The organism is Nonomuraea montanisoli, assembly GCF_013363975.1.
Taxonomy (GTDB): Bacteria; Actinomycetota; Actinomycetes; order Streptosporangiales; family Streptosporangiaceae; genus Nonomuraea; species Nonomuraea montanisoli.
Genome location: NZ_JABWGN010000007.1, coordinates 1 through 226,898, shown reverse-complemented (window position 1 = coordinate 226,898; position 226,898 = coordinate 1). Strand labels below are relative to the sequence as shown.

General features: G+C 71.4%; 212 protein-coding genes, 3 tRNA genes and 1 pseudogene (1 of these 216 running past the window's edge). 121 read left to right on the top strand and 95 right to left on the bottom strand.

What is annotated here, in order from left to right; genetic code table 11:
* Together HTZ77_RS19365 and HTZ77_RS19360 are read left to right on the top strand one after the other, a co-directional pair.
* A protein-coding gene (locus tag HTZ77_RS19365) for a metallophosphoesterase (protein ID WP_175591317.1) crosses the window boundary here: on the top strand, positions 1-566 show its 3' portion. Its footprint begins 298 nt before the window's first position; the window shows 566 of its 864 coding nt (coding positions 299-864); its start codon lies off the left edge, out of view; the stop codon is at positions 564-566.
* A 92-nt stretch (positions 567-658) separates the two neighbouring features.
* Positions 659-732: transfer RNA gene (locus HTZ77_RS19360), tRNA-Pro, on the top strand.
* 60 nt (positions 733-792) lie between these two features.
* Here HTZ77_RS19360 and HTZ77_RS19355 read toward each other — a convergent pair.
* The 3 genes from HTZ77_RS19355 to HTZ77_RS19345 are packed head-to-tail and all read right to left on the bottom strand — an operon-like array spanning position 793 to position 3,790.
* Positions 793-1,230, bottom strand: a complete 438-nt coding sequence (locus HTZ77_RS19355) for an SRPBCC family protein (RefSeq protein WP_175591021.1) — start codon at positions 1,228-1,230, stop codon at positions 793-795.
* The gene (locus HTZ77_RS19350; protein ID WP_175591020.1) at positions 1,227-2,567 is read right to left on the bottom strand and encodes a carotenoid oxygenase family protein; all 1,341 of its coding nucleotides are present in this window, start codon (positions 2,565-2,567) and stop codon (positions 1,227-1,229) included. The genes HTZ77_RS19355 and HTZ77_RS19350 overlap by 4 nt, the downstream gene beginning before the upstream one ends.
* The gene (locus tag HTZ77_RS19345) at positions 2,564-3,790 is read right to left on the bottom strand and encodes an MFS transporter (protein ID WP_175591019.1); all 1,227 of its coding nucleotides are present in this window, start codon (positions 3,788-3,790) and stop codon (positions 2,564-2,566) included. Before HTZ77_RS19345 ends, HTZ77_RS19350 begins: the two co-directional genes overlap by 4 nt.
* Before the next feature lie 82 nt (positions 3,791-3,872).
* On the opposite strand from HTZ77_RS19345, the gene HTZ77_RS19340 reads away from it, so the two are divergent.
* A complete protein-coding gene (locus tag HTZ77_RS19340) occupies positions 3,873-6,500 on the top strand; it encodes a helix-turn-helix transcriptional regulator (protein ID WP_175591018.1) in 2,628 nt (875 codons plus the stop codon).
* 66 nt (positions 6,501-6,566) lie between these two features.
* On the top strand, positions 6,567-7,151 hold the full coding sequence (locus HTZ77_RS19335; RefSeq protein WP_175591017.1) for a hypothetical protein: 585 nt from the start codon (positions 6,567-6,569) through the stop codon (positions 7,149-7,151).
* Positions 7,152-7,161: 10 nt separating this feature from the next.
* Here HTZ77_RS19335 and HTZ77_RS19330 read toward each other — a convergent pair whose 3' ends face one another.
* Positions 7,162-7,791 carry a GAP family protein gene (locus HTZ77_RS19330; protein WP_175591016.1) on the bottom strand — a complete coding sequence of 210 codons (630 nt, stop codon included), beginning with the start codon at positions 7,789-7,791 and terminating at the stop codon, positions 7,162-7,164.
* A 93-nt stretch (positions 7,792-7,884) separates the two neighbouring features.
* Here HTZ77_RS19330 and HTZ77_RS19325 point away from each other — a divergent pair, with 93 nt between their 5' ends.
* From HTZ77_RS19325 to HTZ77_RS19310, 4 genes are all read left to right on the top strand, one after another.
* Positions 7,885-8,676: an alpha/beta fold hydrolase gene (locus tag HTZ77_RS19325; RefSeq protein WP_175591015.1), complete on the top strand. Its 792-nt coding sequence runs from the start codon at positions 7,885-7,887 to the stop codon at positions 8,674-8,676.
* 19 nt (positions 8,677-8,695) lie between these two features.
* Complete coding sequence (locus HTZ77_RS19320; protein WP_175591014.1) at positions 8,696-9,865, top strand: PP2C family protein-serine/threonine phosphatase; 1,170 nt, start codon at positions 8,696-8,698, stop codon at positions 9,863-9,865.
* 88 nt (positions 9,866-9,953) lie between these two features.
* Entirely contained in the window at positions 9,954-10,718 is a 765-nt protein-coding gene (locus HTZ77_RS19315) for an ABC transporter ATP-binding protein (RefSeq protein ID WP_175591013.1), read from the top strand.
* Complete coding sequence (locus tag HTZ77_RS19310) at positions 10,715-12,700, top strand: ABC transporter permease (RefSeq protein ID WP_175591012.1); 1,986 nt, start codon at positions 10,715-10,717, stop codon at positions 12,698-12,700. The genes HTZ77_RS19315 and HTZ77_RS19310 overlap by 4 nt, the downstream gene beginning before the upstream one ends.
* A gap of 9 nt (positions 12,701-12,709) precedes the next feature.
* Here the strand turns inward: HTZ77_RS19310 and HTZ77_RS19305 are convergent, their stop codons facing one another.
* Together HTZ77_RS19305 and HTZ77_RS19300 are read right to left on the bottom strand one after the other, a co-directional pair.
* Entirely contained in the window at positions 12,710-13,375 is a 666-nt protein-coding gene (locus tag HTZ77_RS19305; RefSeq protein WP_328808654.1) for a response regulator transcription factor, read from the bottom strand.
* Positions 13,363-14,661, bottom strand: coding sequence for a sensor histidine kinase (locus HTZ77_RS19300; RefSeq protein WP_175591011.1), 1,299 nt, complete (start codon positions 14,659-14,661; stop codon positions 13,363-13,365). The genes HTZ77_RS19305 and HTZ77_RS19300 overlap by 13 nt, the downstream gene beginning before the upstream one ends.
* A 101-nt stretch (positions 14,662-14,762) precedes the next feature.
* Here HTZ77_RS19300 and HTZ77_RS19295 point away from each other — a divergent pair, with 101 nt between their 5' ends.
* Complete coding sequence (locus HTZ77_RS19295; RefSeq protein WP_175591010.1) at positions 14,763-15,287, top strand: AAA family ATPase; 525 nt, start codon at positions 14,763-14,765, stop codon at positions 15,285-15,287.
* A gap of 21 nt (positions 15,288-15,308) precedes the next feature.
* Here HTZ77_RS19295 and HTZ77_RS19290 read toward each other — a convergent pair whose 3' ends face one another.
* Positions 15,309-15,806 (bottom strand): Lrp/AsnC family transcriptional regulator, encoded by a 498-nt coding sequence (locus HTZ77_RS19290; protein ID WP_175591009.1) that lies wholly within the window; start codon positions 15,804-15,806, stop codon positions 15,309-15,311.
* Positions 15,807-15,919: 113 nt separating this feature from the next.
* Here HTZ77_RS19290 and HTZ77_RS19285 point away from each other — a divergent pair, with 113 nt between their 5' ends.
* The 3 genes from HTZ77_RS19285 to HTZ77_RS19275 all read left to right on the top strand — a co-directional run bounded on the left by HTZ77_RS19285 (position 15,920) and on the right by HTZ77_RS19275 (position 18,317).
* On the top strand, positions 15,920-16,378 hold the full coding sequence (locus tag HTZ77_RS19285) for a DUF2000 domain-containing protein (RefSeq protein WP_175591008.1): 459 nt from the start codon (positions 15,920-15,922) through the stop codon (positions 16,376-16,378).
* A gap of 176 nt (positions 16,379-16,554) precedes the next feature.
* Positions 16,555-17,280 carry a glycosyltransferase family 2 protein gene (locus tag HTZ77_RS19280; RefSeq protein WP_175591007.1) on the top strand — a complete coding sequence of 242 codons (726 nt, stop codon included), beginning with the start codon at positions 16,555-16,557 and terminating at the stop codon, positions 17,278-17,280.
* 65 nt (positions 17,281-17,345) lie between these two features.
* Complete coding sequence (locus tag HTZ77_RS19275) at positions 17,346-18,317, top strand: ketopantoate reductase family protein (RefSeq protein ID WP_175591006.1); 972 nt, start codon at positions 17,346-17,348, stop codon at positions 18,315-18,317.
* Here HTZ77_RS19275 and HTZ77_RS19270 read toward each other — a convergent pair.
* Positions 18,283-18,810 (bottom strand): DUF6886 family protein, encoded by a 528-nt coding sequence (locus HTZ77_RS19270; protein ID WP_175591005.1) that lies wholly within the window; start codon positions 18,808-18,810, stop codon positions 18,283-18,285. The two genes, HTZ77_RS19275 and HTZ77_RS19270, sit on opposite strands and share 35 nt — an antisense overlap.
* Positions 18,811-18,915: 105 nt before the next feature.
* Between HTZ77_RS19270 and HTZ77_RS19265 the strand changes: the two genes are divergently transcribed.
* Together HTZ77_RS19265 and HTZ77_RS19260 are read left to right on the top strand one after the other, a co-directional pair.
* A complete protein-coding gene (locus tag HTZ77_RS19265; RefSeq protein ID WP_175591004.1) occupies positions 18,916-19,539 on the top strand; it encodes a hypothetical protein in 624 nt (207 codons plus the stop codon).
* A 161-nt stretch (positions 19,540-19,700) separates the two neighbouring features.
* On the top strand, positions 19,701-21,602 hold the full coding sequence (locus HTZ77_RS19260) for a sensor histidine kinase (protein WP_175591003.1): 1,902 nt from the start codon (positions 19,701-19,703) through the stop codon (positions 21,600-21,602).
* 27 nt (positions 21,603-21,629) lie between these two features.
* Here HTZ77_RS19260 and HTZ77_RS19255 read toward each other — a convergent pair whose 3' ends face one another.
* Both HTZ77_RS19255 and HTZ77_RS19250 read right to left on the bottom strand, forming a co-directional pair.
* On the bottom strand, positions 21,630-22,373 hold the full coding sequence (locus HTZ77_RS19255; RefSeq protein ID WP_328808653.1) for an MBL fold metallo-hydrolase: 744 nt from the start codon (positions 22,371-22,373) through the stop codon (positions 21,630-21,632).
* Between the two features lie 9 nt (positions 22,374-22,382).
* Positions 22,383-22,526, bottom strand: a complete 144-nt coding sequence (locus HTZ77_RS19250) for a hypothetical protein (protein ID WP_175591002.1) — start codon at positions 22,524-22,526, stop codon at positions 22,383-22,385.
* A 468-nt stretch (positions 22,527-22,994) separates the two neighbouring features.
* Here HTZ77_RS19250 and rho point away from each other — a divergent pair, with 468 nt between their 5' ends.
* From rho to HTZ77_RS19235, 3 genes are all read left to right on the top strand, one after another.
* Positions 22,995-24,131, top strand: a complete 1,137-nt coding sequence (rho, locus tag HTZ77_RS19245; protein WP_175591001.1) for a transcription termination factor Rho — start codon at positions 22,995-22,997, stop codon at positions 24,129-24,131.
* 134 nt (positions 24,132-24,265) lie between these two features.
* Positions 24,266-25,306, top strand: coding sequence for a putative RNA methyltransferase (locus HTZ77_RS19240; protein ID WP_235994872.1), 1,041 nt, complete (start codon positions 24,266-24,268; stop codon positions 25,304-25,306).
* A gap of 141 nt (positions 25,307-25,447) precedes the next feature.
* The gene (locus HTZ77_RS19235) at positions 25,448-27,211 is read left to right on the top strand and encodes a S9 family peptidase (RefSeq protein ID WP_175591000.1); all 1,764 of its coding nucleotides are present in this window, start codon (positions 25,448-25,450) and stop codon (positions 27,209-27,211) included.
* A gap of 19 nt (positions 27,212-27,230) precedes the next feature.
* On the opposite strand, the gene HTZ77_RS19230 is transcribed toward HTZ77_RS19235, so the two are convergent.
* The gene (locus HTZ77_RS19230; protein ID WP_235994871.1) at positions 27,231-28,775 is read right to left on the bottom strand and encodes a PP2C family protein-serine/threonine phosphatase; all 1,545 of its coding nucleotides are present in this window, start codon (positions 28,773-28,775) and stop codon (positions 27,231-27,233) included.
* 119 nt (positions 28,776-28,894) lie between these two features.
* Here HTZ77_RS19230 and HTZ77_RS19225 point away from each other — a divergent pair, with 119 nt between their 5' ends.
* The 3 genes from HTZ77_RS19225 to HTZ77_RS19215 all read left to right on the top strand — a co-directional run bounded on the left by HTZ77_RS19225 (position 28,895) and on the right by HTZ77_RS19215 (position 34,981).
* On the top strand, positions 28,895-33,055 hold the full coding sequence (locus HTZ77_RS19225; protein WP_175590999.1) for a HAMP domain-containing protein: 4,161 nt from the start codon (positions 28,895-28,897) through the stop codon (positions 33,053-33,055).
* 3 nt (positions 33,056-33,058) lie between these two features.
* On the top strand, positions 33,059-33,688 hold the full coding sequence (locus tag HTZ77_RS19220; RefSeq protein ID WP_175590998.1) for a response regulator: 630 nt from the start codon (positions 33,059-33,061) through the stop codon (positions 33,686-33,688).
* Positions 33,689-33,826: 138 nt separating this feature from the next.
* The gene (locus HTZ77_RS19215; RefSeq protein ID WP_175590997.1) at positions 33,827-34,981 is read left to right on the top strand and encodes a VLRF1 family aeRF1-type release factor; all 1,155 of its coding nucleotides are present in this window, start codon (positions 33,827-33,829) and stop codon (positions 34,979-34,981) included.
* 11 nt (positions 34,982-34,992) lie between these two features.
* On the opposite strand, the gene HTZ77_RS19210 is transcribed toward HTZ77_RS19215, so the two are convergent.
* Both HTZ77_RS19210 and HTZ77_RS19205 read right to left on the bottom strand, forming a co-directional pair.
* The gene (locus tag HTZ77_RS19210) at positions 34,993-36,300 is read right to left on the bottom strand and encodes an NYN domain-containing protein (protein WP_175590996.1); all 1,308 of its coding nucleotides are present in this window, start codon (positions 36,298-36,300) and stop codon (positions 34,993-34,995) included.
* Between the two features lie 187 nt (positions 36,301-36,487).
* Complete coding sequence (locus tag HTZ77_RS19205) at positions 36,488-39,739, bottom strand: RNA polymerase sigma factor (RefSeq protein WP_175590995.1); 3,252 nt, start codon at positions 39,737-39,739, stop codon at positions 36,488-36,490.
* Positions 39,740-39,921: 182 nt separating this feature from the next.
* Here HTZ77_RS19205 and pyrE point away from each other — a divergent pair, with 182 nt between their 5' ends.
* Positions 39,922-40,455, top strand: a complete 534-nt coding sequence (gene pyrE / locus HTZ77_RS19200; RefSeq protein WP_175590994.1) for an orotate phosphoribosyltransferase — start codon at positions 39,922-39,924, stop codon at positions 40,453-40,455.
* A 55-nt stretch (positions 40,456-40,510) separates the two neighbouring features.
* On the opposite strand, the gene HTZ77_RS19195 is transcribed toward pyrE, so the two are convergent.
* Both HTZ77_RS19195 and HTZ77_RS19190 read right to left on the bottom strand, forming a co-directional pair.
* The gene (locus tag HTZ77_RS19195) at positions 40,511-40,927 is read right to left on the bottom strand and encodes a hypothetical protein (RefSeq protein ID WP_175590993.1); all 417 of its coding nucleotides are present in this window, start codon (positions 40,925-40,927) and stop codon (positions 40,511-40,513) included.
* A 36-nt stretch (positions 40,928-40,963) separates the two neighbouring features.
* Complete coding sequence (locus HTZ77_RS19190; RefSeq protein WP_328808652.1) at positions 40,964-41,674, bottom strand: DedA family protein; 711 nt, start codon at positions 41,672-41,674, stop codon at positions 40,964-40,966.
* A gap of 123 nt (positions 41,675-41,797) precedes the next feature.
* Here HTZ77_RS19190 and fbaA point away from each other — a divergent pair, with 123 nt between their 5' ends.
* From fbaA to HTZ77_RS19175, 3 genes are all read left to right on the top strand, one after another.
* Complete coding sequence (gene fbaA / locus HTZ77_RS19185; protein WP_175590992.1) at positions 41,798-42,820, top strand: class II fructose-bisphosphate aldolase; 1,023 nt, start codon at positions 41,798-41,800, stop codon at positions 42,818-42,820.
* Positions 42,821-42,854: 34 nt separating this feature from the next.
* A complete protein-coding gene (locus tag HTZ77_RS19180; RefSeq protein ID WP_205302865.1) occupies positions 42,855-43,265 on the top strand; it encodes a DUF3151 domain-containing protein in 411 nt (136 codons plus the stop codon).
* 101 nt (positions 43,266-43,366) lie between these two features.
* Positions 43,367-44,650: an adenylosuccinate synthase gene (locus HTZ77_RS19175; protein ID WP_175590990.1), complete on the top strand. Its 1,284-nt coding sequence runs from the start codon at positions 43,367-43,369 to the stop codon at positions 44,648-44,650.
* 44 nt (positions 44,651-44,694) lie between these two features.
* On the opposite strand, the gene HTZ77_RS19170 is transcribed toward HTZ77_RS19175, so the two are convergent.
* A complete protein-coding gene (locus HTZ77_RS19170) occupies positions 44,695-45,393 on the bottom strand; it encodes a GNAT family N-acetyltransferase (RefSeq protein ID WP_175590989.1) in 699 nt (232 codons plus the stop codon).
* Between the two features lie 86 nt (positions 45,394-45,479).
* Between HTZ77_RS19170 and HTZ77_RS19165 the strand changes: the two genes are divergently transcribed.
* Both HTZ77_RS19165 and HTZ77_RS19160 read left to right on the top strand, forming a co-directional pair.
* Positions 45,480-45,902, top strand: a complete 423-nt coding sequence (locus HTZ77_RS19165; protein ID WP_175590988.1) for a GNAT family N-acetyltransferase — start codon at positions 45,480-45,482, stop codon at positions 45,900-45,902.
* Positions 45,903-45,993: 91 nt separating this feature from the next.
* Positions 45,994-46,899, top strand: a complete 906-nt coding sequence (locus tag HTZ77_RS19160; protein ID WP_175590987.1) for a glycerophosphodiester phosphodiesterase family protein — start codon at positions 45,994-45,996, stop codon at positions 46,897-46,899.
* 23 nt (positions 46,900-46,922) lie between these two features.
* On the opposite strand, the gene HTZ77_RS19155 is transcribed toward HTZ77_RS19160, so the two are convergent.
* Positions 46,923-47,894 (bottom strand): Lrp/AsnC family transcriptional regulator, encoded by a 972-nt coding sequence (locus HTZ77_RS19155; RefSeq protein ID WP_175590986.1) that lies wholly within the window; start codon positions 47,892-47,894, stop codon positions 46,923-46,925.
* Between the two features lie 81 nt (positions 47,895-47,975).
* Here HTZ77_RS19155 and HTZ77_RS19150 point away from each other — a divergent pair, with 81 nt between their 5' ends.
* The 4 genes from HTZ77_RS19150 to HTZ77_RS19135 all read left to right on the top strand — a co-directional run bounded on the left by HTZ77_RS19150 (position 47,976) and on the right by HTZ77_RS19135 (position 51,118).
* On the top strand, positions 47,976-48,839 hold the full coding sequence (locus tag HTZ77_RS19150) for an SDR family oxidoreductase (protein ID WP_175590985.1): 864 nt from the start codon (positions 47,976-47,978) through the stop codon (positions 48,837-48,839).
* Entirely contained in the window at positions 48,836-49,921 is a 1,086-nt protein-coding gene (locus HTZ77_RS19145) for an FAD-dependent oxidoreductase (protein WP_205302863.1), read from the top strand. Before HTZ77_RS19150 ends, HTZ77_RS19145 begins: the two co-directional genes overlap by 4 nt.
* 241 nt (positions 49,922-50,162) lie before the next feature.
* The gene (locus HTZ77_RS19140) at positions 50,163-50,738 is read left to right on the top strand and encodes a MarR family winged helix-turn-helix transcriptional regulator (RefSeq protein ID WP_175590984.1); all 576 of its coding nucleotides are present in this window, start codon (positions 50,163-50,165) and stop codon (positions 50,736-50,738) included.
* Positions 50,735-51,118: a hypothetical protein gene (locus tag HTZ77_RS19135; protein ID WP_205302862.1), complete on the top strand. Its 384-nt coding sequence runs from the start codon at positions 50,735-50,737 to the stop codon at positions 51,116-51,118. The genes HTZ77_RS19140 and HTZ77_RS19135 overlap by 4 nt, the downstream gene beginning before the upstream one ends.
* A gap of 23 nt (positions 51,119-51,141) precedes the next feature.
* Here the strand turns inward: HTZ77_RS19135 and HTZ77_RS19130 are convergent, their stop codons facing one another.
* Positions 51,142-51,849, bottom strand: a complete 708-nt coding sequence (locus HTZ77_RS19130; protein ID WP_175590983.1) for a sugar nucleotide-binding protein — start codon at positions 51,847-51,849, stop codon at positions 51,142-51,144.
* 364 nt (positions 51,850-52,213) lie between these two features.
* Here HTZ77_RS19130 and tnpA point away from each other — a divergent pair, with 364 nt between their 5' ends.
* The 3 genes from tnpA to HTZ77_RS19115 are packed head-to-tail and all read left to right on the top strand — an operon-like array spanning position 52,214 to position 54,441.
* Entirely contained in the window at positions 52,214-52,624 is a 411-nt protein-coding gene (gene tnpA, locus HTZ77_RS19125) for an IS200/IS605 family transposase (protein ID WP_175591309.1), read from the top strand.
* Entirely contained in the window at positions 52,590-53,813 is a 1,224-nt protein-coding gene (locus tag HTZ77_RS19120) for an RNA-guided endonuclease InsQ/TnpB family protein (RefSeq protein WP_205302861.1), read from the top strand. The genes tnpA and HTZ77_RS19120 overlap by 35 nt, the downstream gene beginning before the upstream one ends.
* A gap of 37 nt (positions 53,814-53,850) precedes the next feature.
* Positions 53,851-54,441: a LysE family translocator gene (locus HTZ77_RS19115; protein WP_407940524.1), complete on the top strand. Its 591-nt coding sequence runs from the start codon at positions 53,851-53,853 to the stop codon at positions 54,439-54,441.
* Positions 54,442-54,480: 39 nt separating this feature from the next.
* Here the strand turns inward: HTZ77_RS19115 and HTZ77_RS19110 are convergent, their stop codons facing one another.
* The gene (locus tag HTZ77_RS19110; RefSeq protein ID WP_175590980.1) at positions 54,481-55,179 is read right to left on the bottom strand and encodes a GbsR/MarR family transcriptional regulator; all 699 of its coding nucleotides are present in this window, start codon (positions 55,177-55,179) and stop codon (positions 54,481-54,483) included.
* A gap of 227 nt (positions 55,180-55,406) precedes the next feature.
* On the opposite strand from HTZ77_RS19110, the gene HTZ77_RS19105 reads away from it, so the two are divergent.
* Both HTZ77_RS19105 and HTZ77_RS19100 read left to right on the top strand, forming a co-directional pair.
* Complete coding sequence (locus HTZ77_RS19105) at positions 55,407-56,381, top strand: hypothetical protein (RefSeq protein ID WP_205302860.1); 975 nt, start codon at positions 55,407-55,409, stop codon at positions 56,379-56,381.
* Positions 56,382-56,415: 34 nt separating this feature from the next.
* On the top strand, positions 56,416-57,579 hold the full coding sequence (locus HTZ77_RS19100; protein WP_175590978.1) for a serine hydrolase domain-containing protein: 1,164 nt from the start codon (positions 56,416-56,418) through the stop codon (positions 57,577-57,579).
* Positions 57,580-57,679: 100 nt separating this feature from the next.
* On the opposite strand, the gene HTZ77_RS19095 is transcribed toward HTZ77_RS19100, so the two are convergent.
* The 3 genes from HTZ77_RS19095 to HTZ77_RS19085 all read right to left on the bottom strand — a co-directional run bounded on the left by HTZ77_RS19095 (position 57,680) and on the right by HTZ77_RS19085 (position 59,930).
* A complete protein-coding gene (locus tag HTZ77_RS19095; RefSeq protein WP_175590977.1) occupies positions 57,680-58,126 on the bottom strand; it encodes a hypothetical protein in 447 nt (148 codons plus the stop codon).
* Positions 58,123-58,518, bottom strand: coding sequence for a helix-turn-helix domain-containing protein (locus HTZ77_RS19090; protein ID WP_175590976.1), 396 nt, complete (start codon positions 58,516-58,518; stop codon positions 58,123-58,125). The genes HTZ77_RS19095 and HTZ77_RS19090 overlap by 4 nt, the downstream gene beginning before the upstream one ends.
* A 581-nt stretch (positions 58,519-59,099) precedes the next feature.
* Entirely contained in the window at positions 59,100-59,930 is an 831-nt protein-coding gene (locus HTZ77_RS19085) for an NAD(P)H-binding protein (RefSeq protein ID WP_175590975.1), read from the bottom strand.
* A 74-nt stretch (positions 59,931-60,004) separates the two neighbouring features.
* Between HTZ77_RS19085 and HTZ77_RS19080 the strand changes: the two genes are divergently transcribed.
* Complete coding sequence (locus HTZ77_RS19080) at positions 60,005-60,946, top strand: AraC family transcriptional regulator (RefSeq protein WP_175590974.1); 942 nt, start codon at positions 60,005-60,007, stop codon at positions 60,944-60,946.
* Between the two features lie 72 nt (positions 60,947-61,018).
* Here HTZ77_RS19080 and HTZ77_RS19075 read toward each other — a convergent pair whose 3' ends face one another.
* Entirely contained in the window at positions 61,019-61,825 is an 807-nt protein-coding gene (locus HTZ77_RS19075) for a UTRA domain-containing protein (protein WP_175590973.1), read from the bottom strand.
* Positions 61,826-62,023: 198 nt separating this feature from the next.
* Here HTZ77_RS19075 and HTZ77_RS19070 point away from each other — a divergent pair, with 198 nt between their 5' ends.
* Positions 62,024-62,401, top strand: coding sequence for a hypothetical protein (locus HTZ77_RS19070; protein WP_175590972.1), 378 nt, complete (start codon positions 62,024-62,026; stop codon positions 62,399-62,401).
* A gap of 742 nt (positions 62,402-63,143) precedes the next feature.
* On the opposite strand, the gene HTZ77_RS19065 is transcribed toward HTZ77_RS19070, so the two are convergent.
* Entirely contained in the window at positions 63,144-64,292 is a 1,149-nt protein-coding gene (locus HTZ77_RS19065; protein WP_175590971.1) for an FAD-dependent oxidoreductase, read from the bottom strand.
* A 62-nt stretch (positions 64,293-64,354) separates the two neighbouring features.
* On the opposite strand from HTZ77_RS19065, the gene HTZ77_RS19060 reads away from it, so the two are divergent.
* Positions 64,355-64,807: a MarR family winged helix-turn-helix transcriptional regulator gene (locus HTZ77_RS19060; RefSeq protein ID WP_175590970.1), complete on the top strand. Its 453-nt coding sequence runs from the start codon at positions 64,355-64,357 to the stop codon at positions 64,805-64,807.
* A gap of 536 nt (positions 64,808-65,343) precedes the next feature.
* On the opposite strand, the gene HTZ77_RS19055 is transcribed toward HTZ77_RS19060, so the two are convergent.
* The gene (locus HTZ77_RS19055) at positions 65,344-66,576 is read right to left on the bottom strand and encodes an FAD-dependent monooxygenase (protein WP_205302859.1); all 1,233 of its coding nucleotides are present in this window, start codon (positions 66,574-66,576) and stop codon (positions 65,344-65,346) included.
* A gap of 175 nt (positions 66,577-66,751) precedes the next feature.
* Between HTZ77_RS19055 and HTZ77_RS19050 the strand changes: the two genes are divergently transcribed.
* A complete protein-coding gene (locus HTZ77_RS19050; RefSeq protein ID WP_175590969.1) occupies positions 66,752-67,639 on the top strand; it encodes an NmrA/HSCARG family protein in 888 nt (295 codons plus the stop codon).
* 78 nt (positions 67,640-67,717) lie between these two features.
* On the opposite strand, the gene HTZ77_RS19045 is transcribed toward HTZ77_RS19050, so the two are convergent.
* Entirely contained in the window at positions 67,718-68,770 is a 1,053-nt protein-coding gene (locus HTZ77_RS19045; RefSeq protein WP_235994869.1) for a BUD32 family EKC/KEOPS complex subunit, read from the bottom strand.
* Positions 68,771-68,871: 101 nt separating this feature from the next.
* Between HTZ77_RS19045 and HTZ77_RS19040 the strand changes: the two genes are divergently transcribed.
* Together HTZ77_RS19040 and HTZ77_RS19035 are read left to right on the top strand one after the other, a co-directional pair.
* Positions 68,872-69,414 carry an RNA polymerase sigma factor gene (locus tag HTZ77_RS19040; protein WP_175590967.1) on the top strand — a complete coding sequence of 181 codons (543 nt, stop codon included), beginning with the start codon at positions 68,872-68,874 and terminating at the stop codon, positions 69,412-69,414.
* On the top strand, positions 69,411-70,289 hold the full coding sequence (locus HTZ77_RS19035; RefSeq protein WP_175590966.1) for a hypothetical protein: 879 nt from the start codon (positions 69,411-69,413) through the stop codon (positions 70,287-70,289). Before HTZ77_RS19040 ends, HTZ77_RS19035 begins: the two co-directional genes overlap by 4 nt.
* A 36-nt stretch (positions 70,290-70,325) precedes the next feature.
* Here the strand turns inward: HTZ77_RS19035 and HTZ77_RS19030 are convergent, their stop codons facing one another.
* The gene (locus HTZ77_RS19030) at positions 70,326-71,123 is read right to left on the bottom strand and encodes a phosphatase PAP2 family protein (RefSeq protein WP_205302858.1); all 798 of its coding nucleotides are present in this window, start codon (positions 71,121-71,123) and stop codon (positions 70,326-70,328) included.
* A 153-nt stretch (positions 71,124-71,276) separates the two neighbouring features.
* On the opposite strand from HTZ77_RS19030, the gene sigJ reads away from it, so the two are divergent.
* Positions 71,277-72,149: an RNA polymerase sigma factor SigJ gene (gene sigJ, locus HTZ77_RS19025; RefSeq protein WP_175590965.1), complete on the top strand. Its 873-nt coding sequence runs from the start codon at positions 71,277-71,279 to the stop codon at positions 72,147-72,149.
* 66 nt (positions 72,150-72,215) lie between these two features.
* Positions 72,216-73,457 carry an NAD(P)/FAD-dependent oxidoreductase gene (locus HTZ77_RS19020; RefSeq protein ID WP_175590964.1) on the top strand — a complete coding sequence of 414 codons (1,242 nt, stop codon included), beginning with the start codon at positions 72,216-72,218 and terminating at the stop codon, positions 73,455-73,457.
* 322 nt (positions 73,458-73,779) lie between these two features.
* Here HTZ77_RS19020 and HTZ77_RS19015 read toward each other — a convergent pair whose 3' ends face one another.
* Both HTZ77_RS19015 and corA read right to left on the bottom strand, forming a co-directional pair.
* The gene (locus HTZ77_RS19015) at positions 73,780-74,121 is read right to left on the bottom strand and encodes a hypothetical protein (protein ID WP_205302857.1); all 342 of its coding nucleotides are present in this window, start codon (positions 74,119-74,121) and stop codon (positions 73,780-73,782) included.
* 620 nt (positions 74,122-74,741) lie between these two features.
* Positions 74,742-75,752 carry a magnesium/cobalt transporter CorA gene (gene corA, locus HTZ77_RS19010; protein WP_328808651.1) on the bottom strand — a complete coding sequence of 337 codons (1,011 nt, stop codon included), beginning with the start codon at positions 75,750-75,752 and terminating at the stop codon, positions 74,742-74,744.
* A 472-nt stretch (positions 75,753-76,224) separates the two neighbouring features.
* On the opposite strand from corA, the gene purD reads away from it, so the two are divergent.
* From purD to HTZ77_RS18990, 4 genes are all read left to right on the top strand, one after another.
* Positions 76,225-77,463, top strand: coding sequence for a phosphoribosylamine--glycine ligase (gene purD, locus HTZ77_RS19005; RefSeq protein WP_175590962.1), 1,239 nt, complete (start codon positions 76,225-76,227; stop codon positions 77,461-77,463).
* A complete protein-coding gene (locus tag HTZ77_RS19000; RefSeq protein ID WP_175590961.1) occupies positions 77,463-78,299 on the top strand; it encodes a phosphoribosylaminoimidazolesuccinocarboxamide synthase in 837 nt (278 codons plus the stop codon). The genes purD and HTZ77_RS19000 overlap by 1 nt, the downstream gene beginning before the upstream one ends.
* A gap of 82 nt (positions 78,300-78,381) precedes the next feature.
* Positions 78,382-79,650: a UDP-N-acetylglucosamine 1-carboxyvinyltransferase gene (gene murA / locus HTZ77_RS18995; RefSeq protein ID WP_175590960.1), complete on the top strand. Its 1,269-nt coding sequence runs from the start codon at positions 78,382-78,384 to the stop codon at positions 79,648-79,650.
* 201 nt (positions 79,651-79,851) lie between these two features.
* The gene (locus tag HTZ77_RS18990; protein WP_175590959.1) at positions 79,852-81,141 is read left to right on the top strand and encodes a GTP cyclohydrolase IIa; all 1,290 of its coding nucleotides are present in this window, start codon (positions 79,852-79,854) and stop codon (positions 81,139-81,141) included.
* 362 nt (positions 81,142-81,503) lie between these two features.
* Here HTZ77_RS18990 and HTZ77_RS18985 read toward each other — a convergent pair whose 3' ends face one another.
* Complete coding sequence (locus HTZ77_RS18985) at positions 81,504-81,974, bottom strand: rhodanese-like domain-containing protein (protein ID WP_175590958.1); 471 nt, start codon at positions 81,972-81,974, stop codon at positions 81,504-81,506.
* 208 nt (positions 81,975-82,182) lie between these two features.
* Between HTZ77_RS18985 and HTZ77_RS18980 the strand changes: the two genes are divergently transcribed.
* On the top strand, positions 82,183-83,214 hold the full coding sequence (locus tag HTZ77_RS18980; RefSeq protein WP_175590957.1) for an EamA family transporter: 1,032 nt from the start codon (positions 82,183-82,185) through the stop codon (positions 83,212-83,214).
* Between the two features lie 16 nt (positions 83,215-83,230).
* Here the strand turns inward: HTZ77_RS18980 and hisC are convergent, their stop codons facing one another.
* Both hisC and HTZ77_RS18970 read right to left on the bottom strand, forming a co-directional pair.
* On the bottom strand, positions 83,231-84,295 hold the full coding sequence (gene hisC / locus HTZ77_RS18975) for a histidinol-phosphate transaminase (protein WP_175590956.1): 1,065 nt from the start codon (positions 84,293-84,295) through the stop codon (positions 83,231-83,233).
* A gap of 74 nt (positions 84,296-84,369) precedes the next feature.
* On the bottom strand, positions 84,370-85,539 hold the full coding sequence (locus tag HTZ77_RS18970) for an FAD-dependent monooxygenase (RefSeq protein ID WP_175590955.1): 1,170 nt from the start codon (positions 85,537-85,539) through the stop codon (positions 84,370-84,372).
* Positions 85,540-85,609: 70 nt separating this feature from the next.
* Between HTZ77_RS18970 and HTZ77_RS18965 the strand changes: the two genes are divergently transcribed.
* The gene (locus tag HTZ77_RS18965) at positions 85,610-86,185 is read left to right on the top strand and encodes a TetR/AcrR family transcriptional regulator (protein WP_175590954.1); all 576 of its coding nucleotides are present in this window, start codon (positions 85,610-85,612) and stop codon (positions 86,183-86,185) included.
* Between the two features lie 7 nt (positions 86,186-86,192).
* Here the strand turns inward: HTZ77_RS18965 and HTZ77_RS18960 are convergent, their stop codons facing one another.
* The 5 genes from HTZ77_RS18960 to HTZ77_RS18940 form a co-directional block, all read right to left on the bottom strand.
* The gene (locus HTZ77_RS18960) at positions 86,193-86,858 is read right to left on the bottom strand and encodes an NUDIX hydrolase (RefSeq protein ID WP_175590953.1); all 666 of its coding nucleotides are present in this window, start codon (positions 86,856-86,858) and stop codon (positions 86,193-86,195) included.
* A gap of 39 nt (positions 86,859-86,897) precedes the next feature.
* The gene (locus HTZ77_RS18955) at positions 86,898-88,703 is read right to left on the bottom strand and encodes a DUF4434 domain-containing protein (protein ID WP_175590952.1); all 1,806 of its coding nucleotides are present in this window, start codon (positions 88,701-88,703) and stop codon (positions 86,898-86,900) included.
* A 43-nt stretch (positions 88,704-88,746) separates the two neighbouring features.
* Positions 88,747-89,835 carry a glycosyltransferase gene (locus HTZ77_RS18950; RefSeq protein WP_175591305.1) on the bottom strand — a complete coding sequence of 363 codons (1,089 nt, stop codon included), beginning with the start codon at positions 89,833-89,835 and terminating at the stop codon, positions 88,747-88,749.
* A gap of 19 nt (positions 89,836-89,854) precedes the next feature.
* The gene (locus tag HTZ77_RS18945; protein ID WP_268960039.1) at positions 89,855-91,102 is read right to left on the bottom strand and encodes a nucleotide sugar dehydrogenase; all 1,248 of its coding nucleotides are present in this window, start codon (positions 91,100-91,102) and stop codon (positions 89,855-89,857) included.
* 136 nt (positions 91,103-91,238) lie between these two features.
* Positions 91,239-92,906, bottom strand: coding sequence for a glycosyltransferase family 4 protein (locus tag HTZ77_RS18940; protein ID WP_175590950.1), 1,668 nt, complete (start codon positions 92,904-92,906; stop codon positions 91,239-91,241).
* Between the two features lie 56 nt (positions 92,907-92,962).
* On the opposite strand from HTZ77_RS18940, the gene wecB reads away from it, so the two are divergent.
* Both wecB and HTZ77_RS18930 read left to right on the top strand, forming a co-directional pair.
* Complete coding sequence (gene wecB, locus HTZ77_RS18935) at positions 92,963-94,093, top strand: non-hydrolyzing UDP-N-acetylglucosamine 2-epimerase (RefSeq protein ID WP_175590949.1); 1,131 nt, start codon at positions 92,963-92,965, stop codon at positions 94,091-94,093.
* Between the two features lie 106 nt (positions 94,094-94,199).
* On the top strand, positions 94,200-96,236 hold the full coding sequence (locus HTZ77_RS18930) for a glycosyltransferase family protein (protein WP_175590948.1): 2,037 nt from the start codon (positions 94,200-94,202) through the stop codon (positions 96,234-96,236).
* Between the two features lie 56 nt (positions 96,237-96,292).
* Here HTZ77_RS18930 and HTZ77_RS18925 read toward each other — a convergent pair whose 3' ends face one another.
* Positions 96,293-96,946 (bottom strand): hypothetical protein, encoded by a 654-nt coding sequence (locus tag HTZ77_RS18925; protein ID WP_175590947.1) that lies wholly within the window; start codon positions 96,944-96,946, stop codon positions 96,293-96,295.
* Between the two features lie 363 nt (positions 96,947-97,309).
* Here HTZ77_RS18925 and HTZ77_RS18920 point away from each other — a divergent pair, with 363 nt between their 5' ends.
* Positions 97,310-99,292: an NAD(P)-binding protein gene (locus HTZ77_RS18920; RefSeq protein ID WP_235994868.1), complete on the top strand. Its 1,983-nt coding sequence runs from the start codon at positions 97,310-97,312 to the stop codon at positions 99,290-99,292.
* 1 nt (position 99,293) lies between these two features.
* Here the strand turns inward: HTZ77_RS18920 and HTZ77_RS18915 are convergent, their stop codons facing one another.
* Positions 99,294-100,076, bottom strand: coding sequence for an SDR family NAD(P)-dependent oxidoreductase (locus tag HTZ77_RS18915; protein ID WP_175590946.1), 783 nt, complete (start codon positions 100,074-100,076; stop codon positions 99,294-99,296).
* Positions 100,077-100,262: 186 nt separating this feature from the next.
* On the opposite strand from HTZ77_RS18915, the gene HTZ77_RS18910 reads away from it, so the two are divergent.
* From HTZ77_RS18910 to HTZ77_RS18895, 4 genes are read left to right on the top strand one after another with little or no spacing between them, the layout of a single operon-like run.
* Complete coding sequence (locus tag HTZ77_RS18910) at positions 100,263-102,392, top strand: sensor histidine kinase (protein WP_205302854.1); 2,130 nt, start codon at positions 100,263-100,265, stop codon at positions 102,390-102,392.
* Positions 102,389-102,796 (top strand): roadblock/LC7 domain-containing protein, encoded by a 408-nt coding sequence (locus tag HTZ77_RS18905; RefSeq protein ID WP_175590944.1) that lies wholly within the window; start codon positions 102,389-102,391, stop codon positions 102,794-102,796. Before HTZ77_RS18910 ends, HTZ77_RS18905 begins: the two co-directional genes overlap by 4 nt.
* Entirely contained in the window at positions 102,793-103,167 is a 375-nt protein-coding gene (locus HTZ77_RS18900) for a DUF742 domain-containing protein (protein WP_175590943.1), read from the top strand. The genes HTZ77_RS18905 and HTZ77_RS18900 overlap by 4 nt, the downstream gene beginning before the upstream one ends.
* Positions 103,148-103,720 carry a GTP-binding protein gene (locus HTZ77_RS18895; protein ID WP_175590942.1) on the top strand — a complete coding sequence of 191 codons (573 nt, stop codon included), beginning with the start codon at positions 103,148-103,150 and terminating at the stop codon, positions 103,718-103,720. The genes HTZ77_RS18900 and HTZ77_RS18895 overlap by 20 nt, the downstream gene beginning before the upstream one ends.
* Before the next feature lie 51 nt (positions 103,721-103,771).
* On the opposite strand, the gene HTZ77_RS18890 is transcribed toward HTZ77_RS18895, so the two are convergent.
* From HTZ77_RS18890 to HTZ77_RS18880, 3 genes are all read right to left on the bottom strand, one after another.
* Positions 103,772-104,146, bottom strand: coding sequence for a DUF742 domain-containing protein (locus HTZ77_RS18890; RefSeq protein ID WP_175590941.1), 375 nt, complete (start codon positions 104,144-104,146; stop codon positions 103,772-103,774).
* Positions 104,143-106,503: a sensor histidine kinase gene (locus tag HTZ77_RS18885; RefSeq protein ID WP_175590940.1), complete on the bottom strand. Its 2,361-nt coding sequence runs from the start codon at positions 106,501-106,503 to the stop codon at positions 104,143-104,145. The genes HTZ77_RS18890 and HTZ77_RS18885 overlap by 4 nt, the downstream gene beginning before the upstream one ends.
* A 62-nt stretch (positions 106,504-106,565) precedes the next feature.
* Positions 106,566-107,390 carry a DUF998 domain-containing protein gene (locus HTZ77_RS18880; protein ID WP_235994867.1) on the bottom strand — a complete coding sequence of 275 codons (825 nt, stop codon included), beginning with the start codon at positions 107,388-107,390 and terminating at the stop codon, positions 106,566-106,568.
* A gap of 167 nt (positions 107,391-107,557) precedes the next feature.
* Here HTZ77_RS18880 and HTZ77_RS18875 point away from each other — a divergent pair, with 167 nt between their 5' ends.
* Positions 107,558-108,508, top strand: a complete 951-nt coding sequence (locus HTZ77_RS18875; RefSeq protein ID WP_175590939.1) for an alpha/beta hydrolase — start codon at positions 107,558-107,560, stop codon at positions 108,506-108,508.
* A gap of 96 nt (positions 108,509-108,604) precedes the next feature.
* Here the strand turns inward: HTZ77_RS18875 and xylB are convergent, their stop codons facing one another.
* The 3 genes from xylB to HTZ77_RS18860 all read right to left on the bottom strand — a co-directional run bounded on the left by xylB (position 108,605) and on the right by HTZ77_RS18860 (position 111,556).
* Positions 108,605-110,092 carry a xylulokinase gene (xylB, locus tag HTZ77_RS18870; RefSeq protein ID WP_175590938.1) on the bottom strand — a complete coding sequence of 496 codons (1,488 nt, stop codon included), beginning with the start codon at positions 110,090-110,092 and terminating at the stop codon, positions 108,605-108,607.
* A 611-nt stretch (positions 110,093-110,703) separates the two neighbouring features.
* On the bottom strand, positions 110,704-110,892 hold the full coding sequence (locus HTZ77_RS18865; protein ID WP_175590937.1) for a hypothetical protein: 189 nt from the start codon (positions 110,890-110,892) through the stop codon (positions 110,704-110,706).
* A 214-nt stretch (positions 110,893-111,106) separates the two neighbouring features.
* Positions 111,107-111,556, bottom strand: coding sequence for a MarR family winged helix-turn-helix transcriptional regulator (locus HTZ77_RS18860; protein ID WP_205302853.1), 450 nt, complete (start codon positions 111,554-111,556; stop codon positions 111,107-111,109).
* A gap of 61 nt (positions 111,557-111,617) precedes the next feature.
* Here HTZ77_RS18860 and HTZ77_RS18855 point away from each other — a divergent pair, with 61 nt between their 5' ends.
* The 4 genes from HTZ77_RS18855 to HTZ77_RS18840 all read left to right on the top strand — a co-directional run bounded on the left by HTZ77_RS18855 (position 111,618) and on the right by HTZ77_RS18840 (position 114,775).
* Entirely contained in the window at positions 111,618-112,127 is a 510-nt protein-coding gene (locus HTZ77_RS18855) for a VOC family protein (protein ID WP_175590935.1), read from the top strand.
* An 87-nt stretch (positions 112,128-112,214) separates the two neighbouring features.
* Positions 112,215-112,523 carry a hypothetical protein gene (locus HTZ77_RS18850; protein WP_175590934.1) on the top strand — a complete coding sequence of 103 codons (309 nt, stop codon included), beginning with the start codon at positions 112,215-112,217 and terminating at the stop codon, positions 112,521-112,523.
* 268 nt (positions 112,524-112,791) lie between these two features.
* The gene (locus HTZ77_RS48255; protein WP_205302852.1) at positions 112,792-113,853 is read left to right on the top strand and encodes a helix-turn-helix transcriptional regulator; all 1,062 of its coding nucleotides are present in this window, start codon (positions 112,792-112,794) and stop codon (positions 113,851-113,853) included.
* Between the two features lie 418 nt (positions 113,854-114,271).
* A complete protein-coding gene (locus tag HTZ77_RS18840) occupies positions 114,272-114,775 on the top strand; it encodes a MarR family winged helix-turn-helix transcriptional regulator (RefSeq protein WP_175590933.1) in 504 nt (167 codons plus the stop codon).
* Here the strand turns inward: HTZ77_RS18840 and HTZ77_RS18835 are convergent.
* The 5 genes from HTZ77_RS18835 to HTZ77_RS18815 all read right to left on the bottom strand — a co-directional run bounded on the left by HTZ77_RS18835 (position 114,720) and on the right by HTZ77_RS18815 (position 120,373).
* The gene (locus HTZ77_RS18835) at positions 114,720-115,832 is read right to left on the bottom strand and encodes a hypothetical protein (RefSeq protein ID WP_205302851.1); all 1,113 of its coding nucleotides are present in this window, start codon (positions 115,830-115,832) and stop codon (positions 114,720-114,722) included. The two genes, HTZ77_RS18840 and HTZ77_RS18835, sit on opposite strands and share 56 nt — an antisense overlap.
* 108 nt (positions 115,833-115,940) lie before the next feature.
* Entirely contained in the window at positions 115,941-117,350 is a 1,410-nt protein-coding gene (locus tag HTZ77_RS18830) for an amino acid permease (RefSeq protein WP_175590931.1), read from the bottom strand.
* A gap of 59 nt (positions 117,351-117,409) precedes the next feature.
* A complete protein-coding gene (locus HTZ77_RS18825) occupies positions 117,410-118,717 on the bottom strand; it encodes a hypothetical protein (protein ID WP_175590930.1) in 1,308 nt (435 codons plus the stop codon).
* A gap of 280 nt (positions 118,718-118,997) precedes the next feature.
* Positions 118,998-119,609, bottom strand: a complete 612-nt coding sequence (locus tag HTZ77_RS18820; protein ID WP_175590929.1) for a TetR/AcrR family transcriptional regulator — start codon at positions 119,607-119,609, stop codon at positions 118,998-119,000.
* Positions 119,610-119,674: 65 nt separating this feature from the next.
* Positions 119,675-120,373 (bottom strand): DUF4328 domain-containing protein, encoded by a 699-nt coding sequence (locus tag HTZ77_RS18815; protein ID WP_175590928.1) that lies wholly within the window; start codon positions 120,371-120,373, stop codon positions 119,675-119,677.
* 138 nt (positions 120,374-120,511) lie between these two features.
* Between HTZ77_RS18815 and HTZ77_RS18810 the strand changes: the two genes are divergently transcribed.
* Positions 120,512-121,693: a flavin-dependent oxidoreductase gene (locus HTZ77_RS18810; protein ID WP_175590927.1), complete on the top strand. Its 1,182-nt coding sequence runs from the start codon at positions 120,512-120,514 to the stop codon at positions 121,691-121,693.
* Between the two features lie 403 nt (positions 121,694-122,096).
* A complete protein-coding gene (locus HTZ77_RS18805) occupies positions 122,097-122,570 on the top strand; it encodes a hypothetical protein (protein ID WP_175590926.1) in 474 nt (157 codons plus the stop codon).
* A 28-nt stretch (positions 122,571-122,598) separates the two neighbouring features.
* Here the strand turns inward: HTZ77_RS18805 and HTZ77_RS18800 are convergent, their stop codons facing one another.
* The 3 genes from HTZ77_RS18800 to HTZ77_RS18790 form a co-directional block, all read right to left on the bottom strand.
* Positions 122,599-124,221, bottom strand: a complete 1,623-nt coding sequence (locus HTZ77_RS18800; RefSeq protein WP_175590925.1) for a GMC oxidoreductase — start codon at positions 124,219-124,221, stop codon at positions 122,599-122,601.
* Between the two features lie 85 nt (positions 124,222-124,306).
* Complete coding sequence (locus tag HTZ77_RS18795) at positions 124,307-124,816, bottom strand: carboxymuconolactone decarboxylase family protein (RefSeq protein WP_175590924.1); 510 nt, start codon at positions 124,814-124,816, stop codon at positions 124,307-124,309.
* Complete coding sequence (locus HTZ77_RS18790) at positions 124,813-125,892, bottom strand: NAD(P)H-dependent amine dehydrogenase family protein (RefSeq protein ID WP_175590923.1); 1,080 nt, start codon at positions 125,890-125,892, stop codon at positions 124,813-124,815. Before HTZ77_RS18790 ends, HTZ77_RS18795 begins: the two co-directional genes overlap by 4 nt.
* Positions 125,893-126,261: 369 nt before the next feature.
* Between HTZ77_RS18790 and HTZ77_RS18785 the strand changes: the two genes are divergently transcribed.
* The 5 genes from HTZ77_RS18785 to HTZ77_RS18765 all read left to right on the top strand — a co-directional run bounded on the left by HTZ77_RS18785 (position 126,262) and on the right by HTZ77_RS18765 (position 129,854).
* Positions 126,262-126,537: an FmdB family zinc ribbon protein gene (locus HTZ77_RS18785; protein WP_175590922.1), complete on the top strand. Its 276-nt coding sequence runs from the start codon at positions 126,262-126,264 to the stop codon at positions 126,535-126,537.
* Positions 126,538-126,596: 59 nt separating this feature from the next.
* Entirely contained in the window at positions 126,597-127,262 is a 666-nt protein-coding gene (locus HTZ77_RS18780) for an AmiS/UreI family transporter (RefSeq protein ID WP_175590921.1), read from the top strand.
* 77 nt (positions 127,263-127,339) lie between these two features.
* Positions 127,340-128,587 (top strand): formamidase, encoded by a 1,248-nt coding sequence (fmdA, locus tag HTZ77_RS18775; RefSeq protein ID WP_175590920.1) that lies wholly within the window; start codon positions 127,340-127,342, stop codon positions 128,585-128,587.
* Between the two features lie 318 nt (positions 128,588-128,905).
* Complete coding sequence (locus tag HTZ77_RS18770; protein ID WP_175590919.1) at positions 128,906-129,337, top strand: hypothetical protein; 432 nt, start codon at positions 128,906-128,908, stop codon at positions 129,335-129,337.
* Positions 129,338-129,395: 58 nt separating this feature from the next.
* Positions 129,396-129,854, top strand: coding sequence for a VOC family protein (locus HTZ77_RS18765; protein WP_175590918.1), 459 nt, complete (start codon positions 129,396-129,398; stop codon positions 129,852-129,854).
* 33 nt (positions 129,855-129,887) lie between these two features.
* On the opposite strand, the gene HTZ77_RS18760 is transcribed toward HTZ77_RS18765, so the two are convergent.
* Positions 129,888-131,345, bottom strand: coding sequence for an MDR family MFS transporter (locus HTZ77_RS18760; protein WP_328808650.1), 1,458 nt, complete (start codon positions 131,343-131,345; stop codon positions 129,888-129,890).
* 272 nt (positions 131,346-131,617) lie between these two features.
* Here HTZ77_RS18760 and HTZ77_RS18755 point away from each other — a divergent pair, with 272 nt between their 5' ends.
* Together HTZ77_RS18755 and HTZ77_RS46310 are read left to right on the top strand one after the other, a co-directional pair.
* Entirely contained in the window at positions 131,618-132,649 is a 1,032-nt protein-coding gene (locus HTZ77_RS18755; protein ID WP_175590916.1) for an ATP-binding cassette domain-containing protein, read from the top strand.
* Complete coding sequence (locus tag HTZ77_RS46310; protein WP_175590915.1) at positions 132,646-133,482, top strand: ABC transporter permease; 837 nt, start codon at positions 132,646-132,648, stop codon at positions 133,480-133,482. Before HTZ77_RS18755 ends, HTZ77_RS46310 begins: the two co-directional genes overlap by 4 nt.
* Positions 133,483-135,171: 1,689 nt before the next feature.
* Here the strand turns inward: HTZ77_RS46310 and HTZ77_RS46305 are convergent.
* Positions 135,172-136,590, bottom strand: a pseudogene (locus HTZ77_RS46305) (ATP-binding protein); the annotation flags it as partial.
* Positions 136,591-136,953: 363 nt separating this feature from the next.
* Here HTZ77_RS46305 and HTZ77_RS18740 point away from each other — a divergent pair.
* The 5 genes from HTZ77_RS18740 to HTZ77_RS18720 all read left to right on the top strand — a co-directional run bounded on the left by HTZ77_RS18740 (position 136,954) and on the right by HTZ77_RS18720 (position 142,153).
* A complete protein-coding gene (locus tag HTZ77_RS18740; RefSeq protein ID WP_235994866.1) occupies positions 136,954-137,565 on the top strand; it encodes an RNA polymerase sigma factor in 612 nt (203 codons plus the stop codon).
* A complete protein-coding gene (locus HTZ77_RS18735; RefSeq protein WP_175590913.1) occupies positions 137,565-138,530 on the top strand; it encodes a CU044_5270 family protein in 966 nt (321 codons plus the stop codon). The genes HTZ77_RS18740 and HTZ77_RS18735 overlap by 1 nt, the downstream gene beginning before the upstream one ends.
* A 318-nt stretch (positions 138,531-138,848) precedes the next feature.
* Complete coding sequence (locus HTZ77_RS18730; RefSeq protein WP_175590912.1) at positions 138,849-139,367, top strand: RICIN domain-containing protein; 519 nt, start codon at positions 138,849-138,851, stop codon at positions 139,365-139,367.
* A 149-nt stretch (positions 139,368-139,516) separates the two neighbouring features.
* Positions 139,517-140,575: a hypothetical protein gene (locus HTZ77_RS18725; protein ID WP_175590911.1), complete on the top strand. Its 1,059-nt coding sequence runs from the start codon at positions 139,517-139,519 to the stop codon at positions 140,573-140,575.
* Positions 140,576-140,743: 168 nt separating this feature from the next.
* The gene (locus HTZ77_RS18720; protein WP_235994865.1) at positions 140,744-142,153 is read left to right on the top strand and encodes an LCP family protein; all 1,410 of its coding nucleotides are present in this window, start codon (positions 140,744-140,746) and stop codon (positions 142,151-142,153) included.
* Between the two features lie 322 nt (positions 142,154-142,475).
* On the opposite strand, the gene HTZ77_RS18715 is transcribed toward HTZ77_RS18720, so the two are convergent.
* Positions 142,476-142,979 (bottom strand): DUF4265 domain-containing protein, encoded by a 504-nt coding sequence (locus HTZ77_RS18715; RefSeq protein WP_175590909.1) that lies wholly within the window; start codon positions 142,977-142,979, stop codon positions 142,476-142,478.
* Positions 142,980-143,234: 255 nt separating this feature from the next.
* On the opposite strand from HTZ77_RS18715, the gene HTZ77_RS18710 reads away from it, so the two are divergent.
* Positions 143,235-144,446, top strand: a complete 1,212-nt coding sequence (locus tag HTZ77_RS18710) for a hypothetical protein (protein ID WP_175590908.1) — start codon at positions 143,235-143,237, stop codon at positions 144,444-144,446.
* A 201-nt stretch (positions 144,447-144,647) separates the two neighbouring features.
* Complete coding sequence (locus tag HTZ77_RS18705; protein ID WP_175590907.1) at positions 144,648-145,955, top strand: MFS transporter; 1,308 nt, start codon at positions 144,648-144,650, stop codon at positions 145,953-145,955.
* 487 nt (positions 145,956-146,442) lie between these two features.
* On the opposite strand, the gene HTZ77_RS18700 is transcribed toward HTZ77_RS18705, so the two are convergent.
* Together HTZ77_RS18700 and HTZ77_RS18695 are read right to left on the bottom strand one after the other, a co-directional pair.
* Positions 146,443-146,515: transfer RNA gene (locus HTZ77_RS18700), tRNA-Arg, on the bottom strand.
* A 56-nt stretch (positions 146,516-146,571) separates the two neighbouring features.
* Complete coding sequence (locus HTZ77_RS18695) at positions 146,572-147,117, bottom strand: hypothetical protein (RefSeq protein ID WP_175590906.1); 546 nt, start codon at positions 147,115-147,117, stop codon at positions 146,572-146,574.
* A gap of 158 nt (positions 147,118-147,275) precedes the next feature.
* Here HTZ77_RS18695 and HTZ77_RS18690 point away from each other — a divergent pair, with 158 nt between their 5' ends.
* Both HTZ77_RS18690 and HTZ77_RS18685 read left to right on the top strand, forming a co-directional pair.
* Positions 147,276-148,613: a sensor histidine kinase gene (locus HTZ77_RS18690; RefSeq protein ID WP_328808649.1), complete on the top strand. Its 1,338-nt coding sequence runs from the start codon at positions 147,276-147,278 to the stop codon at positions 148,611-148,613.
* A 103-nt stretch (positions 148,614-148,716) separates the two neighbouring features.
* Entirely contained in the window at positions 148,717-149,346 is a 630-nt protein-coding gene (locus HTZ77_RS18685; protein WP_175591301.1) for a response regulator, read from the top strand.
* Between the two features lie 13 nt (positions 149,347-149,359).
* Here the strand turns inward: HTZ77_RS18685 and HTZ77_RS18680 are convergent, their stop codons facing one another.
* The gene (locus HTZ77_RS18680; protein ID WP_175590904.1) at positions 149,360-149,797 is read right to left on the bottom strand and encodes a hypothetical protein; all 438 of its coding nucleotides are present in this window, start codon (positions 149,795-149,797) and stop codon (positions 149,360-149,362) included.
* A 186-nt stretch (positions 149,798-149,983) separates the two neighbouring features.
* Between HTZ77_RS18680 and HTZ77_RS18675 the strand changes: the two genes are divergently transcribed.
* From HTZ77_RS18675 to HTZ77_RS18655, 5 genes are all read left to right on the top strand, one after another.
* Complete coding sequence (locus tag HTZ77_RS18675) at positions 149,984-150,253, top strand: hypothetical protein (protein WP_205302846.1); 270 nt, start codon at positions 149,984-149,986, stop codon at positions 150,251-150,253.
* A gap of 166 nt (positions 150,254-150,419) precedes the next feature.
* Complete coding sequence (locus HTZ77_RS18670) at positions 150,420-150,695, top strand: hypothetical protein (RefSeq protein WP_175590838.1); 276 nt, start codon at positions 150,420-150,422, stop codon at positions 150,693-150,695.
* 1 nt (position 150,696) lies between these two features.
* Entirely contained in the window at positions 150,697-151,440 is a 744-nt protein-coding gene (locus HTZ77_RS18665; RefSeq protein WP_175590902.1) for a prolipoprotein diacylglyceryl transferase, read from the top strand.
* On the top strand, positions 151,437-152,990 hold the full coding sequence (locus HTZ77_RS18660; RefSeq protein WP_175590901.1) for a radical SAM protein: 1,554 nt from the start codon (positions 151,437-151,439) through the stop codon (positions 152,988-152,990). The genes HTZ77_RS18665 and HTZ77_RS18660 overlap by 4 nt, the downstream gene beginning before the upstream one ends.
* Positions 152,987-153,256 (top strand): hypothetical protein, encoded by a 270-nt coding sequence (locus HTZ77_RS18655; protein ID WP_175590900.1) that lies wholly within the window; start codon positions 152,987-152,989, stop codon positions 153,254-153,256. The genes HTZ77_RS18660 and HTZ77_RS18655 overlap by 4 nt, the downstream gene beginning before the upstream one ends.
* A gap of 18 nt (positions 153,257-153,274) precedes the next feature.
* Here the strand turns inward: HTZ77_RS18655 and HTZ77_RS18650 are convergent, their stop codons facing one another.
* Positions 153,275-153,733, bottom strand: a complete 459-nt coding sequence (locus HTZ77_RS18650; protein WP_175590899.1) for a MaoC family dehydratase — start codon at positions 153,731-153,733, stop codon at positions 153,275-153,277.
* Between the two features lie 296 nt (positions 153,734-154,029).
* On the opposite strand from HTZ77_RS18650, the gene HTZ77_RS18645 reads away from it, so the two are divergent.
* Positions 154,030-155,211 (top strand): AAA family ATPase, encoded by a 1,182-nt coding sequence (locus HTZ77_RS18645; RefSeq protein ID WP_175590898.1) that lies wholly within the window; start codon positions 154,030-154,032, stop codon positions 155,209-155,211.
* A gap of 103 nt (positions 155,212-155,314) precedes the next feature.
* Here the strand turns inward: HTZ77_RS18645 and HTZ77_RS18640 are convergent, their stop codons facing one another.
* Complete coding sequence (locus tag HTZ77_RS18640; RefSeq protein WP_328808648.1) at positions 155,315-156,106, bottom strand: MauE/DoxX family redox-associated membrane protein; 792 nt, start codon at positions 156,104-156,106, stop codon at positions 155,315-155,317.
* A gap of 5 nt (positions 156,107-156,111) precedes the next feature.
* The gene (locus HTZ77_RS18635; RefSeq protein WP_175590896.1) at positions 156,112-157,059 is read right to left on the bottom strand and encodes a hypothetical protein; all 948 of its coding nucleotides are present in this window, start codon (positions 157,057-157,059) and stop codon (positions 156,112-156,114) included.
* Positions 157,060-157,275: 216 nt separating this feature from the next.
* Between HTZ77_RS18635 and HTZ77_RS18630 the strand changes: the two genes are divergently transcribed.
* Positions 157,276-157,830, top strand: coding sequence for a SigE family RNA polymerase sigma factor (locus HTZ77_RS18630; RefSeq protein ID WP_175590895.1), 555 nt, complete (start codon positions 157,276-157,278; stop codon positions 157,828-157,830).
* Here HTZ77_RS18630 and HTZ77_RS18625 read toward each other — a convergent pair.
* On the bottom strand, positions 157,769-158,335 hold the full coding sequence (locus tag HTZ77_RS18625; protein ID WP_328808647.1) for a MarR family winged helix-turn-helix transcriptional regulator: 567 nt from the start codon (positions 158,333-158,335) through the stop codon (positions 157,769-157,771). The genes HTZ77_RS18630 and HTZ77_RS18625 overlap by 62 nt on opposite strands.
* A 100-nt stretch (positions 158,336-158,435) precedes the next feature.
* Between HTZ77_RS18625 and HTZ77_RS18620 the strand changes: the two genes are divergently transcribed.
* Positions 158,436-158,999 (top strand): YceI family protein, encoded by a 564-nt coding sequence (locus HTZ77_RS18620; RefSeq protein WP_175590893.1) that lies wholly within the window; start codon positions 158,436-158,438, stop codon positions 158,997-158,999.
* 182 nt (positions 159,000-159,181) lie between these two features.
* A tRNA-Ser gene (locus tag HTZ77_RS18615) sits at positions 159,182-159,270 on the top strand.
* A gap of 47 nt (positions 159,271-159,317) precedes the next feature.
* Here HTZ77_RS18615 and HTZ77_RS18610 read toward each other — a convergent pair.
* Together HTZ77_RS18610 and HTZ77_RS18605 are read right to left on the bottom strand one after the other, a co-directional pair.
* Complete coding sequence (locus HTZ77_RS18610; RefSeq protein ID WP_175590892.1) at positions 159,318-160,751, bottom strand: tyrosine-type recombinase/integrase; 1,434 nt, start codon at positions 160,749-160,751, stop codon at positions 159,318-159,320.
* Positions 160,748-161,446 (bottom strand): helix-turn-helix domain-containing protein, encoded by a 699-nt coding sequence (locus HTZ77_RS18605; RefSeq protein WP_175590891.1) that lies wholly within the window; start codon positions 161,444-161,446, stop codon positions 160,748-160,750. Before HTZ77_RS18605 ends, HTZ77_RS18610 begins: the two co-directional genes overlap by 4 nt.
* Before the next feature lie 118 nt (positions 161,447-161,564).
* Between HTZ77_RS18605 and HTZ77_RS18600 the strand changes: the two genes are divergently transcribed.
* The 10 genes from HTZ77_RS18600 (at position 161,565) to HTZ77_RS18555 (ending at position 171,871) form a co-directional block, all read left to right on the top strand.
* Complete coding sequence (locus HTZ77_RS18600) at positions 161,565-161,804, top strand: DNA-binding protein (RefSeq protein ID WP_235994864.1); 240 nt, start codon at positions 161,565-161,567, stop codon at positions 161,802-161,804.
* Positions 161,801-162,097, top strand: coding sequence for a helix-turn-helix domain-containing protein (locus tag HTZ77_RS18595; RefSeq protein ID WP_175590890.1), 297 nt, complete (start codon positions 161,801-161,803; stop codon positions 162,095-162,097). The genes HTZ77_RS18600 and HTZ77_RS18595 overlap by 4 nt, the downstream gene beginning before the upstream one ends.
* Positions 162,098-162,227: 130 nt before the next feature.
* The gene (locus HTZ77_RS18590; protein ID WP_175590889.1) at positions 162,228-164,672 is read left to right on the top strand and encodes a phage/plasmid primase, P4 family; all 2,445 of its coding nucleotides are present in this window, start codon (positions 162,228-162,230) and stop codon (positions 164,670-164,672) included.
* A gap of 182 nt (positions 164,673-164,854) precedes the next feature.
* The gene (locus HTZ77_RS18585; RefSeq protein WP_175590888.1) at positions 164,855-165,337 is read left to right on the top strand and encodes a hypothetical protein; all 483 of its coding nucleotides are present in this window, start codon (positions 164,855-164,857) and stop codon (positions 165,335-165,337) included.
* A gap of 300 nt (positions 165,338-165,637) precedes the next feature.
* Positions 165,638-166,345, top strand: a complete 708-nt coding sequence (locus HTZ77_RS18580) for a helix-turn-helix domain-containing protein (protein ID WP_175590887.1) — start codon at positions 165,638-165,640, stop codon at positions 166,343-166,345.
* 180 nt (positions 166,346-166,525) lie between these two features.
* Complete coding sequence (locus HTZ77_RS18575) at positions 166,526-166,972, top strand: hypothetical protein (protein ID WP_175590886.1); 447 nt, start codon at positions 166,526-166,528, stop codon at positions 166,970-166,972.
* Positions 166,935-167,606 (top strand): hypothetical protein, encoded by a 672-nt coding sequence (locus HTZ77_RS18570; RefSeq protein WP_175590885.1) that lies wholly within the window; start codon positions 166,935-166,937, stop codon positions 167,604-167,606. Before HTZ77_RS18575 ends, HTZ77_RS18570 begins: the two co-directional genes overlap by 38 nt.
* 17 nt (positions 167,607-167,623) lie before the next feature.
* A complete protein-coding gene (locus HTZ77_RS18565; RefSeq protein ID WP_175590884.1) occupies positions 167,624-168,322 on the top strand; it encodes a hypothetical protein in 699 nt (232 codons plus the stop codon).
* A gap of 2 nt (positions 168,323-168,324) precedes the next feature.
* Positions 168,325-168,627 (top strand): hypothetical protein, encoded by a 303-nt coding sequence (locus HTZ77_RS18560; protein ID WP_175590883.1) that lies wholly within the window; start codon positions 168,325-168,327, stop codon positions 168,625-168,627.
* Between the two features lie 7 nt (positions 168,628-168,634).
* Positions 168,635-171,871: a phage tail tape measure protein gene (locus HTZ77_RS18555; protein WP_175590882.1), complete on the top strand. Its 3,237-nt coding sequence runs from the start codon at positions 168,635-168,637 to the stop codon at positions 171,869-171,871.
* 67 nt (positions 171,872-171,938) lie between these two features.
* Here the strand turns inward: HTZ77_RS18555 and HTZ77_RS18550 are convergent, their stop codons facing one another.
* The gene (locus HTZ77_RS18550; RefSeq protein ID WP_175590881.1) at positions 171,939-172,196 is read right to left on the bottom strand and encodes a hypothetical protein; all 258 of its coding nucleotides are present in this window, start codon (positions 172,194-172,196) and stop codon (positions 171,939-171,941) included.
* A gap of 88 nt (positions 172,197-172,284) precedes the next feature.
* Here HTZ77_RS18550 and HTZ77_RS18545 point away from each other — a divergent pair, with 88 nt between their 5' ends.
* Positions 172,285-173,442 (top strand): XRE family transcriptional regulator, encoded by a 1,158-nt coding sequence (locus tag HTZ77_RS18545; protein ID WP_175590880.1) that lies wholly within the window; start codon positions 172,285-172,287, stop codon positions 173,440-173,442.
* 576 nt (positions 173,443-174,018) lie between these two features.
* On the opposite strand, the gene HTZ77_RS18540 is transcribed toward HTZ77_RS18545, so the two are convergent.
* The 4 genes from HTZ77_RS18540 to HTZ77_RS18525 form a co-directional block, all read right to left on the bottom strand.
* Positions 174,019-174,333 (bottom strand): HNH endonuclease, encoded by a 315-nt coding sequence (locus tag HTZ77_RS18540; protein ID WP_205302845.1) that lies wholly within the window; start codon positions 174,331-174,333, stop codon positions 174,019-174,021.
* A 388-nt stretch (positions 174,334-174,721) separates the two neighbouring features.
* On the bottom strand, positions 174,722-175,096 hold the full coding sequence (locus HTZ77_RS18535) for a hypothetical protein (protein ID WP_175590879.1): 375 nt from the start codon (positions 175,094-175,096) through the stop codon (positions 174,722-174,724).
* Entirely contained in the window at positions 175,096-175,719 is a 624-nt protein-coding gene (locus HTZ77_RS18530; RefSeq protein WP_175590878.1) for a hypothetical protein, read from the bottom strand. Before HTZ77_RS18530 ends, HTZ77_RS18535 begins: the two co-directional genes overlap by 1 nt.
* Before the next feature lie 76 nt (positions 175,720-175,795).
* The gene (locus HTZ77_RS18525; protein ID WP_175590877.1) at positions 175,796-176,284 is read right to left on the bottom strand and encodes a DUF6907 domain-containing protein; all 489 of its coding nucleotides are present in this window, start codon (positions 176,282-176,284) and stop codon (positions 175,796-175,798) included.
* Positions 176,285-176,476: 192 nt separating this feature from the next.
* Here HTZ77_RS18525 and HTZ77_RS18520 point away from each other — a divergent pair, with 192 nt between their 5' ends.
* Positions 176,477-176,710, top strand: a complete 234-nt coding sequence (locus tag HTZ77_RS18520) for a hypothetical protein (RefSeq protein ID WP_175590876.1) — start codon at positions 176,477-176,479, stop codon at positions 176,708-176,710.
* 193 nt (positions 176,711-176,903) lie between these two features.
* On the opposite strand, the gene HTZ77_RS48735 is transcribed toward HTZ77_RS18520, so the two are convergent.
* The 5 genes from HTZ77_RS48735 to HTZ77_RS18495 all read right to left on the bottom strand — a co-directional run bounded on the left by HTZ77_RS48735 (position 176,904) and on the right by HTZ77_RS18495 (position 180,223).
* Positions 176,904-177,287 (bottom strand): tyrosine-type recombinase/integrase, encoded by a 384-nt coding sequence (locus HTZ77_RS48735; protein WP_407940523.1) that lies wholly within the window; start codon positions 177,285-177,287, stop codon positions 176,904-176,906.
* Positions 177,288-177,751: 464 nt separating this feature from the next.
* Positions 177,752-178,000, bottom strand: a complete 249-nt coding sequence (locus HTZ77_RS18510) for a hypothetical protein (protein ID WP_175590875.1) — start codon at positions 177,998-178,000, stop codon at positions 177,752-177,754.
* A 401-nt stretch (positions 178,001-178,401) separates the two neighbouring features.
* Entirely contained in the window at positions 178,402-178,719 is a 318-nt protein-coding gene (locus HTZ77_RS18505; RefSeq protein ID WP_175590874.1) for a hypothetical protein, read from the bottom strand.
* Positions 178,720-178,977: 258 nt separating this feature from the next.
* The gene (locus HTZ77_RS18500) at positions 178,978-179,244 is read right to left on the bottom strand and encodes a hypothetical protein (protein WP_328808645.1); all 267 of its coding nucleotides are present in this window, start codon (positions 179,242-179,244) and stop codon (positions 178,978-178,980) included.
* 415 nt (positions 179,245-179,659) lie between these two features.
* Positions 179,660-180,223 carry a dihydrofolate reductase family protein gene (locus HTZ77_RS18495; RefSeq protein WP_175590873.1) on the bottom strand — a complete coding sequence of 188 codons (564 nt, stop codon included), beginning with the start codon at positions 180,221-180,223 and terminating at the stop codon, positions 179,660-179,662.
* Positions 180,224-180,687: 464 nt separating this feature from the next.
* Between HTZ77_RS18495 and HTZ77_RS18490 the strand changes: the two genes are divergently transcribed.
* From HTZ77_RS18490 to HTZ77_RS18480, 3 genes are read left to right on the top strand one after another with little or no spacing between them, the layout of a single operon-like run.
* The gene (locus HTZ77_RS18490) at positions 180,688-181,083 is read left to right on the top strand and encodes a hypothetical protein (protein WP_175590872.1); all 396 of its coding nucleotides are present in this window, start codon (positions 180,688-180,690) and stop codon (positions 181,081-181,083) included.
* Positions 181,084-181,100: 17 nt separating this feature from the next.
* Positions 181,101-182,090: a D-alanine--D-alanine ligase family protein gene (locus HTZ77_RS18485; protein WP_175590871.1), complete on the top strand. Its 990-nt coding sequence runs from the start codon at positions 181,101-181,103 to the stop codon at positions 182,088-182,090.
* On the top strand, positions 182,087-182,770 hold the full coding sequence (locus HTZ77_RS18480; protein WP_175590870.1) for a M15 family metallopeptidase: 684 nt from the start codon (positions 182,087-182,089) through the stop codon (positions 182,768-182,770). Before HTZ77_RS18485 ends, HTZ77_RS18480 begins: the two co-directional genes overlap by 4 nt.
* Here the strand turns inward: HTZ77_RS18480 and HTZ77_RS18475 are convergent.
* A complete protein-coding gene (locus HTZ77_RS18475; protein ID WP_175590869.1) occupies positions 182,762-183,736 on the bottom strand; it encodes a helix-turn-helix transcriptional regulator in 975 nt (324 codons plus the stop codon). The genes HTZ77_RS18480 and HTZ77_RS18475 overlap by 9 nt on opposite strands.
* Before the next feature lie 104 nt (positions 183,737-183,840).
* Here HTZ77_RS18475 and HTZ77_RS18470 point away from each other — a divergent pair, with 104 nt between their 5' ends.
* Entirely contained in the window at positions 183,841-184,236 is a 396-nt protein-coding gene (locus HTZ77_RS18470; RefSeq protein WP_175590868.1) for a RidA family protein, read from the top strand.
* A gap of 77 nt (positions 184,237-184,313) precedes the next feature.
* Complete coding sequence (locus HTZ77_RS18465; protein ID WP_235994886.1) at positions 184,314-184,790, top strand: DUF488 domain-containing protein; 477 nt, start codon at positions 184,314-184,316, stop codon at positions 184,788-184,790.
* A 58-nt stretch (positions 184,791-184,848) separates the two neighbouring features.
* On the opposite strand, the gene HTZ77_RS18460 is transcribed toward HTZ77_RS18465, so the two are convergent.
* Positions 184,849-186,078, bottom strand: coding sequence for an aminotransferase class V-fold PLP-dependent enzyme (locus HTZ77_RS18460; protein WP_175590866.1), 1,230 nt, complete (start codon positions 186,076-186,078; stop codon positions 184,849-184,851).
* On the opposite strand from HTZ77_RS18460, the gene HTZ77_RS18455 reads away from it, so the two are divergent.
* A complete protein-coding gene (locus HTZ77_RS18455; protein ID WP_175590865.1) occupies positions 186,077-187,459 on the top strand; it encodes an aminotransferase-like domain-containing protein in 1,383 nt (460 codons plus the stop codon). The genes HTZ77_RS18460 and HTZ77_RS18455 overlap by 2 nt on opposite strands.
* A gap of 94 nt (positions 187,460-187,553) precedes the next feature.
* On the opposite strand, the gene HTZ77_RS47525 is transcribed toward HTZ77_RS18455, so the two are convergent.
* Both HTZ77_RS47525 and HTZ77_RS18450 read right to left on the bottom strand, forming a co-directional pair.
* Positions 187,554-187,679, bottom strand: a complete 126-nt coding sequence (locus HTZ77_RS47525) for a hypothetical protein (RefSeq protein ID WP_268960038.1) — start codon at positions 187,677-187,679, stop codon at positions 187,554-187,556.
* Between the two features lie 69 nt (positions 187,680-187,748).
* Positions 187,749-188,978, bottom strand: coding sequence for a serine hydrolase domain-containing protein (locus tag HTZ77_RS18450; RefSeq protein ID WP_175590864.1), 1,230 nt, complete (start codon positions 188,976-188,978; stop codon positions 187,749-187,751).
* Positions 188,979-189,203: 225 nt separating this feature from the next.
* Between HTZ77_RS18450 and HTZ77_RS18445 the strand changes: the two genes are divergently transcribed.
* The 3 genes from HTZ77_RS18445 (at position 189,204) to HTZ77_RS18435 (ending at position 192,177) form a co-directional block, all read left to right on the top strand.
* A complete protein-coding gene (locus tag HTZ77_RS18445) occupies positions 189,204-189,941 on the top strand; it encodes a GbsR/MarR family transcriptional regulator (protein WP_175590863.1) in 738 nt (245 codons plus the stop codon).
* Between the two features lie 195 nt (positions 189,942-190,136).
* A complete protein-coding gene (locus HTZ77_RS18440) occupies positions 190,137-190,601 on the top strand; it encodes a hypothetical protein (RefSeq protein ID WP_175590862.1) in 465 nt (154 codons plus the stop codon).
* 10 nt (positions 190,602-190,611) lie between these two features.
* Positions 190,612-192,177 carry a multicopper oxidase family protein gene (locus tag HTZ77_RS18435; RefSeq protein ID WP_175590861.1) on the top strand — a complete coding sequence of 522 codons (1,566 nt, stop codon included), beginning with the start codon at positions 190,612-190,614 and terminating at the stop codon, positions 192,175-192,177.
* A 30-nt stretch (positions 192,178-192,207) separates the two neighbouring features.
* Here HTZ77_RS18435 and HTZ77_RS18430 read toward each other — a convergent pair whose 3' ends face one another.
* Positions 192,208-195,261 (bottom strand): WD40 repeat domain-containing protein, encoded by a 3,054-nt coding sequence (locus HTZ77_RS18430; protein ID WP_175590860.1) that lies wholly within the window; start codon positions 195,259-195,261, stop codon positions 192,208-192,210.
* Between the two features lie 68 nt (positions 195,262-195,329).
* Between HTZ77_RS18430 and HTZ77_RS18425 the strand changes: the two genes are divergently transcribed.
* Entirely contained in the window at positions 195,330-195,956 is a 627-nt protein-coding gene (locus HTZ77_RS18425; RefSeq protein ID WP_175590859.1) for a hypothetical protein, read from the top strand.
* Between the two features lie 22 nt (positions 195,957-195,978).
* Here the strand turns inward: HTZ77_RS18425 and HTZ77_RS18420 are convergent, their stop codons facing one another.
* Positions 195,979-196,683 (bottom strand): class I SAM-dependent methyltransferase, encoded by a 705-nt coding sequence (locus tag HTZ77_RS18420; protein WP_175590858.1) that lies wholly within the window; start codon positions 196,681-196,683, stop codon positions 195,979-195,981.
* Positions 196,684-196,970: 287 nt separating this feature from the next.
* Between HTZ77_RS18420 and HTZ77_RS18415 the strand changes: the two genes are divergently transcribed.
* The 3 genes from HTZ77_RS18415 (at position 196,971) to HTZ77_RS18405 (ending at position 203,815) form a co-directional block, all read left to right on the top strand.
* A complete protein-coding gene (locus HTZ77_RS18415) occupies positions 196,971-198,845 on the top strand; it encodes an adenine nucleotide alpha hydrolase family protein (RefSeq protein ID WP_175590857.1) in 1,875 nt (624 codons plus the stop codon).
* Between the two features lie 126 nt (positions 198,846-198,971).
* A complete protein-coding gene (locus HTZ77_RS18410) occupies positions 198,972-202,052 on the top strand; it encodes a BTAD domain-containing putative transcriptional regulator (protein ID WP_175590856.1) in 3,081 nt (1,026 codons plus the stop codon).
* Positions 202,053-202,642: 590 nt separating this feature from the next.
* Positions 202,643-203,815 carry an FAD-dependent monooxygenase gene (locus HTZ77_RS18405; protein WP_175590855.1) on the top strand — a complete coding sequence of 391 codons (1,173 nt, stop codon included), beginning with the start codon at positions 202,643-202,645 and terminating at the stop codon, positions 203,813-203,815.
* On the opposite strand, the gene HTZ77_RS18400 is transcribed toward HTZ77_RS18405, so the two are convergent.
* From HTZ77_RS18400 to HTZ77_RS18385, 4 genes are read right to left on the bottom strand one after another with little or no spacing between them, the layout of a single operon-like run.
* Positions 203,782-204,192, bottom strand: coding sequence for a hypothetical protein (locus HTZ77_RS18400; protein ID WP_175590854.1), 411 nt, complete (start codon positions 204,190-204,192; stop codon positions 203,782-203,784). The genes HTZ77_RS18405 and HTZ77_RS18400 overlap by 34 nt on opposite strands.
* Before the next feature lie 18 nt (positions 204,193-204,210).
* The gene (locus tag HTZ77_RS18395; protein WP_328808644.1) at positions 204,211-205,083 is read right to left on the bottom strand and encodes a class I SAM-dependent methyltransferase; all 873 of its coding nucleotides are present in this window, start codon (positions 205,081-205,083) and stop codon (positions 204,211-204,213) included.
* Positions 205,084-205,119: 36 nt separating this feature from the next.
* Positions 205,120-205,605 carry a YcxB family protein gene (locus tag HTZ77_RS47515; protein WP_175590853.1) on the bottom strand — a complete coding sequence of 162 codons (486 nt, stop codon included), beginning with the start codon at positions 205,603-205,605 and terminating at the stop codon, positions 205,120-205,122.
* A gap of 37 nt (positions 205,606-205,642) precedes the next feature.
* The gene (locus tag HTZ77_RS18385; protein ID WP_328808643.1) at positions 205,643-206,470 is read right to left on the bottom strand and encodes a helix-turn-helix domain-containing protein; all 828 of its coding nucleotides are present in this window, start codon (positions 206,468-206,470) and stop codon (positions 205,643-205,645) included.
* A gap of 117 nt (positions 206,471-206,587) precedes the next feature.
* Here HTZ77_RS18385 and HTZ77_RS18380 point away from each other — a divergent pair, with 117 nt between their 5' ends.
* Positions 206,588-207,601, top strand: coding sequence for a zinc-dependent alcohol dehydrogenase family protein (locus HTZ77_RS18380; RefSeq protein WP_175590852.1), 1,014 nt, complete (start codon positions 206,588-206,590; stop codon positions 207,599-207,601).
* A 17-nt stretch (positions 207,602-207,618) separates the two neighbouring features.
* Here HTZ77_RS18380 and HTZ77_RS18375 read toward each other — a convergent pair whose 3' ends face one another.
* The 3 genes from HTZ77_RS18375 to HTZ77_RS18365 form a co-directional block, all read right to left on the bottom strand.
* A complete protein-coding gene (locus HTZ77_RS18375) occupies positions 207,619-209,292 on the bottom strand; it encodes a hypothetical protein (RefSeq protein WP_175590851.1) in 1,674 nt (557 codons plus the stop codon).
* 284 nt (positions 209,293-209,576) lie between these two features.
* Positions 209,577-210,494: a hypothetical protein gene (locus tag HTZ77_RS18370; protein ID WP_175590850.1), complete on the bottom strand. Its 918-nt coding sequence runs from the start codon at positions 210,492-210,494 to the stop codon at positions 209,577-209,579.
* A gap of 10 nt (positions 210,495-210,504) precedes the next feature.
* Positions 210,505-211,098 carry a matrixin family metalloprotease gene (locus HTZ77_RS18365; RefSeq protein ID WP_175590849.1) on the bottom strand — a complete coding sequence of 198 codons (594 nt, stop codon included), beginning with the start codon at positions 211,096-211,098 and terminating at the stop codon, positions 210,505-210,507.
* A 101-nt stretch (positions 211,099-211,199) separates the two neighbouring features.
* Here HTZ77_RS18365 and HTZ77_RS18360 point away from each other — a divergent pair, with 101 nt between their 5' ends.
* Positions 211,200-212,891, top strand: coding sequence for a serine/threonine-protein kinase (locus tag HTZ77_RS18360; RefSeq protein WP_328808642.1), 1,692 nt, complete (start codon positions 211,200-211,202; stop codon positions 212,889-212,891).
* On the opposite strand, the gene HTZ77_RS18355 is transcribed toward HTZ77_RS18360, so the two are convergent.
* Positions 212,872-213,831, bottom strand: coding sequence for a hypothetical protein (locus HTZ77_RS18355; RefSeq protein ID WP_175590848.1), 960 nt, complete (start codon positions 213,829-213,831; stop codon positions 212,872-212,874). The genes HTZ77_RS18360 and HTZ77_RS18355 overlap by 20 nt on opposite strands.
* 691 nt (positions 213,832-214,522) lie before the next feature.
* On the opposite strand from HTZ77_RS18355, the gene HTZ77_RS48250 reads away from it, so the two are divergent.
* From HTZ77_RS48250 to HTZ77_RS18340, 3 genes are read left to right on the top strand one after another with little or no spacing between them, the layout of a single operon-like run.
* Positions 214,523-216,538: a PEP/pyruvate-binding domain-containing protein gene (locus HTZ77_RS48250; protein ID WP_205302844.1), complete on the top strand. Its 2,016-nt coding sequence runs from the start codon at positions 214,523-214,525 to the stop codon at positions 216,536-216,538.
* Positions 216,535-217,779, top strand: coding sequence for an MFS transporter (locus HTZ77_RS18345; RefSeq protein ID WP_175590847.1), 1,245 nt, complete (start codon positions 216,535-216,537; stop codon positions 217,777-217,779). The genes HTZ77_RS48250 and HTZ77_RS18345 overlap by 4 nt, the downstream gene beginning before the upstream one ends.
* A complete protein-coding gene (locus tag HTZ77_RS18340) occupies positions 217,776-219,176 on the top strand; it encodes an ATP-grasp domain-containing protein (RefSeq protein ID WP_175590846.1) in 1,401 nt (466 codons plus the stop codon). The genes HTZ77_RS18345 and HTZ77_RS18340 overlap by 4 nt, the downstream gene beginning before the upstream one ends.
* On the opposite strand, the gene HTZ77_RS18335 is transcribed toward HTZ77_RS18340, so the two are convergent.
* From HTZ77_RS18335 to HTZ77_RS18325, 3 genes are read right to left on the bottom strand one after another with little or no spacing between them, the layout of a single operon-like run.
* A complete protein-coding gene (locus HTZ77_RS18335; RefSeq protein ID WP_175590845.1) occupies positions 219,142-220,176 on the bottom strand; it encodes a hypothetical protein in 1,035 nt (344 codons plus the stop codon). The genes HTZ77_RS18340 and HTZ77_RS18335 overlap by 35 nt on opposite strands.
* Positions 220,170-220,553 carry a hypothetical protein gene (locus HTZ77_RS18330; RefSeq protein ID WP_175590844.1) on the bottom strand — a complete coding sequence of 128 codons (384 nt, stop codon included), beginning with the start codon at positions 220,551-220,553 and terminating at the stop codon, positions 220,170-220,172. Before HTZ77_RS18330 ends, HTZ77_RS18335 begins: the two co-directional genes overlap by 7 nt.
* A 44-nt stretch (positions 220,554-220,597) precedes the next feature.
* The gene (locus tag HTZ77_RS18325) at positions 220,598-221,122 is read right to left on the bottom strand and encodes a hypothetical protein (protein ID WP_175590843.1); all 525 of its coding nucleotides are present in this window, start codon (positions 221,120-221,122) and stop codon (positions 220,598-220,600) included.
* Positions 221,123-221,285: 163 nt separating this feature from the next.
* Here HTZ77_RS18325 and HTZ77_RS18320 point away from each other — a divergent pair, with 163 nt between their 5' ends.
* Both HTZ77_RS18320 and HTZ77_RS18315 read left to right on the top strand, forming a co-directional pair.
* Positions 221,286-223,328, top strand: coding sequence for a CehA/McbA family metallohydrolase (locus HTZ77_RS18320; protein WP_235994862.1), 2,043 nt, complete (start codon positions 221,286-221,288; stop codon positions 223,326-223,328).
* 59 nt (positions 223,329-223,387) lie between these two features.
* Positions 223,388-223,750 carry a cupin domain-containing protein gene (locus tag HTZ77_RS18315; RefSeq protein WP_175590842.1) on the top strand — a complete coding sequence of 121 codons (363 nt, stop codon included), beginning with the start codon at positions 223,388-223,390 and terminating at the stop codon, positions 223,748-223,750.
* A gap of 95 nt (positions 223,751-223,845) precedes the next feature.
* Here HTZ77_RS18315 and HTZ77_RS18310 read toward each other — a convergent pair whose 3' ends face one another.
* The gene (locus HTZ77_RS18310) at positions 223,846-224,421 is read right to left on the bottom strand and encodes a TetR family transcriptional regulator (RefSeq protein ID WP_328808641.1); all 576 of its coding nucleotides are present in this window, start codon (positions 224,419-224,421) and stop codon (positions 223,846-223,848) included.
* A gap of 118 nt (positions 224,422-224,539) precedes the next feature.
* Between HTZ77_RS18310 and HTZ77_RS18305 the strand changes: the two genes are divergently transcribed.
* Positions 224,540-226,108, top strand: coding sequence for an MDR family MFS transporter (locus HTZ77_RS18305; RefSeq protein ID WP_175590841.1), 1,569 nt, complete (start codon positions 224,540-224,542; stop codon positions 226,106-226,108).
* 297 nt (positions 226,109-226,405) lie between these two features.
* Here the strand turns inward: HTZ77_RS18305 and HTZ77_RS18300 are convergent, their stop codons facing one another.
* A complete protein-coding gene (locus tag HTZ77_RS18300; protein ID WP_175590840.1) occupies positions 226,406-226,606 on the bottom strand; it encodes a hypothetical protein in 201 nt (66 codons plus the stop codon).
* Positions 226,607-226,681: 75 nt separating this feature from the next.
* The coding region (locus tag HTZ77_RS18295) for an L-serine ammonia-lyase, iron-sulfur-dependent, subunit alpha (protein ID WP_175590839.1) at positions 226,682-226,898 on the bottom strand (217 nt) is incomplete at its 5' end.

The window sequence follows — 226,898 nt, the reverse complement described above, 5'->3', positions numbered from 1 at the left end:
TGTACGGCTCCAACGACCTGTACGCGCCCAAGCCCAAGAACCCGGCCCGCTACCTGTGGCGCACGTCCAAGAACGACCGCCGCCAGCACGTGCCGTCGCTGCCGTGGGAGGAGCTGGGCGCCGGCATGGCCGCCGAGGGCTGGCTCGACATGAACAACACCACGGCCCGGATCAAGGTCGGCGACCTCGACGTGGCGGTGGCGGGCATCCACGACTCCCACATCGACCTCGACCGCTACGACCGGGTGGCGGGCCCGGCGCCGGCGGACGCCGATCTGCGGCTCGGCGTCATGCACTCGCCGGAGCCGCGCAACATGACGCGTTTCGCCGCCGACGGCTACCAGCTCCTGCTGGCGGGCCACACGCACGGCGGGCAGCTCTGCGTCCCCTTCTACGGCGCGCTGGTCACCAACTGCGGCATCGACCGGGCCCGGGTCAAGGGCCTGAGCCGGCACGACTCGGCCTGGCTGCACGTCTCGGCCGGCCTGGGCACCTCGCCGTACGCCCCGGTGCGCTTCGCCTGCTTCCCGGAGGCGACGCTGCTGACCCTCGTCCCCCGCCGCTGACCCGGCCCCTGCGGAAGGTCCGGCAGCGAGGGCGTCACAAGCACCCGCGAAGTCCGCTAGACTTTCCCAAGCACGCGCAAGACGGCGTGCACCGGGGTGTAGCGCAGCTTGGCAGCGCGCTTCGTTCGGGACGAAGAGGTCGTGGGTTCAAATCCCGCCACCCCGACAGCCAGTCGAAGGGCTTGGTCCGCTCAGCGGATCAAGCCCTTCGTCGTTTCCGGAGGCCTCAGCTCTCGGCGGCCCTCTTCAGGTGGCCCAGCCACGAGGTCAGCGACGCCTCCAGGGCCTGTCGCATGCCGTCCGGGTCGGCCAGGATCGGCTCGCCGTCCCACGACTCCTCGGTCCGCACCCGCGTACGAGGGCCGTGCTGGGCGAAGGTCCACTGGTGGACGCCGGTGATGCCGTGGGCGGGGCCGCCCCACAGGGTGCGCGAGCCGGGCTCGACGGCGTGGACGGTGGAGACGATGTCCAGGCCGAACGTGCTCCAGCGGAAGACCGATCCCGGGAGGAGCGGCCCGTCGGCCGACGCGGCGGTGATGTCGGGCTGCCAGGTGGTCCAGGAGTTCACGTCGGTGTGGAGGTTCCAGACCTTCTGGAGCGGGGCGTCGATGTCGATGTCGAGCCGGACGACGACGGGAGCCGTGTCGTCGATGGTGGTGATCACTTGTGGTCCTCGATCCAGTGCCCGTGGATGCCGGCCGGGACGCGCCGCGGCAGCTCGACGGTGGCGACGGGGGCGCCGGTCAGGTCGGCGGCGTCCAGGACCAGCAGCTGGGAGGCGTCGGCCCGGAGGTCGCTGACGATGGTGAGCAGGTAGCCGTCGTCCTCACGCGTGCCGCCGGCGGCCGGGACGAAGACGGCCTCACCGGGAAGGCGGCCCTCGCCGTGCGAGAAGAGCTGCCGCTCTCCGGTGGTGGTGTCGAACTTGGCGGTGTGGTAGCCGCTCAGCCCGGCGCCGGGGAAGGCGATGGCGTAGCTGTAGCGGTTGGCCGAGGCGGTGTGGGCGTCGTTGATGGTGGGGAACTCGGTGGTCAGGTCGTCCAGCGCCTCGTCGGTGGCCTTGCCGGTGGCCGGGTCGAGGATCCAGCGGTGCAAGGTGGAGCCGGCGTCGAAGGAGGAGCCGTACCCCGGCGCGCCGACCCACCACTTCCAGGAGGTCTCCCACGCGGCGCGGTCGAAGCGGGGGCCTTCCAGGACCACCCGGCCGTGCTGGTCCACGTAGGAGTTGGTGACGTGCAGGATCGCCGCCTGGTCGTCGATCTCGAACCACGCGGCCTTCGCCGGGCCGGTCCGCGGCATGACGGCGATGCGGAAGGGCACGTCGTCGTGCCAGCGGTACGGGATGCCGGAGTGCTCGGCATGGTCGAAGACCACCGGGGAGTTGATGAAGACGGCGTGCTCACGGGTGATCGCGAAGTCGTGCATCAGCGACGGCCCGGCGCCGTCCACGACCTGCGACCGGACGATCTCGCCGGTGGCGTCGGCGACGAGGTGGGTCAGGTAGGGCGGGAACGGGCTGTAGGAGAAGAAGTGCAGCTCACCGGTGACCGGGTCCTCCTTCGGGTGGGCGGTCATCGCGCTGGTCAGCTTGCCGCCGAAGTCGTGGACGCCGACGGTCTCCAGTTCGCCGGTGACCTCCCAGGGCAGGTTGGCCTCCTGCAGGGCGAGGTAGCGGCCGCCGTGGAAGATGATGTTGGTCGCCGCCGCGCTGACGTCCAGCTCGGTCCCGGTGAACGGCACGCCGTCCAGGTACGGGGTCCTGACCCAGCGGTTGCGGTACCACTCGGCGCGCCCGCCGGCCAGGCGCACGCCGTGGAGCATGCCCTCGCCGCGGAACCAATGACTCGGCGTGACGCCGGGCTTGGGGTTGTGCCCGTTGCGGAAGTAGCGGCCGTTCAGCTCCGGAGGCAGGCTGCCGCGCACGGTCAGCTCGTGTGCCGTGATCTCGTCGGTGACCGGCGCGAAGTGATCGCTGATGTACGGCTTGGCCAGTTCTTTCATGACAGTGTCGCCTTTCCGATCATGAGGAGGGTGAGGACGGCGCAGGCCAGGAAGGCTCCGCCGTACGTCGGGAGAAGGGTCAGGGCGGACAGACCGACGGCGCCCCCGACCTGCCGGGCGGCGTTGACCAGGCCCCCGGCCAGCCCGCTGTCCTCGGCCGGCACCCCGGCGGACGACAGCGTGGTGATCCGCACGAAGGCCACGCCCAGGCCCGCGCCGATCAGGAGCGTCGGGCCGAGCACGTCGGCGAGGAAGGTGCCGTGGGCGGGCGTGCGGGCCAGCCAGGCGAGGCCGGCGGCCAGCAGGAGCAGCCCGGCGGGCAGGACGGCGCGGCCGCGCAGCCTGGCCGTCGCCCACGACGCGATGGTGATCGTCAGCGCGAGGGGAAGCTGGGTGAGCCCGGCCTCCATCGGCGTGTACCCGAGGGTGCGCTGCTGGTAGAGGGGCAGGAAGTAGAACAACCCCAGCCAGACCGCGCCCAGCATCGCCATCAACGTGTTGGGCAGCGCCACGCGGGCCATCCGGGGCGGGAGGAGCGGGTCACGGGAGCGGCGTTGCAGCACCGCGAACGCCGCCAGCAACGCCGTCCCCACGAGTGCCGCCGGCCAGGAGCTCGTCAGGCCGTAGGTGAGCGCGACCAGGCCGCCGGTCACGGTGAGCGCGCCGGGCACGTCCAGTCGTCCGCCGCGGGGCGGGGTCGGCTCGACCAGGCGCCAGGTGGCGAGCAGGGCGGCCAGCGCGAAGGGGACCAGCACGGCGAACACCGAGCGCCACCCGTACAGGTCCGTGAGCAGGCCGCCCAGCAGCACGCCCGCCGCACCGCCGGCGCCGGAGACCGCGCCCCACACCCCGAGCGCCCTGCCGCCCGGGTACAGCGTCAGGACCAGCCCCAGCGCGGTCGGGGCCAGCAGCGCGGCGCCCAGCCCCTGCAGCGCCCTGGCCGCGATCAGAGCCACGTCACCCGGGGCGAGCGCCGCGGCCAGCGAGGCGATCGCGAACAGGCCGGCGCCGATCAGGAAGACGCGGCGCAGTCCGTACACGTCGCCGGCGCGCCCGCCCAGAAGCAGCAGCGCGCCGAAGACCAGCACGTACGCGTTGATCACCCAGGACAGCCCGGCCGCGGACAGCCCCAGGCCGGTGCGGATCGCCGGGAGGGCGACGTTCACGATCGAGGTGCTCAGCACCACGAGGAACTGGGCCGTGGCCAGGACCACCAAGGGCATGCGCTTCACGCGACCAAGGTCGCAGCGGGCCGGGTTCGTTCGCGTCGGTGGTTTTCACCTACCTGCGGCATGCTGTGGACATATGTTGACGGGTCGGGAGCAGGAGGTCGCGCGGCTGGAGGGGCTGCTCGCGGCGGCCAGGCGGGGCCGTGGCGGCGCGCTGGTGCTGCGCGGCGAGCCCGGCATCGGCAAGAGCGCCCTGTTGCGGCATGTGGCGGGGGCCGCCGAGGGCTTCCAGGTCATGCGGGCGTCCGGCGCCGAGTTCGAGATGGAGCTGCCGTTCGCGGCGCTGCACCAGCTGTGCGCGCCGGTGCTCGGACACGTGACGGCCTTGCCCGCGCCGCACCGCAGGGCCCTGGAGGTCGCCTTCGGCCTGGACGTGGGCACCCCTGACCCGTTCCTGGTGGGCGTGGCGACTCTGGGGCTCCTGGTGGAGCGGGACGGGCCGCTGCTGTGCGTCATCGACGACGCGCAGTGGCTGGACCATGCCTCGGCGCAGGCGCTGGTCTTCGTGGCCAGAAGGGTGAGCGCGGAACGCGTGGCCATGGTGTTCGCCGTGCGCGAGCCGGTCGGGCCCGGCGTCCTGCCGGAACTGGCCGGGCTGCCCGGTTTGCCCCTGGGCCCGCTCGGTGAGGCCGACGCGCGTGCTCTGCTGCTCGGCGCCATCCGGGCTCCGCTGGACGAACGGGTGCGTGACCGGATCCTGGCCGAGGCCCGCGGCAACCCGCTGGCCCTGCTGGAGCTGCCCAGGACCGCGGGCCTGGCCGGCATGGCCGGCGGCTTCGACCTGCCGCCGGCCGGCGTCGTCGAGCAGAGCTTCCGCGCCCGGCTGGAGATGGTGCCGCCGGGGGCCAGACTGCTGTTGACGCTCGCCGCCGCCGACCCGGTGGGCGACCCGGGGTCGCTGTGGCGGGCGGCGTCGCTGCTGGGCGTGGACGACGAGGCCGCGGCCGAGGCCGCCGCGCTGGTCGAGTTCGGCACCCGGATCCGCTTCAGCCACCCGCTGGCCCGGTCGGCGGTCTACCGGACCGCCTCGGCCGAGGAGCGGCGGCGGGCGCACGCGGCGCTGGCGGCGGTGAGCGACCCGGTGGCCGACCCCGACCGGGTGGCCTGGCACCGCGCGCAGGCCAGCGCCGGGCCCGACGAGGAGGTCGCCGCCGAGCTGGCCCGCTCCGCCACGCGTGCCCAGGCTCGGGGAGGGGTGGCCGCCGCCGCCGCGTTCCTCGAACGCGCCGCGGCGCTCACCCTCGATCCGGATCTCCGCGTCCGACGGGTGCTGGCCGCCGCCGAGGCCAAGCTGTCGGTCGGCGCGTTCGACGTGGCGGCCGAGCTGCTCTCGACCCTGGATCCCGGCGATCCCCGCGTCGACCTGCTGCGCGGCCGGCTCTCCTTCGTACGCGAGCGGGGCGGCGACCGGCCGGCCGACTACCTGCTGCGTGCCGCGCGACGCCTGGCCGCCACCGACCCGGCCTGGTCGCGTGCCTGCTATCTCGACGCGATCGAGATCGGCGTCTTCGCCGGCGGCTTCGACGACGTGATCGCCGCCGCGCGGCAGGCGCCGGCCGCTCCGCGGGCACCCTCCAGCTCCGACGTGGTGCTGGACGGCCTCGTCACGCTGGCCACCGAAGGCATCACGGCCGCCGCGGACGTCCTGCGTCCCGTCGTGCGGGACACCGGTGACGACGTGTGGATCAGGCGACCCTCGCTCGGCTTCATGATCGCTGTCGAGCTGTGGGACTTCGACGCGCTGCACGGCATGGCCACCCGCGTCGCCGCGGCCGGCCGCGAGGCCGGCTCCTTTCACATGTTGCCCATCGGGCTGGCCATGCTGGCCACCGCCACCGTGCACGCCGGAGACCTCGGCGCCGCCATGGAGATGATCTCCGAGGAGGAGGCGATCGCCGAGGCGACCGGCGCGGCCCCGCTGGTCTACCCGCGTATCCACCTGACCGCGCTGCGGGGCCGCCGGGAGGAGGCGGCCGAGCTGTTCGCCGGGGTGGGCCCGCACATGACGCTCAGCGTGCAGTGGGCGACCGCCGTGCTCAACAACGGCCTGGCCGACTACGCGACGGCGATGAAGGCCGCCGACCGGGCCGTCGCGCACGGTGACCTCGGGCTGGCCGGGCTGGCGCTGCCCGAGCTGATCGAGGCGGCCGTGCGGTGCGGCGAGGTGGAGAGGGCGCGTTCGGCGCTGGCGACGTTGCGCGAGCGGACCCGGGCGGGCGGGCACGTCTGGGGCCTGGCGGTCGAGGCCTACTCGCGGGCGCTGGTCCACGAGGACGAGGAGGGCTACCGGGAGGCGATCTCCCTGCTGGAGCCGAGCCCCCTGGCGCTCTGCCGGGCCCGCGCCCACCTGCTGTACGGGGAGTGGCTGCGGCGGCGGGGACGCCGCCGTGAGGCCCGCGCCGAACTGCGCACGGCCCACGAACTCCTGTCCGGAGCCGGCGCCGAGGCCTTCGCGGAACGGGCGGCCGGCGAGCTGCGCGCGACCGGCGAGCACGCGCGCAGCCGATCGGCGCCGGCCTCCGGCCGGCTGACCGTGCAGGAGGTGCACATCGCCCGGCTGGTCGCGGAGGGGGCCACGTCGAAGGAGGTCGCGGCCAGGCTGTTCCTCAGCCCGCGGACCGTGGACGCGCACCTGCGCAACATCTTCCGCAAGCTCGGGCTCACCTCGCGCAGGCAGTTGCGCGGCCTCCCGGAGATCCGTTAGGCGCGGGGAGACGGGTGCAAGCGGGTGGCCAGCGGATGACAAGTCGGGATGCGTAGCTTGCTCGGCATGAGAAAGCGCTTCGCCGTCCTTGCCCTGATATCGGCCACTTCGATGCTCGCCACGGCCCCGGCCTACGCCGACTCGGCCGCCCAGCAGACCAGGACCCTGTCCTTCCGGGGGATGACCCTGAAGATCCCCGCCGACTGGAAGGTGCACCGCAGGGGCGACACGGTCGTCGTGGTGACCGGGTTGCTGTGCAGGAAGCCGGAGGCGTTCGCCCCGGACTGCGAGAGCTTCTGGATCTTCGGCCCGAAGGCGTACGCGAACGTCCCCGTCGGCGGCGGTTCCATCACCTACACCGGCAAGTCCCAGTTCCACCCCTTCAGCGGCGTGATCCCCTGCCCGTACAACTCGCGGCTGAGCTGGATGCACGGCGAGAAGGCGTCCTACCGGGGCCTGCGCCAGGTGGGTCCCGGCCACAAGGCGCAGTACACCGTCTGGCCGAACACGTGCGTGACGAACGACACCGGGCGGGTCACGTCCAAGTGGGACCAGCGCGAGTGGTTCCTGCCGAAGTCCAGGATCCTGGTGGTGGACGCCTGGAACACGTACGGGCTGCCGAGCGTGCTCAAGCGGGCCACCTGGAGCTGACGCGCGGGGCTCACGCGAGGATGAGCACGACGAAGATCAGGCAGGCCAGGATGTTGATGAGCCAGCCGTGCGTGTTCGCCCACGTCCGTACCTGGGGCATGACCTTCTTCGCCCGCCGGTGGAAGATCAGCAGCGCCAGGAGGGGCAGCGCGGCGATCAGCACCGTGGCCGCGAGGAACGGCACGGCCGCCCCCAGGCTCTCGTGGGACTGCGCCAGCCGGGCGCCCACGGTGGCCATCACCATGAGGTCCGAGGGCATCAGCAGGATCAGCAGGAATCCGGTCGTGAACGCCTTGCCCGGCCCGGCCTCCATGAGCGCGCCCAGCCATTTCGGCGGCTCGGCGCCCGCCCGGGTCACGTAGTTCTTGACCGCGAGGGCGACCAGCAGGAGGACCAGCGCGATCTGGATGATCGTGCCCAGCGCCCCGTGGTCGGAGGGGTGTCCGAGCCGTCCGCCACCGCCGAGCAGCAGGAACACGCCGCGCAGGATCGCCACGCCGATCGTCGCGGCGAGGGCCACTCCCGCGAGGAACGCCAGCGACGCCCGCACGGGTCGCTCGGTGGTCGCCAGGATGATGGCCGACATGATCTGAGGCCCCATCATCATCGTGACGGCGAGCGGGAGAATCGCGAGATCCACGTCGTGGAGATGCCCATCGGGCGCGTCCCGATCGCGCCCTTTGCCATCACCTGACGAGTTTTGAGCGATTTTGATGGCCTATGCTCGGGAATCATGAGCGTGCTGGTACGCAACCACGTCAAGGTCTCGGGCCGCCCCGACGGCAAGCCGCTGGTGTTCGCCCACGGCTTCGGCTGCGACCAGAACATGTGGCGCCTCGTCGCTCCCGCCTTCGAGGACGCGTACAAGGTCGTGCTCTTCGACTACGTCGGCGCCGGACGCTCCGACCTGTCGGCCTACAGCCCGGAGCGTTACTCCAGCCTCCACGGCTACGCGCAGGACGTCCTCGACATCTGCCACGAGCTGGACCTGACCGAGGTGAGCTTCGTGGGCCACTCCGTGAGCTCCCTCATCGGCGTGCTGGCCGCCAACGCCGAGCCGGACCGCTTCGCCGACCTCGTGCTCGTCGGCCCCTCGCCCCGCTACATCGACGACGACGGCTACGTCGGCGGCTTCAGCGCCCAGGACATCGAGGAGCTGCTGGAGTCGCTCGACAGCAACTACCTCGGCTGGTCCAGCCAGATGGCGCCGGTCATCATGGGCAACCCGGAGCGGCCGGAGCTCGGCGAGGAGCTCGCCAACAGCTTCTGCCGCACCGACCCGGACATCGCCCAGCGCTTCGCCCGGGTGACGTTCCTGTCGGACAACCGCGCCGACCTGGACAAGTGCCGCACGCGCGCGCTCGTCCTGCAGTGCGCGAACGACGTGATCGCCCCCGAGGCCGTCGGCCGGTACGTTCACGCGGCCCTCCCCGGCAGCGAGCTGGTGCTGATGCGCGCCACCGGCCACTGCCCGAACCTCAGCGCCCCCGAGGAGACGATCGCGGCGATCAAGGCGTTCCTGTGACGCGGGCGCCGGGGCCTCCGTGGACCTGACGAGCGGCTTCGAGGAGCTGTTCGAGGACGCGCCGTGCGGCTTCCTCGTGACGGACGCCGACGGCGCCATCCGCCGGGCCAACCGGACCTTCCTCGCCATGACCGGGCACCGCGCCGAGGACCTGGCCGGCCGGGCCCGTGTCCAGGACCTGCTGCCCGTGGGCGACCGGATCTTCTACGAGACGCACTTCGCCCCGCTGCTCGCCCTCCAGTCCTCCGCCCGCGAGATCGCCGTCGACTTCCGCCGCGCGGCCGGCGACCGGCTGCCCGTCCTGCTCAACGCCGTCATGAAGGGCGATCCCGGCGGCCCGCGGGAGATCTGGATCTGCGTCTTCGCCGCCACCGACAGGCGCAGCTACGAGCGGGAGCTGCTGCTCGCCCGGCAACGGGCCGAGCACTCGGAGAAGGAGGCCCGTGAGCTCGCGGGCATCCTGCAGGCCAGCTTCATACCGCCCAGCCTGCCCCGCGTCGACGGCCTCGACCTGGCGGGCGTCTACCGGCCCGCCGGCCTCGGCGACGAGGTGGGCGGCGACTTCTACGACATGTACGAGACCCGCGACGGCTGGGCCCTGGTCATCGGGGACGTGTCGGGCAAGGGCGCGGAGGCGGCGGTGGTCACCAGCCTGGCCCGCTACACCCTGCGCGCCGCGCCCGCCCGCGAGCCCACCCCGTCGGCCATCCTGGCGTCGCTGCACCACGCGGTGGTCAGGGAGCGGACCGACCGCTTCGTCACGGTCGCCTACGCCCAGGTGTCGCTCGCGCCCGACGGCGGCTGCCTGCTCACGCTGAGCCTGGGCGGCCACCCGCAGCCGGTCCACCTCACCGGTGCCGGCGCGTCCCAGGTGGGCCGGCCGGGGACGTTGCTCGGCATGCTGCGCCGGCTGCGGCTCAGCGACGTCACCGTGGAGGTGCGTCCCGGCGAGAGCGTCGTGTTCTTCACCGACGGCGTGATCGAGGGCCGGCGCGACAGCGAGCTGTTCGGCGAGGACCGGATGGAGCGGGTGCTGCTGGAGGCCCGGGACGAGAGCGCCGCGACCATCGCGGACCGGCTCCTCCAGGAGGTGTCCGCCTACCAGTCGGGCGTGCTCAGCGACGACGTCGCCATCGTGGTGCTGAAGGTGCCGGCGGCCCCCGTGGGGCCGGATCAGCGCGATCGGTAGTGTGCGCACCACCTCCAAGCCTCTCGTCGCCGCCCGTGTTCTCCGGAGCCGCCCTCGCTTGACTGGCGGCATGAGACTGACTGGCGGCATGAGACGGACAGCGACCCCCTCCGAGCGCACCGCCACCTCGGATGCCGTGCGCCTGATCGGGCTGACCCGCACGTACGGCGGCGCGCCCCACGAGGTGGCCGCGCTGCGCGAGGTCAGCACCACGTTCCCCGCCCGCTCCTTCACCGCGGTCATGGGCCCGTCGGGCTCCGGCAAGTCCACGCTGCTGCAGTGCACGGCGGGGCTGGACCGGCCGACCGGCGGCCGGGTGCTCGTCGGCGGCGTGGATCTGAGCACGCTGAGCGAGCGGCAACGCACCGAGCTGCGCCGCGACCGCCTGGGTTTCGTCTTCCAGTCGTTCAACCTCATCGCCTCGCTCACCGCAGCGCAGAACGTGGCGCTGCCGATCCGGCTGTCGGGCAGGCGCCCGCCCGAGGAGTGGATCCGGGAGGTCCTCACGCTGGTCGGACTGGGCGAGCGCATGCACCACCGTCCCGCCGAGCTGTCGGGCGGCCAGCAGCAGCGCGTGGCGATCGCGCGGGCCGTCGCCGCCCAGCCTGAAGTGATCTTCGCGGACGAGCCGACCGGCGCGCTCGACAGCCGCTCGGGCCGGGAGGTGCTGTCGCTGCTGCGGCGGCTCGTGGACGAGCGCGGCGACACCGTGGTGATGGTGACGCACGACCCGTTCGCCGCCTCGCACGCCGACCGGGTGCTCTTCCTGTCCGACGGCGCGCTGGTGGACGAGCTGCGCTCCCCGGACTCGCGCTCGATCGCCGCGCGCCTGGCCGAACTGGAGACGGCGTGAACGCCGCACCCGCCGTCACGGCCATCCCGGACCTGCCCGTCGAGCGGGGCGTCCGCGGGCGCACCCTGATCGTGGTCGCCTGGCTGACGCTGCGCAGCCGGGTCTCCGGTTTCGCCGGCGCCGTGGTGGCGCTGGTCCTCGGCGTCGCCTTCGCCGGCGCCGCCACCTCGACGCTCGCCTCCGGAGCTGCCTTGCCCCCGCACACTCCGGAGGACGTACGGCGGGCGGTCGCGGAGTCGGGTGCGCTGCTCGTCATGCTGGCCGTGATCGGCGTGTTCGTCACGGTCTTCGTGGTGGCCGGGACGTTCGCGTTCGTCGTCGCCCAGCGCCGCGGGGAGCTGGCCGCCCTGCGCACCATCGGCGCCACCCCCCACCAGGTCAGAGGCATGGTGACGGCCGAGGCGATGCTCGCCGCGGTGGTGGCTTCCACGCTGGGCGTGCTGCTGGCGCCGGTGTTCATGTCGGTGATGGCATGGGTGCTGCGGGGGCGGGGACTGCTGCCGGAGGCGTTCGAGCCGTCCCTGTCCGGCGGGGCGCTGGCGGGCTGCTTCGCGGCGGGCGTGACCGTCGGCCTGGTCGCCACGGTCGCCTCGGCGCGCAGGGCCGCGTCCGTCCGTCCCCTTGAGGCGATGCGCGCTGCCTCGCTGGCCGACCAGCCGATCGGCAGGGGACGCCGGCTGGGCGGCCTGGCGGCGCTGGCCTGCGGCGGCGGCATGCCGGCGCTGGTGCCGATCGCTCCGCCGGACGGCCGGATGCCGCTGACGATGTTCGTGTCGATGCCGCTGGTGCTCGGTTTCGCGCTGCTGTCACCGGCGTTCGCGGCCTGGGCCGGCGCGCTGGTGGCCACACCGCTGGTGCGCTGGACGTCCGCGACGGGCGAGCTGGCCCGCGAGAACGTACGGCTGGCGACCCGCCGCACGGCCGCCACAGCCGCCCCCGTTCTCGTCACGGTGGGGCTGGCCGGATCGCTGCTCGGCGGCACGACGCTGCTCGGCGAGGCGATGGCCGCGGACGCCCGCCAGGCGTGGCGGTCGCACCTGGTGGTGTCCGGACCGGGGGCGGTCGAGGCGGCCGGTTCGCTGCGTGACCTGGCCGGCGTGGCGGCGGCGGTGCCCGTCGTGTCGGCCGACGTGGAGGTGTTCGCCAACCGGACAGTCCGGACGGTGAACGCGATGGGGGTCGATCCGGACGGCGTGTCGCGGGTGATCCACCTCGCGCGGGTGGAGGGCGACCTGGGCGCGCTGCGGTCCGGGGCGGTCGCGGCCGACAGGAGGCAGGCCGCGACGTTCGGGTGGAAGCTGGGCCAGGGGGTGGAGCTGCGGCTGCCCGACGGCAGGCGGACCCGGCCCCGACTGGTGGCGGTGTTCGACGGCTCCCCGCTGGGCGGCGGGGTGCTGGTGTCCCGCGACCTGCTCGCAGGCGGCGCGCGCCGGACCGCGGTCCACGTGACCCTGGAGTCGGGACAGCCGGTGACCCAGGCTCGGATCGACGCCGTCCGGACCGGCATCGGCGAGCGTCACCCCACGCTCCGGGTGGAGGCCACCCAGAAGATCATGGCGGTCATGGCCGGCGCCCGGCAGGAGGGCATGCGCATCGGCACGATCGCCCTGGCCGGGTTCGCCGTGGCGTACACGCTCGTCGCCGTGGCCAACACCTCGGCCCTGTCGTTCGGGGCGCGCGGGGCGGAGTTCGCCCGGCTGCTCTTCCTGGGGGCGCGCGGGGCGCAGGTGCTGCGCATGGCGCTGTGGGAGGCGCTGTGCGTGGCGGCCACCGGCGTCGTGCTCGGCCTGGCGGTGACCGGAGTCTCGGTGCTGGGGCTGCGCGGAGCGCTCGGCGGGCTCGGCCTGGAGGCGCCCGCAGCCTTCCCGTGGAAGGAGGTGGGGCTGGTGGCCGGGGCGTGCGTGCTGGTGGTGCTGGTGTCGGCGCTCGTACCGACGGGGCTGATGCTGCGCCGCGTCACCTCGGTGTCGGAGTCGGCCTGACGTCCGTACCTAGGGGCGTCCCCGCTCGCCGTCGCGCAGGTAGCGGAGCACCGCCGCGACCCGGCGGTGCTCCTCGTCACTGGGTTGGAGCAGCAGCTTGGCGAAGATGTTGCCCACGTGCTTGAGCACCGCCGCCTCACTGACCACGAGCACCCTGGCGATCGCGCCGTTGGACTTGCCTTCGGCCATCAACGCCAGTACGTCTCGTTCGCGCGGGGTGAGGCGATCGAGGCCCTCGCGGTCACGGCGGTCCTCCAGCAGCCTGACCACGACCTCCGGGTCGATGGCGGTGCCGCCGGCGGCCACCCTGCCGACCGCGTCGAGGAAGTCCTCGATCTCGCCGACGCGGTTCTTCAGCAGGTAGCCGACGCCTCGCCCCGAACCGGACTCCAGCAGTTCCAACGCGTAGGACCGCTCGACGTACTGCGACAACACCAGCACCGCCACCTCCGGGTGCTCGGTCCTGATGCGCAGCGCCGCCCGCAGCCCCTCGTCGCGGAAGCCCGGAGGCATCCGCACGTCCACGACGGCGACGTCGGGCAGCCGCGCGTCCACCGCCGTCAGCAGCTCGCCGGCGTCGCCGACCGAGGCGACCACCCGGTGCCCGAACCGCTCCAGGATGTGCCGCAGCCCCTCCCGCAGCAGCACCGAGTCGTCCGCGATCACGACGTCCACGAAACCTCCACGCGTACGGTGGTCCCCTCGCCTTCCGGGCTCGACAGGCTGACCGTGCCGCCGACCGCGGCCACCCGGTCGGCCAGCCCGGTCAGGCCGGTGCCGCCCCCGATGTCGGCCCCGCCCACGCCGTCGTCGCGAACCTGCAGGAAGACCTGGCGGGGCGCGCCGCGCAGCAGCAGCTCCGCGCCGCCCGCACCGCTGTGCTTGGCCAGGTTGGTCAGCGCCTCGCACCCGGCGAAGTAGACGGCGGACTCGACCGGGGCGGGTGGCCGCTCGTCCATGCCCTCCACACGTACGGTCACCGGCACCGGGCACCGCCTGGCCGCCTCGCTCAGCGCCCCGGGCAGCCCGCGGTCGGTGAGGATGGCCGGATGGATGCCGCGTACCAGCGCCTGCAGCTCCACCAGCGTGTCACGGGCCTCGTCATAGGCGCGGTCGACGAGCCGGCCGACCTCCGCCCGCTGCCCCGACAGCTCCATCCGGGCCAGCCCCAACGTCATGATCAGCCCGGTGAGCCGCTGCTGGGTGCCGTCGTGCAGGTCGCGTTCGAGCCGCCGCCGCTCGTCGTCGAACGCGTCCGCGAGTCTGGCCCGCGATCGGTCGACCTCGATCAGCCGCAGCTCCAGCTCCTCGTCCGCCGGCTTGGTCAGCAGCGTGCGGGCCAGCGCCCCCTCGGCCGCGGCCGCCCCCGACAGCAGGTAGGCGGCGACCACGCCGAGCAGCAGCCCTACCGCGGCGGCTCCCCACGCCAGCGCCGGATCGGAGATCACCTTCTGCCAGGACGGGTTCACCGAGGCCGAGCCGGGCAACCAGCCCCACACGGGCGCCAGCAGCGGCCCCCCGACCCCCAGGGCGAGCACCACCACGAACACCGCGTTGAGCGGCCCGAGCAGGCACAGCAACAGGCCGTGCCCGGCCTCCCTCCAGGTCGCGGCCTCCGCCGGCAGCGCCCGGGTGCTCGTCACGGACCGGCCGTGCGGCGAAGGCGCGGGGCGGTCGTGCGGCGAGGGCGCGGGGCGGTCGTCCACCAGCCGCAGCCGGGCCCGTTCGGCCCGGCCGAGCGCCACCGCCCACCGGGGCAGCAGCCTCAGCACGGGCACGCCCACACGGATCGGCCAGGTGAGCCCTCCGGCGACCAGGAGCACGAGCGCGCCCGGCAGCCAGACCGCGATGACCAGGAACCCGCTCACCAGGTACGCGGCCGAGCGCCAGGGCGTGGACGACAGCGGGATCCGCAGGGGCGCCCTGAGCAGGCTCTCCCACGGCCCGCCCTCGATGCCCACGGCCGCCATACTAATGATCGGAATGCGGCTGGTCGCCTGGTGCTCGGCGACGACGTCGCCGGCGTGGTGCCGAAGGTGCCGGCAGGGGAAGGAGCGGGTTCGTGAAGGGCGTCGTACTCGTCACCGGGATCATGGCCGCGGGCAAGTCGACGGTCGCGCAGGCGCTGGCAGAGCGGCTGCCCCGCTCCGTGCACGTCCGCGGCGACCTGTTCCGCCGCATGATCGTCAACGGCCGGGCCGACATGGCGCCCGGCGACGCCGGTGAGGCGACGCGCCAGCTCCGGCTGAGGTACCGGCTCGCGGCCGCGGCGGCCGACCTGTACGCCGGGGAAGGGTTCACGCCGGTCGTGCAGGACGTGGTGCTGGGCGAGGACTTGGCGCTTCTCGTGTCGCTGATCACGGCCCGGCCGCTGCGGGTGGTCGTGCTCGCGCCGGACCCGGCCGCGGTGGTGCGGCGTGAGCGGGAGCGCGCCAAGACCGGCTACGGCGCGTGGACGGTCGCCGACCTTGACGGCGCCCTGCGGAACGAGACGCCGCGGATCGGCCTGTGGCTGGACACCTCCCGACAGAGCCCGGCCGAGACGGTGGAGGAGATCCTGGCCCGCGCGGACGAGGCCCTGGTCTGATCCCTCCTGAGCTCAGGGTGCTCAGCGGGGCTTGCGGCCCGTGCGGGGGCGGCTCGGGCTCTCCGGCTCCAGCACCTCCAGGGACGTCCTGCGGATGTGGTCGTAGACGAGCGAGGTGCGCACGTCGGCGATGTTGCGGTGCCGCGACACGTGGTCGAGGACGAAGTCGCGCAGGTGCCCGGTGTCGCGCACGGCCACCTGGATGATGAAGTCGTCGCCGCCCGACACCACGAAGATCGCGAGCGTCTCGGGCAGCGCCGTGATGTACTCGCGGAACCCCTCGACCGCCTCCCGGATCTTCGGGTGGAGCCGTACGTTGATCAGCGCCTGGACCGGGCGGCCGATCGCGGCCAGGTTGACCTCGGCGTGGAAGCCCTCGATCACCCCGTTGGCGCGCAGCGAGCGCACGCGTTCCAGGCAGGTCGAGGCGGCGATGCCGATGCGCTCGGCCAGCTCGCGGTTGGTCTGGCGGCCGTCGCGCTGGAGCTCGGCGAGGATGGCCGTATCAAGTTCGTCCATGGACGCGCTCCCTGACGAGTTTCCGAACTTCCTTCGGAAAGAGCCTAATCGCTTTGTCGTCTCAGCGGTCATGCTGTGAAACTCCCTCCATAAGTTCGGAGAAGGGAGCCTTCATGACCGCGCTCGCGCACCTCGACCACCGTCCCGACCTGCCCACCAGGGAGCTGCCGGTCAAGTGGGTCATCGTGATGGACCGCGACCTGCCCCGCGGCCTGCAGGCCAACGCGGCGGCGTGCCTGGCCGCGTCCACCAGCCAGGCGGTGCCGTCGATCATGGGCTCGGGGGGCGAGGACGCCTCCGGCGGGGCGCACGCCGGGCTGCCGTGGACCGGCTGCACGGTGCTGGCCGCGCCGTCCGCGATCGTCCGCCGGATCCGGGACGACGCCGCCGGTACGGCCGGCGTGACGACCGCGGACATGGCCGCCATCGCGCAGCGGACCAACGTCTACGACGACTACCTCGCGGAGCTGGCCCGCACCGGGGCGCAGGAGCTGGCCTACCTCGCCGTGAGCATCATCGGGCCGCGCGCGGACGTGGACCGCCTGACCGGCCGGCTGCCGCTGCTCCGCTAGAGGCGCACATTCGGGCGGTGAAGTCAAGGTCGCCTCACCAGGCCCCCGCACATCACCGCCACGAGTGTGTCACCAGGTCACAGGATGATGAACATGCCCTGATGGGGCATGGATTACCATGATCTCTGCAAGGCGAAGTCAAGCGACTTGCATGCGCCGGGTTGCACCGTCTAGGCATGAACAAGGGGCCATTCACCGCCAGCGTCACCGTCGTCGTCCCCGCGATGAACGAGGCCGACAACCTGCCACACGTGTTCGCGACCCTGCCCGCCTGGATCGACGAGGTCGTGCTCGTCGACGGAAACTCCAGCGACGACACCGTCGCCGTGGCCCGCCGGCTGCGCCCCGACCTCCGGGTGGTCGCCCAGACCGGACGGGGCAAGGGAAACGCCCTCATCGAAGGCTTCGCGGCCGCCTCCGGCGACATCATCGTCATGATCGACGCCGACGGCTCGACCGACGGCCGGGAGATCTTCTCGTTCGTCGCCGCCCTGGAGGACGGGGCCGACTTCGCCAAGGGCTCCCGGTACGCCCCGGGCGGCGGCTCCGACGACATCAGCCCGCTGCGCTCGCTCGGCAACCGGGCGCTGACGGGGCTCACCAACTGGCTGTACGGCACCCGCTACACCGACCTGTGCTACGGCTACAACGCCTTCTGGGCGCGGCACCTGGACGCGATGGGCCTCGACTGCGACGGTTTCGAGATCGAGACGCTCATGAACGTCCGCGCGGCCCAGGCCGGCCTGCTCATCGCCGAGGTACCGAGCCACGAGCGCAGCCGCATCCACGGCGAGAGCAACCTGCACGCCGTCCGCGACGGCTGGCGGGTGCTCAGGACGATCGTGCGCGAGCGCTTCCGCGGCGCGGCCATCCCGCGGACCCAGGTCGCCCTCGCCAAGTAGTCCCGAAGGCGCCCCGCGGCGGCCCGGTGGGCGGCCGCGAAGCCGGGAGTGACATCCTCGGAGCCATGCGCTACATCGTGATCGGAGCGGGAGCGGTCGGCGGCACCATCGGGGCCCGTCTCTTCCAGGCGGGGCACGAGGTGCTGCTGATCGCCAGAGGCGCCCACTACGAGGCGCTCAGGACACACGGCCTGCGCCTGCTCACCCCCGAGTCCGACGACACCCTCCCCATCCCTACCGCCGACGGCCCCGTCCCCACGCGCGACGACGACGTGCTGGTCCTCGCCACCAAGTCGCAGGACACCGTCGCCGCGCTCGACCCCTGGCCGCGCCACCTGCCGGTGCTCTGCGCGCAGAACGGCGTCGACAACGAGCGGACCGTGCTGCGAAGGTTCGAGCGGGTCTACGGCATGTGCGTGTGGCTGCCCGCCCTGCACCTCGAACCCGGCACGGTCGCCGCGTACGGCATGCCGCACTCCGGGATGTTCCACGTCGGCCGTTATCCCCAGGGTGTGGACGACCCGGCCCGCCAGATGGTCGCCGACCTGTGCAAGAGCGACTTCGTGGCCCTGGCCCAGCCCGACGTGATGCGCTGGAAGTACGGCAAGCTGCTCGGCAACCTCGGCAACGCCGTCGAGGCCCTGTGCGGCCACGCGCCCGGCGTCGGCACGCTGCACGAGCGGGCCCGGGCGGAGGGCGCCGCGGTGCTGGAGGAGGCGGGCATCCCGTACACCGGCCAGCAGGAGGAGAGCGCGCTGCGCGGCGACCAGGTGGACGTGCGGCCCATCGGCGGCGTCCAGCGCGGCGGCGGCTCGTCCTGGCAGAGCCTCGCGCGCTCCAGCGGCACCATCGAGACCGACTACCTCAACGGTGAGATCGTGCTGCTCGGCCGCGAGCACGGCCTGCCGACCCCGGTCAACGACGTGCTCCAGCGCGAGGCCGGCCGGTCCGCCCGCGAGAAGCTGCCGCCCGGCTCGATGCCGGTCGAGCGCCTGACCGCCCTCATCGACGAGCGTTCCGCAGCCGTATCCCGCTGAACCCGAGCGTGCTGGACGTCACCTCGTCCCAGAACGGCCGGAGCCGGTCGAGCAGTCGGAGCTGGATCCCGGCCCGCTCGTGCAGCTCCAGCAGGTCGCCCACGGGCTCGGCCGGGCCGAGCGGCTCCACCGGCACGCGGGCGACCACCGCGTGGGCGTGCTCGCCGATGGGCTCGAACGGCTCGGCCGGCAGCCGGTACGCGTACAGGCGCACCTCCATGATCGCGCGCAGCCAGCCGTACTCGACGGCGTGGACCCGGTCGCCGCAGCCCGCGCCGATGATCCGCTCGGCGTCGGCGTCGGTGGTGCCGGGGTCGCGCCAGGCCATCGCGCGCGGGCACTGGCGCGGGAACCAGTAGTCGGGGCAGCGCTCGGGCCCCACCGCCCAGACGTACGCCTCGGCCAGCGCGGACGTGGGCGCCACGTGCGGCACGAACCGCTCGATCGTGGGGTCCTCGGAGAAGTGCAGCACCTGGCCGGGATCGGGTCTCATGACCATCATCCTGGCCTGGAACCCCTACGGGATAGGGCCTGCGCCGCATATCGGCCGCGCCTATGGGCAGAGGGGAGTCGCTCAGACGACAAGGGGTGAGTTCGGATGACCTTTCTAGGCCTGGTTCTGGTCCTGCTCGCCGGTGGTGCCGTCGTCCTGGTGGCCACCGAGGAGACGTCCAGGTACATCCTGTTCGGTTACACGTTACAGCTCGATCATGTCCAGATGTTCGCGGCCGGGGCGATCACCGCCGCGGTGCTGTTCCTGGGCCTGTGGATGATGGTGGCGGGCACGCGCATGTCCGCGCGACGCCGCCGGCGGATGCGCGCCGACCGGGCGCAGACCTCCGACCGGGTGGCCCGCCTGGAGGACGAGAAGCGGGAACTGGAGCAGCGGCTCGAACGTGAGCGCGCCGCCGAGCACGCCGCGACCGACCGTGCGGCTGCCCAGCACGCCGTCGCGGACCGTGCCGCCGCCGACCACGTCGCGGCCGAGCGCACCGCCGCCCGCGAGGCCGGCCGCGCCGACGCCCGCGCCGCCGTCCGCGACACCCGCGCGGCGGAGCGGGACGAGGACCGCGACACCGCGCCCTTCCGGCGCGACGGCGCGGACCGGGAGCCGGCGTACACGCCGGGGCGCACGCAGGGCCCGGCCCATGCCCGGGTGCCCGGCGCCCGGGTGCCGGGCGACCGCCTCGTGGCGCGCGGCCCCGAGGACACGCTGCCCTGACCGGCGGCGGTCCGGAGAATCCACACAAGTGAGCCGTGGCGGGCGGCCAGGAGGCGCCCGCCACGGCTCACCGCTGTGCGCGCCCGCTCTCCGCACACCGGAGAAATCCCCCTGAAGGGGTGTACTCTGCGAGGCGATCTCACCATGCCTCCGGAGGTCGCATGCCCCCCACACGTGGCCGTCCCATCGCGCTCAAGCTGCTGGTCCTGCTGCTCGTCCCGCTCACCTCGCTGGTGGGCCTGTGGGCGTTCGCCGCGGCGCTGACCGGCGGCGACGGGCTGCGCCTCCTCCAGGTGAACGAGCTGGTCACCAACCTGTCCGACCCCGCCGAGCAGATCAACGTGCAGCTCCAGAACGAGCGCCTGACCTCGGTGGAGTTTCTGACCAGCAGGCAGGGCCGCCAGCGCCTGACCACGCAGCGCGCCCTCACCGACCGGACCGTGGCCGCCTTCCGGCAGCTCGCAGCCCGCGAGCGCGACCTCTCGCCGCAGATGGCCACCCAGCTCGACGCCCTGTACCGGGAGCTCGACGAGCTTCCCCGGCTGCGCCGCAAGGTGGACGGGGCCGACCCCGCGCCGCTCCAGGTGATCGACGGCTACAGCCGGATCGCGGACGCCACGTTCCGCATGTTCGACGCCATGGTGCTGGTGCCGGAGCAGTCGCTCTACCGGCAGGCCAGGGCCGTGACCATGCTCGGCGAGGCCAAGGACATCCTGTCGCGCGAGCGCGCGGTGATCGCGGTGGTGCTGGCCCGGGGCCGGATCACCAAGGCCGAGCGCGAGGCGTTCATCGGCATGGTCGGCACCCGGCGGCTGCTCTACACGCAGGCGCTCTCCCAGCTCGACGGCCGGCTGCGCGGCCCGTACGAGGAGCTGCTGGCCTCCCCCGCGTACCAGGAGTTCCTGAAGGCCGAGGACGCCGTCAGGGGGCAGGCCGCGATGAACGGGCTGCCCGCCGCGGCTGCCACCTGGCCCGTGGACGGCGACAACCTGTGGGCGGCGACCGAGCGCAACCAGTTCCAGGCCGTGCAGGGCGTCGTCCGCCGGGTCACGCCCGCCGCCGACGGCATCCTCACCAAGATCGGCGTGGCGGGCGGCGCAGGCCTGCTCGCGGTCCTCGCCTCGATCCTGCTGTCGCTGCGCTTCCGCCGCCGCCTCGCCGAGGAGCTGGCCGGCCTGCGCGACGCGGCCACCGAGCTGGCCGAGGTGCGGCTGACCGGGCTGGTCAAGCGGCTGCGCGCCGGCGGCGACGGGCCCACGGACGAGGAGCTCGCGCCCCTGGAGGTCAAGGCCGACACGGCCGAGGTACGCGACATCGTCACGGCGTTCAACAGCGTGCAGCACACCGCCGTCGAGGCGGCCGTGGACCAGGCGCGGCTGCGGCACGGGGTCAGCCAGGTCTTCGTCAACCTGGCCCGGCGCAACCAGACGCTGCTGCACCGCCAGCTCATGCAGCTCGACAGCATGGAGCGCCACACCGAGCAGCCCGAGATGCTGGCCGACCTGTTCAAGCTCGACCACCTCACCACCCGCATGCGCCGGCACGCCGAGAGCCTGATCATCCTGTCGGACCAGGTCCCGGGGCGCGGCTGGCGCAACCCGGTGCCGCTCGTGGACGTGCTGCGGGCCGCCGTGGCCGAGGTCGAGGAGTACCCGCGGGTCGAGGTGCTGCAGCCGCCGCAGGTGTCGGTGCTCGGCGGCGCGGTCACCGACGTCGCCCACCTCGTGGCGGAGCTGGTCGAGAACGCCACGCTGTTCTCGCCGCCCCAGACGCGGGTGGACGTCCGCTCCGCGCTCACGCCCCACGGGGTCACGGTCGAGATCGAGGACCGCGGGCTCGGGCTCGTGCGCACCGAGCTGGACGAGCTGAACGCCCGCCTGGAGGAGGTGCCGGAGTTCGACCTGGCGCAGAGCGACCGGCTCGGGCTGTTCGTGGTCAGCCGGCTGGCGGCCCGGCACGGCATCCGGGTCAGGCTCGGGCCGTCGCCGTACGGGGGGCTGACCGCGATGGTCGCGCTGCCCGCGTCGCTGCTGTCCGACCAGCCGGCCATGGCCGGACGCTGAGAGCCGGACGCATCAGAGCCGGGCGGCTCAGAGCTGGATGAACGGGTCGGCGAAGTGGGCCGTGGCCAGCACGGCGCGGGCGGCGCGCAGCTCGTCGAGGACCCTGCCGCGCGTGGCCGCCGCCAGCTCCTGGTCGTCGTCGTAGACGTACGGCACGGCCGGGTCGGCGAGCTGCGCCGGGTGGAGCACCAGGTCGCCGGTCACGGCGACGTCGCCGACGCGGACGATCTGGTGGCCCGGCGTGTGGCCGGCGGTCAGGTGGACCCGCACGCCCGGCGCGACCTCCGCGTCCCCCTCCACCACGTGCAGGAGGTCCTTGAGCGGGGTGATCACCCGGTCGCGCATCTCGCCGCCGACGACGTCGAGGTCGGCCCGCTGGAGGACGTGGCGGGCGTTGACGAACAGCGGCGTGCCGTCGTCGCCGACCGCGCCACTGGCGTGGTCGCTGTGCAGGTGGGTGAGGATCACGGTGCCGACGTCGGCGGGTGAGACGCCCGCCGCGGCGAGCTCGCCGGTCAGCGACCCGGGCACCGGCGCCCAACTGGACGCCGGTGAGCCGGCGGCGCCGATGCCGGTGTCGACGAGCGTGAGCCGGCCGGCCGGGTCGCGGATCAGGAAGCAGTGGAAGTGGAGGACCCACGGCTCTTCCGGAAGGCCCGCTCCCGGGAACATCTCGGCCATGGGCCGGAGGATGGCCTCGCCCATGGGGCCGACCGCGTCACAGAGGGGCGTGACCTCGACGCCTGAGATGCTGAGGGGCTGGTGTGGCACACGCCCAGACTAGGCGGCGACGGGGGTGCGCGGCACGTACTCGTTGTCGAGGTCGGCGGCGTAGACGGTGCGGCAGCAGTGCGCGCAGCGGTACATGATCGGGCCTTCGTCGAGCTCCTGGTGGCACCGAGGGCAACGGGTGCTGGTCTTCATGGGATCCCCCTATGGAATGCTGCTTGCCTACAGGAAAACCTGGCGGGATTGCAGGAGCCCTGCATCACGCTTGACACGATGACGCGGCGCGGCCGGACGCTCCATGTCGTTGTGCGCGCCGCCTGTGTGTCCTTCGGCGGCCTCGCGAGAAGAACATTGTTACGGCCACACAGGGGCTCCCGCGTGCTACGACACGAGAACAGCCCGGGAATAGCCCATGCGGGCTAGGTGTTCCATGGCTCGGAACGTGTGATACGTTCCGAACGGCGTTGAGCTTCCGCTCCGCCGATTTTCTCCAGCGATCCTCCCGCTCGTACGGGCTCGGTTCGCTTCCATCACAGCCGGGCCATCCGTCCTCGGCGTACCGGTCCGCGGCATTCGTACTCAGCGAATCCCGCGCCCCAGCCCTGACGGTCGCCCCGCCGCCGGACCCCTGTCTTCGGCCTGCCCTCGAAAGGGACCCCAACCATGACTGTTCAGACCATTTCCCAGCAGGACACCACTTCTCAGCCCGCCGTCCCCCGGCAGCGTTCCGGCGCACCCGTACGGCGGGTCTCCGGCCTGCTCGACCTGCGGGAGCGCGGCGCCTTCATCCGCGCCGGGCACCTGGCCGGCCCCGACGACGTCCGCGTCCCGCCGGACCGGGCCAGGCAGCTCGGCCTGCGGCACGGCGACCACGTCGTCGCCGACGTCGCGGGCGGCAAGCTGGTGAGCGTCGAGTCGGTCAACGGCGCCGCCGAGTGGCGCGACCGGCCCGCCTTCGCCGACCTGACGCCCGTACACCCGGACGAGCGGCTGCGCATCGAGACCGAGTCGCTGAGCACGCGGCTCATCGACCTGTTCGCGCCGATCGGCAAGGGCCAGCGCGGGCTCGTCGTGGCCCCGCCGAAGGCCGGCAAGACCATGGTCCTGCAGGCCCTGGCCGCCGCCGTCGCCCGCAACCACCCGGAGGTCCACCTCATGGTGGTCCTCGTCGGCGAGCGGCCCGAGGAGGTCACCGAGATGCGCGCCTCCATCCGCGGCGAGGTCTTCGCCTCCACCTTCGACCACCCCGACCGCGACCACGCCGCCGTCGCGGAGCTGGCCGTCGAGCGCGCCAAGCGGCTCGTCGAGCAGGGCCGGGACGTGGTCCTGCTGCTCGACTCGCTGACGCGGCTCGGCCGCGCCTACAACAACCTGGCGCCGGGCGGCGGGCGCGTGCTCACGGGCGGCATCGACGCCTCCGCCCTGTACCCGCCCAAGCGCTTCTTCGGCGCCGCGCGCAACGTGCGGGAGGGCGGCTCCCTGACGATCCTCGCCACCGCGCTCGTGGACACGGGCTCACGCATGGACAACAGCCTGTACGAGGAGTTCAAGGGCACCGGCAACATGGAGCTCCACCTGGCCAGGGACCTGGCGGAGCGCCGCCTGTTCCCGGCGGTGGACCTGGAGGCGTCCGGCACGCGGCGCGAGGAGATCCTGCTGCCCGCCGGGGAGCGGGAGGTGGTGTGGCGGCTGCGCCGCATGCTCGCCGCGCTCGACCGGCACCAGGCGCTGGAGCTGCTGATCGGCCGGCTCCGCGAGTCGAAGAGCAACGCCGACTTCCTCCGGGCCGCGGCGGCGTGACCGCGACGCGACCGCGACGCGATGCGGCATGACTGCGGCGCGATGCGGCATGACTGCGGCGCGATGCGGCATGACTGCGGCGTGACCCCGCCACCGGCCGGCGGCCCCGGCCGGGTGCCCGGAAGAATGGGGGCATGCTCGCTGACATCATCGAATTTCTGGTCTGCCCTATTTGCCATGAAACGGTGACCATTGACCGAGGCGCCGTACGGTGCGGCAACGGGCACGCGTTCGACGTCGCCAAGCAGGGATACGTGAGCCTGCTCGTGGGGTCACGAGTGCCCGGGACGGCGGACAGCGCCGAGATGGTCGCCGCACGGGCGGATTTCTTGAGCAATGGGCATTTTGCGCCGCTTGTCGAAGCTGTCGTCGAAAGTGTCGCGGCGCGCATTACGCCCGACCGTAGGAGCGCAGGAACGGCGATTCGTGAGAAAAGCTTCGCTGTCCCGGAAGACGGAGCGGGCACGAAGGCGTACGGTGGTCCCGGAGTGGATCCCGGCCACCGGGCGGGGCCGGCCGGGCACGAGCCGGACGCCGCGCGGAGACCGGTGATCGTGGACGCCGGAGCTGGCACCGGTCACTACCTGGCCGATGTGCTCCAGGCGGTGGACGGAGGCATCGGGGTGGCGTTCGATGTGTCCAAGCACGCCGTTCGACGGGCGGCGCGCGCGCATCCGAGGCTGGGCGCGTTCGTGGCCGACGTGTGGCGACCGCTGCCCATCAGGAGCGGGGTGGCCGACGTGGTGATGGACGTCTTCGCGCCCAGGAACTCCGCCGAGTTCCGGCGCGTCCTGCGGCCCGGAGGCGCGGTGGTCGTCGTCACGCCCGCGCCCGCGCACCTCAGCCCCCTCGTCGAGGATCTGGGGCTGCTGTCCGTCGACGAGGACAAGGAGCGGCGGCTGGCCCGCGGCATGGAGGGGTTCACCGAGGTGGAGCGGCGCTCCATCACGTTCGACATGGAGCTGGACCGCGACGGGATCACCGAGGTGGTGCGGATGGGTCCGAGCGCCTGGCACACCGATCCCGCCGAACTCGCCGGCCGAATCGCCGGGTATATCGCCCGCGACACCGCGACGCCATCAGGAGCCCCAACAAAGCCGCGAAAAGTGAAAACCCAGGCCGCCTTTCACCTGTCTATCTTCGAGACCGTGTCGCAGGCAAGGATCATTCCTTGACGGGCAAGTGGGACTGGTGTTACTGATGAGGCATTTAGCCCGAAATTCCCCCACATTCCGCGAGTATTTCCGCGATACAGGCGCAATACTGGACGGCAACCCGTGGCCGGAGGCGGGCGGCAAAGGGAGGGGGCGCGCCGGATGAAGGCCGAGGAACGCTGGCAGGCCAGGTTCCGAGCGTCGCGCATGACGCTGCCGATCTGGGCGCGCCAGGCACCGAACCGGTCCATCTACCGCTCCAACGCCACCGGCACCTGGGAGGTCTACGCCTGGGACCGCGCCACCGGCGCCACCCGGCAGGTCACCGAGCGCCCCAAGGGCACCGCGCACGCCACCCTCGACCCCACCGGCCAGTGGATCTACTGGTTCGCCGACACCGAGGGCGACGAGTTCGGCGTCTGGTGGCGCCAGCCGTTCGGCGGCGGCCCCAGCGAGTTAGCCGCGCCCGACCTGCCGCCCGGCCAGCCGGGCGGGATCGCGCTGTCGGCCACCGGCCTGGCCGCGATCAGCCTGGCCAGCGAGGGCTCCTTCCGCATCCACCTCGTACGGCCCGGCGAGCCCTCCCGCCTGCTCTACGAGCACCCCGAGGCCGCCTGGGTGGCGGACATGTCCCTCGACGGGCAACTCATCGCCATCAACCACGGCGAGTACGGCGACTTCCGGCACCCGGCGCTCCGGGTGGTGCGCCAGTCCGGCCAGACCGTCCGCGAGCTGTACGACGGGCTCGGCAAGGGCGTCATCGGCCTGCGCTTCGCCCCCGTGCCCGGCGACCGCCGGCTGCTCGCCCTGCACGAGCGCCGCGAACGGCAGGAGCCCCTGGTCTGGGACCCGGTCACCGGCGAGCAGCGCGAGATCTGGCTGCGCGACTCGGGCGACCTGACGGCCGAGTGGTACCACGACGGCCGCGGCCTGCTCATCCTGCGCGACAACCGGGCCCGCACCCACCTGCACCGCTACGACCTCGGAGGCGGCGGCCTCACGCTGATCGAGACGCCGCACGGCGTGATCGAGGAGGCCGCGCCGCGGCCCGCCGGGCACGTCGAGTACTCCTGGTCCAGCGCCTCGCGCCCGCCGGTCATCAAGTCGAGCAACGGCCAGGTCGTGATCAACGCCGGCGGCCCGCCCGCGCCGCCCAGCGTGCCCGTGGAGGACCTCGACGTCCCCGGCCCCGGCGGCCGGATCCACGCGCTGGTCTCGCGGCCCGAGCACGGCGGCGGACCGTTCCCGACGGTCTTCATGCTGCACGGCGGCCCCACCTCGCACGACCACGACGCCTTCTCCCCCGAGGTCGCGGCCTGGGTGGACGCCGGGTTCGCCGTGGTGCGGGTCAACTACCGGGGCTCCACCGGCTACGGCTCCGCCTGGCGCGACGCGCTGCGCGGCGACGTGGGCCACATCGAGCTGCAGGACGTGGCGGCCGTCCGCCGGACGGTCGTGGAGCGCGGCATCGCCGACCCCGAGCGGGTCATGCTGACCGGCACCGCGTGGGGCGGCTACCTCACCCTGCTCGGCCTCGGCACCCAGCCCGACCTGTGGGCCGCCGGCATCGCGAAGGTGCCGATCGCCTGCCACCAGACCTCGTACGAGGACGAGGCCGAGAGCCTGCGCGCCTACCACCGGGCGCTGCTCGGCGGCTCGCCCGACGAGCAGCCGGAGCGCTACGCCGCCAGCTCCCCCATCACGTACGTGGACCGGGTCCAGGCGCCGGTGCTCATCCTGGCCGGGGAGAACGACACGCGTTGCCCGCTGCGCCAGATCGAGAAGTACGTGGGCAGGCTGGCCGCGCACGGGCACCCGTACGAGGTGTACACCTACGACGCTATCCGCGGCTCGCTGGTCGTGGCCGAGCGGATCGCGCAGATGAGCCTGCAACTGGAGTTCGCGCGCAAGCACCTGCGCCACTGAGGACGCCCCGGGCGGGAGGTCAGCGGGCGCGCAGGACCACGATCGCGAGGTCGTCGGCGCTCGGCTCGCTGGCGAAGTCGGCGACGCCCCGGCGGATGCGCTCCGCCACCGCCCGCGCCGACAGCCCGGCGCACTCGGCCAGCAGCTTCGCCAGGCCGCCGTCGTCGTCGAGCAGCCGGTCGCCCGAGCGGCGCTCGGTCACGCCGTCGGTGACCGCGAGCAGCACGTCGCCGTGGTCGAGGTGCACGGTGTCGGCCTCGAACACCACCTCGGGGAAGACGCCCAGCAGCGACTGCGGCGTGGTCACCGCCTCCACCTCGCCGTTCGCCTTGAGCCGCAGCGCCTCGGGGTGGCCGGCCGAGACCATCCGGATCTCCAGGCCCGTCGCCACCGGCGTGATGTCGCCGTGCACCAGGGTCAGGAACCTCGCCCGCTCGCCCTCCTCCAGGATCGCCTGGTTGAGCCGGCCCAGCACCGCGGCCACGCCGTACCCCTCGCGGGCGAGCAGCCGCAACGTGTGGCGGGCCAGGCCCGTCACGGCCGCCGCCTCCGGGCCGGTGCCGCACACGTCGCCGATCGCGAAGCGCCACGAGTCGTCGCCGGCCTTGAACAGGTCGTAGAAGTCGCCGCCGACCTCGTTGACCTCGCCGGCCGCCTCGTAGATGACGCCGTAGTCGAGGCCGGGCACCTCGGGCTCGTTCGGCGGCAGCAGGCTGCGCTGCAGCGCCCGGTTGGCGGCGGCCTGCTGCGCGTACAGGCGGGCGTTGTCCATGGCGAGGGCGGCGCGCCTGCCGATGTCCTCGGCGAGCTGGATGACCTCGTCGGGGAACCGGTCGGAGCGGCCGAGGAACATCACGCCGAGGCCGCGCCCGCGCGCGGTCAGCGGGACCGTGAGCACCTGCGAGTCGGCCACGTGCATGATGGTCGGCTGCTCCTCGACCGCCTCCGCGTCGATGTCCTCCAGCTCCTGGCGCAGCCCGTCGATGCGGGCCTCGTCGGCGTGCCAGACGTAGACCAGGCGCATCGGACCGTCGGCGTTGTCGGAGGTGTAGACGGCGCACCAGCTCGACAGCCTCGGCACCACGACCTGGGCGATGATGGCCGGCACCATGTCGGGGTTGAGCGTGCCCGCGAGCAGGTCGCTGGCGTCGGCCAGGAACCCCAGCCAGTGCGGGCCGCGCGAGCTCTCAGCCGGCCGATCGGGTACGACTGTTTCCATGGAGCCGGGTAGCGTGAGTCGTGCCCAGTGGACGTGCCCGTCGCGAGAGAAGGTGATCCCCCATTCCGCCACCGTCACAGAGGGAGCCTTCGGATCGCCCTGGGGGGCGTTGCGCTGCTTCAGCTCCACCTGGACGGCGTCGCCGTGGTGCTTCCACACCACCTCGAACGGCTCGTCCACGACCTGCTCCGCCAGATCACCCGTGACCTGCTCCGCGGTGTGCAGCAACAGCCCGCCGACGGCCCAGGCGGTCATCACCTCACGCGTGAACCGCATCGCGGCCGGCACAGCGGTCTCTCCGGGCGCGAACGTGGCGGCCAGCACGGCCTGAGGAGAAGCAGTCATCCCAACGTGCCTACCACACTTCCCACTGACTTGGGGTAAATCCAAGGACAGGACTACGAGCTACACAACGTGACAGACTTGAACCACTCAAGCGGCACCCCGCGCGTCAAGGAGGGCCTATGACTGCGGTCAGGACCGCACCCGTATCCGAGGAGAAGGTCTACAGCGAGGCCGATCTCGTCCCCATCCTGGAGACGCTCTTCTCCTGGCGCGACGGCGACTTCCGGCGCCGGGTGCCCCACGCCAAGCCGGGCATCCTGAGCGAGGTGCGGCTGCTCCTCAACGAGGTCGCCGACCGCCGCGAGCATCTGGCCAACGAGCTCAACCGGGTACGCAAGGAGGTCGTCAAGGAGGGCCGGTTCGGCGAGCGGCTGACGCCCGGCCCCGGCGTCGGCGCCTGGTCCGAGGGCGTCGAGTCGGTCAACATGCTGATCGACGCCCTGGTGAGCCCGGTGAGCGGCGCGGCCGACGTGATCGACGCCGTGGCCAAGGGAGACCTGTCGCGGCGCATCGACCTCGACCGGTCGGCCCGCGGCGAGGTGCGCCGCCTGGGCAAGGCGATCAACGGCATGGTGGACCAGCTCGCCCTGTTCAACTCCGAGGTGACCAGGGTGGCGCGCGAGGCGGGCACGGAGGGCCGGCTGGGCGGCAGCGCCAACCTGCGCGGCATGTCCGGGAGCTGGCGCGACCTGACCGAGGCCGTGAACACGATGTCGTCGCGGGTGGCCGCGCAGGTGCGCGACATCGCCGTGGTGACCACCGCCGTGGCCAAGGGCGACCTGAGCCGCAAGGTCACGGTCGACGCCGTGGGCGAGATGTTCGAGCTGAAGAACACCGTCAACACCATGGTCGACCAGCTCTCCGGGTTCGCCGAGGAGGTCACCCGGGTGGCCCGCGAGGTGGGCACCGAGGGGCAGCTCGGCGGCCAGGCGCAGGTGACCGGCGTGTCGGGCGTCTGGAAGGACCTCACCGACAACGTCAACTTCATGGCCAACAACCTGACCAGCCAGGTGCGCAGCATCGCCACCGTGGCGACCGCGGTGGCCCAGGGCAACCTGTCGAAGAAGATCACCGTCGACGCGCAGGGCGAGATCCTCCAGCTCAAGGACACCCTCAACACCATGGTCGACCAGCTCTCGTCGTTCGCCGACGAGGTCACCCGCGTGGCCCGCGAGGTGGGCACCGAGGGCAAGCTGGGCGGCCGGGCCGAGGTCAAGGGCGTCTCCGGCGTCTGGAAGGACCTCACCGACAACGTCAACTCGATGGCCGCCAACCTGACGTACCAGGTGCGCAACATCGCCCAGGTGACCACCGCCGTCGCCAACGGCGACCTCACCCGCAAGATCGACGTGGACGCCCAGGGCGAGATCCTGGAGCTCAAGTCCACGATGAACACGATGGTGGACCAGCTCTCGTCGTTCGCCTCCGAGGTGACCCGCGTGGCCCGCGAGGTGGGCACCGAGGGGCAGCTCGGCGGCCAGGCGCAGGTGCGCGGCGTGTCGGGGGTCTGGAAGGACCTCACCGACAACGTCAACTCGATGGCCAACAACCTGACCTCGCAGGTGCGCCAGATCGCGGCCGTGTCGTCGGCCGTGGCCCAGGGCAACCTGTCCAAGAAGATCACCGTCGACGCGCAGGGCGAGATCCTCCAGCTCAAGGACACCCTCAACACCATGGTCGACCAGCTCTCGTCGTTCGCCGACGAGGTGACCCGGGTGGCCCGCGAGGTGGGCACGCAGGGGCAGCTCGGCGGCCAGGCGCGGGTGCAGGGCGTGTCGGGCGTCTGGAAGGACCTCACCGACAACGTCAACTTCATGGCCAACAACCTGACGTACCAGGTGCGCAACATCGCCGAGGTGACCACCGCAGTCGCCAACGGCGACCTCACCCGCAAGATCGACGTGGACGCCCAGGGCGAGATCCTCGCCCTGAAGACCACCATCAACCGCATGGTCGACCAGCTCTCCTCGTTCGCCTCCGAGGTGACCCGCGTGGCCCGCGAGGTGGGCTCGGAGGGCCAGCTCGGCGGCCAGGCCCGGGTCGAGGGCGTCGAGGGCACCTGGAAGCGCCTCACCGAGAGCGTCAACGAGCTGGCCGGCAACCTCACCACGCAGGTGCGCGCCATCGCGACCGTGACCAGCGCCGTGGCCCGGGGCGACCTGACCCGCTCGATCGCCGTCGAGGCCCAGGGCGAGCTGGCCGAGCTCAAGGACAACATCAACTCCATGGTGGCCAACCTGCGCGAGACCACGCAGGCCAACCAGGAGCAGGACTGGCTGAAGTCCAACCTGGCCCGCATCTCGCGGCTCATGCAGGGCCACCGCGACCTGTTCGAGGTGGCCAAGCTGACGATGAGCGAGCTGACGCCGCTCGTCTCGGCCCGCTACGGCGCCTTCTACAGCGTCGATCCGGAGGGCGACCACGAGCTGCTGCTCATCGGCGGCTACGGCGTGCGTCCCGACCGCGGCCCGCGCCAGCGCTTCGCGGTCGGCGAGGGCATCGTCGGCCAGGCCGCGGCCGAGGGCCGGCACATCGTGCTCGACGACGTGCCGCCCGGCTACATCACCATCGACAGCGGGCTCAGCTCCTCGACGCCGGCGCAGATCGTGGTGCTGCCGATCCTGTTCGAGAACCGCGTGCTGGGCGTGCTGGAGCTGGCCTCGTTCACGCCGTTCGGCGAGGTGCACCTCGACTTCCTGACGCAGCTCGTCGAGACCATCGGCGTCACGATGAACACGATCATCGCCAACTCCCGCACCGAGGACCTGCTGACCGAGTCGCAGCGGCTCACCCGCGAGCTCCAGGAGCGCTCCGACGAGCTCCAGCGGCAGCAGGAGGAGCTGCGCCGCTCCAACGCCGAGCTGGAGGACAAGGCGGCGCTGCTGGCCAAGCAGAACCGCGCGATCGAGATCCAGAACTTCCAGATCGAGCAGGCCCGCCGCACGCTGGAGGAGCGGGCCGAGCAGCTCGCCGTGTCCTCCCGCTACAAGTCCGAGTTCCTCGCGAACATGTCGCACGAGCTGCGCACGCCGCTCAACAGCCTGCTGGTGCTGGCCAAGCTGCTGACCGAGAACGCCGAGGGCAACCTGACGCCGCAGCAGGTCGAGTTCGCCCGCACGATCCACGGTGCCGGCTCGGCGCTGCTCCAGCTCATCAACGACATGCTCGACCTGTCCAAGGTCGAGGCGGGCCGCATGGACATCCACCCGATCCAGGTGTCGCTGCCGAAGATGGTCGACCTGCTGGAGGCGGCGTTCGCGCCGCTGGCCGCCGACAAGGGGCTGTCGTTCAGCGTGGACGTGGCCGCCGACGTGCCGCAGGAGCTGCGGGCCGACGAGCAGCGCCTCCAGCAGGTGCTGCGCAACCTGCTGTCCAACGCGGTGAAGTTCACCCCGCGGGGCGAGGTCAAGCTGCGGGTCGCGCCCGCGCCGCCCGGAGTCGCCTACGACGACGAGACCCTGCACGAGGCGCACGACCTGCTCGCGTTCCAGGTGATCGACACCGGCATCGGCATCGCGCCGGACAAGCGGGAGCTGATCTTCGAGGCGTTCCGGCAGGCCGACGGCACGACCAGCCGCAAGTACGGCGGCACGGGGCTCGGCCTGGCCATCTGCCGCGACATCGCCCGGCTGCTGGGCGGCGAGATCCACGTGGACAGCGAGCTGGGCAAGGGCAGCACGTTCACGCTGTACCTGCCGGCCTCCTACAGCGGGCCGCTGGCCGCCGCCGAAGGCGAGGCCGGCCGCCGCCAGCTCATGACCACCCCGGTCGAGGAGCCGGCCGCCCCGGAGCCGCCGATGCCGATGGACCTGCCGGAGCTGGTCGAGACGCCGACGGAGGCGCCGCAGTGGCAGGGCGACGACCCGCTCAACGGCGCCAAGATCCTCATCGTGGACGACGACATCCGCAACGTGTTCGCGCTCACCAGCGTGCTGGAGCGGCACGGCTCGACGGTCGTCTACGCCGAGAACGGCCGGGAGGGCATCGAGCAGCTCGAACGCAACGAGGACGTCGCGCTGGTGCTGATGGACATCATGATGCCCGAGATGGACGGATGGGCCACGACGTCGGCCATCCGCCGCATGCCGCAGTTCGCCGATCTGCCGATCATCGCGTTGACCGCTAAGGTCATGCGGGGCGATCGTGAGAAGAGCATCGCCTCGGGCGCGTCCGACTACGTGCCCAAGCCGGTCGACGTGGACCGTCTGCTCGAACGACTGCGCGGTTGGCTCAGCCGTGGGCGGGTGTCGACCACCACGGACCCAGCCGAAGGGGCGTGATCCATGACGGATCGAGCCAAGATCCTCCTGGTCGACGACCGCGAGGAGAACCTGATCGCCCTTGAGGCCATCCTCAGCTCGCTCGACCTGGTGCCGGTGCGCGCCCGGTCGGGCGAGGAGGCGCTCAAGGCCCTGCTCAACACCGAGTTCGCGCTCATCCTGCTCGACGTGCGCATGCCGGGCATGGACGGCTTCGAGACGGCCGCGCACATCAAGCGGCGCGAGCGCACGCGCAACATCCCGATCATCTTCCTGACCGTGGTCGACAGTGCCCCCGACTACGCCTTCCGCGGCTACGCGGCGGGGGCCGTCGACTACCTCACCAAGCCGTTCGACCCGTGGGTGCTGCGGGCCAAGGTGTCGGTGTTCATCGAGCTGTACAACATGAACAAGCGGCTGGCCGAGCAGGGGGCGTTGCTGCGCGAGCGGGTGGCGGGCGAGCTGCCGCCGGGCTTCAGCGAGCCGGCGTCGGTGCTGCCGGAGCTGTCGCGGCGGCTGACCGCGGTGGAGGAGGAGCTGGCCCGGGTCCGGGAGCTGGCCCGCAAGTCGCCGGACCCGGCGCTGACGATCCCGCTGGGCGACCTGACGGAGCGGGTGACCTCCCTGCGGGCCGGCTTCGACGCGCTGTCGTGACGCGCCGAGAAATAGCCAAATTGCAGCCTTTGGAGTAAAACCGGGGACAATATCCTACAACGTCCCATAACGTCTTGATTTATCCGCTTTTCGGTTCTCTACAGTCGGAAGGATCCGATGCAGAGGAGAACCGATCTGATGCATGATGATGGCTTCCTCCGCGAGCTCGTCGCCATGAAGGACGAGATGGGCGTCGTGTCGCTGTACGTCACCGCGGGACCGCGGGTGGACCCGGGCATCCGGCCCGCCTGGGAGATCCGGCTCCGCGACGAGCTCGCCGCCATACGCGCCCAGGTGTCCGCCTGGCCCGAACGGATCCGGCGCTTCACCGTGCTGGAGCACCTGGACGCCCTCGAACCCGAGATCGACAGGCTCGTCGACCCTTCCGAGCCCGGGATCGGGCGGGCGCTGTTCGCCCCGGTCTGCTCGGAGGAGATCCAGCGGACGTCCCTGCAGATCCCCTTCGGCACGTACGCGGTGCTGGAGTCCACCGCGTACGTGCGCCCCATGCTCACCGCGATGGCCACCAGCGCCCCCGCCGGCGTGGCCGTCGTCCGCCGGGACGGCGTCCGGCTCATCGACTACCGGTACGGCAAGGCCGAGGAGGTCCACCGGTCCGCGTACGACCTGGACTCCGACGACTGGCGCGAGATGCGCGGACCCGCGCGGGCCGGGACGGACCAGCGCTCGTCGGTCCACCGCGACCTGTTCCGGCGGCGTGCCGAGGAGAACCTGGTGCGCCACCTGTACGCGATCGCCCCCGAGATCACCGGCCGGGTCGACGCCCTGGGCTGGGAGGACGTGCTGCTGGTCGGCGACCCGCGGCTCACCTCGGCGCTGGCCGGCGCGCTGCGCCCCCTCGACCCGGTGCGGGTGGACAAGGTCGTGCCGGACGGCCCGGCCGCCGACGTGGTGAACCGGATCGTCGAGGAGCTGGTCACGGTGCGGGTCCGCCGGGACGCCGAGCTGGTCCAGCGGGCCGTGGACACGACCCTGTCCGGTGGGCGCGCCGTGCTCGGAGCGGCCCAGACGCTCGCGGTGCTCAACGAGGGACGGGTGGGCCGCCTGCTCGTCGACGAGAACGGGCACTGGCACGGCGGCCGGGGGCCGGACGGGTTCCTCTACCCGGCCGACCAGGTGCCGCAGGGCGTGGTCACCACGGACGAGCCGGACCTCGGGGAGCGCATGATCGAGCGGGCGCTGGAGAGCCGGGCCGAGGTGACGATCGTCCACGCCCACGCGGCGGGCGCCCTGGCGCCGTACGGCGGGGTGGGCGCGCTGCTGCGCTGGTGAGGCCCCTTCCTTCAGTGACGGGCGCGTTCGAGGGCGTCCCAGAAGCCGCGGCGCAGGGCGTGGCGGACCTCGTCGTGCAGCAGGAAGTCGATCGGCAGTGACGAGCCCTGCAGCAGCCTGGCCTCCAGGTCCGACGGCATGCGCGGCTTGCGCGCCAGCACGGCCTCCAGCCACAGCGCGGGCGCGTCACGCGCGACCGACTCGCCGAAGTCGTGGCCTTCGCGGTGCGCGGCCTTCACGGCGTCGGCCAGGGTGGTGGCCTGCGAGGTCGAGGGAGGAGTCGGCGGCGTGGACTGCGGGCCGGTGAAGGCGCCGAACGCCTGGTAGGAGCCGTTCGACGGCTGCGCGGGCTGCGACGGCTGCTGGTAGGCGCCGTTGGCCGGTTGCTGGTAGGAGCCGTTCGACGGCTGCTGGTAGGAGCCGTTGGACGGCTGCGCGGCGAACTGCCCGGTGGACGGCGACTGCGGCGACGCCGGCTGCTGCTGCGGGATGGGCCCGGTCGCCGGGGCCTGGCTCGCCGGCTCCTGGTGGTAGTAGGTCGGCGACGGCGACGGCGTCGAGGACTGGCCGCGACCGGACGACGGCTGCGCCTCGGGCGTGGCGGGCAGCGCCGGGGACGAGGTCGTCGGCGGCGCGGCGTGGCTGCCGCTCGGCTTGGGCGCGGGCAGCGGCGTGGGCAGGGACGAGGACGGCGGCGGCGCGGGCGGCAGCGAGTGGGTCGCGGCGTGCGCGGCGGCGTGGCCGTTGGAGAGCGGGTGGTGGCCGTTGGAGACCTCGCTGATGCCGGTCACCAGGTTGACGAACGGCCGCAGGTGGACGTTGCCCAGCTCGATGAGGTCGTCGCCCTCCTGGCGCAGGGCGCGCGAGACGGCCCAGGCGCCCTCGGTGGCGATGTGCACCACGGTCACCCGGATGCCGAGGTCCTGCGCGTCGCAGACAACCTGAGCGAGGTCCTCGTCGCCGCTGACGACCACCGCGTCGCAGATGGCGTTGTTGCGGGCGAGCGTCATGAGGTCGCGGTGGACCTGGGCGTCCACGCCCTCGCGCCGGCCCGGCCGGATGCGCGACAGGCGCAGCTTGAGGCCCGGGATGTCGGCGAGGACGTCGTGCTCCGGGGTGCGGCGGCCCTCGACCGTCGCCTCGTACCAGTAGCAGCGCAGCAGCGGCAGCCCGGTGCGCTCCCGCGCGAGGTTGCTCATGAGCTGGAGCAGACCCGGGTAGTCCCACGCGACCGCCTCGCGATGACGGGTCCCATGCACGGCCATCGCGCCGTCGGCCAGCAGGTAGCCGGCGTCCACGAACAGCGCGCAGCGATCCACTGTGACACCGCCCCTTTCCTGATGGTCCGACCTCACTGGCTCTGCACCGTCAGAGCCGGACTGGCGGCCCTTTCTCAGGGTAGTGAAAGCGGGTGATCGTCCGAGGGTTAATCCCGACGATTCGCCACCGGCCCGGGCATACGCCAGATGATTCATGAAGACCGTACCAGTTTGTCCGGGTTTATGGTTACTGACGCGTACGGGCGCTGACAGCGGCAATTCCAAACAAAATCGCATCTTTCTCGCTGGTAATGGTGAGGGCGGGATCGTCCCCGAGGTCCGTCTCGAACGTGTCCACGTCCACGCCGAACGTCATGCCCGCGGCCCCGCCGGAGGAGCCGTCGAACGGGTTGGCGGGGTCGCGGTCGCCGCCCGCCGGAACCAGGGGGCCGCCACCGGCCGACACCGCGTCGCCGTCCAGTTCGGCGTCCCCCTCCCACGTCACCAGCCGCACCCGCGCCGGCGTCCGTCGCGACGCCGTCCCGCCGGGGGTCACGCCCGTCCGTCCGGGCGTCGTCCCGCCCGGAGTCACGCCCGTCCGTCCGGGCGTCGTCCCGCCGGGAGTCGCGTCCGGAGTCGCGCCGGACGTCCGGCCGGGCGCGAGGCCGTCGAGCGGGAGTCGCAGCGGGGCGCTCCCGTCGCCGGTCGCGACGGCCCCGTCGAGGACGACCGTCCTGGTGTACGGCCGGCCGGGGTCGGTCGCGATGACCACGAGGCTCCATCCGGCGTGCCGGGACACCCCCGGCAGCATGGGCGCGTCGGCCGCCCACCACTCCCCCTCCCTCCTGGAGGCGGCCACCAGGCCGGTGACGTCGGCGAACGCCTGGTAGGCCGGGCCCGACGGCAGCGTGGCGTCCTCCACCTCGTCCGGCCGCACCGGCTCGTACCTCCGGTGGCCCGGCGGCCTGAGCCTGATCGGCCCCGGGACGCTCCCGCCGGCCGACCAGTAGAGCCCCGCCCACACGATCCGGCCGCCGCGCGGCATCCGCAGGCGCGCGGCGCTGGAGGCGGCCGTGGAGCCGGTCCGGTCGGCGTCGAGCGGGACCATCGACCACAGGTCGTTGTCGCGCCTGGCGCCCTCGCGCCGCCTGGCCGCGGCGCAGCCGCTCTGACCGCCGGGGCAGGTCAGCAGGGAGTTGCCGATCGCCATGACCGAGACCTTGCCCTCCGTGGCGAACCTCGCGGGCGCCCCCGACGGCCGCACCCCCGTCGCGGCCCGGGCCGCCGTCCGCACCCGCCCGGCCCTGATCCGCACGGCCGGAGCAGCACCGTCCGCGGCGGCGGCGGCCACCTGGACGCGCAGGAGCAGCACCGTGCTGCCACCGGCCTCCAGGGGCCCTCGGACGCACCGCGCGCCCTCCGGCACCGCCCGGCACGTCCACCTGGCGACCGCGCCGCCTGACGGGCGGGGATCGGCGGATCCGCCACCGGACGACCTCGGCGAACCGGCGCCGTGCCGGTGGCGGCGCGAGGACGCGCCCCCGTCCGCCGCCTCCGCTCCGCCTGACGCCCCCGCTCCGCGAGGCGCGACGCCGGGGCTCGGTGGGGTGCCGTGGCGTGGTGCGGTTCCGTCGCTCGGTGCGGTGCCGAGGCTCGGTGCGGTGCCGTCGCTCGGTGCGGTGCCGAGGCTCGGAGGGGTGCCGAGGCTCGGTGGGGTGCCGAGGTCGAGCAAGTCGCCCAGATCATCGGGGGCGGCTTCCCGTCCGGGCACGCCACCGTGCTCCCCCGCCCCGTCACGCCCCGAAGAGTCGCCACGTCGCGAGGGGTCGTCGCGGCCCGAGGGGTCGTCCTCGGGTGGGACGGCGTCGCGGGGCGGAGTGCGCCGTGGCGGGGTCGCCGGGCCCAGCACGGCGCCATGGCCGCGGCTGCCCGGGGGCATCATCGTGATCCCCGGAGGCAGGTCCACCATCGCCTTCACACCCGCGCTCGGCCCCCTGCCGTAGTTGCGCAGCCGTATCGCCACGATGCCGGACCGGCCCCGCACCAGCGCCCCGAGCGGGTCGATCGTGGCACGCAGGCGGGCCGCGTCCCCGCCGGTCATGTCCCCTGGGCCGGGCGGTGAGATCGGGTCCGGCTCCACCACGGTCAGCGGCGACCGCTCGGACCCGAGCGGGTGCGCCATGGGCGAGGTGGCGATCCGTTCGACCGTCCGGCTCCCGGAGGCGACGGCGAACGTCGTGGCCGCGGCGACGGCCACCGCCGCGCCACCCGCCATGGCCACCCGCGGGCTCGCCGCCACGCGCTGAAGCCAGCCGACCAGGCGCGGGCTCCGGCGCGCCCCACAGGCGCCGGCCTCCCCCTCACCGCCTTCGGCCTCAGCGTCTCCCGCGTCGCGACCGCCACCGTCGGCCCCACCGCCTCCGCCGCCACCCCTCTCGGCCCCACCAGCCCCGGCGCCGCCGCTGTCGGCCCCATCACCGCCGACGCCGCCCCTCTCGGCCCCATCACCGCCGACGCCGCCCCTCTCGGCCCCATCACCGCCGACGCCGCCCCTCTCGGCGGCGCCGCCCCTCTCGGCGGCGCCGCCCCGCGCATCCTCCCCGCCCGCCCGGTCCGCCACGGATTCCCAGAAGGCGAGGTCCTCCTCCTCCGCTTCCGCCGCCTCGTCCGTGTCCGCGTCCTCGTCGTCCCTCCCCCAGAACGCGGCACCCTCGTCCGCGTGCCGGGGTGTCACCGTGACCCGCAGCAGCGCCGACGCCGGCGCCCCCGCCGGGGCGCGCGACGGGTCCGCCGCGTACTCGGGGAAGGCCGGGCCGACCAGCAGGGGCCCGACCACCACCCGGAGCCCCGCGCCGATGTCCGTGAGCTCGGTCAGCACCGCGTGGCAGCGGGCGCAGCCGCGCGCGTGCGTCGTCACCGTCCTGGAGTCGCGCCGCGACAGCCCGCCCCGCACCTGCGCCGCCATCCGGCCCAGCACCGGCACGCACGCGGGGTCGGGCGAGGCGGACAGGTACAGCCGCACGTACGCCTGCCTCAGCCCCTCGCGGGCCTGGTAGGCCAGCGGTGACACCTCGCCCCGCGACAGCCCCAGCAGCGGCGCCACCTCGGCGGGACCGGCGCGTTCGACCTCGACGTGCCACAGCACCGCCCGCCACCGCTCGGGCAGCGACAGGAACGCCCGGGCGAGCATCGACCTCTCCAGCCCCGCGAGCGCCGGGTCGACGAACGGCACGGCGGGGTCGAACGGGTCGTCCGGCGTCACCCGGCGGCTCTCGACCCGCGCCCGGTCGTGGACGGTGCGCCGCACCACGGTCAGCAGGTAGGTGCGGAAGGCGTCCTCCGGCCCGGCCCCCCGGCCGACCAGGTCGAGGACCCTGGTGAACGCCTCGGCCACCACGTCCTCCACCTCCGCCTCCCCGCGTACGAGGTGGCGGGCCAGCGCGCGGGCGGCGGGCACGTGACGGTCCTGGAGCAGGCGGTAGGCGGCGGCATTGCCCACTTTGACGGCTTCGAGGAGTTCGGCATCGCTCTGTGGTGATGCAATACACATGGTCACCTCGCGATTACGATTCGTTGCCTCGCCGAGTCATTCCGCAGCCGTGGGCATGGTCAAACCCCCGAGGCGCCTTTACCTGCGGACCGGAGGGAACGCGCCCCGATCAGGCCCCTAAGCTTGGGCGCATGACGGATCGCGACGACCTGCTGGCCGAGATCGAGAACAAGGCCGTGGTCCACGGCAAGGTGGTGCTCTCCTCCGGGCAGGAGGCCGACTTCTACCTGGACCTGCGCCGCATCACGCTCGACGCCGTGGCGGCGCCGCTCGTGGGCAGGGTGATGCTGGACCTCACCGAGGATCTCGCGTACGACGCCGTGGGCGGGCTCACGCTGGGCGCCGACCCGGTGGCCGCGGCGATGCTGCACGCGGCGGCGGCGCGGGGGCGCAGGCTGGACGCGTTCGTGGTGCGCAAGACGCAGAAGGCGCACGGCCTCCAGCGGCGCGTGGAAGGCCCCGAGGTGAAGGGCCGGCGCGTGCTCGTGCTCGAGGACACCTCGACGACCGGCGCGTCGCCGCTGACGGCCGTGGAGGCCCTGCGCGAGGCGGGCGCCGAGGTGGTGGCCGTGGCCACGATCGTCGACCGCGGCGCGGCCGCGCGCATGGCCGAGGAGGGGCTGGAGTACCGCAGCGCGTACACGCTCTCCGACCTGGGACTCTGAGCGACCCGGCCGGCGACTCCGAGCGACCCTGCCCGGGGTCCGAGCCCGGGTCGGGTCAGGGCGCCTTGACCGTGAACGCCTCGCGCTCGCCCGCCTTGCCCTGGGCCCGCGGCTTGCCGTTCTCGGTGACCCGGACCGTGGCCGCGTCCGTGAGCACCACGTCGAGCTCCGGCTGGAAGTAGCGGACCTCCTCGCCCCTGGTCATGTCGCGATACTGCAGCACGTCGCCGCCCGGCACCCGTACCGTGACGAGAGGGCAGGTGTCGGCCACGCATTCGAGGCGCACGGTCGGCACCTGAGCGCCGGCCGTCGGCTCGGCGGTGGCGCGCTGCGGCTCGGCCCGCTCAGGGGTGTCGAGCGACAGGAACAGCGCGCGCCCGCCGATGACGAGAAGGGTCGCGACCCCGGCGACCGCGAGAACGGCGATCGCGAGGCGGGCGAGGCCCATCGGATCTGACCTGTGGCGTCCCACACACCGGAGAGTACATCTGCGAGAGGCCGGTCCTGGTTACGGGCCGTCGGTGCTCGTGGGGATGCGGTGGTGCTTGCCCGTGGGCACCGGCGCGGCCTTGGCCTGGCGGCGCCGCTTGATCACCTCGAAGATGATCGGGATCAGGGAGATCAGCACGATGATGAAGACGCCCGGCAGGATGTACTTGTCGATCTGCTTGGGATCGACCTTGTTGCCGAGGAAGTGGCCGAGCAGCAGCAGGCCCTCGACCCAGACCACTCCGCCGATCACGTTCCAGACGAAGAACCGCTTGGCGGGCATCTCCAGGACGCCGGCGACCGGGTTCATGAAGGTGCGGACGATGGGCACGAACCGGGCCAGCACCACGGCCTTGGCCGGGCCGAACTTCTCGAAGAACTCCTCGGCCCGTGCGACGTGCTCGCGCTTGAACAGCCGCGAGTCGGGCTTGTCGAACATCCTCCGCCCGAACCTCGCCCCGAGGAAGTGCCCGAGCTGGGCGCCCGCGATCGCGCACAGCGGAGTGCCGATCAGCAGCATCGGGAAGGACAGCGGCTCGATCCCCATGCCGACGGCCACGGACGCGGAGCTGAAGATCCCGGCCGCGACCAGCAGCGAGTCACCCGGCAGGAAGAAGCCGAGCAGCAGACCCGTCTCGGCGAAGATGATGGCCAGAACGCCGATCGTCGCGAAGGCGCCAAGGATGGTGAGCCACCACGTCGGGTCGAGAAGATTCAAGAGCGAGTCCACAGGCTGAGCCTACCCTCAGCACAGGCGCTCGACGGGTGACGCGCGAGGCGTTGTCACTACCACGCGGGGTAGCGGACAGTAATACTGGGCAACGCCGAGCCTTACTTCTCAGGGAGATGAATCATGCCGATAGCCACTCCAGAGATCTACGCGGAGATGCTGGACCGGGCCAAGGCTGGCGGCTTCGCCTACCCGGCCATCAACGTGACCTCCTCGCAGACGCTGAACGCCGCGCTGCGCGGTTTCGCCGAGGCCGAGAGCGACGGCATCGTCCAGGTCTCCACGGGTGGCGCCGAGTTCCTGTCGGGCGCCACGGTGAAGGACATGGTGACGGGCGCGACGGCACTGGCCGAGTACGCCCGGGTGGTGGCCGAGAAGTACCCGGTGACCGTGGCCTTGCACACCGACCACTGCCCGAAGGACAAGCTGGACGGCTTCATGCGGCCGCTCATCGACATCTCCCTCGAACGTGTCTCGCGTGGCCTCGACCCGCTCTTCCAGTCGCACATGTGGGACGGCTCGGCCGTGCCGCTGGAGGAGAACCTGGAGATCGCGCAGGAGCTCCTGGACAAGTGCGCGCGGGCCAGGATCATCATGGAGATGGAGATCGGCGTCGTCGGCGGCGAGGAGGACGGCGTCGTCGGCGAGATCAACGAGAAGCTGTACACGACGCCCGGCGACGCGCTGGCCACGGCCGAGGCGGTCGGGCTCGGCGAGCGGGGCCGCTACCTGCTGGCCGCCACGTTCGGCAACGTGCACGGCGTCTACAAGCCGGGCCACGTCAAGCTGCGGCCGGGCGTGCTGAAGGAGCTCCAGGAGGCGGTGGGCGGCAAGTACGGCAAGGAGAAGCCGTTCGACCTGGTCTTCCACGGCGGCTCCGGCTCCTCGCTGGAGGAGATCCACGAGGCCATCTCGTACGGCGTGGTGAAGATGAACATCGACACCGACACGCAGTACGCCTTCACCCGGCCGATCGCCGACCACATGTTCCGCAACTACGACGGCGTGCTCAAGGTCGACGGCGACGTCGGCAACAAGAAGGCCTACGACCCGCGCTCGTACGGCAAGGCCGCCGAGGCCGGCATGTCCGCCCGCGTGGTCGAGGCGTGCGAACACCTCAAGAGCGCTGGGACGAAGATCTCCTAGCCACGTCAGGGGCCCGGCGGGTATGACTTGTCCTATGGACAACCTTCTCGCCGGGCCGCCCCCGACCTACCTGCCGGACCTGCCCGAGGCCAGGGAGGCGCTGGAATCCGGGGCCAAGCCCTCCGACGTGGCCGCCAGGTTCCCCGCCCACCCGGCGGCCTGGGCCGCCCTCGCGGAGGAGTACTTCGCGCAGGGGCACGCCGTGACCTCCTACGCCTTCGCCCGCACCGGCTACCACCGCGGGCTCGACCAGCTGCGCCGCAACGGCTGGAAGGGTCACGGGCCGATCCCGTGGGAGCACGAGCCCAACCGCGGCTTCCTGCGCTGCCTCTACTCGCTGGCCAGGGCCGCCCAGGCCATCGGCGAGAAGGACGAGGCCGAGCGGTGCGTGCAGTTCCTCAAGGACAGCGACGAGGCCGCCTACGACGCGCTGTCGGCCGGATAGCCCCCTTGGGACAGACAGGCACAGTCGGGTAGTCTCTGCACGCAAGAGCCCCTGTCGCGCTTGCGCCAGGGGTTTCGTTTTGTGCTCGGGAGACTAGAACCATGCCGGCTGTCGTTCTCGTGGGCGCCCAATGGGGCGATGAGGGCAAGGGCAAGGCCACCGACCTGCTCGGAGGCGACGTCGACTACGTCGTCCGGTACCAGGGTGGCAACAACGCGGGCCACACCGTGGTCATCGGCGACCAGAAGTACGCTCTGCACCTGCTGCCCACGGGGATTCTGTCGCCCGACGTGGTGCCGGTGATCGGCAACGGCGTGGTCATCGACCCGCGCGTGCTGCTGGACGAGATCGACGGGCTGGCGGCCCGCGACATCTCGGCCGAGCGTCTGCTGATCTCCGCCAACGCTCACTTGATCATGCCCCACCACCGGGCCCTGGACAAGGTCACCGAGCGCTTCCTCGGCAAGGCGCGGATCGGCACGACCGGGCGCGGCATCGGCCCCGCGTACGGCGACAAGATCTACCGCATGGGTGTGCGCGTGCAGGACCTGCTCGACCCGGGCATCCTGGCCAAGAAGATCGAGTCGGCCCTGATCGAGAAGAACCAGGTGCTCACCAAGGTCTACAACCGGCGCGGCATCGAGCCGGAGCGGGTCCTGGAGGAGTACCTCGGCTACGCCGAGCGGCTCAAGCCGCACATCGCCGACACCTCGCTGGTGCTGTCGAAGGCGCTGGACGACGGCAAGCTCGTGCTGCTGGAGGGCGGCCAGGGCACACTGCTCGACATCGACCACGGCACGTACCCGTTCGTCACCTCGTCCTCGCCCACCTCGGGCGGCGCGTGCGCCGGCTCCGGCATCCCGCCGACCCGGCTGACGAAGGTCATCGGCATCCTCAAGGCGTACACGACCCGCGTCGGCTCCGGCCCGTTCCCGACGGAGCTGACCGACGAGATGGGCGACTGGCTGCGCACGACCGGCGGCGAGTACGGCGTCACCACCGGTCGCAACCGCCGCTGCGGCTGGTTCGACGCGGTCATCGCCCGGTACGCCACGCGCATCAACGGCGTGACCGACTTCTTCCTCACCAAGCTGGACGTCCTGTCGGGGCTGGAGCGGATCCCGGTCTGCGTGGCGTACGAGGTGGACGGCGTGCGGCACGAGGAGATCCCGATGACGCAGACCGACTTCCACCACGCCAAGCCGATCTACGAGGAGCTTCCCGGCTGGCAGGAGGACATCACGGGGGCCAAGACCTTCGAGGACCTGCCGGTCAACGCCCAGGCGTACGTCCGGGCGCTGGAGGAGATGAGCGGCGCCCCGATCAGCGCGGTCGGCGTGGGCCCGGCGCGTGACGCCACCCTGGTCCTGCGTCCCCTGACCTGAGGTCCTGACGACCCGCCCGGCAGGGCTCCCTGCCGGGCGGAGCCCTATCCGGCGGCGAGAACCGCGGCGGTCATGGGCGTGTGGACGGCCCAGCCCAGGGTCTCGTAGAGCGAGCGGCCGGCGGGGGTGGCGACGAGCACCGCGTCGGCGGCGCCGCCCGCCGCGGCGGTCGCAGTCAGGGCTCGCATGACGACGGTGCCGAGGCCGCGCCGCCGGTGGTTCGGCGCCGTCTCGACCTTGTCCACGACCGCGGTGGCGCCGGCGACGGCGAGCTGCCCGCGCGCGGCCATCTCGCCGGCGGTGGTGAGCAGGCGGGCGACGGTGACGCCGGCGCGCGTGGTGACGGCCAGCGTGTAGCCGGAGGGCGCGGTCACGCCGGTCCGCGCGGCGGCCGTGATGCCGGTCAGGCCCCTCGTCCGCGGCGGCGCGGGGTCGAGGGAGGTGGTCATCATGTACTCCTGCTCCTGCACGTCCCAGGACGGCGGCAGCCAGGGCGCGACCTCCTCCCGCGGCGCGCAGAGCTTCAGCCAGGTGCCGGGAACGCTCGGCAGGGCGGCGAGATGGCGCAGGGTGGCCGGTGTGGGCGCCGGGACGACGTGGCGCACCATATGGCCGGGCAGGCCGACGTCCACGCGCAGGCCCCACGGCTCGCGCACCGGTGTGGGGGCGTCGCGGGAGACCACCCAGCCGTAGACCCATGCCCGGACCGTCTCCGGCCGGACCGTTTTGAGAGCCCCCGTCATGACGGTCAGCTTATTGCACGAAGATTGCCGCTATCCAGGCAAAAAGGGCATGCGACGCCTCACATCGGACCCCTACCCTCGACCCCATGGACATCCGCCGGGTCACCGCGTTCGAGGCCGTCGAGGCGGCCGGCCGCCTCTTCGACGCCACGCCGCGCCGGGAGGCCACCACCAGGTTCCTGGCGGACGAGGGGCACCACCTCCTCATCGCGTACGTGGACGGGACGCCCGCCGGGATGGTCACCGGCGTGGAGATGACGCATCCGGACAAGGGCACGGAGATGTTCCTGTACGAGCTGGGCGTGGACGAGGGCTTCCGCGGGCAGGGCATCGCGCGGGCGCTGGTGCTGGCCCTCGCCCGGCTGGCCCGGGAGCGCGGCCTGTACGGGCTGTGGACGGCGACGGGCAGGGACAACGCGCCGGCGCAGGCCACGTACGCGGGCGCGGGCGGCGATCCGGAGACGGACCAGGTGATCTACAGCTGGACCTTCGACGGCCCGTCCCACTGATCCGCCCGGGTTCATGCATCGGGATATTGCCGGCAAAAAGGATGCGGCGTGGCGGCACTGGAAGGTGGCGGGGGCCCGGTAGGGTCCGGGTGTGCGCGTTGAGATACATGGCCATCGGGGGGCTAGGGGCCTCTGGCCCGAGAACACGTTGCCCGGCCTGAGCCGCACGATGGAGCTCGGGGTCCACGCGCTGGAGCTGGATGTCGCGCTCACCGCCGACCGGCGGCTCGTGCTCACGCACGACCTCACGGTCTCGGCCGTCACGAGCGCCGACACGCGGCCGGTACGCGCCGGCGACCCGGCGTTCCCGTACGTCGGCAAGCCCATCAACTCCCTGACGCTCGCCCAGCTCCGCACCCTCGACGTGGGCGTGCGGCTGCCGCGGCACCCCGACGACCCGTTCGCGATCACCCAGGTGGCGATCCCCGAGACGCGCATGCCCACGCTGGGCGCGGTGCTCGGCCTGGTCAACGCCTACGAGGCCGACGCCGTGCGCCTGCACGTCGAGCTCAAGTCCGACCCGACCAGGCCCGAGCTGACCGCCGACCCCGAGCTGTTCACCGGGCTCGTGATCGACGAGCTCGACCGGCACGGCCGGCTGGACAACGTGGCCATCCTCAGCTTCGACTGGCGCGTCATCGCGCAGGCGGCGGCCCTGGCGCCCGGCACGCGGCGCTTCGCCCTGATCGAGCCCGACACGCTGCACTGGAACGGCGAGCTCGGCGACGACGTCCCCGCCGCCGCCCGCGACGCCGGGGCCACCACGCTGTCGCCCGAGCACGTGATGGTGGACGAGCGCCTGATGGCGCAGGCCGCCGCGGCGGGGCTGGACGTGGCGGTCTGGACGGTCAACGACGCCGAGCTGGGGGCGCGCATGCTCGACCTCGGGGTGTCGGGGATCGTGACCGACTACCCGGACCGGATGCGGGAGCTGTGGCGCGAGCGCGGCCTGCCGCTGCCCGGCCCGGTCGAGCCCCTGAGGCCCGTCTCCGTCTGATCCTTCATGGGAGCACGGCTTCCTCACAGAAGGACGGTGCCCACCCGCTTGACGGTGCGGATGACCGGGGACGTCTCCAGCTCCCGCACGCCCTCCAGGGGCGCGACCCGCTCGGTCAGGTACCGGTACAGGTCCTGCGTGTCCCGGCAGGTCACACCGGCCATGAGGTTGCTCGGGCCGGTGATGGCCGCGGCCACGTCCACCTCCGGGTGCGCCGCCAGCGCCGCCCCGACCTCCGCCAGCCGCGACGGGCGCACCTTCATCCACAGCCATGCCTCCGCCCGGTAGCCGAGTGCCTGCGGCGGGATCTCGACGTCGAACCTGAGCGCGCCGGCGCCGCGCAGGTGGTCGAGGCGCCGCCGTACCGTGGACTGCGAGCAGCGGCCGGCCGCCGCCAGCTCGCCGTAACCGGCCCGCCCGTCCTGGGCGAGCACCCGCAGCACGGCCCGGTCCTGCTCGCCGAGGGAGACCGCCACCGGGGACGGCGGCACGTCCTGCGGCTGGGGAGGAAAACGCAGCCGGGCCGCCTGGTCGTCGGAGAGGACGGCGACGCGGCTGCGCCACCCCGCGTACATGTGGAGAAACGCGTGCGCGGTCATGGCGACGACCCGGGGCGTGCGCGGCAGCTTCTTCAGCAGCAGCTCGCCGCCGTCCTCGCCGGCCGCGTGGACGCCGCAGACGATCTCGGTGCCGCCGGACGTCAGGCGCACCCACACCGTGTCGTCACGGCGGGCCAGCGCCTCGGCCACCGGCCCGGCGGCGTCGGGGGTGCAGACCAGCCGCACCGCCCAGGAGGTGTGCCCGTACAGGGCGCCGTCGAGGACGCCGACGACGCGCAGCAGGCCCTCCCCGCGCAGCCTCCGGTAGCGCCGGGCGATCGTGTGCTCCGAGACGCCCAGGACCTCGCCGATCCGGTTGAACGCGGCCCGCCCGTCGAGCTGCAGGGCGTGCACGAGAGCGAGATCGAGGTCGTCAAGCGAGCCGCTTTTCTCCATATTTCATGATTTCACGCCGGAAATCAGCACTCAACCTGGTCTGAGGTGCGCCGCCCGGCCTGCCGGGACGATCGTTGGCGCATGAGCACTTACCTGGTATTCGGTTCCACCGGCAACGTCGGCAGAAGGGTGGTCGAGCGGCTCACCTGGTCGGGCGCCGCCGTGCGCGCCACCAGCCGCCGCCCCGAGTCCGCCCGGCTTCCTGAGGGGGTCGAGGTGGTCGTGCCCGACCTGACCGCGCCCGGCGTCCTGGACGGCGTCGAGGCGGTGTTCCTAATGTGGCCGTTCCACTCGGACGAGCAGGCGGCCCCGTACCTCGACGCGATCAAGCGCGGCGCGCGCCGCGTCGTCTTCATGACCGGCGGCGGGGTGCGTCCCGGGCTGCCGCCCGAGCAGCAGCCGAACCCCGTCGCCCGCTGGCACGCCACCGTCGAGCACCTGATCCGGGAGTCGGGCATGGAGTGGACGGTGCTGAGCCCCAGCACGTTCATGGTCAACACCCTGTGGTGGGCCGACCAGATCAGGGCCGGCGACGTCGTCCGGGGAGCGTACGGCTCGGTGGCGATGACGCCGATCCACGAGGACGACATCGCCGCGGCGGCGGTGAGCGCGCTGACCGGCCCCGGGCACGCGGGACGCCGCTACACCCTGACCGGTCCGGAGGTGCTGACGCAGGCCGAGCAGGTGCGGGTGATCGGCGAGGCCGTCGGCCGGCCGCTGCGCTGGCAGGAGCTGTCCCGCGAGGAGGAGCGCGCGCGGCTGCTGGCGGACCCGTCCTTCCCGGACTCGTTCGTGGACGAGCTGCTCGACGGGTACGCGAAGATGGCGGCGACCGTGCCGCCGTCGGTCACCACGACGGTCGAGGAGATCACCGGGACGTCCCCCGCCACGCTCGCCTCGTGGGCCGTCGAGCACGCCGCCGCGTTCGAGAGGTTCCTGCCGTGAGGGTGATCGTCGCCGGCGCGGGGGTCGGCGGGCTGTGCCTGGCCAACGCGCTGCGCGGGGCCGGGATCGAGGTGTCCGTCCACGAGCGCGACCCCGCGGTGGGCTCCCGGCGTCAGGGGTACCGGCTGCACCTGGGCGAGACGGGCATCGAGGCGCTCTCCTCGGCGCTGCCGGCCGGGCGCTGGGAGGAGCTCCTGGCCGGCGCGCACGTGCCGGAGCCGCGCTTCGTCCGCCTCGACCCGAGGCTGAACGTGCTGGACGTCATGGAGCACGGCGGGCGGCACCTGTCCGTGGACCGCGAGGCGTTGCGCCGGACGCTGCTGGCCGGTGTGGAGGACGCCGTCACGTTCGGGGCCCGCCTGACGGGCTACGAGGAGACGGGCCACCGTTCGACGGTCACGGCCGGGTTCGCGGACGGGTCCGCCGTCATGGGGGACGTGCTGGTGGGCGCCGACGGGATCGGCTCCGCCGTGCGCGAGCGGTACCTGCCCCACGCCCGGGTCGTGGGCACCGGCCTGGTCCAGCTCTACGGCAAGATCCCGCTCGCTCTCGCGTACGACATGGGGAACGTGTTCACCGCGATCACCGGGCCCGGCCATCGGACCGTGGGGGTCGCGCCCACCCTGGGCTACGCGACGTGCTCCTTCGGGGCCCGCGCCGAGGACCTCCCTCCCGGCCTGGACCTGATGAGCCAGGAGGACCTTCGCGCGCTGGTCATGGAGATGACCCCCGGCTGGCACCCCCGCGTCCACGACATGATCGCCCGGTGGGCGGAGATCATCCCGCTGGAGCTGCGCACCAGCGTGCCGATCCCGTCCTGGCCGGCGACGCGGGTCACCCTGCTGGGGGACGCCGTCCACGCGATGAGCCCGGCGGCCGGGGCCGGGGCGAACGTCGCCCTGCGCGACGCGACGACCCTCGCCTCGGCCCTGGCCCGCGGCGGGGACCCGGTGAAGGCGGTGCGCGCGTACGAGGCGGAGATGACCGAGTACGGCTTCGCCGCCGTACGGGCCTCCGCCGCCAACGGGGCCCGCTTCCTCGGCCAGGACCCCCTCCCCGAGGAGGCCGGGCAACCGTCGTGACGCCCGCGGCGCCGGGATCAGCTCACGCCTCCCACGACGGCCTTGCCCTCGCGCGCCGCGGCGGCGGGCCAGCGCGCGTTCCCGTGCTCGGCCTGGGCCCCTGCCCTCCGCGATGTCGCCGAGGACCCGGTGGTCGCACCCGTACCTGGCGCCTCCGGCCGGAGCCTGCCCGTCATCGCCGAGGATCGCGTATCGGAGGACTCGCCATATCGGGAAGTACGTACTAATCTATCTTCTTACCATGAAGGACGTACATAACTACGACCGCGACCCCGACGGGTCCCTCTACGACCCCCGGGTCAGAGCCGCCATGGCGGACTTCGCCGGCGACCCCGCCGACCCCCTCACCCTGCTCACCTTCGAGGCGGGTGCCGCCGTCCGCACCGCCTACCACTCCGTCGAGCGCATGCGCGCACACGGCTCCCAGGGCCGGGGAGTCAGCGCGGGCGCGCTGGACCTGCTGATCCGGCTGAACGGCAGCGACGCGGGCATCAGCATCGGCGACCTGGCCCGGGCCGCCGGGGTCAGCTCCCGCAACGTCACCGGCCTGGTCGACACCCTGGAGAACGACGGGCTCGTCCGCCGGGTCCCCGACCCGGGCGACCGGCGCTCGGTGCTGGCCCGGATCACTCCCGCCGGACGAGCCTGGATCGAGGCGTTCCGCGAGCCGTCCCGGCTGGCCATGCGGGCCATGTTCCAGGGGTTCTCCGCCGAGGAACTGGTCGTCTTCCGCGACCTGTGCCTGCGGATGGCCGCCAACCAGCACCACCTCGCCGACCGCCTCTCCCACCTCTCCCAGAACGGGGAACAGCCATGACGAGCATGACCGCCGCGGAACAGACCCGGCGCACCGTGCGCGGCTACCACGAGTCGCGCTTCCGCGGGGAGGCGGGCGCGGCGGCCGAGCACCTGGGAGAGCCGTTCCGCTTCCAGAGCCCGTTCATCACCTCGGAGGACCGGGAAGGCCACCTGGCGACCCTGCCGGGGTTCGTGTCGATCGTGACGGGCGTCGACCTGATCAGCGAGCTGTACGGGGAGGCGGAGGCGACACTCGTGTACGACGTGCACACCGCGACGCCGGTCGGCACGCAGCGCACGGCCGAGCACTTCCGCCTCACCGACGGCAAGATCACCTCGATCATGCTGCTCTTCGACGCCGCGCCGTGGCAGCCGATGAAGGCGCACATCGAGCCCTGAACCCGCGTCCTGAGGGACCTGCCTCAGGAACGCCTCAGGAACTCCCGCGCGCCCCGCAGCCGCGTCCGCAGGCACCGCTGTGTCGCCGCGCAGTCCAGCCGCACGTCCAGCGGGCCGGGCACGTCCATGTCCGCCCGCCGGCCGCGCACCAGTCGCGCCGCGGCCAGGTCCTCGACATGCACCGGGCAGCGCACGTCGTCCGTGAACAGCACGCCCTGCTTCCGGCCGGTCGCCAGGGCGCGTACGAACGACTCATGGCCGGAGCGGCCGTCACCGACGATCAGGGACGTCCGGACGACCACCGCGCCCGGCACGATCGCCCGCACCGCCACCTCGGCCGCCGCCTTCGCCGCCCCGTACGGGGAGATCGGATCCGGCACGCGATCCTCGGCGTAGGTGACCGCCTCGCCCGAGAAGACGGCGTCGCTGGACACGTGCACCAGCCGCCCGCCGGCCGCCGCGACGGCGAGGGCCACGTGGGCGGCGCCGTCCGCCGTCGCCGTCCAGTCCGCCTTGCGGTGCGCGGCGTTGACGACGACGTCCGGCGCGAGCGCGCCGACCAGCTCGGCGACCGCCTCCCGGTCACGGACGTCGAGAGGGGACCAGGCGACGCCCGGGGCCGCGCCGGGGCGGGTCATGAAGGTGGCGGCCACGGTGTGGCCGGCGGCGAGCGCCTGCCGGGCCAGCTCGCCGCCGAGAAAGCCGGCGCCCCCGACGATGAGCAGCCTCATGGGTGGCCACCTGTCCTTTCCTTCCATCGCGCGCCCGGGCGTACCCCCTCATGATGACGGCGGCTTCATGACCTGGCGCCGAATGCCGCAAAGCGGTCATCTAGATTTATGTCGGGCCATCGTGGCAAGGCTCACGGAAGGGAAGACTGCTCCTGAGAGGCATGATCGCCTTCGCGATCGCCTCCCTGCTCATGTCCATCAGTTTCTCCCGAGGGGACCAGCGGCTTTAGCCGTTGAGGGAATCGGGAATGGGAGGGCCGCCAAGGCCCGAGCGTGCAGTGACCCGTCAGATTCGGTCATTAGAGGTCTCCGTTCCTCGCGCATTAGATGTGTGACGCCGTCATAATGATCGTGTGGCTCGTCACTGCGTACCTCCCCCGGTGCGGCATATGACCTCGGATACCACGTCGTGTGGTGCCCGAGGTACCGCCGCCCGGTCCTCGGCGGGCGGGTGAAAACCCGCCTGGAGGAGCTGATCCACGCCAAGTCCGACGAGCACGACTGGGAGATCATGGCGTTTGAGGTGATGCCCGACCACGTGCAGTTGTTCGTCAAGCCGCATCCGAAGAACTCGCCGTCGTATGTGGCCAACCGGTTCAAGGGCTTCACCTCCCACCACCTGCGCGCCGAATTCGCGCACCTGCGTTCTCAGCTGCCCACGCTGTGGTCGCGGTCCTACTTCGTGGCCACGGTCGGCGCCGTGTCCGCTGAGACGGTGCAGCGCTACATCGAGACGCAGTATGAGAGGCCGCCCAAGGGCGGTGGCCGTGCGTAGGTCCTGCAAGTTCCTCATGCGCCCGACGCGCCACCAGGTGATCGCCCTGACCGCGTGCCTGGACGACCACCGCGCCCTGTACAACGCCGCCCTCGAAGAGCGCCGCGAAGCGTACAAGCGGACGAAGATCTCTATCCGGTACGGCGACCAGTCCGCCCAGCTCAAAGAAATCCGCGCCTGCATCCCGGACCAAGCCCGCTGGTCGTTCTCCTCCCAGCAAGCCACGCTCCGGCGTCTGGACAAGGCGTTCCGCGCGTTCTTCGACCGCGTCAAAGCGGCCCGCACGCCCGGATACCCACGTTTCAAGGGCCGGGGCTGGTTCGACACCGTCGAGTGGCCAAAGGACGGTGACGGCTGCCGGTGGGACTCCCAGCCTGGCCCCCCGGCCGCCACGTTCGTGCGCCTGCAAGGCGTCGGGCATGTCCGCGTTCACCAGCATCGGCCAGTGCAGGGCCGGGTGAAGACGATCAGCGTGAAGCGGGAAGGCTCCCGCTGGTACGTGGTCCTGTCCTGCGACGACGTCCCGGCCGAGACGTTGCCCGCCACCGGAGCGGTCGCCGGAATCGACATGGGCGTGGCATCGTTCCTGACCACCTCGGACGGTGCGCAGGTCGGCAACCCGCGCCACCTGGCCGCTTCCGCTGACCGGCTCGCCGCCGCCCAGCGGAACCTCGCACGTAAGAAGCGCGGCTCGAAACGCAGGCGCAAGGCCGTCGCCCGCGTGGCCGCGCTGCACGGCAAGGTCCGTCGTCAACGACTGGACGGCGCGCACAAGGCAGCGCTGGCGCTGGTGCAGGACTACGACGTGATCGCGCACGAGGACCTGCGGATCGCGAACATGACCAAGGCCCCGGCGCCGAAGCCTGACCCCGACCAGTCGGGCGCATTCCTGCCCAACCGCGCGGCGGCCAAGGCCGGGCTGAACAAGAGCATCCTCGACGCGGGTTGGGGGGTGTTCCTGACGATCCTCGCGCACAAGGCTGAAAGCGCCGGTCGAGAGCTGATCGCTGTGAACCCCGCCAACACCTCCCGCACGTGCGCCCGTTGCGGGCACTACGCAAAGGAGAACCGCGTCACCCAAGCCGAGTTCCGATGTACGGCGTGCCGCTACGAGGCGCACGCCGACGTGAATGCGGCGATCAACATCCTCAGGGCAGGGCTTGCCCTTCGCGACGCCGCAGCGGCCTAGCGAGAAGCCGCCCCCTTCAGGGGGCGGAGGAGTCACGATTCCCGGGCCCACCACCGTGGTGATCCTGCGGCAGTCCATCCGCGCGGGCCGGCCGGCGGGAGTGGCGACCGTGCTCGGCAACGAGACCGGCTGGCTGGTGTGGTGCCTGGCGGCGGCGTTCGGCCTGTCCGCGCTGCTCGTCGTGTCCGAGCTCGCCTTCGACGTCATGCGGATCGTCGGCGCGATCGTGCTGGTCTGGTTCGGCGCGAGGATGCTGTGGCAGGCGCGGCGCGGCGCCGAGGGCGTTCCGTCCGGAGACCTGACCGCGCCGGCGCCCGCCGGCCCCTCGCTGTGGAGCTGCTACCGGTCGGGGCTGCTGACCAACCTGGCCAATCCGAAGGCCGGCGTGTTCGCGCTCTCCTTCCTGCCGCAGTTCGTGCCCGAGGGCGCTCCTGCGCTGCCGACGCTGCTGCTCCTGGCGGTGGCCTCCGCCCTGATCGACCTTGCCTGGTATCTGGGGATCGTCCGGCTGGTCGGCGCGGCCGAGGGCTTCTTCAAGCGGCCGGCCGTACGCCGTCGCCTGGAGTACGTGTCGGGAACCCTGCTGATCGGTCTCGCCGTCCGCCTCGCCCTGACGAGCAAGCCCTAGTGTTCGACAGCCCGCGCCCGTAGCCCTCGTGAGGGCCGCTCAGTCCTGGCCGGTCGCACCCCTGGCGGCGTAGGCCGCGCGCCACTGCTCGGCCGCCTCCAGCATGGCCCGGCCGACGTGGTCGAAGAAGTCCCCGATGTCGCGCAGCCGGGTCCCGGCGGGTGAGGCGACCCCGAGGGTTTCCGCTCCCTGACGGGCGAAGTCGGCCAGCAGGGCGTTCTGGCGGGCGCTGGCCATCCAGCCACGGAACCAGGCGTCGGCGTCGATGACGTAGCGGTCGCGGCGGCGGCGGGGGTCGCGTTCGCGGCGGATGAGCTCCTGCTGCTCCAGTTCGGCGACGGCCTTGGAGATGGAGGCCGGGCTGACCTGGAGGTGCCTGGCGAGCTCGGCCGCGGTGAGGCTGCCGCTGTCGGTGAGGTAGAGGGCGGAGAGCACGCGGGCGGTCATGCGCGACAGCCCCGTGTTGACCACCAGCTCGGTGAACTGCTCCTCCAGGTCGCTGACCGCTCCGGGGTCGCGTTCCGCGAGGACGGGCTGGCTCCTGCGGGCGCGTTGCCGCGTGGCCTGGTGCGCCTGGTCGGCCCGGTAGCCGGTGGGACCGCCGTTGCGGGCCACCTCGCGCGTGACGGTGGACAGCGGCCGGTTCAGGCGAGTGGCGATCTCGGTGTAGGTGAGCCCTTCGGCCAGGCCGTCGGCGATCTGCCGGCGGTCCTGATGGGTCAGCCTGCCTCCGGGCATGGACGACGCCTTCCTGTTCGCGGGGAGCGGGGACATCGGAGTCTTGCATTCGCTTCATCTCATTGCAAGTCGGTCGGCTTGCATTCACGTACACCATCATTGCAAGCAGGTCCGAAAACCCGTGTTGTTAGGGCTTTTATGTGTTGACGAAATAGTGAATGCAAGTTAGCTTTTGCTCTGTCGCAAACGCGAGGCGCCGGTCTTCCGACGCCGAGATGGGAGTCCCCATGAAGTCCTGGCACCGCCCGCTGCTGCTCTGCGCGGGGCTCATGTCCGCCCTGGTCCTGGTCAGCCTCGCCGGCCTGGTGACCGACAGCCGGACGCTGCTGGGCGAGTCGGTGTGGGTCAAACCGCTGAAGTTCGGCTTCGCCTTCGCCCTCTACGCCGGGACGCTGGCCTGGCTGATCTCCAAGCTGACCAAGGCCCGGCGCCTGGGCCGGTGGATCGGCACCGTCTTCGCGGTGGGCGTGACCGTCGAGGTCGCCGCCATCACCATCCAGGCCGCCCGCGGCACCTTCAGCCACTTCAACGCCGACCAGAGCGACCCCGTCACCCTGGCGCTGGTCCCGGTCCTCACCACCGGCGTGATGATCGTCCTGATCACGCAACTGGTCATCGCGGTCATGGTGCTGGTCCAGCGCGCCGCCGGCCCCGCGCTCACCCGCGCCATCCGCGCCGGGCTCGGGCTGGCCACCGCCGGCATGCTCATCCCCCTCTACTGGATGGTCACCGACCTCCACCCCCGCACCGTCACCGACGCCAACGGCGCTCAGGTGCCGATGTACCAAGGGCACGGCATCGGCGACCCCGACGGCCACGGCATGCCCCTCACCAACTGGAGCGTCACCGGCGGCGACTTCCGCGTCCCGCACTTCTTCGCCCTGCACGGCATCCAGGTCCTGCTCGTCGTCACCGCGGTCCTGGCCGCCCTGGCCGCCCGGCACGTCTGGCTGCGCGACGAGCGCGTCCGTGCCCGCCTGGTGGGCTGCGCCGCGCTCGGCTACACCGGCCTGGTCGCCGTGGTGACCTGGCAGGCCGCACGCGGCCAGTCCCTGATCCACCCCGACACGGCCACGCTCGCCGCCCTCGCCGCAGTGGCCCTGATCACCGCGTTCGCCACCACCTGGACGATCGTCGCCGCCAGACGCGCCACCGTGCGGGACGCCGCCGCGACCGAGCCCCGCCGGCCGGCCACCCTCTGACCACCCCTCTTTCCCCTCTGAAAGGACTTCTGAAGTGATCGCATCGCTCTCCGCCAAGGCCGGACTGCTCATCGCCGCGACCCTGGTCGCCACGGCCCTGCCGGCATCCGCGTCCCCCGCTCCCGGGCGTCCCGACGTGCAGCGCGTGCTCGACCGAGCGGTCGCTACGAAGATCGCTCCCGGCATCGTCACGGAGATCCGGGACGGGAGCAGCCGCTGGTTCGGCTCGGCGGGTGTCTCCGACACCAGGACCGGTCGCGAGCGCCACCAGAACGAGAGGTTCCGCATCGGCAGCGCGTCCAAGGCCTTCACCGCCACCGTGGTGCTCAAGCTGGCGGCCGAGGGCAGGCTGAGCCTCGACGACACCCTGGACAGGTGGCTGCCCGGCCTGTTCGACGGCACCGCCTACGAGCCCGGCAAGATCACCGTCCGGCAGTTGCTCAACCAGACCAGCGGCCTCTACGCCTACACCAATGACGAGTCCTTCTTCGAGCGGGGCGTGGGCGAGGAGTGGTTCAAGCACCGCTACGACACCTACACGCCGGAGCAACTGGTGAGGATCGCGCTCGAGCACCCGCCCACCGGCGGCCCCGGCGAGCGCTTCACGTACTCCAACACCAACTACATCCTGGCCGCCATGATCGTCGAGAGGGCGACGGGCAGGACCTTCGCCCAGGAGCTGAACCGGACCGTCATCCGTCCCCTGAACCTGGCCGGCACCTCCCTGCCCGCCACGGACCCCACGATCCGCGGCCCCCACCCGGTGCACTACTCCGTCCTCTTCTCCTCCGCCCCCCAGCCCGAGATCCACGACGCCACGGAGATGAACCAGTCCTTCGCCTGGGCCGCCGGCGGCATGCTCTCCACCACGACCGACCTCAACCGCTTCTTCTCCGCCCTGCTCGGCGGCCGTCTCCTGCCGGCCGCCCAGCTACGGGAGATGCTCACCACCGTCCCCACCGACGGCTCGGGCTGGATCCCCGGCACCAGGTACGGCCTGGGAATCTTCGAGCAGAAACTGCCGTGCGGGGTGACCGTCTGGGGCAACGCCGGCGCCACCTACGGCTCCTGGAGCTACGCCATGGGCACCCGCGACGGCAGGCACCGGGTCGCCAGCCAGGTCAACGGCGACTGGGCTCCGCTGAGCGTCTTCACCGACGTGCTGTCCGCGGAGTTCTGCCCGCCCGCGTCCCGATAGCCGGCGGCCACACCGCGCGGACCGGAGGCGGCCCGGCGAAGGCGCCGCCTCCCAGGGGCGGCGCCTTCAGGCGGGGGCCGCCTTCAGGCGGGGGCCGCCTTCAGGCGGGGGCCGCCTCCGGTCGTACGCAGAAGCGAACGGACGCGACCTCGACATCCCCGACATCGAGGATCCATTCATAGACGCTGCCGGGCACCAGAGGCAGCGGAGGGATGTTCACGGAGAAGGACAGGTTCATCGGGATCCGGCGGGCGACGTCCTCGTGCGGCCGGCTGTAGCCGACGTCGAGTCCACCCTCGAAACCGATCGGCTTGGTCGTTCCGTCGGCCAGCGGCACCTCGACCGGATGGCGTTCGTCGTCGACCAGCCTGAGGTGGAAGGCGAAGTCGTCCTCGACGTCATGCCAGGGAATCCGCAGGAACCCGGCCAGGGCCGAGGGAGGCACGACCGGGCCGGTCAACGACCAGCCGGCTCCGAGGAGGTGGACCTTCCCCGAGGTCTGATCGGTGTTGCCGGAATCCGCGAGGACGAGGAACGCCTCCATCACCGTGCGGCTCGCTTGAGGTCGATGCTCGCCGTGCCGAAGGTCTGCGGCGTCTCGGACCCCCAGCCGGACACCTGGATCCTGGCCGGCGTGGAGCTCGTCTCACTGGCCTCACCGGACACGCTGACCGCGTGGAACACGTCGACGCCGATGGCCAGCGCGTAGCGCCGGATGGTGGACAGATGAGGGTCGCCACCCAGCCGCTCGAAGTCGGAGACCGCCGGCTGGCTGCGCCCCATGCGTTCGGCGACGTCGGCCTGCGTCATGCCGCGTTGCCGGCGGATGCCGACCAGCGTCTCGATCAGCCGCATGTCCCGGTCGATCGCGGCGTTCTCGCGCTGCACCTGGGGGTCGTCCAGGTCGATGCCCAGAAGCTCGGCGATGCGAGGGTCCATCACCATCAACCTCCCCGTATCGGTTTCACCTTATATTCTCTCCAGCCACTCGGCCAGCCGATCCCTGGCACGGTCCATGACTCGGTCCTGAGCGCCCCTGCCGCCCTTCATGTGGAAGGCGAGCGCCAGCAGCACATGCTCGCCCCGTGGTCCGTGGGCGAAATAAAGCCGATATTCGTTACTCGTGTGAGTAAGGCGGGCTTCATAGAGCCCTCGACCGAGAGATCGCGTATCTCGGGGTAAAGCCGTGTTGTACTGAATTCTGCCAAGGAGAGCGCCAAGCTCCTTCTTCGGTGGCCCGTCACCCAGGGCAGCTCTGATTTCCTCGCTCACTACGGGGCGGCCGTTGGGCGTTCGATAGAAGTGCCAGACCGAATCGGGCTTGTCCCGCACTTCACCACCTCGATTTCCGGCACCGAGCTGAAGGTGTCAATCTATCGCGATCACTCCGTACGGGCCCTCAGGCGAGCCGCTTGCGCGAGGCGGGCACCAGCAAGGAAAACGCGCTGTACCACTTCTCCTCCAAGCCTGCTCACCGTCGCGGCGATCGCGGCCAGCCGCGTGCGCCTCCGCGAACGCGGTCAGTCGCTCCAGGCTCCGGCGGCGGCGGCCGTCCTGACGTAGTCGGCGAACGGCCGCGGGTCGCGCCCGAGCACCCGCCGTACGCCGTCGCCGACGCGCTCGCCTGCGCCGTCGCGAATCCGGCCCAGGAGCTCGGCCACCAGGTCGGCCGCCTCACGGGGAATGCCCTGAGCCGCCAGCGCGGCGGTGAACTGGGCGGTCTCCAGCGCCGTGTAGCGGATGTGCCGCCCGGTGGCCTCGGAGATCATCTCCACCGCGGTGCGGAACGACACCGGTTCGGGGCCGGACAGCTCGTAGACCTCCCCCGCGTGGCCGTCCTGGGTCAGAGCGGCGGTCGCGACGTCGGCGATGTCCTCGACGTCGACGAACGCCTCCCGGCCCTCTCCGGCCGGCAGCGCCAGCTCTCCGGACAGGACCGGCCCCAGGAACATGTCCTCGCTGAAGTTCTGCGCGAACCACGCCGGCCGCAGGATCGTCCACTCCAGGTGCGTCGCGCGCAGGGCCAGCTCGACCGGCTCCTGGTACGGGTCCGCCGCGCCATCCACGCCGCGCGCCGACAGCAGCACCACCCGGCGGGCGCCGGCCGCCGCCACAGCCGTCAGGAACTCTTCCACGGTGGCGGCCGGCACGGCTTCGTTCATCGGGATGAGGTAGACCGCCCCCGCGCCCTCCAGAGCGGGCCGCCAGGTGTCACGGTCGGCGAAGTCGAATCTGGTCCCGCCGGAGCGGGAGGCCGCGCGGAAGGGACGGCCGAGCCGGTCGAGCCGGTCGACGATGCGGCGGCCGGTCTTCCCCCGGGCGCCGAGCACGAGAACAGGTGAATCAGACATAGGGCAAGCACACCAGGTGCCGCGAGAGACCATCCATGGCCATTCATCTCGCAGACATGTGAGATCGTCTCACCATGGATCTCCTGGAGGACTACCTCGCGGGTGTGCGGGCGCACGGCGCGGTCTTCTGCCAGTCGGTCGCCGAGCCGCCGTGGGCGGTGCGTTACGCCGATCCCGCCCCGCTGGCGCTGGGCGCGATGCTCCGCGGCGAGTCCTGGATCGTCCGCGACGGCACGGCTCCCGTCCAGGTAGGGGAACGCGGTGTCGTCCTGGTCCGCGGACTGCGGCCGTTCACCGTGGCCGACCGTCCGGGCACGGAGCCCCAGGTCGTGATCGACGGCGAGGAGAGCTGCTGGACGACGGTCGGCGCCTCCGGGGCGGCCGGACCCGAACTGGTGGTGGGACCGCGCACGTACGGGTTCAGCGCCGACGGCTCCGACCTGTTCGTCACCGCCGAGTACCCGCTGCGCGGCGACGTGTCCGAGCGCCTGCTCAGGGCCCTGCCCGAGGTGGCCGTCATCCCGCCGGACCCCGAGTTCGCGCCGCTGCTGGACCTGCTGGCGGTCGAGATCGGCCGCGACGAGCCGGGCCAGCAGGTCATCCTCGACCGGCTCCTGGACCTGCTGCTGGTACGGGCGCTGCGCTCGTGGTTCGCGCGGCCCGACGTCGAGGCCCCACCCGGCTACCGGGCCCTGGCCGATCCGCGGATCGGGCGGGCGCTGCGCCTGATGCACGAACGCCCGGCCCATCCGTGGACGGTCGCGGCCCTGGGCACGGAGGTGGGGATGTCACGGGCGGTGTTCGCCCGGCGCTTCGCCGAACTGGTCGGGCAACCGCCCCTGGTCTACCTCACGGAGTGGCGGATGACCGTCGCCGCCGACCTCCTCCGCAAGCCCGGCACCACCGTCGCCGCCGTGGCCAGGAGGGTGGGGTACGCCGACGGCTTCGCCTTCAGCAATGCCTTCAAACGGGTTCGCGGCATGCCGCCCAGTGAACTGGTCCGTTCCGCGAGGTAGGACCGTCGTCTCGCACCGACGGTTCGGCCACGCGGCCCGCTCGGGCGCGAGCCCGACCGAGACGCCGGTCGATCAGAACTCGTCGTGCCCGGAGACCTGGCCGATCGGGAAGACGTGCCTGCTGGCGGCGCAGATCGTCTCCAGGACGTGGACGGGCGTGTCTTCCGTCGAGTAGCTGGCGCGGAGCACCTGCACGATCCACTCACCGGACTCCAGCTCCAGCGTCTCCCGCTCGAACGGTGTCGGCGGCCGGGCGGTCAGGTTCTCCTCCGCGTGGCCGAACGCGTAACCAAGCGCGGTCAGCGCGGACTGGAGCGACGGCTGGACGAACTCGGGCTCGGCGATCCGGGTGCCGCCGAACAGGTCGGCACGGAAGTAGCTGGTCGCGATGCGCACAGGCACGTCGTTCGCCGTCATCATCTTGCGCCGGGCGATGATGTCCGTACCGGGCTCGACCCTGAGACACGCCGCCACATGCTCGCTGGAAGGCTCCGGGCCCACGTACAGCATCCGGCGCCCGGCCTTGAGCCCCTGCCGTTCGGCCTCGGCGAGGAACAACGACTGTGAACCCCGAACGGCGGGCTCGCTCGGCAGCGCACGCAGAACCAGAACTCGGGGCGCAGACGAGGCCGGCCCTTCGGGCGCGCGAGCGGCGGGCCCTTTCCGCATCTGGGAGATGCGCCCGGGCGACACGCCGAGCCGTCCGGCGATGTCCTCCAGGCTCATGCCGGACTCGCGGGCCTCCGCGATGGCCTGACGGCGCATCTTCGCCGCTTCGGTGACCAGGCCCTGCTCCTCGGTCATGAGGCGGCTGAGGATGCGTGCCCGTTCGACCGGATCGCCCACCTGCGCGACTTCCCTCAGCGCTTTCATGTCCATCAGGGCGTTGCCTCCTCAGCGACTGACAGCAGCAGACTTTAGCCCCCTATTGCAGGAGCCGCAGTCGGGCATCTACGCTCGATTTTAGCCCCCCTATAGTGGCGGGCTTAAGGAGACCCCCGCCCGTCGGAGCACGGTGCTGGCACACCGCCGACAGACAGGGGTCTGAATCGCATCGAGAGCTTTGGAGCGTCCACGATGCAGAACCAGATTACTGCCGTGCCCGAGAACGGCAAGGAAACGCAAGCGCAGCTATCCGCGGGCCTCCTGCGCGACGCCCTTTGGGCGGACCATGACATACCGGCGGACACGCATGACGGGCACGACCTCGCCCTGGTCTCGGTCTGGGTCGGACTGGTCGTGTGGTGCGACGGGGTGTGGTTCTGGTGGCGTGCGGGATGGGACGACCGACGCAAGCGAGTGGTGTACGCACGGCATCCCACGACAGAACCATCACGGGCCGCACGCCGAGTGGCCTTCCGCTACGCCGACCTCCGCAGACGTCAGCCGGCTTGGGAGGTGATCGACGATCTGCCCTCTGCCGCATCCCTGTCCACATGCGAAGGAACGGAATGAGGGCGCCGTCGCCGCGTAGTGGTGCACGCGTCAAGATCGTGGACACCTCACATAGTCCGGCGAGGACACGCAGTTCGGCTGCGCGGCTGCTCGGGCGACACGGGACAGTTGCCGGCTCGTCGCGTCACGCCGCTCTGGCTCTGGTCGAGCTCGACAGCGAACCACATGGGATGACCGGAAGGGCGCGGTGCTGGCAGATCCATTGGGCGGACCTGCTTGTCTGCGGCGCCCAGCAGAGGGCTGACGGGGACACCCACCGTTATCGGTTGGGACTGTCCAGCCTGGACCGCGAGGCCGTGCAGCACGCAGTGGCGGTCGGCGAAGCGGCCGGCCTCTGTGGGCAACCAGTGCTACCTCTTCCGATGCTCGGCTGGTCGCTGCGGTTCATGCCCACGTCGCGCCGAGCCTGTCCGACCTGCGCGTGCCTGAGCGAACACCCCGAAGGGTGATCACTAATATCTGCCTGACACGGGAGAAAGCGCTTCAGGACCGGGGGGGTGTAGGGGCCGGTAGGCCCCCACCTGGGGCGAAGCCCCATGGCAAGGCGTCCGAGCGGAGCGAGGGCCTACAGGGGCCGGGGCCTTGCCCCGGCTGGGGGCGACGTCTGAGCCCCTCGGCGCGAAGCGCCCCTAAGCGAAGCCCTTTGCGCGAAGCGCCCCCAGGCGAAGCCTGCCGCGCGAAGCGCCCCCAGAAATACGTCCGAGCGGAGCGAGGGCCTTTTGCCTTCTGCCTCCTCACCCGTTCAGGCAGATTCAGCGGTGAGGCGGTTGCTGAAGCGGGCGAGCATGGCGGTCTGGGACGTCTCGGGGAACATCCGGCCGATCAGCGGTGGGATGCGCCAGTTGGCCGGATTGCGCTTGGCCAGCCGGGACACCAGGGAGATGCGCGGGTAGCGGGCCTTCTCGTACGCGCGCAGCCGTACCGCCGGATCGTCGTCACCCCCGGCGAGTGGATCGTCGGCGCCCTTGGCGAGTTCGCGCCCGAGCACCCAGGCGTCCTCAAGGGTCTGGTTGGCGCCCTGTCCCAGGGTGGGCGGCATGGTGTGGGCGGCGTCGCCGACCAGGGTGACGCGGCCCTGTCCCACCACCGGCCGGACCTTGTTCCAATGGTGTCCGAAGAATTCGAGGTCGTCCTCGGAGGCGGCGGCCAGCACCTCGGGGACGGGCGAGGCCCAGTGCCCGAACCGGCGCCTCAGCTCGGCCAGCGGCGCGGCGGGGCGGGGGGCGGACGGCGACCAGCGCACGTCGAACCACCACTGCAGGAGGCCGTCGCCGGCCGGCATGAGCCCGCACGCGCCCTCCGGCCCGGTGATCATGAGGTGGCGGCTCGTGTCCGTGATCTCGATGTCGATCGGGCTGAGGCCCTGCCAGGTGCCGAAGGTCGCCGGTCGTACGGCGCCGTCGCCCCACAGATGGCGGCGTACGACGGAGTGATGGCCGTCGGCCCCGACGAGCAGGTCCCCCTCGGCCGTGGACCCGTCGGCGAAGGTCACCGTCACCCGGCCCGGCTCCTGGCTCACGCTCGTGCAGCTCATGCCGTACTGGACGAGGTCGTCGGGCAGTCCGTCGGCGAGGCGTTCCGACAGGTGGCGGCGCGAGACGGCCTTGGTCACGAAGCCGAAGCGCTCGGCCGCGTGGGCGATGTTCATGCTGGTGCGTAACCGGCCGTCGGAGGCCAGGGCGTCGATCCGGTCGATGCGGGCACCGGTGCCCTCCAGGCTGACGCCGAGATCGTTCAGGATGGCGTTGCCGTTGCTCCAGACGAGCAGCGCCTTGCCGCCCGTCCGCCGCTCCGGAGCCTGTTCGTAGACCCGCACCCGATGTCCGGCGGCCAGCAGGACCCGAGCCACCGCGAGTCCGCCCACCCCGGCGCCGATGACGAGAACGTCCATATCTCCTCCACTTCGGAGTATCTCCGCTTCGAAGATATATCGATGTGGAGTAGGTTCGGAAAGTGGCCCACAGGAATCCAGGAGAGACGGTCTTCCGGGAGTTCGTGATCGCGGTTCTCCTCCACAACGAGGCGATCGCCGACCGGCTCGGTCTGCAGGTGCTGGACGTCACCGCGCTCATGCTGCTGGAGACGCGCGGGGCGCTCGCCGTGGGGGCGATCTCGGAGGCCCTGGGGCTGCCGTCCGCGTCCACGACCCGTCTGATCGACCGGCTGGAGCGGGCCGGCTACGTGCGACGCGTACGCGGGGAACGCGACCGCCGTACGGTCACCGTGGAGCTGGTCGAGGACAACATGGCCGACTACGACGCCGCCTGCCGGGCGTCGCGGCGACACCTGGAGAAGCTCACCGCGCACTACGGGCCGGAGCAGGTGCCGGTGCTGCTGGACATGTTCGTCCGGATCGCCGGGGCTTATCGGTCGGCCACACAGGATCTGCGGGAGGACGGGGGCTGACCAGCCGCCCCCTGTTCGCGCCGGCCGGAAGACCTGCTAGAAGGTGGTCGTCCGCTTCGACGGGCTCTCGTTCCCGCCGGCTTCCGGCCCCCGCCAGAGGGTGATGGCGGTGCCGGTGAAGCCAGGCCGGCCCACCGGGGCAGGATGGCGCGCCACGTCACGATCGCCACCAGGAGCAGCCCGGCGTTGACCACGAGGCCCCCGGCGCTGAAGGTCACGTCGATCAGGTTCAGCGACTCCCGGTACGCCTCCAGCAGCGCGCCGCGACCACCTGCCCGAGATAGGCGAAGGCTGTCAGCAGTGCCCAGCGGGGCAGGAGTCGCGCCCATTGCCGGACGTTGTCGACGGTGGTGAGCGGACTGGCGTCGAAGGAGGGCATGCTTGCGGCCTTTCAGAGCAGGGATGTGCTGGTGTACGGCTGACCGACCAGGACGAGCCGGCGACCCACCGGCCGCCTGTCACGCCTGCCACGCCTGTCACGCCTGTCATGCGCGTCACGGGGTGGGAGCAGGCAGGCTGTCGGCGGAGCGAAGCGCTCAGACCGCCGCCCGCGCGGGCCGGCGGCGCGCGGTGAGCCGGCCGCGCAGCCGTCCGACGCCCGCGGCGGCCGGCCACAGGCGGGTCGCCAGGTTCCGGGTCACGATCCCGGCGCGGGTGGCGGGGACCATCATCGAGGCGGCCGCCTGGACGTGGCTCTGCTTGGGGTCGACCAGGGTGCGGTGCTCGGCCTCGTACCGGGCGAAGGCCGACCGGTGGTCGCCTGGGGTGGCGGCCAGCTCCTTCGCCAGCGTGTGGGCGCCGGCGATGGCCAGGGTGGAGCCGTCGCCGAACAGCGACACCGACGAGCCGGCGTCACCGAGGAGCGCGACGCGGCCGCTGCTCCAGGTGTCGAGCCGTACCTGACTGACGGAGTCGAGCCACAGGTCGTCGGCGGCGCGCACCCGCTCCAGCAGCTCGGGCACCCGCCACCCGTCACCTGCGTAGGCGTCGGTCACGATCCGCTTGTGCTGGGCGATGTCGCGGTGGTCGAAGCCCTCCACCGCCGGGCCGCGGAAGATGAAGGCCGCCAGCGTGCGGCCGTGCACGGGATGGAGGGACACCAGGCGGCCGGGGGCGTTGTGGAGGACGACGTCCCGCTCCTGCTCGGCGGTGTCGTCCAGCTGCAGCGTCGCGACGTACAGCCCCGTGTGGCGGACGAACTCCTCCTCGGGCCCGAAGGCCAGCCGGCGGGTCGTCGAGTGGAGTCCGTCGGCGCCGATGACGAGGTCGAACCGGCGCGGCGCGGACTTCTCGAAGGTGACATCGACGCCGTCGTCGTCCTGGGTCAGGGAGGTGATGGTGTCGTCGAACAGGAACTCGGCCGAGTCCCGGCTCGCCTCGTGGAGGATCCTCGCCAGGTCGGTGCGCGTCACCTCCACCTCGCCGCCGCCCGCCTGCTGCATCGCCCGCATGTCGACCCGGCCGACCTCGCAGCCGGCGTCGTTGACGAAGCGCATCGCCGTCACCTCGGTGGCGGCCTCGCGCAGCCGCTCCATCAGGCCCATCCGCTCGACCACCTGTACGGCCGGCCCGCGGACGTCCACCGGGTTGCCGCTGGTGCGCAGCCCAGCCGCCCGCTCCACGACGGTGGGACGGAATCCGTGCTCGGCCAGCCAGTAGGCCAGCGTGGGCCCGCCCACGCCGGCTCCGGAGATCAGCACCGAGGGGTTGGTCGTCATGGTCTCGCTCCTGTCGCTGGGGTCCGCCGGCTCGCCATGGGGCGCTGCCATGGCCCATGACTGTATGACCAGATTCGAAAATTCGTCAACTCACTGCGAGCTGTTGACGAAAAAAGAAATCTGGTCATATGGTTCGGCCGTGAGTGCGAACGCCGAAGGGCCGCGCCACCGGACGGCACGGTGAACGACCTCGCCGCCCAGACGACTTCGACCTGGAAGGACCCCCATGAACACGCACGGCAAGACCATCGTCGTCACCGGCGCCACCGGGAATCAGGGCGGCGCCACCGCCCGCCACCTGCTCGCCGCCGGCTGGCACGTCCGCGCCCTCGTCCGCGACGACACCGCGCCGGCGGCTGTCGCGCTCGCCGCCTCAGGCGCGGAACTCGTCCGCGGTGACCTCGACGATCGCGCCTCCGTCGAGGCGGCGGTACGCGGCGCCCACGGCGTCTACAGCGTCCAGTCCGCCAACCCCGACGAGCTCGCCCAGGGCAGGAACGTCGCCGACGCCGCCAAGGCCGCCGGCGTCCAGCACCTGGTGTACTCCTCGGTCGGCGGCGCCGAGAGCCAGAACGGCTACTACCAGGAGCGGGGCTGGGGGCCCATCGAGAAGTGGAAGATCGAGGAGCACATCCACGACCTGGGCCTGCCCGCGACGATCCTGCGCCCCGCCGGGTTCATGGAGGACTTCACCAGCCCCGCCAGGTTCTTCCAGAACGGCTCTCTCAACGTCCCGTGGAACGACGACCTGGTCATGCAGCTCATCGCCGTCGACGACATCGGGGCTTTCGCCGCGCTGGCCTTCGCCGACCCGGACCGGTACCTGGGCCGGGCCCTTGAGATCACCGGAGACAGGCTGACCACCCCGCAGATCGCCGCGGCGCTGAGCACGGCGGCCGGCCGCCCGATACCGCACACCCAGGTCCCGCTCGGCGCTCTGTGGGAGCACGCCCCTGAGGCCGCCAAGGTGTTCACGTGGGCGGACGAGCGGTACTTCGACACCGACCTCGCACCCCTGCGCGAAGCCCACCCCGGCCTCATGGACTTCGCCACCTGGCTGGACCGGGCGGGCAAGGACCGGCTGCTGGCGCGACTGGCGTCCGCGCCGGCGTGACTCGTCCTGTCGGCGGGGACGTGGCGCGGCCACGACGGGATGGAGCGGAACAACCGGATGACGCCGGTGGGTGATCCTTCACTCGAGAGGCAGGGCGTGCCGTCCGGCAACCTGGCGGATCTCCTCCAGCGGGTACGGCGTCTTCCTGCTCTCACTCTGCAGAGAGTGGTAGAAGTCGTTCAGCACGGTGGCCAGCGGGCTGTGCCGCGACAGGAGGGCGGCGACCCCGCTGGGCACACCGGCCGGCCGCTCTCCCGCCGCCCATTCCCGCACCAGCTTCCGACGCCCTTGCCAGTCGGCGCCGTGGAAGGCGCCGGCCAGCCAGTTCACCAGGTACGACAGCGTGTAGGTGCGGTCATAGGTGAGGTGCCGACGATAGAAGGCCCGTTCCTCCTCCGACAGGTCGAATCGGGCCGACACGGCCTGCCCGAAGTCGGTCAGATAGAAGCGACGCCCGTCGGTGAGGAAGTTCCCGAAATGCGCGTCGAAGTGCAGGAGGCCGCCCGCGTTCATGGCGGACACGACCTCACGCAGCCGCTGGTCCACCAGGGCGCAGGCACGGTCGGCGTCGCCCGCGCGCACCTGCTCGTCCAGCCACTGCTGCAGGTTGCAGGGAAAGAACTCCAGGAAGAGCATCAGACTCGCCGGAGCCCCCGCCAACGCCTCGATGCGGCGGCGCACTCCGGGCGCGCCCTCCCAGAAGGTGACCGCCCGATCGATGTCGGCCAGCTCTCCGTACAGCGGAGCGGGCTCGGCGTCAGGCAGCACCCGCCAGTGATACAGCAGCGGGAAGCCGGGGAACCGGCCGGTCAGCACCCACTCAGTGGTCATCGTGTGCGCGGCCAGCTCGCGCCAGGCGCCGAAGCCAGGCGAGCCGATGCCGTACTGGCAGAAGGGCGGCAGCCCGAACAGGTCGGCCGTCGAGTGCGGGTGGCGCAGCTCGGGCTCGGTGAGGGGCACGCGTTTGACGAAGACCGAGGTGCCGCCGACCTCGAGCCGCGCGGACGCCCCGCCGATGCCGGTGCCGAGCGGTACGGCCTCCCGCTCCAGCAGCTCGGCCAGTTCCCGGTCGTCGTAGCGGGCCATGGCCGTGGAGACGTCCCAGTGGGTGGTCAGCCGCGGATCCATCATCATGATCACTTTACTGGCCGAGGACGGCCTGGGTTCGTAGAAATGCCCCCAGAATTCCGGACATGGACGTAGGTGACCGATGATCCAGTTAAGGAGACCGGATGGGAGCCGATCCCAACAGCCGGTTCGTGGAGATCTACGAATCCGCCTACGAGCCCATACTCGGGTATGTCCTGCGCCGTTGCCCGCACCCTGAGGACGCCGCGGACGTGGTGGCCGAGACGTTCACCATCGCCTGGCGCCGCATCGAGGAGGTGCCCGAGGACCACGAGGCGCGGCTGTGGCTGTACGGCGTGGCACGCCGGGTGCTCGCCAACCACCGGCGCGGTGAGCGGCGCCACGAGCAGCGTACGGCGGCCCTGCGCGAGCGGCTCGCCGCGTCCCCCGCGCTGGCCCGTCCACCGGAGGACGAGATCTCACAGATGGGACGGGTCTTCCGTGACCTGACGGACGACGACAGGGAGCTGCTCTCCCTGGTCGCCTGGGAGAAGCTGGATCACGGGCAGATCGCCCGCATGCTCGGCATCTCCCGCAACGCGGTACGGATCAGGCTCTACCGCGCCCGCAGGCGTTTCGCTCGGGGCCTGGCGGGAGCCGGCATCGACCATCCTCGTGCCGTCGCCCTGGAAGGAAGCTCGCTGTGAATCTCGCCGACATCGCCCGCGTCCACGACAGGGACCTCGCCGGAGAGGCCGCCGCACCGGAGGCTCAGGGGCTCATGCACGCGATCATGTCCGAGGAGCGGGAGCGGCTCGCCGTGGCACGGCCCCGCCGCAGGGTGGGCCGGGGGCTGGTGCTGGGTCTCGCCGCCACGGCGACGGCCGTGGCGATCGCCGTCGGCGCCGGCCTGGTGGGCGGGCCGGCGACCAGTTACGCCAACGCGGCCGTCTCCATCAAGAAGACCGACGAGTACTTCAGCGTGAACATCACCGATCCCACGGCCGACCGCCGCCGGTTCGAGGAGGCGTTCCGGGCGGTCGGGCTGAACGTCACGGTGAAGGTGATCCCGGTGGCGCCGTCCGAGGTGGGGAAGCTGATCGGCCCCATCGTCCCGGGCGGCTTCATGTGGCACGGCAGCATCGGCACCCAGAGCATCGAACCGTGCTCGTCGGCGTTCTGCGCGAAGGTCTGGATGCCGGCCGACTTCCCCGGCCGCGTGGTGTTCGGCGTCGGTCGCCCCGCCAGGCCGGGTGAGCCGTACGTCGACGAAGGGCCCGGGGGTCCGGAGGGCGAGGAGGCTCTGTCCGGGTACGTCAGCCACGGCAAGGCGGTGGCGGACGTACGGGCCGAGCTGCGCCGGCGCGGGCTCAAGGCCGGCTACCGGCTGATGTGGCAGTACAGCGACGGCGGCTGGTTCGACGAAGCCGTGCCGGCGAGCCGGGTCAAGGGCGCCTGGACCGTGGCGTCGACCCGCTTCAGCAGCTCCGACACCGTCGACCTGTACGTGACCGCCGGCAAGGACGCGGGCCCCGCTCCGAGCCCGCATCCCCAACCGCAGTGGTACGACATGCCTGACTGAGCCGCCATCCGGGACGGCACCGGCTTTCCCGGACGCTCAGTCGCGAGCACGCCGGCGCTCGGCCAGGCGACCGCACGCCGCCGCGACGGCGATGGAGACCGCCAGCAGGGCGACGCTGCCGGCGATGTCGAGCACGTAGTGGTTGCCCGTGATGATCACGACGGCCACCATGCCCAGCGGAAAGATCCACGGCAGCGACGCCAGCCGCGGATGCGACCTCCGCAGCGCGCACCACACGGCATACGCGCACCACAGCGACCACCCCACGTGCATGCTGGGCATCGCCGAGTACACGTTCTGGCCGTTCTCGACCTCTCGTGAGGCGTGGCCGCCCAGGATGTCGTGCTCGGCGATGATGTCGACGACGCCCGGCAGGGCGAACCGCGGGGGCGACATGGGCACCGCCCAGTAGACGGGCAGCACGAGGACGGTCATCGCGACGAGGGTCCGGCGGACCTCGGCGTAGACCTCGGCGTGCCGGACGAAGACCCACACCAGCACACCGACGATCACGAGGTAGTACAGGCGGTAGTAGTACACCGCCGGCTGGATGAGGGCCGGATGCTCGGTCAGCCACCGGTTCGCCCCCAGCTCGATGTCCAGGTGGAGGGCTCGTTCCATGGACTGCAGGGCCAGAGCGTCGGCGGTGGCGACCGCGGCGTCCTTCCCGACGGCGGCGTGAAGCCGTGAGAAGAGCAGGATCACGAGCAGCAGAACGGCCGCTTCGACGAGCGGGGCGGGGCGCCGCCCGCCCATGCTCCCGACGAGTGCTGCTGAGCGGATGCGCGCCACCAGGCGCGATAATCGGCCGGGGGCCACCTCACGCGGGTTCACGCGGGCCACCCTAATGCCCGCCGCTTCCACATTGTGAACTACGTCACCCTTGTCTTTCTTCGCATCGAGGGCGAAGCGCCCCCGTCATGACGCGGGAATCGGTGTGCCTAGGATCGGAGGCCGATCACTCGTCCGGGGGGCAGGAGGCCGAGGGTGGAGTTGACCGGCCCGTTGGCGGAGGCCGCCTGGGAAGCGCATCGCCCCGCGGTCTTCGGGGCGGCCTACCGGATCCTCGGCACCGTGGCCGAGGCCGAGGACGTGACGCAGGAGGTCTGGTTGCGCGCCGCCACCGCCGACCTGTCCGAGGTACGGGACCTGCGGGCCTGGCTGGTGACCCTGGCGGCCCGGACCTCGTACAACGTGCTGAAGTCGGCGCGCGTCCGGCGCGAGTCCTATGTCGGCTCCTGGCTGCCCGAACCCCTGCTGACCGGGCCCGACGCCGGCACCCAGGTGCTCATGGACGAGTCGGTGAGCACCGCGATGCTGGTGGTCATGGAGACGCTCACCCCCGCCGAACGCGTCGCGCTGGTGCTGCACGACGTCTTCGGCTTCCCGTTCGGCCGGATCGCCGAGGTGCTCGGCGGCACGCCCGCCGCGAGCCGGAAGCTCGCCTCCCGCGCGCGGGCGCGGGTCGCCGCGGTCGAGGAGCGGCCCCGGGCGTCCAGGGCCGAGACCGAACGCGTGCTCAAGGCGTTCAAGGCGGCGGCCGACGCGGGAAACATGGCCGGGCTCGTCGAGCTGCTGCATCCCGAGGCCGTCTACGTCGCCGACGGCGGCGGCAAGGCGACGGCGGCGCGCAGGCCGGTCCGGGGCGCCGAACGGATCGCTCTGCTGGCGGTCAGGCAGGTCGAGATCAGACGTCCCGACGGGTTCCAGGTCATCGAGGTGAACGGGCACCCGGCTCTGGCGACTCTCCTCGGCGGCGAGTTGGTCTGGCTCGACACCGTGGAGGTGGTCGACGGGCGGATCACGGTGTTCAGGAGACTGGCCAATCCGGACAAGTTCGCTCGCCTCGGTCACATCTGAGCCCGCTGTCTTGTCTCCCTGCCGAATCCCCCGATCCTCCGGGGGGCAGGCTGAGAGGACGAGACAGTGGCACACGTTGTGATCATCGGAGGCGGTTTCGCGGGCGTGTGGAGCGCGGCCGGAGCGGCGCTGGCCCGCGCGGGAGCGGCACCGGCCCACGCGGGAGCGGCACCGGCCCGCGCGGGCGCATCACCCGCATACTCGGAGGCACCGGCACGCGCCGACCTGCGCATCACGCTCGTCGCGCCGAACGAGCACCTGGTGCTGCGGCCACGTCTGTACGAGCCGGAGCCGGACCTGGCCAAGGTGAAGCTCGGCAGGATCCTCGACCCGATCGGCGTCGAGCACCTGCGGGCCTCGGTGAGCACGATCGACACCGACCGCCGCGTGGTGGTGGCCGACGATAAGGAGATCGGCTACGACCGCCTGGTACTGGCGGCGGGCAGCAAGCTCGTGCAGCCGGAGGGCCTGCCCGGCGCCGAACAGCTCTTCGACATCGACACCCTGGACGGGGCCCGGCGGCTCACCGAGCATCTGCGCGGCCGGGAAGACTGTTCCGCGGTGGTCGTCGGCGCCGGATTCGTCGGCCTCGAAGCCGCGACCGCCCTGGCCGCCCGGGGCCGGGTGCTGCTGGTGGACCGGTCGGAGATGGTCGGGGACCAGCTCGGACCGGGTCCGCGCGAGGCGATCGAGGCGGCCCTGGACGAGCTGGGCGTCGAACGCCGCCTCGGCACGACGGTGACGGGGGTCGGCGACGGGTACGCCGTCCTCTCCGACGGCACCAAGGTCGAGGCGGACGCGGTGGTCTGGTCCGCGGGGATGCGGGCCAGCGAGCTCACCCGCCAGATCTCCGACGACCTCGACCACCTCGGCCGGGTGCCGGTGGACCAGCGGCTGCGCGCCCTTCCCGAGGTGTTCGTCGCCGGGGACACGGCCGCGGCGCCGTTCGACGCCGAGCACACGGTCATGCAGGCCTGCCAGCACGCCACCCCGCTCGGCAAGGTCGCCGGGTACAACGCGGCCGCCGACCTGCTCGGCCTGCCGCTGCGCGACTTCACCCCCGGCCCGTACGTCACCTGCCTGGACCTGGGCGGCGCCGGCGCGATCTTCACCCGGGGCTGGGACCGCAAGGTGATGGCCTCGGGCGCCGAGGGCGCGGACATCAAGCAGCGGATCAACCAGCACATCCACCCGCCGGTCGACGACGCCTCGACGATCCTCGCCGCCGCCGACCGCGTCCACGTCGAGCTGCCCTTCTTCCCCCGCTTCGAGGAGTCCGAGGAGAAGGCCGCCCCCGCCACCGCATGAACGCCCGTCCGCCTGCCGAGCGCCGACTCTGATGACATGGCGGCTGAACAGGAAGAACGGTCAATCGTGGACTTCCGGGCGAGCGTGGGAGCGCGGCGTGCGCGCCGCCTCTCACGTGCGCGCCGCCTCTCACGAGTGCCGTCTTGGCGGGTCTCCCAGGCGTTCACTCCTGACCGGCCTCTCGGCACATCCCCCTTACGCCGACTCTCCGGTTTCCGTCTTGGCGCGCCTGCCTTCACTCCTCCACAGCACATCCGGGATTTTCGCAGGGCCTCGTCGCGCGAGGTCCGTGGATCGGGTGCCGGGACCTAGGGCCTCTGTTTCAGAAATCAGGTGAGGAGTCTCGGCTGAGGGCTGCGTGTGCTCGCGATGCCTGAGCGGTCCAGACGGTGACGTCGGAAGCGATACGGCTCGGGTCGGTCGCGGTGTCAAGGCGGTGATACCGGCGAAGCGGGTCGCGGTATTCGACCTCGTCGGTGCCATCGTCGAGGCGGGCGACTGAGGCGAACCAGGTGGGGTCGTCTTCGTCTGGTTCGACGATGACGAAGGTGTTGTCGGGGAGGGCGAGCTCAATGATCATCTCGTGGAGGGCGTCCTCGGACGGCTCCACGATGAGTTCGCCGCCCTCGTTCTCCGCCTTCAGCGGGATGTACTCGCGCCCCACTATCGGCACCTTTCCAGACGCGCAGGTCACCGCTGAACAGATTGTGCAGGATTTCAGCCGCGGCCGAGAGCGCGGTCACAACCACTCGTAGATGCAGGCGATGTGCACGGTCGCTTCGTAGCGGAAGGCCATGGCACGCCAGTACGAAGTCGCCAGCGGATCCCGTCGGTGAGCTGCCGCACGCCCAGACCGGCGGACGGCCCGCTTTCCTGCCTATCGGCAACAGCGGCTCCAGCATCACCCACTGCGCGGCGGTCAGATCTCCCAGACACACACAAAGATCATCTCGGAACACCACCCAAGTGATCCGCTTCTGAACCAGGACCTAGACGGCCGAGGACCGGGGGTGTGGGGGCCGGTAGGCCCCCACCTGGGGCGAAGCCCCCGGCAAGGCGTCCGAGCGGAGCGAGGGCCGACAGGGGCCGGGGCCCGCCCCGGCTGGGAGGACGTCTGAGCCCCAAGGCGCGAAGCGCCCCGAAGCGAAGCCCTTTGTGCGAAGCGCCCCGAAGCGAAGCCCTTTGTGCGAAGCGCCCCGAAGCGAAGCCCTTTGTGCGAAGCGCCCCGAAGCGAAGCCCTTTGCGCGAAGCGCCCCAAGAAGGCGAAGCGCCCCCCAAGCCTCTTCAGAGCCAGCCGTTGCGGCGGAAGCCGCGATGCAGCAGCACGCAAGCCGTGATCATCACGGCCACGACCGCCGGGTAGCCCCAGACCTGCTTGGTCTCGGGCATGAAGTCGAAGTTCATGCCGTAGATGCCGGCGATCATCGTCGGGACGGCGAGGATGGCGACCCAGGACGAGATCTTGCGCATGTCCTCGTTGGCGAGGGCGTTCGAGCGGGCCAGGGCCGCCTGGAGGATGGAGCTGCACAGCTCGTTCGAGGACTCGACCTGCTCGCACACTCGGGAGAGGTGGTCGCCGACGTCACGGAAGTACTCGCGCATCTCGGAGGGGATGACGCGCCGCTGCGGGAGGGCGGCCATGGGGCTCTGGAGCGGCGTGACCGCCCGCTTGAGCTCGATCATCTCCCGCTTGAGCTGGTAGATGCGGTTGATGTCGCGGGAGCTGACGTCGGCGAAGACCGTGGCCTCGACCTCTTCCAGCTCCATCTGCATGAGGTCGGCCACCTGGAGGTAGCGGTCGACGACGTGGTCGGAGATCGCGTGCAGCACGCCGGCCGGGCCGCGCTTGATCAGCTCGGGGCGCTCTTCGAGGCGCTCGCGCACCTCCGCGAGGGGGCAGTGCTCGCCGTGCCGTACGGTCACCACGAAGTCGGCGCCCAGGAACACCATGATCTCGCCCGTGGCGATGATCTCGCTGGTGGCGGTGAGCTCGTCGTGGTCCAGGTACGCGATGGTCTTGAGGACCATGAACAGGGAGTCGCCGTAGCGCTCCACCTTGGGACGCTGGTGGGCCTTGACGGCGTCCTCGACGGCCAGCGGGTGCAGGCCGAAGACCTCGGCCAGCCACTCGACCTCGGGCGCCTCGGGCTCGTGCAGGCCGACCCAGAGGAAGGCGGAGGGCTTGGCCGCGGCGGCGTTGTGCTCGCGGACGAGCCGCAGCGACTCGGGGATGCCGACGGCGCCGCTCTTCACGCCGTCGATGTACGCGCCGTACTCGACGATGGAGTGGGGCACGTGCACCTCAGGCAACGACTTGCCGAGCCGGGCCTGCGGGTGAGGCTGGACAGGGTGACGGTTGATGCGACGGAAAAGCGTGGACGAGCGCATGGCGGTCCCTTTCCGCCCGACCTGGCACGCTCCACGCGCGACGAAAGGTCACCTCAATCAATGGCGAATGCGTGGAGGCACGATCAGGCTGCCGGATTGGAGTGGTCGGGGGTACATGGGGTGTACGTGAACGAGCACGTACTGCTGGGATCACCAGGATTCATCCCGGACCACCTCCAATCACACGAGACGCACATAGCCGCCCTAAGCTACCACAGGCAAGGGGAACCAAACCGACGATACCCGGCCGGCGCCCGGGTCAGCAGGGAGAAGTTCACCAACAGCCGGCCCCCTTTCCGGTAATTCGACTGCCCGCCCGCGATCCCGTGACGAGCCGCCCACAAGGAGGGCGGACGGCGGTAGCTGCGAGAATGGGCGGGTGCGCGTACTAGTCATCGGATCCGGCGGGCGTGAGCACGCCCTGTGCCGCTCGCTCAAACTCGACCCCCAGGTCACCGAGCTCCACTGCGCCCCGGGCAATCCGGGCATCGAGGAGGTCGCCACCCTGCACGCCGTCACCCCCACCGACCCCGGGCAAGTGGCCGGGCTGGCCACGCGGATCGGCGCCGACCTGGTCGTGGTCGGGCCGGAGGCGCCGCTCGTCGCCGGGGTGGGCGACGCCGTGCGCGCCGCCGGGATCCCGTGCTTCGGGCCGTCCAGCGAAGCGGCGATGATCGAGGGCTCGAAGTCGTTCGCCAAGGACGTCATGGCCGCCGCCGGGGTTCCCACCGCGCGGGCCCGCACCTGCGTGACACCGGAGGAGGCGGCCGCGGCGCTCGACGAGTTCGGCGCGCCGTACGTGGTCAAGGACGACGGGCTGGCCGCCGGCAAGGGCGTGGTCGTGACCAACGACCGCGACCGGGCGCTGGAGCACGCGCGTTCCTGCGAGCGGGTGGTGGTCGAGGAGTTCCTGGACGGTCCGGAGGTCTCGCTGTTCGCGCTGTGCGACGGGAAGACCGCGGTGGCGCTGCAGCCCGCCCAGGACTTCAAGCGCGCCTACGACGGCGACCAGGGCCCCAACACGGGCGGCATGGGCGCCTACACCCCGCTGCCCTGGGCGCCCGACGGGCTGACCGAGCAGGTGATGCGCGAGGTCGTCCACCCGACGATCGGCGAGCTGGCCGGGCGCGGCCTGCCGTACCAGGGCGTCCTATACGTCGGCCTGGCGCTGACCGCCAAGGGGCCGAAGGTGGTGGAGTTCAACGCGCGCTTCGGCGACCCGGAGGCGCAGGTGCTGCTCGACCGGCTGGAGACGCCGCTCGGCGGGCTGCTGCTGGCCTGCGCGACGGGCGCGCTGGCCGAGCACCCCGAGCCCGCCTTCCACGACGGGTCCGCGGTGACCGTGGTCGTGGCGGCCGAGGGCTACCCGGAGGCGCCGACCAAGGGCGACCCGATCGAGGGGCTGGAGCCCACGGACGGCGCGTACGTGATCCACGCCGGCACGCGGCGCGTGGACGGCGAGGTGGTCTCCGACGGCGGGCGGGTGCTCAGCGTCGTGGGCACCGGCCCCGACCAGCGCACCGCACGGCGCAACGCCTACGACCTGGTGGCGCGGATCCGGCTCCGCGGCTCCTTCCACCGCAGCGACATCGCCCGCACGGGCGCGGAGGACATGTGATGAAGCATCTGCACTCGGGCAAGGTACGCGACCTGTACGAGACGCCCGAAGGGCTGCTCCTCATGGTCGCCTCCGACCGGATGTCCGCCTTCGACTACGTGCTGGACACCCCCATCCCGGACAAGGGCGCCATCCTCACCCAGCTCTCGCTGTGGTGGTTCGAGCAGCTCGCGGACGTGGTGCCCAACCACATCGCCGCCCCCGGGCCCGACACGCGCAGCATGCTGTGCCGACCGCTGCGCATGGTGCCGGTGGAGTGCGTGGCCCGCGGCTACCTGGCGGGCGGCGGCCTGGCCGACTACCGGCGCGACGGCGCGGTGTCGGGCGTGCCGCTGCCCGAGGGCCTGGAGGACGGCTCCCGGCTGCCGGAACCCATCTTCACGCCCTCGACCAAGGCGCCGGTGGGCGAGCACGACGAGCCGATCTCGTACGAGCAGGTCGTGGAGGAGGTGGGCGCGGAGACGGCGGAGGAGCTGCGCAGCGTCACCCTGGCCGTCTACACGCGCGGCGCGGAGATCGCGCGGGAGCGCGGCATCATCCTCGCCGACACCAAGATCGAGCTGGGCTGGGACTCCGACGGCGTGCTGACGATCGGCGACGAGCTGCTGACCCCCGACTCGTCACGGTTCTGGCCGGCGGACGGATGGACTCCCGGCCGCGCACAACCGTCATTCGATAAGCAATTTGTCCGCGATTGGCTAATGTCGCCCGAATCCGGATGGGACAAATCCTCCGGAAACCCGCCGCCCCCTCTTCCGGACAAGGTGGTCGAGCAGACGAGACAGCGCTACCTGGAAGCCTACGAACGCATCACCGGCCGTTCCTTTAACGGGTGATTCGGCCGGGGCACGTGGTGCGAGCGGCTACTGTTGGCCCGGTCCCCCGCCCCCACCGATGACTTCCGAGGAGCCGCCGGAAATGGTCCGTTACCGCGTGCGCGGTGGCAACGCCCTGCGTGGAACCGCCTTCATCCAGGGCGCGAAGAACGCCGTGCTGCCCATGATCGGCGCCGCTCTGCTCGTGCCGAAGGGCCGCACGGTCCTGCGCAACGTGCCGATCATCGAGGACGTGCGCCGGGCCGTCGAGCTGGCCGAGGCCGTGGGCGCCCACGTGGAGCTGCACGAGGCCGAGCGCACGCTGGTCATCGACGCCTCCCGGCTCGACAGCGCGGTCCTGCCGGCGGAGATCGCCCGGCGCTTCCGCGGCTCCGTGCTGTTCACCCCCGCCCTGCTGCACCGGCTGGGCGAGGCGATCGTCGAGGGCGTCGGCGGCTGCAACCTGGGCAGCCGCAACCTCGACTTCCACTACCTCGGCTACAAGCGCCTCGGCGCGGTCGTGGACGAGGGCGAGACCGTCATCCACGTCAAGGCGTCCGGCCTGACCGGCGCCACGCTCTACCTCGACACGCCCTCCCACACCGGCACCGAGAACCTCATCATGGCCGCCGCCCTGGCCAAGGGCACCACCGTGATCGAGAACGCGGCCCTGGAGCCCGAGGTCCTCGACGTCATCGACATGCTGACCAAGATGGGCGCCCGCATCAGCGGCGGCGGCACGGGCTTCATCACCGTCGAGGGCGTCGAGGAGCTGCACGCCGTCGAGCACACCGTGATGCCCGACCGGCTCGACGCGGGCGTGTTCGCGATGGCGGCGGCCCTCACCGGCGGCGAGCTGAGCCTCGTCGGCACCGGCCTCGACCTCGGCGTGGTCCGCTACAAGCTGGAGCAGATGGGCGTCGACTTCGCCCGGCAGGGCGCGGTGCTCAACGTGCGCTGCGACCGCCGGCCGCTGCGCCCGATCAACATCATCACCGACACCTACCCCGGCTTCGCCACCGACCTGCAGTCGCCCATGATGACGGTCGCGGCGCTGGCCGACGGCATCAGCTACATCCACGAGCGCATCTTCGACGGCCGCTTCGCGCTGGCCGGCGAGCTGAACAAGATGGGCGCCGACGTGGAGGTCGACGGCAGCCGGGCGATCGTGCGCGGCGCGACCCCGCTGAGGGGCACGCGGGTGACCGCGCACGACCTTCGCTCGGGCATCGCGCTGGTGCTCGCCGGACTCGCGGCCGAGGGCGAGACCCTCATCGAGTCGGGATACCTCATCGACCGCGGGCACGCGCATCTCGCCGAGCGAATGCGGGCACTCGGAGCGGACATTACACGAGAGATTTCTGAGGGTTGAAAATGGCCGGGAAATAGTCCCTGAGCTGCCAAGACTGTCGGCCTCGCGGCCAACCTGAAGCACTTTCCGGAAAAGTCGGGCGTGACATTACGGCCCTCGCGAGCGATCGTTCCAAAAGAGAGCACTGCAAGTTACGGCAGGATGGGACGAACATTGGTCGAGAGGGCCGAAGAAACAACACGAGTGTCGCGCCCGGGCGCCATGACACCGGACCTCACCATTGGCGTGGTCGGGCCCCACGATCTGGTCGAGCGCGTCATGTTGATGGGGCACGCGGCAGCGCCACTGCCGTGCCGCCTCGTGGCCGCCGCGTATCGCGATGAGCAGGAGGCGCCCGACAAGGTGACACGGCTCGGTCCAGGCGTGGACGCGTGCCTGTTCGCCAGCCCGGTCCCCTATGACCTGGCCAGGCGTTCCGGTGTGCTGACGATGCCGGCGACGTACGTGCAGCTCGGCGGCGCCGCCCTGGTGGCGGCGCTGGCCAAGGCCGCACTGGATCCGCGCATCGAACCACAACGGGTGAGCATCGACGTGGTGTCGCGTGCGGACGTGGAGGAGGCGTACACCGACCTCGGCATTCCCGCGTCCGACGTGCACAGCCGCGACGAGCCGGGGGCCACCGGCACGATCGCGGCCTACCACGAGCGCCTGAACCGGCAGGGTGCCACCACGGGGGCACTGACGTGCTTACCGGCGGTGGCCGACCGCCTGCAGACGGCGGGGGTTCCCGTCATCAGGATCAGGCCCACGTCGGCGGCGGTGCGCAGCGCGCTGCACACGGCCGCGTTGCTCGGCGCGCATCACAGGCTGGAGGAGTCGCAGCTCACGGTGGTGCTGGTGGAGGTGCCGACGCTGCGCGAACCCGTGCGCCGCGCCGCGCCGCGTTACTGGCGCGACGAGCTGCGGCTGTCGCTGCACCGGCTGCTGGTGCAGGAGGCGAACCGCATCAACGCCACGGTGTGGCCGATCGACGATCACAGCTACCTGGTCACGGCGACCCGGGGCTCGATCACGACGGCCACCGACGGGTTCAGGGTGCTGCCCTTCGCCTCCAGGATCCGCGACGAGCTGGGCCTGGCCGTCGAGGTGGGGGTCGGCATGGGTCGCACGGCGCACGACGCGGAGGCGCACGCACGGGCGGCGCTGGCCCGTACGCAGGCGGGCAAGCAGGCCCAGGGGTTCGCCGTGGACCGCGAGGGCCGAGCGCTCATCCCCGCGCCCAGGATGCCTCCGACGGGCGCCGGCACGCTCAAGCCCAAGGGCGTGGAGGTGCTGGCCCGGTTGGCGGCCAAGCTGGAGGGCGGGGACACGGTGGTGGACGCGGAGGGCGCGGGCAAGATGCTCGGCGTCACGCCGCGCACGGCTCGACGGTTGCTGCGCACGCTGGTTGACGAGGGACTCGCGTGGCCGCTTCCGCCGAACCGCACGCCGCAGCCGGGGCGCCCGCGGCAGTTGTACCGGCTCATCGTGGAGAAGCTCGGCCCACGGTGAGTTGATCGTGCCCGCCGTCCCCTTCCGGGGCGGCGGGCGTTTTTTGGTTTTGTTACGGCACAGCCACCTTGCCCCCACCCGCCGCACGGGGCCGAGGGCCTCCAGGGAGACGGCCTCTGACCGGGTGGTGGCGGGCCGCCGTTACGGCGCACTCCGGGCCGTGGCTTCCGTTCGACGAGACCATGGCTTCCCGAACACGAGACCCGGACCAAGCGGGCTTTGCTCCCCTTTGGGATCTCGGCGGATTTTTGGGGCGACGGCGGCGTGGTTCTTGGTTGACCGTTGCGGATCGGGGTATGTTCTCGGTCGCCCCCGATCGACGGGATTCGGACGGGGGCGCCAACATTTCGTGGTCCTGCCGGTCAGCACGCGCAGGCGATGCCCGTGACCGGGGCCGTGAGGGGATCCACGGGGCGGCGGGCCGCTCCTGAGGCGGTCTCCACCGCGAAGCCCTCCCTGGCCCAGTACTCGAAGCCGCCGATCATCTCCTTGACCGGGTGGCCGAGCCGGGCGAACTCCAGCGCCGCCCGCGTCGCGCCGTTGCAGCCGGGCCCCCAGCAGTAGGTCACCACCGTGGCGCCCGCGGGCACGACCTCCGCGGCCCGGGCGGCGATCTCGGCGGTGGGCAGGTGGACGGCCCCCTGGACGTGGCCCTGGTCCCAGCTCTCGCGGCTGCGGGAGTCGACGACGACGATGCCGGGCACCGCGGCGGCCAGGTCGGCGGCCACGTCGGAGACGTCGGTCTCGACGGCGAGACGAGCGGCGAAGTGGGCGAGCGCCACGGCGTTGGGGGCGGGCGGGACCGAGGTGACCGCGGAGGCGGGGATGGGCATGGGCGGATGCTCCCGTCGTCAGGCCCGTGGCCGGGCGGATGGACGTGAACCGGCCCCTTGACCAGGGGATCCGGTGTCAGGAGGATCCTCGCAGCGGCCGGGCGTCCGGTGACAGTGGCGGTCAAGACCGCCGGCGATGGGATACCGCCAATTGTCTGTCCGATATCCGCAGGGTTTTTGTCAGGGTCGCCCGCTATTGTCATGAGTCATGACGCAGAACGCACCTGACCGCCGCGCCACCCTCCTCGTCTGGAGCGCGCTCGGCATCGTCTATGTGGTGTGGGGCTCGACCTACCTGGGCATCGCCGTGGCCGTCGAGTCCATCCCTCCCATGCTGAGCGGCGCGATGCGGTTCGTCGTCGCCGGCCTGCTGCTCGGTGGCATCGTGCTGGCCAGGTCGGGGCCGCAGGCGTTCCGGATGACCCGGCGGCAGTTCCTCGGGGCCGCCGGGGTCGGGCTGCTGCTGCTGACGCTGGGCAACGGCATGCTGGCCGTCGCCGAGCAGTACATCAGCACCGGCCTGGCCGCGCTGCTCGTGGCCTCGGTGCCGCTGTGGCTGGTCGTGTTCAGGTTCGTGGTGCGGGACCGGCCGAAGACGCTGACCCTCGCCGGGGTCCTGGTGGGGCTCGCCGGGGTCGCGGCGCTGTCGCTGACCGGGGCCCAGGGCGGCAGCGCGGCGGGGATCGTGGTGGTCCTGCTGGCGTCGCTGTCGTGGGCGGTGGGCTCGTTCCTGTCGAGCCGCATCGCGATGCCGTCCAACGCCTTCGTGGCCAGCACGGTGGAGATGCTGGCGGGCGGCGTCGGGCTGGCCCTGCTGGGCAGTGGCACGGGTGAGCGGCTGGACCTCTCGGCGGTCACCGGGCGGTCCTGGGTCGCCCTGGTCTACCTGGTGCTGGTGGGGTCGCTGGTCGGCTTCACGGCGTTCTCGTGGCTGCTCGGCAACGCGCCCATCTCGCTGGTGGCGACGTACGCGTACGTGAACCCGGTGGTGGCCGTGGTGCTGGGCGCGCTCGTGCTGAGCGAGCAGGTGACGCTGCAGATCGTCGCGGGCGGCCTGGTGATCCTGGTCGGCGTGGCGCTGGTCATCTCGACCGAGCGCCGGGGACGCCGGCCGGGCCCCGGCGAGACCTCCCCTGGCTCCGACGAGACCTCCGAGGAGGCCCCGGACGAGGCCCGGAACGAGAAGGTCCCGGACGAGGCCCGCAGCGTCGTACGCGAAGGAGCCCGGGCCGAGGGTTAGCGGCGACCCCGGAGGCTCAGAGCTGGGCGCGGAAGGCCGCGGCCGCCGTCAGGAAGGCGTCGTTCGCCTCCGGGTCGCCGATCGAGATCCGCGCCCCCTCGCCCGCGAACGGGCGCACCGCGACACCCTCCACCGCGCAGGCGGCGGCGAAGTCCAGCGTGCGCTCGCCGAGGCGGAGCCAGACGAAGTTGGCCTCCGTGGGCGGCACCGTCCAGCCCTGGGCGAGGAGCGCCTCGCGGACCCGGGTGCGCTCCTTGACGACCCGCTCGACCCGCTCCAGCAGCTCGCCCTCGGCCCGCAGCGAGGCCACCGCCGCGACCTGCGCCAGGTGGTTGACCGCGAACGGCACCATCGTCTTGCGCACCGCCTCGGCGACCGGCTCGTGCCCGATCAGGTAGCCCACCCTCAGCCCCGCCAGCCCGTACGCCTTGGAGAAGGTGCGCAGCACGCACACGTTGGGCCGGTCGCGGTAGAGGGTCAGGCCGTCGGGGACGTCCTCGTCGCGCACGTACTCGCGGTAGGCCTCGTCGAGCACCACCAGCACGTCGCCGGGCACCCGGTCGAGGAACGCCTCCAGCTCGGCCCGGCGGATCGCGGTGCCGGTCGGGTTGTTGGGGTTGCAGACGAACACCATGCGGGTGCGGTCGTTGATCGCCTCGGCCATGGCGTCGAGGTCGTGGTCCTCACCGGCCAGCGGCACGCGCACGGAGGTGGCGCCGGCCAGGTCGGCCAGCAGCGGGTACGCCTCGAAGGAGCGCCACGCGTAGACGACCTCGACCCCGGGCTCGCCCACGGTCTCGAAGAGCTGCTGCGCCACGGTGACGGAGCCCGCGCCGAGCGCCACGTGCCCGGCCGGGACGCCGAAGCGCTCGGCGATGGCCTCGGTCAGGGCGACGGCGGCCGGGTCGGGGTAGCGGTTGACCTGGCGGGCGCCGGCGGCGACGGCCTCGACCACGGAGGGCAGCGGGTCGTAGGGCGACTCGTTGGAGGAGAGCTTGTACGACCGCCCGTCGGCGGCGGCCACGGCCTTGCCCGGCCGGTAGGGCGGCATGGTGTCGAGAATCGAGCGGAAACGAGGCATGCCCCAACTTTAGGAGCATGGCCCGCATGACCGTTCATCCTGGTGGCCACCGGTTCGTCCCGGCGGCCATCGGCCTAGCGGGCCGGGGCGTACTCCGGCAGGGGACGGGCGTTCCTGGCCTGCACCCGGCGCTCCACCGCGCCGACCACCTTCATCAGCGGCAGGCGGGCGACGACGTCGCGCACGCACCGGCCGCCCTCGGTCCTCGGCACCATGAGCCGGACGTTGGGGCCGATCTGCTGCTTCTTGTCGACCAGCGGACGGTGGGCGGCGTCGTAGCGGGCGAAGGCGACGCGGTGGTCGCCGCCCGCGGCCGCGAGCTCCCCGGCGAGGCGGTAGGCCCCGACCAGGGCCAGCTCCGCGCCCGCGCCCGAGGCGGGGGACGCGCACCAGGCGGCGTCGCCGACGAGCGCGACGCGGCCGCTGGACCACGCGTCCATCCGCACCTGGCCCAGGGCGTCGAAGTAGAAGTCGGGGTCGGCGAGGGCCGCGTCGAGCAGTTCCCTGGTCCGCCAGGAGGAGTCGTCCCCGAACACCTCGCTGATCAGGCGCTTGTGCCCGGCGACGTCGCGGTGGTCGAGGTCCAGCGGCGCGGAGCGGAACATGAAGTACGCCTTGGCCTGGGCGTGGTTGCCGGAGCGGTAGATCCCCGTCATCCTGCCCGGCGTGTTGAACATCGTCACCCAGCGGTCCTCGCCCAGCGAGGCGTCGGTGTCGGCGAAGGCGAAGTAGTGGTCCTTGAACGCGACGAACCGGTCCTCGGGGCCGAAGGCGAGCCGGCGGACGTTGGAGTGCATGCCGTCGGCGCCGACGACCAGGTCGAAGCGGCGGGCGGGCGCGTGCTCGAAGGTGACGGTCACGCCGTCGTCGTCCTGCTCCAGGCCGGTGACGGAGTCGCCGAACAGCGTCTCCACGTCGGTCACCTCGCGCAGCAGGGCCACCAGGTCGCCACGCATGATCTCGACGGAGGCCGGGTCCCGGGTGTCGATCCGGGCGACGGCCCGGTCGGCGGCGTCCACGAACTTCATGCCCCGGACGTCGGTGGCGCGCTCGCGGACCCGCGCCATGAGCCCCATCCGCTCGACCACCTCGACGGCGTTGTCGCGCACGTCCACCCCGTTGCCGCCGGCCCGCGGCGCGGGCGCGCGCTCGACCACGGTCGGCCGGAAGCCGTGCCGGGCGAGCCAGTGGGCCAGGGTCAGGCCGGCGATGCTCGCGCCGGAGATGAGGATCCGCTCGTTCATGGGGAGGCTCCTTCGCGCTACGATAACTGAAATGTGCGTTCCAGTTGATTATGTGGAAGGAGCATTCCAGTTGTCAACGCCGACCGGATCCCGGCGCCGGGCCGACGCCGTGCGCAACCGCCGGCTCGCCCTGGAGGCGGCCACCGCGCTGCTGAGCGAGCCGGGCGCGGCCCTGACCGTGGAGGCCATCGCCAAGAAGGTGGGGCTGGGAGCGGCGACCGTCGTGCGCGCCTTCGGCGGCAAGGACGCGCTCCTCGACGCCGCCGTGTCCGGCCTCCTGGAGCCGGTGGTCCGCCGCGCCCGCGACCTGCTCGCCGAGACCACGCCCACGCGGGCCCTGCACGTCTTCCTGCGCGAGCTGCTCGCCTTCCAGACCGCGCACCACGGCATCAACGACCAGCTCGGCGGCCTGGACCTGCCCGCCACCACGGCCCTGCGCGCCGACCTCGTCCGGGCCGTCGAGGAGATGATCGACGGAGCGCGCCGCGAGGGCACGGTGCGCACCGACCTCGACCCCGGCGTCACCACGACGCTGATCGGCCAGACCGCCCTGGCCGTCGCCCGGGCCCGGCCGCCGTCGCAGGAGCTAGCCGACGCCTACCTCACCGTCCTGCTGGACGGCCTCCGTCCCCCGGCGGCCCCGTGAAGGAGCCTCACTCCTTGAGGGAGCGCAGCATGGGCGGGTGGAGCAGCTCGGCGGGGCCGCGGCGGTAGAGCTTGGCCGGACGGCCGCCGTCGCGCGTCGTCGTGCCGCCCGTCTCCACGAGGAAGCCCTCGGCCTTGGTGACCTTGCGGTGGAAGTTGCGCGGGTCCAGCGGCCGGCCCCAGACGATCTCGTACACCCGCCGCAGCTCGGCCACGGTGAACTCGGGCGGGCAGAAGGCCGCCCCGAGCGGGGTGTACTCCAGCTTGGCCCGCGCCCGCTCGATGCCGTCGAGCATGATGCGCCGATGGTCGAAGGCCATCACGTTGAGCTCGGCGACCGGCTGCCAGCTCATGTGCGCCTTCTCCGAGGCGGGCAGGTCGGGGGCGAGGCCGAGGTAGGCGACGCTGACCACGCGCTGGCGCGGGTCGCGGTCGGGGTAGCCGTAGGTCTGCAGCTGCTCCAGGTGGACGGGCGCGCCGGGCAGGCCGGCCCGCTCGGCCAGGATGCGCTGCGCGGCGGCCGGAAGGTCCTCGTCGAGCTGGACGAACCCGCCCGGCAGCGACCAGCGGCGCAGGAACGGCGGGTTGTCGCGCCGCCACAGCAGCGCCGACAGCGCCTGGCAGCGCACGGTCAGCACGACCAGGTCGACGCTGACCGGGACGCTGGGGACCATGGCCTGCACGTTACACGCACCTGACCGATCCCGACGGCGTCACGACGTGATGCGGACGTGCAGGCGTTCGGTGGCCTCCTGGCCCGAGGCCAGCCTGACCCCCACCTTCACCCAGGCGTCCGGCGGCACCTGCGCCCAGTCGAACGGCACCCATGCCGTCTGCATGCCCTCGGGCAGCTCCTCCAGCGGGTCCTCGTCGAGCCAGCCGACGGCGGCCACGTCGAGGTCGCGCGCGCCGCTCTCCCACTCCACGGTGACCGTGCCGCCCTTGAGGTTGTAGCCGCGCACCTCGATGCCGTCCTGGACGTCGCGCCCGCGCCGGATCGCGTCCACCGCGATGGGCCGCGCCCAGTCCTTCGCGATCTCGCTCTCCAGGGACGGCGAGCCGCAGGTCATGAAGTCGCTCCACATGTAGGAGACGATCTTCTGGACGTACCGGCCGGCCATGGTGACGGCCTGGTCGAGGCGCTTCTTGTCGGTCTTGCCGCGCGAGCCCTGCGCCGCGCACGGCGGGTCGCCGGCAGGCTCGAAGGCCTCGACGTTGGCCCAGAGATCCACCTCACGGCCGCCCTTGAGCAGTTCCTCGCGCACGAGCGCCATCTCGCGGTAGTAGTCGCGGGTGGAGCCGTGGTAGGCGGTGCCGTACGTGCTCTCGCCGACCACGGGCCGCAGCCGCTCGTCCACCTCGTCGTCGCGCTGGTCGGGCCAGAACAGGCCGACCTTGCCCGTGCCGCGGCTGTCCTGCGGCGCGATGATGCCGACCCCCGTGAGGGCCAGCGCCTTGAACGCCGCCGCCACCTGCTTGGGCGTCTGGCCGAAGCCGACCCGCTTGCGCGCGTCCAGGTAGGGGCTGATGAGGATGGGCTTGCCGGGCAGTTCCTGCTCGACGATGTCGTGCTGGCCCGCGTACACCTGCAGGGTGGGGTTGCTGGCCAGCGTGGCGCCCATCTGCACCTCGAACGGCTGGTAGACGCCCCCGAGCGAGGCGCGGCCGGCGAAGCGGACGCCGTAGTCCTGCAGGATGCGGCGGGTCAGCGTGGTGAGCGTGGGGATGTGGTGCGGGTTGGCCCTGGTCTGGTTGTCGTGCTGGCGCGGCGCCAGCGGCAGCGCGGGGAAGATGTGGATGCCGAACTGGTCGCCGAGGTCGAGCAGCTGGCTCAGGCTGTCCTTGAACTCGCCCTGCGCGTTCTTGACGGCGCCCGCGACCACGATCAGGTCGTACGGCCGGGGCTTGGTGAAGTCGCACGTGGCGTCGTCGGAGCCGTCCATGGGGGCCAGGATCCGGTAGTAGACGCGCCGGCCCGACACGACCCGGTGCTCCATCTCGGCGCAGCGGAACAGGCCGTCGCCGAACGCCTCGTCGGTCCGGTAGACGTAGGTGCGGGCCACCCGGTTGCCGGGGTTCGCCTTCTTCAGGTCGCGCTCGGCCGCGTCGTGGCAGCTGAGCCCGTCCTCCTGGCAGTCCTTGTAGAGGGAGTCGCGCTCGCCGTCCTTGAGGATCTCGCCGTCGTCGTCCACGGAACGGTACTGCAGGCCGTAGCCGATCCTGATGACCGTGTCGCCGCCCACGGCGTGGATCTCCTGGAGCTGCTTGCGCCAGGTGCACGGGTTGGAGGTGGGCGTCACCCAGTAGCCGGTGACGGCGTACGGGGCCGACTCGACGGTGTCGAACGTGCCGCACGGGTCGGTGAACTCGGTGACCTTGGGCGTCGGGAACGTCGAGGTGGGACTCGGCGAGGTCTGCCTGGCGACGGGCTTGGTCGGCCGGTCCGACGGGAGGACGACGACCACGGCCGCGACGGCCGCCAGGATCGCCGCGCCCACGAGCACGAACAGCCAGCGCACGTTGAGGAACCTATCGTCGCGGGGATATGCCGGATGTCAGCCGCTAGCGCAGGCCCGCGGCCCAGGCTTCGAGCTGGGCGACGAACCGCTTGGCCGAGTTGGGCCAGTGGTGGTTGCCCCGGGCCGCCGCGTAGCCGCGCGCGCCCTGCGCCCGCCGTTCCCTGACGTCGTCCCGGAGGGTGAGCACGGCCTGCGCCACGGCCTTGGGGTCCTCCCAGGGCACCACGACGCCGGACTCGTACCGCTCGACCAGCTCGACCGCCCGCGGCGACGGCGTGGTGATGACGGGGATCCCGTGCGCCATGTACTCCACGATCTTGGTGGGCATGGAGTGGCGGTAGTTGGGCTCGTCGTGCAGCAACGACAGGCCCGCGAGGGCGCCGTCGAGCCGCTTGAGCGCCTCGTCGTTCGGCATGAAGTCGCGCCACTCCAGCAGGCCCTCGGTGACGGCCTGGTTGAGCACCGGACGGCTCTGCGGGTCGGCGTAGCCGATCAGCTCGACGGCCACCCGGTACGGCTGGAGCAGCCGGGCCACCTCGATGGCCTCCATGACGCCGCGCGCCCGCGACAGCCAGCCGAGGTAGACGACGCGGTCGTCGCCCGGCGGCGTGACCGAGTCGGGCACCCACGTCTCGTTGGGCACGATGAGGTGGGCGTCCTTGAACCGGCCGGCGTAGGCCGTCTCGGCCAGCAGCAGGTGCATCCGGCGCTCGGCCATGCCCTCCAGCATGCGGGCCAGGAAGCGCGCCGGCGGGCGCAGCATCGACGGCAGCCACGGCTTGAGCGACAGCGTCGCCGGGGTGTCCTCGTGGACGTCCCAGACGATCGGCGGGCTGTTGCGCACGCCCCAGACGGCGAACAGCAGCTCGGGGTCGTGGATGAGCACGAGGTCGACCTTGTCGCGCATCCGCTTGAACAGCCTGCGGGCCGCCCAGACGGCCGCGACGCGCTTGCGCTGCGCCGCCCGCGGCAGGTCGACGCCAGTGACCCACGGCCGGGGCACGATGCCGTGCGCCGTGAAGGACGCCGCATACGTGACCTCATGACCGGCATCCACGAGGGCGCGGATCTGCCGGTGCAGGATCCGCGCGTCCTCGGGGTTATGCACCACCGTCATGACGAGCACGTGCACAGCGCGCAACCCTCCGTCGCTACAGCCGCTCGACGCGTTCACCCTCGGCGAGGACGCCGCGGGTGTCGAGCACGAGCCTGGCCTTCGCCTCGACCATGTCCAGGTCGAACGCGGAGTGCTGCTGCATCAGCAGCGTCACGTCGGCGCCGACCACGGCCTCGGCCAGATCCTCTTCGCGCGGCACGGGTGTGCCGTCGACCGACCACTCCTTGACATACGGGTCCGCGAACGAGAGGTCGGCGCCCAGCTCCAGCAGCGCGCGGGCCACGGGGAGGGCAGGGGTCTCGCGTTCGTCGGCGATGTCCGGTTTGTAGGTGACGCCGAGCATAACCACTTTGGCGCCGTTAACGGGCTTCTTATGCCGGTTCAGCAGTCGCTGCACCCGGGCGACCACGTACGACGGCATCCGCTCGTTGATCTCCTGCGCCAGCTCGACGAACCGGAACGGGTAGCCGAGCTTGCGCACCGTGTACGACAGGTACGACGGGTCGACGGGGATGCAGTGGCCGCCCACGCCGGGCCCGGGCAGGAACTTCTGGAAGCCGAACGGCTTGGTGGCCGCGGCCTCGATCGACTCCCACAGGTCGATGCCCAGCTCGTCACAGAAGATCGCCATCTCGTTGACGAGGGCGATGTTGACGTGCCGGTAGGTGTTCTCCAGCAGCTTGGCCATCTCGGCCTCGCGGGTGCCGCTGACGGGCACGACCTGCTCGATGAAGCGACCGTAGAAGGAGGTCGCCCGGTCGCGGCAGGTGGGCGTGAAGCCGCCGACGACCTTCGGGGTGTTGCGCAGGCCGAACTTCGGGTTGCCCGGGTCGATGCGCTCGGGCGAGAAGGCGAGGTGGAAGTCCTCGCCGGCGACCAGGCCGGAGGTCTCCAGCAGCGGGCGGGCCACCTCGTCGGTGGTGCCCGGCCAGGTGGTGGACTCCAGGACGACGAGCGTGCCCTTGCTCAGGTTGCGCGCGACGGCCTTGGTGGCGCCCTCGACCGCGGACAGGTCGGGACGGTGGTCCTCGTCCAGCGGAGTCGGCACACAGATGACGATCGTGTTGCTCCTGGCCAGGACGGTCTCGTCGAGCGTGGCGCTGAAGCCGTTGGCCAGCATGTGCTCGAGGTCGGCGTCGGACAGGTCGTCGATGTAGGACCGCCCGGCGTTGAGCGCGTCGACCTTGGCGGGGTCGACGTCGACGCCGACGACCTTGAGCCCGGCGGCCACCGCCTCCTTGGCGAGCGGCATGCCGACGTACCCCAGGCCGATGACAGACAAGTCTATTTCTGTCACAGCGGTGCCTTGGAAAGCCGGAAACAACACTTCATGGTCGCAAAGGTTATCTCAAGTCCACCTAGCTCACGCCTAATGCGACTGAACCTGTCGTAACAGACAGGCAATCCGGAGCCCATCCTCAGGTGAGGGACCGGTAAAGGTCCCGGTAGGTCTCGGCCACGCGGCCCCAGGTGCGCTTGGCGGCCACCTCGGCGCGACCGGCCTCGCCCATCTCGGCGCGCCTGGCCGGGTCGTCCCTGAGCCCGGCGATGGCCTTGGCCAGCTCGGCGGGGTCGCCGGGCGGCACGAGCAGCCCCGCGCCCTCGGAGCCGACCAGCTCCGAGAGGGCCGGCAGATCGCTGAGCACGACCGGCTTGCCGAGGGCCATCGCCTCGACCGGCTTGAGCGGCGTGACGAGCCGGCACACGCGCAGGTCCTCGCGCGGGCAGGCGAAGATGTCGATGGCCTCCTGGGCCTGCAGCGCCTCGTCCGGCCCGACCCGGCCCGGCAGGATGGCGCTGGTGAGCGACAGCTCCTCGACCAGCTCCAGCAGGTTGGGCCGCTCGGCGCCGTCGCCGACGATGAGCACGCGCACCGGCGTGCCCTGGTCGCGCAGCAGCGCCGCGGCGCGCAGCAGGGTGGCGAAGCCCTCGTAGGCCACGATGCTGGACACCGAGCCGACCACGATCTCGTCGTCGCCGATGCCCATGTCGCGGCGGAAGGACGCGCCGTCGTAGTGGGCCGTCAGCAGGGAGTCGTCCACCGCGTTGGGGGCCAGGAAGATCCGCTCCCTGGGCACGCCGCGCTCGACGATCTCCGCGGCCATCGTCTCGGCCAGCGTGACGACCGCGTTCGCCTCCCGCATGAGGAACGCCTCGCGCTCGCGCTGGAGCACGTGCCGCTCGCTGCCCACGCGGATCGGGTCGCGGGAGGCCCAGGTCTCCTCCAGGAAGCCGCGCACCTCGTAGACGTACGGGGTGCCGGTGCGCTCGCGCACGGCGTGGGCGACGGAGCCGTTGCGGTGGTCGGTGGCGGCGTGCAGGAGCTGCGGGCGCAGCTCCTTGACCAGCTCGGTGACCGAGTCGGCGCCGCGCACCATCCGGCCGCGCATCTCGAACGGCATCTCGCCGCGTCCGTCGGGCAGCAGCCGGTGGTAGGGGACGCCGTCGATCTCCTCGTACGGCGTGACGTCGGCGAAGCCCTGGAACATGGGCCAGCCCCAGCTCGTCACCACGTGCGGATCGAGGCCCGCGGCCTTCTGCGCGGTGACGATGCGGTGGGTGCGGACGGTGTAGCCGGCCTGCGTGTACGGCAGGGCGTTGGTGACGCAGTGGAGCACCCGGCCCTGGACGCGCTCGCCGACGGTCGCCTTGGCGCCGGGCGGGATGGGGTCGGGGCTGATGGCGGCCAGCTCGCCCTGGTAGTAGGCGGCCCGGCGCTTGACGAAGGGGTACTTGGTGTGGGCTTCGAGCACCTGCGCGGCCAGGGTGACGTTGCCGGAGTTCCAGTGCTCCTTGGCCTCGTTCCACGGGGCCCGGATGACGCGCATGCCGAACTTGCGCACGGCCCTGCGGGCCCGGCGGGCGGCGGGCCAGGCCACCCGCCCGACGAAGGGGCGAAGGCGCGGCGGGAGGGCTTCGGCGGCGGCCTGCGCGACCCGTACGGGGTCGGACTTGACCTTGGTGTAGACGACCCTGGAGACGAGGACCGGGTGCTGGACGAAGCCCCGTAGCAACCCACCGACACCGGCGCGCGCGGACTTGGCGGAAACCTTGGAGGAGTCTGGTCGACTGGCGTCGGATACCACGCGGTGACCGTACCATAGGCAGCGTTTTTTCCCTTCCGCTCTGAAAGGCGAGGTCAATGAGGGAGAACCCCCTGGTCCTGCACGTGCTGGGCGCCCGGCCCAACTTCGTGAAAGCGGCCCCGGTGGTGCGAGCGCTCGGCGAACTCGGGGTGCGGCAGGGCATCGTCCACACCGGTCAGCACTACGACGCGCTGATGTCGGACGTGTTCTTCGCCGACCTCGGCCTGCCGGAGCCGGTGGCCAACCTGGGGGTCGGTTCGGGCACCCACGCGAAGCAGACCGCGGCCCTGCTCGTGGGCCTGGAGGAGGTCGTGCTGGAGCACGCGCCGGACCTGGTCGTGGTCTACGGCGACGTCAACTCCACGCTGGCCGCGATCCTCGTGTGCGCCAAGCTGGGCGTGCGCACCGCGCACGTGGAGGCGGGGCTGCGCTCCTTCGACCGGGGCATGCCGGAGGAGGTCAACCGGATCGTCACCGACTCGCTGTCCGACCTGCTGTTCGCCACCTCCCCCGACGCGCTGTCGCACCTGGCGGCCGAGGGCGTGCCGGCCGCGAAGGTCCACCTCGTGGGCAACCCCATGATCGACAGCCTGTTCGCGGCGCTGCCGTCGCTGGACCCGGCGCCCGTGGTGGCGCGGCTGGGCGCGCCGGAGCGCTACGCGGTCGCGACGCTGCACCGCCCGGCCAACGTGGACAGCCCCGAGGCGGCGGCCGAGCTGGTCTCGGCGGTGCTGGAGGTCTCGCGGCAGATCCCGCTGATCGTGCCGATCCACCCGAGGGGCCGCACCCGGCTGGCGGAGGCGGGGCTGGTGGACGGCCCGTCGGTCCAGGTCGTGGACCCGCTCGGCTACGTGGACTTCCTCTCCCTCGTGCGGGGCGCGGCGCTGGTGGTCACCGACTCGGGCGGCGTGCAGGAGGAGACCACCATGCTGGGTGTGCCGTGCCTGACCGTGCGGCCCAACACCGAGCGGCCGGTCACGATCACCCACGGCACCAACCGCCTGGTCACGCCGGCCCTGCTGCCGGCCGCGGCGGAGAAGGCGCTGGCCGACGGGGCCTCGACGCCCTCGGGCGAGCTGCCGCCGCTGTGGGACGGCGCCGCCGGGCCGCGCATCGCCCGGGTGATCTCGGCCTGGCTCAGGGGGGACAACCTCTCGCCGGCCGCGCAGGGCATCCGGTCCGAATAGCCCCGCTTCGTACGGCTTCATACGGCTTTCTTCCGTTTCGCCGGTGCGCTCCCCCACGCTCCGCGTACGATGACATCTCTCCGCTAAGCGATAGGCGAGCATCCCCATGGCCGAAACTCCCGAAGAGCCCACCTTCCAGCGGCTCGGCCCCGTCAACTGGCTCCCGGAGGAGCGCAAGGTCGTCGAGCGCTTCGAGGCCGAGGTCAGGGAGCTGCGCCGGCGCCTGGAGATCGCCGAGGCCAAGGCCGCCTACGCCACCTGGAAGCTGGAGGCCACCCAGGCCAAGCGGACGTTCAAGCTGGGCGAGGCGATCGGCACCAAGCGGCCCGGCAAGATGCTGGAGGCCGTCAGGTCCAAGGACCGCGCCCCCAAGCCGCCCACCCCGGTCACCGAGGCGATCGAGACGGCCAACCACCGGCCGCCGCTCGTCGAGGTGCCCGCGGTCAAGTGGCCGGCGGGGCCGGTCAACCGGCCCGACCTGAAGGTCGCGGTCATCCTGGACGACTTCTCCCGTGCGGCGTTCCGCTACGAGTGGGACCAGATCGAGTTCGGGCTCAAGGACTGGCCGGAGATCTTCGCCGAGAAGCGGCCCGACCTGCTGTTCTGCGAGTCGGCCTGGCACGGCAACCAGGGCCGCTGGCGCTACCAGATGACCGGCACCAACGCGCCCAAGGAGCCGCTGCGCGAGCTGGTGGCCTGGTGCCGGGCCGAGGGCATCCCGACGGTCTTCTGGAACAAGGAGGACCCGCCCAACTTCGACTTCTTCATCGACACGGCGAAGCTGTTCGACTACGTCTTCACCTGCGACGGCGACATGGTGCCGAAGTACCGCGAGGTGCTCGGCCACGACCGGGTGGACGTGCTGCAGTTCGCCGCCCAGCCGCGCGTGCACAACCCCGTCCAGCAGCGGGAGGGCCGGCTGCACGACGTGGTCTTCGCCGGCATGTACTTCCGCGACAAGCACCCGGAGCGGCGCGAGCAGATGGAGGTCGTGCTCGACCCGGTCCGCGAGCTGGGCCTGCACATCTTCGCCCGCAACGGCGAGGTGGACGAGAAGTACGCCTGGCCGGAGAAGTACCGCCCGCACATCGTCGGCGAGCTGCCCTACGACCGGATGCTGGCCGCGTACCGGATGTACAAGGTCTTCCTCAACGTCAACTCGGTGCTCGACTCGCCGACCATGTGCGCGCGCCGCGTCTTCGAGCTGTCGGCCTGCTCGACCCCGGTCGTCTCCGGCTGGTCGCGGGCCATCGAGGAGACCTTCGGCGAGCTCGTCCCGATCGCCCGCGAGCCGGTCGAGTCGTACAACCAGGTGCTGCACCTGATCAACAGCCCCGAGCTGCGCGCCCGGATGGGGCACCTGGCCATGCGCGAGGTCTTCGACAAGCACCTGTTCTCGCACCGCGTGGACCAGATCCTGTCGTTCCTCGGCAAGCCCGCGCCGTCGCGCTCGCGCTCGATCTCGGTGGTGCTGCCGACCAACCGCGCCGCGCAGATCGAGCACGCCATCTCGTCGGTGGCCCGGCAGATCCACCGGCCGCTCCAGCTCGTCATGGTGCTGCACGGCCTCGACATCGACCCCGTCGTGGTGGCCGACAAGGCGCGCATGGCGGGCATCACCGACGTCGTGGTGCTGCCCGCGGCGCCCGAGCTGTCGCTCGGCGCCTGCATGAATTTGGGCATCGCCGCCGCCGAGGGGGAGCTGATCGCCAAGATGGACGACGACAACCTGTACGGCGAGCACTACCTGTCGGACCTCGTGCGCGCCTTCGACTACACGAACGCCGAGCTGGTCGGCAAGGGCGCCCACTACTCCTACTTCGAGGGCAGCAACACCACCATGCTGCGCCTGCCGGGCCTGGAGCACCGCTACTCGTTCCTGGTGCAGGGCGGCACGTTCCTCGGCACGGCCGGCATGTTCCGCTCGTACGGCTTCGCCGACATCACCCGCGGCGAGGACACCCACCTGGTGCGCCGGCTGAAGGAGGACGGCGTCAAGATCTACTCGGCGGACCGGTTCAACTTCGTCTACTGGCGCAGCGCCGACGCGAGCATGCACACCTGGCAGGCCGACCACATCAAGCTGACCCGCAACGCCCAGTTCTCCTTCGTCGGCCGCCCCGACGACCACGTCCTGATCTGAGGCGGATCCGGACCCGTCCGGTCCCGGTCGTGCGGTGACCGGGACCGGCGGGCCGCTCAGCCGTGCAGTTTCGCCAGACGTTCGTCGGCGAGCCGGCCGAGTTCGTACAGGCCGTCGCGCTTGACCTTCTCGCCCACCACGAGCAGGCTCAGCACGGCCTTGCCCCGGCGCACCAGCACGGTGCCGACCTGGACGTCCTGCCCGCCGCCCGCGGCGGTGGTGAGATAGGCGCGCGACTGGTCGCCGCGCCGCGGCATGGACAGCTCGCGCGTGCGATAGGTCACCTTCGTGCCGTTGACAGCCGCCGTGTAGTTGGCGCACTCCTTGGGCAGCGGCGCCGGGAACCCCTCCGTGGGCATCGACACGATGGCCTCGGTGATCGACCCCTTGTCGGAGGCGAAGGCGACGACGGCGGCCGGCGCGCCGGCCACGGTGGGCTCGGTGACGTCGAGCTGCGCCGCCTTGGCGCACTCGGGCCGTTCCGCGCTCGCCGCGCGGACCGCGGCGAGGCCCTTCCGGGTCGCCTCCAGGCGGCCGAAGAAGCCCGTCTCGGGGCCGTGGACGACCTTCATGCCCTGGGGCGCCGGCAGCAGGAGGGCGCGCAGCCGGCCCGCCTCGGCGGTGGCGGCGGCGACCCGGGCCGGGTTGGACCCGGTGCTCCCGGCGCTCCCGGCGCTCTCGCCGGCGGCGCATCCCGCCAGGAGCGTCACGCCGGCACATATCCCGGAAAAAGCCTTGAGTCCGGAAAACCGGCTGACAGTGGATTGACGATTTGACTTACCCAGCATATTTCCGAACGCTAGAGGAAACGACCTCGGCGGGGCCGCGCAACAGCGCTATTCATGGAATCGCGCGGTTTCATGGCGGCCATATCCATTCACCCCCATTCCCGGGCGAGCGGAGTCACCGAACGGGCTCGACCAGCCGCGGATCGGAGTCTCCGCACGCCAGGAGGCCCGAACGGGGGCACACCCCGCAAAGCGGCAATTCGCCGTAACAGGTCGCGCAAAAAGTTTCTCGGAGCACTGCGCGGCGTAGCGCGGCATTTGCCCGGCGTCATCATGATCCAGCACATGAGCGACATCGACCCGCGCCGGGCGCGCGACCTCGGGATGGACCGGCCGATTTCGCGCCGTGACTTCTTCGACGGCGTCGCCGTGACCGCGGCGGCGACGGCGGTGGGCGCGGTCACCGGGATCCCGCTCCTCCACGGCGGCCGCGGCGCGGAGCGGCCCGAGGAGCCCCCCTACCCGCCGGCGCTCACCGGACTGCGGGGCGACGACCCCGACGCGCTCAGCGTGCCGCACGCGCTGCGCGACGGCCGCTTCTGGGAGCACGCCGGCCCGCCCCACCCCACGGGCGAGAGCTACGACCTGGTGGTCGTGGGCGCCGGCGTCAGCGGCGTCACCGCCGCCCACGAGTGGCTGCGGCGCGAGCCGAAGGCCCGCGTGCTCGTCCTCGACAACCACGACGAGATCGGCGGGCACGCGCGGCGCAACGAGTTCAGGGGCGGCGCGCGACCGGGGCCGCTGATCGGGCCCGGCGGCTCGCCGTCGCTCGGCCCGCCCGAGGCGTGGACGCCCGAGGCCAAGGAGCTGCTCGCCCTCCTCGGCGTCGAGCCGGACACGCTCGCCGGGCGCCTGGACCGCGAGCTCTACCCGGGTCTCGGCCTGCGCAGGGGCGTGATGTGCGACCGGGAGGCGTTCGGGCGCGACCGGCTGGTGGCCTTCGAGCCCGACGGGCCGGCCGAGGACTGGGTGAGCCGCCTGCCGATCGCCGAGCAGGCCCGGCGGGACCTGCTCATGCTCTGCACCGACCCGCCCGACTGGCTCTCCGGGATGCCGGACGAGGAGAAGGAACGGCGGCTGGCGGAGCTGACGTACTCGGCGTTCCTGCTGGAGGTGTGCGGGGTCCACCCGGACGTGGAGCGGTTCTGCCGCACGATGCCGAGCGCCCGCTGGGGGTACGGCGCCGACTCCTTCGGCGCGATCGACGCCTGGGGCATGGCCCGCCGCTGGGACTATCCCGGCTTCGGCGGCCTGGGGCTGGACCGGGGCAAGCCGTCGCGGTTCAACTCGCCCACGGTGCGCAAGGAGTGGGACGCGGGTGCTCCCGTCCGCTTCCCCGAGGGCAACCAGGCGCTGGTGCGGATGCTGGTGGGCCGGATGGTCCCCGGCTTCGCCGGCTCCGCGTCCACCTCCGCGTCCACCTCCGCGTCCACCTCCGCGTCCACCTCCGTGTCCGCGGACGGCGTGACGACGGCCGCCTACGACTACGCCCGCCTGGACCGGCCCGGGAGCCGGGTCCGGGTCCGGCTGTCCAGCCCGGTGGTCTCGGTGCGCAACGACGGCGACGGCTCCGCCGCCACGGTCGGCTACTTCGACGGCTACCGGCTCAGGACCGTGAGCGCGGGTGCCGTGGTGCTGGCCTGCTGGCACACCGTCATCCCGTACCTCGTGCCGGAGCTGCCGGCCGACCAGCGGCGCGCGCTGCGGGCCGCCGTCAAGACGCCCGTGCTGCACGCCACCGTACGGCTGCGCGACTGGCGGGCCTGGCACCGGGCGGGGGTGCGGGCCGTGCGCTGGACGGGCGCGTACTGGTGCCAGACGGAGCTGGGACGGCCCGTGAGCGCTCCCGGCTACCCGTGCCCCACCGACCCCTCCGAGCCGATCCTGGCGCATCTGGTGGCCGCGCCGAGCCGCTCGGAGCTCGGGCCCGCCCGCGGGGCCGCCGCGGGCCGCCAGGCGCTCCTCAGGACCCCGTACGAGGACCTGGAGTACACGCTGCGGGACCAGCTCACCCGGCTGCTGGAGCCGTACGGCTTCGACCCGGCCGCCGACGTCGAGGCCGTCACGGTCAACCGGTGGGGGCACGGGTACGCGCCCGAGTACCGCAGGCCGTGGGACGGCTTCTACCCCGACGGCCCGCTCCCCGCGGAGACCGCCCGGCGGCCGTTCGGCCGGATCGCGATCGCGAACGCCGACGCCGAGCCGGGCGGCGGCTTCGACTCCGCGGTCACGGCGGCCTGCCGGGCGGTGGACGACCTGACCCGCTGACCTACCCGACGGCCTTCAGCGTGGCCTCCCACAGGCGCTCGGCCAGGGCCGGGTCGGACATGGTCGCCGGCACCTCCCGTGGCGCCTGCCCGTCGACGTACCGGCCCTGGTGCTCCACCCCGTCGCGGTGCGTGGCCAGGTGGACCAGGGTGCGCGCCCCGTGCTCCGGCGGCTTGGCGTACCCGGGCACCGCCAGGAAGAGCCGCATGAGCAGCGACCCGGCGGCGAACCCGGTGCGGATCACCCCCGGATGGAAGCACGTGGCCGCCACCCCGCGGGCCGCGAGCCCGACCGTGAACAGCGCGTTGGCCTGCTTGGTGTCGCCGTACTGGAGCCAGCCGTTCCACCTGCGCCGCTCCCGCGACAGGTCGGACGGGTCGAGCCGGCCGCTCCGGGCCGCGCGGGACGAGGTGGTCACCACCCTGTCGACCCGCTCTCCCAAGGTTTGGGTCAGCACGAACGGCGCCAGATGGTTGACCTGAACCATGAGCTCGTGGCCGTCCGACGTCACGGTCCGCTCGGTGCTCATGACTCCGGCGTTGTTGGCGAGCACCGCGATGCGCTCGTAGCGCTCGGCGAGGCGGGCCGCGAGCGCCCGTACGTCGTCCAGCGACGTGAAGTCGCACGTCAGCACGTCGGCCTTCGGACCGGCCAGGCCGGCCGCCACCTCGTCGAGCCGCCGCCGGTCGCGGCCCACGAGGACCACCCGGTGCCCGCGGCGGGAAAGCTCGGCCGCCGCGGCGGCCCCGATCCCGGCGCTTGCCCCAGTAATCACACTAATCATCCTGTTCCTCCCACTGCGCCGGGAGCTTAAACGGTGCTAGTCTCCTGTGCGATCTTCCGGAGGTGTATTTACACAAAAGGTGGAAATGCCCCTCGACTCCGAGGTTGGGACATGGGCTCGCGTAACCGGTCAATTCGGTTCAAGATCTTCTTATTGCTGCTACTACCCCTCCTATCTCTGAGCGCGTTGTGGGGGTTCGCCCTGAACCTCACCGTGGGTGACGGGCAGGCCCTCCTGAGGACCAACACCCTGTACCAGACGGTCGGGGTCACCTCGACCGAGCTGGGTCTCCAGCTCCAGGCCGAACGCGCCCGCTCCGCCGTGGCCGTCACCACGCGTGAGCTCACCAAGGACCTCGGTGCCCAGCGAGCCCGCACCGACAAGGCCGTCGCCGACTTCCGCCGCGCCGCCACCGAGGCCGGCGACGCCGTCACAGCCGAGCTGCGCCGCCCGCTCGACACCCTCGACGGCGCGCTCGCCCGCCTCGGCTCCATCCGCGCCGACATCGACGCCGGCCTCAGCTCCCGCCTCGTGGGCATCAACGCCTACAACGCCGTCCTCGACGCCCTCTTCCGCTTCTACGACCACATGGTCTCCGTGCCCGACCTCCCGCTCTTCCAGCAGGCCACGGCCATGCAGGCGATGGGCAACGCCCGCGAGGTCATCGCCCGGGAGCACGCGCTGATCAGCGGCGCCCTGGTCGACGGGCAGCTCACCCAGCCCGAGGCCGCCGCGTTCACCGAGTACACCGCCACCCGCACGTTCCTGCACTCCCGCGGCCTGGCCGGCCTCGACGTCGCGCTGCGCCGGCCGTACGAGAAGGTGCTCGACGGCGCCACCTTCCGCGACTTCACCCGCATGGAGAAGCGAATCGTCACCACCGGCGAGCCGCCGCCCGACGCCGCCGCCTGGAACGCGGCCGTCGGCCAGGTGATGGCCCAGCTCGACCGGCTCGGCGTCTCCTCCTCCGAAGTGCTCTCCGACCGCGCCACCGGGGCGGCCACCGCCATCCTCGCCCGCATCGCGGTCGCCGGCGTCGTCGGCCTGATCGCCGTCCTCGCCTCGATCGTCATCTCCGTGCGTCTCGGCCGCCGCCTGGGCGCCGAGCTGGCCGGGCTGCGCGCCGCCGCCGTCGAGCTGTCGGAGGAGCGGCTGCCCGCCCTCGTCGAGAGCCTGCGCCGCGGCGACGACGTGGACCCCGCGAAGGAGGCCAAGCCGCTCAAGGTCAGCGGCTCCGCCGAGATCACCGACGTGGGCCGCGCGTTCGCCTCCGTGCAGTGCACCGCCGTACGGGCCGCCGTGGGGCAGGCCGAGCTGCGCCGCGGCGTGAGCCAGGTCTTCCTCAACCTCGCCCGGCGCAAGCAGGGCCTGCTGCATCGCCAGCTCGCCCTGCTCGACAGCATGCAGCGCCGCACCCACGACCCCGACCGCCTGGAAGAGCTCTTCCGCGTCGACCACCTCACCACCCGCATGCGCCGCCACGCCGAGAGCCTCATCGTCCTGTCCGGGTCGGCTCCCGGCCGCGCCTGGCGCAAGCCGGTGTCCGTGCTCGACATCGTGCGGGCCGCCGTCGCCGAGGTCGAGGAGTACACGCGGGTCACGGTGGAGACCATGCCGGCCAGCGCCATCGACGGCGGCGCCGCGGCCGACCTCACCCACCTCGTGGCCGAGCTGGTCGAGAACGCGACCCTGTACTCGCCGCCCGACACACCGATCCACGTCCGCGGCGACCTGGTGAGCAACGGGTACGCGATCGAGGTGGAGGACCGGGGACTCGGGCTTCCCCAGGCCGAGTACGCCGCGATCAACGCGCGGCTGGCCCGGCCCCCGGAGTTCGACCTCGCCGACAGCGACAGGCTCGGCCTGTTCGTGGTCGGCAAGCTGGCCGAGCGGCACGACATCCAGGTGCTGATGCGCCGCTCGCCGTTCGGCGGCACCACGGCGATCGTCCTGGTGCCGCGCGCCCTGGTCAGCGAGCAGACGGCGCTGACGGCCGGCGACGACGACCGTGACACCCGCCGCGAGGCCGGCGAGGACACGGGCGGCGGCAGCGGCCGGGGCACCGTCGCCGGGCTGCCCAGCCGTACGAGGAAGAAGAAGGCCCTCGCCGTGGTGAGCGGCGGGACCCATGCCGGCCTGCCCACGCGGGTCCGGCAGGCAAACCTGGCACCCCAGCTTCGGGCGGACCCGACGCCCGAGCCGGAGCCGGAGCAGAAGACGGAACGCTCTCCCGACGAGGTACGCGATCTGTTCTCCGCGTTCCAACGGGGAACCCAACGCGCCCGAGAAGAAGCAAATGAGGAGGGGGAGGCATGAGCGCGCCCACGACCAACACCGGTGAGCTGAACTGGCTGCTCGACGACCTGACGACCAGGGTCGCGGCGGTCCGGCAGGCTGTGATCCTGTCGACCGACGGCCTCGCGGTGGGCTACTCCAAGGGGCTCGTCCGCGAGGACGCCGAGCACCTGTCGGCCGTGGCGGCCGGGTTCCAGAGCCTCGCCCGCGGCACCGGACGCCACTTCGGCGGCGGCGACGTCCGCCAGACCATCGTGGAGATGGAGTCGGCGTTCCTGTTCGTGACCGCGGCCGGCCAGGGCACGTGCCTGGCCGTGCTGGCCGAGGCGAACGTCGACGTCGGGCACATCGCCTACGAGATGGCGATGCTGGTCAAGCGGGTGGGCCAGCACATCTCGACCAACCCGCGAAACACGACGCCATGACGGAGACCCCCCAGTGGCTGGACGACGCGGCGGGACCGGTCGTCCGGCCCTACGCGCTCATCCGGGGGAGGACGAGGTCGTCGGGGGACGCCTTCGACCTCGTCGCCACCGTGACCGTCGTCGGGGAGCCCTCCGGCGAGGCGGCGGGCGAGCTGGGGCCCGAGCAGCGGCTCATCCTGCGGGCGGCGCGCTCCCCGATCTCGGTCGCCGACGTGGCCGTCGAGCTGGACCTGCCCATCGGGGTCGTGCGGGTGCTGCTCGGCGATCTGCGTGACAACGGCTTCATCTCTGTGACCTCTCCCTCAGCGGCTCGGCAGCGTTCGAACGAGGGCATTCTCAAGGAAGTGATCAATGGACTCCGGGCTCTCTGACGACCCCGTCGCGCTGAAGATCCTCGTGGCGGGGGGCTTCGGCGTCGGCAAGACCACCCTGGTGGGCGCCATCAGCGAGATCAAGCCGCTGCGCACCGAGGAGGTGCTGTCGGAGCGCGGGATCGGCGTGGACGACATCGACGGCGTGGAGGCCAAGACCACCACCACCGTCGCCATGGACTTCGGCCGCATCACCATCCGCGACGGGCTGGTCGTCTACCTGTTCGGGACGCCGGGGCAGGAGCGGTTCTGGTTCATGTGGGACGAGCTGTCCTACGGCGCGCTCGGGGCCGTGGTCATCGCCGACACCCGGCGGCTGACCGACTGCTTCCCGTCCGTGGACTACTTCGAGCAGCGCGGCACGCCGTTCGTGGTGGCCGTCAACTGCTTCGACGGCGCGGCGCGGCACAGCGTCGACGACGTGCGGATCGCGCTCGACCTCGACCCGGACGTGCCGGTGCTGCTGTGCGACGTGCGGCGGCGCAGCTCGGCCAAGGAGGTCATGGTCACGCTGGTGGAGCACTCCCTGCGGACCCTGACCGCGACGGGCTGACGCCCGGCGCCCCGCCCCCCGACGCGGCGCCTCTCGCGGCTCTGGCGGGCGCTACAGCGCCCGCAGGCCGTTGATGACCTCTCTCAGCAGGTTCTCCGTCGCGCCCGTGCTCTTCGCGAGCGGCGGACGCACCGAGACCAGCCCGTAGTGCAGCAGGTCGCCCAGGAGCACCCGCACCACCCCGACCGGGAGCTGCAGCTCCGCGGCGAGCTCCACCACGGGCCTGGCCTGCGCGGCCACGGTGGCGATCAGCCGCCGGTGCTGCGCGCTCAGCTCCGCCTTGGCCGGCACGGGCAGGCCGCTGGCCACCACCGTGGCCAGCAGGTCGATCTCGGGCGCGGAGGACCTGGTGCGTCCACGGGCGACCGCGTACGGCCGCACGACCGGCCCGGCCTCCTCGTCCACCCACTCGGGCTCGCGGCTCACGACTGAGTTCCCCCATCCTGGTCGCTGTCCTGACGCCCGCGCCGCCAGCCCGACTGGAGGGAGGACAGCAGGGCCCTGGCCTCCTCGGGCGAGCGCTCCTCGACGGACTTGGCGGGCTGGTGCTGCGTCTGGGTCCTGGAGGGCAGGCCGGCCCCCTGCCGGCCGCTCGGAGCGGAGGCTCCGTCCCCCTGGTGCTGGAGCTGGGGCGGCAGGTTGGTCTGCCGCACGCGGCGGGGCAGCCCGGAGTCCGGCTGGGACTGCGGCTGGTGCGGCTGCGGCTGCGGCGCCTGCAGCATCTGGGGCTGCGTCTGGGCCTGCGGCTGCTGCTGCGGCGACTGGGCGCGGCGGGACGTGCGGACGCGGCGCGGCAGCCCGCCCGGGCCCGTGGCGCCCTCCAGGGACGCGACGGGCCGCTCGGAGCCATCGGCGTCCTGCCGGACCACCGACACCGACACCGGCTCGAACGCCGGCATGTCCAGCGGCGGCGGCAGCATCTCCACCAGCATCGAGGGGATGAGCACGATCGCCGTGGTGCCGCCGTAGGGCGACGGCTTGAGCGTCACCGAGATGCCGTGCCGGTTGGCGAGCATTCCGACCACCGCGAAGCCGAGCTGCTCGGTCTGGGAGGGGTCGAAGTCGGGCGGGGCCGCCAGGCGCAGGTTGATCGCGTCGCGCTGCTCCGGCGACATGCCGAGGCCGCGGTCCTCCACCTCGACCGCGAAGCCGCGGCCGACCATCTCGCCGCGCACCGACACCTCGTTGCCGGGCGAGGAGAACGAGGTGGCGTTCTCGATCAGCTCGGCGAACAGGTGCATGAGGTCCGCCACCGCCGAGCCGGAGAAGCCGCACTCGGGCATCGGGTAGACGCGGACGCGGGTGTACTCCTCGACCTGGGCCGCGGCGCCGTTCAGCACGTCCTCGACCGGGATGGTGCCGCGCCAGCGGCGCCCGGCGGAGCCGCCCGACAGCAGCACCAGGCCCTCCGCGTGGCGGCGCATGCGGGTGGTGAGGTGGTCGAGCCTGAACAGCCGCTCCAGCGCCTCCGGCTCCTCGGTCTGGCGCTGCATGTCGTCGAGCAGCCTGAGCTGGCGCTGGAGCAGCGTCTGGCTGCGCCTGGCCAGGTTGCGCAGCGCCTCGGAGACGCCGTGGCGGAGTCTCGCCTGCTCGACGGCGGCGTCCACGGCGGTGCGCTGGACGCTGTCGAAGGCCGCCGCCAGGTCCCTGACCTCGCTCGTGGTCTGGTCGGCCACGGTGATGGGCGGCGCCTCGGCGTCGACGTCCACGCTGTCGCCCCTGCGTAGCCGGGTCACCACGTCGGGCAGCTTGATCTCGGCCAGGTCCAGCGCGCTGCGGCGCAGGGCGCCGAGGTCGTAGGCGATGCGCCGGCCGGCCCGGATGGACACGACGACGGAGAAGATGACCGCGAGCAGCCCGAGCGCGCCCGCGATGCCGGCGCGGATGATGATCGCGATGCCGGCCGGCTCGATCCGGGCGAGCAGCGCGTCACCGGTGCGCCAGACGGCCTCGGTGTAGTCCTTCAGCACCGGGTCGGCCAGCTCGCGCCACATCTGCATGTTGACGGGCTCGCCCATGATGTACGAGTCGAGGGCCCGCTCCATCGTCGCGAAGCGGGAGGAGGTCGCCACCTTCTGCACCCCGGCGCGCAGCTCGGGGTCCATGTTGGCCATGGCCGACGGGAAGAGGTTCTGCCGGGCGCCGTCGATGCGGGCCAGCAGGTGCAGGTCGGTCATGCTCGGCTTGCCGTCGGCGGCCACGATGAGCGCGTGCTCGCGGCTGAGCAGCTCGCGCACCTCGTCGGCGGCGATCAGGCCGTGGCTCTGCCGGGCCAGTTCCACGTCGGTGCTCACCGTGAACGTGGAGTACATGATGTGGACGACGTCGGAGATCTCGGAGTACTGCTGGATCAGGGACGACGGCGTCATCTTGCCGGCGTCGACCTGCCGCCGCACCTCCGGCAGCCGCTCGACCGCCTCGAAGGCGTTCTTCAGCCGGTCGCGCATCTCCGGCGTCATGGCCGACTGGGTGCTGGCCGTCGTGCCGTTCAGGGTGAGCTTGGCGCGCACCCGGTCGACCTTGACGCGGGCGTCGGTCAGCGCGGCGGGGTCGGTGGCGGTGCCCGCGAGCCGCTCGGCGGAGGCCAGCCGCTCCTGCTGGAGGTTGCCGACCACGCCGTCGGCGTAGTTGATCACGTTGGTCCAGATGGTCTGGGCCTTGAGAAGGTTGACCGCCTCGCCGATGGTGGTGGCGGCGGCGAAGGCCCAGAGCGCGACGAGAGAGACCAGGGGAATGACGAGCAGTGTCGAGATCTTGAATCTGATGGATCTGCCCGATGCCATGGTACCTGCTCCCGGATAGAAGATCGCGGGAGAGAATAGCACCGAAACGGGTGTGTTTAAGATCAACTCGCGATAAATCTGTGATAAGTCGGGAAATTGACGGCTTTTCCGACCCCGCGGGCCCAGGCCAGCCGGGCCAGCCACCCGGCCAGGACCAGCAGCAACGTGACCTCCGCGGCCAGCAGCAGCCGCTCCACCAGCCCGATCATCACCCCGCCGCCCGGCAGGGCCACGTACGTGATCGCCAGCAGCCCGAACCCCCCGGCGAGCGCCAGCCACTCCACCACCCGCGCCACCGGCTTCCACGCGGCGTCGGCCGCCAGCCGCGGCACCATGAGCGCCGCCGCCGCGGGCAGGCTCACGAACGCCGCCACCGACACGTACCGGTGGATCTGGGCGGTGAGGGTGAGGTCGTGACCGATGGGCGTGGTCGGCACCACCGCGGCGACGACCAGCGCGACCGACCACACCAGCAGCAGCCGCTCGGGCGTCCCCCGGACCGGCGCCCCCGCCGCCCGCATCCCGCCCAGCAGCGCCAGCGACCCCAGCCCCATGACGGCCATCGCGACCTCCGTGACGCCCCCGCGGTCGGACACGGCGTACTCGCTGATGGTCACGTTGAGAGGGTCGAGGTACGGGTCGGGGCCGAACTGGCCGGCCACGACCGCGACGACGGCGGAGACGATCGACAGGCACGCGACGAGCGCGTAGACCCCGACCCGGGCGCCGGCGCCCCCGACCCGGTACCCCGCGCCCTCCCTCGGAGCCCCGGAGCCCTCCCCCTGAGCCCCGGAACCCTCCCCCTGAGCCCCGGCGGTCCCGGACGCGGCCCGCGCCTTCCCCTGGGGCGCAGTCGCGGGGGTGATCCTGTCCTTCACTGCCGTCATGCCCCAACCCTCCCGCCCGCACCGGGCCGGGGGCATCAGGCCAGACCCCCGGAGCGCCCCTGATCCCTTCTCAGGGTCCCCTAGGGGCCGTGGGCTCGGGATCAGGTGATGCGGGTACGCCAGCCCGAGAAGAGAACGCACGACGAGCAGAAGGACGACACCTCATCATGAGCGAGCACATACTCGAACCCGCGGCGCAGGAGATCGCGGACGCCACCTCGAAGCCGCCGTTCCTGTACGAGCTGGGCCCCGAGGGCGCCCGGAAGGTCCTGGACGACATCCAGGCCGCCCCGATCGACAAGCCCGACGTCGACGAGAAGTGGATCACCGTGCCGGCCGAGGTCGGGGACGTGCGGGTCCGCATCGTCAAGCCACCCGGAGCCGCCGGGCCGCTGCCCACCGTCCTGTACGTCCACGGTGGCGGCTGGATCCTCGGCAACGCGGGCACGCACGACCGGCTCGTCCGCGAACTGGCCGTCGGGGCCGGGGCCGCCGTGGTCTTCGTCGAGTACGACCGCTCGCCGGAGGCGCGCTACCCGGTGGCGATCGAGCAGGCGTACGCCACGGCCCGCTGGATCACCCGCGACGGGGCCTCGGAGGGGCTCGACGCCGCGCGCCTCGCGATCGCGGGCGACTCGGTCGGCGGCAACATGACGGCCGCCCTGACCATCCTGGCCAAGCAGCGCGGCGACGTGACGTTCGTCCACCAGTCGCTCTACTACCCGGTCACGGACGCCGCCCAGGACACCGGCAGCTACCGGGAGTTCGCCGGCGGGCCCTTCCTGACGGCGAAGGCCATGGCCTGGTTCTGGGACGCGTACCTGCCGGACCGCGACAGGCGCGGGGAGATCACCGCCTCGCCGCTGCGGGCGAGCCTGGAGGAGCTGTCCGGGCTGCCCGAGGCGTTCGTGATCGTGGACGAGAACGACGTGCTGCGGGACGAGGGGGAGGCGTACGCGCGCAAGCTCCTGGCTGCCGGGGTGCGCACGACGAGCCTGCGCTACAACGGCATCCTGCACGACTTCATGATGCTCAACCCGCTCAGAGGGACGGCCGCCACCACGGGAGCCGTCGAGCAGGCCGTCCACGTCCTGCGCAAGGCCCTCGGCACGGGCTGACACCCGACCGCACGCACGCACCTCCGGCGCCCCGGACGGCACCTACCTCCGACGCCGACACCGACACCGACACCGAACGTGGAGGCGTGGGGGCGGTCAGTGGGGGCGGTCGAGGATGTGGGGGCGGGCCGCGGCGTAGCGGTGGCGGATGTCCGGCACCGCGTCGGCCTCGTAGACCGCCGCCTCCTGCGAGGACCAGTCGACCTCCGCGTCCAGCAGCCAGGCCGCCTGGTAGGCCGCGCCGTCGGCGACGTACTCTCCCGGCGGCGGCGCCAGGACCGGTCGGCCGAAGACGGTGGGCGCGATGCGGCGGACCGCCTCCGAACGGGCGCCTCCACCGATCAGCAGCACCCGCTCCGGCGTGCGGCCGAGCGCGTCGAGGCCGTCGGCCAGGCCGCACAGCATGCCCTCGATCGCGGCCCGGGCCAGGTGGGCCGGGGTCGAGGTGGCCAGGGTGAGGCCGTGGACCGCGCCCGTGGCGGTGGGCTGGTTGGGGGTGCGCTCGCCTTCGAGGTACGGCACCAGCGTGAGACCGCCGGCACCGGCCGGAGCCTGGAGCGCCAGCTCGCCGAGCCGGTCGAGGTCGACGCCTGTGAGGCGTGCCGCCGCGTCCATGACCCGGGCCGCGTTCAGCGTGCACACCAGCGGCAGGAACCGGCCCGTCGCATCGGCGAACCCCGCCACCTGGCCGCTCGGGTCGGCGCTCGGCGCGTCCGAGACGGCGAACACGGTGCCCGAGGTGCCGATCGAGACCACGACGTCCCCGGGCCGGGCGCCCACGCCGAGCGCGGCGGCCATGTTGTCACCGGTGCCCGGCGCGATGCGCATACGTCCCGCGTCACCACCGCGACGCGAACTCGCCCCGGCGGTGGTCACCCCGCGGGCGAGAGCGTCGGGGGCGGCGGGGGTGGCGGCGTCGGCGATCGGGCCGAGGACGCGCGGCAGCAGCGGGACCGCGCCGAAGGCCGCCTTCAGCAGATCGGTGCGGTACGCCCCCGTGGCCGGGGACCAGTAGCCCGTGCCCGAGACGTCGCCGCGGTCGGTGGTCAGGTGGTCGAGCGGCGGGGGCGGCGCGTCGGCCCACGCCTCGAACGGCAGCCCGAGGGCCCCCGCGAGCCGCCAGGTGAGCCAGTCGTGCGGCAGGCACACCGCGGCCACCCGGCGGGCGTTGTCGGGCTCGAGCTCGGCCAGCCAGCGCAGCTTGGTGATCGTGAACGAGGCCACGGGCACGCTGCCCACCGCCTCGGCCCACGCCGCGGGGCCGCCCAGCTCGGCCACGAGGGCCGCGGCGGCGGCCGCGGAGCGCGTGTCGTTCCAGAGCAACGCGTCACGGACGACCTGGCCCGTCTCGTCTAGGCAGACCATGCCGTGCTGCTGCCCCGCCACGCTGATCGCCGCCACGTCGTCGAGCCCGCCGGCCTCCTTGACGGCCCGCAGGAACGCGGCCCACCAGTGCTCCGGGTGGACCTCGGTGCCCTCGGGGTGGGCGGCCCTGCCCTGGCGTACGAGCCGGCCGGTGGCGGCGTCACGGATGACGACCTTGCAGCTCTGCGTCGACGAGTCGACCCCGGCGACCAGCGTCATGCGGTCACGTCCAGGACATCGCGCGGGACGGGACGGTGGATGTTAGCGCTACCCATGGCCTCGATGCTGCACGAACCACACCGGCCATCACAAGCCCGCCCGCCGAGGAGGCAACCTCGGAGCCACCGGCATCGTGAGCCTCGCCCCGCCATCACCGCCCTCGCAGGACACCGGACTCGCAAGCCTTGCGCCCCACTCGACACATCTCGTGGCAAGGGGACCGCGAGCCCTGCGCCATCGTCAACACACCTCACGAGACCGGGACGGCCAGCCCTGCCTCCCCCTTCGACACACCTCGCGGCACCGGGACCCCGAGCCTTGGGCCCCTGTTCGACACATCCCGCGGCACCGGGACCCCGAGCCTTGCGCCCCCGCTCGACACATCTCACGACACCGGAGACCACGGTTCCGGGGCGCGTCCACGCGACCTCGCGACACCCGGATCACTCACCCGACGCCATCGACACGACGCCGCACCCGCCGAGGTTCACGCGGCTGAACTTCGGCGGCCCGGCGTCGCGACCTCGGGCGTCGCGACGTCAGGGCGGGGCAACGGGCAGGGCGGTCACGACCCGGGCGCCGGCGGTACGAGAGCGTGGGTTCGCGGCAGGTCAGAGGCCGGAGGGGTCGCGGCCCACGCTGATCTCTTCGGCGATCTTGCGCAGCTCGGGACCGTCGAGGCCGGGCGCCTTGGGAAGCTGGCGCACCAGCGCGTCGAGCACCACGGGCACCGGCGCCCCCGCCAGCCGCCCCGCGATCCCGTGGACCGCCCTGAACAGTGCGTCGTCCATGTCGTGCATCCCCCGCTCCTCCGTCCGGTCGCGCGGGGCCTCCGCTCCCCGCGGGGCCGAGGCCACTCCCCCGGCCACCCGCGCAACGCTACGACGTGCCACCGACAGTTTCCGCGCTAGCGACTCAGCGTGTCCGCACCGCGAGGCGGGGGCATGAAGCGCCGCGAGGCGCGGCATGAGGAAGAGCCGCGAGGCGCGGCATGAGGTGAGGGAGCGGCCCGGGTCAGCGCTCCAGGCGGGACCGGACCGTGGCGCAGATGTCGTCGAGCGCCCGGATCTGTTCGGGGTCGAGCACGTCGAACAGGCTCCTCCGGACCTCCTCGACATGGCCCGGCGCGGCGGCCGCCAGGGCGGCGAAGCCCTCGTCCGTGAGCACCGCGAAGTTGCCGCGCCCGTCCTCCGGGCAGCGCTCGCGGCGCACCCACCCGCGCTCCTCCAGCCGCGCCACCGCGTGCGACAGGCGGCTCTGCGAGGACTGCGCCCACGTGGCCAGCTCGCTCATGCGCATGCGGCGCTCCGGCGCCTCCGACAGCCCCACGAGGATCACGTAGTAGGTGTGCGGCATCGCGCTGTCGCGCTGCAACTGGCGGTCGAGCGCCGCATACAGGAGCTGGGTGGCGGCCACGAAGTTGCGCCAGGTGCGCTGCTCGTCGTCGTCCAGCCATCGGGTCATGGGATGCATTTTACTTGAACTCTCATATACATTGGACGTGGCCTGCCGAAAGGGGAAAGCAATGCCGGTCCAGCGACTCAACCACGCGGTCCTGTATGTCCGTGACGTGGAGCGGAGCGTGGCCTTCTACCGGGAAGCCCTCGGCTTCGAGGTCGTCATGGGCATGCGGGGAGCCGCCTTCCTCCAGGCTGCGGGTTCGAACAACGACCACGATCTCGGCCTGTTCGAGATCGGGGCGGGCGCGGGGCCGTCGCCCGCCGGGCGCACCTCGGTCGGGCTCTACCACCTGGCCTGGGAGGTCGACACGCTGGACGAGCTGGAGCGCGTCGCCGCCAGGCTGAGCGAGATGGGCGCGCTGGTCGGCGCGTCGGATCACTCCACCACCAAGGCACTGTACGCCCAAGATCCCGACGGGCTGGAGTTCGAGGTGTCGTGGCTGGTCCCGGCCGCGCTGATCGACGACGAGGTGCTCGCCGCGCGCAGCTCGGTCCGGCCGCTCGACATCGCCGCCGCCAAGCAGCGGTACGGCGGGCAGACCCGCGGCGGCGTGGGCGTCTCCGTCCCCGCCTGACGCCCGCACCGGGAGGCGCGGGAGGAAACGATCGGGGCCCGAGAGGTACCGTGGCCTTGTCCGACTCCCGCGCCTTGGAGAACGGTCATGTCGAGCGATCCTGATCACGTGCTCGACGCCATCGACGGCGTCGTCGACGAATGGGAGGCGCTGAGCGCCGACGCGATGCGCTGGGTCCCTCCCGAGAAAAGGCGGACGGACCTGGTGGGCGAGGTGACCGAGATCTTCGCTCCGCTCACCAACGCCCTCGCCGAGGCCTTCCGCCCGCTGGGCGACGCCGTGACGCGCCTGCTGGACGGGCTCACGGGCGGCGACGACCACGACGACAGCGGCAGCGACGAAGGCAGCGACCGCGACGGCGAGGGCCCCGACACCGGCACGAGCGCTGAGCGCTGAGCGCTGAGCGCTGAGCGCTGAGCACGAGCGCTGAGGCGCGCGCGGGCGGGCCACAGGTCGCCTCATTCGTCGGTCGGCGCGCGTCCGCGGCGCCGTTCGTCGTGCACATTTCCCGCGAATCACCGGAATTCTTTCCATACTCCCACGAGGAATATGCGCCTGAATTCCAGCGGCTGGTCATCTTTTTCGGCGGGACCTAGAATGGCGAACGAGTCGGCGTTGCCGCTGCCCGACAGTCGAAAACTCGCACCACCGGAGTTGATGCCGGGTGACCGACAACGAGGGGCGCATCGCCCGCGAGCTGTGCGCGGCGCTCAGCCCGGCCGGCAGCCCGGCCGAGGTGGGCGCCGCCGTCTCCCGGATCGTCCGGCGCCGGGTGGCGCACGACGCGCTCCGGCTGGTCGGCCTGAACCCGGCCATGGGCATCGGCCTGGGAGCGTTCAGCTTCTGGCACGAGTACCCGCCCGCGCTGATCAGCGCCCTGGTCCTCAACCGGTACCTGCACGGCGAGCCGTGCCCGCTGCCGGATCTCGCCCGGCAGAGCGTCCCGGTGTGCGTGGTGGGAGCGGGCGCCGGCGACGGCCGGCAGAACACGCTGCTGCGGCGGGTGCTGGCCGCCCACGGGGCGAGCAGCGAGCTGCGGCTGCTGGTCCGCGACCGGCACGGCGTGTGGGGCATGCTCGGCCTGCTCCGGGCCGAGGGCGGCAGGCCCTTCGGCGCGGGCGACGTCCGCGAGGTCCAGCGGTTCGTCCCCGCGCTGCTGGCGGGGTTACGCGGCTACGTGACGTCCGGCCCGCTGACGCCCACCGTCCCGGCGCTGCCGACCGGGCTCATCACGATCGGCCCCGACCACAGGGTCGGGGCGGTCTCGCCCCAGGCGCGGGCCTGGATGCGCCAGATGTGGCCGGCCGCCGGCAGCGGGGTGCCGGACTGGATCGCCGGCGCGTTCTGGGTCGGCCTGTCCCTGCACGTCAGGGCGCACCGGCGCGATCCGCGCGCCTGGACGCCGTCGATCTGCGCCCCGGCGGCGAACTTCGGGCGCTGGGTGCTGATCCACGGCCAGCCACTGGATGAGAACGGCCACAGTGACGTGGCCGTTCTCATCCAGGCGGCCGGCAGCGCCCTGCTGCTGCCGTCCTTCTGCGACTGGTACGGCATCACCGCCGCCGAACGCCGCGTCATCGAGCACCTGCAGGCCGGGGCGGCGACGAAGCAGATCGCCCGAGCCCTGGACCTGTCCACCCACACCGTCAACGACCACGTGAAGTCGGTGTACCGGAAGACCGGGGCCCAGAGCCGGGACGAGCTCATCGCGGCGATCGCCGGCTGATCACCCTGCCCCCGCCCCCGCAGAGGTCGGGCCACGACCGGGATGACCTTGCCGAGCGCCTGGCCCGCCGCCACCACCTTGACGACGGCCACAGGGCCAGGTTGGCTCAGCCGCCCACGGCGACGCCGTCCTTGAACCCGATCCGCGCGTCCCAGGGACCGATCATCCCCGCGGCCGTCGTCACGGGGCGCGCGCACGTGCGGCGCGGTGTCGAGTTCGTGAAGGGCGGTGGCCACTCGGCGCCTTTCTTCAGTGGTGAATCGTGAGTGGTGAATCGTGAGTGGCGAATCGTGACATTTCAGCGTTTCTCATTCTGCCGGCGGATTCCCCGGCTCGCACCTTTCTGACGTGAGCGGGGACGCGAGCCGACAATGACATCGCACGAAAGGGATTTAAAACGGGCTGTTACCTTGGTGCCATGGCATCGCTCGGGACACTCCTCCGCCACGTGCACGAGGTCATGGACGGCGCGATCGCCCAGATCTACGCCGATCTCGGCATGCCCGACTACCGGCCGCGCTTCTCCCCAGCCGTCCGGGCCCTGGCCACCGAAGGCCCCATGGCGATCCGCGACCTGGCCGCCGCCGTCGGCGTCACCCACTCGGCGGCCAGCCAAACGGTCCACCAGATGAGCCGCGCCGGCTTCGTCACGCTGGAACGCGGAGCCGACGGGCGGCAACGCGTCGTCCACCTCACCGAGCGCGCCCGGGCGGCGCTGCCCGCCATCGAGGCCGAGTGGGCGGCCACCACCCGGGCGGTGGCCGAGCTGGAGAAGGAGCTGCCGGCACCGCTGACCGTCGTGCTGGAGGCCACGGCCGAGGCGCTGCGCCGCCGCTCCTTCCACGCGCGCGTCACCGCGCACAACCTCAGGACTGCGCGGGCAGACCCAGATGCTCGGCGATCGCCGCCGTCACCGGCGTGACGGTCGGCAGCGGCGGGCCGGCGAAGTGGCCCGGCTTGTGCGCCCGCAGCAGCAGCTCGCCGCTGCGCTCCCAGTCGAACCCCTTGCGGCCGAGCAGCCCGGCGAACACCTCACTCGCCCTGGCCGGGTCGCGCTCGGCCAGGCGCTGGATCGGCACCGGTGACACGGTGTCGCCCCGCAGGTAGGCCGTCAGCAGGTCGCGGTACGCGGCCCGGACGACGAGCGAAGGATCGTTGAACAGTTCCTCCAGCTTCCCGAACTCCGCGTAGTAGCCCAGTCCCGCCGCCTCGTCGAAGATCAGACCGACCGTGCGCGCCGCCGTCAGCGCGGCGGGCGGGTCGATGTCCCTGGGCGGCGGGCCGCCGAGCCGCGCCACCTGGTGGGCCAGATAGCCGCGGACCATCTCGGCGACGTCAGCCCCGGGCAGCACGATGAGGTCGGCCCCGAAGTACTCGGTGAAGCAGCGGCGCTGCGCCCGCTGCGTCTCCCTGGCCTGGGCGAGCAGCACGGGGTTGCGGAAGACCCACGCCGGGTGGGCGAGCGCGAGCCGCGCGGCGACCTCCACGAGGGTGTCGCGCGCCCCGGCGGTGTGGACGGCCGGCGGCGCGCTGATCAGCCAGTCGGCGCCGAGCGGGATCAGCCGCCCCACGATGAGCATGCCGGGCTCCAGCGGCTCGAACGCCCCCTCGCCCAGGTTGGAGAAGGCCCGGTAGACCAGCTCGTCGACGAGGTTGAACAGCAGCACGGCCGCGTCGTCCACGGCCCGCACCTCGAACACCCCCTCGACCACGATCTTCCAGCTCGCGAGGAGCTCCACATCGGCGCGGTCGAGCCCCGGCGTCTCGGCGAGGAAGCGGTCCACGACCGTGTCGCCGCCGGGCAGCGCGTGCTGGTGGGCGAAGAAGTCGACGGGCAGGAACGCCGCCGCCTCGTCGACGGGCATGTCGTCGGAGTAGAACCGGTCGAGCACGACGCCCAGCTCGGCGGCGAACCGTCCCGACGTGGCGAAGTGGACCAGCTCGGCCTTCAGCTCCACAGCCCGCGCAAGCCTGCTCATCATCACCCTCCGTGCCCGGAGCGACACAATGCGTCCCATGTACGGAGTGACACTAACCGGCGACGCGGTGCTCACGCGGGCGGTTCGGGCAACTCGTGGCCCCCTGGCCTACACCTCGCCGGCGGTCTCCGTCTCCAGCGCGGAGTGCCTGCGGCTGTAGCCGAAGTAGATGACCAGCCCGATCACGAACCAGACGGCGAAGCGCAGCCACGTGAGCGGGTCGAGGAACGTGATCAGCCAGATCGAGAAGACGACCCCGATGGCCGGCACGAACGGCATGCCCGGCGTGCGGAACGTCCGCGGCAGGTCCGGCTGGCGGTACCGCAGCACGATCACCGCGACGCAGACCACCACGAACGCCAGCAGGATCCCGATGTTGGTCAGCTCGGCCGCCTCCCGGATCGGAAGGAACCCGGCGATCAGGGCGGAGGCGACGCCCACGATCCAGGTGACCCGCGTCGGCACCCGGCGCACCGGGTGGAGCTTGGCGAACCACAGCGGCAGCAGCCCGTCGCGGCTCATCGAGAACCACACCCGCGTCACGCCCAGCATGAACGTGAACATGACGGTCAGGATGCCGATGATGGCGCCGACCGCGATCACGGCGGCCAGGCCGCCCAGCCCGACCGAGGCGAACGCCGAGGAGAAGCCGCTCTCCGGGTCGATGGCCTTGTAGTTCTGCATGCCGGTGAGCACGAGGCACGCCAGCACGTACAGGATCATGGAGATGACCAGCGAGTAGATGATCGCCTTCGGCATGTGCCGCTGCGCGTCCTTGGACTCCTCGGCGGCGGTGCTCATCGCGTCGTAGCCGAAGACGGCGAAGAACACGGTCGCCGCGCCGGTGATCGCGCCGCTGACCCCGAACGGGAAGAACGGCGTGTAGTTGGCCGTGTTGATGTAGAAGAAGCCGACCACGACGACCAGCAGCACCACGGCCACCTTGATCGCGACCACGAACGTCTCGAAGCGGGCGGCGGTGCGGATGCCGAGGTTGAGCAGGGCCGCGATCAGCAGGCACAGGATGACCGCGAACAGGTCCACCCGGTGTCCCGCGCCCGTGCCCGGCGCGCCGAGCATCCAGGCGGGCAGGCGGAACCCGAGCTCCTCCACCAGGAAGCCGAAGTAGCCGGAGATGCCGATGGCCACGACGGCGACGATCGCGGTGTACTCCAGCAGCAGGTCCCAGCCGATGAACCAGCCGACGATCTCGCCGAGCACCGCGTAGCCGTAGGTGTAGGCCGAGCCGGCCTTCGGGATGAGCCCGGCGAACTCGGCGTAGGAGAAGGCCGCCGCCGCGCTCGCGATGCCCGCGATGAGGAACGAGATGACCACGGCCGGTCCGGCGGTCTCGTGGGCCACGGCGCCGGCCAGGGCGAAGATGCCCGCGCCGATGATGCCGCCGATGCCGATGGCGGTGAGCTGCCACAGGCCCAACGTCCGTGACAGCTCCCCCTCGTGCTCGTGCGCGATCTGGTCCACGGGTTTGCGCCGGAAGACACTGCGAGAAGACACCATGACGATCCTCCTGAGCAAGGTTCGGCCCCGCGGGTGGACCTTCCCGCCGGGGCCGCCTCCTATGCCGGGACGTTTCCGCAGCTCAACCGGCGCGAACGCGGGCCGAGTGCCAGCCCGGCGGCCAGGCAGGCGAGGGGGATGGCGGGAACCACGTACCGGACGTCGAACCCGGCGAGGAAGGACGGCGCCACGATCAGCGCGGCGGCGGCCAGGCCGGGCAGCAGGGCGTCGCCGCGCCGCCGGACGACGGCGAGCGCCAGCGTCCCGGCCAGCGCGAGCGTCAGCAGCGGGAACGGCAGGTACCCGAAGCGCTGGTAGGCGCGCAGCAGGCCCGCGTACGGCTCGTGGATGCGGGTGGCGGCCGGGCCGCCCTCGTACGCCTCGGCGACCGGGCGGACCGACGGCTTCAGGGGCCGCTCCTCGAAGGGGAACCAGTACGGGTTCGTCCGCTTCATGGCGGCCTCGCGGCTGGTGGTCCGCTCCCAGCGCAGCAGCCACCGCAGGTCGGAGCCGGCGGCGGCCAGGTAGTCGCCGGGCTGGGCCAGGATGGCGGCGCGGGCGAACCGGCCGGCCAGGGCGTTCCGGTCGCCGTGCACCTTCTTGATCGGCGACCACGGCGCCCACAGCCAGAACGGCGGCGCGGGGCGGCCGGCCACGGGGGTGTCCGGGCAGAGCGGCGCGAGCCGGGGCTCCGGCCGGATCACCGAGCAGTCGGCGAACGTCGCGGTCCGCGCCCACAGGAACAGGCCGTCGGCCCTGGTCAGGCCGAAGACGCCGCTCGTGGCCGACATCCACGTCGCGTACGCCAGCAGCGGCGCGAGGCCGGCGACCGCGAAGGCCCCCCACACCCGCCATCCGGTACGGCGCAGCAGCAGCCGGGCGCCCGCGAGCGCGAGCACCACCACGCCGACCGTGCGGGTGAGCGCGGCCAGGCTCAGCACGAGTCCGGCGAGCGCGGCGGTCGCCGGGGTGACCCGCCGTCGCAGCAGCACCAGCACCCCGGCCGCGACCAGCGCGGTGAACAGCGCGTCGGCCATGACCATGTGTTCGAGCAGGATCAGGAACTCGTCGAACAGCAGCGGCGCCACCAGCACGGTCGCGCCCCATCCGGGCAGCCCCCGCCGCACCAGCAGCGCGTACGCCGCCACGGCCAGCCCCGCCCCCAGCAGGTGCTGCACGGCCGTGACCAGCACGAGGCCGGGGCCGGGGGCGAGGGCGCCGAGGAACAACGAGTACCCCAGCGGCCGGAACGCTCCGGGCACCGGGCGGGCGGCCGACTCCAGGTAGGCGAAGGAGTCGGCCCAGAAGAACAGCGCCGGCCGGTACCCGAGCATCGCCAGCCCCCGCAGGGCGAGCCCGAGTACCAACGCGACGGCGAACGGAACATGCCTGCCTCGGGCCCGTTCTCCGGGCGAGCGCGCGATTCCGGGCAGCGCAAATTCAACGGCCGGCGCCGTCATGAGGTCCCCCTGGGCTGTGGGTCAGCCGGGTCCCCCCACGCACGAGCCCCCGCCGACGTGATGGTCTGTCGGTTCTTGGCGTCTCACCGCGAGACCGTTACCGCCCCCAGGTGGGGCGGGGGCGGGAACGACCTCACCCATGTATTGCCGTCAGACCCGACTTTTGTTCACGCCGCCGGAGAAGTGATCATTCGGCGGGCCGGGGAGGCGAGCCAGGCAGGCCCAGGGTGCGGTGCAGCATGTGGTGCATGTGGGCGCGGAAGCGGCGCTGGGCGCGCGGGTCGTCGGGCCCGTGCCGCGCGCCGCTCTTGTCGAGCACCCCGCTCAGCACGAAGCTGTGGATGCACCAGACCAGGGTGTTGACCATGTAGGGCACGTCGGCGTCGGGGTCCACGTCGAACATCGAGGTGATGGTGTCGATGACGAGCTGGGCCAGCGGCTGGACGTAGGCGGGTTCGAGCCCGGTGACGTCGCTGGCGTCGGACAGCCAGCGGTGCGTCCACAGGGCGGGGTGCTCGGGGTTCTCGACGCAGAAGTCGATGTAGCGGTCGATCAAGTGGTGCAGTGCCGCGGCCTTGTCCGCCGGCGGGGCCACCACGAGCTCCTTGACCGCAGCCTCCAGGACCACGCGGTGGGCCTCGTTGGCCCGGTCCATGACCGCGAGGTACAGCTCGCGCTTGCTCCCCACGTGGTAGCTGACGGTGGCCACGTTCAGCCCGACGGCCTCGGCGATCTGCCTGGTGGAGGTGCCGTCGTACCCGAGTCCGGCGAAGAGCTTCGTCGCGACCTGGAGAATCATCTCTCGCTGATGTGTGTCACCTGAAATCACCAGCAGAGAATAGGTGGGGCTTTTGTCCCTCTCAATCAGTTGATGGGCAGGTTTACGGTAAATTGCGGCAAAGCATCCCGCCGCGCCTCCTGGTCCCGCGTGATCTTCATGACGACGTACGCCGCCAGCGCCCCCGTACCGGCCCAGCACAGGGATCCGATCACGTCCACCCGCGCCAGCTCGCGCAGGGACTCCAGGTCCGCCTGCCACAGCAGCGCGGCGACCACGTCGAGCACCCAGAAGCTGATCACGAACGCGTTCCACCAGATCCAGACCAGGACCGAGCGGCGCGCCAACGGGAGCGACGGCACCGGCTCGCCCGGCTTGGAGGCGTTCCAGACGTCCTCCACGACCTGCTTGGGGAACCACAGGTTGACCACCGGCACGAACCAGCCCAGGATCACCCACGGCCGGGCCCGCCGGTGCGGCCCCGGCGCCAGCACCTCGGCGTTCCCCCGCACCCGGTGCAGCCACGCCAGGAACGCCACCGCCGCCAGCGAGAACACCGCGACCTTCACGTACGCGGCGCCGAGCAGCAGCGTGTCGGTGACCTCGACCTCAAGGGACCGCACGGATCCCGAGTCGACCAGGATCCGCTCGATGATCGTGACCCGCCACAGGCTCAGCCCGGACCCCACGACCCTCACCAGGGCGTAGACCGCCAGCGTCACCACGGCACCCAACGCCAGCCCCCGCACCGGCCGGACGGCCGCGGCACGCATCGCCGGATCCATGGATCTCCCTCCCATAGACACCGAGAAGCGCCAGTATGACGGCACACTCCATCGTTCTTGATCGGAACGGTCGGAACAGCCCCTTGAACATCCGGGCGGCGACGGGCAAGATCATGCTGCCTATCAGGAGGTCGTTCCATGCGCGTGATCATCGCCGGCGCCGGCATCGGAGGGCTCACGACGGCGTTGAGCCTGCACGCCGCGGGCATCACGGACGTCGTCGTCCACGAGTCCGTCCAGGAGATCCGGCCGCTCGGCGTCGGCATCAACATCCTGCCGCACGCCGTGCGCGAGCTCGTCGAGCTCGGCCTCGGCGACCGGCTGGCCCGGATCGGCGTGGCCACCGGCGACCTCACGTTCGTCAACCGCTACGGACAGGTCATCTGGTCCGAGCCGCGCGGCGAGGCCGCCGGCTACAACTGGCCGCAGTACTCGATCCACCGCGGCCGGCTCCAGTTCATGCTGCTGGACGCCGTACGGGAGCGCCTGGGGCCGGACTCCGTGATCACCGGGTCCCCCGTCACCGGTCTCGACCACGACGCCGACCTGCTCGTGGGGGCCGACGGGATCCGGTCGAGCGTGCGGGCCGCGATGTTCCCCGAGGAGGGGGAGCCGCTGTGGAGCGGCGAGGTGCTGTGGCGCGGCACCACGTACAGCAAGCCGTTCATGACCGGCAGGTCCATGCTCATGGCCGGCGACGACGTCCAGAGGGTGGTCGTCTACCCCATCGCCCCGCCCGAGCCCGACGGCCGCGTGCTGATCAACTGGGCCATCCAGCGCCGGGCCGCCGAGACCGTGCCGAGGGGCGACTGGAACCGGCGGGTGGAGATCGGGAAGTTCCTCCACCACGTCGCCGACTGGCGCTTCGAGCAGCTCGACATCCCGGAGCTGATCAACGGCGCCGAGGCGGTCTACGAGTACCCGATGGTCGACCGCGACCCGCTTCCGTACTGGTCGAAGGAGCGCGTCACGCTGCTGGGCGACGCCGCCCACCCCATGTACCCGACCGGCTCCAACGGCGGCACCCAGTCGATCATCGACGCCCGCGTGCTCGCGTACGCGCTGGCGACCGGCCGCGGCGTGGAGTGGTACGAGGAGCAGCGCCGTCCGACGACCGCGCAGATCGTCGCCTCCAACCGCAAGGACGGCCCGGAGGTGGTCCTGCGGATGGCGCACCAGAAGGCGCCGGAGGGGTTCGACGACATCGAGGACGTCATGCCGCTGGCCGAGCTGGAGGAGATCGCGACGGGCTACAAGAAGACGGCGGGCTTCCTGCCCTCGGTGCTGAACGAGCGGGCCTCCTGGTCCGTGCCCGCCTGACCGGCTCCCGACCCGTCCGGGAAGCCGCCTGCGCCGCCGCCCGGGAACGGGCGGTAAAGCGTCGATGAACTCTGTTGATCTTGTGCGGCGTCCTCGCCACGTCTCTCACTAGCTGCTCCCGACGGACGAACGAGGAGAGTGAGGGCGCCCGCCGATGAGGGACCGATCCCCGGATCATTCGGACTTCCTTGACGAGTTCACCGCAGTGCGGGAGACCGGCAGCGCTGCGGCGCGCCGAGGCCTCGATCCCCGACGCGCTCCGCCAGGAGACGCCGGAGCTGACCGCCATGCTCCAGGAGATCCGGGCCGACGCTCTGGCCAACATGAACGACGTCCTCGTCGTCGCCGACGAGCTGACCGTCCGCCTGGACCGGCTGCTGCGCCCGTCGTCGGGGGGGCACCCATGGGTGAGGTCCTCGGCCGGACGCCCGCGGGACGGGAGGCGCTGGCCTACGCCAGGGAGCACGGCATCACCACCCTCTACCAGAGCGGGCAGAACATCCGCTGGTCCGACTACAACCGCGACCTCAACGTCATCCGCCTCGGCGGCGCCGACACCGCGAGCTCCGAGGCGCTGGCGGCGGAGTTCGTCCGTCAGGTGGAGATGGCGAAGAGCCGCTGGTCCCCCGGCCCCCTCGGCACGGACTTCGCCGAGTACGGCGAGGCGCGTGAGGCGGAGGAGGCCGCGGCCAACCGGGCGGCGTACCGGATGGGCAGCCGGCTCGGGCACGAGGAGGCGGCGCGCGCGACGTACCTCGACGGGTCGTACGGGGCCGGCTACCAGAAGCTGTGGGGCGAGCACCGGGGCGGGCTGGGCCAGGCGATCCTCGGCGGGCCGTTCAGGCTCTTCAACGACGGCCCGCTCGACTTCACCTGACCCCGCGGAGGTCCGTTCAGCGGTCCACTCAGAGATCCGTCGCGATGATCTTGTCGATGTTCCGCTCGGCGAGGGCGGTGATCGTGACGAACGGGTTCACGCTGGTGTTGCCGGGGATCAGCGCGCCGTCGATGACGTACAGGCCCGGATGGCCGGCGAGCCGGCCGTAGTTGTCCGTGGCCCTGCCCAGGACGGCGCCCCCGAGCGGGTGGTAGGTGAGGTGGTCGCCCCAGATCTTGTAGACCCCGAAGAGGTCGGTCCGGTAGATCGTCCCCTCCTTGGAGTTGATCTTGTCGAAGATGGTCCTGGCCATGTCGATGGACGGCTGCTTCCAGGCGGTCTGCCAGTTCAGCTCCACCGCGCCCGTCCCGGCGTTCCAGGTGAACTGGGCGCGGTTCGGGTTCTTGGTGATCGACAGGTAGAACGAGGCGAACGTCTCGATCCCGGTCGGCAGCGGCGCGACCTCGGCGAACGCCCCTCCGGCCGCCCAGTTGTCGATGCCGCTGCACGGGATGGTCGACTGGTGCGCCCCGGTCGGGTCCCAGATGTGGTTGGCCCGGCCGCACATGACGTTGCCGTTGTCGCCCCAGCCCCTGCCGACCTCGCCGTTGAGGTTGGGCAGCGCGCCGGTGCCCTTCAGCTTGACCAGCAGCTTGCTGGTGCCGACGCTGCCCGCCGCGAAGAAGACCCGGTCGGCGGTCACGGTCTTGGTGGCCGTGACGTCGCCGTTGGTGTCGAGCTGGTCGATGACGACCGTGTAGCGGCCCCCGGACGCCGGGGAGACCGAGGTGACCTTGTGCAGCGGCGAGATCGCGACCCGGCCGGTGGCCCTGGCCTGGGCGAGGTACGTCTTCTGCAGCGACTTCTTGCCGTGGTTGTTGCCGTAGAGGATCTCGCCCGCGAGGGCCGACTTCGTGACGGTGCCGGCCGCCTCCTGCTCCATGTAGTCCCAGTCGTACACGTCCGGGACGAAGACCCACGGGAACCCGGACCGCTGGGCCTGCTTACGGCCGACCCGCGAGAACTGGTACCACTCGGTCGAGTCGAACCAGGCCGGGTCCACCGTGGACACCCCGAGCCCGGCGTTGGCCCGCGGGTAGTAGACGTTGTACATCTCGTCGGCGTTCACCGTGGGCAGGATCGCGGCGAAGTTCTCGCGCTTCGGGGTGACCGCCATGCCGCCGTTGACCAGCGAGCCGCCGCCGACCCCGCGCCCCTGGTAGACCGTGATGCCGCCGAACTCCTCGGCGTCCAGCACCCCGGTGTAGCGGGGGATGTCGCGGTCGATGGGGAAGCCGAGGAAGTAGTTGAGCGGCGCCTTCGTCCTGGTCCGCAGCCAGTACGAGCGCCGGTCGGGCTCCAGGACGCTGCAGAAGATCTTGCCGTCGGAGGCCGGGGTGTCCCAGGCCATGCCCATCTCGATCATGTGCACGTCCACGCCCGCCTGGGCCAGGCGCAGGGCGGCGACCGACCCGCCGTACCCGGTGCCGATCACCAGCGCCGCGACGCTGGCTCCGTTCGCGATGGGGCCGGCCAGGGCCTGCGGGGTGGCCCGCGCCGGCTCGCGGCCGTACAGGGCCGCGGCCCCGAGCAGCGCGCCGGTCCCGGCGATGAATCCACGACGCGAGATACCAGAGGGGTTGTCACTCATGCCGCGTTCCTCACTCTTGAGGGGTTTTTCGGATTGCTCGCGCCCTGAGTCGTCGAATTGCCTACTGTTGCCTACGGCCCGTGGCCTACGGCCTGGGAGGCTTGGCCGGCGAGGAGCCGCCGCTGGGAAGCACGCACACGGTGTCCAGCCCCAGCACCCGGTTCAGCCGGCCGAACGCCAGCCACGACCCGATGCTCATGCTCAGCTCGACGATCTCGACCTGGCTGTAGTGCGCGGTCATCCGCGCCCAGAACTCGTCGTCGATGCCGTGGTGGTCGAGCACGTACCGCTCGGCGTACTCGGCCGCCAGCCGGGTCCGCTCGTCGAAGGCGTCGGTGGCGCGCCAGTCCGCCACCGCGTCGGCGAACTCCGGCTCGACCTTCTGCCCGTCCCGTTCGGTACGCCAGTCGAGGCAGAACGCGCAGCCGTTGATCTGCGCGACCCGCAGCCGGGCGGCCTCGAACTCGCGCAGGCCGAGGGTGGTGTGGGCGTACACGGCGAGGGAGAAGTGGGAGGCCGCGGGGCCGATGCCGGGGACCAGCTCGCCCCACACGTACGTGATCGGATCCTTGCCGTCGGGGATGTCGACCCTCACGAATGGCTCCTTCCGAGCTTGCCCGTGGCGGGACGGAGGGGGACGTCGAGCGCGTCGTACAGCCCGGGCCCGGCCTCGGCCAGCCATTCGATGGCGTTGACCAGCCGCCCGGCGGCGGTGGCGTTACCGCCGGCGGCCCGGTTGCCGCCCTCGTCGGTGGCCTCGACCGTGACCTCGATGCGCGGCCGCCCCTCGATGATCACCCGGTGCGCCCCGCCCTGGTCGGGCGACGCCGGCCAGTCCGGCGCGCACGACGGGTGGATCCGGGTCACGTGCTCGATCACGATCCGCGGCTCGCCGCCCACGATCCCCTGCACCTCGAAGCGCAGCGCGCCCTGCGTGCCCGCCTTGAACTCGCCCATCGTGGCGGTGGAGACGGTGGTGTCGAGGGGGCGCCGCTCCACGCTCTCGCGGATCTCCTCGACCCGGACCCCGAGGCCACGGGCGATCAGCCGGATCTGCCCGCCCCAGACCATGGTCGGCACGGTCGGGGCGATCATGGGCGGCTCGTAGTCCATCGGCTGCCCCATCCCGACCAGGTAGCGGACCGAGTCCTCCTGGTCGTAGACGGAGTAGTCGAAGATCTCCTGGCAGCGGACGGCGTCCACGGTGCCGGCCAGCCCGCTGACCAGCAGGGGCAGCACGTCGTTGCCCCAGCCCGGGTCGACGCCTGAGACGAACAGCGACCCGCCGCCCTCCGCGACGGCCTCCAGGACCCGCGCCCGCATCTCGGGCGGGGCGTCGCGCGGGTCGTACAGGGCGTAGAGGGACGGCGTGACGACCACGGCCCCCGCCCGGATGGCTCTGGTGATGTCGCCGAGCGCCTCGTCGGGGCGGATGTCGCCGGACGCCGCGTACACCACCGCCCGGGGACGCGTGCCAAGGGCGGCGTCGACGTCGTCGGTGGCGCGGACGCCCAGAGGACGGCCGAGGCCGGCCAGGTCGCCCGCGTCCCGGCCCGCTTTCGCGGGGTCGTGGACGAGGACGGCGGTGAGATCGAGCGCGGGGTGGGCGTCGACCGCTCGGATGGCGGCGCGGCCCACGTTTCCGGTACCCCAGACCAGGGTGGACACCATGCGCGGAGCGTAGCAAGCGCTTGGTCAGGTGTATAGGGGGTTCTGTGAGGCTGGTCACACCGGCGGGATCGCAGGGGTGAGGACTTCCCCAAGCGGCGGCAAATTATCGCGGCCCTCGGGAAATCAACGGCGGCCCGTCTTAAAAAGATATCGACGTTCCGGGCCCCTGCGGAACGAATAGGCCACCGATTCCCGACTTTCCGCCAGGGCGCGCCATTCCGCGCGGTCCGCGCATTGCCGCCGACCTTGACACCGAGTTGGGGCGGGGGTTGGCTGAAGTATATGGCCTGAATCGCCATCGACCGTTGGCGCGGCAGCAGCCGGCGCCAAAGGCGGGACAAACACGGGCTCAATCTCTGGCGGGTGCCTATGGCGACTTACGAGTATCGCTGTCGCGATTGCGGACGATTCGAGGTGCGCCTGCCGATCGGCACCGCTTCGGCCGTGTTCGACTGTCCCGAGTGCCGGAGCCCGGCGTCGCGCGTCTTCTCCTCGCCGTACCTCAGCCAGGTGTCCCCGACGACGGCCCGCGCGCGCTCCCGGGAGGAGCAGAGCCGCGAGGCCCCCGAGGTGGTCACGAGCGTGCCCGCCCCGCGACGCCGGCAGCCTCCTCACCCGGCCCTGCAGCGACTGCCCCGCCCGTGAGGGCGGCGCGGGGCCTTCCATACGTCCGTCCCGAGCATGAATGAGGAGGTGCGTCGCTGATGGGAGCCGTCGGACTTCTCTACGTCGGCGCGGTGCTTTTCCTGAACGGCATGATGCTGCTGAACAAGGTGGACCCGCGGGCGGCGGGGATCTTCAACCTGTTCGTCGGGGCCCTGCAGGTGATCGTGCCCACGCTGGTGATCGTCACGCACCAGACCAGGCCGCTGGAGATTCTCGGGGCGTCCGGGATCTATCTCTTCGGATTCACCTATCTCTACGTCGGGGTCAACCTGCTCGGCAACTTCGACTCCACGGGAGTCGGCTACTTCTCGCTGTTCGTGGCGATCATGGCGCTCGGGTACTCGTTCGCCAACTTCCGGATCCTGGGTGATCCGGCGTTCGGCGTCATCTGGCTCTACTGGTCGTACCTGTGGTTCCTCTTCTTCGTGCTCCTGGGGATGAAGAAGGAGCAGATCACCAAGTACACGGGCTGGGTCACGGCGATCGAGGGCTGGGTCACGGCGGCGATCCCCGCGTTCCTGATCCTCACCGGCTACTGGCGCAACCCGCAGACGATCGCCGTCATCCTCGCCGTCTTCGGCGTCCTGGTCTTCGGCGCGCTGTGGCCGCTGACCCGGGGGCGCGAGCCGTCTCCGGCGGCGCCGGCGCCGAGCGACGAGGAGCTGGGCGTCAGCGACCCGCGGCACCGCCCCCGCTGGACGTGACGAGCGCATTCGAGGGAGGTGTCACGACGCGCCAGTATCCGAGAACTCCGAGAGGACCACCAGCGAAGAAGGACATCATGCCGAAAATCATATATACCGTCGATCAGTCGAAGCCGATGCGCGACCAAGAAATACCCGGGCACAACAGATGGCACCCTGACATTCCCGTGGTGGAAATGGTTCGCCCGGGTGATGAATTCCGGGTCGAATGCCGGGAATGGACCGACGCCCAGATCGGCAACAACGATTCGGCGAACGACGTACGCGACGTCGACCTGACCAGAGCGCACATGCTCAGCGGACCGATCGGCGTCGAGGGAGCCGAGCCTGGCGACCTCCTGGTCGTCGACATCATGGACCTCGGCCCGGTGCCGCAGCAGATGGGGGACGCGCCAGGACAGGGGTGGGGGTACACCGGCATCTTCGCCAAGGCGAACGGCGGCGGGTTCCTCACCGACTACTTCCCGGACGCGTACAAGGCGATATGGGACTTCCACGGGATGGTGGCCATGTCCCGCCACCTGCCAGGTGTGCGGTTCACCGGCATCACCCACCCCGGACTGTTCGGCACGGCGCCGTCGGCCGAACTGCTCGCGACGTGGAACCGCCGGGAGCAGGCGCTCATCGACACCGACCCGGACCGGGTCCCGCCGCTCGGCCTCCCGCCGCTGACCGACAACGCGCTCTGCGGCACGGCGACCGGCGAGGCGATGGAGCGGATAGCCAGTGAAGGCGCCCGCACCGTCCCGGCACGGGAGAACGGCGGCAACCACGACATCAAGAACTTCACGCGCGGGGCCCGGGTCTTCTACCCGGTCCACGTGAACGACGCGAAGCTCTCCGGAGGTGACCTGCACTTCAGCCAGGGCGACGGCGAGATCACCTTCTGCGGCGCGATCGAGATGGGCGGTTTCATCGACTTCCACGTCGACCTCATCAAGGGCGGCATGGAGAAGTACGGCGTGACCACCAACCCGATCTTCATGCCCGGGAACGTGGAGCCCCGGTACTCCGAGTTCCTGTCGTTCATCGGGATCTCGGTCGACCACGACACGGACACGAACTACTACCTCGACGCGACGGTGGCCTACCGCAGGGCCTGCCTCAACGCGGTCGAGTACCTCAAGAGATGGGGCTACACGGGCGAGCAGGCGTACCTGCTGCTCGGCTCGGCCCCGATCGAGGGGCGTGTCAGCGGGATCGTCGACATCCCGAACGCATGCTGCTCGCTCTACCTGCCCACCGCGATCTTCGACTTCGACGTCCGTCCGACGTCGGAGGGACCGGTGCGGGAGGACCGCGGACAGTGCGCCGTGACGAGCTGACAGCCGCCCACCGTGGGGCCCCGCCCAGGCCGGCGGGGCCCCACTTCTTCAACAGTTCGCAAATTTCCCGCCAAGAACGGGCTGCCCGCCCGAAGCGCCCGGTTGGGCACGGACGCCCGTCACACCGGGTCTTCGCCCTCTTTGTCCCGCCACCCCGCCGGCTTTGCCCGAGTGCACACTGACAAGCTGTCCATAAAAACCGGCAAAACCGCAGGTATCATCACAAAAAGACCTAGATGGTGATACACCTCCCCAGACAGGCGCAGACCCCCGGCTTCCTTCTGGCGCGCCTGCCATTTTCGAAAGGTCAATCACTCCATGAAGAACGACGCGGTGTGGGTCCGAGGCGTCACCGGCATGCAGTTGCACCACACCACCGACCTCCAGGACGCCAGCCGCTTCCTGGGCAACGCGGTGATGGCGCTGCGCGCCGCCCACGTACGAACCGGCGACGCCCGTTACTCCAGCCTGGCCTCCCAGCTCAAGAGCATGGCGGCGGAGACCCGCGTGCTGGAGACCCAGGCGCGGGAGCGCATGCACGGCCTCCACTCGGAGGACCCCGAGATGTTCACCCGCTGCCGCGAGGGCGAGGAGCCCTGGCCGGACGAGATCCAGGCCGGCTTCATCCCCCGCCACACCTGCCAGGACCAGTGCCTGTACCACGACCACGACGTCCTGGACGCCATCATGCAGTGCACCTGCGGCCAGCCCCCGTGCCGCGCCTGCGCCATCGGCGGCGCCCCGGCCTGACCTCGGCCGGGCGGGCACACTGTGAGTGAGAGTCGCCGCCTCACCAGGGGGGTCGTCCATGACACCCGACTCGAAGCTCACCGAGGCCCGCTGGACCCATGTCGCCCTGCCGAGCTGCGACCTGGACCGGGCGGTCGCGTTCTACACGACGATGACCCCGCTCGTGGTGGTCGCCAGGCACACGGACGAGCACGGCCGCAACGCCTGGCTGTCCAACGACGGCCAGGCGGACAGCCCGTTCGTGCTCGTCCTGGTGGAGTTCGCGCAGGACCGGGGCAAGCCGCAGCCGCAACTGGGACCGTTCGCCCACCTGGGCATGGAGGTTCCGGAACGCGCGGACGTGGACCGCATGGCCGACGAGGCGCGACGGATGGGCTGCCTGCACTGGGAGCCCATGGACCTGCCCGATCCGGTGGGATACGTGTGCGCCCTGAAGGACCCGGACGGCAACGTGGTGGAGATCTCCCACGGGCAGAAGGTCTACGAGGAGGTCCGCGCTCTCTGGGGTGATCGCTGAGTCTTCCCCCGGATCACCCCGTGACCCCGGCCCTCAGTGGGCGGGTCCCGCGAACTCGCCGGCGTTGTCGGCCCGCGCCGGCAGGAGCAGGGCGGCCACGACCACGGCCAGGGACAGCACCGCGCCGATGATGAAGGCCAGCCGCATGCCGTCGAGCAGGGCGAGAGCGTCGGGCACGTCCGCGGCCTTCAGCGCGTCGGCGCGCGCGCTCATCACGGTGATCACGAGCGCGGTGCCGAAGGCCGCGGCGACCTGCTGCAACGTGCTCAGGATCGAGCTGCCGTGGGAGTAGAGGTGCGGCGGGACCGCGCCGAGCCCGAGCGTGAAGACCGGGGTGAAGGTGGCCGCCAGGCTCACCATGAGCAGCGCGTGCAGGCCGAGGAGCTGCCAGTACGGCATGGTCATCGTGACCTGGGTGAAGCCGGCGAGCGCCAGCGTGATCCCGATCGCGCCGGGGATGACCAGGACCCGGCCGCCGAACTGGTCGAACAGGCGGCCGACGGTCGGACCGAGCAGCCCCATCGCGAGACCGCCCGGCATCACGAGGAGCCCGGTCTCCAGGGGGCTGAGCCCGCGGAGGTTCTGCAGGTACAGCGGCAGCAGGATCATCGAGCCGAGCATCGCCATGAAGGCCACCGACATCAGGATCAGCGCGACCGTGTAGGTGCGGTGGCGCAGGGTGCGCAGGTCCATCAGCGGCACGCCGCGCTTCTGCAGCGAGAGCTGGCGGACGACGAAGACGCCGATGGCGACCAGCCCGGCCACCACGATCGTGGCGGCGACGCGGACGTCACCGCCCTCGAACTGGCTGAGCCCGTAGACCAGGCCGCCGAAGCCGGCCGCGGCGGTCATCACGCTCAGCCAGTCGATGGTGCTGAACTCGGGCTCTCCGACGTTCTCGAGCTGCTTCAGGCCGCGCCAGGCGATCAGGCCGGCGATGGGGAGCACCACGGCGAACAGCAGCCGCCAGGACCCGAACTGCAGGATCACGCCGGAGACCGCCGGGCCCATCGCGGGCGCGACCGAGATGGCCAGCGTGACGTTGCCCATCACGCGGCCCCGCTCGGACTCCGGCACCACCTGCATCAGCGTGGTCATCAGCAGCGGCATCATCACCGCCGTGCCGGACGCCTGGACGATGCGGGCGCCCAGCAGCACCTCGAACGTCGGCGAGACCGCGGCCAGCGCCGTGCCGAGCAGGAACAGCCCCATCGCGGTGGTGTAGGCGACGCGGGTGGACACCCGCTGCAGGAACCATCCGGTGATCGGGATGACCGCGGCCATGGTCAGCATGAACGCGGTCGAGAGCCACTGCGCGGTCTGCTCGGTGATGTGCAGGGCGTCCATCAGCCGCGGGATCGCGTTGATCATGATCGTCTCGTTGAGGATGACCACGAACGTGGCGAGCACCAGCAGCCGGATCACGGCCGGGGTGCGACCTTTGGAGGGGGTCGCGGGGTTGGCGGGTGAGTCGAGCTGTGGGCTGGACACGGTACCTCGATCGGAGTCGTCGGACATGACATGGTCATGGCTGGCGTCGCAGCCCTGGGCCTCATAGGAAGTCGCGGTCATGCACAGTCTGACCGGCACCACCGACAAAACTCATCGCCCCTTGCCCAGCATTCCGGGAAGTGATGCGAAATGTCACCCGGTTTTCCCCCGGCGGACAGCGGCCCCAAGATCACCACCCTCCGCGCGGCGCCCCGCAACCGGTGAAACCCGGTCGAGGGCGCCGTGAAACCGGCGCCGCCGAGAGTGGGGCCATGAGCATCACAGAACTCGGACGCACCGGGGGCGGCCCCGCCCCCTACGCGGGCGCCGATCTGGCCGTACGTACGGAAGGGCTGGTGAAGACGTTCGGCGAGCACCGCGCCGTCGACGGGATCGACCTGGACGTACACCCCGGCGAGATCTTCGGCGTCCTCGGCCCGAACGGCGCCGGCAAGACCACCACGCTGCGGATGCTGGCCACCCTGTTGACGATCGACGCCGGCCGCGCCGAGATCTTCGGGGTCGACGTGGCCGCCAACCCGCACGTGATCCGCCAGCTTGTCGGCGTCACCGGACAGTACGCGTCCGTCGACGAGAACCTGACGGCCCGCGAGAACCTCTGGCTCTTCAGCCGCCTGCAGGGCATAGCCGCGCCGCGCGCCCGGCGCATCGCCGGCGAGCTGCTGGGCCAGTTCGGCCTGGAGAAGGCCGCCGACAAGCCGATCGCGCAGTTCTCCGGCGGCATGCGCCGGCGCCTCGACCTGGCGGCCAGCCTGATCACCAGGCCGCCGCTGATCTTCCTCGACGAGCCGACCACCGGCCTCGACCCGCGCACCCGCGGCCAGATGTGGGACACCATCCGCGGCCTGGTCGCCGACGGCTGCACGGTGCTGCTGACCACGCAGTACCTGGACGAGGCCGACCAGCTCGCCGACCGCGTCGCCGTCATCGACCACGGCCGCAAGGTCGCCGAGGGCACCCCCGACGAGCTGAAGACCGCGGTCGGCAACTCCACCCTCCAGTTGCTGCTCGCCGAGCCGGGCGAGGTGCCCGCCGCCGTGGAGGTCGTGCGGCGCGTCCTCGGCTCCGACCCGGTCCTCAGCCCGGAGCAGGGGCGCCTCAACGTCGCCCTCGACCAGGCCGACCTGGCCGCGGACGTACTGATCGCGCTGCGCACCGCCGGGGTGTCGATCTCCTCGGTGAGCGTGGCCAAGCCCAGCCTGGACGAGGTGTTCCTCGCCCTGACCGGCCACGGGACGGGCGAGGACGAGACCGGCGAGACCGGTCGGGAGGAGAACCGATGAGCACCGTGGTCGCACCCGCCCGCGAGGCGGTCCGGACCGCCGAACGCGTGGCGGCCGCCCGGCGGCGCGTCTCCATGGGGGAGACGCTCGGCCAGACCCTGACGATGGCGTGGCGGGCGCTGAAGAAGATGCGCCGCAACCCGGAGCAGTTCTTCGACGTGGCGCTGCAACCCATCCTGTTCACCGCGATGTTCGCCTTCGTCTTCGGCGGCGCGATCGCGGGCGACGTGGAGAGCTACCTTCCCCTGATGATCCCCGGCATCCTCGCCCAGACCGTGCTGACGACGTGCATGGCCACGGGCACGCAGTTGCGCGAGGACATGGAGAAGGGCGTCTTCGACCGGTTCAAGTCGCTGCCGATCGCCCGGATCGCGCCGCTCGCCGGGCCCATGGTGGCCGACCTGCTGCGTTACGCGATCGCGGCCACGCTGACCTTCGGCATGGGCCTGGTGATGGGCTACCGCCCGGGCGGCGGGGTGGGCGGCGTGCTCGGCGCGATCCTGCTGGCGATCTTCACGGGTTGGTCGCTGGCCTGGGCCTTCACCTGGGTCGGCACGATCGCCCGCAGCGCCCAGGCGGTGCAGGGCATCTCCATGATGATCTTGTTCCCGCTGACGTTCCTGTCGAACGCGTTCGTCCGGGTCGAGACCATGCCCGGCTGGCTGGCCGCGTTCGTCCGGATCAACCCGGTCTCACACCTGGTCACGGCCGCCCGCGACCTCGCCAACAGCGCCCTGGTCAGCGGAGAGGTGGCCTGGACGCTCCTGGCGTGCCTGATCGTCATCGCGATCTTCGCGCCGCTGTCGGTGCGCAGCTACAAGCGGCACATGTGACCTCCGCCCGTCGTGGCCCGAGACCTGCTTGAGGAAGCTCCGCGCCTCGGCGAGCAGGTCGGGGCCGCGTCGATCGCCGTACTCCGCCCGCACCGCGCCGATCACCCCGGGCGCGGCGCGCTCCGCGTGCGGTTCGATCCGCTCGAAGGTCATGCCGGGCATGTTGGCGTTGTACGCGAACCGCTCGGCCAGCACCAGCAGCCTGATCGCGTCGTGGGGGGCCATGGCCCCCCGCAGCAACCCCCAGGCGCCGAGCCCGAAGAGCAGCGACCCGCACACCGGGTAGTCGAGAACGGGGTTCTCCACGGACAGCACGTCGTGGCCCCGGACGGTGAGGAACAGCTCCTCGCCGTACCGGAGGTCCTCCGGCGAGGCGTGGTACGCGTACGCCGTCAGGGCGACCGACTCCGCGGTGATCGTCCACGGCGTGGACTCCGGGCGGGGCACCCCGGGCACGCGCAGGTCACGCGCCCGCTGGACGGCCAGGCGGCACTGCGCGAGCGCGGCGGCCTTCTCGCCGCGGGCCAGGGCGAGCTCGGCCGCGCACAGCGAGACGATCGCCACCCCGCCGAGCACCGCCTCGTTGTCGTTGACGCGGGAGATCTCGGCGAACTCCGCCTCCGCGGTGTCGAGGTCGCCGTCGGTGAGCGCGGAGATCAGCAGCAGGGAGCGGAGCTGCGTCTCGTCGTCGGTGGCGCCGAGCCGGCTCAGCACCGGGATGGCCGCCCGCGCGTGTCCGACCGCCCGCCGGCGGTCGCCGAGCTGCATGACCAGGTGGGCGAGCACGGCGTGATTGATCGCGGCGTACCACGGCCCCTCGTCGTCGCGGATCAGCGTCAGGGCCCGCTCGGCGGCCGCGATCGCCCCGGTCACGTCTCCCGCGTTCTCCAGGACGTGGACGTTCATCTGCGTCGCCGCCAGGGCCACCGCGGGGTCGTCGCTCCGGCTCAACGTCGCCAGCCGGCGGCGCACCTCGGCGCCGTCGGCCACGTCGCAGGCGAGCACCACCTCGGCCATGGCCGCCACCCGGGGGTCCGTCGCGTCGCTGACCGGCAGCGCGCGGAGGAGTTCGCGCAGCGGATCGTGGTGGCGGTCGGTGATGACCACCATGTTCATGAGCGTGACCAGCATGGCGCCCCTGGTCACCTCGACCAGGGCCGGCGGCGGCGTCCAGCCGGCGATCACCTGGATGACCGCGTCCCGGAGGACGAGGATCCGGGAGTGGTCGCCGCGGATCGACCAGTGCATGCCGACCCCGGCCAGCAACTGGATCGCCGTGACGGGGTCGGACTCGCCGAGGGCCTGCCGGAGCAGGTCGGCGAGATTGCTCTCCTCGGCCCGCAACGCGTCGGCCGCCGCGAGCTGCGCCGGGCTGAACAGCTCGGTGGCGCGGTCGAGGGCGTACGCCGTGGCCCAGGCCCGCTGAGCCGCCCGGGCGGGCGCCTCCTCACCGGCCTCCCGCAGCCGCATCCGCCCGAACTCCCTGACGGTCTCCAGCATCCGGTAGCGCAGGCCGTACGTCGTCTCGCGGACGCTCAGCATCGACTGCTCGGCCAGTGCGTCCACGACATGCAGGGCGTCCGGGCCGAGGACCTGTTCGGCCGCGGCCAGCGTGAAACCGTCGCCGAACAGCGACAACCAGCGCAACGCCCGCCGTTCCGGCTCGTTCAGCAGGTTCCACGACCAGGCGATGACCGCGAGCAGCGTCTGGTGCCGGTCGGGGGCCGTGCGATTGCCGCCGCGCAGCAGAGCGAACCGGTCGGCCAGGCGCCGCGCGATCTCCTCCACCGACATCACCCGCACCTTGGCCGCGGCCAGCTCGATCGCGAGCGGCAGCCCGTCGAGGCGGGCGACGACGTCCTCCACCACGGCCTCGTCGATCCGGACATCCGGCCGGGCGGCCGTGGCGCGCTGCCGGAACAGCTCCACCGCGTCGCCCGTGGGCAGCGCGCCGAGCAGGTAGACGCGTTCGGCGGGGATCGACAAGGGGGCGCGCGAGGTGAGGAGCACCCGCAGGTCGCGGGTCGTCACGGTCAGGAACGCCACCAGGTCGGCGACGGCCTCGATCACGTGCTCGCAGTTGTCCAGGATCAGCAGCGCCGGAGCCTGGTCGAGCCGCTCGGCGATCCGGGCGCGTACGTCGGAGCGCTGCTCGGCGGTCAGGGCGCGACGCCCGCTGACCGAGTCCCGCACCCCGAGCGCCGAGCCCACCTCCCCCACGACGCCCTCCGGCGAGGACACGCCGACGAGCTCGACGAAGTAGGCGACCGGCTGCGCGGCGTTCCTGCCGACGACATGGGCCAGCCGCGTCTTGCCCAGGCCGCCGGGACCGATGATCGAGACCACCCGGTTGGTCTGCACCAGGGCGTGCACCGCGCGGATGTCGGCGTCGCGGCCGAGCAGCGAGGAGCCGTCGTACAGGATGCCCTCGCGCACCGGCCGGTCCGCGACGAGGAGCGCGGCGTACACGCGGGCCAGCTCGGGTCCCGGGTCCGTGCCGAGCCGCGTGGCCAGGCCCGCGCGATAGCGCTCGTAGCGCTCCAGAGCGGCGGCGGCGCCCCGTACGGCGGCCTCGCTGCGCAGCAGGCAGGCCAGCAGCTCCTCGTCGTGCGGCCGCTCGGCCGCGGCCTCCTCCAGCAGCGGCAGGGCCTGCTCGTGGGCGCCGCTCCGGCCCCGCGCGATCGCCGCGACCCGTCGCGCCTCGGCCGCCCACCCCGCCGCGACGCTCCGCAACTCGGCGAGCGCGCCCGTGATGCCGTCCCCGCCGCCGCCCGCGCCGCCGCCCGCGCCGCCGCCCATGCCGCCGTCCATGCCGCCGGCCACGAGCCCCATGGCCTCTTCGGCGCGGCGACGGGCGAGCGCCGTGTCGTCCTCGGCCAGCGCGGCCCGCGCCTGTTCCACCAGCGCGCCGAGCAGCAACGCGTCCACCTGGTCGGCGGGCAGCCCCAGCCGGTAACCGCGCGGGATCCGCACCACGGCGTCGGCGCGGGTCGCCGCCCTGGTCCGCGAGACGACCACCTGCAGCGCCTTCGTCGGGTTGACCGGCGCCTCGTCCGGCCACAGCTCCTCGACCAGGCGCTCGTCGCTGACCCCCGCGCGCCCGCGCATGGCGAGCACGGCCAGCAGGGTCTGTGCGCGATCGCCGACCACGCGCACGCCCCGCCAGCGGACGCCGTCGAGCAGGACCAGTCCGGGGGACACACCCTCAGCTTACGGACGAGTCACAGACGGCGAGGCTGACGACGGCCGCGCCGCGGATCGGAACCTCTTTCTCGCGTCCGGATAAGTACGGCTGTGACATCCATTCCACACGAGGAGCCGCTCCTCGCGAGCCGGACGCTCCCTGGGGCGGCACCCGTGCAGCCATCACGATGCGACCATACGCGGGGGGCAGACCTGACGGAGGATCAAGCGGTAGCCGACATGCCGACACCAGCGGACGGGCGAGCGCCGTTACGGACAGGGGCACCGTTGCGGACGGGGGCACCGCCCCGGACAGAGACGTCAGGACCGGGTCAGGCGGAGGACTCCGCGATCATCCAGGCGTCCCTGCACGAGCCGGAGCGTTTCGCCGAGCTGTTCAACCGGCATGCCGCCGTACTGCACCGCTACGTCGTCCGGCGCCTCGGCCCGGACCAGGCGGAGGACGTGGTGGTCGAGACGTTCACCAGGGCGTTCGAGAAGCGGCACAAGTACGCCTTCGACCGTCCCGACGCCCTGCCGTGGCTGTACGGGATCACCACGAACGTCATCGGCTCCCACCGCAGGGCGGAGGTGCGCGGATACCGGGCGCTGGCGCGAACCGGCGAGGACCCCGTGGCGGTGGCCTTCGACGAACAGGTGGCCGCCCGCGTCTCCGCCGCGGCGATCCGGAAACCCCTCGCGGCCGCCCTGGCCAGGCTGGGCCGGGACCAGCGCGACGTCCTGCTGCTGATCGCCTGGGGCGACCTCAGCTACGAGGAGACGGCGCGGGCGCTGGGTGTTCCTGTCGGCACCGTACGGTCCCGGCTGTCCCGCGCCCGCCGCAAGATCGCCCATGCGCTGGGCGGCGAGAACCCGACCGACATGATCGAGGAGGTCTGATGAACGAGTTGGACATGGTCCGTGACCTGCGGTCGCAGGTTCGCCAGACCGAAGAGCGCGATCTTCATGCCGCCCGGCGGCGGGTGCTGGCCTCGATGGCTCCCCAGCCACGGGGCTCCCGGTTCCCCCGCCTGGCGCTGCGCGCGGCCGCCGTCGGCGCCCTCGGAGCCGCCCTCGTGGCGGGCGTCGTGGTGGTGCAGAACCACCGTACGGACGGCCCGGGGAAGGGCACGGCCGCCCCGGCGTGGATGCCCGTGGCGAACGTGGAGACCGTGGCCAAGCGGGCGACCGCGGCGGCGGCGCGCCAGCCGGACGTCTACCCGCGAGCGGATCAGTGGATCTACACCAAGAGGGAGTTCTACGGCAATCCAGCCGTTGTCCAGGCCGACGGAAGAAAGACCCGCTCGCGGTACACCGAGGAGGCGTGGTCCCGGGGTGACGGCAAGGAACGCGCCTTGCGGGACGAAGGCGACGACAGGATCACCAGACGCAAGGACGGGGTCAACCCCCGGCTGCGGTTCGACCCCGACTACCTGCGCTCGCTGCCCCTGGAGCCGTCCGCTCTGCTGGAACGCCTGAAGAAGGACGCGGTCGATGCGACTTCGCTCCCCGAGGCGCGGGCGGTGTCCCATCTGGCCCTGACGATCCTCCAGGAAGGCGCTCCGCCGGCTCGCCTGCGCGCCGCTCTCTACACCGTCATGTCGAAGCTGGACGACGTCGGTGTCGAGAGGGTTCGCGATCTGGTGGGCAGAGAAGGCTGGGCGATCTACACGGACGAAGGCGAGGGGATCCGCCGGGAGATCATCATCGACCCGGACACCTTCGCCCTGCTCGGGGGGCGCCGGATCTACCTCGGCACACCGAACCCGCCGTCCGCGTACAAGAACCTGTCCGCGGGCGACGTCGTCTTCTCCGTGGCGCAGGTGGCCGACGGCATCGTGGACCACCCGGGGGACGTCCCGTGACCGGCCGGCTCGGGTGACCGTCAGGTGGTCGTGGCGGGCAGGCGGCGTACGGGGGCCGTCCTTCTGTGGTTGCGCAACTCCACGAGAACGACCATGCCCGCCACGACCACCAGGACGGAGAGCACGTATAGCGCCGGCCGGTACCCGCCCGCCGGGGCGGACCCGTGCGCGAGACTCCCCCTTCGACCCCCGCACCAGGGCTGCCTGTGGCCGACATCACATGGAGGCGCGCCGACGATGGACACGGACAGTAATTGATCAACGACTGTCCGCTGTGACATGGTGCCAGAGTCTTGATCAACTCTCCTGGGAGGCACCATGCTCGCTCGCCATCTCCTGGCCGCCGCCGCCATCTCCGCCACCGTGGGCGCGGTCACCCCCCTGCCCGCGGTGGCCGCCGACGCCACCGCGCCGATCGGGACGGCGATGTGCGTCGACGTCAGCAACAACCGCGGCAACGGCGTCCTGATGTACCAGTGGGCGTGCGACACCTACAACAACAACCAGAAGTTCGTCTTCGAGGACGGCCTGATCAAGGTGGCGGACACCATCGGCAGGAACCCGGTGATGTGCGTGGACTCCTCCAACGGCCGCACCAACGGCACCCGGGTCTACCAGTGGCAGTGCCTGGGCAACGCCAACCAGCTCTGGTCCGTCCAGGGAGGCCAGATCATCCTCAAGTCCACCCTCAACTCCAGCAACCGCCTGTGCCTGGACGCCACCAACGGCCGCGGCAACGGCATCCAGGTGTACCTGTGGCAGTGCGACCCCAACAACAACAACCAGAAGTTCGTGATCGAGGACGGCCAGATCGCGATCAAGGACACCTTGTCCTGATCGCCGCTCTTCGGGGCGGGACTGGGCCCGGCGGGACGGGACTTGGCCCGGCGGCGGGACCTGGCCCGGCGGCGGGCCGCAGTCCCGCCGGCGGCCGTTCGCTACCCTGACTCCCGTTGATCGTTCCCGGGAGAGGGTGCCGTGACGCCGTGACGCAGGAACCCACCGCAGGAGCGCGATCCCCCGCCGGAGCGGCGCTGCGCTTCGGCGCGGTCCTGGCCGCCTCCGGACCGGTGATCCTGACGGCCTCCGGGGCCGCCAGACAAAGCGTCGGCTGGTTCTGCTCCGCGACGGCCCCGACCTCCTACGACCCGGGCGAGTTGTCCGCCCTCCCTCTGGCCGAGGGCCCGTACGCGTTGGAGTACACCCCGGGAGAGCTGCTGTTCTGGGGCGTTCTCCTGCTCCCGGCCCTCCTGGCCGGCCTTCTCCTGCGTGGGTCGCGCCGGGCCGTGCTCACCGCTGTCGCGGCGGTCGGGACCGTACTGGCGTTCGGGCTCTTCACCGCGTTCTTCCTGCCGGGTCTCGACCCGTGTACCGGGCAGGCGCGTGCGATCGCGCTCCCCTGGCCCCTGATCGTCTGTTACCCGGTGGCCGCCGGAACGCTGCTCCTGGCGGCCCGCTCGCCCTTGCCGCGGAGGCGGCACGGGTCAGCCCTCTGGGTGGGCGCCGTCGGAGCGGCGGCGTGGGCGGCGATGTTCCACCGCCTCCCGGTCACGTTCGACAGGTTCTTCGCCGCCGTCTACATCGACGAGGCCCCGGAGTCGCCCTGGGACGGCCTCACTTGGTGGTCCTGTGACGTCGACAGGATCGGCCTGCCGGTCGTTCTCGTCGCGCTGGCGGCGACGGCGAGAGCCGCCGCGCCCACCCGGTGGGGACGGGCGTTCGGCTCCGCGGCCGCGGCGGTTCTCCTCCTCTCGCCGCTGCTCGACATCGCGACGTACATCAGTCAGTACGGCGACGAGTACCCGTCGTCCCTCGCCGATTCGGTGCGGTGGAACCTGCTTCTCGCAGCCGGCCTCGTCACAGCGGCCGTCTGGAGCCCCGGGACATCGGTCTCCTGGGCCGGGACCGTCCGGCTCGTACGACGCCTGATCCGCGGACGACTGAGCGGGACGCCCCCTGGACGGGCGAAGAATTTCGCCGTCGCAGCCGTCATCGCAGCCGCCGCCGTCTGGCTGGTCGTCTCGTCCTTCACGCCGACACGGTAGGAGCGGTGACGACGGAACACGCACACGAAGAGGGGACGATCGCCCGTCATCTTGCTACCGTGTTCGCGATCTCCACAGGGGCGAACGAACGGGGCATCTATGGGCAGACGCGGCACGCCACAACGACGGGGATCACGTCCGCACTGGGGGTACTGGGCAAGCAGCGGCTTGGCCGGCCTCCTGGTCGTGGCACTTCTTGCCGCCTACGCCTACTACCGAAGCCTGGAAAGCGGACTGAAGCGCGAAAGCGTCTCGAACGAGCTCGGCGATCAGCGTCCCCCTGAGACCGGAGCCTTGAACGTGTTGCTGGTCGGGTCGGATTCCCGGGAAGGCGACAACAAGAAGTACGGGGCGAAATCGCAAGGCCTGGGCGAACGCAGCGACACGATCATGTTGCTGCACATGTCCCCGGACCGGGACAAGGTGACGCTGGTCAGCTTCCCTCGCGATCTCATGGTGGCCATCCCCCCGTGCAAGAGCACGAGCGGCGTCCCTCTCGCGCCGGGCGTGCGACAGATCAACTCCGCCTTCAACGACGGCGGCATCGTCTGCGCGATGCGGACCGTCGAATCGCTGACCAAGCTGAGGTTGGACCACTTCGTCAAGGTGGATTTCACCGGCTTCAAAGGCATCATCGACGCGCTCGACGGCATCTCGATCTGCCTGCCCAAGGCCGTGAACGATCCCAAGGCCAAGCTCGTGCTGGCCGCGGGAAAGCATGTGGTGAGCGGCGAGCAGGCACTCGGCTATGTGCGGGCTCGCTACTCGATGGGCGACGGCAGCGACCTGTCCCGCATCAAACGGCAGCAGATCTTCCTCACCCAGGTGATGAAGAAGGTCACCGACGGCGGCATGCTCACCGACCCCGGGAAACTGAACAAGTTCCTCAAAGCCGCTGTTGCCGCTGTCACGGTGGACGACCAGCTTTCGCTGAACCGCATCCTGGAGATCGCGCGGAGCGTGCAGGGCATGACGGCCGCCCAGCTGAAAGGCATCACGGTTCCGGTGGAGGCGTATCCCGCGGACCACAACCGGGTTCAGCTGACCCAACCGGCGGCAGACGACTTCTTCACGAGGTTGCGCAGCGATGTCGAGGTCACCCGGATCGCCGCGCCCGGCCCCTCGGCCTCGGCCTCGGCAACGCCGCAGGCGCAGATCCCCAACGGCAAGGTCCGCATCCAGGTGCTCAACGGCTCCGGCAAGCCGAGGTTGGCCAAGCAGGCCGCCGACGAACTGGCCGCTCAGGGGTTCGTGGTCGACGAGACCGGCAACGCCCCCACGACGGCGGTCACAGAGGTCCGCTACGCGAAGCGCCTGCAGGAGGGGGCGGCATACGCTGATGCGGTCGCTGCCCGGCTGAGCAAGGACAAGCGCACCCCCATCGCCGGAAAGGTCAAGCCCACCAGCACGGAGCCCTTCAAGGTCGCGACGCCGAGTGCCTCTCCCACCGCGAAGGCGTCCGGGCCGATCGTGCAGTTGGTGATCGGCGCCGACTGGCCCGGGGTGCGGGTGGCGTCGGTGATCCCTGATTCGCTGAAGGACAAGACCGTGGATGCGTCCACCGACCCCTGCCAGTAGACCTTGAGATGTACCGGCTCCTGAAGCCGGCCGATGCTGACCATGAAGCAGATTGAGACGCAACAGTCTCAGCAGCGTCCGTGATCGCTATGTACTCGTGAGATCTCCTCTGACCGGTGGGCAGGGAGCCACCACGTCCTACGCTTGTGGCCTCTGGGTGCGCCTCCCACCGCTGAAGCCCGGTCGTCACGAACCGACCATTCGCGGGTCCTCCGACGACTTCCGTACAGGCGTTGACTACACGCTCATCGTCCAGCCCGATCAGCAAGCATGAGCACACATCTGCTCACAGCAGGGAGGACTGTCTGCCCGCGCGATCCGGCTAGGCTCGTCGCCAGGCATCGGTGATGCAGGACTCCTGGAAGTGCCACCAGCCGTCCGTTCGGCCTCGCGTCAGCAGCGCCTTGATCTGTCCGAGGTCCGCGTCAGCAGGCACGGTGAAGGCGACCAAGGGAAGCTCCGAGCTGAAGGATTCCCCGCTCAGCCCGAACGGAGCCAGCTGCTCGTTCACGGCCTGCGCGCTTCGTCCCAGGGGCCCGTCCGGCACAGGCAGGACCCTGATCGTGCAATTGCCCGACGCTTCCACCCGCTCACAGGCCCAGTGGAGACCTTCGTCATCGGTGCTGAAACGCACCACGTCGCCCTCGGCGACCCCGTCCTGCAGGATCGGCACGTTCGCCACGCAGGCGGTGTCTCGGCTCAAGCGCGTGGCCCAGAGCCCTTCGGTGTCGTAAGGAAGCCAGCCTTCCCGAGGCACGAACCGGAACCACACCTTGATCAGGCCCGGCTCTGCGGGACGGCGTTCCGAGGGGGCAAGAGAGACCATGCCCGCATGATCGCAGCCCCCTCCGCAGCCGAGACAGCGGGACGGGACGATTGGAAGGATTCTCCATCCTGAACCTGCCCACCGAGCGGCGAGCGCTCTGTTCCCGTAATTGAGGGGCTTCTGCGGCCCTGTTGATGTACCTCGCTGCTGTACACAGCACCCCGGCCGACGGCCGCACACCTGGTGCGTGCCGCTCTCCTTCGACATCGGGCAGAAGGTGATCTTCCTGTCCGATCGGGCCGTACGCTGAGCCGGGTGCGCCGCTCACTTCCGCTGCTCCTCGCCATGGTCGTCGTAGGTCTGACAGCCTGCGTCTCCGCCCGCGCGCCCGCTGTCCCGTCCCCGGCTCCCTCTCCCACCGCGAAGATCTTCACACCCGACCCGGCGATGGCCTGCGGCCGGAAAGACAGCCCGGCGGCCACACCCCCGCCCATGACGGAGGAGGAGGGGTGGCGCATGGCGGTGGCGTTCAACGACGGCGATCCCGCCGACGTGGCCGCGACGCGGGACGGACAGGTCTGGGTGGTCGGCGGCCGCCAGATGGACTGCCACCACACCTATCCCGACAGCTTCAGCGGTGCGATCTGGCGCTACGACGGCCAGGCATGGGGGTCGGTGCCCGGGCCCGCGTGCGCCGTAAATCTGGTGCGGGTTCTCGCTACGCGGGAGGGCGCCGTGTGGGTGTTGGGCGAAGGTCGAAAGTCGGAGTGCGTGGCCAGGTGGAACGGCACCGGATGGACGGAGGAGAGCCGTCCGAAGGACGTCATGGCAGCGGTCGGCACGGACGGGCTCTGGCTCAGGAAGGGATCCGGCCTGGTGCGCTGGTCGGATGGTTCTGCCCGCAGGTACGAGCTCGGAATGACACCGCAGCTGGTCAGCGTCCGGGGAGCGAACGAGGCTTGGGCGACCGGATTCCGGCGGAGCGAGGACAAGGAACCGGACGAGTACACCGCCGCGGAGAACGTGCCGCACTTCGCTCGCTGGGACGGACGAGCCTGGCACCCGATCCCCTCGCCCAAGCTGGACCTGCCCCAGGACGCACGGCGATCGTGGGTGGACCTCACCGACCAGTTCGCCGCCGGACCCGACGACGTCTGGGCCGTGGGCAGAGTCGGCTCCGACATCCCGGCTCCCGACTGCACGCCCGTGGAGGACGACACGTGCGACACGGCTCGGCTGCTGATTCTGCACTGGGACGGTGCCGCGTGGTCGCAGCGGCTCGGCAAGCCGGTGGAGCGGAACATCGGCGACCAGATGGCCCCTGACGGGAGCGGCGGATTCTGGCTCCCGGAGTCGGACGGCGACATGCTGACGCACCTGGCACAGGGACGCCTGGCGCCCGTACACCTGCCCGGCGACTTCGCCCAGCTCATAGCCATCACCGCGCAGCCCGACTCCACCCGGACCTGGTTACTGGGCTGGGCCGGCGAGAACCCGCCCGACTGGGTGCTCTGGTCCACCGGATGACGTAAGGCCGTCGCCGAAACCGCCCACACCGCTTCAGCTGACCGTGCGCATCCTCTGCACGAGTTCAGCTCCAGGTGCGGAAGAGCGCATGACCCGCCCGCGATATTCAGTGGACAGCGTCATACCTGATGAGTATTTTCCCCGGGTCCCGCCTCAGCACCACGGGCCGGGAGTAGCTCCCCAACCCAAGGAAGATGATCCGTGACCGACGTCGTCCCGCTGCGCAGGAACGTCCGTTTCCAATTGCTGTGGATCGGCAGCGCGGTGTCTGAATTGGGGTCGGAGCTCACCAGACTGGCCATGCCGCTGCTGGTGCTCGCGCTCACCGGCTCCCCAGGACTGGCGGGCGTCGTTGCCGGAGCCCGCACCGTCGCCTTCCTTCTGGTTCAGATGCCCGCCGGCGTCTGGGTGGATCAGTGGGACCGTCGCCGTACGCTGATATCCGCCCAGGGTCTCCAGGCGGTTGTCTCGGCGCTGCTGGCAGCACTGGTCCTCAGCGACCAGGTGCAGATATGGCATTTCGTCACGCTGGCGGTACTCGACGCGCTGTGCGCTGCGTTCATCGAGCCGGTCCTGGGCACGGCCATTCGCGGAATCGTCCCCACGAACCAACTTCACAGCGCCTACGCTCAAGAGGAGTCCCGCACCCATGCCGCCGGGCTGGTCGGCCCTCCGCTCGGCGGCCTGCTGTACAGCCTGGGGCGTGCGGTGCCCTTCGTCGTCGACACCATCACCTTCCTTGCCGCCACGATCTTCTACGCGCTGGCGAAGGTGCCGCGCCGCCCGGCGAACCAGTCGCAGACCTCCGCACGAGAGGACGGCGAGGAGCAGCACCCGATCCGGGGTGGCATGCGCCGGAAAGCAGTTGAGGCCGTCACTTGGCTGTGGCGCCAGCGGGGCCTGCGGGAGGTCACTGCGGCGGTGATGGTCCTCAACCTGCTGGGCGGGGCGTTCCTGATCCCTCTGATCGTGCTTGTCGGCGAACGCGGCGGTGGTGCGCTCACCACCGGCACGGTCCTGGCCGGCCTCGGCATCGGCGGGCTGGCCGGGGCGCTGCTGTCCGGACGCATCGGAAAGCTCCTCCCGCCCGGCAGACTGCTGTTGGTCGTCCTGACGGTCTTCGGCGCCGCGCTGGCGGCCACGGCGCTGCCCTGGGGAGCGTGGTGGCCCATGGTTCCCTTGGTGTTCATCACCCTGTCCACACCCTCGCTGAACGTGGTGTTGAACGTGGTGATCGCACGGATGGTGCCCGAAGAGATGCTCGGCCGGATGGGCGCGGTCCTGAGCATGTGCAGCATGGCACTCAAACCCTTCGGCCCGGTCCTCGGCGGAGCACTGGCCGCGGCGCTGGGCGGCGCGACGGCGCTCGTCATCCTGGGCGGTCTCATCGTCATGACCGCTGCTCTGGCCGCGCTCAGCCGAGAGTTGCGCAGTTTCACCGGGGAGATCGCCCCTGCCGGAGGCGACGCCGTACAGCCGGGGGCAAATCCTGGGCCGGCGCCTGAATAGCCGGGGAGCCACCTCCCGACCGGATCCCGATCACGCCGTACACTCTGTCTCTCTCCGGAGCTCGTCGAGGCGATCAGGCGGCACAAGGCGACGCACGATCGGGAACGGCTCCAGGCCGGTGAGTCGTGGGTGGAGCATGGATTGATGTTCCCGACGGCCTTCGGCAACCCGTCCGATCCCGATACCTTCTCGCACCTGTTCTCCAAGCCGGCCCGAAGCGCCGGGCTCGCTCAGGGCACGCCGCCCGCTTCACGTCGTGTCCGACGTGCTGGGTCACGCGAGCATCGCGATCACGTAGGACGTAGTACGGGCACCTCATGGAGGGCGACAAGCGGGCCGCTGCCGAAGCCATCTCAGGCGCTCTCCTGGGCCAGGTCGCCTCGGTAGCTCCCAGGGTGGCTCTGACAGAATCCGAAGAGAGCAGCCGAGTGACAGAACGAGAAAGGCCCGCTCCAGAATTTCCCTGGTGGCGGGCCTTTCGCATGTGTGCGGCCGGAGGTACTCGAAACCCCAACCTTCTGATCCGTAGTCAGATGCTCTATCCATTGAGCTACGGCCGCTCGCTGCGTAAGCAAGCATAGCGGACCTTCGGCAGTGTCTCGAACCAGATTGCGGGTCAGGATCTGGCGGACTCCGGTTTGCGGGGCCAGAGGGTGTGGCTGACCGGCCAGATCAGGGCGATCAGGGGGATCTTGAGGAGGCCGCCCACGAAGGCGAGGAGGTAGTCCGTGCGCGCCGGGTCGCTCACGAGCCAGATGAGGGCTTGGACGATGCCCCAGGTCAGCGCGTAGGCGAGGACGATGCGGAGCCACATCGCCCATTCGTAGCGGGCTCTGGGCATGCCGCCCGCCGGTGGCTGCGGGGGTGGGGGGCCGCCGGCGAAGCGGTGGTGGAACTTCGCGTCCGCCCAGCGGATCGTACGGTGGCCGAAGACGATCGAGTACGAGAGATAGGCGGCCGCCAGTCCGTGTCTGAGGTCTGCCGTGGCGCCTCCCCTCATGTCGATGACGGCCGCTGTGAGCAGGATCACGTCCAGGAGCGGTACGCAGAGGAGCAGGACGGTGCTCAGGGTGCGGCGCTTCCAGAGGTAGCGGGACGCGAGGCCCAGGGCGAGGAGGACCCAGAAGCCGATCTCGCAGCCGATGAGGATGGCGACAATCACGAATTCCATGGTCGCGGGGGCGGCGGCCTCGCGCATCGTCGGCGGATAGGAGCCTGTGGATACATCGAAGGGTGTATCCACAGGCGGTCTGGTGGAGGAGGGGTGCGGCGGCGCGAGGTGGTGTGATGGGGGGCATGCGGAGTGCGGGATTGTGGGCGGTGGCCGCTTTTCTGTGCGGGGCGCTGCTCATCGCGGGTGGCGCCGTCTTTCGCCATGGGGCGGACAAGTGGGCGCTTCTCGTTCCGCTGGCGTTGACCTGCGCCGGGATCGCCGTACGGTGGCGGAGCCCTCTGGGGTCGTTGGGGCTGGGGACGCTGGGCGTGGTGGTGGACCTGTTCGTGGGGCCTTCACTGCCCACTCTGCTGGTCTACACGGACAACATCTACACTGCGGCGCTCTATGGGCCCGCCAGGTTCGCGCGGTGGTTGCTGGGTGTTGCCTGCTGTCTGGCCGTGCTGGTGGGGGCCGTCGCCTGGTTCCTGACGGAGGACTGGCGGCCGTCGGCGGTATATGGGGTTCAGGTGGGTCTGATGCTCATCTCGCCGGTGACGACGGCGATGGTGTTGCGGCAACAGCGAGAGCAGGCGGCGGCCGAACGGGCTCGGGCGGAGCAGGTGGCACGGCTCGCGGAGCTCGATCGGCAGGCCGCCATCGCGGCCGAGCGGGCGGCCATGGCGCGCGAGCTTCATGACATGGTGGCCAACCACTTCAGCGCCATCGCGATTCAATCGACGGCTGTGCTCTCCCGGAAGGATCTTGATTCGCGTACGGTGCGGACGGTCATGGAGTCGGTACGGGAGAACAGCGTCAAGGGGATGGCCGAGATGCGGGCCATGATCGGGCTGTTGCGGCAGGACGACGGCTCCGGGAATGGCGGCGACGCCGTGCGGCCTCGGTTGGCTGACGCCGAGAGCCTGGTCGAGCGGGCTCGGCAGGCGGGGATGACCGTGGAGTTGCGGGTCGAGGGGGAGCCGCGGGAGTTGCCGGCCTCTGTCGATCTGGCGGGGTATCGGATCCTGCAGGAGGCGCTGACCAATGCGCTGAAGCATGGGGGGCGGTCGGCGGGCGTCGTGCTGGGTTACAGGGCTGAGAGCGTGAGGGTGGTCGTGGACAATCCGCTCGCTTCTGGCGCTTCCGGGGCTTCTGGCGCCGTGCCCGGTGTGGTCTCCGCCATGGTCTCTGCGGGTGCTGGGGCCCCTCTGGTCAGTGGGGGTGCCGGCGCCTCTCTGGGCGATGGGGCCGGCGCCCCGCTGGTCGGTGGAGGTGTCGCCGGTGGTAGCGGTGGCGGTGGTTCCGGGCGCTCGGGGGATCGAGATGATCGTGGTCGTCGGGGCGAGGTGTGGCTGTCGGGAGCCGGGGCCGGGTTGGTGGGGATGCGGGAGCGGGCATTGCTTGTCGGGGGATCTTGCGAGGCCGGGGTGGTCGACACGTTGTCATCGCAGGTGGCTGTCTGGCGGGTGGAAGCTGTTCTGCCCACGGGGGTGGTGGCTTCATGACCTGCGGGGCTGAGGAGCTGTCGGCCGCCTCGACGGTGGCTGCGTGGCCGGTGCTGGTCGGGCACCGGCGGCGTTCGGGGTCGTCGCGGTGGATGGTGCGGTGATGGCCATCCGGGTGGTGGTGGCTGATGACCATGCGGCGGTGCGGGCCGGGATCGTGCTGATCCTGGGTGGCGTCGACGACATCGAGGTCGTGGGCGAGGCCGCCGACGGGGAGGAGGCCGTGGCGCTTGCACGGGAGAAGCGGCCGGACGTCGTGTTGATGGACGTGCGCATGCCGCGGCTGGACGGGATCTCGGCCACCCGGGAGTTGGCCGGGGTGGCGGATGTGTTGATCTTGACGACGTTCGACGTGGACGAGTACGTGTTCGGGGCGCTTCGGGCTGGAGCGGCGGGGTTCTTGCTGAAGAACACCGACGCGGAGAGCCTGGTGGAGGCCGTTCGGGTGGTGGCTCGGGGGGACGGGCTCATCTCGCCGGCTGTCACGCGGCGGTTGATCTCGGCTTTCGCGGAGATGCCTCCGCCACGCGACCGGCAGGCCGTGTCCGGGCTGACGCCTCGGGAGCGGGAGGTGCTGGCCTGCGTGGCTCGGGGACTGTCCAACGCGGAGATCGCCAAGGAGCTCGACATGGCGGAGGCGACGACGAAGACGCACGTGAGCAGGGTGCTCGGCAAGCTGGGGTTGAAGAGCCGGGTGCAGGCGGCGATCTACTACTCGGCGTATGAGGAGTAGCGCGCCGGCGCCTTCATCGGTCGAGGGGACAACCCTCCTTGTTCCTTCCATTCATCGGACCTGACCGCCTGTTCAAGCCCGTCCCGCTTGGTCGTCTGGTCCAGGCGGTCACGCTTTGATCCGCTGGTCCAGGTGTGATTTCCGGGATTTCGCCTGTGTCGGAGTGCTGGCGCAGGAACAGGCCGTCCTCGGTCCGGGCGAACTCCGTCCAGGCGGGGTCAAGGCCGGGGAGGTGGATTTGGGCGGTCCAGCGGCCGAGGAGAGCGCTGAGCGGGGCGAGTAGGGGGTGGATGGTCGGCGCCTGCATCAGCGCCCGCTTCAGCGCCCGCTTCAGCACCCGCTTCAGCACCCGCTTCTGGTGCTTCTGCTGCTCGGCTGCATCGTGCTGCTTCGGGCTGCTTCGGGCTGCTTCGGGCTGCTGGTGAGGCTCTTGGGGCGGGGGCGAGTTCATGACGCCCTCTCCCTCCTGCCGTCCGCCGTGTATTGACCAGATCGCGCCGGAAAGAGCCTGCTGTCCGTCGCCTGCGGGGATCGGGCTTACTCAACTTCGGTGGTGGCCCGTAGGCTGGCCGTCGTGACTTCTCCGCCGCCGCCTCCCCCCGGGCCTTCCGGCCAGCCGCCCAGCCAGACCGGCCTCGTGGTGGGGCTGGCGTTCGCGGGAGCCTTCGCCTATTGGGTCGTCAACCTGTTCGCGGGCCTGCTCGTGGTCTCGTTCCAGTCTCGCGTCGCGTTCGGAGTGGGGGCGGTGGTGCTGGCCCTCGGGGCGTTGGGTGGCGGGGCCCTGCTGATCTCGCGGCGGAAGCCCTGGGCGCGCGGTCTGGGACTGGGGTTGATGATCGGGTGGGCGTTGGCCTCCATCGCGACCGCCGGGCTTTGCACCGGGATCAATCCGGAGCTCTATTCGTGATGCGCGGTCATGATGCAGGGATGCATGGTCACGGTGGGGCGCGTGGATGAGTGAATCGCCGCCCCCACCACCTCACGGGCAGCGGCCCTACCAGCCGCCACCCCCGCACCACTGGGCGCCGCCTCCCAGGCCGCCGCGTGACAGCTCCCCCGGCCTCCTCATCGGCATGACCTTCGCCGGCCTCGCCCTCTACAGCGCGGTCAACCTCCTGGTCGTCCTCGTCGTGCTCTTCGCCGCCATGGACGACGGCGGCAATCCGGCATGGACCGCCACCGGCGCCGTCATCCTCGTGCTCGTGGGCCTGGGCGCCGGCGCCGTGCTGCTGGTCCTGCGGCGGCCGTGGACGATCGGGCTGGGGCTCGGATTGATGATCGGGTGGGCGTTGTGGTCCATCATGTCCGCCGGGTTCTGCACGGGCATCAATCCGGGAATGTACGGCTGACATGGCCATACCGCTGCACGAGGTGTTCGTCGGGCTCGGCGTTCTCGTCGCCTCCGTCGTGTTCGTACGGGAGGCCCGCCGCCGTGGCGCGCTCAACGAGCAGTCGCTCGTGGCCGTCACCGGCGCGCTCGTCGGTGGCGCCATCGGCATGCGCCTGGCCGGCTGGATGGAGACGCTCAACCTGGAGAACCTCTGGCTGTACGGGTCGCGCAGCATCCTGGGCGGCCTGACCGGGGCGTACCTCGGCGTGCTGGCCGCCAAGCGGATCATCGGCCTCCGGGAGCGCACCGGCGACGTGTTCGCCCCGGCCGTGGCGCTGGGCATGGCCGTCGGGCGCATCGGCTGCCACCTGACCGAGGCCCCCGGGCGGCCCACCGACCTGCCGTGGGGCGTCCACGCGCCCCCGACCACGCCCGAGTGCCCCGGCTGCCTGACCGGCCAGGCCATGCACCCGTCGTTCGTCTACGAGATCATCTTCCATCTCGTCGCGTACGGGGCCCTGGTGTGGGCGCGGGGCAGGGTGACGCGGCCGGGTGAGCTGTTCACGCTCTACCTGGCCGGCTACGCGGCCTTCCGGTTCCTCGTGGAGTTCACACGGGCGAACGAGACCGTGTGGCTCGGGCTGACGCGCCCGCAGTGGTTCCTCGTCCCGGGGATGATCCTGCTGGCCGTACGCGTCGGATACGGCTGGCGGCGCGGCCACTACGATGCACTTCTCCGGCGGAAGGTGGGGATTCGGGCATGAGCCCAGGAATGGGACTGCGGGGCGACCGCATCCTCAGGTACGTCAACGCGTTCTGCCCGCACTGCCACGGCCGCGACCTGGAACGTGTCGAGCGGCTCAGCGGCTACCTGGCGGTGCGCGACGGCCGGGTCTGGCTGGAGCGCGGGTGCCGTGAGCACGGCCTGGTCCGGACGCTGTACGACGAGGACCCGGAGATCCTGGAGTACCTGGAGGAGTGGACCGCTCCCACCAAGCAGCACATCCCGGACGTGTCGGGCAACTTCGCGTCCGTCCCCGCCGCGTACCTCCAGGGGCTGCCGGAGATGCAGACGCAGCACACCTGCATCCTGCTGGAGGACATCGCCGAGGCGTGCAACCTGCGCTGCCCGACCTGCTTCGCCGACAGCTCGCCCGACCTGAGCGGGATCGTCCCGGTCGCCGACGTCCTCGCCAACGTCGACCAGCGGCTGGCCCGCGAGAACGGCCGGCTGGACGTGCTCATGCTGAGCGGCGGCGAGCCGACCCTGCACCCGGAGCTCCCGCTGCTGCTGCGCGAGCTCACGCAACGGCCGGTCACGCGCATCCTGATCAACACCAACGGCGTCCTCATCGCCCGCGACGACGACCTGCTCGACCTGCTCAGCGAGCACCGCGAGCGGGTGGAGGTCTACCTCCAGTACGACGGCAGCTCGGCCGAGGCGTCGCGGCACCACCGGGGCGGCGACCTGCGGCGGCTCAAGGAGCAGGCCGTACGACGGCTGTCGGAGCGGGAGATCTTCACCACGCTGGTGATGACGGCGGCGCTCGGCGTCAACGACGGCGAGATCGGCGACGTCGTACGGGTGGCGCTCGACACGCCGTTCGTGGGCGGCGTGTCGCTGCAGCCGCAGTTCGGCTCGGGCCGCTCGGCGCGGATCGACCCGATGGACCGGCTCACCCACACCGGCGTGCTCAGCCGGCTCGGACCGCAGACCGGCGGGCTGGTGACCTGGCGCGACCTGACCGCGCTGCCCTGCTCCCACCCCCACTGCTGCTCGGTCGGCTACCTGATCCGCGACGACTCGCGGCAGTGGCGGTCGCTGGTGGCGCTGATGGGCCACGACCGGCTGAAGGCCAACCTGGGCCTGGTCTCCAACCGGATCGCCGACAGCGACATCCCGCGCGAGCTGCGGATGGCCGTACAGGAGTCACTGCTGGGACTGCTGTCGGAGCAGTCCTCGCTGTCGCACCCGCAGATCGGCGACCTGTGGCGCGACATCTGCGAGAACTGCGACCTCGGCGTGTCCACGCTGCTCACGCTGGCCTCGTCGGCGCTGCCGGGGCGGCGCGCGAAGCTGCGCCGGATGCTGGGCGAGCGGGTGGTCCGGATCACGGTCAAGCCGTTCATGGACATCTCGACGATGATCGAGGAACGGCTCACGCAGTGCTGCGTCCACGTGGGCACGCGGGCCGAGCAGGACCAGTGCGCGCCGTTCTGCGCGGTGCAGGCGTGGCCGCAGCTCTCGGCGCAGCGGCTGTCGGCGGTGGCGTCGGAGCCCCGGACGCGGCTCCCGCTGGAGATCGTCACATGAAGGGCGACGCGAAGGGCGACGTGAAGGCCGGGCCGTACGATCCGCTGCGGCTGTGCGTGTACGCGACGATCGCGCTGCTGGCGTGGCTGCTCGGGCCGTGGGCGGTGCTGGGGTTCGCCGGGCTGGGATTCGCGGGGTACTGGAAGGCTCGGCGTGCCGGGCTGACCCGCAGCAAGTGCCTGCTGCGGGACACCCGGCTCGTGCTGGCCTACCTGGGACTGCTGGCGGTGGCGGCATCCGTCGCGATCGTGCTGTCCCTAAGATGATTCAGGTGACAGCGGGGGCTACTCGGCGGGGACGTACAGGCTGAGCGTCTCGGCGATGCAGGCGGGGCGCCTCTCGCCCTCGACCTCGATCGTCATCTTGAGGTTGGACAGGTAGCCGGCCGGCGTGCCCTTGACGTCGGTCAGCTCGCCCGCCGCCCTGACCCGCGCGCCCACCGGCACCGGCCGGGGGAAGCGGACCTTGTTCAGGCCGTAGTTGACGCCCATGGCGATGCCCTCGACCTTGACCAGCTCCATCATGAACGACGGCAGCAGCGACAGGCTGAGGTAGCCGTGGGCGATGGTGCCGCCGAACGGTCCCTCCTTCGCGCGCTCCACGTCGACGTGGATCCACTGGTGGTCGTCGGTGGCGTCGGCGAACAGGTTGACCTGCTCCTGGGTGATCGTGCGCCACTCGGTCGGGCCGAACGTCTCGCCGACGGCCGACTTGAGCTCCTGTACGTTCGCGAAGGTCCGCATGGGCCTGAACGCTATTGCGCTGGCGGGACGGCTGCCAAGTCGAGCCGCCGGTACGGGCCGAACGCCCGGCTCGCCCCCCGGGCGGCGGATCTGTTGCGAAGATCTTTACCCGAAATCGTCGCATGGGTGTTCGAGTCCGCGCTACAGTTCTGGGTGTCGAATCGAACATGGGTTCGGCCAGGTGAGAGGGGTGTGTCCGGATGACCGCGACGGCGACGGCCCGCACTCGGACACGCCGTACGGCTTTCTGCGCAAATCTACGACGGCCGCTATATCCGGCAATAAAGTCCGAGAGCGTGGACCCTGTGCGCAATCCCTACGCCCCCGGAGCCGGGCAGCGTCCCCCCGAGCTCGCCGGCCGTGACCGTGAACTCCAGCAGTTCGAGGTCGTGCTGGAGCGGGTGGCCCGTGGCCGGCCCGAGCGCAGCATGGTCGTCACCGGGCTGCGCGGCGTCGGCAAGACCGTCCTGCTCAACACCTTCAAGTCCATGGCGATGCAGCGGCTGTGGGGCACGGGCAAGATCGAGGCCCGGCCCGACCAGTCGATCCGCCGTCCCGTCGCCGCCGCCCTGCACATGGCGATCCGCGAGCTGGCCCCCCGCCACCGCGCGCCGGAGCGCATCGAGGACTTCCTCAGTGTGCTGAAGGCGTTCGCGATGCGCGACCCGGCCGCGGCCAAGGGCACCTCCCACTGGTCGCCCGGCATCGAGGTGCCGGCCAGCCGCGGCCGCGCCGACTCCGGCGACCTGGAGATCGACCTGACGGAGCTGTTCGTCGACGCGGCGAGCGTGGCCACCGACCTCGGCGTCGGCATCGCGCTGTTCATCGACGAGATGCAGGACGTGCCGGCGGCCGACGTCTCGGCGCTGTGCGCCGCCTGCCACGAGCTGTCGCAGTCGGGCGGCCCGCTCATCGTGGTCGGCGCCGGGCTGCCGCACCTGCCGAGCGTGCTGTCGGCCAGCAAGAGCTACTCCGAGCGGCTGTTCCGCTACGCCCGCATCGACCGGCTCGACCGGGAGGCCGCCGACCTGGCGCTGATCCTGCCGGCCCGCGAGGAGGACGTCGAGTTCACCCAGGACGCCCTCGACGCGCTCTACGAGGCGGCCGACGGCTACCCCTACTTCGTCCAGGCGTACGGCAAGGTGGCCTGGGACCTCGCGCCGCGCAGCCCCATCACGGTGGAGGACGTGCGGGTGTCGGCCCCGGAGGCCGAGGAGGAGCTCGCGGTCGGCTTCTTCGGCAGCCGTTACGAGCGGGCGACTCCGGCCGAGCGCGACTACATGCACGCCATGGCGCAGATCGGCGACGAGCCGGTCCCCACCGCCGAGGTCGCCGACGCCCTCGGCCGCAAGCCGTCCAGCCTGTCGCCGGCGCGCGACAGCCTCATCAAGAAGGGCCTGATCTACAGCGCCGAGCGCGGGCTGATCGCGTTCACCGTGCCGCATTTCGGGAGGTTCCTGCGGGCCCAGCCGATCTGAGCGGCACCCCTAATCCTCTATTGGGCTGTCTAGTGGGGAAGCTAGACAGCCCAATAGAGCTACATCGAGCATGCCGTCGTGGAAAATCTACGGCTGTCTAGCGTCAGGCCGATACAGGGGTATATTCCGGCATCGAGCCGCTGTCCTGCCGGTCGACCACGGCCGCCCGCACCACCGGCCGGCGCCCGCTGAGGTACACCGCGAAGACCACGTCCCGATTCCCCTGGCCGTCGAAGGCGAAGAAGCGCCAGCACAGCTCGCGCCAGCTGTCGTACGGCTCGGCCGCGGCCAGCTCGGCCTGGTGGGCGCGCCACGTACCACTGCTCCTGAGCCGTGACAGCGTGACGCTCTCGGCGGGAGCCCTGCGCCGCTCGCACGGAGCGCGGTAGCGCACCCGGTCCACCATCTCCTCCAGCTCCGGCGACAGCGCGACGAGCAAGGCGACACCGGCGAGGGTGTACCAGGACGGCCGGACGAACTCCGGCCATCCGGGCGTCTCAGCCCACACCGTCATGACCGCCATGCCGGTGAGCGTCACCGTCCGCGCGATCGAACGCAGCCCCACGGGGGCCGCGCTGACCTCACCGAAGCAGCCGCATCCCGCGTCGGGCCGGCGTCTGCGCAGCTCCAGCAGTACGTACGTGGACAGCGTGAAGAACGTCACCGTCCCCCAGCGGAAGATCGGATGGGTGGTGAGCAGGAGCCCGGAGGCGAGCACCAGCTCGCCCACGGCGCAGACGACGAGCGCGGGGGCCTGCATGCGACCCGGCACGAGCACGGCCGGCCCGAGCCGCGACAGCGCACCCGGCTCCCCTCCGGAGCGCACCGTGATCACCTTGGCCACCGTCCCGAGGACGAGCAGCACGATCAGCGCCGGCTGCTGCGATGCCAGCACGAGCGTCACCCCAATCCGATCTGAGCGTTGAAGCACCCTTTGACCAGTTCGCCGCCGAGCTCCACGAACGTCGAGGGTGACAGCTCGGCGACGCGCCCGCGCGGCGACGTCCCGCATTCCACGCAACGGTCGCAGAACCGGCCGGCCACGCAACCGCAGGCGACGATCGGCACGTTGGCCGAGCGCCCGGCGCACTGGTTGTGCACCTGCACCAGCGAGCCCATCGCGAGGTACGGCAGGCCGACGCAGGACACCTCCGCCTCGGGGCAGCCCGCGTCGGAACGCTCCACCATCGGGTACGCCAGGCCCCGCTCCCCCTCGTCGAACGCGTCGGACCAGGTGACGGTGCCGGAGACGCGCTGCTGGGTGCCGGCGTACGCGGGCGGCGCGGGCGGGACCGCGCGGGCCGGGTACGGGGGCTGCGAGGTGGCGGGCAGCAGCGCCAGGCAGCCGCCGTCGCGCCGTACGCCGATCGCGTCGAGCAGGTAGCCGGGCTCCAGCCGCGGGTGACGCACCTGGAGCCGACCGGCGGCGCTGCGGGGGACGGTGATGGTGCGGCGGCCCCGGTGCGGGCCGCAGGCGAGCTCGACGGACAGGTCGGCGCGTCCCTGTACGGACAGGATCGTCCCGGTGATGCGGGTGATGCCGGCCCAGATCCGATCGGCGACCTTGCCCTCGTGCAGCGCCCGGATGATCACCCTGGCCCCGACGGACAGGTCGGCCGGGGCGGTGTCGTCGCCGTTCCAGGCAGTGGCCGAGGGGGTGATGACCAGGCGCTCCTCCTGGTCGTCGGGGGTCTCGACGACGACGAGGTGCGGGCTGATGTCGCGGATCTCGCCCGTGACCGCGCGGACGGGATCGCCGTCGCCGGGGGCGGGTCCCGGCACTCCGGCCTCGCGGCCCAGGGCGGCGGCGGCGAGCAGCCTGCGCCGGTCAACGCTCGGGTAGCCCATCCCCATCCCTCCTCGTCGCCTCTAGGTTCACACGTCGTGGCCGGTCGTGTGGGGGTGACACCGCATAAGGGAGCAATTTACGCACTCACGGTGAAGGAGATGGCACCCGTCGTCGTACAAACCGCCACCGACCTAGACGGACCTTTGTCGTCGGCGGGCCGAATCCTGGGTTCCGGTTCAGCCCGAACAGCGCGTTCGGCTGCGATTCTGACCACGATGCCGATCATCGAGGGCGAAGAGGAGTTCCGCGAGTACGTGCGCGCCCGCGGACCTTCCCTGCTGCGCACCGCCCACCAGCTCACCGGGCACCCGCTGGACGCCGAGGACCTGCTGCAGAACGCGCTCACCCGGACGTACCTGGCCTGGGAGCGCATCGAGGACCGCGGCTCGCTCGACGGCTACGTCAGGCGGGCCATGGTGAACATCAACATCTCGCAGTGGCGGCGGCGCAAGGTCGAGGAGTACCCCTCGGACGAGCTGCCCGAGGTGGCGGTGGAGCCGCACGACTCCCATGGGGCCTACGGGGAGGTCCACGAGCGGCTGGAGAGGGCGCTGGACAGGCTGCCCGAACGCATGCGGGCCGCGATCGTGTTGCGGTACTACGAGGATCTGACCGAGCCGGAGGTCGCGCGGGCGCTCGGGATCAGCGTCGGCACGGTGAAGAGCACGGTGTCGCGCGCCATGGCCAAGCTCAGGAACGAGCTGGGCATCAGCGTGGCGGACCCTGCGGTGGCACCTGTTTGTGAGGCCCACCCCCCGTCCGCGCCGTAGCCGCCCCGGCCGCCGCTGCCCCGGCCGTCGCTGCCCCGGCTGTCGCTGTCCCGGCTGTCGCGCAGGGACGTACGACGTCGCGGATCTTGCGCAGGGTGGCGAGGAACGCCGTCAGCTCGTCGTCGGAGAGCAGGCCGGTGAAACAGCTCTCGATGTCGCGCAGGTGCAACGGCAGCACCGCCTCCAGCCGCTCCCGGCCCGCGTCGGTGAGGGCCGCGTAGGAGGCGCGCCGGTCGGAGGAACAGGCCACCCGTTCGACCAGGCCGTCACGTTCCAAACGGTCGACCACTCTGGTGACGCCGCTGGTCGACAGGCCGGTCTGGGCGGCGAGGTCGGTCATGCGCAGCCGCTGGCCGGGCGAGCGGCCCAGGCGCAGCACCGTCTCGAAGTCGATGTCCGACAACCCGGACGCGCTCAGCACGGGCTGCATGCGGGCGATCAGGCCTGCGTGCACCTCGGCCAGCAGTCCCATGGCGGTGAGTCGAGGGTCGTCGAGAGGGTTCACGTTCACACTCTAGCCGACGTTAGTTGACGTGAGGAATATTCCTCCTGTAGACCTTTGTTAACGCAAATATCCGCAAGACAAGCTTCGCCTGGAGGACCCCATGAGCACCCGTACCTGGGAGAACCTGACCATCCCCGCCCCCGGCACCTACAACCTCGACGCCGCCCACACCACCATCGGCTTCGTGACCAAGCACATGATGGTCAGCAAGGTGCGCGGCACGTTCGGCGAGTTCAGCGGCTCGGTCACGATCGCCGAGAACCCGCTCGAGTCGGCCGCCGAGCTCACCATCCAGACCGCCAGCATCAACACGGGCGTCGCCGACCGCGACGGCCACCTGCGCAGCGACGACTTCCTCGCCACCGACAAGTTCCCGCAGATCACCTTCCGCAGCACCCGCGTCGTGCATCAGTCGGACGACGAGTTCACGGTCGTCGGCGACCTCACGATCCGCGACGTCACGCAGGCGGTCGAGCTCAAGGTCGAGTACGGCGGCGCCGGCACCAACCCGTGGGGCCAGGCGGTGTGGGGCTTCTCCATCACCACGGAGATCGACCGCGAGGCGTTCGGCCTGACCTGGAACCAGGCTCTGGAGACCGGCGGCGTGCTGGTGGGCAAGAAGGTCAAGATCGAGATCGAGGGCGAGGCCAACCCGGCCGCCTGAGGCGTTTCCCATGGTAGGCCCGCCCTGACGACCCGGGCGGGCTCCATCCACAGGCCACTGTCCACAGCTTGTGGATAACGACTTCGGGGGCGCATCGGGGGGCCGGCGGGAAGGCTCGCGGGCCAACCGCTTTGCCGCCTCGCCAGAAGGCCGGTACGCTGTCCTGAGCCGCTTGGCTTCCAGGAGGATTCGCCTAGTCAGGTCTATGGCGCCGCACTGCTAATGCGGTTTGGTGGCAACACCATCCGGGGTTCAAATCCCCGATCCTCCGCTCTTGACCAGGGAGTTCGCACGAAAGTGCGGACTCCCTTCGTCGTTTCAGAGATCACTACCGGCCTCTGTTGGCACATTGATGGCACGAACGGCCGCAGCGCGCTTCCGGCGTGGCACGAACGCGGCGATGGCCGCCGCCGCCTGCTCCTGGAGCTCCTCCGCCACCGAGGCGTACACATCGCTCGTGAACGCGGCGGTCGCGTGGCCGAGCGTCTCGGAGATGACCTTCATGTCCACGCCGGCCGCCAGGAGCATCGTGGCCGCGCCGTGCCGGAGATCGTGGAAGCGGACCGGCGGCAGGCCGGCCCGGGCCGCGAGGGTGCCGAACCGCTCGGAGACCGACTCCGGCCGCAGCGGCTCGCCGTTCTCCTTCGTGAAGACACGGCCGGAGTCGACCCACGCCTCTCCCCACTCCAGCCGCTTGGCCGCCTGCCGGGCCCGCCACGCCTTCAGCGTCGCCAGGGTCTCCTCGTCGATCCGGATCACGCGGTCGGAGTTCTCGGTCTTGGTGTCGTCGAGCTCGTCGTCGGGCTGCGCCTGGCGGATGTGCACGCGCCCGTTGTCGAGGCTGACGTCCGCCCACTCCAGGCCGACCAGCTCGCCGCGGCGCAGTCCCCAGTACGCGGCGAGCTGGAACAGCGGGTGCAGCCATTCGCCTTCGGTGGCGTCGAGGAAGGCGCCGCACTGGTGCTGTGTCCACACCATCACCCGGGCCGGCGTCTTGCCCGTCTCCTGCCAGCGCTCGACGCGCTCGGCTGTCCACAGCAGGGGCTTGGTTCGGCGCTGCTTGCCGAAGGTGACGACCGCGGCCGGGTTGCGGGTGAGCTTGCCGGACCGCACGGCGTCGTTGAGCGCCTTCGACAGCACGGCGTGCATTCGCTTGATCCGGGCCGGGGTGAGCGGTCGAGTGGAGTAGCGCCGGCCATGCCGCTTGGCGCGCGCGGCGATCAGTCGCCGCATCAGGTCGGAGACGTCTTCATCGGCCTCGGGACGGTTGATCTTCCGCATGGCCGCGTACACATCACGGATGTGGTGGTCGCGCAGATCAACGAGGCGTAGGTGGCCGAGACCAGGCTTGAAGTAGAGGTCGATGGCTTCGCGGTAGCTCTCGATGGTGCTCTTGGCCAGGTCGTCCTCGACGGCCTGGCGGCCGTTGAGGTAGTCGGTGAGGTAGTCGCCGACCTTCAGGTTCCGGTCGTCTACGTGCTCACCGCGGGTTACCTGGCCTTGCGCCTCGGCGAGCGCCGCCAGGCACTCCTTCTCCGTGGCGAAGGGGCCGACGCGCGGTTGCCGGCGCTTCCCGTCCGCGGTGCGCGGGGCCTCATACCGTCCGTACCAGGCGCCGTGCTTGGGGTTCCATCGCTCTGTGGTGCGGTTGGTCTTCTTGTCGACCACCTGGAGCTTGATGTCGGGGCACCGGTTGCCGAGCAGGCGCCCGGTTTTGGGGTCGCGGCACGAGCACGCCTTGTATGGCTTCACGTCGACTCCTTGCGGGTGACCGGCCCATCGACATGGGCGAGGACGTCGTTGAGCTCCGGCGGCGTGACGTTGCGCCGCCGCATGTTCAGGCGGTGGTCCCTCAACAGCTCCTCTGCGACGGAGAGATCTCTCTCCGCTCGGAGTGCGGCACGCAGGTGCATCTTGCGCTCGTCATCGTCTTGCGCAACCTCAGCAGCGCGCCGAGCTGCCCGTGCCGCGTCGTTGGCCTCGTTCCAGTCCTTGACGCGTCGGTCGTGCCAGCGGTAGTCGTCGACGGGGGCGGCGCCCTTCTCCCAGTCGTCCATGTCCGGGCTGGTCACGGCCCATTTGCCGTCGTCCTCGAAGTACGTGCCCAGAGGCTCCTCGCCGGTGAACCACTTCACCGCCTGCCATGTGCCTTGCTTGCGGCCCGGGAGCACCTCGACGAGGTCCGTCTCTCCGACGGGGTAGAGCAGGAGGATCGGCGGCACGCCGAGCGCCTTGGCCAGGACCACCAGTTCGTCGACGGTCACGTCTCGGCGGCGCGCGCCGGTTTCCGCGTTGCGTCGGCCTGTCTCGATGTTCGTGATGGCCGCGGCGGTCAGCGGCAGGTGCAGCTTGCTGCACCTCGCGGCCAGTTCTTCCCGGGTGAGCCCCTTCCGCTCGCGGTATGTCCGAACCCGGCTAGCCACCACATCGCTCAGCTTGGAGTGCATATCGACACGGTAGCGCGCAGGGTTGATTAGTGCTAGCAGGTGCCACTACCCTCTAGCCAGTGCCGATCTATACGCATGATGATCATGTAGATATGACAAGTTGATCATCCATAGCGACATGGAGGACATCATGCCCGCAGCCCTCCCGATGTCTCGCGAGGAGATCCTCTCCCTCCCCCCGACCGTGGACCTCGCCACGGGCAACCGGGTCTTCGGCATCGGCCGCAGCACTGGCTACACCCTCGCCAAGGAGGGGCGTTACCCCTGCAAGCTCATCCGAGTCGGTTCGACCTACCGGGTTGTGACCGCCGACCTCCACCGCGCCCTGGACCTCGCGACTGCACAGGGCGCCGCATGACCGGCCCGTGGACGAAGGACGCGATCAAGGCGCTCGGTCCCACCACCAACGTCGAGACGGCCGCGTCCGTCCTCGACGTCTCCGCCTGGCTCGCCTACGACCTCATCCGCCGTGGCGAGTGGCCTACCCGAGCGCTCCGCCTCGGTCGGAAGATCCGCATCCCGACCCACGACTTGGTGCAGCTCCTCTACCCCCCGACCGCGGACCCGGGCGCCGAATCGGTGCCATCTGTGTGCCATCCGGCCGCATCTCTCCAGGTGGCCGACGCCCGACCGGACATCCAATGCGGTTGATCCGAGCCCTCATGACCCCTGAAAAGCCGAACGGGCCCGCGGCGACCATCCGCGAACCCGTCCCAAGCCTCACGCCCCTCAGCGTGTCTACCGCGATGGTAGCGCGCCGGGGGCACGCACAGGAGCACGCGTGAACCACCTGCACGACGCCGCCCGCGACGCTCACGCCGCCGGCCTGTGCGTCATCCCCGCCGCCGCCACGGGCACCAAGCAGCCCTGGCCGGACGGCCCCTCCTGGAAGGCATACCAGACCCGCCCGTCCACCCTCGACCAGGTCGACACCTGGTTCGGCGGCGGCCGGTACGACGGCATGGGCGTGGTCACCGGCGCCGTCTCCGGCAACCTGGAGATGCTGGAGTTCGAGGGCCGCGCCATCGCCGAGGACGTCGCCAAGGAGTTCTCCGAGATTGCGGACGCGTCCGGGCTCGGGGACCTCTGGCGCAAGGTGACGACCGGCTACGCCGAACAGACGCCATCGGGCGGGATCCACGTGCTGTACCGCGTCGACGGCGACGTGGCGGGGAACGCCAAGCTCGCCTCCCGGCCCGCCACCGCCGAGGAGCTCGCCGAGAACCCCAAGGAGAAGATCAAGGTTCTCATCGAGACGCGCGGCGAAGGCGGGTTCGTCGTCGTCGCCCCGTCCGCCGGCCGCACCCACCCGAGCGGCGCCGCCTGGACGCTCATCAGTGGCGGGTTCGCCACCATCGCCACCATCACCCCGGCCGAGCGCGACGCGCTCCACCACCTGGCGGGCGCCCTCGACCAGATGCCCGCCGACGAGCAGCCCGTCGAGGCCCTGCCCTTCACCCAGCCCGCCCGCGTCGACGACGACGGAAGCGTGCGGCCGGGCGACGACTTCAACGAGCGCGCCACGTGGGACGACATCATCGGCGTGCGCGGCTGGACGCGGGTCCACACCGACACGGCCGGCACCTCCTACTGGCGCAGGCCCGGCAAGGCACGCGGCATCTCGGCGACGACCGGCCGCGGCGGCATGGACAACCTGTACGTCTTCAGCACGAGCACAGAGTTCGAGGCCGAGAGGCCGTACGACAAGTTCGGCGCCTACACCCTGCTCACCCAGGGCTCGACCAGCCCGGCCGCCATCAGCTCCGCCGCCAAGGACCTCGCCGGGCAGGGGTACGGCCGCCGCGCCGACCAGGACGACCCGCGCGACCTGATCGCGCCCACCGTCGACGGCAACCTCGCCACCGTCCACCAGCTCCACCCCGCCCCCGCGGCCGGCCCGGGCACCCAGCATCGCGGACACCTGCGCATGGCCGAGCGGTTCGTCGCCGAGCACGCCGAGCAGCTGCGCTACGTCCACGGCATCGGTTGGCACCGCTGGGACGGCACCCGGTGGGCCGCCGACGACCAGCGCGCCGACCTCCAGGCGGCCGTCGCCACCACCAAGAACGCGCTGTCCGAGGCCATCACCCTCAAGGGGCAGGACCGCGACGACCTGCTCAAGGACGCCCGCAAGGCCGAGAACGCCTCCGGCGCCGAGGGCATGCTGAAGTTCGCCGCCGCGCTCCCGCCCATCTCGACCGCCTCCAGTGCCCTGGACGCCGACCCGTACCTGTTCAACACCCCCGGCGGCACCCTCGACCTGGAGACCGGCACCGTCCGGCCGAACAACCGCGCCGACCTGATCACCAAGGTCGCCGGCGCCGCGCCCAGGCCCGACCACGGCAGCGAGTGGGCCGCGTTCCTCGCCCGCATCCTGCCCGACCCCGAGGTGCGCGCGTTCGTGCAGCGCGTCTTCGGCTACGCGATGCTCGGCAAGGTCACCGAGCACGTGATGCTGATCTTCACCGGCACCGGCGCGAACGGCAAGGGCACCACCCGCGATGCGCTCATGGCCGCGTTCGGTGACTACGCCATCGAGATCGACCCCGCGATGCTCATGGAGTCCAAGCACGAGCGGCACGGCGCGTTCAAGATGCGGTTACGGGGTGCCCGCCTGGTGTTCTGCTCCGAGACGGAGAAGGGCAGGCGCTTCGCCGAGGCCACGATGAAGCGGCTCGTCGGCGGCGACCCCATCGAGGCGAACTTGATGCACAAGAACCCCATCACGTTCTTGCCGTCCCACACCCTGATCATGCTCACGAACCACCTGCCCGCCGTGTCCGGCGACGACCCGGCCGTCTGGCGCCGCCTCCTCGTCGTCCCGTTCGACGTCGTGATCCCAGCCAGCGAGCAGGACAACGGCCTACCGGACCGGCTGAAGGCCGCCGCCCCCACAGTGATCGCCTGGGCCTACCAGGGGTGGCTCGACTACCAGCAGCAGGGGCTCAACCCGCCCGACGCCGTACGCCGGCGCACCGAGGCGTACCAGGCCGACAGCGACGCGCTGGGCCGCTTCCTCGACGAGCGCACGATGAAGAACCCGCACAGCCACGTGAAGGCGCGCGAGCTGTTCACGGCCTGGACGCAGTGGTGCTACGTGAACGGCGAGGACCCGGGCTCGGAGAAGGCGTTCGCCGAGTCGATGGGGCAGCGCGGGCACGAGAAGAAGCGCGGGTCCGGTGGGTTCACCTATCGGGGCTTGGTGCTGATGGCCGATGACGGCTAGGAACGCGCTGACCTGTGGAAGTGCAGGGTCATGCAGGGTTCCCCGTTAATCCCCCATGGGCGCGCGCGTGGCGACTTTCGGAAAACCCTGCACCACCCTACACACCCCCTCTGACCAGCGGAAAGACCAAGAGGACCCTACACACCCCGCCTGACCAGCGGAAACAACCGGAAGGACCCATTGTGACCCCCTCAGCGACCGCCCTCATCGACCAGGCCACCGCCGCCACCAACCACTCCCTCGCCTCCCTCCACCACACCGCCCAACGCTTCAACGGCACCACCGGCGCAGCCACCCCCGGCGCCATCGGCAAGCAGATGGTCACCCGCCTCCACAACGGCCTCCACAGCGCCCGCATCGGCTTCTGCCCCCACCTCACCGCCACCGCCCCACAGCCCGCCCTCTGGACCCCCTGGGCCTCCGGGCTCATCCGCTGCGCCCCCTGCATGACCCAAGCCGTCCGCCGTACCCAAGGCACCGCAGAAGATCACAAGTGCGACCACTGCCGACGCCGCACCGTGACCATGCACTTCGTCGGCCTCCAGCTCCCCGCCGTCGTCCTCAGCCTCCCCGGCCGCGCGCTCGCGCTCCCGCCCGTCCAGATCGACTACAGCCTCTGCTCGACCTGCAAGCAGCTCGACCAGCCCGGCATGGCCAGAGGATGACCACCTCGACCGGTCGAAGCGTGACCGCGCGCCCAGCCCCGAACCGTGCATACGCGCGGGTGAGGGAACACAGTCCGCCGTCCGCCCGCACACCAACGTTGGATGCCGAAGCCGTGCACACCCGCGTGAGGGGCCACCGAACCCCACCGTTTCGATCGGTCGAACCCCCGGCCGCGCGCGTGCGCGTGAGGGCGCAGCCGAGCCCACGGCTTCGCACGTACGAAGCCCGAAAACGCGTGTGCGCGCGTGAGGGTGCACCAGCCGGTTTGACCGGCCAAACGAACGAAGGGAGCCCAGCCGATGACGACCCCGACCGACGACGCCCCACCCCTCCGCCGGCGCGAGCGCGGCGCGCCTGGCCCGTGGGGCGAACCGGACGCCGCAGAGCAGGCCGCGCTCGCCGCCGGCCTCGGTGCCCTGATCCGGGCCCGCCGCATCGAGGCCGGCCTGTCGCAGCGCCAGCTCGCCGAGCGGGCAGGCTCGCACCGCGGGTCGGTGTCCAAGCTGGAGTTGGGCCACCGCCGCCCCACGGTGGCCATGCTCAAGTCGCTCGCCGCCGCACTCCACCCGGCCGACGTCGAAGCCGCGCGCGAGCTGTACGGGGTCCTCGTGCGCGCGGCCGGACCGTCGCTCACCGAGTCCACCGACCAGGGCCTGAAGCGCCGTCTACGCCGCCTGGAGAACGCGGCCAGGCATCGCGACGCCCAGCAGCTCGCCTCGATCTCCAGCGCGGTGGAGAAGCGGCTTGAGCGCGCCCGCGCCGTCCTCGGCGCCCGCCTGGCGCCCGCCGCCGATGTCCCGGCCAGCGAGCAGCCGAAGCCCGCCAAGGTGCCGGTGCTCCCTCCGCGTCCGGCCGACATGCTCGACGCCTGGGCACAGGACGCATGGCTGTGTCAGGTCGCGCGGACTCTCGGCCTGCCGAGGCCGCCCGGCCCCGACGATCTGGCCGGGCAGCACAGCGCGTGGTGGCAGCAGCATGGGCCCACGATCGAGCAGGCGACCAGATGACGATGCGTGATCGCCCGATGGGCTATACCAGACAGAATCTATGCACTGTAGGGTGCGGCGACGCGCTGACGTTGGCTTTTCTTATGGGGCGGCAAACGGCCGAGTGTTCGTCCCGTTCTGTCCGATCATTCGCTGCCTTCCGCATGGTTATGCATGCACGGACTGTGACTTTGAGCGATCATGGTTGGCGCTGACGCCCCCGGCCCGTCCGCTTCGGAGCACGGGGGCGTCGTCGCCCCTCCGGTGCCCGTCGAGTACGCGATGCCCGTCTGGCGCATCCTGCGCGACCAGCTCGCCCGCCACCGCGCCAACGGCGCCCAGATCCCGCCCGGCCTCGCCCGATGGCTCGACGAGCTGCGCGCCGCCGCCCTCGCCCAAGCCATCACCCCCTCCGGACATCCCTCGCCGCAGCTTCCGGACATCGGCGCAGACTGCGATCACATCTCCACAGACCGCCTCGCCGGCCTGCTCGACGTCACCGACCGGCACGCCCGCCGGCTGATGACCGAGGCCGGACACCGGCAGGTCCGGCGAGGCGTATGGAGAGCGCAGGATGCCGCCGCCCTGGTGGCCTCACGAAGGAGTCCGCATGTCCGAGCCCGCACCGCTTCCCCCGGCCCAGACTGACCCGGCCGTCACTGCCGCGAGCGCGGCCCAGGCCGCCTACGCCGCCAAGGTAGACGCCGCCCGCTCCGACGCCGCCCTGTCGGACCTCGGCCGCGCCGAGGCCATCGTCCAGGCGTACGAGGAGCACGGCGCCGAACTCCAGCGCCTCGCCGAGGACCTGCACGGCCGCCGCGTCGCCCGCCTCAACCACCTCCAGGCGCAGATCCCGACCGGCCCCGGCATCCCCACCGACGCCAGCCCGGCCGACGCCGCCGTCCTCCAGACCGCGTTCCGCGCCCACCTGGAAGCAGCCCGCCAGGCCAGTCCGGAGAAGCGTCAGCAGATGCTCGCCGACGCCCTCCGCTTCGGCGACGACGTCCAGGCGCGCGCCGTGCTCACCGCTGGGCAGGACGCCGGGCACACGAAGCTCATCGACCAGTGGGCGGACGCGACCGGCAAGCGAGACCTGCTCACCGAGATCCGCGCCCTCAACGAGGAGCTGGCGGGCCATGGTCCCGGCCGCGCCTGGGTCGGCCAGGCCTTCCGCGGCGCCAAGCGGCCACCCGAGACGTTCACGCTGCCCGCGCTCCGCCAGGAGGCGGAGAAGGCGGCACAGGACGCCGCTCGTGCTCGCCGCCCCGTCTACTACGGCTGACCTGAAAGGACCATGACATGACCACGGACACGATCGACCCCGACCTGGCGATGACCGACCAGGAGGTTGCCGCCATCCTCGCCACCGCCCAGGCCGAATCCGAGCAGGCCGCCGCCGCCGTCCAGGACGCCGAGCGCGCTGTACGCGGCGAGCTGCCCGGCGGCCAGGACGTCACCCCCGCCAAGCTGGCCAAGCTGCGTGACGACGCCGAGCACGCCGCGATGCGCGTCCAGGCCGCCGAGAAGCGGACCCGCGAGATCACGGAGAAGCGCACCGAGGCGCGGAAGGCCGAGATCCGCGCCAGGATCCGCGAGGAGGCCGCCGGCGACCTCGACCGGGCGGAGGACATCATCGCCGCCCTCGACGGCTTCGAGGCCGCCCTGAGTGGCTTGTGCGAGGCGATGGAGGCGCACAACGACCGCATCGCCCGGTGGGCGCGCGAGATGAGCGCCGCTGGCGTCCCTGCGTCGCACGGCGAGGCGCCGTCCGCGTACGGGCTCGGGCACGAGATCCACGGCGGAAGCCTCACCATCGACAACAAGATCTACCGGCCGCTCGTGGCCGGCAAGTACGTGGCCGCGACCCTGTACCGGGTCATGTCGCCGTACCCGCGCGCCTTCCTGAAGGCGTACCACGACCAGGCGATCACCGATAAGGGCGACTGGATCGAGCGAACCGAGGTCGACCTTCACGCGCGGATCCGCAGGGACGCCTGACCGTGGCCGCCGAGCAGCTGCCCGCCGCCGCACAAGCCGCTGTCACACGGGTCGCCATCGCCCTCCTGAAGGCCGCCCGCGCCGGGGTGGACGCGGACGCATACGCCGAGCTCGTACGCGCCCAGATGGCCACCTTGCACCGCGCGTGGACCCCGCTGGGCGTTACCGGCGTGGATCTGTTCGGCGCGCTCATCGCCGCCCAGGCCCGCATCGGCGCCCACCTGGCCAACCTCGCCGACGTCAACGGCGAGGCAGGCCGGTATCTCAACGAGCTCGGCGGCCTGGCCGCCCACGGAACGGAGTGACCCCCTCATGGCGCTCACGGTCGGCGAGCTGGTCGCCTACGCCAGCATCGACAACAAGAAGTTCGACGTCGGCATCTCCGACATCGCCCGCGGCCTGCGATCCACGCAGACGTCGACCTCGAGCGCCATGGCCTCCATCGAGTCAACCGTGAGCAAGGCGCTCGCTGACGTCACGCGCGACCTCGGGACCGCGTTCGACCCTGCGGAGGCGCTCGCGGACGTCGACCGGCTGGTGGCCGGGTTCGCGAACGATCTCGACCGGATGGAGGCCGATGCCGCCCGCGGCGGGCAGGGCATCGTCAACGAGCTGCGTACCGCCGTCGACGACCTCGACCAGGTGATGCAGCAACAGGGTGAGGTCATTGGTGAGGCGCTCGTCGACGGCCTCAAGGCCGGACTGTCGGATGCCGAGCGGGTTGCTCGCCAGTCGGGGGAGGACGCGGGCAAGAAGTTCGGCGACGGCGTTGAAGGCTCCGGCGGTAGGGGCGGCGGGGGCGGCGGGGGCGGTGGTGGCAGCCGGATGGCCGGCATCGGCTCCTCGCTGATCGGCGGCCTCAAGGCGGGCGCGATCGGCGTGGCAGCAGTTGCCGGCGCCGCCATCGGCGACGCGCTCACAGGCGCCATCAAGACCGCGATGGAGCGCGAAGACCTGTTCGCCACGCTGTCGGTGAAGGTCGGCGCGTTCGGCGCCGAGTCTGAGCGGCTCGGCAAGATCGCGGGTGACCTGTACGCCGACGCCTACGGCGAGTCCCTGGGCGACGTCACCGACGCGCTCGCAAAGGTGCTCCAGAACATCGACGGGGCGGGCAAGGCCGGCGACGGCGCGCTGAAGGACATGACTGCCCAGGCACTGACCGTCAGCAAGGTCATGGATGAGGATGTCGGCGCCGTGATCCGCGCCGTGTCCCAGATGCTGCGGACCGGACTGGCGAAGAACGCGGAAGAGGCGTTCAACATCCTCATCCGCGGCCAACAGGAGGGCGTCAACAAGTCCGAGGATCTCCTCGACTCGTTCAACGAATACTCGACGATCTTCCGCGACTTCGGCATCAGCGCCGAGGAAGCCCTTGGGCTGATGAGCCAGGGCCTCAAGAGCGGCGCCCGCGACTCCGACGTCGTAGCCGACTCGCTGAAGGAGCTGACCGCCAAGATCAAGGACAAGTCGGCGGCGAGCGCACTGAAAGAGCTCGGCCTGAACGCGAACGAGATGATGAGGGCCATCGCCAAGGGCGGCCCTGCGGGGCACAAGGCGCTCGACCTGATCCTCACAAAGTTCCGCGACATCAAGGAACCTGCGAAGCAGGCGGAGATCGCCGCCGGCCTGTTCGGCACCAAGGCCGAGGACATGTCGAAGGCCATCAACGGCATCAACCTCGATACCGCGAAGAAGAGCATCGGCGACTTCAAGGGCGCGGTCGACCAGGCCAGCACGACGCTCGGCGACACGTCGAAGGCCGACGCGGACCGGTGGGGCCGCTCCTGGGAGTCGGTTTTCTCCTGGGTCGGCGACCGGGCCATGGCCGAGGTCAAAAAGATGTTCCCCTCGCCCGCGGACGTGGAGGAGCAGTGGAACGAGCTGACCAGCTGGTTCTCCGGCACGGTGGGGCCGTGGTTCTCCGAAGCCTGGACCTCCGTCAAGGACACCACGGTCGAGATCTGGAACGGCATCGGCGACTGGCTGAGCACGAAGTCGTCCGAGATCGTCGAGTGGCTGAAGGGTGTCCCCGGGAAGGTCAAGGACTTCTTCGTCACCGGCTGGAACGACCTCAAGTCGCAGACCGGTGAGGCGTGGGAGTCGATCAAGTCGAGCGCCTCAAGCAGGGCGAACCAGCTCGTCGAGTGGCTGAAGGGTGTCCCCGGGAAGGTCAAGGACTTCTTCGTCACCGGCTGGAACGACCTCAAGTCGCAGACTGTCGCGGCGTGGGAAAGCATGAAGTCCCAGGCCAAAGCCAAGATGGACAACCTGATCTCCGACGTCAAGGCGCTGCCGTCGAAGCTGAGCGCGATCGCCGCTCAGGCGAAGACATGGCTGGTCCAGGCGGGCCGGGACCTGATCAAGGGCATGATCCAGGGCGTCCAGCAGACGGCCGGCGAACTGGTCAACGCGGCCCGCAACACCGTGCAGTCCGCGGTCGACGGGGCGAAGAACTTGCTGGGCATCCACTCCCCCTCGACGGTGTTCGCCGAGATCGGCAAGTGGTCAGTGAGGGGCCTCATCCAGGGCCTGGAGGCCGAGAACGGCAATGCCGTCTCCACGGTCGAGAAGATGGTGGAGCAGATCAAGAAGGCGTTCGGCTCCAAGCCGGACGTGGCTGATCACCTCCTCACCTTCGTCAGCAAGGGCAACGACTCGCTGGCGGCTCTCGCGAAGCAGCGCCAGGAGCTCGTGGACAAGCTGGCGGCGGCGAAGGAGTACGCCAAGCAGGTCGCAGGCTCCGCGCAGGAGTGGGCGGACATCACCGGCCTGAAGGCCGAGGACATCAGCGGTGCCGGCGACATGGCTGGCGAGCTGCAGAAGAAGGCCAGCGCGATCAACAGCTTCGCGAACAACATCCAGACGCTGGCGAAGCGCGGCCTCAACAAGAAGATCATCCAAGACCTGATCGACGCGGGCGTGGAGAAGGGCGCGAGCTTCGCGGAGATGCTGGTTGGCTCGGACGGCTCGGAGATCAAGGCGCTGAACAAGGCCCAATCGGCGGTCGATAAGGCGTCGAAGAAGCTCGGCAAGGCCAGCGCCGACGCGATGTACGACGTCGGCAAGAAGAGCGGCGAGGGCTACCTGAAGGGCCTCCAGGACAGCTTGGCCAAGCTGGACAAGGAGATGGAGAAGATCGTCAAATCCCTGGTGGCGGCGATCAAGAAGCAGCTCAAGATCAAGAGTCCCAGTCAGGTGATGGCCGAGATCGGCGAGTTCACCATGGCCGGCTTCGCCCAGGGCATGAGCTCGATGGCCGGGGCCGTACTGGGCGCCGCCCAGGCCGTCGTGGGCCAGGCCGTCACCGCCGCACAGGGCGCCGGCAGCGTCGCCGGGATGGCCACCGGCGGCGTCCATCGGGCCGGGCAGATTATCGGCGCGTCCCAGATCGCGCCCATGTACGGCGTCGACCCCAAGGCGGCCACGGCCGCGCCGGGCGCCGGCGGGACGGTCGTCAACGTCGACATGACCGGCGCGACGATCCGCGAGGAGGCCGACGTTCAGAAGCTCGGCGCCGAGTTCGGGTTCTGGGTGGCCGCGCGCGGGTGACCGCGGTTAGCGAGCTGGCCCCGCCCGTTCCCTCCACGGCCGGACGGGGTCAGCCGTCTTGAAGGCCCTACGGCTCACCACCGATGGACAACCACAGTTTCCACGCCTGTCGGTACAGACCGCGGCCCGCTTCCTCATACCGGCCGCGACGGTCGCGGTGCAGGATGAAGTACCTGCCACCCTCGCCGCAGAACTCGTACTCGCCTCCGGGCATTGTCCTCAAGACGCGCAGCCTCGCACCGTGGGGCCGGTAGGGCTCCCAGTTGAGGTGCCACAGGCTCACCCAATGATCTTCAGCCTGTTCGCCTGCGGTCTCGATCTGCACAGATCAATCACAACGCTGCGTGACCGGATCCTGGCAGGGGAGGATAGAGGAGGAACGCGGATTCCCTCCACACCCTGTGAGGTGCGCCGTGAACGACGAGCGGCCGGCCTGGGCGGCACGGCTACGCGAGCACCGGCGGCAACGCTGCTGGTCACAGACCGACATGGCCAAGGCTCTCGCCAATGCCGCCGACGCCCGGCTCCGCCCCCACCTACCTGTCCGCGCCTCGCTGGCCCGGATGATCCGCGAGTGGGAGGCCGGCCGCGCCGAGCCGCGCGACCCCTACCCCGTGCTGTACGCCCGCGCCCTCGGCGTGAGCGAGGCCGACCTGTTCGACCAGGCGCCACCGGCCATCCCCCCAGAGGACGCGGAGCGGCTCTCCTACGTGATCGAGTCCCCGCGGCGCCTCGACCACGGGGCGATGACCGCTCTCGCCGACGTCCTCGCCGCCCAACGCCGCGCGGAGGACGCCATCGGGTCCGTGCCTCTGCTCGGCCCCGTCACCGCGCAACTGGGGCTCGTTGAGCAGCTCGTCATCGAAGCCCGCGGTGCGCTGCGCCGGCCGATGCTCGACGTCGGTGCGCAGTGGGCCCAGTTCGCCGGCTGGCTGCACGCCAACAGCAACCGCACCACCGAGGCCGACCGATGGTACGACCGCGCGCTGGTGTGGGCGACCGAGGCCGACCACGGCGGCATGATCGCCACCGCCCTGTCGATGAAGGGCCACCTCGGATGGATCACCAGCTACGTGGGGCCCCTGATCGGCCTGTCGGAGGCCGCGCAGCGTACCCCGGGCGCCAGCGTCGGTGTGCGCGCGCTCGCCGCCCAGCAAGAAGCACGGGGCCACGCGCTCGCCGGCGAGTCCGAGCCCACCATGCGCAAGCTCGACGAGGCCGTACGGCTCGCGCTGGCCGCCGCCGAGCGCCCCGAGGACGAACCGCCGTGGGTGTACTTCTACGGCCTGGACTACCTGGAGATGCAACGCGGCCTGGCGCTGCGACTGCTGGGCCACCACCAGGACGCCGTGGAGGTCATCCAGCGCGGCCTGGACAGGCTGCCGGAGGCGCTCCGCCGGTCGGAGTGGGCCGGCCAGTACCTGCTGCACATCGCGGACGCACACGCGGCGATGGGCGACCTGGCACAGGCACGCGCGGTCGCCCAGGAGGTCGAGGGGATCGCCGGTGTGACGGCTTCATCCAGGCTGCTCGCGCGGCTACGGCGGCTGGAGGCCCGCACGCGCCCTTGATCGCGTGACCCCTCTACGGTGCCACCCCCGTGAGTGTCGCGACAGGGGCCGGGGTGTTACGCACGGAGACCTACAGGTGGGAGCCTCGTGACAGGTGTCACGACACCCCCGTGACACCGTCCGACACTCGGCGACGACACCCTCGTGACACCCCACGACAGCGACCGTGACGCCCCCACAAGATCAAAAATGCTCGAGGTCGCGGAGTCCACGCGCAGCCGTGCGGAGGGTAGCGGCTCCTGGCCGAGGTAGCGGTACCGCTACCCGGCTCCGCTACCCGTCCGGCCTCGACCAACGGGTGAAGGTAGCGGGGTAGCGGCACCGCGCCAAGCCGTTCTGAGGGCCCCTCGCGGGGCACCCGCAGTCAGGTCTACCGCCTCTACCGTCCAGGTCAGCACGTGTAGACCCTCGGTAGACCCTCACCGGCCAGTAGGCCCTCCGTAGACCCGCGCCGGCGGATCCGTGCATCCGTGTTCCCATCGGTCAATGCCCGCCGCATGTGGGCGGGGATCCGTGCCCGACACGTGTCACGCACGCATCGGCCACGGATCGCCGCCCGGATCGCCGAGTCGCTCGTTAGGCCGCGCGCTCCAGCGCGGCCTGCGCCCGGAAGCGGGCGAGGAGCAGCCACACGAGCGGCCACGGCAACAGGTCACCCTTCCGGTTGTTGCACGGCCAGCAGGCGAGCACGACGTTCCATGGTTCGGAGTGCCGGCGGGTGACCCACAGCGCCACCGGCACGTAGTGATCGAACGTCGCCTCGCCGGCCGGGTCCTCGAACGGTGTGCCGCAGTAGAAGCAGCGAGAGCCGTCCCGGGCCGCGAGGATCCGGCGGAACTCCCGGCCGTGCACGCCCTTCATGTGGATGGGCTTGTGCCGTCCGCGGCTCACCGTCCACACCGCCGTACCCGCCCCGTACTCCGCCCGTACTCGGGGCCGTACGGCGCCCGTACGCGTACGGATCGCCGTGCCCGGGCGGCCCGCCCCGCGACTTCCTGGCCTGCGCAGGTACAGGGCGGGTACGGGTCGGGTGCGCCGCGAAGTACGCCTATTCCTGGTAGATCGGGCCGCTGGGGGCGGCCCGTCCCGCGTCCCGTATGGACGCCCCGTACGGGGCCGGGGCGGTCCCGTACGGCCGCCCGTACGCGTACGGGGCAGGTACGGGCGGGTACAGGCTCGGGTACGCGCACCCGGGCCGGATCACCCTTGGCGCCCGATCCGCGGACGGCCCGCACCACGATGGTGCGGGCCGTCGACGGGGTGACTGGCGACCAGCTCGTCACCGCCGGTCCTCGGCTTCGATGAGGGCGACGGCCTCGATCAGCGCGGCGGCGAAGTCGTTCGGCCCGAACAGCGTCTCCAGGACCGGGGCGAGCAGCTCGGCGACGCCGGCCGCCAGGTCGAAGGTGCGGATGTTGTACTCGTCGGGGTCGCGCTCCCACATCACGCCGACCGTGGGCGGCCCGATGTGCACCCGCCCGGCCCGGCCTCCGGACGGGGTGGGGCGGTCGTAATGCTCCTTCACCTGGGACAGGAACACCGCGATCGTCATGCCGTCCCGCTCGGTGTGCAGGAGGCGGCGCACGTGGGTCGGGGTGCCGTCGTGCTCTCCGAGCTGGCACCAGGACGGGCAGGCCAGGATGGAGGGGCGCATCACGCCTCCCCGAGCTGCTCGGCGGCGCGGAACAGCGCCTCGCCGATCTGTCCGGAGTCGGACAGATCGAACATGTCGAGCACGTCACCGACCGCGTGGGCCTGGCCCGGGTCGAGGTCGAGGATCCGTTCGCGTCCGTCGTCGCGTGCGATCGTGAGCCGGATCGCCGGCGGGTAGGGGCTGGCCTGTCCGGTCGTGGCGTGGACGGTGCCACCGAGGATCTGCCACTCGCCCAGGTCTCCGGCGTGGTCGCTGGCGGGGAGCTGCCATGTCGTTCTGTTGAGGGTGTGGGGGCCGCGTGCGGCGTGGGCGAGCGCGTCGACGAGGTCGGCCAGTCCGGTGGAGGTGAGCAGGGCGAGCACGCCGGCGAGGGCCACCGCGGCGGGGATGGGGATGTCGAGGGTGTCGGCCTGGCGCCATGCGGGGCCGTACAGGAGCCGCAGGAACGGCCTGCCCAGTCTGCCGTTCTCCTCCTCCTGCTGCTGGTAGCGGATCTCGACGCCCTGGCGGTCGGCCTCGATGTCGGCCACCATCTGGAAGTGCAGTCCGGGCCCGTTGGCGTGGTCGGACTCGCACCAGGGCACGGTGCAGTGGCCGCCCGTGGGCGGTACGTTGTGGGACACGATTCGTCTCCTGGATAGGTCAGGTGAACGGGTCGAGGCCCCGGACGGTGTTCCAGCACCGGCCGGGGCCGTCTTGCTATCGGGAGCCCGCGGCGCGGGCGGACGACACGGCGTTGATGAGCCCGTAGGCCACCTGGAGGGCCTCCTCCAGGCTGATCTCGGTCTCCTGGTCACCGCGGTCGGTGCAGACCGCGAGAGCGATCCTGGCGACCTCACCGGGCTCCTGGCGGAGCTGGGCGACGACGTCGCCGAACTGGTCGCCCTGGGCGATGGACGAGTCGGCCAGCTCCCGCATGGCGCCCTCGTGCTCGACGTCGACGCCGTTGGAGTGGTCGGTGATGCACCACGGCGGGCACCCGGTGGCGGTCGCGGCCGGGGCAGTGTGGAACGGCGGCACGTCGCGGCGGACGCCACAGCCCGAGCAGGCGTAGAGCGGCTGGCCGTCCTTGACGTCGACGAAGACCGCCGGGAGGCCGGCCATGCGGCAGATCGCGCACACCCACTCCACGAGCCGAGAGGCGGGGATGACGAGGGGGGCGGCCGGGGCGATCGTAAGCTGGGTCATTAGATCTCTCCCTGTCCTAGCAGGTTGTGGATCGCGGGCCTGCTCCGGTGCGTCACCACCGGAGCGGGCCCTTTGCATGTCTGGGACCTCTATTAAGAGAATTTGCTTGGCCAATTATGTTCACGCTAGCTCAGTGGACACAAGAGGGTTGGCGAACTTTCTTGGCCAAGACATCTATGAGACCCTGTAGACATGGCCACCGACGACGAGCGTCTCCAGCGCATCCGAACCCTGCGATCCGAGCTCGACGCCAAGCGCGCCGAGCTGTTCCGAGAGATCCACGACGCTTTCCACGAGAACCGCGGCGAACCTCAGGTTCGGGGATGGCTCGCGAAGGTCGCGAAGGCTTCCGACTTCACCCGGGAGTACGTCGCCCAGATCCGGGATGGCAAGGTCAAGGCCGGCAAGGAGGACGGGGGTTCCTGACTGGCTCCGGAGCCTTCGCGATGGCACAGAGATGGCACAAGCGACGCTCCGCAGGACCGATCGCCACCCTCCTCCCCCACATGAGACAGGGCCGTTGACCTGCGACAACACCACGAGACCGATCATCGCCAACCGCGCCCTTATGGGGCGGAACGTTCTGCTAATGCGGTTTGGTGGCAACACCATCCGGGGTTCAAATCCCCGATCCTCCGCAGGTCGAAAGGCCCTTCCCCGTAGTGGGGGGAAGGGCCTTTTTGACGTCTGAGGGCTGTGGGTTGCAGTTCGGGTTGCGGTTGCGTGTCAGACGGAGCCCCAGAGAGCTGAGTCCATGCGGTCGCTGGCGTATGTGGACGCCCTGCTCTATCAACAGGGTGGCGGCGGTGTGCCGGGCGTCGTGGACTCGGACGTCTCGGACGCCGGCCTGCTTGAGGATGGCCTTCCACTGCTTCCAGTCCTCTGTGCGCTCGATCGGGCCGCCGTGTCGGGTGGTGAAGACGAGGTCGTGATCCGTCCACCGGTCCCCCGCCTTGAGGCGTTCGGCGGACTGGGTTTTCTTGTGCGTTTTGAGGAGCGCCAGGAGTGCCGGCGGGCACTGGAGCGTGAGCTTGCTCTTGCCCTTGCGTTGCCGGAAGATCAGGCCGCCGCCGGACCGCTTCGGGCACTTATCCGCGTGGCCGATGCAGTCCTTCGCGCATGGACGCCTGTAACAGGCGTGGGCCCGCTTCTTGCAGTCCGCCTTGCAGCTTCGGTCATGCTGGTGTTCTTTGCAATTCTTCTTGCAGGCCTTGCGGTGCCACTTCTCTCCACAGGCATGTGGATCGTCGCAGCCGGGCTGCCACTCGGCGCGCTATCGTAGATCAGCCGTTCCCCGTGAACCACCCAGCGCGTCAGCTCAGCACCATCAGAAGGTGACAACCGAGATCGTTGCCGAATAGTCTCTATGAAGATCAAGGGCGGCGGCCGGGCATGGGGCCTGGGGATCGGTCCCGGCCGCCGGCGGCTCTGGGCCGCGTCCAAAGCGAGTCGACCCAGCCATATCTATTAAGAAAATTCGTTCTCGTCACCCTTAATCCAAACGCGGGACCGGAACTGGCCGATCAATGCGCACACCACGCCAACGCCGCAGAGGCCAAGGAAGACGTGCGTGTGCCAACTCGGCGGGTTATCCCTGAAGTCCGATGGCCACGACAGCAGCACTGTACCGGCAGAGAGCCAGCCGAAGCTCACCGAAAACGCGCCATAGGCCAGCTTGAACCACAGGGAATTCCTATACCGCTTCATGTTGTCCACCGCCACATGATCTCCGGAAACCTGGGAAGAACCAATGCCTCCGGCGGGGTACTCGGCTCCGGGATGATCACGGCTGCAAGTCCAGAGAGCCGTAGATGGTCGAGGTGGGGCCGAATGCGGTTTGGTCGGAAAGCGCGTCGTACGGGGCAGGCCCTCACGATCGCCTGTCCGGGGCCGGCCACCGTAGCTGGCTGGGGACGATCGAAGGTCCAGGGCTTCGTTCCTCAGCCCTGGCCCGCCGAACGATCTGGTGGGCGTGCCTGTTGCGTGCCCGAGGGGGCGGGGAAGCGGGGGGGAACGGCGGGGAGTCACGGGGAATGCCCCCCATGCTGAGCTGCGTCTTCCCTGGTGGAGCAAGATCGGCATGCGTCTTTGCAAGCAGGATGTCAGATCGATCGGGATTACGCGTCCGAAGCCTTGCGGCCTCTCTCGCTTCGGATTCCCATGTCTCGGAAGTTCGCTACGAACAGGTTGATATCAGGGAGGTCCTCGATCTCCTCCCGCGCGAGGAAGGTGGCTGCCATAGCCCGAATGGACTCATCCGGCGCAGGCTGTAGCCCAAGATCCGCGCACACCTGCTCATACTCCTGCCGCGACATCCCGCGCGGAAACCGCCGCTCAAACTCTCGGCGCAACTCCCTGCGCTCCTTACGAAGCTGAGCCATGAGCCCCCACCCCCAGACGCTGATCTCGTCGTCGAAGCAGTCATCGTCGCTCATGGGGATCAGCCCAAGCTCCGCACAAGCCCGTTCGTACTCCTCGCGAGTGAGCTGGGCCTTGTCCCGGGGCTTGGAGGAACTCCATGCGCTTTCCATGGCTGAGCGCATCTCCCGCCAGACGGATGATCCGGGTTGTACGGTCCGCTGGGTTACGGGGGCTCGGGCAAGGGCATGCTCGCACGCTACAGACCAAGCTGCCGCGCCGCAGAGAAACGCCACTCGACGCCCACGGCGGGCGGTTTCTCATAGCCGGTCGCCTCAGAGGGACTTGACCCAGGAGCGGGCTGCTTTCGCCGGCATGCCGAGTTCGACTTGTACGAGCTGGACTGCTTGCTCTTCATACCCGCGGACCTTGAGCTGGCGGACGCGACCGGTCAGCTCCTCGGCTCTGAACCGGTCGGTGTATCGGAGTACGCGACGCTGCTTGAAGGTCCGGATCACACCCACCATCCACAAGACCAGGCCGCAGAGCAACAGCCCCGGGACAACAAAACCGACGATTTCAAAGAGCGTGAGGTTGGGCACAAGATGATCATAAAGTCGCCGTCGCCGCGAAGGCTTCGGCAGATGTGATCGCCCTGGGTTGCAGTTTGGGTTGCAGTTCCTCGCAGTTCCATCCCGTTGCACCGAGATCGTCGAGACGCATCGGTCCATATGGGACCTCCTGGAACGGACAAGATCCGAGCTGCTAACGCGGTTTGGTGGCAACACCATCCGGGGTTCAAATCTCCGATCCTCCGCTTGGTCCGAAGGCCCTTCCCCGTACAGGGGAAAAGCCTTTTGATGTCTGGGGACTGCGGGTTGCGGCTGCGTGTCAGACGGAGCCTCAGAGACCAGAGAGCTGAGTCCATGCGGTCGCCGGCGTCCCTCATCTGGAGGGTTGCGACATGGGTGTACCGCTCGCGTGACTGCCGCTCGTTGTGCATGTCCGATCGCTGGGTCAGCGGTGTCGCCGGTACAGCAGATAGACGATCCCGTTGCTGGAGGCGGTGCTGGAGACCAGGTCGAGCTGGTAGGACTTGGGGACGCCGTCGAACAGCCGGGTGCCCTCGCCCGCAACGTAGGGGAACATGCTCAGCTGGAGCTCGTCGATCAGGTCGAGCCGCATGAGCGACCGCCAGAGGCTGACGCCGCCCCAAACTACGATGTGGCCGTCGCCGCCCAGCCGGAGCTTGTCGATCTCTTCTGTCGTGTCACCCGCGGCGATAGTGGTGTTGGCCCAGTCGGCCGACTTCAGGGTCCTGGAGAAGACGATCTTGCGTCCGGCGTTCAGGATGCCGGCGAACGGGTGGTCGGTGGACGTCGCCATGCCCGCGGCGATGCTCTCGTAGGCGGTGCGGCCCATGACGTGGGCGTACGCGCTCTGGAGAAAGTCGAGGTGCGCCCGGTCGTCGGGCTCACTGTTTTCGGGCAGGTCGAAGCAGAACTTCCAAAACTCGGTGCCCTCGTCGGCGAGAAGGCCGTCGAGGGAGTAGTTGAACACTGTCGCTATCAGCTTCCGCATGATCAGAACTCCGTGGTCTCGGGTCGTCTGGGGACCATGTGCGTGTCCCAGGCCACAACGCTCACGTGGCCGCGGCGTCTGTGGCCTGTCGCTCATGCTTTAGACGACACTGCCGCCCGAAATTCATCGGCGCCCGGTCTGCCAGCGGAGTCCAAGGGCCTCGCCTCGGCGGATGCCGAGCGCCACCGGCCAGTGGGTGCCGTTCCCCTTCGCCGTGATCGCCTTCGAGCAGGGCTCCGGTCGTGCCGCGACACCTCGATGCGTCTGCCGAGTGTCGCAAGATCGCCGATTCCTCTATAATGGCGGAAGATTTCACTATAGAGAAACGAGGGCGTTCATATTCGAGTCACGCGAAGAACCGGCGTGCGGGCCGGATCCACGGATTCAGGCACGGGGTGTGCACGCCGGCTCCCCGTCCGGCTGTCTTACCGGGCATTCCTGAGGCTTTGAAGGACTGTCGTGCATTGACCTATATCCCTCTTGTTCTGGTGAGCCATGGATCACCGGCTGAGTGCCACGCGTTCCATGTCGTCGACAGCGTCACCTTCGAGACGGTGATCCGCCGCAAAGGCCGTCTGGTCACGGCCGCCCATGTCGCCCTCGTCGACCCCCACCCGGTCTTCGGCAAGCAGGCGATCATCGCCGCACTCCATCTGCGCAACGCCGGAATGACGGCGATCGTCGGTGACCCGACGCTGGTGCCCGGCGATCTCGTCCGGTCGCTCCACGCCTACATGGCCAAAGCATGGGCCGACGCGGTGCCCATCCAGACGGACGTCCTCGTCCTGGAGGACGCCATGCACTTCTATGACGACCTCCACGCGATCATCCGAGAGTTCGAAAGTGAGACAGTCCGATGACTCCGCCCAGGAAACCCATGCGCGTGGCGGTGCTCTTCGGCGGCATCAGCGCGGAGCGAGACGTCTCGGTGGCCAGCGCCGCGCAGATCATGTCCGCCCTGATCGGGCTCGGGCATCGCGTGGAGGCCTTCGACCTCGCCAAGGGCAGACTCAGCCCGGCCGACGTGGAACGCGTGATGCGGGCCAAGGTGGCACCGGTGCCACCCGACCCGGTCAGGCTGCCCACCGCGGCACTCGCCCCCAGGCTGGTGGAGGAACTGCTGGGCGTGGACGTGGTCTTCCTCGCCCTGCACGGAGGGGCCGGTGAGGACGGCGTCGTCCAGGCCGTCCTCGACTCGGCCGGCCTGCCCTACACCGGCAGCGGGCACCTCGCCAGCGCCGTCGCGATGGACAAGGACATCGCCAAACGACTGCTGCGCGCCTCGGGGATCCCCACACCGCAATGGGTCCTCCTGCGGCCTGGCGCCGATCCCGGCGACATCGCCTTCGACGGCCCCGTCATCGTCAAACCCAACGCCCAGGGATCCTCGATCGGCTTGACCCTCGTCAAAGGCCGGAAGGATCTGGACGATGCCGTACGCACCGCCCGCCTGCGTGATGCGGACGTGCTGGTCGAGCGGTTCGTGCCGGGACGCGAATTCGTGGTCGGCGTCCTGGACGCAAGCCCGCTGGCCGTGGGCGAGATCAGGACGCAAAGCCGCGAGATCTTCGACTACGCGGCCAAATACCAGGCCGGCGGAGCGTTGGAGATCTTCCCCGCGGACATCCCCGCCGCCGTGGACAAGGAGTTGCGGGACCTGGCCGTGCGCGCGCACGACAGTCTCAGGCTGGGCGCCTACAGCAGGGTGGATTTCCGGATGGACCACAAGGGCGGCATCTGGTGCCTGGAGGCCAACACCCTTCCCGGGATGACCGCCACCAGCCTCTTCCCGCAGTCGGCGCAGGCGGCCGGCATCTCCTTCCCCGAGCTGTGCGAGCGCATCTGCCGGCTGGCGGCACGCTCATGACGGCGGCCGAGTTCGAGCACGTCACCCTCCGGGAGAACGGGGATCCGCTGACGGATCTGACGCGCTATCCGTTCGAATGCCACCCCTCCTACTTCCACCGCGGCCTGTCGCCGACGAACGCGATGTTCGCCCGGCAGGCGGTCGCCGAACTGCTGGTCGACATCCAGCGGGCGTTGGCGCCGCTGACGTTCAAGATATGGGACGGTTACCGCCCCAGACGCGTGCAGCGCACCATCTTCGACGACCATCTCGCCACCCTGCGGACGCGCCATCCGGACGCCAGCGAAGACGAGCTGCGCAAGAAGGCGGAGGTCTTCGTCACCGACCCCGGGAGCTCGCGGCGCATCCCTCCGCACGCCACCGGAGGAGCCGTGGATCTGACCCTGCTCGACGCACACGGGCGCGAACTCGACATGGGCACGCCGTATGACCATTTCGGGCCGGAGTCAGCCGCCCTCTACTTCGAGGACAACGCACGGAACCCGGCCGTCCGGAACAACCGGCGGATACTGCGGGACGCGATGACGGGCGCCGGTTTCCGGTGCGACGCCGATGAATGGTGGCACTTCGATTTCGGCAACCAGATCTGGGCCGCGCACCACGGCGCGCCGGCCGCATGTTACGGCGAGATCGAGGACTTCGACCCCACGATCTGGAGCGTGGTGAAACGCTCAGGATGACGGTCCGTAGCGCGTGACGAGCGCGGCGGCGCGGTCGCGCAGGGAGTCGCGCAGCCACGGCGGGGACAGGGCTTCCGCGTTCGTGGCGAGCTGCCACAGCGCCCATGCGGCATGCCTCGGATCTTGGAAGGTCACCTCCATCCGCAGCCAGCCGTCCGATTCGGCTTCTTCGGCGAGGACGGCCAGCGCGGTGCCCACCAGGTCCTCCCGCCGCGCCGGATTCAGCCGCACCAGTACGGTGACCTGGTCGCCGCCGGCCCGGAACCGTGTGCTGCGTTCCTGCCAGGCCCGGTCCAGATCGACCCGGTCCGGTCGCTGTGCGGGTTCGGGCAGCTCCTCGGCGGCCAGGACCCGGGACAGCCGGTACGTGCGGTCCGCGCCGGACCTCGTGGCCAACAGGTAGCCCTGGTCGCGTACGGTGACCAGGCCGATCGGATCCACCGTGCGCCATTTCGGGGTCTGCCCCACGGCCGCGTAGTGGATCTGCAGCTTGTGTCCGGTGAACACCGCGCGCAGGATCTCGGCCGCCACGGCGTCAGGCACTTCCTCAGCCGCCAGCCGACGCGAGAGCAGGTCGGTCTCCGGGTCGATGAGCAATCGCTCGGCCGCGCCGGCCGCGGTGGCCCGATAGCTCTCGGGCAGCGCGTCGACCACCTTGAGCATCGCCGAAGCGAGCGCCGAGCCGAGGCCGAATGCCTGCGCGCCGCGCCGCGATCCGGCGACCAGCAGGGCGAGGGCCTCGTCGGGGTTCAGTCCGGTGAGCTCGGTACGGAAGCCGGGCAACAACGCGAAACCGCCGTGCCGGCCGCGTTCGGCGTAGACCGGGACACCGGCTGCGGACAGCGCCTCGATGTCGCGCAGCACGGTGCGGGTGGACACCTCCAGCTCGCGGGCCAGGGCGGCCGCGGACAGCCGGCCGTGCTGCCGCAGCAGCAGCACCAGCGAGACCAGCCGGTCGGCGCGCATGCGAGAAATCTACCGAAATACACGACACAGGATGTCGTGATTTGTTGGGAGGCTCATCAGCGCGATCAACAGACGAATCACCTGCGAACGGAGCTGATGAGGCAATGGAGCGAACGGCGGTCAACCCGTGGGCGTGGTCGGTGGAGATGGGGTACAACCAGGGTGAGGTCGTCTCCGGGCACACCCGCACCCTGTACTGCTCCGGACAGACCGCGATGAGCGGTGACGGCAAGCCCCAGCATGCCGATGACATGGCGGCGCAGTTGGCGCTGAGCCTCGACAACCTGGAGGCCGTGCTCGGCGAGGCCGGCATGTCCCTCGCGAACCTCGTCCGGCTCAACGTCTACACCACCGACGTCGATCGGCTCTTCGAGCACTACGGCGTGCTGGCGGCGCGGCTGGGCGCCGCCGGGGTGGCGCCGTCCACCACGATGCTCGGGGTGACCCGGCTGGCGATCCCCGACCTGATGGTCGAGCTTGAGGGGACCGCCGTCGCGTGACGCGACCTCGCCGCCTCCGGCAGGGCTGCCGGAGGCGGCACGAGCAGGAGACAGGTGGGTGATTTCGGGTGCTCAGAATGGTGACCATCGGCGTCTACGGCTTCGACGGTGAGTCCTTCCTGCGACGACTGCGGCACGCGGACGTCCGTCTGCTGCTCGACGTACGCCAGCGCCGCGGTGTCCGTGGACCCGAGTACGCCTGGGCGAACTCTCGCCGGCTGCAGGCGGCCCTCGCCGAGGCCGGGATCGCCTACGAGCACCACCTGGAGCTCGCCCCGACCACCGATTTACGCCGGCTCCAGTACGCCGAGGACGACCGTCTCGGGGTCGGCAAGCGCTCGCGCCGCGAGCTCGCCGCCGAGTACGCCCGCCGCTACACCGCCGAGATCCTCGACCGAGCCGACCTCACGCCGATCGTGTCGGCGCTGCCGAGCGGCGGGACCGCGGCGCTGCTCTGCGTCGAGCGCGACCCGGAGGCGTGCCACCGCTCGTTGATCGCCCGGCGGCTGACCGAGCGGCACGACGTCGCGTTCGAGCACCTGCGCCCGCCGTGACGCGTGACTTCCGGGGTGCGCTCCGGGGAGGTGGCCGTTGTGGGGAGCCGAGGCACGGTCATCGGGGCCCGTGCTGGGCCAGCTCGGCGACCATCGCCGCCACCGTGTCCACCTCCTCCTCGGTGTTGTAGTAGTGCGGCGACAGGCGCAGCGCCCACTCGACGTCCTTGTCGGCGAAGTCGTACTGGGCGAACTCGCGGAAGCTCAGCGCGGAGTTGACGCCGCGGGCGTCCATGGCCGCCTTGAACGGCTCCGGGCGCCAGCCCTGCACGTCGAAGGTGACCAGCGCGGCCAGTTCCGGCCCTCGGTCCAGGACCCGTACCCCGGGAATCGCGGCCAGGTGGTCGCGCAGGCGCGCCGCCAGCGCGGGGGTGCGCCGGGAGATGCGCTCCAGCCCGACCCGCAGGGCGTAGCGCGTGGCCGCCGCGCAGCCCAGCAGGGTGGAGTACGGGAACTCCCACTCCTCGAACCGGGCGGCGCCGCGCACCGGCTCGTAGCGGTCGCCCGCGACCCAGCGCGCGCCGTACATGTCGATGAACAACGGCTCGTATCCCTGGGTGAGCACCCGGTCGGAGACGTACAGGAATCCCGACCCGCGCGGCCCGCGCAGGAACTTGCGGCAGGTGGCGGTGAGCAGGTCGCAGCCGATGTCCTCGACGTCGAGCGGGTACTGCCCGGCTGATTGGCAGGCGTCCACCAGGTAGAGCAGGTCGAGTTCCCGGCAGTGGCGGCCGATCTCGGCGACCGGCTGGACCAGGCCGGAGTTGGTGGGCACGTGCGTGGCGGCCACCAGCCTCGGGCGCCTGGCGCGCATGAGCGCCGCCATGGCGGCCACGTCCACGCCGTTCCCGTCGGGCAGGTCGGGCGCGTGCACGATCTCCACGCCGAACCTCTTGCGCAGCGCCAGGAAGGCGATCTGGTTGGAGATGAAGTCGTTGCGGGTGGTCAGGATGACGTCGCCGGGCTCGAAGGGGATGGCCGACAGCGCCTTGCTGTAGCCGTGGGTGGCGCTGCCCGCGAACGCGACGTTCTCGGGACGGCAGCCGATGAGGTCGGCGATCGCGGCGTAGAAGTCCCGCACCTGGACCTTGCGGGCGGCAGCAGCCTCGTAACCGCCGATCGACGCCTCCAGCTCCAGGTGGTCGATCATCGCCTGGAGAGCCGGCTTGGGCAGCAGACCACAGCCGGCGTTGTTGAAGTGGATGACCGACTCGCAGGCGGGTGCGTCCGCCCGCAGAGCGTGGAGCGTTTCCGCGTCGAAGTCAATAACGTTACTCTGGTCTCTCATGCACGAGAGTAACACTATCGAGCAGCTCGCAGCGAGGCTCCGGACGGAGATCTCCGGCCTCCCGCCGGGCGCCCGGCTGCCCAGCGCCCGCGAGCTGGTGCGCCGCCACGGTGTGAGCCCGGTGACGGTGACCCGCGCCTTCGCGCTCCTGTCGGCCGAGGGCGCCGTGGTGACCCGTCCCGGGAGCGGTACGTTCGTCGCGCCCCGCCGGAGCCGGTCCGGCGCGGCGTCCGCCGACACCTCGTGGCAGGCGGTGGCCCTGGGGGATCGCAGCATCGACACGGCGTCGGTGCGCCACCTGCTCGGGCCGCCCCCGCCCGGCTCCACCACGATGTCCGGGGGATATCCGCACCATTCGCTCCTTCCGGTACGGGCTCTGGCCGCGGCGATGGCCAGGGCCGCACGCCGTCCCGATGCCTGGGACCGCGCCCCCGTCGAAGGGCTGGCGCCGCTGCGCGCGGTCTTCGCCCGCACCGCCGGAGTGGATCCCGACGACGTCCTGATCACCGGCGGGGGCCAGAGCGCGCTGTCGATGGCATTCCGCGCCATCGCCGCGCCCGGCCATCAGGTGCTGGTGGAATCGCCCACGTACCCCGGAGCCCTGTCGGCCGCCCGCGCCGCCGGCCTGCGCCCGGTGCCGGTGCCCATGGACGCCGACGGCCTGCGCCCTGACCTGCTGGCCGAGACCTTCGCCATGACCGGCGCCCGCCTGCTGTACTGCCAGCCGACGTTCCACAACCCCACCGGCGCGGTGCTGCCACCCGAACGACGCCGTCAGGTGGTCGACGTGGCCCGCGCGAGCGGCGCCTTCGTCCTGGAGGACGACTTCGCCCGCCTGCTCGGCCACGGCGGGCCGCCTCCCCCGCCGCTGGTCACCGACGACCGCGACGGCACCGTGGTGTACGTGACGTCGCTCACGAAGGCGGCCTCGCCCAGCCTGCGCGTCGGCGCACTGGTGGCCCGCGGCCCCGTCATGGCCAGGCTGCGCGCGATGCGGCTGGTCGACGACTTCTTCATCGCCCGCCCCCTGCAGGAGGCCGCGCTTGAGCTGACCAGCTCGCCGGCCTGGGACCGGCACCTGCGGGCGCTGGGGGGCGCGCTGCGGGAGCGCTGCGCCGCTCTCGCCGCGGCGCTCGCCGAACATGTGCCGCAGTGGCAGGTGGCTCGCGTCCCCGCGGGTGGACTGCACCTGTGGGCTGAGACCGGCCGCGCGCACGACGCCGCCGAGGTGGCCAGGCGGCACGGTGTGGCCGTCGACCCGGGTCAGGACTTCTTCGCCGCCGAGGCGCCGGGCGCCTTCGTCCGGCTGAGCTTCGCCGCCGTGGCCGACCCGAGCGAACTCATCGACGGTGCGCGCCGCCTGGGGGCGGCCATCGGCTGAGGGTTGGGGGCCACCCCAGGGGGCCGAGAAAAGCACGCGTCCACTCGCCAGAACCAGTCCGCGAGAAGCCTCCGCGTGCGCAGAACAACCCCTTTCACTCAAGCCGGCGTTTCTCATGCCTTATCGCCAGCCGGATCACCCAGTAGAGGATGAAGAAGAACAATGCGGGCGGAATGGCCCACATCGCCAGGATCATGATCTCGGGTAATCCGATCGCCATCCCAGTCCTCCGTCCGGAGAAACCAGCATGCCTGACGGAGGAGTGCGGGTCCATCCGATCCCCGGGGCGTCAGTCCTCGATCGCCTGGTAGAGCGTGGTCCAGAAGTCGTGGATGAGCCGCATCGAATCCGGGGTGGACGCGCCGACCTGGGTGAGCAGGATCCCGGTCAGCCGCTTGGCCGGGTCGGCGTAGGTCGCCGAGCCGCTTCCTCCGTCCCAGCCGAACTGGCCCACCGAGGCGTAGTCGCCGCGGTAGGTGCGCACCGCCATCCCCAGACCCCAGCCGCCGTGCTGGCCCTGGCCGTGCGAGATGTGGACGTTGTCGCGGGCCATGGCGTCGCGGGCGGCGTTCTGCTCGGGGGTCAGGCGGTTGGTGGTCATCAGCTCGACCGCCGGCCGCGACAGGATCCGAGCGCCGCCGTGCGTCCCGCCGTTGAGCAGCATCCGGAAGTAGGCGTGGTAGTCGTCGGCGGTGGAGACCAGCCCGCCGCCGCCTCCGGGGAACACCGGAGGCAGGTTCCAGCGTCCGCCCTTGGCCTCGTCCCACACCAGGAACTCCCCAGTCTGCGGGTCGGGGGCGTACAGGGGCGGCAGCCGGTCGAGCTTGTCGTCGGGCACGTGGAAGGCGGTGTCCTTCATCCCGAGCGGGTCGAAGATGCGCTCGCGCAGGAACGTCTCGAACGACTGGCCGCTGACCCTGGCCACCAGCACGCCGATCAGGTCGTTGCTGAGGTGGTACTGCCAGTGCTGTCCGGGCTGGTGCATCAGCGGGAGCTCACCGAGGCGGCGCATCCACTCGTCCGGCTCGGGCATCGGCGTCGGCAGGTTGGGGGTGAGCCCGCGCGCGAAGACCTCGTTCATGATCGGGGTGCCCAGCGACGTCATGTCCATGCCGAGCCCGAAGGTGGAGGTCAGCACGTCCCGCACGGTGATCGGCCGCCGGGCCGGCACGGTGTCGTCCAGCGGCCCGTCGATGCGCCTGAGCACCTGCCGGTCGGCCAGTTCGGGCAGCCACTCCTGCACCGGGTCGTCCAGCCGCAGCCGGCACTCGTCCAGCAGGACCATCGCGGCCGCGATCGAGACCGGCTTGGAGGTGGAGGCCATCCGGAAGATCGTGTCCCGGCGCATCGGCGCGCCACCGTCATGCCGCATCGTGCCGATGGCCTCGACGTGCGTCTCGTCATCCCGGCTGAACAGGGCGACAAGTCCGGGAATCTTCCCCGAATCGACGTGCCGTGCCAGCACCTCACGCAGCCTGTCCAGCCCGGCCTCGGAGAAGCCGCTGTTGCCGTGTCCCATCACGCATCTCCCTGTTCGCAAATCTCTGAACGACTGCGACAGTACATTGCGTTTAGAGAATGGTCAACGCGCAAAGACGAGCCGTTCATGCTGGAGAAGGCGATTCACTCGGGCCGCTTTGCAATGAGCGTGATACTGAATGCAATGGGCGTGCATTGCAATGGGGTCCGGGTGAATGCATACTGTGAGCGTGTGCGCGGCAGAGCAGACAGGAGACGAGCACCGATGCCCGGAGGCAGACTCAGCACCGAGGACCGTCAGCTCATCGCTGCCGGGCTGGCCGAGGGACTCGGATACGCGGAGATCGGCCGGCGTCTCGGACGGCCCGCGTCGACCATCATGCGGGAGGTGACCCGCAACGGCGGACCCGACGATTACGGAGCCGACCAGGCGCAGGAGGCCACGCGGCACCGGGCGCGCCGACAGAAGCAGGCCCAGCCTCCGGCGCCGCCCGTCCCCGACGGCGGCCATGGGCGCGACCCCCGGGCGGTGCAGGACTTCACGGAGTCCTTCACCGCTCTCCTCGTCCAGCAGGGCCTGCCCCGGATGGAGGCCAGGGTGCTGGCCTGCCTGTACATCACCGACTCCGGCGCTCTCACTGCCGCCGACCTGGTCCAGCGGCTTCGCGTCAGCCCTGCGTCGATCTCGCACGCGGTCGCGTTCCTCGAACAGCAGGGAATGCTCCGCCGCGAACGGGTTCCGGGGGCGCGGCGCGAACGCTATGTCGCCGACGACGAGATCTGGCTCCGGTCCATCCTCGCGGCTCTGCAGATGAACGGCGCCCTGGCGGCCGCGTCGCGGCGCGGAGCCGAGATTCTCGGGGTCACGACCCCGGCGGGCGCCCGCTTCGGTTCCTCCGCCAAGCTCCTTCTCCTCGTCGACAAGGCATTCCGCCAGGTCATGGAGGAGTGGCAGCAGAGCCAGGCCGAACGGGCCCGCCCAGAGGCGCCTCCGGGCGCCTGATCGTCGGACGGATCGACGTACGAGCAGCTCAGCCCGGCCCCGTCGCGGAGCGTTGCAACTCATTCACAAGAGTTCGCCAAGTCGGTTTGCCTACCTTCGCCGGTAGAGGCACCAGCGTGCGCGCGGACGCACGCTGACCGGAGCAGGAGGGGATCGCATGGCCCGCAACGCAAGCCCCAGGGTGGGGAGTCCGGCATGAGAATCGTCTACAAGGTTCTGGCCTACCTCGTCGCGATCGAGGTCGCCGTGCAGGCGTCGGTGATGGTCTTCGGCGATGCCGGCCTCGGCAAATGGGTCGGGCAGGGCGGCGTGCTCGACAAGACGGTCATGGAGAGCGAGGCGTCCCCGTTCCCCGAGGTCATCGGCTTCATGGTGCACGGCATCAACGGGATGATGGTCATCCCGGTGATCGCGCTGCTGCTCCTGATCTCCTCGTTCTTCGCGCGGGTGCCGGGAGCGGTCAAGGCGGCCGGGCTGGTGCTGCTGCTCGTCGCGGTCCAGGTGACGCTCGGCCTGTTCGGCCACGACATCCCCGCGCTGGGCGCCCTGCACGGCATCAACGCGCTGCTGCTGTTCACCTCGGCCCTGTACGCGGCGCGCCGTGACCGGGGCGTGGCCGTGGCCGCCCCGGCGGAGCCGCGTCTCGGGACCGCGGGCTGACGCATCCCGCATGAAGGACACTCATCGTCGTGGCGCCCGCCTCCGGCTCGCCGTCGCGGGCGCCGCGACCATCGCCGTGCTCGGCCCCTTGGTATGGCTCTGGCAGGACAGCCTGATGCCGGCGGCGTACTCCGTCATGGACATGGGGTACGCGGACTACGGGGGCGGCCCCTCGCCGCGCCCGCCGAGCCACGCGACCGGCTCGGGCCACGGCTCCCACCTCACGACGGCCGCACAAGGACACACCGAACACACCGGACACACTGGCCACACCGCGACGGCGCGCAGTGTCACGTCGCTGACCGCCGACCGCGACCGCACGGCCGACGTCGCGCTCACCCTCGTCGCACGCGCGCAGCGGTTCCGGCTGCCCACCGGCCGTTCCGTCGACGGGTACACGCTGAACGGCACGTCCCCCGGCCCTGCCATCCACGCCACGGTCGGGCAACTGGTGGAGGTCCGGCTCGTCAACGAGTCGGTGCCCGGCGGCATCACGCTGCACTGGCACGGCGTCGACGTCCCCAACGCCGAGGACGGGGTGGCCGGCGTGACCCAGGACGCGGTCGGCACGGGCCGGTCGCACACCTACCGCTTCGTCGCGGGCCAGGCGGGCACGTTCTGGTACCACTCCCACCAGGTGTCGCACGAGCAGGTCCGCCGGGGTCTGCTCGGGGCGCTGGTGGTCGCCCCGGCGCGGCGGCCGCCCACCGGGACGGTCGACGTCGTGGCGCTGCTGCACCTGTACGACGGAGCCCGCACGGTCAACGGCCGGGAGGGCGACGTCCGCGTGGCGGCGCGTCCCGGCGACAAGGTCCGGGTCCGCGTGATCAACACGGAGAACGGCGAGACGCCGGCCTGGGTCGGCGGCGCGCCGTTCCGGCTCGTGGCGGTGGACGGCACCGAGGTGAACGAGCCCGCCCCCGTGCGCGACGCCACCGTGATGGTCACCGCCGGAGGCCGCGCCGACATCGAGGTGACCATGCCCGCGGACGGATCGCCGGTGCGGGTGCACATCGGCGGCCCCGGCGGCGTCGTGCTCGGTTCGCGATCGTACGACGCGCCGCCCGCGCCCCGGCCGGCGAAGAAGCTGGACCTGCTCTCCTACGGCGCGCCGGAACCCGTCGGCTTCGACGCCGAACGGGCCGATCGCCGCTTCACCTACGAGATCGGGCGCCGGCCGGGCTTCCTGGACGGGATGCCGGGGGTCTGGTGGACCGTCAACGGCCACATGTTCCCCGACGTGCCGATGTTCATGGTCGCCGAGCACGACGTCGTACGGATGCGCGTCTCCAACCACAGCGGCGAGTCGCACCCCATGCACCTGCACGGCCACCACGCCGTCGTGCTGAGCAGGAACGGCGTGCGGGCGACCGGGAGCCCGTGGTGGATGGACTCCCTGGAGGTCGGCAACGGCGAGTCGTACGACATCGCCTTCGTCGCCGACAACCCCGGCATCTGGATGGACCACTGCCACAACCTGCCGCACGCGGCCGAGGGGCTGGTCGCTCATCTGATGTACGAGGGGGTCACCACGCCGTTCACCGTGGGCGGCGAGGCCGCGAACGAGCCGGAGTGAGCCCGCCCGCGCCCACCGGGGAGCGCCCGCTCACCAGACGTCCACGTCCACGCCGATCGTGATGATCCGCAGGGCGCTGCGCGCGACCCAGGTGCGCGCGTCGCTGCCCAGCCCGCCGTACTTGTCGGGCTCGCGCGTCCAGGGCAGCAGGTCGAGCACGGCGCTGATGTGGCCGTACTCCGCCGCCTTCCGGGCCACGCCCCAGGACTCGCGAAGCCTGGCCGCTTTGGAAAGGCTCGCGAGCCCGGCGTGCCGGGTGGCGAGGTCGGCGAGCTGGGCGGCGGTCGGACCGGTGGACCTGCCCTCGGCCGCGATCCGTTCGGCCTCCGGCAGGTGGTCCTCGACCCAGGCCCGCCTGATGTCGCCCCACAGCCGGAGCAGGTCCGGCTGCCCGTAGGCGGTGAGCGCGCGAGCCGCCGCCCAGTCGTGGAACCAGCACCGGTCTGGACTGCCCCGCTCCTCGATCAACTCACGCACCAGCTCGGTCTCACCCCGCCTGAGCAGGCAGACCAGCCAGGGCACGCCGGCGTCCAGACCTCCCGGCGTGCCCACGCCCTCGTCCAGCACGACGCGGGCCTCCTGTTCCCGGCCGCACTCGGCGAGCGCCCAGACCAGCGGCAGGCGGGCTCCCCAGTTCGAACGGTGGGCGTCGGCGAGCTCGCGCGCGGAGGCGAACCACCGCTCCGAGCGCTCCTCCTGGCCCAGGACCGCGCAGGCCCCGGCGATCGCCGCCAGGTCCGCCGCGCGGTTCACATCCTTGAACCAGTCGCCGGTGGGACGGTCGGCGGCGCCGGGCTCGTGGTCGGCGCGGGGGAAGACGGCGGCGGCCTCGGCGCCGAACCCGGCCGCGCCGAGCACGAGGGCGACCCGCGCGAGGTGTCCGAGCCGTCGCGGGTGTTCCGGCATCGCGAGGGCCAGGTTCCGGGCCTCGGCGGCCTCGCCGCGCCTCGCGTGGATCATCGCGAGCTGCTGGAGCGTGCCGGTGATCCACTCACCGAGGACGACCGAGTCCCGGGCGGCCAGGTCGACGAGCGTGCCCCGGACCACGGTGACCAGGTCGGCGACGGTGGCGGTGTCGGGCGGCGGCCACGTCCCCGCCGTCTCCGCCGTGCTGCCGCGTCCCCGGAACGGCGCCAGCAGCCCCTCGGTCACCCGGGAGGCCGCCCCCACCCCCGCGTGAGCGGGATCGGGGAAGACCTTCTGCTCGCCCCAGCGGAACGGCCAGGCGAAGCGGCGGGCGACGGACCAGCAGAGCCGGGCGTCGAGCTCCGCGAGGTCGTCCCGGCCGGGCGGCGCGATGACCGTGCCGTCCTCGAACGCCACCGCCCAGGTGTCCGCGTCCAGCGCGAACGTCGGGTCGAGCCGGAGCCGGTCACCGAGGTCGCGGCCGGCGAGCAGGAGCGGGCGGCGGGCGGGCGGGGTGTGGTGGAAGGAGTGGTCGGCCACGATCTCGCCGGTCTCGGGGCGCAGGAAGCGTACGGCGTGCGAGCCGATCGCGATCAGCACGTCGTCGGCGGCCCATTCCAGGCCGAAGCCGTGGTCGCAGCCGTTGACCGTGCGCCGGACGCCGTCCAGGACGCGCAGCCGTTCCGGACGTTCGCCGAGCGACCAGACCTCGATCCGGCCCTCGGCGGTGACGCAGGCGGCCCGCTCGCCGTCCGGCGACCACGCCCACGACCGGGCGTCCCAGCCGCGCGGGTCGGAGGTGGCCGCCTGAACGCGGAGGTCGTGGCGGTGCTCGCCGGCCGTCCCGTCGATGATCCCGACGGTGCCGCCCGCCGGATCGACCACCGCCAGCCGTCCGCCCGGCCCCCAGCACAGGAGGTCGGCGCCGGGGTAGCCCGCGAGCTCCGCCGTCGTCTCCCCCGTCAGCGCGTCGGCGATGACGAGCTTCCCGTCGCGCTGGTGGGCCAGGAGCCGTTCGTCCGGACTCCACTCGGGCGGGGCCGCGTCCTGATCCTCCTCCAGGCGCAGCATCCAGGTGAGCTGCCGTTTCTCCACGTCGAGGGAGACCGCCGCGTACTCCTCGCGCACCTCCCCGTAGACGCGGGAGCCGTCGCGCGACCAGAACGCCCGGCCGAGGCTGGGCGGGGACTCGTCACCCCAGCTCTCGGGCAGGGACCCGCCGAACTCGATCGGCGCCGTGCCCTCCGGGTGGGCGTCCGGCGGCCCGGCGACCGAGCCCTCGTGCATCGCCACGATGACGTCGCCCAGGATCTCCGACTCGCCGCCGTGGACGAGCGCGCGCCTGCCGTCGGGGGCGAAGGCCATGCCCAGCGGCCTGCCGGAGGCCAGGAAGAACGCGTCGGCGAGCGGCTCGCGGGCGGTCCCGAAGGGGTCCCAGACGCCGGTCGCGTTGATGTCGTACTCCAGCGCGATGCGCGTGCCGTCCGCCGACCACTGGATGCTGCGCGCGTAGCCGTCGAAGCCGATGCCGCCCATGACGCCGTCGATCGCGTGGACGCAGCGGCCGGTGGCGACCTCGAAGATCTGCAGGACGCCGCCCCGGTCGTAGTCGTCGCCGGTCCGGCTTCCGACCGCGAGGTGGCGGCCGTCCGGGCTGAGCGCGTGGCCGTTCAGCTCGCTGTGGTGCACGTCGGAGTGGCGCAGCAGCACGCCCGTACCCCCAGCCGTGTTCGCGTCGCGGAGCCGGGCGGTCGCGAGGCGATGCGCGTCGGTGACGCCGTGGGCGCGTTCCAGGGCCTGGAGGGCGTCCCGCAGCGGCACGGTGTCGCGCTCCGGGACGAACGCGGACCAGTCGGCGTTCCGCAGCACGTCGAGCGCCTCGCCGGGGCCCATCCGCCCGTCAGGAACGCCGGCGAAGGGCGGTGACGGCGGCGGAGTGCCGGGCTCGCGGCCTTCGAGCACGGCCACCAGCGCGTCCTCGTCGAGGATCGGAACGCCGCGCACCGCCGCCGGACCCGCCTTGGCCCCCGACTTCGCCCCGGCGAAGACCAGGTCCGTCCTCGCCGAGACGGACGCGGTCACCTTCGCGCCCAACGCCTCCAGACCGCGCTTGGCCTCGTCCTTCGACACCCGCCCGAACCGCCCGGCCAGGACGACCTGCCTGCCATGGATGATCATGCCGAGCGACCGTATCGGGAATGACCGACACTTCGCCCGCGTGTTGCCGTGATCTACACTCGTCGCCCATGCGCCTGAAGATGATCTCCACGCTGCTGGCCGTCTACGCGATCACGGCAGCGCCGGAATTCCTGCGGGACGAGTGGCGGATCATCGTGCAGCCGGCGACGGACGACGCGGTGGAGGTCTACTACCAGCCCGTGTCCCCCGTGATGCTCCGGTCGTACGAGGGCATCGGGCCGTTCCTGCGCGGCCTGGAGGCCGCCGAGCGGCGGGCCAGGACCTACCCGTACGATCTCGCCCCGCCGTACGTCCTGCACGAGCCGTACCGGCTCGTCGCCCCCTACGTCACCGCGCGGGGGCGCGAGCTCGCCGCCCCGCCGATCTCGGGGGTGAACCGCTCGGACGGGAAGTCCGTCCCCTACACGATCTTTCCCCGGGTACGGCCCGCGGAGAACAGCCAGGCCGCGCTGACCGCGCTGATGCAGGACGGTGCAGGCGCCATCGACGAACCCGAGGTCTTCGGCATGGGCATCGAACCGGAACTCAACCGGGCGTCGTCGAGACGGACATCCTGGACCAGGACCTCCGCCGCAGACTGTCCGCGCGTCATGGGGGGCTCGTCACCATCAAGTGGGACCCCTTCGCCCAACCCGCTCGCCTCCTGCTCGGCCCAGGGGCTCAGGAAGACGTGAGGGCGTCAGGCGAGGAGAGCCTTCAGGCGAGCCGCCACGCGAGCAGCCCCCCGGGCGCGTCGGCCTGGACGAAACCGGCCCCCTCCAACTCCCCCTGGATCGTCTCCCGGACGGGACGGTAGGCGTGGCCGACGACCTCCTGCTCCTCGATCATCTTGTCGCCCTGCACGACCTGGTACACATACCGGGTCTTGCACGACTCGTCGTCCGACTCCAGGATCTCCGACGAGACCCGGTAGGTGTGGCGGCCCACCCGGCGCGAGGTCAGTTCCCGCATGGGGCGCGGCCCGGGAGCGCCACCGGGCCGCCAGGTGAAGACCAGGAGCCCGCCCGGCTCCAGATGGGACGCCAGCACGGGCCAGAGCCGCCCGCGATAGCCGGGCTCCAGCGCGTACATCACGTTGATCATCACCATGGCCTCGACCGGCTCGTCCAGGTCGAGGCCCAGCGCGTCGTACGGGAGCACGGTGACCCGTTCGAGCAGCTCCGGGCAGTCGCTCAGGCGGGAGAGCAGCATCGCGCGCATCCCGGCCGAGGGCTCCAGGGCGAAGACCTCAGCCGGTGTCCACGCGGCCAGCGACGTGGTGATCAGGCCGGTGCCCGCGCCGATCTCCAGGATGCTCCGCCGCACTCCGGCGAGGAGCGGGGGCAGCTTCTCGCGGATGACCGGTACGTGCCCGTCTTCCTGGAAGAGGTCGTAGAAGGGGAGGGAGACGAAGTCGTTCATGGCGGGCAACGGTAGCCCGCGGCGTCACCCGCCGTAGTCGAAGGTGATCGCGTACGGCTTGAAGAACTCGTGCGTGAAGTCGGGGTGCGGTCGGGTCCGCCCGCCGGGGCGATCGAGGGCGGGCGCAGGGCAAGGCGACTGCCGTCCCTGTTCAACAGGCATAAGCCCGCGGGCGTGAACGTGATCGCGGATCAAGGCGGAGTAAAGGGTGTAGGCCATCGAAAGGACACCCACCGCATGACCGCTCCACCGAACGCCGCCGCCCGTCCCGTCCCCGGGAGGTGGCATTGCGCGTCCATCTAGCGCTGGCGGCCAGGCGCGCGGGCGTGCCGTTGCCGTCCGTGGTGCTGGAGGCGGCGCGTGAGGCGATCACGCGCGCCTTCCCGGTGCCGGCCGCGACCGTGACCGCGAGCGGATGGCGGTCGGCCGCCGGCGACACGGCGTTGTTGTCCTGGTCCAACGAGCCCGAGGGGCACGGGCCGCCCACGCTGAGCTCGGGGGCCGGCCGGGTGGCGGGCCTGACCGGGCATCTGGCCGATCCGGGCGACGTGGACCGGCTGCTGGCCGCGGCCGGGCTGGGGGAGGCCGTCGTCCGTACCGGCGGGGTGTTCTCGCTCTTCCGGGCCGGTGAGGGGCAGGTCGGCGCGGCCACGGGGCTCACCCGCGCGTGCCCGGTCTTCTACGCCGAGACCGCGGACGTCCACGTGGTGGGCAGCCGGGCGTTGCTCGTCCACCTCGCCGCCCGGGCGGCCGAGACGGCGTCGCGCCGGCCCGAGATCGTCTGGGACCTGCCCGCGCTGGAGTCGATGGTGAGGACGGGGTACTTCCTCTCCGACGAGACGCCGTTCCGCGGGGTCGGCGCGTTGCCGTGCGCGGCCGAGATCACGATCTCGGCGGGCCGGCGCGTCATCACCGTGAGCCCGCCCCCGGAACCGCGGGCGGCGCCCACCTCCAGGCGCGCGGCGCGCGCCCACGTCGACGAGCTGGCCGACGCGCTACTCGCCGCCGTGCGCCCGCTGCGGGACACCGCGGAACCGGTACGTCTGTCGCTCACCGGGGGCCGCGACAGCCGTCTCCTCGCCGCGCTGCTGTACAAGGCGGGCATCCCCTTCGTGACCGCGACCTCCGGGCACGACGACAGCCCTGACGTGGTGCTCGCCGGGCGCGTCGCGGAGGCGCTCGGCGTGCGGCACAGCGTCTCCCGGCCGAAACGCTCCGCGGGCGGGACCGAGCTGATCGTGCCGCATCCGCGCGTGCGCACCCACAACACGCTGTTCGCCTGCGAGGGGATGATCTCGGCGTACGAGAACATCCCCGGCGGCACACGGTACGACCCGACGCCGCGGATGTCCGGCCACGGCGGGGAGGTCCTGCGCGGCGGTTTCCTGCAGAACCAGGCCGATCCGGACCCGAAGGCCATCAGGCGCAGGGTGGACGCCCTCTTCGGCAGGAACGCCGACGTGCTGACGAGGGCGGGCAGGGAGCACGCCCATGCCGTGGCGTCCCCGTGGCAGGAACGCTGTCGCGAGGACGGCCCCGGCGCGCTCGACCACCTGTACCTGGCGTACCGGGTGGGCCGCTGGCACGCCGCCTCCCGCGCGTCGCTGCTGCGCGCGCAGAACCCCGTCCCGCCGTTCCTCGACAATCTGGTCGTACGGACCGCGCTGAGCATGGACCCGCTGTGGCGGCGCTCCGAGGCGCTGATCCACGGGGTGATCGGCGCCTTCGCGCCCCAACTGCGCGACGTCCCCGTGGAGGGCCGCCCCTGGCGCTTCACGACCGAGGCCCGCGACCCCACGCCGGCGGAACGGCTGCGGCTGCGGCTCCGGCTGCCGGTCCGTAGGGAGGCCGCTCCTGAGCCCGGCGCTCCCGTCCCCGCCGGCAAGCCGTGGAACTGGCGGCTGGATCCGTCGCCGGAACTGCTCGGCCTGATGCGCGCGGGCATCGTGGAGGCGCACGGGGCGCTGAAGGGGGACGGGCTCGCGGCCGTCGTGGACGAGGCGCACATCGTCGGCGGCGAAGCGCCCGGCGCCCGGATGGACGTCCTGTGGCACCTGTACACGGTCTCGGTCATGCTGACGGACGCCTTCGCCTCCCCCGCCCCGCCCGACCTCCCCTCGCTGGGCGTCCCCATCCCGCGGCCGCCGTCCACAGGACGCTGACACGGCCGGGCCCTTGTCGACAGAGCGGCGGCTCCGTCCACAGGCCGCTGCGGCGTCCGGGCCTTTGTCCACAGGGTGGCGCCGGTCCGATGCGTTCCGGTCGGCGCACCCGGCAGAATCAGCGGCGTGCAGTTCGGAATTCTCGGGCCCCTTGAGGTGCGCACGGCCGGGGGCGAGACGGTAGCCGTCGGCGGGCCACGCCCTCGGGCGCTGCTCGCGTTGCTGATGCTCGACGCCGGGCATCTCGTCAGCGTGGAGCGGCTCATCGACGGCCAGTACGGCGACGACCCGCCCGCCGGGGCGGCCAACGCCATCCAGACCCACGTCTCCAGGCTGCGCCGCAACCTGCCGGCCGGGCTGGTCGAGTTCCACGGCGCCGGCTACCTCCTGGCGGTCGACCGGGAGGACGTCGACGCCCACCGGTTCGAGCGGCTGGCCCGCGAGGGCCGCGAGTCGCTGGCAGCCGGGCAGCACGAGCGGGCCGCCCGGCTGCTGACCGAGGCGCTGGCGCTGTGGCGCGGGCCCGCGCTGGCCGACGTGGCCGACGCGCCGTTCGCCCAGCCGCAGGCGGCTCGCCTGGAGGAGGCGCGGCTCGCGGCCAGGGAGGACCTCGCGGAGGCCGAGCTGGCCCTGCCCGGCGGCGCCCCGGTCGCGGAGCTGCGCGACCTGGTCGCGGCCCATCCGCTGCGCGAGCGCCCGCGCGGCCTGCTCATGCGGGCGTTGCACGCCTCCGGGCAGCAGGCGGCCGCGCTGGCCGTCTACGACGAGACACGCCGGCTGCTGGCCGACGAGCTGGGCGCCGATCCGGCGCCGGAGCTGGCGGAGCTGCACCTGGCGATCCTGCGCGGCGAGGAGCACCGGGAGCAGGCCCCGAGGCGGCGGCTGCCCGCTCCGCTCAACCAGCTCATCGGCCGGGAGGAGGAGCTGGCCAGGATCGCCGCGCTCGGCGACGCCCGGCTGGTCACGATCATCGGTCCCGGCGGCACCGGCAAGACCCGCCTGGCCGTCGAGGCCGCCCACCGTGCGGGTCCCGGGCGTGAGGCCGGGTTCGCCGATTTGTCGCCGGTGGACGACGGGTCGCAGGCGCCGCTGGCCGTGCTCGGCGCGCTCGGGCTGCGCGAGGCGGGCCTGCAGGCGCCGGCGGCGGGCCGTCCCGACCCGGTCGACCGCCTCGTCGCCGCGCTCGCCGACCAGCCGCTGCTGCTCGTCCTCGACAACTGCGAGCACGTGATCGCCGCCGCGGCCGAGCTGGCCCGGCGGTTGCTGGACGCCTGCCCCGGCCTCACGATCCTGGCCACCAGCCGGGAGCCGCTGGGGCTCACCGGTGAGGCGCTCGTCCCCCTCGCCCCGCTCGCCGTGCCGCCGCCGGGCACCGACCCGGCCGACGCGCTCTCCTATCCCGCCGTACGCCTGTTCGCCGAGCGGGCCGCGGCCGTCCGGCCCGGGTTCACGATCGGCCCGGAGGTCGCCGAGATCTGCGCCACGCTGGACGGCCTGCCTCTGGCCATCGAGCTGGCCGCGGCCCGGCTGCGCACGTTCACCGGGCCCGAGATCGCCGCCCGGCTCAACGAGCACGGCCGTTTCAAGCTGCTCTCCCGCGGCGACCGCACGGCGGCGGCCCGGCACCGCACCCTCCACGCGGTGGTCGAGTGGAGCTGGAGCCTGCTCAGCCCCGAGGAGCGGGAGGCCGCCAGGCGGTTCTCGGTGTTCGCGGGGGGCGCGTCGCTGGAGGCGGCCGAGAGCGTCTGCGGTGACGGCGACGTGCTGGCCGACCTGGTCGACAAGTCCCTCGTCGAGGCCGACGGCGGGCGCTACCGCATGCTCGACACCATCCGCCTGTTCTGCGCCGAACGGCTCGCCGAGGCGGGAGACCAGCGGCAGGCACGCGACGCGCACGCCGCCTGGTATCTCGACCTGGCGCGGCGTGCCGACCCGTGGCTGCGCCGGGCCGAGCAGCTCGACTGGCTGGCCACGCTCTCCGCCGAGCACGACAATCTGCAGGCCGCGCTCCGGCACTCCGTCCAGGACGACCCGGAGACGGCGTCACGGCTGGTCGGGGCGCTGGCGGCGTACTGGTGGCTGAGCGGGCGGCGCGGCGAGATCACCTCCTCCGTGGTGCGGCTGCTCGACCGGACCGGCGGTGAGCCGCTGGAGGGGTTGGAGGAGGAGTACGTCCTGTGCGTGCTGCTGGCCGTACGCGACCTGCCGCCCGAGCGGTGGGCACGGGCGGCGGAGATCATGAGATCGATCGACCGCGAGCTGCGCCACCCGTTCCTGGCCGTGCTGTGGGGCATGACGGCGGGCCCCGTCGACTCGGCGACGATCCAGGGGCGGGGGCGGCTGCTCGACTCCGATCCGTGGAGCCAGGCCGTGTTCATGCTCGGCGAGGCGCTGATCGCCTTGTTGCAGGGCCGGCCAGGCGAAGGCGAGCGCCGGCTGGAGGAGACACTGGCGCGCTTCCGCGGCCTCGGCGAGCGCTGGGGCATGGCGCAGGCCCTCGAATGGCTTGCGATGATCGCGAGCTGGCGCGGCGACTGGGCGGGAGCGAGACGGTTCTGGGCGCAGGCCCTCGACCTGCACGGGCAGTTCGGCTCGGCGGACGAGCAGATGGACGTGCTGTGCCGCAGGGCGGCGGGGCTGGTGCGGGAGGGTGACCTGGCCGGGGCCCGCGCCGACCTCGAACAGGCCACCGAGCTGGCCCGGCGGACGGGCATGTCCGGCTCGGTGCCGGCACTCGAACTGGGATGGGGCGACCTGGCCCGCTTCTCCGGCGACCTCGACGAGGCCCGGGCCCGCTACACGGCGACGCTGGAGTCCGCCGTCTCGGGGGCGTACGTGACCGAGGGCATGAGGCCGTTCGCCCACACCGCGCTCGGGCGGCTGGCCGAGGCCGAGGGCGACCTGGCGGAGGCCGGGCGCCGGCACGCCGAGGCGCTGCGGCTGGCGCGCGGGGCGGTGTACACGGACGTGGCCGACGTCGCCGAGGGCCTGGCGGGGCCGGCGCTGCTCGAAGGGGCGGCCGAGCGGGCGGCGTACCTGCTCGGGGTGGGCGCCGCGCTGCGCGGCACCACGATCACCGGCGACCGCGACGTCGCCAGGGTGGCGGCCGGGGTCACGGGGTTCCTGGGGGCCGAGGCGTTCGCCGCGCACTTCGCCAAGGGCGCCGCGCTGAGCCAGGAGGAGGCGCTGTCCGCCCTCTTCGACTGACCGGGCCATGCTGTCCGGCTTGGTCGGGGCGTCTTGAGGGGTGCAGCGCCGCAGCGCCCGTCGCTCTTGAAGACTCGAAACGCCGCCCTTTGGCCACCCCTGCGGGGTCACGCTCTCCAGGTCTCCCACGGAGTCACGCTCCTCAGGCGCCCTGGCTGAGCCCCGCCCCCGAGCCGCCTCGGCGGAGTCGCGCGCTGAGCCCCCTTGAGGGTTCCCCCTCCCGAGCCCCCTTGAGGGCGCACTTCCCCAGCCCCCTTGAGGGACGCACTTCCGAACCGCCTTGAGGGGGCGCGCTCCCCAACCGTCCTTGCGGAGTCGCGCTCTCCAGCCCCCTTGAGGGCGTGCCCCCGAGCCGCCTTGAAGGGCGCACACCTCGGCTGTTCCTCAGATCTGTGGGAGCCGAGTGGGAGGCAGGGGCGACGCGCTGACAGGTGATGCGGCGCCCGTCGGCCGGCTGGGGCGCGAGTCGGTGTACGGGCCCCCGCCGGCCGGGAAGCGGGAGGGGCGCGTTGTCAGTGCTGTCGGGTGCGGTTGCCGACTGTCAGCCGGTTGAGCTCAGGGTGACAGCGCGTCCCGCGAAAGTCGTGGACATGCAGAACACCAACATCCTCATCTCCGGTGCCAGCGTCGGCGGCCCCGCCCTCGCTTACTGGCTCGCCCGCTACGGCTTCCGCGTCACCGTCGTCGAGAAGGCCCCCACCCTGCGTCCCGGCGGGCAGGCGGTGGACTTCAAGGGGGACGCCCACATGACCGTCCTGCGCCGCATGGGCATCCTGGACGACGTGCGGCGGCTCCAGACCGGCGGCACCGACCAGACCTTCGTCGACGCCCGCGGCCGGGCGGTCGCGGTCCTGCCCGGCGAGTTCACCGGCGGCGAGCTGGAGATCCACCGCGGCGACCTGGCGCGGCTGGTCTACGAGAAGAGCGTGGCGGTCGGCTGCGAGTACGTCTTCGGCGACTCGATCACCTCGCTCACCGAGACCCCCGACGGCGTGCACGTGACCTTCGAGCGGTCCGCGCCGCGCACGTTCGACCTGGTGATCGGGGCCGACGGCATCCACTCGAACGTGCGCCGCCTGGCCTTCGGCCCCGAGTCGGACTACGTCGAGTTCCTCGGCCACTACTACGCCCTGGCCGACGTGCCCGAGCGGTTCGGCACCGAGGCGCAGATGTACAACGAGCCTGGCCGGATGGTCGCCGCGGGCGGCCCCAAGGCGTCCGTGTTCTTCGTCTTCGCCTCGCCTCAGCTCGACTACGACCGCTACGACACCGAGCAGATGAAGCGGGTCGTGCTCGACGCGTACGCCGGGATGGGCTGGCGGACGCCCGAGATCCTGGACGCGGTGCGCCGCACCGGCGACTTCTACCTCGACTCGATCAGCCGGGTGAAGATCGACCACTACTCCAAGGGCCGGGTGGCGCTGCTGGGCGACGCGGCCTACGCCAACACGCTCGGCGGGTTCGGCTCCGGGCTGGCGCTGGTCGGGGCGTACGTGCTGGCGGGCGAGCTGGCGGTGGCCGGCGGCGACCACCGGGCGGCGTTCCAGCGGTACGAGGAGGGCTTCCGCGAGTACGCCAAGGTCTCGGAGAAGGGAAACGCCGGGCCGTGGCTGGCTCCCCCGTCGGCGGCCCGCATCCGGATGCGCAACTGGACGTTCAAGGTGGGCTTCATGCTCAAGCTCATGATGAAGATGACCGACGACTTCGCCGACAACATCACGCTCAAGGACTACCCGTCGCTGGTGCGCGGCGCGGTCAGGTGAGTGCCGTCGCGGGGGCGGTCGAACCAGCGCCCCGCCGACGGCAGCAGGAGCAGGACGACGGCCACCACGGCCTCGGACACGTTCACCAGGAGCGCGGCGGGCGAGTCGAACGTGCCGTCCGCCGCTCGGAGGGCCAGGAACATGACCACCTGGGCGGCCTCGATCGCGACCAGGATCCACCGGGTGCTGCGGAGCCGCCCCGGCATGCGCTTCATCGCCCACCCTTGGACGGCCGCCCACGCGGCGGCCACGACCGGCATGATCCACGCTGCCCCGCCCCCCGCGACGGCGAGCGCGAGGGAGAGCGCCAGGGTCAGAAACCACAGACAGGTCTGCAGCGTCAGGATGAAGTGCACGACCTTGATCGCGCGGGGCATGGGCTCCGACTGCACGGCTCAGCCCACCGCCCGGCGGCTGAAGAGCGCGGCCAGGAGGAACGGGACGCCGAAGCACGGGCCGTCGGGCGGCTGCTCCTCCATCATGCGGATCTCGATCTCCGCGAGGTCCGAGAAGATGAAGCGCAGGGACTCCGGGGTGTAGGCCAGGCCGCCGTGCAGGCGTCCGTCCCGGTAGAAGTCCTCGTCCGGAAGCTCCGACCCCATGGCGCCGGCGGCGAAGCAGGCGACGGCGAGGTGGCCGCCGGGCGCCAGAACCCGGTCGAGCAGGTCGAGGTAGCTCACCCGGCGGTGCGGGGGCAGGTGATGCAGGCAGCCGGAGTCGTACACCAGGTCGTACCCGTGCGGCGCGAGGTCGGCGGTGAAGGCGTCGCCGACGATGAAGCGGACGTCGGCGGCCGTCTCCGCGGCGCGCTGCCGGGCCCACCCGACGGCGGCCGGGGACAGGTCCACGGCGTCCACCTCGAAGCCGAGCGAGGCGAGGTAGAGGGCGTTGCGGCCGGGGCCGCAACCCAGGTCGAGGGCACGGCCGGGAGTCCGGGAACGGCTGGGAGTCCGGGCACGGCGCGGTGCGGCGGCGCTGCCAGCGGGGGCCGGGCCACCGAGGAGACCGCGTTCGACGTACGAGATGAGGCTCTCGTCCGGCTTGGTGGTGAAGAAGGGGATCGGTCGGGAGCGGTCGGCGTAGAAGTCGTCCCACCAGGCCGAGGCTTCGGCGGTCCACCGGTCGGAGTCGGCGGCGAAGAGCCGGTCCAACGTCTCCATACCGTCGAGGCCAGAGGCGACCGGCGCGTCCATACGGTCCGAGCCGGATGCCGAGAGCCGCTCCAGCATCTCCATGACGTCGTCCATCGTGCGGATGGTGCGGTTCACGCGCTCTCCCTGCGGATGCCGGCGACGTTTTCGATCTTAGGTGACCGAGGTGCCCGAGGAGCGGCGGGCGGCGAAGAAGGTGTCGAGTGCGGCCTGCTGGTCGGCGTCGAAGGCGCGCCTGGGGAGGAAGGCCGTGCACTGCTTGCCGATGAAGAACAGCCAGAACTCCGGCGTGGTCACGATATTTCCGAACATGGACCAGTTGAGGGTGGTCGTGTACTGGTCGGTCCGGCACTCGTACCCCTCGCTGGTCAGCCGGAGCGTCGTCGGGACGCAGAGGTACGCGAGCTGCCGCCGCACGACCCGGCGGATCGCCCACGTCAGCGCGACGGGGAACACGACCGCCCCGGCGAACATGCCCGCCGCCAGGCCGATGGCGCCCATCACGGCGCAGGCCGCTCCCAGCAGGACGAGGATCGCCGGAAGCGCCACGCGGAGCGCGCCGAGCTGCCGCCTGAGGCCCTGTCCGAAGGCTCGCGCCACCTCGTCCGGCGCGGGCGTGTACGTGATGGTGAAGTCCACCGAAGGTCCGTTTCGTTGCTGCTCGGTCGTCGGTCCGCTACTCGGTCGCGCGATGGCGGCGGGCGCGGGCGCGCAGGAGGTCTGTTGTGGCGTCGTCGGCGGGCAGGAACGCCTCCAGGCGCAGCTCGGCGAGCGTGACGTCCGTCGCCGTGGCGAACGACGTCAGCGTCGTGATCAGCCGCAGCTCCCCGTCGGCCGAGGCCAGCCGCATGGGCACCGCGAAGCCGAGGTGGTCGGGCCCGAGCGGGGTCTGGGGCACGTAACCGGCCAGCTCGTCGATCAGGGCGTCGAGGCGCGGGTCGGGGCTGCGGCGGGAGCGGGCGCGGAGGTTCTCGATGACGTGCCGGCCCCATTCCGGGAGGTTGCGCACGCGGTGCCCCATGCCGTGCGGGTGCAGCATCAGCCGCAGCATGTTGAGCGGGGGTTCGAGCAGCTCGGGCGCGGCGTCCTCGGTGAAGACCTCGATGGCGGCGTTCGCCGCCACCACCTCTCCGTACGGCCCGATGACCAGCGCCGGGTACGGCATGTGGCCGTCCAGGATCTGCTCCAGCGCCGCGCGCACGGGACGCAGGGCGGCCTCGTCGAAGCCGGACTCGGCGAACACCGGCGCGTAGCCCGCCGCGGTGAGCAGGTCGTTGCGCTCGCGCAGCGTGAGGCGGAGCGACTCGGCCAGCCGGATCACGATGGCGCGCCCCGGCAGGGAGCGGCCGCTCTCGATGAAGCTCAGATGGCGCTGGGTCGTGCCGGCCAGCGTGGCGAGTTCGAGCTGGCTGACGCGGCGCGTGTGGCGCCAGCGCTTCAGCTCGCCGCCGATGCCCCCGATACCGCCGCCGACGCCGCTCCGCTCGGTCATGGTGATGCTCACCAGGAAGTTCTATCGGCTTCGTGCGACAACCGGCGATTCCTTCCAGGGAATTGCCCGATGTCATCGTTCGTTCGGATGATCCCCATATATCGGAGACATTGCGAGGAAGGATGTGCGATGAGGAGCTATCACCTGGAGCCGGGGCGCGGGCTCGACGGACTGACCACCGCCGACCACGACGAGCCCACGCCGGGACGCGGGCAGGTCGTGGTGCGGATGCGCGCCAACGGGCTGGGCTTTCGCGACCTGCAGGTGCTGAACGGCGACTACCCGCTGCCGATCACGCCCGGCATCGTGCCCGGCTGCGAGGGCGTGGGCGAGGTGGTGGCCGTCGGCGCGGACGTCACCCGGGTCAAGCAGGGCGACCGGGTGGCGGCCACCGTGTTCCCGCACTGGCAGGACGGGCCGTTCCTGCTGGAGAACGCCGCCCAGCTCGGCACCATGATCAATGGCATGCTGACCGAGTACGCGGTGCTCGGCGAGGACGGCGTGGTGCCCATCCCGGAGCACCTGTCGTACGAGGAGGCGGCGGCGCTGCCGCTGGCGGCCGTGACCGCGTGGAACGCGCTGACCTCCGGCGGCGCGCCCCGGCCGGGCGACACCGTGCTGACGCTCGGATCGGGCGGCGTGTCGCTGTTCACGCTGATGTTCGCCAAGGCGGGCGGCGCCCGGGTGATCGTGACGACGTCCGGGCCGGACAAGGCCGCGCGGCTGCGCGAGCTGGGCGCCGACGAGGTGATCGACTACCGGGCGAACCCGTCGTGGTCGGAGGAGGTCCGCGCCCTGACGAACGGCAGAGGCGCGGACCGCGTCGTCGACCCGGCGGGGCCGCTGGAGGAGTCGCTGCGCTCGGTGGCGCTCGGCGGCGAGGTGGCGTTCGTCGGCTACCGCCTGTCCGGCCCCGCGGGGGCGGCGCCGGTGGACCCGGGGGTCCTGTTCGGCGCGGGCGCGGTGGTGCGCCCGGTCGCGACCGGCAGCCGGGCCCACTTCCTCCAGGTGAACCGGGTCATGAGCGCGCACCGGCTGCGTCCCGCGATCGACCGGGTGTTCCCGTTCGAGGACGTCCACGAGGCGTACCGCTACTCCATGGCGGGTGGCGGCTTCGGCAAGGTCGTCATCACCCACGGCTGAGAGCCCGGCTGGGCGCCTCAGTTGGTGCTCTTCACCTTCAGGTGGGGCCCGATATAGCCCACGCAGATCAGCCCTGCCGCTTTCACCCCGTCGTGGTAGTGCATCCTCGGTGCGCGCATCCCGGCTCCGCCGCCGATCCGGATGTGCGCCCCCATGAAGAGCCTGCCCTTCGCGTCCACCTTCGGCGGCACGGGGAAGGTGTGCTGACGCCGCATCCTCATGTCCTTCTTCACCGCCTCGGACTCGTCGGCGGCCACCTTGCCCGCGGGGATGGCGTACTCGCCGACAGGAGGCTCCTTGCACCACTGCAGGAAGCTCCCGGCGAACCTGTCGGCGGCGCGGGCGTCGGCGTAGGAGTTCAGCGCCAGCAACGCCTGCCACGTCGTCTGGGCCCAGGAGGAGGCGTTCGGCATCTCGTCGAGGCCCAGGGGCAGGCCGATGTCGCCGGTGAACACGATCCTGGACAGCTCCTCCATGCGGTCCAGGAGCTCGGCGAAGGAGCCGGGCAGGATCGTCCGCTGCTCCTGCGGCTCGAAGGCATCCTTCTCATGACCGATGTGGACGAGCCGTCGTTGCAGCCCCCGGACCTGATCCTCCAACAGCACCGCTTTCTGGTTGACGGTGTCGAACTCGGCGGACAGAGCCTGGAGCTGCTCGTTGAGGTCGGCTATCCGGTCCTCGTTGCGCGCGGCCTCGGCGATCAGCTCGAACGCCGCGTGGAGGTTGCGCCGGAGCTGGTCGTTCTCGGTGCGCAGTTCCTTCATCTCGGCAGGCGCGGACGTGCGCGCCTGCGCCTGCTTGGGCGTGTCCTCCAGGAGGAGGGTCCGAGTGATGCCGGCGAGCGCCGCCGGCAGGCGTGACTCCGCGCTCAGGGTCCGCGGAAGCCCGGACAGCAACCCGACCGCGCGCCGTACGTCCAACTCGATCCGCGCCGCCGAAAGAACACGGTGACGCACCGCGTCCTCGGCGCCGGCCGGATCCACCTCCGGAAGAAATGTGCGGATGCTTCCGCCCCATACCCCATGGGACGATCCGATCTCCTTGTTGAAATGCTCGGTGGCGTACGGATCAAGGAGATAGAGCCCGGCCAGTCCGGCGGTGTTCTTCGTCACGGTCTCGACGGTCCGCCGCCATTCCTCGAATGGCGTCTTCGCATGGGCGGTGGCCACGATCGTCGGCAGCCGTCTGTCCGGATCGCATAACACGTCGATGAGCTCGTCGACGTCGTCCGGGCGGATGAGGCGCGGAGTTCGCGTGAGCGTGGCCAGGGAGTCGTTCGCCGGGACCTGGTCGAGTAATTCGCCTATCAGCCTGGGGACCGCGGCCTTGCGCCCGCGCCCGGACTCGGCTTCGTCGAGTGCGGCGGGCATGAACTCGACGTCCAGCCAGAACCAGGTCCGCGCCGCCTCGGGCGCCCGGCCGGGAGCGTGCACGGTCAGCGCGCTCACCCAGGCGCCCGGGCCTCCCGTCTCACGGAGCTGCCAGCGCTTGGTCTGCGTGCCGTCCGGGGTGTTGCGCGAGTTGTGCAGCAGGAACGTCCCTGGTCCGAGCCTGGCGTTTCCCTGGTCGAAGGCGTCCACATCGAGCTGCTTCGACCTCAGCCAGCCACGCAGCGCTCCCTGGGCCGCCGAGAAGGCGTCGGCCGCGGTGAGGCGCGTATGGAAGATGGAGCGGTATCGGCTTGCGGTCACAAGAACCCCTCATCAGCTTGTAATACGCACACATCCCCGATCGAGCAGAACATTCAATGTATTTATACTCAACGCTTCATTCGCGCCATGAACAAGCATGACAGACTTCACGACAGCGTCATGTTTCGCACCGGGCGCGAATGAGCAGCACTTCTCAGCCCCCATATTCGTAAATTTCGGCACTTATGGCGATATGGGGTGTTTCAGGGTGGACACGGCAAGAAGACACAGCAAGCAAGAAGGGGCGCCCCGAACAGGGGACGCCCCTTCGAGTCGTGCGCGCGTCAGCAGGCGGAGCGGTCCGTGACCGTGCCCGTCTCACAGGCGGAGCGCTGGGCGCGGCCGCGGAGCCGGGCCAGCGGCGAGTCGCCGGCCGCCCTGAGCTGCGGCGAACCGCCCGTTGCCGTGGGTTGCGGCGAACCGGGCCCGGCCGACGGCGAGGCGCCCGTCGAGCTGGACCGGGCGGACGGCGTGGGGTTCGCGGTGTCCGGTCCGGCCGACGGCGTGGCGCTGGTGGACGTGGGCGCGGGCTCGCCGGTGTCCCCGAGGAGCTGGGCGGCGCGGTTCTCGTCCGTGAGCGGGGCGACCAGCGCCGCGCCCGGCTTCTCCTCGATGAACACGCCCTGCCCGATCGGGAGGTGCACGGACGCCTGGTACGCCTGAGCCTGCGGCGACGCGGCCCGGCGCTTGACCCGGGCGAGGGCGCTGTCCACGTAGAACAGGCCACGGCCGGCCGTGCCGAGCGACTGGCGGAGGCCGTCGAGCGTGGTGCCGGTGGGCTGCTCGACCCGCAGCCGGATCTGCCCGCCGGAGTAGCCGCGGCCGAGCTTGCCGGCGAGGACCTTGTCGACCCTGACCACGACGCTGGCCCAGCGGATCGCGGCCTCCGCGCTCTCGTACGGCACGACCCGCGGCGTCGGCGCGTCGTCGTCCGAGGCGTACGCGATGCCGGGCTCGACGCCGACGACCGTGCCCTCCACGAGCGCGGCGGCCGGGCGGAACGTGCCGGACGGCCGGGCGCCGGGCGTGATGTCGTCGAGCGAGTCGAACAGGTACTGCCCCGTCCCGCCCGCGTCCGGGTGGAGCTGGGACCAGAACGACCGCTGGGGCTGTTCGGCGGCGCTCTGCTGGGCCGCGCACCCGGTGACGGAGGCGATGGAGGCGGCGGCGACGCCGGCCGCGAGGAGCTTGAGGTTGCGCATCTCCGGTCTCCTAGTAACGGCCGTTGATGTGGGCGACGTCGTGCGCGCTGTACTTGAGGATCTTGTGCGCGCCGGTCTTCAGGCAGGACGTCGACTCGGTGGAGTGGTCGAGGCCGACCGTGTGCCCGATCTCGTGGCACGCCAGGGCCTGCCGCTGGGTCGCGGTCATCCAGTCGATGTCGCGCAGGTCGTAGCGCACCTCGTACTGGTCGCAGCGCCACGGCTGGCTGCTGTCGGCCGGGGCGATGGTCTTGACGCACTTCGAGTACGCGTACAGGTTGTAGCCCGTGCTGGAGCCGTCCCAGTCGAGGTCCCAGTGGTCGACGTAGTAGCGGTCGAACGACTCCACGTCGGTGCTGGGGTCGGGCGTGGTGTCGGCGGCCACGGTCATGTCGGTCTGGGCGTCCAGGTTCAGCAGCGCGGCCTTCACGGCGGTGCGCGTGCGGGTCTCCAGGGACGCGTAGTTGTACCAGTGCTTGCCGTTGTCGGCGAAGGGGCAGCAGCCGTTGGCGGAGCCGAAGCCGTTCGCCCCGGCGGGGGTCGCGGTGGCCGCCGTCACGACCGCCGCGAGGACGAGTGCTGGGAGGAGCTTTCGAGGAAACATGTGATCCAGAAATAGGGAAAAGGGGAGTCCGAATATCGTGCCGGGTAGATTCGGGAAGATCAACCCGATGTATCCCCTTTGGCGGCTCTAGGCTGTCCGCTGTGACATCCGGGCGTACGGTCATCGACGGCCGATTCGAGCTGGTCGGGCGGTTGGGCAGCGGCGGCATGGGCACGGTGTGGCGTGCCTACGACCTGGCCCTGCAACGTGAGGTCGCGCTCAAGGAGGTCCGCCCCTCGGACTCCCCCGACCCCGACTCCAGCCGGGCCCACATGCTGCGCGAACGGGTGCTGCGCGAGGCCCGCGCGCTGGCCCGGCTCGACCATCCCAACGTGGTGACCATCCACCACATCGTGGACACACCGGCCCTGGCGCACCCGTGGATCGTCATGGAGCTGGTGCGCGGCCTGTCGCTGGCCGACCGGCTCGCCCAGGGCCCGATGGCGCCCGCCGAGGCGGCCCGGCTGGGGCGCGGGATCCTGGCCGCGCTGCGGACCGCCCACGAGGCGGGCATCTGCCACCGCGACGTGAAGCCGGCGAACGTCCTGCTGCGGCCCGACGGCAGCCCGGTGCTCACCGACTTCGGCATCGCGGCGATGCTCGACTCCCCCGGCCTGACGGCCAGCGGCGACGTGGTGGGCTCCCCCGAGTACATCGCCCCGGAACGGCTGCGCGGCCACGAGGGCGACCCCGCCTCCGACCTGTGGTCGCTCGGCATGCTGCTGTACGTGGCGGTGGAGGGCCGTCACCCGTTGCGCCGCGACACGCCCATCGCGACGCTCGCGGCCGTGCTGAACGGGCAGGTCCCGCCGCCGTACCGGGCGGGGCCGCTGGCGAACGTGCTGCACGCCCTGCTGGCGTCCGACCCCCGGGCGCGCCCTCCGGTGGCGGAGCTGGACCGGATGCTGGCCCGGGCGGAGGAGCAGGCGGTGACCGCGCCCCCGCCCCCGCCCTTCACGCCGCCGCCCGCCGGGCCCATGCCGCCCGGCTACCCGCCTTCCGGCCCCATGGCCTCCGGACCCATGGTCTCCGGTCCCATGGTCTCCGGTCCCATGGTCTCCGGCCCCATGACCTCCGGGCCCGTGCCGGCCGGAGGCGGCTACGCGACCGGCCCAGGGCAGCAGCACGCGTATGTGGGCCTGCCCACGGGGGACGTGAAGCGGCGCTCCGGCGGGCGGCGGGCCGCGACGATCGCGGGCGTGGCCGCCGTCGGCGGCGTCCTCGCCGCCGCTCTCATCGTGGTCCCCCAACTGCAGGACCCCACCACCACGCCCGACACCCCGGGCGCGACCTCCACCCCCGCCAAGACCAAGCCCGCCAAGAAGAAACCCGCCTACGAGAACCCCAAGGAGGCGGGCGACCTCCTCAGTCCCGCCGGCATCCGCACGGCCATCGCCGCGCTGGAGAAGGCGTCGGGCAGCAAGCTCTTCACGGGGTTCACCGTGTACGGGGAGTACGCGATCGCCCAGGTGGCGGTGCCCGAGAAGAAGGGATACGACACGTACACGTACCGCGACGGCCAGGTGAGCCGCGCGACCGGCGGCTCGCTCAGCTCGGACACGAAGCCGTTCTCGGCACAGTCGTTCGACTGGGACTCCCTGCCGAAGCTGCGCGCCTACGCCGACCGGCGGCTCGGCATCAAGAAGCCGACCACGCACTATGTGATCGCGCAGGGCGCCTGGGTGTTCGCGAAGAACCAGCCGGTCATCCTGTACTACGTCGGCGACGATTACGGCACCGGCTACCTGGCGGCGGACAAGAACGGCAGGATCATCAAGACGTACGCCCGCTGAACCCCCAGAAGGACGTGTAGGGGCGGAGCAGGGCCTTCAGTTCCGGGTCGGCGCGGCCCCGCAGGTCGCTCTCGGCGATCTGCCGGGCCGCGCCGGCCAGCAGGTCGGCCACCTGGATCCGGACGTCCGAGTCGGAGGGCGCCAGGCGGAACCCGTCCAGCCGGCCGCCGCCGGGCAGCGGCCCCGTGAGGCTCGTCAGCTCGGCGATCCGGTCGTCGGTCAGGATGGTCTGCCGGTCGTGGACGACGCGCACGCGGGCGCCGCCCCGGCCCCAGTGGGCGACGGTGCCAACGATGGCCGCGATGAGCGGGTCGAGGACGGGCATCGCGCCGGGGGGCCGCTCGCCGAACGCCTCCACCCGCGGCCTGGCGCGGAGGAGCAGGTCCATGAGCTCGGCCACCGGGCCGCCGGGCGGCGCGGCGGGGCGCAGGGACTCCGCCAGCTCGAACGCGGCGTCCGCGGTGATCTCGACCCGGCCGTTGCGGGCCCTCAGGACGTCGTTGAGCGAGGCCAGGAACGCGGTCCAGGTCTCCGCGCCGTACACCCGCGGCCCCTCGAGGCCGAGCGCGGCGGCCAGGCGACGCGCCCGCGTGGGGTCGCCCGTGAGCAGGTCGGCGAGCCGGACGGTGAAGAAGCGCGGCTTGTCGATCAGGTGGACGTGGGCGTGACCGAACAACGGGCCCGAGGGGCCGAGCAGCCAGGCCACCACCCAGCGGTGCTTGGCGCGGCGCAGGATGCTGGACTTGTACATGGTGGTCGGGGAGGGAGCCCGCTCGCGCACGGCCTCGAGGCACCGCTCCGCCGCCCGGACGTCCATCCGCACGCTCGCGTGGGTGAACATGTTCGTGTTGCCGCCGACCAGCTTCTCGCCCTCCGAGCCGGACTCGTCGCAGGCGATCTCGACGGCGAACCCGAGATCGTCATGACTAGGTTCTTCCACTGACCAGCTCTTTCACGGCCCGGCTCTCGCGAATGGGTGACGCTGGCGGCTCCAGGTCGGGGCGGATTCCCAGTCTGGCAAGGACCACCGTGACCGCTCAAGCGGGTTTCGGCCGGCCATGGCGCGAGCACCACTCCCATCGCCGACGACGCGGCGACCCGCATCCCGCGAAATCGAGGGATGCGTTACGCGTGAGATGCGTCGTACGGCAATGCGAATTAGCGCCGCATTTACTTCTTGATCATAGTCCCCGCCGATGACGAGGGCAAACCCGGGGCCGCCGGCATACGCAGGACACCGCGACCGCCATTTGGTGATTTTTCCTTACTGCAGGGCATGTGTATCGTCGTACCCAGGCGACGGCGCACAACCGCCCCGCCACAGACGTGCTTGAACGCAGAAAGGTTTAAGGTTGCAGCAGATGAGATATTAGCTATTCGCGACCCAGTGACCTCGGCGAGTTATTCTCAAGCTTATTCCGCGCGCCGTGCCGAACAGCCGCGCCACCCCTTCTGACGTCTCCGGCCATTGTCCCGGGAGACCGCGCGGCCGAGCCGCGTCGGGCGTATTCGCCCTTCACGCACCACCCATGAACAGCAACACGGCACCGTCCGCGCAATGAGCGTACGGTGCCCTCCCGCGTGCCCGCACACAGTGGCGAACCCCGCACACGGTAGCGAAAGGAGATCCCGTGAAGACACTTCCCCGCACCTCCGTCATTCCCGCCACACTGGACGTGCCGTTGACCGTCCCGACGTTCATGAAGCTCGCCGGGCGCCTGGCCGGCTTCCCGTTCGTGAAGGTCGTGGTGGATCTCGAAAAGGCGGAGTTCCACGTCATCGACAGCACCGGCAACCCGCTGCACGTGCATTACATCGCCGAGCACATCCTCGGCGTGCCGGCGGAGGACCTGCTGCGCGACATCGACGCCTTCAACCACGACGTCTACGTCCGTCCCGACCGGCGCTTCCTGCTGGGCCTGCTGGCGTTGCACCGGCGCAGGCAGGACGACGGCGACGGGGAGGAGCGTGTCTTCCTGTCGCTGGAGACCGTGGAGGCCGACACCATGTCCGCGGACATGCTGCTGTCCTTCTACCGCCACGTGCGCGCGCACCTCCACCCGTCGGTGCCGCTCTTCCTCAAGCCGGCCAACCACCTCCAGGAGACCCACGTCGCGGGCATCCCGGAGGAGGAATTACCGCGGCTCCTCGCCCACGAGCTGCTGTCCCAGGCGCCGTTCGTGGCGCTCAACAGCGGCACGACGCACGGCAGGCTCCGGCTCTTCGCGTCGGCCGCCGACTACCGCGCCGCCGCCGGCTCCGTGGAATGGCACGACATCATCGTCATGCCCCGCGTGCCCGACGACGTCCCGCGGGTGTCCGGCCTGGTCAACACGGAGCACACCACCCCGCTGTCGCACACCAACGTGCTGGCCACCGGGTGGGGCATCCCCAACGCCATCCAGACCGACCTGCTCGACCGGCCCGGCCTGGCCGAGCTCGACGGCGGCTGGGTGAGGTACGAGGTGGCGCCCGACGCTCCCGAGGTGCTCATCGAGGCGGCCGACCCGCCCGCCGGTCTCGACTCCCGGCCGCCGTGGACCACCGAACGCGTCGCGCTGGAACGGCCCGAGACGGCCGCCGCCGAGATCGTCCCGCTGTCATGGCTGCGGATGGGCGACCACTACCGCTACGGCACCAAGGCAGCCAACCTCGGCGAGGTGTGCCACGTGCTGGAGCACGGCTCACGCCGGTGGCTCGGCTTCTACCAGATCCCCCGGCCGCCGCGGTCCGACCTCCTCGGCTACCTGGCCGGGCGGCTCGGCGTCACCGGCCCCGCCGACGACGCCACCCTGTCGGCCGCCGCCGAGCGCCTGATCAGGCAGCACGTCGAGGTACCGCGCGGCATCGCGCTGCCCTTCTCCCTGCAGCGGCAGTTCCTGGAGTCGTCGCCGCGGATCCAGCAGACCATCGGCCGCCTGAAGATGGCGCTGGAGGCGCGGACCCGCCACGTCGAGGACATCTGCGCGGAGCTCCAGCAGATGATCGTGGAGACGCGACTGCCCGGCGACCTCCTGCGGCGGATCGACGACGCCATCGTCAGCCACCTGTCCGGCGTCGGGCAGTTCGTGGTGCGCAGCTCGTCCAACGCGGAGGACCTGGCGGGCTTCTCCGCGGCGGGGGTCTACGAGTCGGTGGCGCACGCGCGCACCCTGGAGTCGATCGCCGACGGCATCAAGGAGGTGTGGTCCTCGCTGGTGTCCGCACGCAGCGTACGGCTGCGCGAGCAGGCCGGCATCCCCTTGGAGGACTGCTACATGGGGGTGATCGTGCAGGAGTGGGTCGACGTCCCCCTCGGCGGCGTCCTGGTCACCTGCAACCCGGCCGACCCCCGCGACTTCAGGAACGTCTACGTCAACATCTCCACGAGCTCGGTCGCCGACGTCGTCACCGGGACCGCCGATCCCCTGCAGCATCTCTACAACACCGTCGAGGGCGGCGGCCGGACGATCTCCCTCGGATCCGCGCGGTCCGACCTGGCCCCGGCCACGAAGGACTCCCTCGCCCGCCTGGCGCTGATCGGCCGCCTGCTGCAGTCCCACTTCTCCCCCGACTACCTCTACGGGGTCCCCGTCGACATCGAGTGGGCCCTGGACGGCGACCGCATCAAACTCCTGCAGATCCGGCCCTACCGGCCGGCGTCATGACGGCGGACGTCGCACCGGCCGCCCGGCGCGTCATCAGGATCTTCAACGGCTACAAGCTGTTCACCGGTCTGCTGTGGTGGCTGCCGATCTACTACGTCTACCAGCACGACAGCGGACTGTCCGACGGGCAGATCTTCGGCATCCAGAGCATCTACTACCTGGCGTTCTGCCTCCTGGAGATCCCGACCGGCGCGCTGGCCGACCGCTTCGACTACCGCAGGTTCCTCCAGGCCGGCGCGCTCGTGCTGACGGCGGCCAACCTCGTCCCGGTCGCCTGGACGTCCTACGCCGGATTCCTCGTCCACTTCCTGCTCGTCGCACTCGGCAACTCGCTGGTGTCCGGCGCGGGCAGCGCCTACCTGTACGAGTACCTGCGACGCTCGGGGTCCGTCGCGGCCTACCAGCAGGCCGAGGGCAGCGGACGCGCCTACACGCTGACCGGCCGCATCGCCGGCCTTCCCGCCGCGGGCGTGCTCATGCAGTGGTACGCGCCTTCGCCGTACTGGCTGTCGGCCGCCTGCAGCGCGGTCGCCGTCCTGCTCGCGCTCCGGCTGCCCGCCCTGCCCTCGGGGGGCGGGGAGCACGACGGACGGCGCCCGTCGGTGCGCGAGCAGCTCCTCGCGGGCAAGACGCTGTGGCGCTCCCCCCTCCTGATGCTGCTCATCGCCCAGGGGGTGGCCGTCTTCACCCTGGTGCGCATCGGTCAGGCCAACCTCTTCCAGCCGATCCTCACCGTCAAGGGGTTGCCGCTGGCGGTGTTCGGGGTGGTGATGGCGGTGACCACGGTCTTCGAGCTGATGGGCGCGGCCCGCTCGACCTGGCTGCGGCGCTTCGGGGACGTGCCGGTGGTGTTCGCGCTCACTGTGATCATGGCGGCCACGCTGGCCGTGCTCGTCCCGGCCGGGCTGACCGGGACGGTGATCTGCCTGTGCGTCTTCTCGCTGGCCTCGGGCCTGGTCTTCCCCGTCCAGCGGCGGCTGATCAACACCGCCATCACCGACTCGCGCCACCGCGCCACGCTGCTGTCGCTGGAGTCGCTCATCGACCGCTCCGTCTGCGCTCTCGTCGTGCTCGCCCTCGGCGGCTACCTGTCCAGAGGCGCGATGAACCTGTTCCTCATCCATGTCGCCGTCGGCACGACCGTGCTCATGGCGGCGCTGGCCGTACTGCTGCGCCTGAGCCGGCAGCGGCCGCGCGCCACCGCGGAGGCACCCACGGCCACGAAGGAGAACGTCACGTGAACAAGATCCTGTACGTCTACGCCAAGGGCGGCGCGCCGCTCGACCACATCCTGCCGCGCGTCGCGGGCTGCGGCGAGTTGCACATGCTCGCGCTCATGCCGCTGCCGGACACCGGCGCGGAGCGCTGGCGACCGTACTGCGCGAGCATCGCCGAAACCCATGCCGGCGGTGTCCGCGGGGAGGCCGCCGTGGACGAGATCGTCCGGCGCGCCAAGGCCGTCGGCGCCGACGCCGTCATGACGCTGTCGGAGTTCGCGGTCCTGGCGGTGGCGCACGCCGCCGACCTGCTCGGCCTGGCAGGAGCCGGCGCCACCGCGGCGGAGAAGGCCCGCGACAAGCGGCTCATGAGGGAGAGCTGGGCGGCCGCCGGCGTGCCCATCCCCGGCTTCCGCCGGGTCTCGACCGAGGCGGACCTGCGCGCCGCGCTGACCGAGCTGACCCCGCCCGTCCTCCTGAAACCGGCGTGGGGCGCCGGCTCGATCGCCCAGCTCGTCCTCCACTCGCCGGACGACGTGTCCTCCGCGTGGGCCCAGGTCGCCCCCGCCCTGGACAAGGGCAACCAGGTGGGGATGAGCGAGCTGTACGAGACCGAGGCCGACCGCCACCTGCTCGTCGAGGAGATCGTCACCGGCTCCGTCGACGGCTGGTACGACGTGCCCGGCTACGCCGACTACGTGAGCGTGGAGGGAATCGTCGCCGACGGCGTCTACCACCCGCTGTGCATCGCGGCGCGGCTGCCTCCGATCCCGCCGTTCAACGAGGTCGCCAGCCTCATGCCGTGCGTGCTGCCCGAGCCGTTGCAGCGCGTCGTCGAGGAGGTCTCCCGGCAGGCCGTGGACGCGCTCGGGCTCGGCACCTGCGGCACGCACACGGAGCTGAAGCTCCGTGCCGGCGGGGTGCCGGCCGTCATCGAGACCGGCGCCAGGTTCGGCGGTGTCATGATCACCAAGCAGATCGAGGAGGTGTTCGGGCTCGACCCGATCGCGATGCTCACCCGGCAGTTGCTCGGCGAACGCGTCGTCTACCCCGAGCGGATGCTGGTCGAGGGGCACGGCGCCGCTGCCTCCGTCGTCGCCGTTCCGGCCGACTCGGCGGGAAACCCGTGGCGCAGCACGCCGCCCTGGCAGCCCCGGGCCGTGGACTGGCCGGCGATCCTGTCGCCGGGCAGCGCCATCGAGGCCGTGGCGGCCTTCGACCGGCCGATCGGCGAGGCCATCCCCGCCTACGACCCCGCCGCCGGCGTCGCGAACTGGCTGGGAGTCTTCATGCTCACCGCCGCCGACGCGGGAACGCTGTTGCGGGACTGCAACGCCGTGCTCGACGGTCTCGAGGACGGGCTCAACCGGGCGTCGGAACGGCGGGTCAGCGGCCGAACCGCCAGCCCGGGGGGAAGATGAGCGCGCGCAGACCGTGCCCCTCGATCTTGGACGCCCACTCCTCCGGCGTCGTCATGATCTGGTCGTCGTCCTCGTCCAGGGCGCTCTTGACCGGGGTGTAGCCGAAGCCCGAGCCGACCAGCCGCGCCACCATCTCACTGCCCCGCGTGGCCGGCCCGGGCAGGCCCAGCTTGGCCACGTCGTAGCCGAGGATGTAGCCGGTGTTCCCGGCGACGATCTCCCCGAACTCCTCGGCGTTCTCGCCGCGTGACCTCGTCGGCCGCCCGTTGGAGGCGTCGCTCAGCGCGTCGAGCGCGAGGGCTCCGGTGGCGTACGCGGCGCCGTCGACGACGGCGTAGTTGAGCGTGGTCAGCACGTAGCCCGGCAGGCAGATCTGCAGGACGCGGCCGACGTTGAGGCCGAAGACGGCCTTGACCGCCTGGGCCAGCTTCACCAGGCGCGCCATCTGGGCGGCGGCCATCGCCTGCGCCACGCCGTACAGCGCGGTCGTGAGCGGCTGGAAGCAGACCAGCCACAGCAACTGCAGGATCGCTTTGTCCAGCTCGGCGAGCTGCTTGCGCACCGCCTCCACGAGCCCGGCGTACGCGTCGCAGCCGGCGGCGATCACGCGGCAGTCCTTGGCGAACGCGGGCGGGAAGCCCATGATGCGCAGGATGTAGAGGCGGGCGAAGGCGTCCACGCTCTGGCCGCCGTTGTTGTTCCACACCGAGGCGGCGGCGTCGTCCGCCATCTCGGCGACCCCGCCGGCCTTGCCTGCCTTGCCGGTCTGGGGCGGCTGCTCAGGGCCGTTCAGGTCGTCGGCGAGCCTGCGGAAGGCGGCGGCCGCCTTCCGCAGCGCGGCGGGGTCGATCTCGGGGGCGGTGACACCGGCGTAGATCCGCAGCGCGACCATGGTCCCGCCGGAGGCGATGAGCAGGGTCGTCATGAGGGTGGCGGGCGACAGGACCCTGGCTCCGGACAGGGCCGTCGGCGACAGCATCGGCCTGATGGGCGTCACCATGGGCGGTCGTCCTTCGGCCACTCGTAGACCGGCACGTCCGAGAGCTTGATGTCGTCCGCGATGCCCCAGTCGACCTCCTTCACGTTGTGGCGCATGGTGAGGAGGCCGTCGGCGATGTCCGCGTACACCTTCGCGAACTCCGTGATCCAGTGGCGCATCTCGTCGCGCTTCGGCTTGTACCACTCGACGAACGCCTTGTCGGCCTCTTCCCCGGCGGGCCAGCCGCCCAGCGCGTCCAGCGTGCCGTACGCGTTCCGCACGGCCAGGAGCACCGCCTCCGAGGCGTCGTCGAAGGCCGGGGCCGCGCGTTTCCTGAGCTGGTCGAGATCGAGGTCGAGGGCCGGTTGTGACGGCTGGTCAGGAGGTGGTTCTGCCATGGATCACCGCTGGTGGCGCGGACATGATCGTCATGCGGCCATGCTCACGACGAGAGATGTCGGGGGCGAGTCGCGGCCGTAACGATCAGATCTACGCTTCCCGACATCCGTCGTTCACCCGATGTTCGCCCCCGGCTGTCATGGCCGTCGCGCTCGTCGCGCGTCACCGTGAACTCCGCCGTCGTCACCCGGCCGGCGACCGTCACGCCCAGCTTGTAGCGGCCCGGCTTGGTCGCGCGCGGGACGGTCAGCGTCTTGGTCGCCCTGCCGTCGTTCAGGGCCACCTTGTACGTGACGCCCTGCGGGCTCCTGACCGTGGCCGTGGCGCCCGGCCGCACCCCCTTCGCGAAGATCGTGACCTTGTACGCGTCACCGGCGGCGACCTCGCCCGGCGTGACCTCGGCCTTCACCGAGACCTGATGCACCGGGGCCCGATGGTCGTCCCCCACGACGGTCACCGCCGGCTCGGGCGCGGGCTCGGCGGTGGCCGCGAGCGAGACGCCCGCGAACGGCACGGCGAGCAGCACGGCACCGGCGACGCCTACGGTGAGCGGCTTGACGAAACGCATGAGTGCTTCCCCGATCCGCGGCGGTCTCGTGGAGTCCCGTCGACTCCGCCCCTCGATCCGCCGCCGGAACGAACGCTAGAAGCGCCGTCTTTGCCTGCCCTGAGCCCGGCATTCCTTTACTTTGAGATGAACGTGAAGATTGTCTGAGCCGAGGAGCCCGCTCATGCGCGACGACGATCCCTTACCTCCCGACCCTCTGCTGCCCGCGTCGGTGGCGCGCGCCCTCGACGAGTACCGCGCCCTCCGCGACGAGCACGGCCCCACCTGGGGCGAGAACCGCCTGACGTACATCGTGCAGGCCTGGGCCACCGTCTTCCTCGACATGAGGCGGCACGACTACCGGGGCGCCTGCTTCCGGCAGCTCGCCGGACGCCATCCGGGCGCCTCGCCCCGCGAGCTGGAGGACCGCCTCGGCGAGGTGGACGTCGAACGCGCGGTCCGGGACGCGCTGGCCGGCGACGTGCCCGACAACCTGCCCGCGCTGCGCCTCGCCCCCGGCCGCGCCCATGCGCTGGAGTGCGTCACGCGGGTGGTCGCCGGCGACGGACCGCCCCCGCGTACGGCGCTGCTGCTCGACTCCAGCCGGGACGAGCCCGTCACGGTGCTCGTGGACGGCACGCCCCACGAGGTGGAGCCCGGCGGCGCGCGGGTGGTGGAGGTGGAGCGGGAGGTCTCCGTCGACGGGCGGCGGGTGGACCTCGCGCCGCTGGTCCGACGGGCGCCGGCGGCCCGGCTCCGGTTGCGCGCCGGATTCCCGTGCCGGTGGAGCGTGACCGGCGCGAACGGCCAGGGCTGGTACCCCGACGGCGTGCCGCACAAGATGGACGCCCACCGCCGCCCGTACTTCCACGGCGACGACCTCGTGCTCACGGTGCCCGCCGAGCCCGTCACGGTGACGGTCACGCGCGGCATGGAGTACGCCGAGGCCCGCGCCGAGCTGACCCCCGCGGCCGGGGCGGAGACGCCGGTCGAGCTGACCCCCGAGCGGCTGTACGACGCGGCGGCGCGCGGCTGGTACGGCGGCGACCTGCACGTCCACCTCAACTGGATGGGCGAGGAGCCGGCCGCGCCCGCGCTGGCCGCGGCGGCGCAGCACGGCGAGGACCTCCACGTGCTCAACCTGGTGGCGGGCAACGTGGCGGGCGCGCGGGTGTACGACCTGGAGGCGCTCACGCACTGGCTGGGCGCCGACCTGCCCTGGTCGGACGCGCGGCACGTGGCCAGGTTCGGGGTCGAGTACCGGGAGGACCTGGTCGGCCACCTCAGCGCGTTCGGGCCGCGCGGGCTGCCCGGACGCTTCCACGCGGGCTTCGCCGGCGCCGCCGACTGGCCGCCGAACGCCGTCGCCTGCGGGGAGCTGCACGGGCTGGGCGCGGTCCTCGGCTACGGCCACCCGTTCCACACCCCGTTCTCCGACGCCGACCCGCCGGACGTCGTGCTCGACCGGGGGCGTAACTGCGCGGCCAGGGAGATCGTGGCCGACGCCGCACTCGGCCTGGTGGACACCCTCGACGTGCTGAACCACTCGTCGATCGCGGCCACGGCCGCCGTATACCGGCGGCTGATCGGCGCGGGCAACCGGCTGGCGGTGACGGCGGGGACCGACGCCGTGCTGTCGTTCCTGCGCCGCGGCACCGCGTCGGGCCCGCCGGGATGGGCGCGGGTGTACGCGCGGGTCGAGGGCCCGCTGAGCGTCGAGTCGTACGCGGAGGCGGTCCGGCGCGGCCGCACCTTCGCCACCTCCGGCCCCTGGCTGGAGCTCTCGGTGAACGGCCTGGGCCCCGGGAGCACCCTCGACGTGACGCCGGGCGAGCGGGTGGAGATCACCGTCGCCTCGGCCGGGCCGGAGGTGCAGGAGCTGGAGATCCGCACGGCGGACGGGGTGCTGGCGCAGGGGCCGCCGGGACGGCTGAGCGCGACGCTGGTCGTGGGCGAGCCGACGTACGTCGTCGCCGTCGCCACCGGCGGGCCGCACCCGCGCAGCCACCACCGGAGCGGCGCCCACGCCCACACGAGCCCGGTCCACCTGGACGTGGCGGGCGCGCACGTGGCCCGGCCGGAGGACGTGCGGTGGTGCCTGGCCTGGCTCGACCGGCTGGAGGTGATCCTCAAGGAGTCCGGCCGGTTCGACGGCGAGCGGCAGTTCGAGGACCACCTGGCCCTGTACGACCGGGCCCGCGAGGTCTACCGGTCACGCCTGCTCTGAGGCCCCCTTCGCGCGCTCCGACCGTGGTGGAACACTGAAAAGTGACGAAGGGGGACGTCATGATCGAAGTCAAGAGCATCGACAAGCCCGACGAGCGCCGCGACTTCCCGATGGGGCACCTGGAGGTGTGCAACCTGACCGGCCTGACCTTCGGCGTGGCCACGTTCGAACCGGGCTGGCGCTGGTCGGCGTCCGTCAAGCCGATCGCCGGGACCGAGTCGTGCGAGGTCCACCACAACGGGTTCGTCGCCAAGGGCAGGCTCCGCTTCCGCATGGACGACGGCACCGAGGCGGAGATCGGCCCGGGCGAGGTCTTCGTCGCGCCGCCGGGGCACGACGCGTGGGTCGTGGGCGACGAGTCGGTCATCGTGTTCGACTTCGCGGGCGGGGCCGCGGACTACGCCAAGGCGAAGACCGCCTAGCCGGAGCCGGACCGCAGCCCGGAGCACGAAGCACGGGGCACGCGAGACGCCGGAGAGCCGCCGCACCAGGGGCCTCCGGCGTCGTCGTGCCGCCTTCAGCCTTCAGGCGGGACGTCGCCCAGGCACGCCTCGAAGGCGGCGGTCAGGCGGGCGATGTCGGCCGGTGTCGGCTCCTCCGGCCCGAGGTTGCGACGCAGCGCTCCCACCCCGAGGAAGACCGCCGTCGCCAGCCGGGCGCGGGCCATCGCGTCGGGCCCGCCGAGGCGCTCGGCCAGCGGCTCGATCACGGCCGTGCGCACCCGCTCGCCGACGAGCCGCCGGATCTCGGGATCGCCGGCCGAGCGTTCGAGCGAGCGCAGGATGCGGCTCTCGGGGTCGGCGTGCATGCGCAGCGCGGCGTACTCGGCCAGCCGCGCGGGCAGCCCGGCCCGGTCGCCGTCGAGGACGGGGGCGATGGTCGGCTCCTCGGCCAGCACCTCGCGGAACAGCCCGGCCTTCGACCCGAAGTAGCGGCCGACGAGGGCGAGGTTGGCCTCGGCTGCGGCGGCGATCATGCGTACGGTGACGTGCTCGTAACCGTGCTCGGCGAACAGCGCGCGGGCGGCGGCGAGCAGCCGCGCTCGCGTCGCCTCCCGGCCCCTCGGCCGCGCCTCCACCTGGACGTGCTCCACCTGAAAACTCTAACGCCCCGACGCCCACTTGCCGCGCGGCTAGTAAACGAGCGTATACTGGAGGAACGCGCACCCAGCGCCCCCTTTCCCCCGGCCCGACAGGAGGCATGACGCCCTGATGACTCAGACGCGGCAGTACACCCACCGCGAGATTCTGAAGGTGATGTCGGGGCTCATGCTCGCCATGCTGACCTCGATGATCTCGACGTCGGTGGTCGGCACGGCCCTGCCGACGATCGTCGGCGAGCTCGGCGGCCAGGACCAGTACTCGTGGGTGGCCTCCGCCACCATGCTCACGATGACCGTGTCCACGCCGCTGTGGGGCAAGCTGTCCGACATCTTCGGCCGCAAGCTGCTCTTCCAGGTCGCCCTCGGCCTGTTCGTCGCCGCCTCGCTCGTGGCCGGCCTCTCCCAGGACATGGGCCAGCTCATCGCGGCCCGAGCCGTGCAGGGCATCGGCGTCGGCGGCCTGTCCGCCCTCGCGCAGGTGATCCTCGGCGACATCGTCTCGCCCCGCGAGCGCGGCCGCTACTCCGGCTACATGGGCGCCGTCTTCGGCATCTCCACCGTCGCCGGCCCGCTGCTCGGCGGGTTCATCGTGGACACCGACTGGCTCGGCTGGCGGTGGTGCTTCTACGTCGTGGTGCCGTTCGCGGTGGTCGCGTTCGTCGTGATCCAGCAGGTGCTGAAGCTGCCGAAGATCAAGCGGGACACCACGATCGACATCTGGGGCGCCACCACGATCACGGCCAGCGCCACGGCCCTCATGCTGCTGCTCACGCTCGGCGGCCAGGAGTTCGAGTGGAACTCCCCCTGGACGTACCTGCTGGGCGCCACCAGCGCGGTCATGCTGGTGCTGGCCGTCCTGGCCGAGCGCGCGGCCCGTACGCCGATCCTGCCGCCCCGGCTGTTCGGCAACCGCACGTTCGTGCTGACGAGCCTGTCGTCGCTGTTCGTCGGCATGGCGATGTTCGGCGCGATGATCTACCTGCCGCAGTACCTCCAGATCGTCAAGGGGCTGAGCCCGGCCAACTCCGGCCTGATGACGCTGCCCATGGTCCTGTCGCTGTTCGTCTCGGGCGTGATCTCCGGGCGCATCGTCACCCGCACCGGGAAGTGGAAGGTCTTCCCGGTCGCCGGCCTGCTGATCGTGGCCGTGGGCCAGTTCCTGCTGTCGCGGCTGCACGTCGACTCCAGCGAGTGGCTGATCGGGTTCGACGTGGCCGTCCTGGGCCTCGGGCTGGGCCTGTCCATGCAGATGCTCATCCTGGCCGCGCAGAACGGCTCCGAGCCGCGCGACATGGCCTCCACCACGGCCGGCGTGTCGTTCTTCCGGTCGCTCGGCGGCGCCGTCGGCGTGGCCGCGTTCGGCGCGATCCTCGTCAACCGGCTCAAGGACGAGATGACCGGCATGCTCGCCGCCCGGCACGTCAAGGTGCCCGGCGGCGGCTCGCTCTCGCTCGGCAGCCCCAGCGAGATCCAGCATCTCCCGGAGCCGATCAGGGGCATCGTGCTGGAGGCGTTCACCCGGGGCCTGGAGACGGTGTTCCTCGTGGGCGTGCCGGTCACCCTGCTCGGGTTCGTGGCCGTGGTCTTCCTCAAGGAGCTGCCGCTGCGCGGCGCCTCCCGGCAGCCCGCCGCCGCCCCGGCCGCCTCGGAGGTGGCCGGGGCGGCCAACACCCGATGACGCCGACGGTCAGGCCGCCGCATCTCAGATGGTCTGTACAGACGATCAGAGATTCGGGCGGACTACTTTGATGGTGATCACCTCAGCGCCTTCGCGCAAGGTGATCATGTACCAGTGGTGGCATCATCGCTGACGAGATTGAGCTCGTAGGCGTTCGGAACACCATCCATTGGCTCGGCGAGCGTGGGCCGTGGCTCGTCGAGCAGGGTGAAGATAGCGAGCTGAACAGGTCTGCGCAGACTCTCCGGAAGGGCTTCGATCTGTTCCCAAGCACGCTCCGGAAAAGCGATACGCCGGTCAGCCGACGATGCCCCACTCGGCGGCCAACTCGTCGCGAGTGAACGTCCGCGTGTGGCCCGCGTCGGCCGCGTTGTCCATGATGGCGCGCATGGCCTGCTGACGCCCCACTTCTCGACGCAGCCGTCGGACCTCGGCCTTCAACGCCTCGTATTCGCCACGAGGGATGGTGACGACCTCGTGGTGGTGATGCGACGTCATGCCCTCACGTTACCTGTTCGCCTTGACATTCCCAGGGACTCGGTAGGATCCACGGCCGCCCGTGGCCGCCGTGCGTCAGCACTCGATGACGTTGACGGCCAGGCCGCCGCGTGAGGTCTCCTTGTACTTGTCGAGCATGTCCCGGCCAGTGACCTTCATCGTGCGGATGGCCTTGTCCAGGGCGACGAAGTGGCGCCCGTCGCCGCGCAGCGCGATCCGCGCCGCGGTGATCGCCTTGATCGAGGCCACCGCGTTGCGCTCGATGCACGGGATCTGCACCAGCCCGCCGATC

Coding starts and splice junctions, on each gene's coding strand:
- HTZ77_RS46310 (WP_175590915.1), top strand. CDS start 132,646: ATGAGCACCGTGGTCGCACCCGCCCGCGAGGCGGTCCGGACCGCCGAA.
- HTZ77_RS18895 (WP_175590942.1), top strand. CDS start 103,148: ATGGACTCCGGGCTCTCTGACGACCCCGTCGCGCTGAAGATCCTCGTG.
- HTZ77_RS19280 (WP_175591007.1), top strand. CDS start 16,555: ATGAACAAGGGGCCATTCACCGCCAGCGTCACCGTCGTCGTCCCCGCG.
- HTZ77_RS18460 (WP_175590866.1), bottom strand. CDS start 186,078: ATGAGAGACCAGAGTAACGTTATTGACTTCGACGCGGAAACGCTCCAC.
- hisC (WP_175590956.1), bottom strand. CDS start 84,295: ATGCCTCGTTTCCGCTCGATTCTCGACACCATGCCGCCCTACCGGCCG.
- murA (WP_175590960.1), top strand. CDS start 78,382: ATGGTCCGTTACCGCGTGCGCGGTGGCAACGCCCTGCGTGGAACCGCC.
- HTZ77_RS18735 (WP_175590913.1), top strand. CDS start 137,565: ATGAACGAGTTGGACATGGTCCGTGACCTGCGGTCGCAGGTTCGCCAG.
- HTZ77_RS18985 (WP_175590958.1), bottom strand. CDS start 81,974: ATGCCCATCCCCGCCTCCGCGGTCACCTCGGTCCCGCCCGCCCCCAAC.
- HTZ77_RS19285 (WP_175591008.1), top strand. CDS start 15,920: ATGACCGCGCTCGCGCACCTCGACCACCGTCCCGACCTGCCCACCAGG.
- HTZ77_RS19070 (WP_175590972.1), top strand. CDS start 62,024: ATGCAGAACCAGATTACTGCCGTGCCCGAGAACGGCAAGGAAACGCAA.
- HTZ77_RS18665 (WP_175590902.1), top strand. CDS start 150,697: ATGGCCATACCGCTGCACGAGGTGTTCGTCGGGCTCGGCGTTCTCGTC.
- HTZ77_RS19090 (WP_175590976.1), bottom strand. CDS start 58,518: ATGGACCCTCGCATCGCCGAGCTTCTGGGCATCGACCTGGACGACCCC.
- HTZ77_RS18960 (WP_175590953.1), bottom strand. CDS start 86,858: ATGGTCCCCAGCGTCCCGGTCAGCGTCGACCTGGTCGTGCTGACCGTG.
- HTZ77_RS19055 (WP_205302859.1), bottom strand. CDS start 66,576: ATGGCAGCGCCCCATGGCGAGCCGGCGGACCCCAGCGACAGGAGCGAG.
- HTZ77_RS18970 (WP_175590955.1), bottom strand. CDS start 85,539: ATGAACGAGCGGATCCTCATCTCCGGCGCGAGCATCGCCGGCCTGACC.
- fmdA (WP_175590920.1), top strand. CDS start 127,340: ATGCCGAAAATCATATATACCGTCGATCAGTCGAAGCCGATGCGCGAC.
- HTZ77_RS19240 (WP_235994872.1), top strand. CDS start 24,266: ATGCTCGCTGACATCATCGAATTTCTGGTCTGCCCTATTTGCCATGAA.
- HTZ77_RS18680 (WP_175590904.1), bottom strand. CDS start 149,797: ATGAACTCGCCCCCGCCCCAAGAGCCTCACCAGCAGCCCGAAGCAGCC.
- HTZ77_RS19215 (WP_175590997.1), top strand. CDS start 33,827: ATGCATGATGATGGCTTCCTCCGCGAGCTCGTCGCCATGAAGGACGAG.
- HTZ77_RS18365 (WP_175590849.1), bottom strand. CDS start 211,098: ATGTTTCCTCGAAAGCTCCTCCCAGCACTCGTCCTCGCGGCGGTCGTG.
- HTZ77_RS18535 (WP_175590879.1), bottom strand. CDS start 175,096: ATGCGCCCCTCCATCCTGGCCTGCCCGTCCTGGTGCCAGCTCGGAGAG.
- HTZ77_RS18425 (WP_175590859.1), top strand. CDS start 195,330: ATGCGCCTGAAGATGATCTCCACGCTGCTGGCCGTCTACGCGATCACG.
- HTZ77_RS18650 (WP_175590899.1), bottom strand. CDS start 153,733: ATGCGGACCTTCGCGAACGTACAGGAGCTCAAGTCGGCCGTCGGCGAG.
- HTZ77_RS18525 (WP_175590877.1), bottom strand. CDS start 176,284: ATGACCCAGCTTACGATCGCCCCGGCCGCCCCCCTCGTCATCCCCGCC.
- HTZ77_RS18370 (WP_175590850.1), bottom strand. CDS start 210,494: ATGCGCAACCTCAAGCTCCTCGCGGCCGGCGTCGCCGCCGCCTCCATC.
- HTZ77_RS18440 (WP_175590862.1), top strand. CDS start 190,137: ATGAGAATCGTCTACAAGGTTCTGGCCTACCTCGTCGCGATCGAGGTC.
- HTZ77_RS19050 (WP_175590969.1), top strand. CDS start 66,752: ATGAACACGCACGGCAAGACCATCGTCGTCACCGGCGCCACCGGGAAT.
- HTZ77_RS18470 (WP_175590868.1), top strand. CDS start 183,841: ATGGAGCGAACGGCGGTCAACCCGTGGGCGTGGTCGGTGGAGATGGGG.
- HTZ77_RS18670 (WP_175590838.1), top strand. CDS start 150,420: ATGACCTTCGCCGGCCTCGCCCTCTACAGCGCGGTCAACCTCCTGGTC.
- HTZ77_RS19085 (WP_175590975.1), bottom strand. CDS start 59,930: ATGTCTGATTCACCTGTTCTCGTGCTCGGCGCCCGGGGGAAGACCGGC.
- HTZ77_RS19340 (WP_175591018.1), top strand. CDS start 3,873: ATGTTGACGGGTCGGGAGCAGGAGGTCGCGCGGCTGGAGGGGCTGCTC.
- HTZ77_RS18580 (WP_175590887.1), top strand. CDS start 165,638: ATGACGACCCCGACCGACGACGCCCCACCCCTCCGCCGGCGCGAGCGC.
- HTZ77_RS19270 (WP_175591005.1), bottom strand. CDS start 18,810: ATGAGACCCGATCCCGGCCAGGTGCTGCACTTCTCCGAGGACCCCACG.
- HTZ77_RS18480 (WP_175590870.1), top strand. CDS start 182,087: ATGACGGCGGCCGAGTTCGAGCACGTCACCCTCCGGGAGAACGGGGAT.
- HTZ77_RS19120 (WP_205302861.1), top strand. CDS start 52,590: ATGAGAGGCCGCCCAAGGGCGGTGGCCGTGCGTAGGTCCTGCAAGTTC.
- HTZ77_RS19150 (WP_175590985.1), top strand. CDS start 47,976: ATGAGCACTTACCTGGTATTCGGTTCCACCGGCAACGTCGGCAGAAGG.
- HTZ77_RS19175 (WP_175590990.1), top strand. CDS start 43,367: ATGCCGGCTGTCGTTCTCGTGGGCGCCCAATGGGGCGATGAGGGCAAG.
- HTZ77_RS18475 (WP_175590869.1), bottom strand. CDS start 183,736: ATGCGCGCCGACCGGCTGGTCTCGCTGGTGCTGCTGCTGCGGCAGCAC.
- HTZ77_RS18555 (WP_175590882.1), top strand. CDS start 168,635: ATGGCGCTCACGGTCGGCGAGCTGGTCGCCTACGCCAGCATCGACAAC.
- HTZ77_RS18505 (WP_175590874.1), bottom strand. CDS start 178,719: ATGAGCGACGATGACTGCTTCGACGACGAGATCAGCGTCTGGGGGTGG.
- pyrE (WP_175590994.1), top strand. CDS start 39,922: ATGACGGATCGCGACGACCTGCTGGCCGAGATCGAGAACAAGGCCGTG.
- HTZ77_RS18755 (WP_175590916.1), top strand. CDS start 131,618: ATGAGCATCACAGAACTCGGACGCACCGGGGGCGGCCCCGCCCCCTAC.
- HTZ77_RS19140 (WP_175590984.1), top strand. CDS start 50,163: ATGAAGGACGTACATAACTACGACCGCGACCCCGACGGGTCCCTCTAC.
- HTZ77_RS18790 (WP_175590923.1), bottom strand. CDS start 125,892: ATGGTGTCCACCCTGGTCTGGGGTACCGGAAACGTGGGCCGCGCCGCC.
- wecB (WP_175590949.1), top strand. CDS start 92,963: ATGAGGGAGAACCCCCTGGTCCTGCACGTGCTGGGCGCCCGGCCCAAC.
- HTZ77_RS19180 (WP_205302865.1), top strand. CDS start 42,855: ATGGACAACCTTCTCGCCGGGCCGCCCCCGACCTACCTGCCGGACCTG.
- HTZ77_RS19325 (WP_175591015.1), top strand. CDS start 7,885: ATGAGCGTGCTGGTACGCAACCACGTCAAGGTCTCGGGCCGCCCCGAC.
- HTZ77_RS18860 (WP_205302853.1), bottom strand. CDS start 111,556: ATGACCCGATGGCTGGACGACGACGAGCAGCGCACCTGGCGCAACTTC.
- HTZ77_RS18915 (WP_175590946.1), bottom strand. CDS start 100,076: ATGATTAGTGTGATTACTGGGGCAAGCGCCGGGATCGGGGCCGCCGCG.
- HTZ77_RS18660 (WP_175590901.1), top strand. CDS start 151,437: ATGAGCCCAGGAATGGGACTGCGGGGCGACCGCATCCTCAGGTACGTC.
- HTZ77_RS18565 (WP_175590884.1), top strand. CDS start 167,624: ATGACCACGGACACGATCGACCCCGACCTGGCGATGACCGACCAGGAG.
- HTZ77_RS19250 (WP_175591002.1), bottom strand. CDS start 22,526: ATGAAGACCAGCACCCGTTGCCCTCGGTGCCACCAGGAGCTCGACGAA.
- HTZ77_RS18320 (WP_235994862.1), top strand. CDS start 221,286: ATGCGCGACGACGATCCCTTACCTCCCGACCCTCTGCTGCCCGCGTCG.
- HTZ77_RS18810 (WP_175590927.1), top strand. CDS start 120,512: ATGCGCGTGATCATCGCCGGCGCCGGCATCGGAGGGCTCACGACGGCG.
- HTZ77_RS18780 (WP_175590921.1), top strand. CDS start 126,597: ATGGGAGCCGTCGGACTTCTCTACGTCGGCGCGGTGCTTTTCCTGAAC.
- HTZ77_RS47525 (WP_268960038.1), bottom strand. CDS start 187,679: ATGGCGATCGGATTACCCGAGATCATGATCCTGGCGATGTGGGCCATT.
- HTZ77_RS19345 (WP_175591019.1), bottom strand. CDS start 3,790: ATGCCCTTGGTGGTCCTGGCCACGGCCCAGTTCCTCGTGGTGCTGAGC.
- HTZ77_RS18885 (WP_175590940.1), bottom strand. CDS start 106,503: ATGGCATCGGGCAGATCCATCAGATTCAAGATCTCGACACTGCTCGTC.
- HTZ77_RS18635 (WP_175590896.1), bottom strand. CDS start 157,059: ATGGGCTACCCGAGCGTTGACCGGCGCAGGCTGCTCGCCGCCGCCGCC.
- HTZ77_RS18315 (WP_175590842.1), top strand. CDS start 223,388: ATGATCGAAGTCAAGAGCATCGACAAGCCCGACGAGCGCCGCGACTTC.
- HTZ77_RS18575 (WP_175590886.1), top strand. CDS start 166,526: ATGGTTGGCGCTGACGCCCCCGGCCCGTCCGCTTCGGAGCACGGGGGC.
- HTZ77_RS19135 (WP_205302862.1), top strand. CDS start 50,735: ATGACGAGCATGACCGCCGCGGAACAGACCCGGCGCACCGTGCGCGGC.
- HTZ77_RS18930 (WP_175590948.1), top strand. CDS start 94,200: ATGGCCGAAACTCCCGAAGAGCCCACCTTCCAGCGGCTCGGCCCCGTC.
- HTZ77_RS19290 (WP_175591009.1), bottom strand. CDS start 15,806: ATGGACGAACTTGATACGGCCATCCTCGCCGAGCTCCAGCGCGACGGC.
- HTZ77_RS18900 (WP_175590943.1), top strand. CDS start 102,793: ATGACGGAGACCCCCCAGTGGCTGGACGACGCGGCGGGACCGGTCGTC.
- HTZ77_RS19000 (WP_175590961.1), top strand. CDS start 77,463: ATGAAGCATCTGCACTCGGGCAAGGTACGCGACCTGTACGAGACGCCC.
- HTZ77_RS18770 (WP_175590919.1), top strand. CDS start 128,906: ATGAAGAACGACGCGGTGTGGGTCCGAGGCGTCACCGGCATGCAGTTG.
- rho (WP_175591001.1), top strand. CDS start 22,995: ATGACTGTTCAGACCATTTCCCAGCAGGACACCACTTCTCAGCCCGCC.
- HTZ77_RS18620 (WP_175590893.1), top strand. CDS start 158,436: ATGAGCACCCGTACCTGGGAGAACCTGACCATCCCCGCCCCCGGCACC.
- HTZ77_RS19040 (WP_175590967.1), top strand. CDS start 68,872: ATGGGAGCCGATCCCAACAGCCGGTTCGTGGAGATCTACGAATCCGCC.
- HTZ77_RS18840 (WP_175590933.1), top strand. CDS start 114,272: ATGGCATCGCTCGGGACACTCCTCCGCCACGTGCACGAGGTCATGGAC.
- HTZ77_RS19130 (WP_175590983.1), bottom strand. CDS start 51,849: ATGAGGCTGCTCATCGTCGGGGGCGCCGGCTTTCTCGGCGGCGAGCTG.
- HTZ77_RS18785 (WP_175590922.1), top strand. CDS start 126,262: ATGGCGACTTACGAGTATCGCTGTCGCGATTGCGGACGATTCGAGGTG.
- fbaA (WP_175590992.1), top strand. CDS start 41,798: ATGCCGATAGCCACTCCAGAGATCTACGCGGAGATGCTGGACCGGGCC.
- HTZ77_RS18655 (WP_175590900.1), top strand. CDS start 152,987: ATGAAGGGCGACGCGAAGGGCGACGTGAAGGCCGGGCCGTACGATCCG.
- HTZ77_RS18920 (WP_235994868.1), top strand. CDS start 97,310: ATGAGCGACATCGACCCGCGCCGGGCGCGCGACCTCGGGATGGACCGG.
- HTZ77_RS18990 (WP_175590959.1), top strand. CDS start 79,852: ATGACACCGGACCTCACCATTGGCGTGGTCGGGCCCCACGATCTGGTC.
- HTZ77_RS19275 (WP_175591006.1), top strand. CDS start 17,346: ATGCGCTACATCGTGATCGGAGCGGGAGCGGTCGGCGGCACCATCGGG.
- HTZ77_RS18400 (WP_175590854.1), bottom strand. CDS start 204,192: ATGCCCCGCGCGATCAAGGTCGTGCACTTCATCCTGACGCTGCAGACC.
- HTZ77_RS19230 (WP_235994871.1), bottom strand. CDS start 28,775: ATGACTGCTTCTCCTCAGGCCGTGCTGGCCGCCACGTTCGCGCCCGGA.
- HTZ77_RS18805 (WP_175590926.1), top strand. CDS start 122,097: ATGGGTGAGGTCCTCGGCCGGACGCCCGCGGGACGGGAGGCGCTGGCC.
- HTZ77_RS18800 (WP_175590925.1), bottom strand. CDS start 124,221: ATGAGTGACAACCCCTCTGGTATCTCGCGTCGTGGATTCATCGCCGGG.
- HTZ77_RS18850 (WP_175590934.1), top strand. CDS start 112,215: ATGTCGAGCGATCCTGATCACGTGCTCGACGCCATCGACGGCGTCGTC.
- HTZ77_RS19080 (WP_175590974.1), top strand. CDS start 60,005: ATGGATCTCCTGGAGGACTACCTCGCGGGTGTGCGGGCGCACGGCGCG.
- HTZ77_RS18435 (WP_175590861.1), top strand. CDS start 190,612: ATGAAGGACACTCATCGTCGTGGCGCCCGCCTCCGGCTCGCCGTCGCG.
- HTZ77_RS18605 (WP_175590891.1), bottom strand. CDS start 161,446: ATGCACTCCAAGCTGAGCGATGTGGTGGCTAGCCGGGTTCGGACATAC.
- HTZ77_RS18630 (WP_175590895.1), top strand. CDS start 157,276: ATGCCGATCATCGAGGGCGAAGAGGAGTTCCGCGAGTACGTGCGCGCC.
- HTZ77_RS18305 (WP_175590841.1), top strand. CDS start 224,540: ATGACTCAGACGCGGCAGTACACCCACCGCGAGATTCTGAAGGTGATG.
- HTZ77_RS19105 (WP_205302860.1), top strand. CDS start 55,407: ATGAAGTCCTGGCACCGCCCGCTGCTGCTCTGCGCGGGGCTCATGTCC.
- HTZ77_RS19075 (WP_175590973.1), bottom strand. CDS start 61,825: ATGGACATGAAAGCGCTGAGGGAAGTCGCGCAGGTGGGCGATCCGGTC.
- HTZ77_RS18875 (WP_175590939.1), top strand. CDS start 107,558: ATGAGCGAGCACATACTCGAACCCGCGGCGCAGGAGATCGCGGACGCC.
- HTZ77_RS18685 (WP_175591301.1), top strand. CDS start 148,717: ATGGCCATCCGGGTGGTGGTGGCTGATGACCATGCGGCGGTGCGGGCC.
- HTZ77_RS19225 (WP_175590999.1), top strand. CDS start 28,895: ATGACTGCGGTCAGGACCGCACCCGTATCCGAGGAGAAGGTCTACAGC.
- HTZ77_RS18420 (WP_175590858.1), bottom strand. CDS start 196,683: ATGAACGACTTCGTCTCCCTCCCCTTCTACGACCTCTTCCAGGAAGAC.
- HTZ77_RS18905 (WP_175590944.1), top strand. CDS start 102,389: ATGAGCGCGCCCACGACCAACACCGGTGAGCTGAACTGGCTGCTCGAC.
- HTZ77_RS19315 (WP_175591013.1), top strand. CDS start 9,954: ATGAGACGGACAGCGACCCCCTCCGAGCGCACCGCCACCTCGGATGCC.
- HTZ77_RS18765 (WP_175590918.1), top strand. CDS start 129,396: ATGACACCCGACTCGAAGCTCACCGAGGCCCGCTGGACCCATGTCGCC.
- HTZ77_RS19155 (WP_175590986.1), bottom strand. CDS start 47,894: ATGGAGAAAAGCGGCTCGCTTGACGACCTCGATCTCGCTCTCGTGCAC.
- HTZ77_RS19110 (WP_175590980.1), bottom strand. CDS start 55,179: ATGCCCGGAGGCAGGCTGACCCATCAGGACCGCCGGCAGATCGCCGAC.
- HTZ77_RS18715 (WP_175590909.1), bottom strand. CDS start 142,979: ATGGTCTCTCTTGCCCCCTCGGAACGCCGTCCCGCAGAGCCGGGCCTG.
- HTZ77_RS18570 (WP_175590885.1), top strand. CDS start 166,935: ATGTCCGAGCCCGCACCGCTTCCCCCGGCCCAGACTGACCCGGCCGTC.
- HTZ77_RS18485 (WP_175590871.1), top strand. CDS start 181,101: ATGCGCGTGGCGGTGCTCTTCGGCGGCATCAGCGCGGAGCGAGACGTC.
- HTZ77_RS18345 (WP_175590847.1), top strand. CDS start 216,535: ATGACGGCGGACGTCGCACCGGCCGCCCGGCGCGTCATCAGGATCTTC.
- HTZ77_RS18865 (WP_175590937.1), bottom strand. CDS start 110,892: ATGCACGACATGGACGACGCACTGTTCAGGGCGGTCCACGGGATCGCG.
- xylB (WP_175590938.1), bottom strand. CDS start 110,092: ATGACGCTGGTCGCCGGGGTCGACTCGTCGACGCAGAGCTGCAAGGTC.
- HTZ77_RS18980 (WP_175590957.1), top strand. CDS start 82,183: ATGACGCAGAACGCACCTGACCGCCGCGCCACCCTCCTCGTCTGGAGC.
- HTZ77_RS18430 (WP_175590860.1), bottom strand. CDS start 195,261: ATGATCATCCATGGCAGGCAGGTCGTCCTGGCCGGGCGGTTCGGGCGG.
- HTZ77_RS18465 (WP_235994886.1), top strand. CDS start 184,314: ATGGTGACCATCGGCGTCTACGGCTTCGACGGTGAGTCCTTCCTGCGA.
- HTZ77_RS18830 (WP_175590931.1), bottom strand. CDS start 117,350: ATGGTGTCTTCTCGCAGTGTCTTCCGGCGCAAACCCGTGGACCAGATC.
- HTZ77_RS18325 (WP_175590843.1), bottom strand. CDS start 221,122: ATGCGTTTCGTCAAGCCGCTCACCGTAGGCGTCGCCGGTGCCGTGCTG.
- HTZ77_RS19045 (WP_235994869.1), bottom strand. CDS start 68,770: ATGATGGATCCGCGGCTGACCACCCACTGGGACGTCTCCACGGCCATG.
- HTZ77_RS19335 (WP_175591017.1), top strand. CDS start 6,567: ATGAGAAAGCGCTTCGCCGTCCTTGCCCTGATATCGGCCACTTCGATG.
- HTZ77_RS19265 (WP_175591004.1), top strand. CDS start 18,916: ATGACCTTTCTAGGCCTGGTTCTGGTCCTGCTCGCCGGTGGTGCCGTC.
- HTZ77_RS18595 (WP_175590890.1), top strand. CDS start 161,801: ATGACCGGCCCGTGGACGAAGGACGCGATCAAGGCGCTCGGTCCCACC.
- HTZ77_RS19235 (WP_175591000.1), top strand. CDS start 25,448: ATGAAGGCCGAGGAACGCTGGCAGGCCAGGTTCCGAGCGTCGCGCATG.
- HTZ77_RS19350 (WP_175591020.1), bottom strand. CDS start 2,567: ATGAAAGAACTGGCCAAGCCGTACATCAGCGATCACTTCGCGCCGGTC.
- HTZ77_RS19165 (WP_175590988.1), top strand. CDS start 45,480: ATGGACATCCGCCGGGTCACCGCGTTCGAGGCCGTCGAGGCGGCCGGC.
- HTZ77_RS18330 (WP_175590844.1), bottom strand. CDS start 220,553: ATGGCAGAACCACCTCCTGACCAGCCGTCACAACCGGCCCTCGACCTC.
- HTZ77_RS19170 (WP_175590989.1), bottom strand. CDS start 45,393: ATGACGGGGGCTCTCAAAACGGTCCGGCCGGAGACGGTCCGGGCATGG.
- HTZ77_RS18820 (WP_175590929.1), bottom strand. CDS start 119,609: ATGATTCTCCAGGTCGCGACGAAGCTCTTCGCCGGACTCGGGTACGAC.
- HTZ77_RS18380 (WP_175590852.1), top strand. CDS start 206,588: ATGAGGAGCTATCACCTGGAGCCGGGGCGCGGGCTCGACGGACTGACC.
- HTZ77_RS18520 (WP_175590876.1), top strand. CDS start 176,477: ATGGCCACCGACGACGAGCGTCTCCAGCGCATCCGAACCCTGCGATCC.
- HTZ77_RS18445 (WP_175590863.1), top strand. CDS start 189,204: ATGCCCGGAGGCAGACTCAGCACCGAGGACCGTCAGCTCATCGCTGCC.
- HTZ77_RS19065 (WP_175590971.1), bottom strand. CDS start 64,292: ATGGACGTTCTCGTCATCGGCGCCGGGGTGGGCGGACTCGCGGTGGCT.
- HTZ77_RS19260 (WP_175591003.1), top strand. CDS start 19,701: ATGCCCCCCACACGTGGCCGTCCCATCGCGCTCAAGCTGCTGGTCCTG.
- HTZ77_RS18405 (WP_175590855.1), top strand. CDS start 202,643: ATGCAGAACACCAACATCCTCATCTCCGGTGCCAGCGTCGGCGGCCCC.
- HTZ77_RS18855 (WP_175590935.1), top strand. CDS start 111,618: ATGCCGGTCCAGCGACTCAACCACGCGGTCCTGTATGTCCGTGACGTG.
- HTZ77_RS18450 (WP_175590864.1), bottom strand. CDS start 188,978: ATGGGACACGGCAACAGCGGCTTCTCCGAGGCCGGGCTGGACAGGCTG.
- HTZ77_RS18335 (WP_175590845.1), bottom strand. CDS start 220,176: ATGGTGACGCCCATCAGGCCGATGCTGTCGCCGACGGCCCTGTCCGGA.
- HTZ77_RS18455 (WP_175590865.1), top strand. CDS start 186,077: ATGCACGAGAGTAACACTATCGAGCAGCTCGCAGCGAGGCTCCGGACG.
- HTZ77_RS18600 (WP_235994864.1), top strand. CDS start 161,565: ATGGAGGACATCATGCCCGCAGCCCTCCCGATGTCTCGCGAGGAGATC.
- HTZ77_RS18880 (WP_235994867.1), bottom strand. CDS start 107,390: ATGACGGCAGTGAAGGACAGGATCACCCCCGCGACTGCGCCCCAGGGG.
- HTZ77_RS19220 (WP_175590998.1), top strand. CDS start 33,059: ATGACGGATCGAGCCAAGATCCTCCTGGTCGACGACCGCGAGGAGAAC.
- HTZ77_RS18730 (WP_175590912.1), top strand. CDS start 138,849: ATGCTCGCTCGCCATCTCCTGGCCGCCGCCGCCATCTCCGCCACCGTG.
- HTZ77_RS18835 (WP_205302851.1), bottom strand. CDS start 115,832: ATGAGCAGGCTTGCGCGGGCTGTGGAGCTGAAGGCCGAGCTGGTCCAC.
- HTZ77_RS18495 (WP_175590873.1), bottom strand. CDS start 180,223: ATGCGGAAGCTGATAGCGACAGTGTTCAACTACTCCCTCGACGGCCTT.
- HTZ77_RS18815 (WP_175590928.1), bottom strand. CDS start 120,373: ATGGATCCGGCGATGCGTGCCGCGGCCGTCCGGCCGGTGCGGGGGCTG.
- HTZ77_RS18300 (WP_175590840.1), bottom strand. CDS start 226,606: ATGACGTCGCATCACCACCACGAGGTCGTCACCATCCCTCGTGGCGAA.